199 protein-coding genes, 2 tRNA genes, 1 other RNA gene, 1 pseudogene and 5 riboswitches (2 of these 208 running past the window's edge) are annotated in these 230,686 nt (G+C 36.0%); of the genes and pseudogenes, 87 read left to right on the top strand and 116 right to left on the bottom strand.

The window, feature by feature from the left end:
- The 4 genes in view from A6A10_RS04180 to A6A10_RS09615 are tightly spaced (each overlapping or abutting the next) and all read left to right on the top strand, a layout consistent with a single transcriptional unit that may run on beyond the window.
- On the top strand, positions 1 to 1,037 hold the 3' portion of the coding sequence (locus A6A10_RS04180) for a baseplate J/gp47 family protein (RefSeq protein ID WP_121121672.1). It extends 31 nt beyond the left edge of the window; only the last 1,037 of its 1,068 coding nucleotides appear in the window; its start codon lies off the left edge, out of view; its stop codon occupies positions 1,035 to 1,037.
- Positions 1,037 to 1,612, top strand: coding sequence for a YmfQ family protein (locus A6A10_RS04175; RefSeq protein ID WP_229583621.1), 576 nt, complete (start codon positions 1,037 to 1,039; stop codon positions 1,610 to 1,612). Before A6A10_RS04180 ends, A6A10_RS04175 begins: the two co-directional genes overlap by 1 nt.
- Positions 1,612 to 4,182, top strand: coding sequence for a tail fiber domain-containing protein (locus A6A10_RS04170; RefSeq protein WP_121121674.1), 2,571 nt, complete (start codon positions 1,612 to 1,614; stop codon positions 4,180 to 4,182). The genes A6A10_RS04175 and A6A10_RS04170 overlap by 1 nt, the downstream gene beginning before the upstream one ends.
- A complete protein-coding gene (locus A6A10_RS09615) occupies positions 4,175 to 4,414 on the top strand; it encodes a hypothetical protein (protein WP_121121676.1) in 240 nt (79 codons plus the stop codon). Before A6A10_RS04170 ends, A6A10_RS09615 begins: the two co-directional genes overlap by 8 nt.
- 328 nt (positions 4,415 to 4,742) lie before the next feature.
- On the opposite strand, the pseudogene A6A10_RS04165 reads toward A6A10_RS09615, so the two are convergent.
- From A6A10_RS04165 to A6A10_RS04120, 10 genes and pseudogenes are all read right to left on the bottom strand, one after another.
- A pseudogene (locus A6A10_RS04165) lies at positions 4,743 to 5,333 on the bottom strand (MFS transporter); the annotation flags it as partial.
- Entirely contained in the window at positions 5,323 to 5,997 is a 675-nt protein-coding gene (gene thiE, locus A6A10_RS04160; protein ID WP_121121680.1) for a thiamine phosphate synthase, read from the bottom strand. The gene thiE and the pseudogene A6A10_RS04165, both read right to left, overlap by 11 nt.
- Before the next feature lie 37 nt (positions 5,998 to 6,034).
- Entirely contained in the window at positions 6,035 to 6,844 is an 810-nt protein-coding gene (thiD, locus tag A6A10_RS04155) for a bifunctional hydroxymethylpyrimidine kinase/phosphomethylpyrimidine kinase (protein WP_121121682.1), read from the bottom strand.
- Positions 6,837 to 7,637 carry a hydroxyethylthiazole kinase gene (gene thiM, locus A6A10_RS04150; protein WP_121121685.1) on the bottom strand — a complete coding sequence of 267 codons (801 nt, stop codon included), beginning with the start codon at positions 7,635 to 7,637 and terminating at the stop codon, positions 6,837 to 6,839. Before thiM ends, thiD begins: the two co-directional genes overlap by 8 nt.
- A 10-nt stretch (positions 7,638 to 7,647) precedes the next feature.
- Positions 7,648 to 8,592 (bottom strand): ABC transporter substrate-binding protein, encoded by a 945-nt coding sequence (locus tag A6A10_RS04145; protein WP_121121687.1) that lies wholly within the window; start codon positions 8,590 to 8,592, stop codon positions 7,648 to 7,650.
- A 13-nt stretch (positions 8,593 to 8,605) separates the two neighbouring features.
- The gene (tenA, locus tag A6A10_RS04140; RefSeq protein WP_121121689.1) at positions 8,606 to 9,256 is read right to left on the bottom strand and encodes a thiaminase II; all 651 of its coding nucleotides are present in this window, start codon (positions 9,254 to 9,256) and stop codon (positions 8,606 to 8,608) included.
- Positions 9,257 to 9,285: 29 nt separating this feature from the next.
- Complete coding sequence (locus A6A10_RS04135) at positions 9,286 to 10,038, bottom strand: ABC transporter permease (protein ID WP_121121691.1); 753 nt, start codon at positions 10,036 to 10,038, stop codon at positions 9,286 to 9,288.
- Entirely contained in the window at positions 10,035 to 10,760 is a 726-nt protein-coding gene (locus A6A10_RS04130) for an ABC transporter ATP-binding protein (RefSeq protein WP_121121693.1), read from the bottom strand. The genes A6A10_RS04135 and A6A10_RS04130 overlap by 4 nt, the downstream gene beginning before the upstream one ends.
- Before the next feature lie 91 nt (positions 10,761 to 10,851).
- A riboswitch (TPP riboswitch) is annotated at positions 10,852 to 10,944 on the bottom strand.
- 152 nt (positions 10,945 to 11,096) lie between these two features.
- On the bottom strand, positions 11,097 to 11,810 hold the full coding sequence (pyrH, locus tag A6A10_RS04125) for a UMP kinase (protein WP_121121695.1): 714 nt from the start codon (positions 11,808 to 11,810) through the stop codon (positions 11,097 to 11,099).
- A 397-nt stretch (positions 11,811 to 12,207) separates the two neighbouring features.
- Complete coding sequence (locus tag A6A10_RS04120) at positions 12,208 to 13,158, bottom strand: MBL fold metallo-hydrolase (protein ID WP_121121697.1); 951 nt, start codon at positions 13,156 to 13,158, stop codon at positions 12,208 to 12,210.
- A gap of 399 nt (positions 13,159 to 13,557) precedes the next feature.
- Between A6A10_RS04120 and A6A10_RS04115 the strand changes: the two genes are divergently transcribed.
- Both A6A10_RS04115 and A6A10_RS04110 read left to right on the top strand, forming a co-directional pair.
- Positions 13,558 to 14,883, top strand: coding sequence for an alpha-hydroxy-acid oxidizing protein (locus A6A10_RS04115; RefSeq protein ID WP_121121699.1), 1,326 nt, complete (start codon positions 13,558 to 13,560; stop codon positions 14,881 to 14,883).
- Positions 14,884 to 15,001: 118 nt separating this feature from the next.
- Positions 15,002 to 15,685 (top strand): DUF1007 family protein, encoded by a 684-nt coding sequence (locus tag A6A10_RS04110; protein WP_121121701.1) that lies wholly within the window; start codon positions 15,002 to 15,004, stop codon positions 15,683 to 15,685.
- 74 nt (positions 15,686 to 15,759) lie between these two features.
- On the opposite strand, the gene aroC is transcribed toward A6A10_RS04110, so the two are convergent.
- The 4 genes from aroC to seqA are packed head-to-tail and all read right to left on the bottom strand — an operon-like array spanning position 15,760 to position 22,125.
- Positions 15,760 to 16,842, bottom strand: a complete 1,083-nt coding sequence (gene aroC / locus A6A10_RS04105) for a chorismate synthase (RefSeq protein WP_121121703.1) — start codon at positions 16,840 to 16,842, stop codon at positions 15,760 to 15,762.
- A gap of 3 nt (positions 16,843 to 16,845) precedes the next feature.
- Positions 16,846 to 20,112, bottom strand: coding sequence for a mechanosensitive channel MscK (gene mscK, locus A6A10_RS04100; protein ID WP_229583620.1), 3,267 nt, complete (start codon positions 20,110 to 20,112; stop codon positions 16,846 to 16,848).
- Between the two features lie 43 nt (positions 20,113 to 20,155).
- The gene (menE, locus tag A6A10_RS04095) at positions 20,156 to 21,565 is read right to left on the bottom strand and encodes an o-succinylbenzoate--CoA ligase (RefSeq protein WP_121121708.1); all 1,410 of its coding nucleotides are present in this window, start codon (positions 21,563 to 21,565) and stop codon (positions 20,156 to 20,158) included.
- Positions 21,565 to 22,125, bottom strand: coding sequence for a replication initiation negative regulator SeqA (gene seqA / locus A6A10_RS04090; RefSeq protein WP_121121710.1), 561 nt, complete (start codon positions 22,123 to 22,125; stop codon positions 21,565 to 21,567). Before seqA ends, menE begins: the two co-directional genes overlap by 1 nt.
- 111 nt (positions 22,126 to 22,236) lie before the next feature.
- On the opposite strand from seqA, the gene A6A10_RS04085 reads away from it, so the two are divergent.
- Positions 22,237 to 23,034 carry an alpha/beta fold hydrolase gene (locus A6A10_RS04085; protein WP_121121712.1) on the top strand — a complete coding sequence of 266 codons (798 nt, stop codon included), beginning with the start codon at positions 22,237 to 22,239 and terminating at the stop codon, positions 23,032 to 23,034.
- A gap of 86 nt (positions 23,035 to 23,120) precedes the next feature.
- Here A6A10_RS04085 and A6A10_RS04080 read toward each other — a convergent pair whose 3' ends face one another.
- Positions 23,121 to 23,540: a ClpXP protease specificity-enhancing factor gene (locus tag A6A10_RS04080; protein WP_121121714.1), complete on the bottom strand. Its 420-nt coding sequence runs from the start codon at positions 23,538 to 23,540 to the stop codon at positions 23,121 to 23,123.
- Entirely contained in the window at positions 23,540 to 24,181 is a 642-nt protein-coding gene (locus tag A6A10_RS04075) for a glutathione S-transferase N-terminal domain-containing protein (protein ID WP_121121716.1), read from the bottom strand. Before A6A10_RS04075 ends, A6A10_RS04080 begins: the two co-directional genes overlap by 1 nt.
- Positions 24,182 to 24,362: 181 nt before the next feature.
- Between A6A10_RS04075 and ycaO the strand changes: the two genes are divergently transcribed.
- Positions 24,363 to 26,126 (top strand): 30S ribosomal protein S12 methylthiotransferase accessory factor YcaO, encoded by a 1,764-nt coding sequence (gene ycaO, locus A6A10_RS04070; RefSeq protein ID WP_121121719.1) that lies wholly within the window; start codon positions 24,363 to 24,365, stop codon positions 26,124 to 26,126.
- Positions 26,127 to 26,443: 317 nt separating this feature from the next.
- On the opposite strand, the gene thiI is transcribed toward ycaO, so the two are convergent.
- The 6 genes from thiI to hemC form a co-directional block, all read right to left on the bottom strand.
- Positions 26,444 to 27,892 (bottom strand): tRNA uracil 4-sulfurtransferase ThiI, encoded by a 1,449-nt coding sequence (gene thiI, locus A6A10_RS04065; RefSeq protein WP_121122283.1) that lies wholly within the window; start codon positions 27,890 to 27,892, stop codon positions 26,444 to 26,446.
- Positions 27,893 to 28,004: 112 nt separating this feature from the next.
- On the bottom strand, positions 28,005 to 29,405 hold the full coding sequence (gene tdeA / locus A6A10_RS04060; RefSeq protein ID WP_121121721.1) for a toxin/drug exporter TdeA: 1,401 nt from the start codon (positions 29,403 to 29,405) through the stop codon (positions 28,005 to 28,007).
- Positions 29,406 to 29,683: 278 nt separating this feature from the next.
- Positions 29,684 to 30,925 (bottom strand): heme biosynthesis protein HemY, encoded by a 1,242-nt coding sequence (locus A6A10_RS04055; protein ID WP_121121723.1) that lies wholly within the window; start codon positions 30,923 to 30,925, stop codon positions 29,684 to 29,686.
- Between the two features lie 3 nt (positions 30,926 to 30,928).
- Positions 30,929 to 32,320, bottom strand: coding sequence for a uroporphyrinogen-III C-methyltransferase (locus A6A10_RS04050; RefSeq protein ID WP_121121725.1), 1,392 nt, complete (start codon positions 32,318 to 32,320; stop codon positions 30,929 to 30,931).
- Between the two features lie 30 nt (positions 32,321 to 32,350).
- Positions 32,351 to 33,103 (bottom strand): uroporphyrinogen-III synthase, encoded by a 753-nt coding sequence (locus tag A6A10_RS04045; protein WP_121121727.1) that lies wholly within the window; start codon positions 33,101 to 33,103, stop codon positions 32,351 to 32,353.
- 3 nt (positions 33,104 to 33,106) lie between these two features.
- Positions 33,107 to 34,033: a hydroxymethylbilane synthase gene (hemC, locus tag A6A10_RS04040; protein WP_121122285.1), complete on the bottom strand. Its 927-nt coding sequence runs from the start codon at positions 34,031 to 34,033 to the stop codon at positions 33,107 to 33,109.
- Between the two features lie 171 nt (positions 34,034 to 34,204).
- A riboswitch (glycine riboswitch) is annotated at positions 34,205 to 34,290 on the top strand.
- A gap of 2 nt (positions 34,291 to 34,292) precedes the next feature.
- Positions 34,293 to 34,433: riboswitch (glycine riboswitch) on the top strand.
- A 123-nt stretch (positions 34,434 to 34,556) separates the two neighbouring features.
- On the opposite strand from hemC, the gene A6A10_RS04035 reads away from it, so the two are divergent.
- Positions 34,557 to 35,927 (top strand): alanine/glycine:cation symporter family protein, encoded by a 1,371-nt coding sequence (locus A6A10_RS04035; RefSeq protein ID WP_121121729.1) that lies wholly within the window; start codon positions 34,557 to 34,559, stop codon positions 35,925 to 35,927.
- A 92-nt stretch (positions 35,928 to 36,019) separates the two neighbouring features.
- Here A6A10_RS04035 and A6A10_RS04030 read toward each other — a convergent pair whose 3' ends face one another.
- Positions 36,020 to 36,775 carry a class I SAM-dependent methyltransferase gene (locus tag A6A10_RS04030; RefSeq protein ID WP_121121731.1) on the bottom strand — a complete coding sequence of 252 codons (756 nt, stop codon included), beginning with the start codon at positions 36,773 to 36,775 and terminating at the stop codon, positions 36,020 to 36,022.
- Between the two features lie 254 nt (positions 36,776 to 37,029).
- Here A6A10_RS04030 and queF point away from each other — a divergent pair, with 254 nt between their 5' ends.
- The 3 genes from queF (at position 37,030) to pta (ending at position 41,568) form a co-directional block, all read left to right on the top strand.
- Positions 37,030 to 37,869: an NADPH-dependent 7-cyano-7-deazaguanine reductase QueF gene (queF, locus tag A6A10_RS04025; RefSeq protein WP_121121733.1), complete on the top strand. Its 840-nt coding sequence runs from the start codon at positions 37,030 to 37,032 to the stop codon at positions 37,867 to 37,869.
- Positions 37,870 to 38,150: 281 nt separating this feature from the next.
- The gene (locus A6A10_RS04020; RefSeq protein ID WP_121121735.1) at positions 38,151 to 39,353 is read left to right on the top strand and encodes an acetate kinase; all 1,203 of its coding nucleotides are present in this window, start codon (positions 38,151 to 38,153) and stop codon (positions 39,351 to 39,353) included.
- 79 nt (positions 39,354 to 39,432) lie between these two features.
- Complete coding sequence (gene pta / locus A6A10_RS04015; protein ID WP_121121737.1) at positions 39,433 to 41,568, top strand: phosphate acetyltransferase; 2,136 nt, start codon at positions 39,433 to 39,435, stop codon at positions 41,566 to 41,568.
- A 106-nt stretch (positions 41,569 to 41,674) separates the two neighbouring features.
- On the opposite strand, the gene argF is transcribed toward pta, so the two are convergent.
- Positions 41,675 to 42,688 (bottom strand): ornithine carbamoyltransferase, encoded by a 1,014-nt coding sequence (gene argF / locus A6A10_RS04010; protein ID WP_121121739.1) that lies wholly within the window; start codon positions 42,686 to 42,688, stop codon positions 41,675 to 41,677.
- Positions 42,689 to 42,875: 187 nt separating this feature from the next.
- Here argF and rhlB point away from each other — a divergent pair, with 187 nt between their 5' ends.
- The 6 genes from rhlB (at position 42,876) to A6A10_RS03980 (ending at position 49,813) form a co-directional block, all read left to right on the top strand.
- Positions 42,876 to 44,114, top strand: coding sequence for an ATP-dependent RNA helicase RhlB (gene rhlB, locus A6A10_RS04005; protein WP_121121741.1), 1,239 nt, complete (start codon positions 42,876 to 42,878; stop codon positions 44,112 to 44,114).
- Between the two features lie 66 nt (positions 44,115 to 44,180).
- On the top strand, positions 44,181 to 44,504 hold the full coding sequence (locus A6A10_RS04000; RefSeq protein WP_121121743.1) for a hypothetical protein: 324 nt from the start codon (positions 44,181 to 44,183) through the stop codon (positions 44,502 to 44,504).
- A 46-nt stretch (positions 44,505 to 44,550) separates the two neighbouring features.
- Positions 44,551 to 46,038 (top strand): helicase HerA-like C-terminal domain-containing protein, encoded by a 1,488-nt coding sequence (locus A6A10_RS03995; protein WP_121121745.1) that lies wholly within the window; start codon positions 44,551 to 44,553, stop codon positions 46,036 to 46,038.
- Entirely contained in the window at positions 46,019 to 46,579 is a 561-nt protein-coding gene (locus A6A10_RS03990; RefSeq protein WP_211327973.1) for a DUF1697 domain-containing protein, read from the top strand. Before A6A10_RS03995 ends, A6A10_RS03990 begins: the two co-directional genes overlap by 20 nt.
- Before the next feature lie 565 nt (positions 46,580 to 47,144).
- On the top strand, positions 47,145 to 48,317 hold the full coding sequence (locus tag A6A10_RS03985) for a porin (RefSeq protein WP_121121747.1): 1,173 nt from the start codon (positions 47,145 to 47,147) through the stop codon (positions 48,315 to 48,317).
- A 326-nt stretch (positions 48,318 to 48,643) separates the two neighbouring features.
- Positions 48,644 to 49,813, top strand: a complete 1,170-nt coding sequence (locus A6A10_RS03980; protein WP_121121749.1) for a porin — start codon at positions 48,644 to 48,646, stop codon at positions 49,811 to 49,813.
- Between the two features lie 75 nt (positions 49,814 to 49,888).
- Here the strand turns inward: A6A10_RS03980 and A6A10_RS03975 are convergent, their stop codons facing one another.
- The 4 genes from A6A10_RS03975 to A6A10_RS03960 all read right to left on the bottom strand — a co-directional run bounded on the left by A6A10_RS03975 (position 49,889) and on the right by A6A10_RS03960 (position 52,432).
- Entirely contained in the window at positions 49,889 to 50,611 is a 723-nt protein-coding gene (locus A6A10_RS03975; protein WP_229583619.1) for an HvfC family RiPP maturation protein, read from the bottom strand.
- Positions 50,601 to 51,524 carry an HvfB family MNIO-type RiPP peptide maturase gene (locus A6A10_RS03970; protein WP_121121751.1) on the bottom strand — a complete coding sequence of 308 codons (924 nt, stop codon included), beginning with the start codon at positions 51,522 to 51,524 and terminating at the stop codon, positions 50,601 to 50,603. Before A6A10_RS03970 ends, A6A10_RS03975 begins: the two co-directional genes overlap by 11 nt.
- A gap of 74 nt (positions 51,525 to 51,598) precedes the next feature.
- A complete protein-coding gene (gene hvfA / locus A6A10_RS03965) occupies positions 51,599 to 51,958 on the bottom strand; it encodes an oxazolone/thioamide-modified RiPP metallophore HvfA (RefSeq protein ID WP_121121753.1) in 360 nt (119 codons plus the stop codon).
- 18 nt (positions 51,959 to 51,976) lie between these two features.
- Entirely contained in the window at positions 51,977 to 52,432 is a 456-nt protein-coding gene (locus A6A10_RS03960) for an HvfX family Cu-binding RiPP maturation protein (RefSeq protein WP_121121755.1), read from the bottom strand.
- 179 nt (positions 52,433 to 52,611) lie between these two features.
- Between A6A10_RS03960 and A6A10_RS03955 the strand changes: the two genes are divergently transcribed.
- The 3 genes from A6A10_RS03955 (at position 52,612) to fbpC (ending at position 56,876) form a co-directional block, all read left to right on the top strand.
- Positions 52,612 to 53,646: an ABC transporter substrate-binding protein gene (locus A6A10_RS03955; protein ID WP_121121757.1), complete on the top strand. Its 1,035-nt coding sequence runs from the start codon at positions 52,612 to 52,614 to the stop codon at positions 53,644 to 53,646.
- Positions 53,647 to 53,761: 115 nt separating this feature from the next.
- Positions 53,762 to 55,813: an ABC transporter permease gene (locus A6A10_RS03950; protein ID WP_121121759.1), complete on the top strand. Its 2,052-nt coding sequence runs from the start codon at positions 53,762 to 53,764 to the stop codon at positions 55,811 to 55,813.
- A 10-nt stretch (positions 55,814 to 55,823) separates the two neighbouring features.
- A complete protein-coding gene (gene fbpC / locus A6A10_RS03945) occupies positions 55,824 to 56,876 on the top strand; it encodes a ferric ABC transporter ATP-binding protein (RefSeq protein ID WP_121121761.1) in 1,053 nt (350 codons plus the stop codon).
- Between the two features lie 805 nt (positions 56,877 to 57,681).
- Here the strand turns inward: fbpC and A6A10_RS03940 are convergent.
- The 5 genes from A6A10_RS03940 to mnmC all read right to left on the bottom strand — a co-directional run bounded on the left by A6A10_RS03940 (position 57,682) and on the right by mnmC (position 62,555).
- Positions 57,682 to 57,933: a hypothetical protein gene (locus A6A10_RS03940; RefSeq protein WP_147404740.1), complete on the bottom strand. Its 252-nt coding sequence runs from the start codon at positions 57,931 to 57,933 to the stop codon at positions 57,682 to 57,684.
- Positions 57,934 to 58,086: 153 nt separating this feature from the next.
- A complete protein-coding gene (locus tag A6A10_RS03935) occupies positions 58,087 to 58,311 on the bottom strand; it encodes a hypothetical protein (protein WP_121121768.1) in 225 nt (74 codons plus the stop codon).
- 164 nt (positions 58,312 to 58,475) lie between these two features.
- Positions 58,476 to 58,715, bottom strand: a complete 240-nt coding sequence (locus A6A10_RS03930; RefSeq protein ID WP_154399693.1) for a hypothetical protein — start codon at positions 58,713 to 58,715, stop codon at positions 58,476 to 58,478.
- 631 nt (positions 58,716 to 59,346) lie between these two features.
- Positions 59,347 to 59,472: a hypothetical protein gene (locus tag A6A10_RS09655; RefSeq protein ID WP_257792060.1), complete on the bottom strand. Its 126-nt coding sequence runs from the start codon at positions 59,470 to 59,472 to the stop codon at positions 59,347 to 59,349.
- Between the two features lie 1,079 nt (positions 59,473 to 60,551).
- Complete coding sequence (gene mnmC / locus A6A10_RS03925; protein ID WP_121121772.1) at positions 60,552 to 62,555, bottom strand: bifunctional tRNA (5-methylaminomethyl-2-thiouridine)(34)-methyltransferase MnmC2/FAD-dependent 5-carboxymethylaminomethyl-2-thiouridine(34) oxidoreductase MnmC1; 2,004 nt, start codon at positions 62,553 to 62,555, stop codon at positions 60,552 to 60,554.
- Between the two features lie 319 nt (positions 62,556 to 62,874).
- Here mnmC and purR point away from each other — a divergent pair, with 319 nt between their 5' ends.
- Positions 62,875 to 63,891 (top strand): HTH-type transcriptional repressor PurR, encoded by a 1,017-nt coding sequence (purR, locus tag A6A10_RS03920; protein ID WP_121121775.1) that lies wholly within the window; start codon positions 62,875 to 62,877, stop codon positions 63,889 to 63,891.
- Between the two features lie 24 nt (positions 63,892 to 63,915).
- Positions 63,916 to 64,521 (top strand): DedA family protein, encoded by a 606-nt coding sequence (locus A6A10_RS03915; protein WP_121121777.1) that lies wholly within the window; start codon positions 63,916 to 63,918, stop codon positions 64,519 to 64,521.
- Positions 64,522 to 64,562: 41 nt separating this feature from the next.
- Here A6A10_RS03915 and lpcA read toward each other — a convergent pair whose 3' ends face one another.
- Complete coding sequence (lpcA, locus tag A6A10_RS03910) at positions 64,563 to 65,141, bottom strand: D-sedoheptulose 7-phosphate isomerase (protein WP_121121779.1); 579 nt, start codon at positions 65,139 to 65,141, stop codon at positions 64,563 to 64,565.
- Between the two features lie 156 nt (positions 65,142 to 65,297).
- Here lpcA and frr point away from each other — a divergent pair, with 156 nt between their 5' ends.
- On the top strand, positions 65,298 to 65,855 hold the full coding sequence (gene frr, locus A6A10_RS03905; RefSeq protein ID WP_121121781.1) for a ribosome recycling factor: 558 nt from the start codon (positions 65,298 to 65,300) through the stop codon (positions 65,853 to 65,855).
- 68 nt (positions 65,856 to 65,923) lie between these two features.
- Here frr and tadA read toward each other — a convergent pair whose 3' ends face one another.
- The 4 genes from tadA to pnp all read right to left on the bottom strand — a co-directional run bounded on the left by tadA (position 65,924) and on the right by pnp (position 71,624).
- Positions 65,924 to 66,439, bottom strand: a complete 516-nt coding sequence (gene tadA / locus A6A10_RS03900; protein ID WP_121121783.1) for a tRNA adenosine(34) deaminase TadA — start codon at positions 66,437 to 66,439, stop codon at positions 65,924 to 65,926.
- 73 nt (positions 66,440 to 66,512) lie between these two features.
- Positions 66,513 to 68,327: a DEAD/DEAH box helicase gene (locus tag A6A10_RS03895; protein ID WP_121121785.1), complete on the bottom strand. Its 1,815-nt coding sequence runs from the start codon at positions 68,325 to 68,327 to the stop codon at positions 66,513 to 66,515.
- A gap of 189 nt (positions 68,328 to 68,516) precedes the next feature.
- A complete protein-coding gene (gene nlpI / locus A6A10_RS03890) occupies positions 68,517 to 69,437 on the bottom strand; it encodes a lipoprotein NlpI (RefSeq protein WP_121121787.1) in 921 nt (306 codons plus the stop codon).
- Positions 69,438 to 69,488: 51 nt separating this feature from the next.
- Entirely contained in the window at positions 69,489 to 71,624 is a 2,136-nt protein-coding gene (pnp, locus tag A6A10_RS03885; protein WP_121121789.1) for a polyribonucleotide nucleotidyltransferase, read from the bottom strand.
- A gap of 350 nt (positions 71,625 to 71,974) precedes the next feature.
- Between pnp and A6A10_RS03880 the strand changes: the two genes are divergently transcribed.
- On the top strand, positions 71,975 to 73,639 hold the full coding sequence (locus A6A10_RS03880) for an ABC transporter substrate-binding protein (protein WP_121121791.1): 1,665 nt from the start codon (positions 71,975 to 71,977) through the stop codon (positions 73,637 to 73,639).
- 60 nt (positions 73,640 to 73,699) lie between these two features.
- Here A6A10_RS03880 and tsaB read toward each other — a convergent pair whose 3' ends face one another.
- The 15 genes from tsaB to fabI all read right to left on the bottom strand — a co-directional run bounded on the left by tsaB (position 73,700) and on the right by fabI (position 96,250).
- Positions 73,700 to 74,401, bottom strand: coding sequence for a tRNA (adenosine(37)-N6)-threonylcarbamoyltransferase complex dimerization subunit type 1 TsaB (tsaB, locus tag A6A10_RS03875; RefSeq protein ID WP_121121793.1), 702 nt, complete (start codon positions 74,399 to 74,401; stop codon positions 73,700 to 73,702).
- A 4-nt stretch (positions 74,402 to 74,405) separates the two neighbouring features.
- Positions 74,406 to 75,473 carry a 3-deoxy-7-phosphoheptulonate synthase AroG gene (gene aroG / locus A6A10_RS03870; protein ID WP_121121795.1) on the bottom strand — a complete coding sequence of 356 codons (1,068 nt, stop codon included), beginning with the start codon at positions 75,471 to 75,473 and terminating at the stop codon, positions 74,406 to 74,408.
- A 60-nt stretch (positions 75,474 to 75,533) separates the two neighbouring features.
- Positions 75,534 to 76,373, bottom strand: a complete 840-nt coding sequence (gene ypfJ, locus A6A10_RS03865) for a KPN_02809 family neutral zinc metallopeptidase (protein WP_121121797.1) — start codon at positions 76,371 to 76,373, stop codon at positions 75,534 to 75,536.
- Between the two features lie 73 nt (positions 76,374 to 76,446).
- The gene (locus tag A6A10_RS03860; RefSeq protein WP_121121799.1) at positions 76,447 to 79,140 is read right to left on the bottom strand and encodes a DNA translocase FtsK; all 2,694 of its coding nucleotides are present in this window, start codon (positions 79,138 to 79,140) and stop codon (positions 76,447 to 76,449) included.
- 9 nt (positions 79,141 to 79,149) lie between these two features.
- Positions 79,150 to 79,632 (bottom strand): leucine-responsive transcriptional regulator Lrp, encoded by a 483-nt coding sequence (gene lrp / locus A6A10_RS03855; protein WP_121121801.1) that lies wholly within the window; start codon positions 79,630 to 79,632, stop codon positions 79,150 to 79,152.
- A gap of 322 nt (positions 79,633 to 79,954) precedes the next feature.
- Positions 79,955 to 80,416, bottom strand: a complete 462-nt coding sequence (ribH, locus tag A6A10_RS03850; protein WP_121121803.1) for a 6,7-dimethyl-8-ribityllumazine synthase — start codon at positions 80,414 to 80,416, stop codon at positions 79,955 to 79,957.
- Between the two features lie 111 nt (positions 80,417 to 80,527).
- Positions 80,528 to 81,727, bottom strand: a complete 1,200-nt coding sequence (locus A6A10_RS03845; protein ID WP_121121805.1) for a bifunctional 3,4-dihydroxy-2-butanone-4-phosphate synthase/GTP cyclohydrolase II — start codon at positions 81,725 to 81,727, stop codon at positions 80,528 to 80,530.
- 63 nt (positions 81,728 to 81,790) lie between these two features.
- Positions 81,791 to 82,438 (bottom strand): riboflavin synthase, encoded by a 648-nt coding sequence (locus A6A10_RS03840; protein WP_121121808.1) that lies wholly within the window; start codon positions 82,436 to 82,438, stop codon positions 81,791 to 81,793.
- Positions 82,439 to 82,493: 55 nt separating this feature from the next.
- Complete coding sequence (gene ribD, locus A6A10_RS03835) at positions 82,494 to 83,579, bottom strand: bifunctional diaminohydroxyphosphoribosylaminopyrimidine deaminase/5-amino-6-(5-phosphoribosylamino)uracil reductase RibD (protein WP_121121810.1); 1,086 nt, start codon at positions 83,577 to 83,579, stop codon at positions 82,494 to 82,496.
- A gap of 184 nt (positions 83,580 to 83,763) precedes the next feature.
- A riboswitch (FMN riboswitch) is annotated at positions 83,764 to 83,910 on the bottom strand.
- Between the two features lie 89 nt (positions 83,911 to 83,999).
- On the bottom strand, positions 84,000 to 86,576 hold the full coding sequence (gene clpB, locus A6A10_RS03830; RefSeq protein WP_121121812.1) for an ATP-dependent chaperone ClpB: 2,577 nt from the start codon (positions 86,574 to 86,576) through the stop codon (positions 84,000 to 84,002).
- Between the two features lie 362 nt (positions 86,577 to 86,938).
- Positions 86,939 to 89,701, bottom strand: a complete 2,763-nt coding sequence (locus A6A10_RS03825) for a lactoferrin/transferrin family TonB-dependent receptor (RefSeq protein ID WP_121121814.1) — start codon at positions 89,699 to 89,701, stop codon at positions 86,939 to 86,941.
- Between the two features lie 13 nt (positions 89,702 to 89,714).
- Positions 89,715 to 92,153, bottom strand: coding sequence for a transferrin-binding protein-like solute binding protein (locus tag A6A10_RS03820; protein ID WP_121121816.1), 2,439 nt, complete (start codon positions 92,151 to 92,153; stop codon positions 89,715 to 89,717).
- A gap of 310 nt (positions 92,154 to 92,463) precedes the next feature.
- The gene (gene apaH / locus A6A10_RS03815; RefSeq protein ID WP_121121817.1) at positions 92,464 to 93,285 is read right to left on the bottom strand and encodes a bis(5'-nucleosyl)-tetraphosphatase (symmetrical) ApaH; all 822 of its coding nucleotides are present in this window, start codon (positions 93,283 to 93,285) and stop codon (positions 92,464 to 92,466) included.
- A 59-nt stretch (positions 93,286 to 93,344) separates the two neighbouring features.
- A complete protein-coding gene (locus A6A10_RS03810; protein ID WP_121121819.1) occupies positions 93,345 to 95,324 on the bottom strand; it encodes an exoribonuclease II in 1,980 nt (659 codons plus the stop codon).
- A gap of 137 nt (positions 95,325 to 95,461) precedes the next feature.
- The gene (gene fabI / locus A6A10_RS03805) at positions 95,462 to 96,250 is read right to left on the bottom strand and encodes an enoyl-ACP reductase FabI (RefSeq protein ID WP_121121821.1); all 789 of its coding nucleotides are present in this window, start codon (positions 96,248 to 96,250) and stop codon (positions 95,462 to 95,464) included.
- Between the two features lie 217 nt (positions 96,251 to 96,467).
- Between fabI and rlmE the strand changes: the two genes are divergently transcribed.
- The 3 genes from rlmE to A6A10_RS03790 all read left to right on the top strand — a co-directional run bounded on the left by rlmE (position 96,468) and on the right by A6A10_RS03790 (position 100,037).
- Complete coding sequence (gene rlmE, locus A6A10_RS03800; protein ID WP_121121823.1) at positions 96,468 to 97,094, top strand: 23S rRNA (uridine(2552)-2'-O)-methyltransferase RlmE; 627 nt, start codon at positions 96,468 to 96,470, stop codon at positions 97,092 to 97,094.
- 99 nt (positions 97,095 to 97,193) lie between these two features.
- Complete coding sequence (ftsH, locus tag A6A10_RS03795; protein ID WP_121121825.1) at positions 97,194 to 99,134, top strand: ATP-dependent zinc metalloprotease FtsH; 1,941 nt, start codon at positions 97,194 to 97,196, stop codon at positions 99,132 to 99,134.
- Positions 99,135 to 99,350: 216 nt separating this feature from the next.
- Complete coding sequence (locus tag A6A10_RS03790) at positions 99,351 to 100,037, top strand: alpha/beta hydrolase family protein (RefSeq protein WP_170143752.1); 687 nt, start codon at positions 99,351 to 99,353, stop codon at positions 100,035 to 100,037.
- Between the two features lie 81 nt (positions 100,038 to 100,118).
- Here A6A10_RS03790 and lpdA read toward each other — a convergent pair whose 3' ends face one another.
- The 3 genes from lpdA to aceE all read right to left on the bottom strand — a co-directional run bounded on the left by lpdA (position 100,119) and on the right by aceE (position 106,442).
- Positions 100,119 to 101,543 (bottom strand): dihydrolipoyl dehydrogenase, encoded by a 1,425-nt coding sequence (gene lpdA, locus A6A10_RS03785; RefSeq protein WP_121121829.1) that lies wholly within the window; start codon positions 101,541 to 101,543, stop codon positions 100,119 to 100,121.
- Positions 101,544 to 101,713: 170 nt separating this feature from the next.
- On the bottom strand, positions 101,714 to 103,624 hold the full coding sequence (gene aceF / locus A6A10_RS03780) for a pyruvate dehydrogenase complex dihydrolipoyllysine-residue acetyltransferase (protein WP_121121832.1): 1,911 nt from the start codon (positions 103,622 to 103,624) through the stop codon (positions 101,714 to 101,716).
- Between the two features lie 151 nt (positions 103,625 to 103,775).
- Positions 103,776 to 106,442: a pyruvate dehydrogenase (acetyl-transferring), homodimeric type gene (gene aceE, locus A6A10_RS03775; RefSeq protein ID WP_121121834.1), complete on the bottom strand. Its 2,667-nt coding sequence runs from the start codon at positions 106,440 to 106,442 to the stop codon at positions 103,776 to 103,778.
- Positions 106,443 to 106,811: 369 nt separating this feature from the next.
- On the opposite strand from aceE, the gene purE reads away from it, so the two are divergent.
- Entirely contained in the window at positions 106,812 to 107,306 is a 495-nt protein-coding gene (purE, locus tag A6A10_RS03770; protein WP_121121836.1) for a 5-(carboxyamino)imidazole ribonucleotide mutase, read from the top strand.
- Positions 107,307 to 107,418: 112 nt separating this feature from the next.
- Positions 107,419 to 108,516 (top strand): 5-(carboxyamino)imidazole ribonucleotide synthase, encoded by a 1,098-nt coding sequence (gene purK / locus A6A10_RS03765; protein WP_121121838.1) that lies wholly within the window; start codon positions 107,419 to 107,421, stop codon positions 108,514 to 108,516.
- A gap of 103 nt (positions 108,517 to 108,619) precedes the next feature.
- Here purK and A6A10_RS03760 read toward each other — a convergent pair whose 3' ends face one another.
- The 6 genes from A6A10_RS03760 to A6A10_RS03735 all read right to left on the bottom strand — a co-directional run bounded on the left by A6A10_RS03760 (position 108,620) and on the right by A6A10_RS03735 (position 114,761).
- A complete protein-coding gene (locus tag A6A10_RS03760; protein ID WP_121121840.1) occupies positions 108,620 to 109,738 on the bottom strand; it encodes an N-acetylneuraminate epimerase in 1,119 nt (372 codons plus the stop codon).
- 109 nt (positions 109,739 to 109,847) lie between these two features.
- Positions 109,848 to 111,695, bottom strand: coding sequence for a TRAP transporter large permease subunit (locus A6A10_RS03755; protein ID WP_121121842.1), 1,848 nt, complete (start codon positions 111,693 to 111,695; stop codon positions 109,848 to 109,850).
- Positions 111,696 to 111,763: 68 nt separating this feature from the next.
- Entirely contained in the window at positions 111,764 to 112,744 is a 981-nt protein-coding gene (locus tag A6A10_RS03750; protein WP_121121844.1) for a sialic acid TRAP transporter substrate-binding protein SiaP, read from the bottom strand.
- A 170-nt stretch (positions 112,745 to 112,914) separates the two neighbouring features.
- Positions 112,915 to 113,373 (bottom strand): ribonuclease HI, encoded by a 459-nt coding sequence (rnhA, locus tag A6A10_RS03745; protein ID WP_121121846.1) that lies wholly within the window; start codon positions 113,371 to 113,373, stop codon positions 112,915 to 112,917.
- A 53-nt stretch (positions 113,374 to 113,426) separates the two neighbouring features.
- Complete coding sequence (gene purU / locus A6A10_RS03740) at positions 113,427 to 114,263, bottom strand: formyltetrahydrofolate deformylase (protein ID WP_121121848.1); 837 nt, start codon at positions 114,261 to 114,263, stop codon at positions 113,427 to 113,429.
- 93 nt (positions 114,264 to 114,356) lie between these two features.
- Positions 114,357 to 114,761, bottom strand: coding sequence for an H-NS family histone-like protein (locus A6A10_RS03735; RefSeq protein ID WP_121121850.1), 405 nt, complete (start codon positions 114,759 to 114,761; stop codon positions 114,357 to 114,359).
- Between the two features lie 248 nt (positions 114,762 to 115,009).
- Positions 115,010 to 115,189: riboswitch (Lysine riboswitch) on the top strand.
- 106 nt (positions 115,190 to 115,295) lie between these two features.
- Between A6A10_RS03735 and A6A10_RS03730 the strand changes: the two genes are divergently transcribed.
- Positions 115,296 to 116,828 carry a Na+/H+ antiporter NhaC family protein gene (locus A6A10_RS03730; RefSeq protein WP_121121852.1) on the top strand — a complete coding sequence of 511 codons (1,533 nt, stop codon included), beginning with the start codon at positions 115,296 to 115,298 and terminating at the stop codon, positions 116,826 to 116,828.
- A 69-nt stretch (positions 116,829 to 116,897) separates the two neighbouring features.
- Here the strand turns inward: A6A10_RS03730 and A6A10_RS03725 are convergent, their stop codons facing one another.
- Together A6A10_RS03725 and A6A10_RS03720 are read right to left on the bottom strand one after the other, a co-directional pair.
- Entirely contained in the window at positions 116,898 to 117,593 is a 696-nt protein-coding gene (locus tag A6A10_RS03725; protein WP_121121854.1) for a SanA/YdcF family protein, read from the bottom strand.
- Positions 117,583 to 118,485 carry a DMT family transporter gene (locus tag A6A10_RS03720; RefSeq protein ID WP_121121856.1) on the bottom strand — a complete coding sequence of 301 codons (903 nt, stop codon included), beginning with the start codon at positions 118,483 to 118,485 and terminating at the stop codon, positions 117,583 to 117,585. The genes A6A10_RS03725 and A6A10_RS03720 overlap by 11 nt, the downstream gene beginning before the upstream one ends.
- Positions 118,486 to 118,657: 172 nt before the next feature.
- Between A6A10_RS03720 and metX the strand changes: the two genes are divergently transcribed.
- Positions 118,658 to 119,734, top strand: coding sequence for a homoserine O-acetyltransferase MetX (gene metX / locus A6A10_RS03715; protein WP_121121858.1), 1,077 nt, complete (start codon positions 118,658 to 118,660; stop codon positions 119,732 to 119,734).
- A gap of 7 nt (positions 119,735 to 119,741) precedes the next feature.
- Here the strand turns inward: metX and recO are convergent, their stop codons facing one another.
- The 5 genes from recO to lepA form a co-directional block, all read right to left on the bottom strand.
- Positions 119,742 to 120,464, bottom strand: coding sequence for a DNA repair protein RecO (recO, locus tag A6A10_RS03710; RefSeq protein ID WP_121121860.1), 723 nt, complete (start codon positions 120,462 to 120,464; stop codon positions 119,742 to 119,744).
- 23 nt (positions 120,465 to 120,487) lie between these two features.
- The gene (gene era / locus A6A10_RS03705; RefSeq protein WP_121121863.1) at positions 120,488 to 121,390 is read right to left on the bottom strand and encodes a GTPase Era; all 903 of its coding nucleotides are present in this window, start codon (positions 121,388 to 121,390) and stop codon (positions 120,488 to 120,490) included.
- Positions 121,391 to 121,499: 109 nt separating this feature from the next.
- The gene (rnc, locus tag A6A10_RS03700; protein WP_121121865.1) at positions 121,500 to 122,171 is read right to left on the bottom strand and encodes a ribonuclease III; all 672 of its coding nucleotides are present in this window, start codon (positions 122,169 to 122,171) and stop codon (positions 121,500 to 121,502) included.
- A 97-nt stretch (positions 122,172 to 122,268) separates the two neighbouring features.
- The gene (gene lepB, locus A6A10_RS03695) at positions 122,269 to 123,231 is read right to left on the bottom strand and encodes a signal peptidase I (protein WP_121121867.1); all 963 of its coding nucleotides are present in this window, start codon (positions 123,229 to 123,231) and stop codon (positions 122,269 to 122,271) included.
- A gap of 111 nt (positions 123,232 to 123,342) precedes the next feature.
- Positions 123,343 to 125,136: a translation elongation factor 4 gene (gene lepA, locus A6A10_RS03690; RefSeq protein WP_121121870.1), complete on the bottom strand. Its 1,794-nt coding sequence runs from the start codon at positions 125,134 to 125,136 to the stop codon at positions 123,343 to 123,345.
- A gap of 276 nt (positions 125,137 to 125,412) precedes the next feature.
- On the opposite strand from lepA, the gene A6A10_RS03685 reads away from it, so the two are divergent.
- From A6A10_RS03685 to A6A10_RS03640, 10 genes are all read left to right on the top strand, one after another.
- Positions 125,413 to 126,096 carry a 2,3-diphosphoglycerate-dependent phosphoglycerate mutase gene (locus A6A10_RS03685; RefSeq protein WP_121121872.1) on the top strand — a complete coding sequence of 228 codons (684 nt, stop codon included), beginning with the start codon at positions 125,413 to 125,415 and terminating at the stop codon, positions 126,094 to 126,096.
- Positions 126,097 to 126,225: 129 nt separating this feature from the next.
- An RNA gene (gene rnpB, locus A6A10_RS03680) (RNase P RNA component class A) lies at positions 126,226 to 126,604 on the top strand.
- Positions 126,605 to 126,732: 128 nt separating this feature from the next.
- Positions 126,733 to 127,374: a DUF1007 family protein gene (locus tag A6A10_RS03675; protein ID WP_121121874.1), complete on the top strand. Its 642-nt coding sequence runs from the start codon at positions 126,733 to 126,735 to the stop codon at positions 127,372 to 127,374.
- Positions 127,365 to 128,372: a nickel/cobalt transporter gene (locus tag A6A10_RS03670; protein WP_121121876.1), complete on the top strand. Its 1,008-nt coding sequence runs from the start codon at positions 127,365 to 127,367 to the stop codon at positions 128,370 to 128,372. The genes A6A10_RS03675 and A6A10_RS03670 overlap by 10 nt, the downstream gene beginning before the upstream one ends.
- A gap of 107 nt (positions 128,373 to 128,479) precedes the next feature.
- On the top strand, positions 128,480 to 129,925 hold the full coding sequence (locus A6A10_RS03665) for an alanine/glycine:cation symporter family protein (RefSeq protein ID WP_121121878.1): 1,446 nt from the start codon (positions 128,480 to 128,482) through the stop codon (positions 129,923 to 129,925).
- 317 nt (positions 129,926 to 130,242) lie between these two features.
- Positions 130,243 to 130,929, top strand: a complete 687-nt coding sequence (locus A6A10_RS03660) for a hydrolase (protein WP_121121880.1) — start codon at positions 130,243 to 130,245, stop codon at positions 130,927 to 130,929.
- A gap of 89 nt (positions 130,930 to 131,018) precedes the next feature.
- Complete coding sequence (locus A6A10_RS03655; RefSeq protein ID WP_121121882.1) at positions 131,019 to 131,300, top strand: DUF1427 family protein; 282 nt, start codon at positions 131,019 to 131,021, stop codon at positions 131,298 to 131,300.
- Positions 131,281 to 133,176 carry an amidohydrolase gene (locus tag A6A10_RS03650; protein ID WP_121121884.1) on the top strand — a complete coding sequence of 632 codons (1,896 nt, stop codon included), beginning with the start codon at positions 131,281 to 131,283 and terminating at the stop codon, positions 133,174 to 133,176. Before A6A10_RS03655 ends, A6A10_RS03650 begins: the two co-directional genes overlap by 20 nt.
- Before the next feature lie 101 nt (positions 133,177 to 133,277).
- Entirely contained in the window at positions 133,278 to 134,921 is a 1,644-nt protein-coding gene (locus tag A6A10_RS03645) for an MFS transporter (protein WP_121121886.1), read from the top strand.
- A 235-nt stretch (positions 134,922 to 135,156) separates the two neighbouring features.
- Entirely contained in the window at positions 135,157 to 135,720 is a 564-nt protein-coding gene (locus A6A10_RS03640; protein WP_121121888.1) for an NADPH-dependent FMN reductase, read from the top strand.
- 70 nt (positions 135,721 to 135,790) lie between these two features.
- Here A6A10_RS03640 and A6A10_RS03635 read toward each other — a convergent pair whose 3' ends face one another.
- Positions 135,791 to 137,176 carry a nicotinate phosphoribosyltransferase gene (locus A6A10_RS03635; RefSeq protein ID WP_121121890.1) on the bottom strand — a complete coding sequence of 462 codons (1,386 nt, stop codon included), beginning with the start codon at positions 137,174 to 137,176 and terminating at the stop codon, positions 135,791 to 135,793.
- Positions 137,177 to 137,403: 227 nt separating this feature from the next.
- Here A6A10_RS03635 and A6A10_RS03630 point away from each other — a divergent pair, with 227 nt between their 5' ends.
- Both A6A10_RS03630 and A6A10_RS03625 read left to right on the top strand, forming a co-directional pair.
- Positions 137,404 to 138,612 carry an aromatic amino acid transport family protein gene (locus tag A6A10_RS03630; RefSeq protein WP_121121892.1) on the top strand — a complete coding sequence of 403 codons (1,209 nt, stop codon included), beginning with the start codon at positions 137,404 to 137,406 and terminating at the stop codon, positions 138,610 to 138,612.
- Positions 138,613 to 138,911: 299 nt separating this feature from the next.
- Positions 138,912 to 140,126, top strand: a complete 1,215-nt coding sequence (locus tag A6A10_RS03625) for an aromatic amino acid transporter (RefSeq protein WP_121121894.1) — start codon at positions 138,912 to 138,914, stop codon at positions 140,124 to 140,126.
- 81 nt (positions 140,127 to 140,207) lie between these two features.
- Here A6A10_RS03625 and A6A10_RS03620 read toward each other — a convergent pair.
- From A6A10_RS03620 to mepA, 4 genes are all read right to left on the bottom strand, one after another.
- A tRNA-Leu gene (locus A6A10_RS03620) sits at positions 140,208 to 140,293 on the bottom strand.
- A gap of 9 nt (positions 140,294 to 140,302) precedes the next feature.
- Positions 140,303 to 140,638, bottom strand: coding sequence for a preprotein translocase subunit SecG (secG, locus tag A6A10_RS03615; RefSeq protein ID WP_121121896.1), 336 nt, complete (start codon positions 140,636 to 140,638; stop codon positions 140,303 to 140,305).
- Between the two features lie 125 nt (positions 140,639 to 140,763).
- Positions 140,764 to 142,683, bottom strand: a complete 1,920-nt coding sequence (locus A6A10_RS03610) for a DNA topoisomerase III (protein WP_121121898.1) — start codon at positions 142,681 to 142,683, stop codon at positions 140,764 to 140,766.
- 26 nt (positions 142,684 to 142,709) lie between these two features.
- Positions 142,710 to 143,537 carry a penicillin-insensitive murein endopeptidase gene (gene mepA, locus A6A10_RS03605; RefSeq protein ID WP_121121900.1) on the bottom strand — a complete coding sequence of 276 codons (828 nt, stop codon included), beginning with the start codon at positions 143,535 to 143,537 and terminating at the stop codon, positions 142,710 to 142,712.
- Positions 143,538 to 143,727: 190 nt separating this feature from the next.
- Between mepA and A6A10_RS03600 the strand changes: the two genes are divergently transcribed.
- Positions 143,728 to 144,054, top strand: a complete 327-nt coding sequence (locus tag A6A10_RS03600; protein ID WP_121121902.1) for a DUF496 family protein — start codon at positions 143,728 to 143,730, stop codon at positions 144,052 to 144,054.
- Positions 144,055 to 144,126: 72 nt separating this feature from the next.
- Here the strand turns inward: A6A10_RS03600 and radA are convergent, their stop codons facing one another.
- Positions 144,127 to 145,506 carry a DNA repair protein RadA gene (radA, locus tag A6A10_RS03595; protein ID WP_121121904.1) on the bottom strand — a complete coding sequence of 460 codons (1,380 nt, stop codon included), beginning with the start codon at positions 145,504 to 145,506 and terminating at the stop codon, positions 144,127 to 144,129.
- Positions 145,507 to 145,718: 212 nt separating this feature from the next.
- Between radA and A6A10_RS03590 the strand changes: the two genes are divergently transcribed.
- From A6A10_RS03590 to A6A10_RS03575, 4 genes are all read left to right on the top strand, one after another.
- Entirely contained in the window at positions 145,719 to 146,162 is a 444-nt protein-coding gene (locus A6A10_RS03590) for a pilin (RefSeq protein ID WP_121121906.1), read from the top strand.
- Positions 146,163 to 146,189: 27 nt separating this feature from the next.
- On the top strand, positions 146,190 to 147,581 hold the full coding sequence (locus A6A10_RS03585; RefSeq protein ID WP_229583618.1) for a GspE/PulE family protein: 1,392 nt from the start codon (positions 146,190 to 146,192) through the stop codon (positions 147,579 to 147,581).
- Positions 147,574 to 148,761: a type II secretion system F family protein gene (locus A6A10_RS03580; protein WP_121121908.1), complete on the top strand. Its 1,188-nt coding sequence runs from the start codon at positions 147,574 to 147,576 to the stop codon at positions 148,759 to 148,761. The genes A6A10_RS03585 and A6A10_RS03580 overlap by 8 nt, the downstream gene beginning before the upstream one ends.
- A 256-nt stretch (positions 148,762 to 149,017) precedes the next feature.
- Positions 149,018 to 149,419, top strand: a complete 402-nt coding sequence (locus tag A6A10_RS03575; protein ID WP_121121910.1) for a prepilin peptidase — start codon at positions 149,018 to 149,020, stop codon at positions 149,417 to 149,419.
- A gap of 50 nt (positions 149,420 to 149,469) precedes the next feature.
- On the opposite strand, the gene purF is transcribed toward A6A10_RS03575, so the two are convergent.
- The 4 genes from purF to xseB form a co-directional block, all read right to left on the bottom strand.
- On the bottom strand, positions 149,470 to 150,987 hold the full coding sequence (purF, locus tag A6A10_RS03570; RefSeq protein WP_121121912.1) for an amidophosphoribosyltransferase: 1,518 nt from the start codon (positions 150,985 to 150,987) through the stop codon (positions 149,470 to 149,472).
- Between the two features lie 8 nt (positions 150,988 to 150,995).
- A complete protein-coding gene (locus tag A6A10_RS03565) occupies positions 150,996 to 151,502 on the bottom strand; it encodes a CvpA family protein (RefSeq protein ID WP_121121914.1) in 507 nt (168 codons plus the stop codon).
- A gap of 204 nt (positions 151,503 to 151,706) precedes the next feature.
- Positions 151,707 to 152,600, bottom strand: a complete 894-nt coding sequence (ispA, locus tag A6A10_RS03560; RefSeq protein WP_121121916.1) for a (2E,6E)-farnesyl diphosphate synthase — start codon at positions 152,598 to 152,600, stop codon at positions 151,707 to 151,709.
- Complete coding sequence (gene xseB, locus A6A10_RS03555; RefSeq protein WP_121121918.1) at positions 152,600 to 152,824, bottom strand: exodeoxyribonuclease VII small subunit; 225 nt, start codon at positions 152,822 to 152,824, stop codon at positions 152,600 to 152,602. The genes ispA and xseB overlap by 1 nt, the downstream gene beginning before the upstream one ends.
- Positions 152,825 to 152,929: 105 nt before the next feature.
- Here xseB and A6A10_RS03550 point away from each other — a divergent pair, with 105 nt between their 5' ends.
- Positions 152,930 to 153,718, top strand: a complete 789-nt coding sequence (locus tag A6A10_RS03550; RefSeq protein WP_121121920.1) for an MOSC domain-containing protein — start codon at positions 152,930 to 152,932, stop codon at positions 153,716 to 153,718.
- A 72-nt stretch (positions 153,719 to 153,790) separates the two neighbouring features.
- On the top strand, positions 153,791 to 154,063 hold the full coding sequence (locus A6A10_RS03545; RefSeq protein ID WP_121121922.1) for a GNAT family N-acetyltransferase: 273 nt from the start codon (positions 153,791 to 153,793) through the stop codon (positions 154,061 to 154,063).
- Here the strand turns inward: A6A10_RS03545 and ispF are convergent, their stop codons facing one another.
- From ispF to ftsB, 3 genes are read right to left on the bottom strand one after another with little or no spacing between them, the layout of a single operon-like run.
- Positions 154,064 to 154,540, bottom strand: a complete 477-nt coding sequence (ispF, locus tag A6A10_RS03540) for a 2-C-methyl-D-erythritol 2,4-cyclodiphosphate synthase (RefSeq protein ID WP_121121924.1) — start codon at positions 154,538 to 154,540, stop codon at positions 154,064 to 154,066. It lies immediately after the preceding gene.
- The gene (gene ispD, locus A6A10_RS03535) at positions 154,533 to 155,219 is read right to left on the bottom strand and encodes a 2-C-methyl-D-erythritol 4-phosphate cytidylyltransferase (RefSeq protein WP_121121926.1); all 687 of its coding nucleotides are present in this window, start codon (positions 155,217 to 155,219) and stop codon (positions 154,533 to 154,535) included. The genes ispF and ispD overlap by 8 nt, the downstream gene beginning before the upstream one ends.
- An 11-nt stretch (positions 155,220 to 155,230) precedes the next feature.
- Positions 155,231 to 155,506 carry a cell division protein FtsB gene (gene ftsB / locus A6A10_RS03530; RefSeq protein WP_121121928.1) on the bottom strand — a complete coding sequence of 92 codons (276 nt, stop codon included), beginning with the start codon at positions 155,504 to 155,506 and terminating at the stop codon, positions 155,231 to 155,233.
- A gap of 232 nt (positions 155,507 to 155,738) precedes the next feature.
- Between ftsB and pckA the strand changes: the two genes are divergently transcribed.
- A complete protein-coding gene (gene pckA / locus A6A10_RS03525) occupies positions 155,739 to 157,349 on the top strand; it encodes a phosphoenolpyruvate carboxykinase (ATP) (protein WP_121121930.1) in 1,611 nt (536 codons plus the stop codon).
- A 183-nt stretch (positions 157,350 to 157,532) separates the two neighbouring features.
- Positions 157,533 to 160,403, top strand: coding sequence for a DNA polymerase I (polA, locus tag A6A10_RS03520; protein ID WP_121122293.1), 2,871 nt, complete (start codon positions 157,533 to 157,535; stop codon positions 160,401 to 160,403).
- A 59-nt stretch (positions 160,404 to 160,462) separates the two neighbouring features.
- Here the strand turns inward: polA and A6A10_RS03515 are convergent, their stop codons facing one another.
- From A6A10_RS03515 to rdgC, 4 genes are all read right to left on the bottom strand, one after another.
- Complete coding sequence (locus tag A6A10_RS03515) at positions 160,463 to 162,637, bottom strand: transglycosylase SLT domain-containing protein (RefSeq protein WP_121121932.1); 2,175 nt, start codon at positions 162,635 to 162,637, stop codon at positions 160,463 to 160,465.
- An 85-nt stretch (positions 162,638 to 162,722) separates the two neighbouring features.
- The gene (gene hpt, locus A6A10_RS03510; RefSeq protein ID WP_121121935.1) at positions 162,723 to 163,262 is read right to left on the bottom strand and encodes a hypoxanthine phosphoribosyltransferase; all 540 of its coding nucleotides are present in this window, start codon (positions 163,260 to 163,262) and stop codon (positions 162,723 to 162,725) included.
- A 124-nt stretch (positions 163,263 to 163,386) separates the two neighbouring features.
- A complete protein-coding gene (locus A6A10_RS03505; protein WP_121121936.1) occupies positions 163,387 to 164,637 on the bottom strand; it encodes a multifunctional CCA addition/repair protein in 1,251 nt (416 codons plus the stop codon).
- A complete protein-coding gene (rdgC, locus tag A6A10_RS03500) occupies positions 164,637 to 165,545 on the bottom strand; it encodes a recombination-associated protein RdgC (RefSeq protein ID WP_121121938.1) in 909 nt (302 codons plus the stop codon). The genes A6A10_RS03505 and rdgC overlap by 1 nt, the downstream gene beginning before the upstream one ends.
- A 78-nt stretch (positions 165,546 to 165,623) precedes the next feature.
- On the opposite strand from rdgC, the gene proC reads away from it, so the two are divergent.
- The 8 genes from proC (at position 165,624) to A6A10_RS03460 (ending at position 174,438) form a co-directional block, all read left to right on the top strand.
- Complete coding sequence (proC, locus tag A6A10_RS03495) at positions 165,624 to 166,442, top strand: pyrroline-5-carboxylate reductase (protein WP_121122295.1); 819 nt, start codon at positions 165,624 to 165,626, stop codon at positions 166,440 to 166,442.
- Complete coding sequence (locus A6A10_RS03490) at positions 166,439 to 167,593, top strand: 3-phenylpropionate MFS transporter (protein WP_121121940.1); 1,155 nt, start codon at positions 166,439 to 166,441, stop codon at positions 167,591 to 167,593. The genes proC and A6A10_RS03490 overlap by 4 nt, the downstream gene beginning before the upstream one ends.
- Before the next feature lie 130 nt (positions 167,594 to 167,723).
- The gene (locus A6A10_RS03485) at positions 167,724 to 168,380 is read left to right on the top strand and encodes a HupA family protein (protein ID WP_121121942.1); all 657 of its coding nucleotides are present in this window, start codon (positions 167,724 to 167,726) and stop codon (positions 168,378 to 168,380) included.
- Positions 168,381 to 168,439: 59 nt separating this feature from the next.
- Positions 168,440 to 169,897: a surface lipoprotein assembly modifier gene (locus tag A6A10_RS03480; protein ID WP_121121944.1), complete on the top strand. Its 1,458-nt coding sequence runs from the start codon at positions 168,440 to 168,442 to the stop codon at positions 169,895 to 169,897.
- A gap of 201 nt (positions 169,898 to 170,098) precedes the next feature.
- On the top strand, positions 170,099 to 170,641 hold the full coding sequence (gene apt, locus A6A10_RS03475; RefSeq protein WP_121121946.1) for an adenine phosphoribosyltransferase: 543 nt from the start codon (positions 170,099 to 170,101) through the stop codon (positions 170,639 to 170,641).
- A gap of 37 nt (positions 170,642 to 170,678) precedes the next feature.
- Entirely contained in the window at positions 170,679 to 172,778 is a 2,100-nt protein-coding gene (dnaX, locus tag A6A10_RS03470) for a DNA polymerase III subunit gamma/tau (protein ID WP_121121948.1), read from the top strand.
- Entirely contained in the window at positions 172,775 to 173,671 is an 897-nt protein-coding gene (locus tag A6A10_RS03465; RefSeq protein ID WP_121121950.1) for an ABC transporter ATP-binding protein, read from the top strand. Before dnaX ends, A6A10_RS03465 begins: the two co-directional genes overlap by 4 nt.
- An 11-nt stretch (positions 173,672 to 173,682) precedes the next feature.
- On the top strand, positions 173,683 to 174,438 hold the full coding sequence (locus A6A10_RS03460; RefSeq protein WP_121121952.1) for an ABC transporter permease: 756 nt from the start codon (positions 173,683 to 173,685) through the stop codon (positions 174,436 to 174,438).
- Between the two features lie 74 nt (positions 174,439 to 174,512).
- Here A6A10_RS03460 and A6A10_RS03455 read toward each other — a convergent pair whose 3' ends face one another.
- The gene (locus tag A6A10_RS03455) at positions 174,513 to 175,271 is read right to left on the bottom strand and encodes a TOBE domain-containing protein (protein ID WP_121121954.1); all 759 of its coding nucleotides are present in this window, start codon (positions 175,269 to 175,271) and stop codon (positions 174,513 to 174,515) included.
- Between the two features lie 118 nt (positions 175,272 to 175,389).
- Between A6A10_RS03455 and modA the strand changes: the two genes are divergently transcribed.
- The 12 genes from modA to A6A10_RS03395 all read left to right on the top strand — a co-directional run bounded on the left by modA (position 175,390) and on the right by A6A10_RS03395 (position 186,390).
- Positions 175,390 to 176,151 carry a molybdate ABC transporter substrate-binding protein gene (modA, locus tag A6A10_RS03450; RefSeq protein ID WP_121121956.1) on the top strand — a complete coding sequence of 254 codons (762 nt, stop codon included), beginning with the start codon at positions 175,390 to 175,392 and terminating at the stop codon, positions 176,149 to 176,151.
- A gap of 70 nt (positions 176,152 to 176,221) precedes the next feature.
- Positions 176,222 to 176,917: a molybdate ABC transporter permease subunit gene (gene modB, locus A6A10_RS03445; protein WP_121121958.1), complete on the top strand. Its 696-nt coding sequence runs from the start codon at positions 176,222 to 176,224 to the stop codon at positions 176,915 to 176,917.
- A gap of 5 nt (positions 176,918 to 176,922) precedes the next feature.
- A complete protein-coding gene (gene modC / locus A6A10_RS03440) occupies positions 176,923 to 177,978 on the top strand; it encodes a molybdenum ABC transporter ATP-binding protein ModC (RefSeq protein ID WP_121121960.1) in 1,056 nt (351 codons plus the stop codon).
- 104 nt (positions 177,979 to 178,082) lie between these two features.
- A tRNA-Ile gene (locus A6A10_RS03435) sits at positions 178,083 to 178,159 on the top strand.
- A 328-nt stretch (positions 178,160 to 178,487) separates the two neighbouring features.
- On the top strand, positions 178,488 to 180,392 hold the full coding sequence (locus A6A10_RS03430) for an FTR1 family iron permease (RefSeq protein ID WP_121121962.1): 1,905 nt from the start codon (positions 178,488 to 178,490) through the stop codon (positions 180,390 to 180,392).
- A gap of 38 nt (positions 180,393 to 180,430) precedes the next feature.
- The gene (locus A6A10_RS03425) at positions 180,431 to 180,952 is read left to right on the top strand and encodes an iron transporter (protein WP_121121963.1); all 522 of its coding nucleotides are present in this window, start codon (positions 180,431 to 180,433) and stop codon (positions 180,950 to 180,952) included.
- Positions 180,953 to 181,046: 94 nt separating this feature from the next.
- Complete coding sequence (locus A6A10_RS03420; protein WP_121121965.1) at positions 181,047 to 182,450, top strand: Fe-S-containing protein; 1,404 nt, start codon at positions 181,047 to 181,049, stop codon at positions 182,448 to 182,450.
- Complete coding sequence (locus A6A10_RS03415) at positions 182,451 to 183,770, top strand: ABC transporter permease (protein ID WP_121121968.1); 1,320 nt, start codon at positions 182,451 to 182,453, stop codon at positions 183,768 to 183,770.
- Positions 183,757 to 184,896 carry an ABC transporter permease gene (locus A6A10_RS03410; RefSeq protein WP_121121969.1) on the top strand — a complete coding sequence of 380 codons (1,140 nt, stop codon included), beginning with the start codon at positions 183,757 to 183,759 and terminating at the stop codon, positions 184,894 to 184,896. Before A6A10_RS03415 ends, A6A10_RS03410 begins: the two co-directional genes overlap by 14 nt.
- A 1-nt stretch (position 184,897) precedes the next feature.
- Positions 184,898 to 185,563: an ABC transporter ATP-binding protein gene (locus tag A6A10_RS03405; RefSeq protein ID WP_121121971.1), complete on the top strand. Its 666-nt coding sequence runs from the start codon at positions 184,898 to 184,900 to the stop codon at positions 185,561 to 185,563.
- Positions 185,564 to 185,573: 10 nt separating this feature from the next.
- Entirely contained in the window at positions 185,574 to 186,065 is a 492-nt protein-coding gene (locus tag A6A10_RS03400; protein WP_121121973.1) for a TlpA family protein disulfide reductase, read from the top strand.
- Between the two features lie 4 nt (positions 186,066 to 186,069).
- Complete coding sequence (locus A6A10_RS03395; RefSeq protein WP_121121975.1) at positions 186,070 to 186,390, top strand: c-type cytochrome; 321 nt, start codon at positions 186,070 to 186,072, stop codon at positions 186,388 to 186,390.
- Positions 186,391 to 186,438: 48 nt separating this feature from the next.
- On the opposite strand, the gene tgt is transcribed toward A6A10_RS03395, so the two are convergent.
- On the bottom strand, positions 186,439 to 187,578 hold the full coding sequence (tgt, locus tag A6A10_RS03390; protein WP_121121977.1) for a tRNA guanosine(34) transglycosylase Tgt: 1,140 nt from the start codon (positions 187,576 to 187,578) through the stop codon (positions 186,439 to 186,441).
- 301 nt (positions 187,579 to 187,879) lie between these two features.
- On the opposite strand from tgt, the gene A6A10_RS03385 reads away from it, so the two are divergent.
- The 3 genes from A6A10_RS03385 (at position 187,880) to A6A10_RS03375 (ending at position 193,319) form a co-directional block, all read left to right on the top strand.
- Positions 187,880 to 189,910 carry a BCCT family transporter gene (locus A6A10_RS03385; protein WP_121121979.1) on the top strand — a complete coding sequence of 677 codons (2,031 nt, stop codon included), beginning with the start codon at positions 187,880 to 187,882 and terminating at the stop codon, positions 189,908 to 189,910.
- A 68-nt stretch (positions 189,911 to 189,978) separates the two neighbouring features.
- On the top strand, positions 189,979 to 191,889 hold the full coding sequence (locus A6A10_RS03380; protein WP_121121981.1) for a BCCT family transporter: 1,911 nt from the start codon (positions 189,979 to 189,981) through the stop codon (positions 191,887 to 191,889).
- A 116-nt stretch (positions 191,890 to 192,005) separates the two neighbouring features.
- Entirely contained in the window at positions 192,006 to 193,319 is a 1,314-nt protein-coding gene (locus A6A10_RS03375; protein WP_121121983.1) for an NCS2 family permease, read from the top strand.
- A gap of 57 nt (positions 193,320 to 193,376) precedes the next feature.
- Here the strand turns inward: A6A10_RS03375 and A6A10_RS03370 are convergent, their stop codons facing one another.
- From A6A10_RS03370 to A6A10_RS03330, 9 genes are all read right to left on the bottom strand, one after another.
- On the bottom strand, positions 193,377 to 193,577 hold the full coding sequence (locus tag A6A10_RS03370; RefSeq protein ID WP_121121985.1) for a hypothetical protein: 201 nt from the start codon (positions 193,575 to 193,577) through the stop codon (positions 193,377 to 193,379).
- Positions 193,578 to 193,620: 43 nt separating this feature from the next.
- On the bottom strand, positions 193,621 to 194,694 hold the full coding sequence (locus A6A10_RS03365; RefSeq protein WP_229583617.1) for an immunity 49 family protein: 1,074 nt from the start codon (positions 194,692 to 194,694) through the stop codon (positions 193,621 to 193,623).
- Positions 194,695 to 194,729: 35 nt separating this feature from the next.
- The gene (locus A6A10_RS09650) at positions 194,730 to 195,983 is read right to left on the bottom strand and encodes a contact-dependent growth inhibition system immunity protein (protein WP_121121987.1); all 1,254 of its coding nucleotides are present in this window, start codon (positions 195,981 to 195,983) and stop codon (positions 194,730 to 194,732) included.
- Positions 195,983 to 196,237, bottom strand: coding sequence for a contact-dependent growth inhibition system immunity protein (locus tag A6A10_RS09645; RefSeq protein WP_121121989.1), 255 nt, complete (start codon positions 196,235 to 196,237; stop codon positions 195,983 to 195,985). The genes A6A10_RS09650 and A6A10_RS09645 overlap by 1 nt, the downstream gene beginning before the upstream one ends.
- A 193-nt stretch (positions 196,238 to 196,430) precedes the next feature.
- The gene (locus A6A10_RS03350; protein ID WP_121121991.1) at positions 196,431 to 197,186 is read right to left on the bottom strand and encodes an SDR family oxidoreductase; all 756 of its coding nucleotides are present in this window, start codon (positions 197,184 to 197,186) and stop codon (positions 196,431 to 196,433) included.
- A 67-nt stretch (positions 197,187 to 197,253) separates the two neighbouring features.
- The gene (locus A6A10_RS03345; RefSeq protein ID WP_121121993.1) at positions 197,254 to 197,706 is read right to left on the bottom strand and encodes a YcgN family cysteine cluster protein; all 453 of its coding nucleotides are present in this window, start codon (positions 197,704 to 197,706) and stop codon (positions 197,254 to 197,256) included.
- Positions 197,706 to 198,026 (bottom strand): YbjQ family protein, encoded by a 321-nt coding sequence (locus tag A6A10_RS03340; RefSeq protein WP_121121995.1) that lies wholly within the window; start codon positions 198,024 to 198,026, stop codon positions 197,706 to 197,708. The genes A6A10_RS03345 and A6A10_RS03340 overlap by 1 nt, the downstream gene beginning before the upstream one ends.
- Positions 198,020 to 198,628: an RdgB/HAM1 family non-canonical purine NTP pyrophosphatase gene (gene rdgB / locus A6A10_RS03335; protein WP_121121997.1), complete on the bottom strand. Its 609-nt coding sequence runs from the start codon at positions 198,626 to 198,628 to the stop codon at positions 198,020 to 198,022. The genes A6A10_RS03340 and rdgB overlap by 7 nt, the downstream gene beginning before the upstream one ends.
- Before the next feature lie 63 nt (positions 198,629 to 198,691).
- On the bottom strand, positions 198,692 to 199,627 hold the full coding sequence (locus tag A6A10_RS03330) for a Kdo(2)-lipid IV(A) acyltransferase (RefSeq protein ID WP_121121999.1): 936 nt from the start codon (positions 199,625 to 199,627) through the stop codon (positions 198,692 to 198,694).
- Between the two features lie 233 nt (positions 199,628 to 199,860).
- Here A6A10_RS03330 and hpf point away from each other — a divergent pair, with 233 nt between their 5' ends.
- Complete coding sequence (gene hpf / locus A6A10_RS03325) at positions 199,861 to 200,190, top strand: ribosome hibernation-promoting factor, HPF/YfiA family (protein WP_121122001.1); 330 nt, start codon at positions 199,861 to 199,863, stop codon at positions 200,188 to 200,190.
- A gap of 60 nt (positions 200,191 to 200,250) precedes the next feature.
- On the opposite strand, the gene truA is transcribed toward hpf, so the two are convergent.
- Both truA and folE read right to left on the bottom strand, forming a co-directional pair.
- Complete coding sequence (truA, locus tag A6A10_RS03320) at positions 200,251 to 201,036, bottom strand: tRNA pseudouridine(38-40) synthase TruA (RefSeq protein WP_121122003.1); 786 nt, start codon at positions 201,034 to 201,036, stop codon at positions 200,251 to 200,253.
- 39 nt (positions 201,037 to 201,075) lie between these two features.
- Positions 201,076 to 201,732 carry a GTP cyclohydrolase I FolE gene (gene folE, locus A6A10_RS03315; RefSeq protein ID WP_121122005.1) on the bottom strand — a complete coding sequence of 219 codons (657 nt, stop codon included), beginning with the start codon at positions 201,730 to 201,732 and terminating at the stop codon, positions 201,076 to 201,078.
- Positions 201,733 to 201,886: 154 nt separating this feature from the next.
- On the opposite strand from folE, the gene A6A10_RS03310 reads away from it, so the two are divergent.
- Positions 201,887 to 202,600, top strand: a complete 714-nt coding sequence (locus tag A6A10_RS03310; protein WP_121122007.1) for a 3-deoxy-D-manno-octulosonic acid kinase — start codon at positions 201,887 to 201,889, stop codon at positions 202,598 to 202,600.
- A 102-nt stretch (positions 202,601 to 202,702) separates the two neighbouring features.
- Here the strand turns inward: A6A10_RS03310 and A6A10_RS03305 are convergent, their stop codons facing one another.
- From A6A10_RS03305 to A6A10_RS03290, 4 genes are all read right to left on the bottom strand, one after another.
- The gene (locus A6A10_RS03305) at positions 202,703 to 203,707 is read right to left on the bottom strand and encodes an NAD(P)-dependent oxidoreductase (protein WP_170143753.1); all 1,005 of its coding nucleotides are present in this window, start codon (positions 203,705 to 203,707) and stop codon (positions 202,703 to 202,705) included.
- A 390-nt stretch (positions 203,708 to 204,097) separates the two neighbouring features.
- On the bottom strand, positions 204,098 to 205,105 hold the full coding sequence (locus tag A6A10_RS03300) for an NAD(P)-dependent oxidoreductase (RefSeq protein ID WP_121122010.1): 1,008 nt from the start codon (positions 205,103 to 205,105) through the stop codon (positions 204,098 to 204,100).
- 581 nt (positions 205,106 to 205,686) lie between these two features.
- Positions 205,687 to 205,986, bottom strand: coding sequence for an RnfH family protein (locus tag A6A10_RS03295; RefSeq protein ID WP_121122012.1), 300 nt, complete (start codon positions 205,984 to 205,986; stop codon positions 205,687 to 205,689).
- Positions 205,976 to 206,410, bottom strand: a complete 435-nt coding sequence (locus A6A10_RS03290; protein WP_121122014.1) for a type II toxin-antitoxin system RatA family toxin — start codon at positions 206,408 to 206,410, stop codon at positions 205,976 to 205,978. Before A6A10_RS03290 ends, A6A10_RS03295 begins: the two co-directional genes overlap by 11 nt.
- Positions 206,411 to 206,534: 124 nt before the next feature.
- Between A6A10_RS03290 and selD the strand changes: the two genes are divergently transcribed.
- Together selD and ubiH are read left to right on the top strand one after the other, a co-directional pair.
- Positions 206,535 to 207,578, top strand: a complete 1,044-nt coding sequence (gene selD / locus A6A10_RS03285) for a selenide, water dikinase SelD (RefSeq protein ID WP_121122016.1) — start codon at positions 206,535 to 206,537, stop codon at positions 207,576 to 207,578.
- A complete protein-coding gene (gene ubiH / locus A6A10_RS03280; protein ID WP_121122018.1) occupies positions 207,579 to 208,775 on the top strand; it encodes a 2-octaprenyl-6-methoxyphenyl hydroxylase in 1,197 nt (398 codons plus the stop codon).
- Between the two features lie 62 nt (positions 208,776 to 208,837).
- Here ubiH and A6A10_RS03275 read toward each other — a convergent pair whose 3' ends face one another.
- From A6A10_RS03275 to A6A10_RS03265, 3 genes are read right to left on the bottom strand one after another with little or no spacing between them, the layout of a single operon-like run.
- Entirely contained in the window at positions 208,838 to 210,241 is a 1,404-nt protein-coding gene (locus A6A10_RS03275; protein WP_121122020.1) for a YdgA family protein, read from the bottom strand.
- 31 nt (positions 210,242 to 210,272) lie between these two features.
- Entirely contained in the window at positions 210,273 to 212,393 is a 2,121-nt protein-coding gene (locus tag A6A10_RS03270; RefSeq protein ID WP_121122022.1) for a 3-hydroxyacyl-CoA dehydrogenase NAD-binding domain-containing protein, read from the bottom strand.
- A gap of 10 nt (positions 212,394 to 212,403) precedes the next feature.
- Positions 212,404 to 213,708, bottom strand: coding sequence for an acetyl-CoA C-acyltransferase (locus A6A10_RS03265; RefSeq protein WP_121122024.1), 1,305 nt, complete (start codon positions 213,706 to 213,708; stop codon positions 212,404 to 212,406).
- 161 nt (positions 213,709 to 213,869) lie between these two features.
- Here A6A10_RS03265 and coaE point away from each other — a divergent pair, with 161 nt between their 5' ends.
- Both coaE and yacG read left to right on the top strand, forming a co-directional pair.
- Positions 213,870 to 214,496 (top strand): dephospho-CoA kinase, encoded by a 627-nt coding sequence (coaE, locus tag A6A10_RS03260; RefSeq protein WP_121122026.1) that lies wholly within the window; start codon positions 213,870 to 213,872, stop codon positions 214,494 to 214,496.
- Positions 214,496 to 214,678 (top strand): DNA gyrase inhibitor YacG, encoded by a 183-nt coding sequence (yacG, locus tag A6A10_RS03255; protein WP_121122028.1) that lies wholly within the window; start codon positions 214,496 to 214,498, stop codon positions 214,676 to 214,678. The genes coaE and yacG overlap by 1 nt, the downstream gene beginning before the upstream one ends.
- Positions 214,679 to 214,711: 33 nt before the next feature.
- Here yacG and mutT read toward each other — a convergent pair whose 3' ends face one another.
- The 3 genes from mutT to secM form a co-directional block, all read right to left on the bottom strand.
- Positions 214,712 to 215,131, bottom strand: coding sequence for an 8-oxo-dGTP diphosphatase MutT (gene mutT, locus A6A10_RS03250; RefSeq protein WP_121122030.1), 420 nt, complete (start codon positions 215,129 to 215,131; stop codon positions 214,712 to 214,714).
- Positions 215,132 to 215,310: 179 nt separating this feature from the next.
- A complete protein-coding gene (gene secA, locus A6A10_RS03245) occupies positions 215,311 to 218,019 on the bottom strand; it encodes a preprotein translocase subunit SecA (protein WP_121122032.1) in 2,709 nt (902 codons plus the stop codon).
- Between the two features lie 104 nt (positions 218,020 to 218,123).
- Positions 218,124 to 218,453 carry a secA translation cis-regulator SecM gene (gene secM, locus A6A10_RS03240; RefSeq protein ID WP_121122034.1) on the bottom strand — a complete coding sequence of 110 codons (330 nt, stop codon included), beginning with the start codon at positions 218,451 to 218,453 and terminating at the stop codon, positions 218,124 to 218,126.
- Between the two features lie 114 nt (positions 218,454 to 218,567).
- Between secM and A6A10_RS03235 the strand changes: the two genes are divergently transcribed.
- Positions 218,568 to 218,876: a DciA family protein gene (locus A6A10_RS03235; RefSeq protein WP_121122036.1), complete on the top strand. Its 309-nt coding sequence runs from the start codon at positions 218,568 to 218,570 to the stop codon at positions 218,874 to 218,876.
- A gap of 30 nt (positions 218,877 to 218,906) precedes the next feature.
- Positions 218,907 to 219,296 (top strand): copper resistance protein NlpE, encoded by a 390-nt coding sequence (locus A6A10_RS03230; protein ID WP_229583616.1) that lies wholly within the window; start codon positions 218,907 to 218,909, stop codon positions 219,294 to 219,296.
- A gap of 83 nt (positions 219,297 to 219,379) precedes the next feature.
- Here A6A10_RS03230 and dacB read toward each other — a convergent pair whose 3' ends face one another.
- Positions 219,380 to 220,822 carry a serine-type D-Ala-D-Ala carboxypeptidase gene (gene dacB / locus A6A10_RS03225; protein ID WP_121122300.1) on the bottom strand — a complete coding sequence of 481 codons (1,443 nt, stop codon included), beginning with the start codon at positions 220,820 to 220,822 and terminating at the stop codon, positions 219,380 to 219,382.
- 153 nt (positions 220,823 to 220,975) lie between these two features.
- On the opposite strand from dacB, the gene greA reads away from it, so the two are divergent.
- From greA to A6A10_RS03210, 3 genes are all read left to right on the top strand, one after another.
- Positions 220,976 to 221,452, top strand: coding sequence for a transcription elongation factor GreA (gene greA / locus A6A10_RS03220; protein ID WP_121122038.1), 477 nt, complete (start codon positions 220,976 to 220,978; stop codon positions 221,450 to 221,452).
- Between the two features lie 263 nt (positions 221,453 to 221,715).
- Positions 221,716 to 223,464 (top strand): ABC transporter ATP-binding protein/permease, encoded by a 1,749-nt coding sequence (locus A6A10_RS03215; RefSeq protein WP_121122040.1) that lies wholly within the window; start codon positions 221,716 to 221,718, stop codon positions 223,462 to 223,464.
- Positions 223,457 to 225,115, top strand: coding sequence for an amino acid ABC transporter ATP-binding/permease protein (locus A6A10_RS03210; protein ID WP_121122041.1), 1,659 nt, complete (start codon positions 223,457 to 223,459; stop codon positions 225,113 to 225,115). Before A6A10_RS03215 ends, A6A10_RS03210 begins: the two co-directional genes overlap by 8 nt.
- 130 nt (positions 225,116 to 225,245) lie before the next feature.
- On the opposite strand, the gene nrdR is transcribed toward A6A10_RS03210, so the two are convergent.
- The 6 genes from nrdR to sbcB all read right to left on the bottom strand — a co-directional run.
- Positions 225,246 to 225,707 carry a transcriptional regulator NrdR gene (nrdR, locus tag A6A10_RS03205; protein ID WP_121122043.1) on the bottom strand — a complete coding sequence of 154 codons (462 nt, stop codon included), beginning with the start codon at positions 225,705 to 225,707 and terminating at the stop codon, positions 225,246 to 225,248.
- Positions 225,707 to 225,997, bottom strand: coding sequence for a YcgL domain-containing protein (locus A6A10_RS03200; RefSeq protein WP_121122045.1), 291 nt, complete (start codon positions 225,995 to 225,997; stop codon positions 225,707 to 225,709). The genes nrdR and A6A10_RS03200 overlap by 1 nt, the downstream gene beginning before the upstream one ends.
- A 2-nt stretch (positions 225,998 to 225,999) precedes the next feature.
- On the bottom strand, positions 226,000 to 227,457 hold the full coding sequence (gene dnaB / locus A6A10_RS03195) for a replicative DNA helicase (RefSeq protein ID WP_121122047.1): 1,458 nt from the start codon (positions 227,455 to 227,457) through the stop codon (positions 226,000 to 226,002).
- A gap of 62 nt (positions 227,458 to 227,519) precedes the next feature.
- On the bottom strand, positions 227,520 to 228,338 hold the full coding sequence (locus tag A6A10_RS03190) for a PHP domain-containing protein (protein ID WP_121122049.1): 819 nt from the start codon (positions 228,336 to 228,338) through the stop codon (positions 227,520 to 227,522).
- Between the two features lie 84 nt (positions 228,339 to 228,422).
- Positions 228,423 to 229,421: an SAM hydrolase/SAM-dependent halogenase family protein gene (locus tag A6A10_RS03185; protein ID WP_121122051.1), complete on the bottom strand. Its 999-nt coding sequence runs from the start codon at positions 229,419 to 229,421 to the stop codon at positions 228,423 to 228,425.
- 82 nt (positions 229,422 to 229,503) lie between these two features.
- Positions 229,504 to 230,686, bottom strand: the 3' portion of a protein-coding gene (gene sbcB / locus A6A10_RS03180) for an exodeoxyribonuclease I (protein ID WP_121122053.1). The gene runs 368 nt beyond the window's last position; only the last 1,183 of its 1,551 coding nucleotides appear in the window; its start codon lies off the right edge, out of view; the stop codon is at positions 229,504 to 229,506.

The following is a 230,686-nucleotide window of genomic DNA, read 5'->3' as shown; positions in this document are numbered from 1 at the left end:
TTAGAGATAGCATTTTGAGAGATATATCTTCATTAGAGCCTAGAGCTGATATTAGCTCAGACTCTGATTATTATGTTAGAGCTTCCGCTTTAGCTAGTTGCCTCTCAGGTATTTACGCTCATCAAAATTGGATTGCCCGCCAAGCTTTTCCCGACACCGCCGACTCTGATTATTTAGAAATGCACGCTGGATTAAGAAAGATTTATCGGAAAAATGCTACCTATGCAACGGGCATAGTAGAAGTTTCAGGAGTTGTTGGTAGTTTCGTTTCTGAAAATCTTATCATAAAAACAGAAGATGATCGCTATTACATTACATCATCTTCAGGGGTTATTCCTGAGGAAGGAGTAATTCAAATTTCAGTTATCGCTTCTTCTTCGGGAGTGGTGGGTAATTTGAAAAATAGTACACCAGCAACCTTTATGAGTGCACCTGTGGGTGTGAGTAGTGAATGTTTATTGTTAAGTGTTAATGGTGGAACAGATCAAGAAAGCGACGCTGAGTTACTAGTTCGCTTACTTGAAAGAATTAGAAGACCTCCGTCAGGTGGTAATAAAAATGATTATAAAAACTGGGCATTGTCAGTGGATGGAGTAAGTTCGGCTTATGTTTACCCTTTAAGGCGTGGTGAAGGTACAGTTGATATAGCTATTACCAGCGGTGATGGACTGCCTAGTGATGAGATTGTTTTAGCTTGTCAAAATTTTATTGATTCAGTCAGACCTGTAACTGCTAAATCTTCATTAGTGATAAAACCAGTCTTAAAACCAGTTAATTTTGAAATAGAGGTAAAACTGGATGAAGAGATGGAGCTTGAGGTTATAACAAAAGATATTGAGCAAGCTTTATCTGAGTATTTTTTAGGGTTAAAGCCAGCAGATCCTCTTGTGGTATCTCAAATAGAAGCGGTTGTAAGTGATTTGATTGGAGTTGTTGATAGGAAAATTGTTAAGCCAAATGCTAATCAGCAGATTGATGCGTATTCCGAAATGGGATGGTTCAAACTTGGCTCTCTTGTTGTTAGGGAGATGAGTTAATGTCATCAATTCATGCTCGTTCTTTGATTAAGCTCCTTCCTCCAGTTTCTTATAACATCAGTGGAGATAATATCCATCAATCATTAGAGGTGGATGGACGGGCTTTAGATGTTTCGTTTTTATCCGCTAAAAAAACTTTAGATGGATTAAATCCATTAACGGGGGTTTTTATTAGTGAATGGGAACGTGTTTTAGGCATAAAAAATAATACTCAATCTATTGAGGTGCGAATTGATAGAGTTATTGCGAAATTAAATGATTTGGGTGGTTTATCAATTGAATATATTACTAAAAAAGCGGCGGAGCTAGGTTACGACATTGAAATAAAAGAACCCACTCCGTTTATTAGCGGGGTCTCTCATGCTGGAGATATGCTTTGGCATAAAGATATTATTTGGACTTTTTTTGTTAATGTTAATACTCAAACAGATAGCTATAAAAGATTTAGAGCAGGCATATCCCAAGCAGGAGATGCGTTGATGGGGCGTTTTTTTGATCCTGTGCTTGAGTTGCTTTTGGAAGAATTAAAACCTGCATTTTCAAGATGCTGGATTCGTTATTTAGGAGAATTTTAATGCGTGAAGTGATGAAAACAATCAATACTGCTACAGGTAGGTTTGTTGACGGCAATCCATCTACTGGAGAGTATGGCACGATTGTTACAGCCGAGTTTTTAAATAATATTCAAGACGGTGTTATTAATCTTCAAAAAGAAGCCAAAACTCTTTTAAAAGAAGCAGGTATTGAGCCTGATGGTGAACAGTTAAATCAAATCACTCTTGCAATAAAGTCACTTATAGATAAAGGGTACCAACAACAAATTGAAAATTTAGGAGCCGCTGATGCTTATAAGTTAATAGGTCAAGCTGAATCAGTGGGGCAACTTCGCACCATTCGCCCCGAGTCTCATGGTCAGAGAATTATTGTAAAATCTTATTATGAAGGTGGCGTAACAGGTGGTGGCGAATTTATTGCCGACCTACAAGACTTAATCACTCCTGATGATGGTGGTGTGTGTTTTGTCGTTGAAAATAATGGTGGGCGTTGGAAAAGAGTTTTTAAAAAACTAACCATTAATGACTTTGGTTTTTTAAAAAATTCCAATCAAGATGATGTAGTGCAATTTATTGATAAGACTCGCCTACCAATTGATTGCCTTGGACAAGAGTTGGTTGTAAGTAACCTTCCACAATACATTGATTTATTTACTAATGCTTGTTTTAAGATTGGCAAACTGCTTTACCCAACTCCTGACTTTTTTAAAACAGATGTCGCAAAAGTGACTAATGCTGGAATTTACGTGTCGCATCCTCAGGATTCGGCGTATTTGCTTAATAATCAAATTAGATGCTGGGTATCAACAGCTGACTCTCATCTTGACGCAGAAGTTCAAGCAGCGTTGATCTTCTCTGAAGATGCAGGTACTTCGTACTCATCTCCAAATCTTCTGGATATCACAAGACAGAATAACACAATATGGTCTGCAGGCGTGTCTCAGGGATTTGAGTACCTTTTTGAGAGAAAAGGTGGCGTGCAACCTTTTAGTTATGCTCTTCATAAAAGAAAGATCCCTGAAGGCGAAACTGCTAATTATTCAGAAAAATTTACTATTACCGACATTGAATTCCCCTTGCCAAGCTGGACAAGCTCGCAGCCAGTTATGATTCATAGCTTCGCACCAACTCCCAATGGGTTTGTGGTTGGAGCTTCTTGGAGTGAAGGGTGCGGTTTATATAAATCAGAAGATGGTGGCGCCTCTTTCACATTTATTGAGTTAGCGAAGGGCAGTGAATTTGAAGAACCAACAGTTAAATGTGAGAATGGAATTTTCGCTGGATTTATCAGAAATGGGAACAATGGAGGTAGACCGTATTTTTGGTTTTCCGATGATAATTTGAATACCATTAATCGTAGCCAAGTGCCAGAAGGTGTTTTTTTAAATAATAAATTACAAGACTCATGTGTTCCATTGATTATTACTGATGGAGTGATTCACGCTTTTACGACCGCGAGAAACGGAAGTGAGGCAGGTTTTACTGATGATAGATTGGCACCGATTTATTATATTAAGTGTGATATAAACAAGAGAAATACCTTCTGGGATTCCGCCCAAGTGTTTATGGTGGGTTATGCTTATCACGCTGAGAAAAGAGGGGCTAGTGCTTGCGGACAAGGTTCGGTTGTGAAATATGAGAACAAAATTATTTACCTTTATGGTTCAGAGGAAAGAACTGGAAGTCATTTAACTCTTAATAGAATAGCAAACATTCACGCGTTAACCTTGTTTGATAAAAGCTCTAGCGGCATGGTTGATTTTAAAGCTAAAACTGAAATCTTGAGAGCAGGAGGTGATGTTTTAAAAACCTTAGCGGGAGAAAATGTATTCGCAACAGGAAATGCTATTTTTAGAAGTAGTCGCACAGTTTCGGGTAAAACTAAAAAAGCGACAAAAACTAGAGATAACATTGTCATAGATGGTGGGCGAAGCTCTGCTGGGGTGACAATAACAACAGATGGACCTTATGCACAGTTTTCGTCGGTCGACGATGAGAATACTATCTGTGGAATTAGGGTAGATAATACTAATTCCGCTATTCAAATTGTTTCAAAAAGTAAAACAATGATGAGATATGACCATGCAGCTAATTCTTGGAGACCAGAGGCTCATAACGATAATAAGACATCGCTCGGTGGTGTAAACACAAGGTTTAGTCAAATTTACGCTGGAACTGGCGCTATCTCGACATCAGACGGGCGACTTAAGAAGGATGTTGGTCAAATCCCTGATGACGTCATCGAAGCGTGGCGCGAGGTTAATTTTATTCAATACAAATGGAAAGATTCCGTTGAAGAGAAGGGATTAAATGCGAGATTTCATACAGGAGTAATTGCACAAAATATAAAAGAAACCTTTGAATCCAAAGGCTTGAACGCCCAAGACTATGGACTACTTTGCTTCGAAAGTTGGGAGGGACAGCCTGAAATAAGAGATGAAGATGGAACTATTATTCAAGAGGCTATTCCTTCAGGTGATAGATGGGCTATTCGAGCGGACGAATGTTTGTTTATGGAAGTAGAGTCGGCTAGAAGAAAATCTAGAGAGCTTGAAAAGAGATTGTTAGAGTTGGAGGGTAAACTTGACTAAAAAAAATTACTGTACAGGTTTAAAAAAAACCTCTCAAAAAACAAATAATTGCTGTCACCAGCACGATCGTGATTATGGGGTTAAAGGGACTGTATCCCGAAGCGAAGCAGATCGAAGATTAAGAGTTTGTATGATTCAAAACAACAAGCCAGTTCAAGCTTGGGTGTTTTGGGTTGTCGTAAGATTGTTTGGTTGGTTCTTTTTTAAGAAAAAAAAGGAGAAACATAAGTAAGGTAGATAATTGGAAAGCATTTGAGAGTGCTAGAAGAGTTATAATGAATGCGCCAGCAAGCCACAACGGGAAGTATGAAGATAATATGGTTTATAAATTTTAAAGGGTTTAGGTACGCAATTAAAAAAAAGCTTGGGAGTTGTAGCATCTCAAGCTTTTTGCCATTAAAGTCTAATAAATAGATATTCCGTAAAAACAATTTCATTCTATAGCCATTTCCTCTGAAAGTAAATTTTTATTAAATTAATTCATTTTATTTTGCATAGTTATCTTTGCTAGTATTATGCAAAATAAAATGGCTTTTTATGCAAAAAAATTCAACGCGTTACATAACCACTAACACAACGGAAGAAATAAATGGAATACGCCATCCCCATTCAACAAAAGCTTCTTCGCCAACAATTAAACTCACAATGAAAAAGACGGCATTCGCTAACAGTAAGCCAATTGGCGCGCCAAGTTGAGGGAAGATCCCAAACCACGCACGTCTATTTTTAGGAGCATTTTCTATCGCAACGAGCGCAGCACCGCCCCACTCTCCCCCAATACCAATACCTTGCCCAACACGACAAAGGCAGAGCAATACAGTCGCCCAAATACCAATACTTTGATAAGTTGGTAAAAAGCCAATCACAACAGTGGAAATGCCCATCATGATAAGCGAAAAAACGAGGGATTTTTTTCGACCAAATTTATCGCCAATATGCCCAAATAAAATAGAACCTATCGGACGAGCGAAAAAGGCTAAAGCCAATGTGGAGAGTGAGGCTAATTGGTTAGAAAGTGGATCAGCACTACTAAAAAATTGATGATTGAATACCAACACAGCAGCCATTGCATAGATATAATTATCAAAATATTCAATGGCTGTCCCCACCATTGTGGCAATCACAATCTTTTGTGGGGAATTATTCTTCATGATGTCCTCGTAGTAATGCTTTTACTGTTTGAGGAATATTCTCAGAATAGGTAATCGCCGTAATCACTGCAACACCATCTGCACCATTTTTACGAAGTTGTTCGACACTATCAGCTTTCACGCCCCCAATCGCAACTAGTGGTTTAGTAATTCCCGCTTCTCTTAAGGTTTTAATAAAATCTATACCGACTACAGGTTTTGGATCTTCTTTAGATTGCGTAGGGAAAATTGGTCCGATACCAAAATAATCAATCGCCTCAAGATCGTTGCTTGCTAAAGCTTCTGTCATTTTATTCACTGATAATCCAACAATAATCGGTTTATCTGTTTTTTTGCGAATTTCTAATGCTGACATATCACTTTGTCCAACGTGGACACCATCGGCATTAATTTCTAAGGCTAAATCGACGTTATCATCAATGATGAAAGGCACGTTGTATTTATTACAAAGATCACGGCACTTAATTGCTAATTCTTTTTGCTTTTCGGGTTGACCAACTAATGAAAATTTCCCTTTATCACGGAATTGAAAGCACGTTACACCACTTTGTAATGCCTGTTCCAAGATCGATAACAAATGTTGAGCAGGATCACCCGATAAATGACGGCAATCCTGAGTTCCCGCAATAAAATAAAGCGGTAAGATCTGACGAATATTTTGCATATTTTATTCCTTACAACTGTTTTTCTTACAACCGTTCTTATGACAACTGCGAATAAGCCCAATGATTAGTTGGTCCGTGTCCGTGTCCAATATTTAATGGATGGGTAATAGCCGCTGTAATAAAGTCTTTTGCAATTCTCATAGCCTCTTCCATTGGCTGACCTTTGGCTAATTCAGCGGTTAAACAAGCGGAAAATGTGCAACCTGTACCATGCGTATGGGGTGTATTAAAACGAGGGGACTCTAAAACAAATTGTGCTTTGTCCGTAAACACCCAATCTCGACAAATTTCACTTTGAGAATCTAATTCGTGCCCGCCTTTAATGATGACATTTTTAGTTCCTAGTGCTTTTAAGCGTTTAACCGCTTCCTTCACTGATGCTTCATCAGTAATTTTTACACCACTTAACGCTTCAGCTTCGGGAATATTCGGAGTAATTACATCAGCTAAAGGCAGTAAATTTTCGACCAGAGCATTCACCGCATTTTCTTGCAATAAAGGCGCACCACCTTTTGCGATCATCACAGGATCTAATACAAATTGCCCAAATTGATATTTTTTCAAATTTTCTGCCACACACTCAATGATCTCTGGTGTGCCTAACATCCCAACTTTTACTGCTTGAATATCAAAATCATCAGCAATTGCTTTGATCTGAGCTTCAATGGTTTTAATTGGCACTGGATGAATATCAAATACACCTAGAGTATTTTGAGCAGTAATCGCAGTAATCGCCGAAGTACCAAATACGCCTCGCATTTGGAAAGTCTTTAAATCTGCTTGAATACCTGCTCCACCGCCACTATCTGAACCTGCGATAGTCAGTGCTTGTTTTACATTAGACATTGTTTACTCTCCCATATTGTTCAATCTTCTCAACCGATAAACTGGCTAATTGATCAAGCAATCCAACATAGAATTGTCCGTTATCCGTTGGCGATAATTTTTCTGCTAAGATTTCCCCTGCAACTGCATAAGCAGTACAAGCTTCCACTACGGCATCAAAATAATGTTGTTTTTCAGCAACTGCCAAAAAAGCACCACAAACAGAACTTAATAAACAACCTGATGCCGTAATTTTAGGGAACATTGGTGTACCGTTATGGATATTGACGGTTTTTACTCCATCACTTACCACATCCACTTCTCCACTGATTGCCACAACAGATTGATATTGATTAGCCACTTTTTTCGCAATGCTATTCATATCCGCATTACCATCTCCCGCATCTACACCTTTCGCTTGCCAATCTTCGCCTGCAATGGTTGCTAATTCGCCCGCATTACCTCGAATCAGTGCGAACTGAACTTCCGCTAATAATTGACTGATAATTTGCTTACGGTAACTGGTTGCCCCAACACCAACAGGATCTAATACCACAGGAATACCAATTTTATTGGCGGTTTTACCTGCTAATAACATCGCCTCTGCTTCTTTACCAATCAGTGTGCCTATATTAATCACAAGAGCCTGACTTAAAGCTGGGACTTCTTCCATTTCTTCAACATTAGCAGACATAATTGGCGAAGCACCTATCGCCAATAATCCATTAGCACAATAATTGGCTGCGACAATATTGGTAATATTGTGGATCAATGGATTTTGCAGTCTGATTTTTTCTAAATAAATTGATTTCATATTCTTTCCTCTACTGTAATTCAACAGCGTAATTTTTTAATTCTGGCACTGTTTTAATTAACCCTTGAGCCTGCATAAATTCTGCCATTGCTTGATAACGATGAGCATCTAATGCTCTTGGTCTTAACGCTAAACGAGGTAAAGTATCTTTCCATGCCATTTGATTTAATTCATCACCTAATTCATTTGGCTTATAACTAACAAAGGCTTCCCACGCTTCATCTGGATGATTTAAGGTAAAGATAGTTGCTTCCTCTAACGCACTTAAAAAATCAGAGAATTTTTTATCTGAAATATTTTTGGTGTTAGCCGTAAGAATTAACTCATCATAAGCAGGTACACCATGTTCTTCTGGGTAAAATGCTAAACCTTCATTTTTTTCTAATTTCAACTGATTAAGTTCGAAATTGCGATAAGCCCCGATGACCGCATCAACTTGACCAGATAACAATGATGGAGAAAGAGAGAAATTCACATTAACTAACTCAACATCATCTTTTGTGACACCTGATGACTGCAACATCATATCCAAAATAGTGCTTTCAAAACCTGTTACTGAATACCCTACTTTCTTCCCTTTTAAATCAGATAATTGATTAATGTTTCCACTTTTAAGTACAACTAGGCTTGTTAGCGGACTGGAAATTAATGTACCGATTCTTACTACAGGTAAGCCCTCAGCCACTTGTAGTTGTAATTGAGGTTGATAATCTACCGCCATATCAACATCACCAGAAGCGACTAATTTAGGTGCTAATGAAGGATCAGCAGGCTCAATAATTTCAACCTCTAAATCATATTTATCAAAATAGCCCTTTTGTTGTGCAACAATCAGCGCTGCGTGATCGGGATTCACAAACCAATCCAACATCAGCGAGATTTTTTCTTTTGCGTAAGCTGAACCCGTGCTTGCTAAACTTGCCATAAGGCATAATGCGACTGTCAATTTTTTCATTGTGTTTTCCTCTTTAACTTAAATCTAAACCCATTTGCCAAAATGCCATTTCCATTCTGGTGGCTGTATTAAAAATGTGTTGAAGTTTCTCAAGTTGTGAAGCGGTCAGATCTGCACAAAGTTTTTCAATATTGTCTGCCAAATTTTGTGCTGATTTTTGGAATTCTGGATCCGCATAAGTATTGATCCAATCTTGATAAGGATTGTTTGCTCCACTGCCTTGTTCACTTAATCTTTTGCCAATTTCTGCATAGCCAATCGCACAAGGTGCAAGAGCAACATAAAGCTCAGCTAATCCTCCTTTGATACCGCAATCTAAGACATAACGAGTGTAAGCAATACAGGCGGATGATTCTGGTGTACTAAACAATTCTTGTTCCGAAATACCCCAGCTTTTACAAAAATCGATATGTAATTGAATTTCTTGTAATAAGTCTGCATTCATTTGTTGAGCCTGAAAAATTTGTTCAAAATTTTCTGCCTTAAAAATGCCTAATGAATTAGCTCGGCTGTATTGAAAAAGAAATAAATAATCTTGTTTTAAATAATGCTGAAAAGAGGCTTTGCTCAACGTACCTTGCCCTAACTGCTGAACAAAATCATGCTCAACATAGGCTCTCCAATAAGGCTGAGCATTGCTTATGAATTTATCAATAATCGACATAATGTCTCCTTTAAACTAATAGATCGGAATTAGCGAACTTGTGAAATCCAAGGGATAAAATAGCGTAGTAATTTATCTGTAAAAAAATACAAAAAGAGCGTGATTAAAACGAGAATAAATAGGGCTGAAAACATGAGATCAACTTGCATTCGAGCATTCGCATTTAACATTAAATAGCCCAGCCCTTCTGATGAACCAACCCATTCGCCAATCACCGCCCCAATGGGAGCAATCGAAACCGCAATTCTCAAACCCGATGCTAATGCAGGCAATGCCGCGGGGAATTTCACTTTAAGTAATAACGCAAGCGGTGAGATCTTGATAGTATTTGCCAATTCCAACCACGTTTTAGGTGTGTTTCTTAAACCGTCATAACAGGCTGCGGTGACAGGGAAATAAATAATAAGGATAGTCATCACAATCTTAGATGCCATGCCATACCCAAACCAAAGGACGAGTAATGGGGCAATGGCAAATATCGGTATCGCTTGAGAAGTGATCAGGATCGGCAATAAAAATGAAGAAATTGTCTTAGATAAACTCAAAAGTACTGCGGATAAAAGTCCAAATAGCACACCAAGTACTAAACCAACCACAATTTCAATTAATGTAGTCTGAGTATGTTGCCACAATAATGAGGTATTCTCAGAAAACTTATTCACAATATCGAGGGGTGTTGGCAATAAATAGTGAGGAATCTGCCAAAATGTCACAGCTAATTGCCAACACATAAGTAATATAACAGCTAATACAAGCGGGCGGATAATCGGTAAAATTTTCATACTAAATCCCCGCTTGCAAGTTCGTCGAGTAATTCTTTCTGCAATTTCCAGAGGGATTCTTGATTTAACTCTCGAGGTAAATCATCGGGTAAAGATATCTGATGAGTAATGGTTGCTGGGCTCCCCTTTAAGATCGCTATACGATGACTCAAACGAATAGCTTCTTGCGGATCGTGGGTGATCAATAAAATTGTTTTATCTTTGAGTAAAGTATAGGCAAGATTTTGTAGCTGATAACGCGTTACTGCATCTAATGCAGAAAAAGGTTCATCCATCAAAATAATATCAGCCTCTTGCATTAAAGTTCTTGCTAGAGCAACACGTTGTTTTTGGCCACCAGAGAGTTGATAAGGCGCTTTATGAATATGCTCTATCATCTTTACCTGTTCAAGTAACGCTTTAGCTTTTTCTACTGTTTGTTGATTTTTACGCCCTGATAAATGTGCTTCAAGTTGGACATTATCCAAAATAGAGAGCCAAGGATATAAGGCATCTTCTTGGGCTAACCAAGCAATTTTTGATTGAGGAGAGAAATCTATTTTTCCTTGTTGAATGGCTTCATTTTCTAAGCCCGCAATCGCCCTAAGTAAAGTTGATTTTCCCACGCCTGAACTACCAAGTAATGTAGTCCATTGCCCTTTGACTAGGCTAAAAGAAAAATCGTTAAATAGCACTTGTTGATCAAATGCTAAGGTTAGATTGTCAATCATTACGCTACGCATATCAGACACCTTGCAAATAGTAAGATGTTGCTAAATAGATGATGATTTAAAATAGAAAATAAAAGACAGGTAGAATTTGAATAGTATATATTTTGACATAATGTTAGTTTCCTACGGCAGTATTAACTGAATCAGGTTCACGGGTATTATCTCAGCAAGTAAAATCGCACCCCGACTAATATGTTTTTGGAGTCTATATGCATTTACAAAAAATTGCAAAAATATTTACATTTAGGTGTTCATTAACAAAAAAGCCACAAAGAATCCCTTGATACCTTATGGCTAAATAAAAATTATGAAGAAAATTTCTTATAATTATATTCTTAAAAAATTACATTAAGAAATTGTAGTCCCTTCTTCTGTACCTAATACAACTTGACGTAATGCTCCGGACTTGCCCATGTTAAACACACGGATTGGCATGCCATGGTCACGAGCTAAAGTAAATGCAGCTAAATCCATAACTTGTAATTCTTTATCGATCACTTCTTCATAACTTAATGTTTTATACAATACTGCATCTGGATTTTTAACTGGATCTTTATCATATACTCCATCAACTTTTGTTGCTTTTAATACCACATCAGCTTCGATTTCAATACCACGTAAACAGGCTGCTGAATCAGTGGTAAAAAATGGACTACCTGTTCCAGCAGAGAAAATCACGACACGTTTTTCACGTAACATTTTTATCGCTTCTGACCAGTTATAAGTATCGCAAATACCATTTAACTGAAATGCTGACATTAATTTGGCATTCACCTCTGCACGGTGTAAAGCATCGCGCATTGCAAGTCCATTCATGACTGTAGCAAGCATTCCCATATGATCACCCACTACACGATTCATCCCTGCTTTAGCGAGTTTTGCACCACGGAATAAGTTTCCCCCGCCAAGAACTACACCAACTTCAACTCCCATCTCCACTAATTCTTTAATTTCAATAGCCATTCTATCTAGAATGGAAGGATCGATACCAAACCCTTCACTACCTTGTAATGCTTCACCACTAAGTTTTAGTAAAATACGTTTATAAATTGGAGTACTCATTCTTAACCTCTTTGTCTTGTTTTAAGGAAAAATCGCGTCATTATAAAGCATCTCATGCTTCGAGAAAACTCTTATCATTTATAAGCTTATTAATTATACTCATGTATAATTTACGCACAGAAATTTATTGTTTTTTATAAATTACTATTCATATTTCTAATAGTAATATAATTTTATCTTAATAAAAATAATTAAAATATATTTGCTAATAAAAATAAAATATAATTTTTTAAATTATTAAATAACTTAAATAAAAATTTAATTCAATTAAAATATATCATTAAAAACAATACATTATATCTTTCTATAGGTATTAAATAAAAAGAAGCCATGCTTCTGAAAAATAAGCACGGCTTTCTCTTTATTTATTCAAATTTATTTGAAATTATTCGAATGATTACCATTCACCACGACGGTGGTTAGAAACCCAACGATACATACCAACAATATTTAATGTTTTCATATTATTGAAACCAATCCAATCTTGAATATCTGGACTAAATTTAACATTACGGTAAAGTTGATCCCAAGATTGACCTTCACGCACTAAATGAAGCACTTGATCATGTAAATCTACCATGTAATCACGCAAAGCTCTTTCATCTTCTTTTGTTGCTAAACCATAGTGACCAACATCAATAACATCAACATCTTGCTCTAATACCCAATTTAAAGTATCAATCCATCCTGGATAGTAGAAATCTAAGAAGTCATTATATGGCATACTCTTACTTTCACACACGTCTGTACATTGTAGGGCTTTCTGGCGAGGGAATAATACCATTATCATACTATCTGAATGGCTTGGTGCGACACGATGTAATTCAACAGTTTCACCGCCAATACTAATAGTCATATCTTTATCAAATACACGATTTGGTACAGCATAAGGAAGTTTTTCACCAACAATTGGTTCAACCGCTCTTTGATTTGCAACAATTGTTGCACCTGCTTTTTGGAATACTTGGCTACCAGCCATGTGGTCAGCATGTGCATGAGTTAAAACTACATATTTTACAGGAACATTAAAACGAGTTTTAATTTCATTATTAAGCCATTCTGCAGCACAGGTAGCTCCGCCATCCACAACCACAGCGCCTTCATCAGTAATCATAACCAGACCACTATGAACGGCTAAACCTGCACCATTTGTATGGCGATATAAGTTATCTTTAATATGGACCAATGTAGGTGCAACAGTATCACACATACCTACAGTCATATCCGGTAACATTGTACGATTTTCATATTGGGATATGTCAACATCAACACCAGTATCAGATGCAGCAACTGCACCCAAAGAGAAAGTCATGCTTGCTAGAGCTAGCAAAGTTTTTTTAAATGACATACTAAAATCCTCAAACTAAAACAAAAGTAAAAAGTACCAATAAATTATAAAAATAATATATCTATTAAAATATTAATACTTTAGATTAATGCCTCTTAATATATTTTTTAATATTTATAAATTATTTATTTACCATTAATTGATAATAAAAAAACATTAAATATTAAGGACATTGGTTGGCATTATACGCTCATTTATTTTTTATTCAATTATTTACATTTTAAAAAAAAAGAATTAACATTAGCAAAGTTTTTTAAACAAATAACCATTAAATATTTATGGTTATTATGTTAATAAAACAACTAGCAATGCAAAAATGATATAATATTATTACAAATAATGTGTCAATAAACTTGCCTTGCAATTTCTTTCATCTTCATCAAATATTGAGGAATAAATATGACTTCATCTCATCAATTAGATACTTCTGTAAAAGAAGTAGAAACTACAACAGTAGGAGTTTCGGAAAAAGAAACTCTATCTAGACGTAAATTTCTTAGTGCTGCAGGTCTAGGTTTAGGTGTAGCTAGCGTTGGATTAAGTACATTACCATTTATGAGTGCTCCAGCATTTGCAGCAGACAAATCAACAAGTGCAAAAAAAGCAACTAAAACAGCTTACGGTGCAAGTACTGCAGATAAACCAATTCAAGTTGTTAGTCTTGAACGTTTGGAAGAACCTGCAAGTAAAGTTATTCCAAAAGCTGGTTTTGAATTTGTATCTGGTGCAGCTGGTGCAGAGTGGACTATGCATGAAAACCGTCGTGCATTTGATGATTACCGCATAGCAGCAAAACGCTTAGTAGGTTTATCTTGGAGTGATATTGATACTTCAACTAAATTATTGGATTTAGATCTAGCATCTCCAGTCATTGTTGCTCCTATGGGTGCTCACGCAATGGTCCACGAAAGCGGAGAACAATTAACAGCTAAAGGTGCAGAGTTAGCAAATACTTTGTACTGCTCTTCAGGCGCATCAAATGCAACTCTTGAACAAATTGCCGAATCAACTAAAGGCCCTAAATGGTTCCAGTTATATTATAACAATGATGAAGAAGTGACTAAATCATTGTTAACTCGTGCAAAAAATGCAGGTTATTCAGCAATCATTTTAACAGCTGATGCACTTGGTCCTGGCCAACCAGAAAACTTCATCGCTATGGGTAGCCCTTTCCGTCCAGATAGATCATTCGGTAACCATGATCCAAAAATGGGTGGTACTGGTGACTTCTTCAATCAAAAAACAGCTTTAACAACTAAAGACATTGAATTCATTAAAAGCTTTACTGGTTTACCAGTTATTGTTAAAGGTATCTTACGTCCAGACGATGCCGAAAGATTTATTCAAGCTGGCGCTGATGCAATCCAAGTGTCAAACCATGGTGGTCGTCAAATTGATGGTGTTCCTGCAAGCATGACTGCCTTACCTGCTATTGCTAAAGTTGTAAATAAACGTGTACCAATCATTTTAGATGGTGGTGTTCGTCGTGGTATTGATATCGTACGTGCGGTAGCTATGGGTGCAACAGCAGTTGCTGTAGGCCGTCCAATTTTATACGGTTTAGGGTTAGGTGGCTCTCAAGGTGTTAAATCTGTGATTGATTTCTTAAATAAAGATTTAGTTTCAGCAATGATCTTAAGTGGAGCTGGAAAATTATCAGATTTAGATCCTAGCTACATTGATATTGTCGGTGAAAATGTAAAATTTAATACTTATAACGGATAATCATTGTATTTCTTAATTTGATAGAAAAAGCGAACAGGTTTTCTGTTCGCTTTTTATCTATTACTACCTATTGGCTCATTAATTTAGCTAAAATATAGCTAATATCAAGTTGGAAACCATGAAAAAATATGCCCTTATCATTTTACTCAGCTATTTATTCTTTACAGAAAATCTCTTAGCTCACCCACATACATTTATTGATATGAAAAATAAAGTTCTTGTAGAAGACAATAAGCTAAGAGGCTTTGACATGAGTTGGAGATTAGATGAAATAACCTCATCACAGTTAATTTATGAATTAAAAAATGCAGAAGATAAGCAAAGAGCGGAACAAGACATCATTGGAGAACTCTCATTATATATAATGGGAAACCAGTTTTTTAGCCGATTATACAATGAAAAAGATAAACGGATTCAATTTGATGAACTCCCTATAAGCCCCTCTATTAAAATTGAAGATAGTAGAATCACCTATGACTTTGAATTACCACTATTAAACCCTGTGGAAACAAAAGGACACACATTCAAACTATTCACGTTTGAACCAACTTATTACCTTTCTATGAGTTATCTCGATCATAGGGATATAACTATTGATCCAGAATCACAATGTACTGTCTCTATTACGGAATCAAAAGTTGATGAATCTTTACGTCTTTATGCATCTCAATTAGATCAAGCTGCAACACCCGATATGTCATCAATTAGCCAATTCAAAAAATCAGATTCAGATCTTCCATCAGATATAGAATACTCTTTAGGTTCTCGATTTGCTCAACGAGCTAATATTGATTGTAACTAACTTTTGTTAAAAGAATAATTAGAAAAGTATTGCTCTATATTATTTCAATGATAAAAAATATCATGTATTCAAAATTAACGGCATTGAGCTTTAAAACGTAATAAATGATCTAACAACACTATTGCGACCATTGCTTCTGCGATAGGTACAGCCCTAATACCTACACAAGGGTCATGACGACCTTTTGTCACTAATTCGACTGATTCATTAGTTAAATTAATACTTTTGCCTGGAATTGTAATACTTGATGTTGGTTTTAATGCAATATGGGCGATAATGGGTTGACCTGAGCTAATTCCTCCGAGGATTCCTCCTGCATGATTCGACAAAAAGCCTTCTGGCGTTATTTCATCACGATGCTCACTTCCCTTTTGCTCAACCACATTAAATCCATCACCAATTTCTACACCTTTTACCGCATTAATTGACATTAAGGCATGGGCTAAATCAGCATCTAATCGATCAAATACAGGTTCTCCCAAACCAACAGGTACATTTTCTGCAATAACTGTTAGCTTTGCTCCGACAGAATTTCCTTCTTTTTTCAGATCTCGAATTAAGTTATCAAAAGGTTCTATAGCGGTAGGATCGGGACTAAAAAAAGGATTACTATTAACCTGTTCCCAATCAATTTTCTTAATATCTGCGACACTATCTGAATTGATCTTCACCGAGCCAATTTGCGATAAATATCCCCTAACTAAAATGCTAAACTTTTCTTTCAAATATTTTTTGGCAATAGCTCCGGCCGCTACTCGCATAGCAGTTTCTCTAGCAGAGGAACGCCCCCCTCCTCTATAATCTCGAATACCATATTTTTTCTGATAGGTATAATCCGCATGTCCTGGACGGAATTTATCCATAATATCGCTATAATCTTTAGAACGTTGATCACTATTCTGTATAATCAATCCTATACTTGTACCTGTTGTTTTTCCTTCAAATACACCAGATAGAATTTGAACCTCATCATCTTCTCTTCTTGGCGTAGTATAACGTGATGTACCTGGTTTACGTCTATCTAAATCAGGCTGAATATCAGCTTCTGTAAGCGATAAATTAGGTGGAATACCATCCACAATGCAACCCAATGCAATACCATGCGATTCGCCAAAGGTAGTTACTTTAAATATTTTTCCAATACTATTCCCTGCCATATTTTATCCTTGCTGTATTATAGATTTCTGAACCATAGCGTCTTCATCATTATGAAGATGTACATCAACCTGTTGAAATGCAAATTTAATACCATGTTCTTTGAAGATTTGATGAATTCTTTTATATAGTAAATTACGGGTTGGTACTCTCTCCCATAATTCTCCGACACATGCAACAAATTCATGTTCAACCCAACCTTCACCAATATCTGATAAATTAACTTCTGGTTCTGGATCTTTAAGTACCTTAGGTGCTTCATCAGCAATCTGATATAACAATTTCTCCACTAAATCTAGATCAGCATCATGGCTTACTTTCAGCATAATTCGTAAACGCGTCATTGAATTATTCAATGTCCAGTTAATGAAACGTCCTGTAACAAAAGCTTGGTTTGGTAAAACCACTTCCTTCTTCTCATTATCAACTAATACTGTCGAGCGCAATCTAATATTTGATACAAACCCCGTATATCGTTCTACTGTAACTTTATCTCCAACCCTTATTGGACGTTCAAACAGCAAAATTATCCCTGAAATAATACTACCAAATATCTCTCTCAATCCAAATCCAAGACCAACCGAAAGAGCTGTAAATATCCATTGGAGCTTATTCCAAGATAACCCTAATGCTGAAAATGATGCAATACTTCCTAAGGTAACAATAAAATATGTTAAAACAGCAATAATTGTATGAGGTGCTCCTTTTGATAATCTAACTCTAGAAAAGAACGCAACTTCTAAAATTCCAGAGATATTTTTTACCAACACATACGTAACGACTACATACACAATTGAGCGTAGCATATTGAGTAATGTAATAGATTCAACCATTACACCTTGTGAGGTTGTTTCTACTTGCTCCCATAGAACAACTCCATTTAAGTAGTAAGCAATACTAATTAAATCTGACCAAATAGCATAAAGAAATCCAAATAAAACAACCCATCCAATCAGATCTGCCACATGGAAAAGTTGACGATTGACTACGGAAATCCTAATTTTTTCTTCTTTTGTATCCTCTTTTGCCCTTTCTTTTACTTTTTCTCCATCTTGCGAACGAAGCAATTCACGTTCATTCTGTAAACGACGATATGCCATACGCCGAGATGAAATAGTTAAAAAACGGTAGACAAAATATCTTCCAAATACCCAAACTAGTGCAGCTAAATAACTTTTAATAATGTGTTCAATAATATAAACAGCTGTATAGTAATAACCAAGGATGATCAATACGATTAAAAAAATTGGAACAATAAATAAAACTAAACGCAATAAATTAAATAATCCAATGCTTCTTTTTGAACCATCCTCTAAAACAGCATTACGATACTCACAAATCCCCTTATCTAACCAAGGTCTCACGATAAAAAAACATAGTAGCAAAGCAACAATTGTGACCACTTCACCAATAACATCATTATTAAACCCTATCGTATCTACATCTGAAAAAGTTGATGAGATAACTAATAAAACAACAATCCATACAGATTGACGAATAATGCGTCTAAAAATAAGATTGCTTGCTTGAGGTAAATCAAAATGCAAATAAGCCAATCCATGAGGTCTAAATAACTCTAGAGTTGTAGCAAAAAACCACCAATATATAGATATTTCTGTTAGCCATGTAAAACCTACTAAGGGATCTGAAAAAAAGAACAACATTAAAATGGTTGAAAAAATTAAAAATGCGAGTGCACCAGGTAATGTTAGAATCAATGTCCAAAATATTGCCTCTGGTGTTACCCAGTGATTATCATTTTTCAGTGTATTTACTTTTGCTGCAATTACTGATAATCGATGCTTAATTGCCTCCTTCTTCCAATGGATGACGGCATAAACCACTACAAAAAAGAATAAAAAAGAAAACTTCGAAAACAAATTTTGATTAGCATTTTCAAAACTAACATAGCTTGATAATTCTGTAATCTCTGCGATTAATTTTTGGGGAAAATTTTCTAGCCATGTAAGATCAATTGGATTATTACTCTTCACCCAAAAACTTTGTTGCTGTAATTGACGTTCTAATTCATCACTTAATTGAATAATTTGCTTTTGGATTAATTCAATATTATTAGATAAACTCAGCTGAGAATTAAAAGATTTAATTAAATCTGTAAAAATCTTTTCTCTTTCTTTAAAAATATTATTTAATATTCCTTTTTCCTCATTGGTAAATATTAAATTATTTTTTATTTGTAGCTCTTCAATCGTTTTGGGAATATCATATAATTCGTCTCTCTGTTGCGTTGTCTCAAACAACTCAACTCGTAAGTTATTAATATCTTTAGATAATCCCTTAATAACCCCATCTGTTGGTAAAGACTCTTTCTGCTGATTAATAATACGAGATAAAATTAATGTCCCTTGGAGAGCACTAATTTGCTCCTCAATATTTCGTTTGGTCTGTGTTAAAGCATCTAATACATTTCTTATTCTTAGATTTTCTTGTGATAATGAATTTGTTTTTTGCGTTTGTGTAACCAAATATTCACTTAGATCTGAATTTAAACCAAACTCATACTGAATAACTGGATTAGCAATATTACTATCTTCCTTATTTTGCTGAGTTTGCTTTGCTTGATCTTCAAATTCTTTTAAACGACTTGCATTTAATTCCTCTTGTAATGCAAATAATTTTTGTTGTAATAATTGTTGTCTAAAAGTTAGTTCTGTTTTTTTATTTTCATCAATAGAAATAAGTACATCAATATTTTGTCCTAAAATTAAGTTATACTTATTATTCACATCAATATAATCTAACTCTGCATTATATTTATCTATTAATGATTTACTCGCTTTGCTATTATATTTCCAACGAGCCAAAGTATCAGCTCTTAGATTATTATCTAAAATCTGAGTACGAGTTGATTCTAATGCGGAACGATAACTTACTAAACTTAAACCAACACTATCTAGTTGCTCACGGATACGTTCTAATTGCTGATTAATTTCAGATTGCTGGACTTCTAATTTAGAAATAGGTAAACCAATAAAAATACCCTGAACATTATTCATATCGGCTTTTATATTTTGTATATTCTCTTGATACTTTTTCAATGTAGATGGGGCATCTTTGATCTTTTGCTCTAATACAGTAATCTCTTCCCGATTAGTTTTGGCCTTTTCTAAAAAAGATAATGTATCTTCTAAATTCTTTGCAAGTAAAGCAGCTTCATCTTTAGGGGCTATCTCCTTTACAGAATTTAGTCTGTTTTGAATATTAGTAATAGATAAAAGAGAATCTGGATCAGCAGCCATTATTGGTGACATGCTTATCCCCAATAATATTAAAATGAAAATGTTAAATAACCTTTTAAACATTCTTTAAATACCTATTGTTAATGTCCAATTGCAATTGTTTTCGCGAAATTTTTATGCCTAAATTTTTCCATTTCTCTCGATCCAACGGAATATATTTAATCGGTAACTTGAATTTTTCTAACCGTTCAGATGCAAAAGATTGTAACGATCTAACCGCTTGTGGACTAAATTCAGAAATAAAATCAACCACTGCGACAGGCCTAAAGCCAAATTCAGTATCTTCTGTTGGTAATACTATCGCCTGATAAATAAGACATGATTGAAATAGAATTCGTTCAATTTCTTCAGGCTGAATATTTTCCCCACCCGATATAAACACATTATCGGTGCGTCCATCAACGACTAGCTTCCCTTGTTCATTCCAATGCCCACGATCTTTAGTCACCAACCACCCATTTTCATTCACTAGAGAAACAATATTTTCTTTAAGCCAATAACCTAATGCTAAACCTGCACCTCTAACCCAAATTTCATCATCAACAATTCTAACTTCTCTGCCCCATAAAGGTAAACCGACATTATCAATTTCAGATTTTACAGCACAAATGGTTGATGCCATTTCAGTCATCCCATAACCAACGTAAGTCTCTATTTGATTTTCTTGGGCTTGAGTAATTAGTTCTGGGGGAATCGCACTTCCACCTAATAAAATTTTCTGTATATGTTGAGGTAAAAATTCTTTTTGCAATAAATAACGCTGAAGTTGTGTTGTGACTAAAGAAGCGTGCGTAACTGTACTCAATACTGTCCAAAAATCTCGCTTATCTTCCACTATTGATAATGTCGCCCCCATTAACAACCAACGCCAAATAATCCCTTGTCCTGATACGTGAAATAAAGGGAGACTAAGTAACCAACTGTCAGATGCCGTAAAATCCATCAATTGACACACACCATAGGCATTTTCTAAGTGGTTTTGAATAGAATGCACAACCGCTTTAGGTTTCCCCGTTGACCCTGAAGTTAATGTCATTGTGGCAGGTAAATTAGGTGCATATTGCGAACTATCACAAGCGGTCAGATTAGCAGGAAATTGTGCAAAATGTTGATCGGTTATCAATACTACATTTGCAAAATCAGATAAGATATCTCCCCGCTGAATTTCTGACATACTTGGGTTGAGCATTAAAATTTTGCTTCCCATGGTTATCGTAGCTAAATAGCACAATAACCCAACCAATCGATGATGGCCGGAATAAGCAACGATTCCCTGTGGTGTTGCTCCATTTTGTTGAAGTAAAGTAACCGCTTGGGAAATCATCTGAGATAATTTTTTCCAAGTAATTTGCTGTGGTATATCAGAAAATAAAAGATCCGTCCCTTTTTTCCAGTTTACAGCGACTTCAGAGGACCTGAATTCTGCCCAATGCTTTATTGGAAAAGAAGAAAACTTAAAGTCCATTATCCTAATGCGCTCTTTACACGTTTGATAAGCTCTTCTGGTAACCCCATTTCATCCATAATACCTTCTAAAATAATTCCTTTACGCTCGGTATTATTATTAGTAATTACCCAAAATGGCGATTCTGGTATTTGTTTTGCTTTAACACTACTTCCTGTTGCTAATATAATTTCTTTATCTTTAGCAAAATAAATACGTTCACTGCCTTGAACTTTAACTGTTGCATGAGAAAACTCATCTGAATTAGCAAGATATAGTGCCGAAAGCATCTGTAAAAAACGATTAACCACTTTTTTTTCATCATTAAATTGTGATGATGTTAAAACAAATTCTACTCGATTAATAATTTTTTCCTGATTACTCAACGCTTTTTTATTCTTGGGTAATTTTGCGAGATCTTTTAATTCATCGATCATATTTTCTTGCACAAGTACGAATGGCTGAGGTGAAGCAGGTAAACGTAACAAACGACGCAAAATATCTGATGCACTTTCGCCAATTGCTTGAGTACGACTGGCAATGTAATGATATAATTCATCATCAACTTCAATTGTTTTCATCTGTTTCTCCTAAAATGTCTTGATTACCTAAAAATTCTAGGCATTATACGCATTTCGGATCCAATTTACAGGATCTTGATCGAATATTTTAGTTAAAAATAAGTGAATATTATGACAGAAAATACATTACTGCATTATCAATACAAAAAAGCAACTGTTCCAGCAAAAAATCTAGCACAAACAATGGTATTACTCCACGGATTATTTGGTGATCTAAATAACTTAGGCGTTATCGCAAGGGCTTTTTCCGATGACTATAATATTTTACAAATTGACCTCCGAAATCATGGACTTTCATTCCATTCTGATGAAATGAATTACGATCTGATAGCCAAAGATCTCGAAGCTGTTCTCACTTCTCTTGATATTAGTAATGCGATTGTTATTGGACATTCTATGGGTGGGAAAGCAGCAATGGCTCTTGCTAATGCCGCACCAAATCGAGTAGATAAACTCATCATTCTAGATATGGCTCCTGTTGCCTATAAAGAAAATCATCATGATGCGGTATTTAAAGGATTATTTGCCGTCAGAGATAAAAAACCAGCCAATCGCCAAGAGGCGAAAGAATCGATTTCAGTCGGCATTAAAATGGAAGGGGTTCAACAATTTATGCTGAAATCTTTTGACCCAAATGCCCCAGAATCATTCAAATTCAACTTAACTAGTTTAAAAAATAATTACGATAATTTAATGGGCTGGCAACCTGTGTTAGTCAATAAACCAACCCTTTTCATTAAAGGTGAACTCTCTGATTACCTGCAAGAAAAAGATACACAAACTATTCTTGACCAATTTCCCCAAGCTAGTTTTTTTGTTATTAGTAACACTGGGCATTGGCTCCATGCAGAAAAGCCTGATAACGTCATTCGAGCAATAAAAAAATTTCTAGACAAAAGTGTAGAGTAAATGGTGAAAATAAAAAATGTTGCTAATCACAATCTGTCATTAGCAACATTTTCGCTTATCACTTTATTAAAACGTAATCTAATACATTATTTCACTATTTTTAAATGGCTCGCTTTTCGCTTAGTGACTTTTTTAGGTTTATCTTCACTCACAACGTCTTGTTTCGCTCTAGCGAGATAATTTTCTTCACTATAAAACGGTTCAGCTTGGAACATTACCCCATCGCCCGTTTCTTGCGCATAAATTGCCTCAGCAGCACCAAACGGTACATAAATATCCCTTAGCATACCTTGGAAACGTGCATTAAAACTGATGAATTCATCAGTCACATTATATTGCCCAATAGAGCGTGGTGAAACGTTAAGAATAATCTTCCCTTCCCGTACAAATTCTGTCGGCACATCTACGTCTGGATAGTCTGCATTGACCAACAAATAAGGCGTATGATCATTATCAACCAGCCAATTATAGTAAGCGTGATAAAGGTAAGGACGTAATGGTTTCATTACTCTTTCTCATCCATTAAATGTTTCGGTGCACTTCCACCAATTGATTGTGTAAAGCTATCACGCTTAAATACGCGAGTCATATAAGTTTTAACCGCTTTACTTCCTGCTCCAGTAAATTCAACGCCTAGAGTGTGCATTTTCCATAATAATGGTGCAACATAGCAGTCCACTAAGCTGAAGTCATCACTTAAGAAATACTGCGTATCGGCAAATACTGGACCTAATGATAAGATTTCTTCACGTAATTGATTAAGCAGTTTTTTCGCATTATCCGTAGTTGGATCTTTATCAATAATATCAATCAAAGTGAACCAATCATTTTGGATACGATGCATATTTAAGCGGCATTGTGCACGTAAAACAGGGTATACAGGCATCAATGGCGGATGCGGAAATCTTTCATCCAAATATTCCATAATGATACGCGCATTTGATAAAACTAAATCACGATCAATTAATGTTGGGATTGTACCTCTAGGATTAACTTCCATTAAATCTTCAGAAATAAGATCTGGGGTAATATTCTCAATTTCATAAGCAACTCCTTTTTCTGCTAAAACGATACGAACCTGATGGCTGTATATATCACTTTTCTCTGAAAAAAGTGTTGGTACGGAACGTTTATTTGCGTTCGTCATTTTATTCTCCCAATAATTATAGATCTCAATAATCTTGTAATTTTACCACATCTTGATCCGCCAATAATAGCCCTATTTAATACAAATCGTGACTTATGCACTAGAAAGTTAATGAAATTATTGTACTTATTGAAGCAGTTATATGATAATTCCGCCCCAAATTTAACATTTCGAGAATTTTATAATGCAACAAACTTTTATTATCGGAAAAGATGCTGCTCTTGAAGACAGTATTTCAAACTTTCAAACAAAATTAAAAAATCTAGGTTTCAATATTGAAGAAGCATCTTGGCTCAATCCTGTACCAAATGTCTGGTCTGTGCATATTCGTGATGTTGATTGCCCACAATGTTTTAGTAATGGGAAAGGCGCAACACAAAAAGCAGCATTAGCCTCTGCATTAGGCGAATATTTTGAACGTTTATCCACCAATTATTTCTGGTCTGATTTTTATTTAGGTCAAGATATTGCCAATAGCGAATTTGTGCATTATCCGACTGAAAAATGGTTTGAAATTGAAGATGAAGAAACCTTACCACAAGGTATTTTAGATCCATTCCTACGCAATTACTTCGATCCAAATGGCGATTTAACCCCAGATTTATTAGTCGATCTACAATCGGGTAATTACGAACGTGGTATCGTTGCCTTACCTTATACTCGCCAATCAGATAACGAAACCGTATACATTCCTCAAAGTATCGTTTCTAATTTATTTGTATCGAATGGAATGTCTGCGGGTAACACCAAAAACGAAGCTCGAGTACAAGGGCTTTCGGAAGTCTTTGAGCGTTTTGTGAAAAATCGTATCATCAGTGAAGCAATTAGCTTACCTGAAATCCCACCAAGTGTGATTGATGGTTATCCAACAATCAAAGCTGCGATTGAAAAATTAGAAGCCGAAGGTTTTCCGATTCTTTGTTATGACGCATCACTCGGTGGCGAATTCCCAGTGATTTGTGTTATTTTACTCAACCCACAAAATGGCACTTGTTTTGCCTCTTTTGGTGCGCATCCGCATTTCCAAGTCGCATTTGAAAGAACCGTTACGGAATTATTGCAAGGTCGAAGCTTAAAAGATTTAGATGTTTTCGCGCCACCATCATTTAACAATGATGATGTTGCCGACCATGCAAATTTAGAAACCCATTTTATTGACTCAAGCGGTCTGATTTCGTGGGATCTCTTCAAATCTGATGCCGATTATCCATTTGTACATTGGGATTTCTCTGGTTCAACAGAGCAAGAATTTAGCAATCTAATGGCAATCTTCAATAAACATAAACAAGAAGTCTATATTATGGATTATGAACATCTTGGAGTTTACGCTTGCCGTATTCTTGCACCGGGTATGTCAAATATTTACCCTGCGGATGACCTCATCTATGCTAATAATAATATGGGTATGGACTGGCGAGAAATTCTCTTAGACTTACCGCATTTCCATCACGACAAAGCAACCTATCAAGAGTTGCTAGATGAATTAGATGAACAAAGTATTGATGATATGACACGTGTCCGTGAGTTTTTGGGTATCGTGGCAGAGAAAGGATCTGCAATGCAAACCTTACGTATTGGCGAATTAAAATCAATGCTACATTTAGCCCTTGGCAATCTTGAAGAAGCATTAGATTGGGCGAACTGGACAGCGAATATGAATGCCAGTGTGTTCAGTGCAGAACGCAATAATTACTATCGCTGTTTGATTCATTCTATTGAATTATTCTTAGATGATGCTCGCCAACCAAAACAATATCAATCGGTTTTTGAAAAAATGTATGGCAAACAAGCAGTAAATTCAGCGTGGTCTGCGGTAACAGGTGGCAATCCATTCTACGGATTACAAGCCAGTGATGAGAGTTTAGCCAACTTACAAGCACACAATAAATTACTAGCTGCCTACCAAAAATTACAAAAAGCGAAAGTGAACCCAATCTCTCGCTAATCAACCTATACAAGCGGTAAGTTGCCACCCATTTTTTACAAAAAATGGGTGGCAACTTACCGCTTGTATCAAAAACATTAAAATAGGAATAGAATACCAACTATCCTAATAACTTAACTCCACCCAATTTCATAACATGCCACATATAGAAAGGAGGATATATTTACCTTTCTTCGAAAGAATGTGGTTATATGACCCCTAAATGAGATACGGAAACTGTAATCTATAATAAAAAGAGTGAGCCACAATTATAAAAATAGTAGAAACATTCTCACAATACTCATAAATATTCTAAATATCTTTTAAGATAGTCTATGTTATGCCTTAAAAACTTTTACATTCGTGAAACCACTCTCTTTTAAGTACAGCGCTTGCAATTTACTCATCACTCCACGTTGGCAATAAAGTAAATAGTTTTTATCCTGATCTAAAAATTGGAAATGGCTTGATAATTTGTAGAATGGTAAAAGTTTGACCTCTACACCATCAAGTGAGAATGGGCTTTCTTCTACTTCTTCTGGGCTACGAATATCAATGATAATATCATTTTCAGCAAGTTCAGAGGTTGTCTCAACTGACACCACTTCTCTCTCTGTTTCTTGAGCAATCTCTCTAATATCTAAGAAATTCGCATTGGCTACGGCTTGCTCTAAAATATCAAAATCGAAATGGGCTTCTTCTTCTAAAATCTTACTTTCTACTGCTTTTACTGTCGGATTTTTAGAAATCACACCACAAAACTCTGGCATTGATTTGGCGATATCATCTGTACCAATCATTTTCGCCATTGCAATAATTTTCTCTTTATCGTGTGTAATTAATGGACGTAATACTAGTGTATCCGATGCGTTATCGATCATTCGTAAGTTGGTTAATGTTTGGCTAGAAACTTGCCCCAATGCCTCACCCGTTACAATACCTTGAATATCAAATCGCTGTGCAATTTTACTTGCGGCTCTAACCATCATACGTTTTAAAATTACGCCCATTTGCCCATTATCGACTTTCTCTAGGATTTCACCGACCACGTTTTCAAAATTGATCGCAATAAAACGGACTTTGTGGGAAGTGCTGTAACGACTCCAAATATGGTAAGCCATTTGCTTTACACCAATTTCGTGAGCTGCTCCACCAAGATTGAAGAAACAATAATGCACTCGAGATCCACGACGAATCAACATATAGCTAGACACACCCGAATCAAACCCACCAGAAATAAGCGATAACACATCTTCTTGTGTGCCAATAGGATAGCCACCAATTCCTTCATGACGGGCTTTAATCAGCAACATTTTATCCTGATCAATATCAATACGGACTGTGACGTCAGGATTCTTTAATTTTACTTTCGCTGATTCAATGCGTTGATTTAACCCACCGCCAACATAACGCTCTATATCTAGTGAGCTAAAATCGTGTTTACCTTTACGACGCGCACGTACAGAAAAAGTCTTATTTTCTAGCTGATCTTTAACGGCTAAATAAGTTTGTTCAAAAATATCGTGTAATGACGTAAAAGGGGTTTCTTCCACTTGTAAAATATGATGAATACCGGGTATTCGTTGTAATAAATCTAATGTATCTGGCATATCATCTTCTGACTTGACTCGTACCTCAATAAAATCCCAATGACGAACAACCGCAACATCTGGAATTTCTTTAGTAAGTACATTACGAATATTAGAGGTTAAGATTTTGATAAAGCGTTTACGCACTGAATCACTTTTAATCATGATTTCAGGAAAAAGTTTAATAATGAATTTCATAAATAGTTTTTTTGTTAAGTGAATATTAATCAACAAGAAAGCGGTAAGATCCTAGCATATTTTTGCAAAAATAGCCTGATATCCTACCGCTTTAGCGTCTGTTTAAAATGAATTATTGCTGATATTTTCCTGCCATAGCTTGGTATACCGCATTTTCATTTTTAATTAAGTTATATTTATTTTCTAATAATGCTAATTCTGATGCACGTTCTGTATTTAATGCATTTAACCACACTCTTAACTCAGTTACACCTTGCTCGTATCTTTGTTGATAGTAACTACTAATCTTTCTATCATAATTATACTTTTGTCGCATATTAGAATAACTTGCCTTTGCTTGATTATATGCGTAGTAATAACCATCAATCTCATTCAATGCCGAGGTAATTTTTTGCGTGTAATCTAGTCTAGCTAATTTATATTGTTCTTCTGACAAATTCACATTATTTTTAACTCGATTCCAATCTAAAAAAGGAAGAGAAAAAGACAATAATCCGCCCGCTACTGGATTATCACCAATATCACTGACTTTTGACGAGCTTGCAGATAGGCTTGCTCCAAGAGTAAGGGTTGGATACCAACTTTTTTCCATTGCACTTAAATTTTTAAATGATCTTTTTAGTCGATACAAACTAGCATTTAAATCTGGTCGATTTGCAATAGCAGAAACAGGTACATTGATATCAACCCCTTGTAGTTTGACACTTGATAAATTTGGATAATGAGCAACAAGCGGTTGGCTTGGTGCTAAATTTAACAAATTACGTAAAATTTGATCGGCCATTTTTTCTGCTGATTTTAAGCTAATCATCGTATTTCTTGCTGATAAAATAGATTGTTGAGATTGAGCCACACTCAGTTCATCAATCAACCCTGCTCTGAATTGGTTAGTTAAAATTCGATTAATTTGCTCATAGGCTTTAATGCTTTTTTCTGTTACCGCAATCGCATCATGATAATAAGCAAGATTATAATAGCTACTCACAACAGCATTTATTAATGATAAACGAGCCGCTTGTAAATCTTGTTCCGTAGCTTCTTTTTCCCATTCTGCTGCACTTGCACTATCTCTTAAACGACCCCAAAGATCTATGGTATAGCTTAAGTTGAACCCTAATTGATGATTAACTCTCGATGTACCGGTAGAAATCATACTTGTATCGCTTTCACCAATTCCTTTTGTTGCCGATGATCTTCCTACAGGTTCATTAGCATTGAATGAAGGAATTAAATTTGCTCCAACTAGATTAGCATTATACAATGCCATATTCACAGCGATAGCAGCTTTAGCTAGATTAACGTTATTTTCTAATGCTTGATTAACTAGACGGTCTAATTGAGGATCATTATATCCTTTCCACCATTCTTCATTGATTTGATATTGTTTTGTGATTTCCTGATAACTTTGATGCTCTTTGTTTGCTTCTTCTAATGATGCTTGTTGCCGACCACTTGTACAAGCGCTTATGGTAACCATTGCAACCAAAGACAAGGTAAATTTGGTTAATTTCATCTTATTTTGCTCCTCCTAACACTTTCAACCTATTCTAAAGAAAAATCACAACTTCGACTAGAATAAAATGAACAATCGTTCATCTTTTTATAAAATTTATAGTCTAAAAACCCTACTATTCAATCTTATCGTTAATAAACTAGCTAATAATACACGACCTAATCTGAATATAGTATTAAGAGATTACAATGGAATGACTTTATCTGGAAAATTTTTTTAAATATGTTAATTAGTACAAAAAAATAGGGTAGTTAATCACTACCCCTATTTTTTATCATTTAATTATCTTTCAATGGAAGAGCTGGAGCTACTGGCTTAGGCTCAATACACATTTCTTTCAAATTATCGGACTTAATGCTTGTAATTAATTCTACATCATTAAGTTGTTCAGCAACATACAATGCCATAACACGATCATTTACGGTACATTCTTTATGTGCTAGAGCTTGTTCTAAATATTCCCTAGCTTTATCAAATAAACCTTCACGTGCATAGATATAACCTAATGCTCTTGCATAATCATCGCTATAATGCTCACTCGCTTTTTTATGACGTTTAATTAATAACTTAACTAATTTAGAGTTTTCTTCAGCTTGAAGACGGGTTAATTGATCAAAGACGCCTTGTAACTGCTCATCTTCGAACTTCTTGACTGTTTCAAATGCAATATCAGCAGCAGATTGGTGGTCGTCTGTATCTAACAAACGTTTAATTAACGCAGTTCTGACATACACTGAACGACGACGGCGGCTCGGTTGATTTTCCCACCAAGTTAACAATCCTTCCTGACCATCTTCATTCATAATTTCATCTAAGAGACCATCATCGGCTTGTTTCTCTAATGCTTCATACTCTTCCGATGACAAGAAACTACGTTGTCCAATATTATCTAACAACTCATCTAATGCCTTATATGCCTTAGACTCTAAATAAATGCCAATTGCTAATCTCATTGCATCAACATTACTTGGTGCTAAAACTAGCAGGCTATCAATCGCACTACGTGCAGCTGGTAATTTTCCTTGTTTAAGTAATAAACGAGTACGAGCTAATTCGACAGCAACATTATTTTGACCACCTAATTTAGATGCTTCAATCAAGTATTTATTCGCAGAAAGATCATCACCTTTTTCCTGCGCAGCTTCAGCTGCCTTAATAAAATTTAAGATTGGTTCATCTGAGTGTTTTGCATTTCGTCCAATTAACTTCTCAGCTTTTGAATAATCTCCCTCGGTCATTTTCATTAAACCTTGAAGAGTTTGTTTTTGAGCTTTTTTACGTCTACGATTTCCCATCCATTGATAAGAATTTCTGCTCAAACGGAAAAATCTTGTAACAACCCATTCAATTAAATAGACAACAGCCATGAGTACAGCAAAAAAAACAACAAGCATCACAATACTCATCTCAAAAACTTTTGTTGCTGTTTCGATACGGACATAGCCTTGGTTACCTGAAATATAAGGTCCCAAAATCAAACCAGCTAACACTAATAGCATTAAAAAGAGAACTCTAAGCATAATTTATTTCTCCTCTTGTGCTGATTCTTCATTTACTGGTTGCTCAGTCGCTGAGGATGAATCGTTTTTTTGTTGCTCTTGAACCTCTGAACCCCCATCTAATTCTTTATCAACTTCAAGATTAACCTTTTCTATTGACGATGAATCTTTATCAAGGGTTTTATCTAACAAAGTTAAACTTCTTAAGGTACTTGGTGCATCAATATAAATTGATTGATCCATTAAAGATTCAAGTTCATTCAAGAAACTCTTGACCGTTGTATTATTTACATCAAAATAACTTCTTACCCAAGTACTCACCATACCTAATGAACGTTTATAAAGATCATTTTGCTGACGAGGTACTGCTAATAATGCTATTTGTAAACGTAAACGAATATTTTCACGTAAATAAATTTCTTGATTTGGCGCAATGAAAACCTTATCTGTCGCTTTATTTTTATCACTTACACGAATAAAACGATTTAAGAATGAATTCGCACTCTTTTCAAGATTCTTTTCCCAATCTTCAATAGAGTCACTTACATCACCATTATCAACTAAATTAGGATCTGTGGTATCCAACATTGGCATATCATCTAACATATTTGCCAATTGCCCTAAGCGTTGCATGATACTATTTTGATCAACGCTATTAATATTTGATAGCTGATTTAAATCAGTTTTAATCGCTTCTCTTATTGTAAATACTTTAGGATCTGTTGTTTGACTTAAAACATTATCAGCTTCAACTAACAAATTTTTTGTTGTTTCAATGTCATTATCTAAAACCATTTTACGTAATGCATTATTCAACAAGAAGTCTGCATCAGATAATAGTACGAGTGACTTACTCTTCTCTGGTAAGCTGACAACTTTCTCTAACTGTGATTGTAATCCAGTAATTTGTTGGCTATAAGTATCTTGAGTTCTTTCTAGTTGAGCGATTTTATCTAATGCTTTTTGATAATCACCTGATAACTTTGAAATTTTAGCTTGTTCACTTTCCAAAGATCGTAAGACGGTATCAGCTGAAGAACTACTATTAGTAGTTGCAGAAACAGATTCTTTAACTTGCCCTACACTTTGCTGTAAAGCTTGTATCTGTTGTTGGACTTCGGAATATTTTTGGCTTACGCAATAATAACCTACTCCACCAACACCTAATGCAACCAATAAAGCCAAGATCGCGATCGCCTTACCTCCTGATTTTTGTTTTTTTTCAGGTTCTATAGGTTGAGCTTCATTAAGATCGACTCTCTTTTTAGATGCGTCAACACTCTTATCTAATGCTTCTTTGATATCATCGGCGGAGTTGACATCAGGCTCCTCCACAATCATGTCTGAAGCCATTGATTCCACATCTTGAGTTTGCTCTGAATCAATCATTTTCTGTTTTTTAGTCTGTTTCGACATAGTTCCCACCTATTTTATGTAAGTTAAGACTTATTCTTTGTTTAAAATCGTATTCAATAAGCTCTGATTATCTGCATTATATGAAATGGCTATATGATCTACCATCCACCCTAGTTTTTCCGCTTCTTTTGCAATTCTAGGACTAACAACAATTAATTTGCAATTAAGTAACCAATCATGATCTATCTTTTGTGTAAATTCAACTAACATGTTCAAAATTTCCACACTAGTTACCACAATTGTATCAATTCCAGCCCTTTTTGATAAACTTAACCTCTGTTTAAGCTCATCATTTAATCCTATGCGTCGGTAACATTCAAGTGATTGAACCACTGCTCCTCGGCTAATGGCTTCATTTGCAAAATAATCTCTACCAGTATCTGCTCGTAATATAACTATATTTTTATCAGATAATATTTGCATTTCAGGCAAATCCAATAATCCTTCACTCGTTTCTGAAACTATTGGATAGCGAACAGCTCTGCCGATTTTACCAGCAAAATATGCTGCTGACATTTTTCCTACTGCAAAATAATGTAAATCACCTCGCCAAGAAAATCCCGTATCAGATAAAGTACGCGTAGCAAAATCAATCGCATTTTTAGACACGGCGAAGACATAATCACCTGACTTTAATCTAGATAAGATAGAAGGAAGCTGAGTTAACTCTTTTCCTACCTCTACAGTAAATAAAGGCTGTTGAATTGCAAAAATATTTTCTTTTTCCAATAATTCAACTAGCTGTTTACCTCTAATATCTGGACGAGTGACTAATACATTCATAAATTAATCTTGATAAACTTCCTTTAAAATTTTGTCAGCGCCTTGGGCTAATAATTTATCAGCAACATTCATACCTAATTGCTCTGCACTATTTAGTGACGCTATACCATCAGCCTGAATAATAGAAGATCCATCTAATGAGCCCACCAATGCCTTCAAATAAATTTTATTATCTTTTAATTCAGCAAATCCACCTATTGGCACTTGACATCCACCTTGCAAACGAGCATTCATAGCCCGTTCTGCAATAACTCGGCAAGCGGTTTCTGGATGATGAAGCACACGAAGATATTTCAAAACACGTTCATCATTTTCTCTTGTTTCAATCCCGACTGCACCTTGTCCGACTGCTGGTAAAGATTGTTCAATAGAAAGAAAACTGGCTACTCGCTCTTCTAATCCCAAACGAATTAGTCCCGCAGAGGCAAGAATGATAGCATCATACTCACCATTATCTAATTTACTCAATCGAGTCCCCACATTACCTCGTAATGATTTAACGATTAAATGAGGATATCTAGCCATAATTTGACATTGACGACGTAAACTAGAAGTGCCAACAATTGCTCCTTCAGGTAATTCATCTAATGATTTATAACTATTGGATACAAAAGCATCTCTTGGATCTTCTCGCTCACAAATGATAGCTAACCCTAATCCATCAGGAAAATTCATCGGAACATCTTTCATTGAATGTACAGCTAAATCTGCTCGATTCTCTAATAAAGCTAATTCCAATTCTTTAACAAATAATCCTTTACCACCAATTTTTGCTAATGGTGTATCAAGAATAATGTCACCTTTAGTCACCATTGTCACCAATTCAACAGAGAGTTCTGGAAAGTGTTTTTCTAAAGCATTTTTGACAAAATTTGCTTGCCATAACGCTAATGGGCTTTGACGAGTTGCAATGCGTAAGGTTTCTTTCATCTGGATTATTGGTGACATTGAATTAAAAAATTTTCTTTATCCTACCATTATTTTTAGGATTCTGCCAAAACATATCAAGCTAAATTGCTGATACAAAACACAGTTACTCTTGACGATTTTTATATAGTTGTTAAAATTCGCACCTCTTTTTTATAAAAGAGATCAGTTCGGATGAAGATAGCTGGAGAGTGGAGAAATGACTCTACACCGACGAGGAAAAATCTTTCAGGTGCAACAGCAAGGACAGCTATTGGACGAACCCTTGGAGAGATCCAATCTAAGCTAAGTAGCTAAGTAAGAGAATTAGTTGCAGTTAGCAATAGAAAGTGGACGCCGAAGGCGCAAGTTATTTTATGTTCAACCCATAAAATAGTGAAACGCTCAGGCAAAAGGACAGGGGAGAAAAGTGAAATTCAAAAAATAAAAGCGTGTACGATTTTGCAAAAAACAAGCAAGAACTTACCGCTTGTTGTCCATTCTACTTTTCTTTCCTTGTAAGCAGTTTTTACGAGGAACAAAATCAATGTCAATCGACTCAATTCTTAATTCAATAGACAATATTGTGTGGGGTGCCCCGCTTATTATCTTACTCTCTGGAGTAGGCGTTTATTTCACTATCCAATTAAAATTACTTCAATTTATCCATTTACCTAAAGCCTTTGTTTATATGTTTAAACCTGAAAAAGGCAAGAATCAATCTGGCGATATTTCGGCTTTTGCAGCACTTTCTACTGCAATCGCTGCCACCATTGGTACAGGAAATATAATTGGAGTAGCGACAGCAATCCAAGCGGGTGGACCTGGTGCTTTATTTTGGATGTGGCTAATAGCCTTATTTGGCATGGCAACCAAATATGCTGAATCCATGCTTGCGCTTAAATTTAGAACAAAGGATAAAGATGGATTTATCGCCGGTGGACCAATGTATTACATTGAACTTGGTATGGGTCAAAAATGGAAATGGTTAGCAAAACTGTTTGCCATCTTTGGTGTGCTAGTCGCGCTATTTGGAATTGGTACCTTTCCTCAAGTAAATGGAATCACAGCAGCATTAAATGACACATTCAATATTCCTATTTCAATCACAGCAATCGTCCTCACCGTCATCGTTGCTGCGATTATTCTTGGTGGTGTGAAACGTATTTCTAAAATCGCAAGCGTAATCGTACCATTTATGGCGATTGCCTATGTCTGTGCATCTCTACTTATTTTAGGATTAAATTTTGACAAATTACCAAGTACTCTTCTATTTATTGTTGAAGCCGCATTTAATCCTGAATCTGCTATCGGTGGAGCATTAGGATTCACTGTAATGCAAGCTATTCAATCTGGTGTAGCAAGAGGGATCTTCTCAAATGAAGCAGGGCTAGGTAGTGCACCAATCGCTGCTGCAGCAGCACATACCAATGAGCCAGTACGTCAAGGTTTAATCTCAATGACGGGAACATTCCTTGATACTATCATCGTTTGTACAATGACAGGTCTAGTGATTGTTTTAACAGGTACATGGCAAGGTGCGGAAGAAGGTGCAGCCCTAACTAACCTTGCTTATTCACAAGGACTTGCAAGCTCAGTCGGGGCATTAATTGTAACGATTGGTTTAGTTTTCTTTGCCTTTACGACTATTCTTGGTTGGTGCTATTACGGAGAACGTTGTTTCGTTTATTTATCAGGTGGCAGAACCAAAGGAATTAAACTCTATCGTATCGTATTTATCTGTTTAATTGCTGTTGCCCCGTTCATTCAACTCAGCACAATTTGGATACTTGCTGATATTTTTAATGGACTAATGGCATTCCCGAACTTAGTTGCACTAGTTGGTTTGCGTCATATTGTTGTTGCGGAAACAAGAAGTTATTTTGATAGATTAAAACAAGGATTAATTGAGGGATAAGTTAATAACTCCTGAAAATACGAGCGGTGAGTTCAGTATTAAATATTGCAAATTTTAAGACTGAACTCACCGCTATCTATTTATTATTAAAATTATTTTTTACTGCACACTGCAATAAAATTCAATTTTTTATTGGGATCATTAAAAATCTTAAACATCTTTTTAAAGATCGGGAAATTTTCTGATTTCAATGCATTTTTAATGATCTTCATCGTTCCCGCTAAACCTTCATCTCGAATCATTCCCGTCGGAGATAATAAGGTCATATCACCCGAAAAACTTTCTATATCTGAAAAGCCTTCATTTTTGAATAAAGATTGCCAATCTGTTTTTGTGAGCGGACTCACGGTTGTATTGATCGCAGCTCTCAATTCTTGAATGATATTTTCATCTGCATTTTCAGTTAGCATCACATCGTGAGTAAGCAAAACTCCATTGGGTTTTAATACTCGATAATATTCCTGAATCGCTTTACTTTTTGCTGGCACTGGCAGCATTGTGAGCATTGCTTCATTGATAACAACATCAAAAGTATTATCCTCAAAAGGCAATTTCATCGCATTGGCTCTTTGCACATGAATTTTATCGTCTAATCCATTTTGACTAATATTTTTACGTGCTTTTTCTAGCGCATTCTCGTCTAAATCCACCCCTTCAATATGACAGCCAAACTGTTTAGCAAGACCAATTGCCGTTGTCCCCATATTACAAGCGACTTCTAAAATTTTCTTATCAGCAGAAAATTGCCCCTGTTGGATCAACCAATCTGTTGCTTTCTTACCACCGGGGCGTAACCGAGTTTTACCTAATCTAGCAAGAAAATTATGTCCAACTTCATCTTTTTTCATACTCTACCCTTCTAAAAATAGTTGACTAAATTTATCAGGTATTATACTTCACAAAAAATATACGTATTTTTAACTAAATCAAAATTATTCGAAATATTAAGGAATACAAATAGCCTGAATAAGCGATCGTTTAATAGGAATGAAATTATTTAATCAAAAATTAATTTTAAAAGCATGCTATAATTAGCATTATATATTAATATGTGAGCTTTCGCTGTATTTCATAATTCAACTCTGACACAGAAAGACAACTTATGGATTATCAAGATAAAAGCCTAACGGCATTAAAATTAGGGCAATCAACAGAATACGCAACAAGCTATAATCCCCAACTATTACAAGGTGTGCCTCGACAATTAAATCGTGATCAGCTTGGCATAACAGCACAGCAACCATTCACAAAGGGTGTCGATTTATGGACTGCCTATGAAATCTCTTGGCTTAATAGCAAAGGTGTTCCTCAAGTGGCGATTGCCGATATTTTTATTGATTACACGAGCAAAAATTTAATTGAATCCAAAAGTTTTAAACTCTATTTGAACAGTTTTAATCAGACAAAATTTACTAGTTTTCAGGAAGTGCAAGCGACAATACAAACCGACTTATCGCTCTGTGCAGAAGGAAAAGTTGAAGTTATCTTAAAACGCTTAGATCAATATCAATCAGAACAGATTGCTCATTTCAGCGGTCAATGTATTGATTCACAAGATATTGAAATAGCAAATTACGAGTTTGATCGTCATATTCTTGCAAATGGTACTAGTGATCATATTATTGAAGAAACCTTAGTGAGCCATTTGTTGAAATCAAACTGTTTGATTACAAACCAACCCGATTGGGGAAGTATACAAATTCACTATGTTGGTAAGCAAATCGATCAAGAAAAATTATTACGCTATCTTGTTTCTTTTAGACAGCATAATGAATTTCACGAGCAATGTGTCGAAAGAATTTTTTGCGATTTAATGGAGTTTGCTCACCCCGAGAAGCTAACTGTCTATGCTCGCTATACTCGCAGAGGTGGATTAGATATCAACCCATTTCGCTCCAATTTTGAACAAGCACCAACGAATGTGAGACTTGCTAGACAATAAATTGACATAAAGCGGTAGGTTAATTAGTACTTTTTGTAAAAAATATTTTTTAACAGACCGCTTGCATTAAAGAAAATGATGCCAATATCAGTGTTCATATAGCAATCAAATTATTGTTCTTATCCTTTATATTTGTTGCTAATTTGTTAAAATTTGATGTATTTCAATCTTTTAATTTGTTAGTAATTTATTTTAAACAACAAAAAGTGTATTCTATACAAAGTCTTTACACATTCATCAATGTGTCTATTTAATTCAATTAACATCAGGTATTTTTTATTATGTCTAAAAATTTAGTACTTATCTTAAACTGTGGTAGTTCATCACTTAAATTTGCCATCCTAGATCCAGCAACAGGTGATGAAAAATTATCAGGTTTAGCTGAGAATTTTAATCTTGATGATGCTCGCATCAAATGGAAATTAAATGGAGAAAAAGGTGCGGCTGATCTTGGTGCTGGTGCAGCTCACAGCGAAGCGTTAAGTTATATTGTTTCAAATATTTTAACACCAGAATTAAAAGATGCTATTGGTGCCATCGGACATCGTATCGTTCATGGTGGAGAGAAATATACTGCATCAACAATTGTAACAAATGAAGTTATTAAAGGAATTGAAGAAGCTGCTGAATTTGCACCGCTTCATAATCCAGCTCATTTAATTGGTATTAAAGAAGCATTTAAAGCATTCCCCGAACTTAAAGAAAAAAATGTTGTAGTATTCGATACAGCCTTCCATCAAACTATGCCTGAAAAAGCATATCTATATGCATTACCTTACTCTCTCTATAAGGAACATGGAGTTCGCCGTTATGGTATGCACGGAACTAGCCACTATTTCATCAGCCATGAAATCACAAAAGCACTAAATATTGAAGCAGACAAAGCTAATATCATTACTTGTCACTTAGGAAATGGTGCTTCAGTTGCTGCAATCAGTAATGGTAAATGTATTGATACATCAATGGGCTTTACTCCCCTTGAAGGCTTAGTAATGGGGACTCGTTCGGGCGATTTAGATCCTGCAATTATCTTCTATATGCACAATACATTAGGTATGTCTGTTGAAGAAATTGAAAAAACATTAGTTAAAAAATCAGGATTACTTGGTTTAACTGAAGTGACCAGTGACTGTCGTTATGCTGAAGATAACTATGATGAAAAAGTCGAAGCAAAACGTGCTATGGATGTATTCTGCTATCGTTTAGCTAAATATATTGGTTCTTACATGGCTATCATTGGTGATCATCTAGATGCAATTGTATTCACAGGTGGAATCGGTGAAAACTCATCAAAAGTTAGAGAACTAGCCCTTAATCATTTAAAACTTTTCGGTATTAAAGTAGATGATGAGAAAAATTTAGCAGCACGTTTTGGCAAATCAGGCGAAATTACTGCTGATGATTCTACTTATCGTGCGTTTGTTATTCCAACAAATGAAGAGCTTGTTATTGCTCAAGATACAGCTGAATTAGTGCTTAAATAAGACTCCATACTCATAACCTGCCTTATGGCAGGTTTTTAATTTATTTACATACTATAACTTAATCTTTATTGGAAATATTATGTCAAGAACAATTATCTTAATTCCTACTACAACAGGTGTTGGTTTAACAAGTGTAAGCTTAGGGCTTGTTCATGCACTTGAACAAAAAGGTGCTAAAGTTGGTTTTTTAAAACCTATCGCTCAACCATTGAGTGGTGAAGATACTTTAGATCGTTCAACTTCAATTATCCGCTCTGCTCAATCAACAGAAACGGGCGAACCATTTATGTTAAGTGCAGCAGAATCACTTATTGGCCAAAACCAATCTGATGTTTTGTTAGAAAAAATTGTTGAACGTTATGAGCAACTTGCAAAAAACAATGAAATTGTGGTTATCGAAGGATTAATTCCGACTCGCAAAAATTCATACGCAAACAGCATTAACTATGAAATTGCACAAACATTAGATGCCGAAATTGTTTTAGTGACTGCACCTGGTGCTGATAAACCATCAGAATTAAAAGAACGTATTGAAGCAACTGCATCTGAGTTTGGCGGACGTAATAATCCAAATTTACTTGGTGTTATCATTAATAAATTTAACGCTCCAGTGGACGAATCTGGAAGAACACGCCCAGATCTCACTGAGATTTTTGATTCATTTCAACACACAACCAATACAGTAAATGATGTTGAGAACTTATTCATTAAGAGCCCAATTAAACTATTAGCATGTATCCCATGGAATTCAGATTTAATTGCTACGCGTGCTATTGACTTGGCTAAACATTTACAAGCTTCTATTATTAATGAAGGCGAACTCCAGTCTCGTCGTATTCGCGGTATTACATTCTGTGCAAGAAGCCTTCCTAATATGGTAGATCACTTCAAAGCTGGAAGCTTATTAGTAACTTCAGCAGATAGACCTGATGTAATTGTGGCTGCATCATTGGCTGCAATGAATGGCGTTGAATTAGGTGCAATTCTCCTTACTGGTGGCTACAAAATCGATTCTCAAATTGCAAAACTTTGCCAAAGAGCGTTTGAAACAGGTTTACCTGTTTTCCGTTCAGAAGGCAATACATGGCAAACTTCATTAAGTTTACAAAGCTTTAGCTTAGAAGTACCCGTTGATGATAAAGAACGTATTGCAGCAATTAAACAATATGTTTCAGAACAAATTGATGCTCAATTCATTGATTCACTCTCCCATGGTGCAATTAGAGCAAGACGCTTATCACCAGCAGCATTCCGTTATCAATTAACTGAATTTGCACGTGCGGCGAAAAAACGTATTGTATTACCAGAAGGTGATGAACCCCGCACAGTAAAAGCAGCGGTATTATGTGCTGAAAAAGGCATTGCTGAATGTATTCTTCTTGCGAATCCTGAAGAAGTTCAACGCGTAGCAGAAGCTCAAGGTGTTGAATTAGGTGCTGGTATTACTATTATTGATCCTGCAACTGTACGTGATAACTATGTTGATCGCCTTGTAGAATTACGTAAAAATAAAGGTATGACAGAAGTTGTTGCTCGTGAGCAATTACAAGACAACGTAGTACTTGGTACTATGATGCTTGAAGCGAATGAAGTCGATGGTTTAGTCTCTGGTGCAGTTCACACTACTGCAAATACTATTCGTCCACCAATGCAAATCATCAAAACTGCTCCAGGTAGCTCGATTGTTTCTTCAATCTTCTTTATGCTACTTCCAGATCAAGTTCTTGTATATGGTGACTGTGCAGTAAACCCAGATCCAACAGCAGAGCAATTAGCTGAAATTGCAATCCAATCTGCTGATTCAGCAAAATCTTTTGGTGTTGATCCTCGTGTTGCAATGATTTCTTACTCAACAGGCACTTCTGGCTCTGGTGCAGACGTAGAAAAAGTGGCTGAAGCAACTCGCTTGGCGAAAGAAAAACGCCCAGATCTTATCATTGATGGACCATTACAATATGATGCAGCGGTAATGGAAGATGTTGCCCGTTCTAAAGCACCAAACTCACCAGTTGCAGGTAAAGCAACCGTATTTATTTTCCCTGATTTAAATACAGGTAATACAACCTATAAAGCGGTACAACGTTCAGCTGACCTTGTTTCTATTGGTCCAATGCTTCAAGGTATGCGTAAACCAGTCAATGACTTGTCTCGTGGTGCTCTTGTAGATGATATTGTTTACACAATCGCATTAACTGCAATTCAGGCAACTCAATGATCATGTGACATTGAACAATATTAAGTTATAACTTTTATAGCGATATAAAATGCCAAAATACTGGCAGTACTTATTTTTATAATTACTGCCAGTGTTGTTCATATAACTAATTACCTAAAGTCGCAACCATCACCGCTTTAATGGTATGCATTCTATTCTCAGCCTCATCAAAAACAATTGAAGCGTCAGATTCAAAAACTTCATCTGTTACTTCTAATCCATTCATGCCATATTTCTCAGCAATTTCTTTACCAATCTTAGTTTGGTCATCATGAAAAGCAGGTAAACAGTGTAAGAATTTCACCTTTTTATTGCCTGTTAATTGCATAAGTTCTGCATTGACTTGATAAGGTTTCATTAGATTGATTCGCTCTTGCCACGCGGATTCCGGTTCCCCCATAGAAACCCATACATCCGTATAAACGAAATCCACATCTTTCACGCCTTCTGTAACATCTTCGGTACAAGTGATTTTTGCCCCAGTTTTCTTTGCCATCTCTGCAACTTCATCTAATAAAGCTTGTTCAGGGAAAAACTGTTTTGGTGCAACAAGACGCAGATCAATGCCCATTAATGCCGCTCCTTCAACAAATGAATTTCCCATATTGTTACGAGCATCGCCCAAGTAAGCGAGTTTCATTTGGTTTAACGGCTTATCACAATGCTCTTGCATTGTTAGAAAATCAGCTAAGATTTGAGTTGGGTGGAATTCATCCGTCAATCCATTCCAAACAGGCACACCTGAATAGTCCGCCAATGTTTGCACAAGTTCCTGCCCGTATCCACGATATTGAATACCGTCATACATTCTGCCTAATACACGAGCGGTATCTTTCATGGATTCTTTATGCCCAATTTGTGATCCACTTGGTCCAATATAGCTAACATTAGCTCCTTGATCGAAGGCCGCTACTTCAAAAGCACTGCGTGTTCTCGTGGAGCTTTTTTCAAAAATTAAGGCAATATTTTTACCTTTCATGGTTTGCATTTCTCGACCTGCTTTTTTATCTGCTTTTAATTTTGCAGATAGATCCAATAAATACTCAACTTCAGCTGGACTGAAATCCATTAAGCGTAAAAAATGGCGATTTTTTAAAGTGATATTACTCTCAAGTGTCATAAATACTCCCTAATTGAACAAATAGCAGGTTGAAATGTAGGAAGATTCTACTCAATTTATGCCATTTGTGGTATCTTTTCACAAATTTTCTATGCAAAAATGATTAGGTTTACAAGCGGTAACTTCTTCACTAAATTTTGCAAATTATTCACAACAACTCACCGCTTGCTAATCCAAGGAGAATATGATGTCTAAACATCTTACAGAACAACGATTTATTGATTTTCCTATTCAAGAAAGTGTCTTAGATGCTTTAGATAGTAAAAGTTTTGAATTTTGCACCCCTATTCAAGCAAAAACTCTACCTTATACATTGGCAGGTCAAGATATCGCAGGACAAGCACAGACAGGAACGGGAAAAACATTAGCGTTTCTAGTTGCTACATTTAATCACCTATTGAGTCATCCTATCGAGACAAAATCAAATCAACCTAAAGCATTGATATTAGCTCCTACACGAGAATTAGCGGTGCAAATTGCAGCAGATGCAGAAATGTTTACCCAACGTACTGGGCTAAATTTAGCTCTAGCCTATGGCGGAGATGGCTACGAAAAACAATTACATGCAATTGAAAAAGGTGTTGATATTCTAATCGGTACAACAGGGCGAGTGATTGATTATGTGAAGCAAAACATCATCAATTTAGATCAAATTCAAGTTGTTGTACTTGATGAAGCGGATAGAATGTTTGATTTAGGCTTTATCAAAGATATTCGCTATTTAATGCGTAAATGCCCAAAACCTGAATCTCGCTTAACTATGCTTTTCTCAGCAACGCTTTCCCATCGAGTAAGAGAATTAGCCTTTGAAGATATGCATAATGCGGAGTATGTTGAAATTGAGCCATTACAACGTACAGGTCATCGCATTAAAGAAGAGCTATTCTACCCATCTAATGAAGATAAAATGCCATTATTACTCACATTAATTGAGGAAGAATGGCCTGATCGCTGTATTATCTTCGCCAATACAAAACATAAGTGTGAAGATATTTGGCGTTACTTGAGTTCAGATGGACATCGTGTCGGATTATTGACGGGCGATGTTCCTCAGAAAAAACGTCTAACACTATTAGATGAATTTACACAGGGTAATCTTGATATTTTAGTGGCGACAGACGTTGCAGCGCGTGGTTTACATATCCCTGATGTCACCCATGTCTTTAATTACGATCTTCCTGATGATCGTGAAGATTATGTACATCGTATTGGGAGAACTGGTCGAGCGGGAGAAAGTGGTTCATCAATTAGTTTTGCTTGTGAACAATACGCAGTTAATTTACCTGCAATTGAAGAATATATTGGACATCCAATCCCTGTTAGCCAGTATAATAGCGAAGCGTTGTTAGCATTACCTAAACTACGTCGTTCAAAAACTCGCTCAACGCGTTTTAATACTAAAAGAACAAGGAACAGAAAAGCATAACCAATGTCTTATGCAAATAAATTAAAACAATAAACTATTTATGAGTTATATTTTTTAAGGATAAAAATGAAGTCAGCTCACGTTATTTTATTTATCACAACAACATTATTAATTGGTTGTAATAATTTTCTACCTGAAAACTACGTTAAAACTAATATTAACAATAGTCATGCCATAAATGCTATTGATCATAAGCGTATTAATACTACAGATTGTAAGGATGCTGATGATTGGTATCTTGATGGATATCGAGTAGGAAAATCATTTTCAACACAGAAAAAGGAAATGCTTGATCAACGCCTAGGATTTTGTCATTTAACCAGTAAAAAATTACCAAAGAAATTTAGAACAAACTGGGAGAAAGGTTTCTCTGTTGGGAGCAGAGGATAATAACGTACTACATAAAAAATAATCATGATTTAATCAAGGATTTCCGATGAACTACACAATAGCACAGACCAAAGACAATAAGAAACTTTCTTTAATTGCAAAAATGGCAAATCGCCATGGACTCATTGCAGGGGCAACAGGAACAGGTAAAACTGTTACATTACGTACTCTTGCTGAATCCTTTAGTTTAGATGGTGTACCTGTTTTTCTTGTAGATGTAAAGGGAGACTTATCTGGATTAATACAAGCGGGTAGTTTAACTGGAAAAGTTGCAGAAAGAATTGAACAATTTGAGTTAGGCGGTGAAGATTATTTATCTGGTTTTCCGGTTTCCTTTTGGGACGTTTTTGGTGAAACGGGGATTCCATTACGTACGACTATATCCGAAATGGGACCCATGCTACTCTCTCGCCTACTCAATTTGAATGATACTCAAGAAGGCTTATTGAATCTTGTCTTTCGTGTAGCTGATGATCAAGGATTATTACTTATTGATTTAAAAGATCTTCGTGCAATACTTCAATTTGTGGCAGAAAATGCAAAAACATTTCGCATAAAATATGGCAATGTTTCCGCAGCAAGCGTTGGAGCAATTCAAAGATCCTTACTGAGACTAGAAAATGAAGGGGCAACTAGTTTATTTGGTGAACCTGCTTTGGATTTAAATGATTGGATTCAAACTAATAATGGTCAAGGTGTCATTAACGTACTTAATGCCGAAAAACTTGTCAATTCACCTCAAATGTACGGAGCATTCCTTCTTTGGTTTATGGCGGAACTTTTTGAACAATTGCCTGAAGTTGGTGACCCTGATAAACCTAAATTTGTACTATTTTTTGATGAAGCTCATTTAATGTTTGATGAAGCACCAAAAGTATTAGTGGATAAAATTGAACAAGTGGTTCGCCTTATTCGTTCTAAAGGTGTAGGTGTTTATTTTGTGACTCAAAATCCTCTTGATTTACCAGACGGTGTATTGGGGCAATTAGGCAATCGCATTCAACATGCATTAAGAGCCTTTACACCTAGAGATCAAAAAGCAGTAAAATCAGCTGCGGAAACCTTTCGTTCTAATCCTAATATTAATGTGGTTGATGCAATTACCCAACTAGGAGTGGGAGAAGCCCTTGTCTCAACACTAGATGAAAAAGGGATGCCAACACCTGTTGAAATTGCTTATATCTATCCACCCAAAAGCCAATTACAACCGATTTCAGCACAAGAACGTCTCAATTTTGTTAAACAGGATGACCTTTATATCCATTATAGCCAATACATTGATAGTGAATCAGCCTTTGAAATTCTCACAAAACGACTTGATATGCAACAACAAGCAGAACAAAAAGAGAAAGAGAGTGAAAATAGCTTATTAGGTGGCATCCTAGGCAGTATTTTCGGTACCAAGAAAAAAAGCGAACAATCTGTAGCTGAAAAAATGGTAGGCAGTGTTGCTAAATCTGTCGGTCGTAATATACGAAATCAAGTCACTAGACAGATTATGCGAGGAATACTTGGTGCAATCAGTAGAAAATAATTATATACGGATCACCGCTCTACTAAGAGGTGTCACGCTTATAGGGAAAAATAAGATACCAAAAATGTCATATTTGATTGAAATACTAGAAGATGTAGGGTTTAAAAAGGTTAAAACCTATATTCAAAGTGGTAATATCATTTTAGACACAAACCTTCCACTAGCTGAAACGGCTCAACTTATTCATAAAACAATATATGAAAAGATAGATGCTGACCTAAGTGTTATTATTAAGGATAAATATCATTTCCTCAATGGTATTACTGATAACCCTTTTAGTGAAACTTATGATCGTTCGAGAATAAATTTAGTCTTTACTAACGATATCATTGATAGTAATGCATTAGCTCTATTAAAATCTAAACAATTTAAAGATGAACAATGTATTGTTACTCCTGAATGTATCTATCTTTACCTTCCACAAGATGGAAAGAAGAAAAGATTGAATACAAACTATCTTGAAAAGCACCTATCAATAACGGCTACTGCAAGAAGAATTAAGGTAATTGAAAAGTTAATAGATGTTTCTGAATCTATATAATTCATTATACAAAATAAATCACTGAATATTACATAATATTATAAGTAATTAAGATAATCTTATTCCTCTACAAACATCACCCTTATACTGAAATTTGGTATAATAAAACCATCTCGAAAGTATCACAATTACACAAAGTGTACAACAATCACACTATCAAAAAAATTATTTAATAACAATAAGTTATCATTAATACACCATCAATTTTCTACAAAAATAAACTTTTCTTTTGAGACTCAATAATCAAAAACATATTGTAAATTTATGAGGAGATTTAGCTACTTTTTATAGTCTTACAAATCTTTGAATATATTTCATATCGAAAAATAATTACATTTTGAATTAAAAAATCATTATTTTTAATATAATTAAACAAATTACCTTGTATTGACAATACATAAAGTATATTGACACTTTGCTATAATTTTGACACTATCTCAGGCGTTTATCATTTATACGTCTCAAGTAGCAGGTTAAATAATAAGTAAATGATAACCCTGTGATTAACCTAATACCTTAACTGGGTTAATTAAAATAAAACTAAAATAATTTTAAGGTACTGTCTATGAAAAAAACAATTTTATCCCTAGCAATAGCAACATTTGCAACCTCAGCATCAGCATTAACTATCTATGATGTTGATGGAACGAAAGTTGATTTCTCAGGTTCACTTCGTTTACGACTTGATAATGAAAAATCGACTGTAGGTATCGATAGAAATCTTGATGCTGTAGACCCACAAAAAGCTAATAAGTTCAGATCAAATGCAGGAGTTAGATCTGGTCATACCAATTTGCACAATGATGGTTCACGCCTTGAAGTTAGAGCAGAGCATAAAATTAATGATGATCTCTCTGCTTTCGGACGTTTAGAATTTCGTTTCAACGGAGCTAGAGATGATAAGGGAGTTGATGATTTCGGTTCTATTTATGCCAACCGAGCTTACATAGCACTCCAGTCTAAAACATTTGGTGACATATCTTTCGGGCGACAAATCCTTATCGGTGATGATATTCCACAAGCTGGTTTTGATAAAGCCTATAATACTTTTGATACTGCAATGGTAACATCTGCCTCATCAGCCATCCGCTATAATTATAGACTTATTAAAGGTTTACAACTAAGTGTTGATTATCGTTTTGCTGATAAACGAGACAGTAATGGTGAAGTATCAAAAAATGGTGTGAAATCAGGCTATGATGTTGGTGGACTATATACTTTTGATGTTGCTGAAAACCAATCTATCACTTTAGCTACAGGTTATTCTAGAACTAACTTTGTTCGTAACACGAATAATGATAAACATCATAAGGATGCATGGGCTGCTGGTGCAAAATATAAAATTAATAATCTAGAATTAGCCGTAGACTATACTGGTCATTTTGATACGTGGCAGTACAACGAAGAGTTAGATCAAAAACAAAAAGAAATTCTTAATGGTTTCCGTGTTGGTGCGAGATATTTCTTTACACCTAATTTAGCTGCATATGGTAACTATGGTTACCGCTTATTCGAACTTAAAGGTACAAACCAAAAATTATTAAGAAAAGCTAAATTACATAGATGGTTACTAGGGGTTTCTTATAAACCACATAAACAAATTGAAACTTACGTTGAAGCTGGTATCTTAACTGGTACTAGACACAACTATGAAGACCAACCAGGTAATATTCTCGCAGGTACAACTATGAAACCTCGTGAAAATAAATTTGGTGCAGGTTTACGTATATTCTGGTAACTCACTAATTCAATAAATTAAACAATCAAGGCGAACAAAATAGTGTTCGCCTTTTTATTGTTTAACTTCTATCTATAAGTATCATTTTAAATTATAACTACCCATTCTTATTAATATTCTGCCATATATTAAAAACTAATATCTTATTACTTTTATTTATGAACATAAATAATATAGTTCATTGACAATCCATACTCATTTTGACAGCATACAAAAAATTCAATTAATTACTCAAATTTACAATGAAGTAACTAGTTGATTTTAATTATTATTACACGCTTTAACTAATATGTTTTAATTAAAAAATAATATAAAAGGTAAACATCATGAAAAAAACACTTCTAGCCTTAGCAATCTTAACATTTGCAACGTCCGCCTCAGCTATCACTATCTATAATACTGATGGGACAACAGTAAATTTCTCAGGTTCCCTTCGTTTAAGACTTGACAATGAAAGATCTACATTAACGATGGCAAGAAATATCGATGCAGCAGTGGATCCTGCATTAGCTGAAAGATTTAGAACAGATGCAGGTGTTCGTTCTGGTCATACTAATTTACATAATGATGGTTCTCGTCTTGAAATTAGAGCACAGCATCAAATTAATGATGATTTCTTTGCATTTGGTCGTTTAGAATTTCGATTCAATGGAGCTAGAACCGAAAAAGGTGTTGATGATTTTGGTAGCATTTATGTAAACAGAGCTTATGTGGGATTTGGCGCTAAAAAATACGGGGAGTTATCTTTTGGTCGTCAATTAACCATTGGAGATGATATTCCTCAAGCAGGATTTGACGAAGCATACTCAACCTTTGATACAGCAATGACTACATCAGGTTTAGCTGTTGCTCGATACGATTACAAAGGTATTGAAGGTTTGCAACTTAGTGTCGACTATCGTTTTGCTCCGACAAGGGATTCTGTTGGCGAGGTAACTCAATACACTGGTCTCAAATCAGGATATGATGCAGGGGGAATATATACCTTTGGTATAGCAGAAGGTCAAGAAATTACCGTAAGTGCTGGTTATTCTCGCGATAATTATGTAAACAATGAAAATAATGACAAACACCATAAAGATGCTTGGATAGTAGGTGCTAAATATCGAATTGATGATTTGGAACTTGCAATGGACTATACGGGTCATCTAGATAAATGGAAATATACTGGAGAATTCCAAAAAGAAAAAGAAACCTTGAATGTTGTTCGTGTTGGTGCAAGATATCACTTCACACCTAAGTTCTCTGTATATGGTAACTATGGCTACCGCGTATTTGAACTTAAAGGTGACGACCATAAATTGTTAAGAAAAGCTAAATTACACAGATTTATGCTTGGTGCGATTTATCAAGTTCATGAACAAGTGATGACTTATGTTGAAGGCGGTATATTAAGAGGTACCAGAAATAATTACGAAGATGTAAGAGAAGGAAGTATCCTTACAATGAAACCAAAAGAAGACCAAATTGGTGTAGGTTTACGTATATATTGGTAAGAATAAATCATATTCTAGTAATATATAAAATAAAGGCAGATACAAAAGTATCCTGCCTTTATTTTTTAGCTCATTCTAAACAATCACCCCAACATCAACCCACTTTTTCCATATTTCTTTTAGTAACTCAATCGCTTGTATATTACTACCGACAATCTCGGCAAGGTTATCAATCACTTGATTAAGAGAATCTGGTTGTTCTTTTAAATAAGATAATAACCAATAATCTAACTCACTCAAACTATGGTAATAAACGTCAAATTGGCTATCTCGCCATATAACGACTTGATGAGAATTATCAATAAATTCAGCAAAATGGTGCGATAGAAAATCCACAGGATATTCCTTTAAATAAACTATCGGCGATAATTGCATTATCGTTTTTTCATTCCATTCCCCAGTTTTAGCCACATTATCCATCGAAACTTCTGCTAATAATTGGGTATATTCAAAATCCATTAAATGAAGTAAGTTATCATCAACACATTTCTCGTTTTGGCAAAATAGTAAAAACTCCCCCGCAATATCTTGAAAATAAGGCGATTGTGCTTTTCCTTCTTGCACAAAACGTTCTTTTATTTGTAACCAATCATCTTCAGAAAAATGCTTTTGAGTTTCTGTAAAACAGCGATCAACAAATCCAAAGGTATTATTTCTTACTAACCGCATATACACTTTTAGCCGTTGCACTTTATCTTCAAATTCTGGCACGACTGTTTTAGTTCTAACCGTATTTACCAGCGTTTGCTGGATCTCTGCTAAAGTAGGTTCCTCTTTTTTTATCATCTTAAGCGACATAAGGTAATTTCTCTTGCTTTACATGCTTTTTCTGCAAATGTGCAATATGTTCTACCTCTGCATATAATTCAGAAAAAGGTGGAAAATTAAAATCTCTCTCTAGTAGTGTTGGTGGTATATGATCCAAACGTTGATAAGTATATTCCAATAGATCCCACACCGTACCTTTTACCGATTCACCATGCGTATCGATCAATAATTGTGGTAACTGACGAAATTCTCCTTTTACTTTATTAAATGCATCTTCAGAATGCGTTAATTTAACTTCTGATGCAGCCTCATGTTCTTCATCATGCCCTGCAATATGAATATAATTCACACGAGCCAAATCCACATTATCAATGAAAACATAAGGATCTAATAATCCGTGATTTACACCATTTACATAAATATTGTTCACATCTAAATGAATTCCACAGTCAGCCTCTTTTGCGATAGCATTCAAGAACTCTACCTCATTCATCGTACTACTTGATGAATGTAAATAATACGAGGTATTTTCGAGTGATATTTTCATTTCTAGAAAATCTTGTACTTCTCGAATTCTCTGTGCCGTATGTTTTACTGCTTCTTCCGTAAATGGCATAGGCAATAAATCATATAAATGACCTTCACACTCACAATAACTTAAATGTTCAGAAAAAAAGGTTGAATCATATTGATTCATCAATTGCTTAATGCCTTTTAATAAGTCTTTATCTAATGGAGCTTGTCCGCCAAGAGAAAGGGATAAACCATGCACAGCTAAAGGCATTTTCTCTGCAACTTGATCAAATTGATAGCGAGCCAATCCACCCATTTTTAACCAATTTTCTGGTGCAACTTCAATAAATTGAATTTCACTTTTTTCTGGCAACGATAAAAAACCATCAGCAATATCTCTACGATAACCTAACCCTGCTCCAACTAACATATTTACTCCTTATAATAAGTGGCAAAATATACTTGAATGCCATACCCCACCACCTATAAATAATCACTTATGGATTAATGGCTACCACATTTACCTTCACCACATTTACCTTCAGCAGATTTCATTGGGGCTTTCATCATATCTGCTCCGCACTTACCTTCACCACACTTGCCTTCTGCAGATTTCATTGATGATTTCATCATATCTGCACCACATTTACCTTCACCACACTTGCCTTCTGCAGATTTCATTGATGATTTCATCATATCTGCACCACATTTACCTTCACCACACTTACCTTCTGCAGATTTAGTCATACATTTTTCATTATGCATATCTGCTGAACAGTTTTTACTCATGTTTTCAGCATGAACTTGTGTAGATGCAGCCATTGTTAAAGCACTTGCTAAAGCTAATAATGTTGTTTTTTTCATAAAATACTCCTGTAAAGTTTAAATAAATTTCAACCATTTTTTGGTTGGATGTTTTTTCTGCATTAGAAAATCAATTGAGAATATACCAGCGCCTTGGGCAAGTAATGGAAAGAGAACAACCAAGTATATCAATGCCATTTTGTAACCGCCCTGAGAAATGTTGTATCCATTGCCACTATGTACTGAATACCATGCAACGGCGGTTAAAATAATTAAGCTCAGTGCGCTGAATCGAGTGAATATTCCTATTACAAGAAGTATCGGAACAATAATTTCAGCGAACATTGCCACATTCCAATTTAATTCCGCAGAAAATAAATTAAATGGAAATGGAAATTGCGACTGAATCTCTGCAAACCAATTTTGCCCATTCCACTTTTCTAATCCAGCCTCAAGAAACTCATAAGCTAAAAATAGACGAAGTACAATAAAAGCAGCTCCACTAAATAATGAAGAAATAGAATTTTTTTGCATAAACACCTCAAGTAAAATAACTGATTCTTATATTTGACGGAGCAGTTTCATATTTCTTACAACTTTTTTTAATATATTTTAATTATTTTCATATCGAGCCTCTTTTGTGAACAAAATCACAGTATTAATTTTCAAAATGCGATAGATTAAACATCCTTTCTATTTAAGAGGATTATGTTATGAAATTAAAAACATTTTCAGTCGTACTCTCTACCCTATTTCTTGGTTCACTATTAAGCACTCAAGCGGAAGCAAAAGGACGTTTAACCGTATACTGTAGTGCCACTAATCAGATGTGTGAGCAAGAAACACAAGCATTTGGTGATAAATATGATGTCCGAGTTTCTTTTATCCGTAATGGCTCTGGCAGTACCCTAGCTAAAGTTGATGCTGAAAAAAACAATCCTCAAGCAGACGTTTGGTATGGTGGAACGCTTGATCCTCAATCACAAGCGGGAGAAATGGGCTTACTTCAACCGTATAAATCCCCTAATTTAGATCAGATAGTAGAAAAATTCCGTGACCTAGCAAAAATTAAAGGTAATTACAGTTCTGCTGTATATATGGGAATCCTTGGATTTGGTGTAAATATGGATAGACTAAAAGAATTAGGATTAGAAAATCCACCTTCATCTTGGGAAGACTTGCTCGATCCTCGTTTAGCAGGTGAAATCCAAATTGCTGATCCACAAAGCTCAGGTACCGCTTATACTGCTCTTGCTACTTTTGTGCAATTATGGGGAGAGGACAAAGCTTTCGAATATTTAAAAAATCTCCATAAAAATATCTCTCAGTATACCAAATCTGGTGTAACGCCTTCTCGCAATGCTGCAAGAGGTGAAACTGCGATTGGTGTCGGTTTCTTACATGACTATTCATTAGAAAAGAAAAATGGTGCAAATTTAGAATTGATCGTACCAAAAGAAGGTACAGGCTACGAATTAGGCGGAGTCAGTATTTTAAAAGGCGCTCGCAATCTTGATAATGCAAAATTATTTGTTGATTGGGTATTGTCAAAAGAAGCTCAAGAACTTTCTTGGCAAAAAGGAGAATCATTCCAAGTATTAACCAATACGACAGCGGAATCTTCACCTTATTCCCTCGATCCAAATAAATTAACCTTAATTGATTACGATTTTGAAAAATATGGTTCAAGTGATGAACGTAAACGCCTTATTGAAAAATGGGTTAATGAAGTCAAATTAGCACAATAATTAATCTTAATTGAATAATGCAGAAAATTAGTCATTATTTTCTGCATTATCGCCTTTACACTCAATTTTTATTAAGGTACTAATACTCTAATAATCTTATTTTTAGGGAGATCTCATGCCTGTATCTTTTTTCTCTCGTCCGCCATTTTGGATTTTTATCGCTTTTCTTGGTTTTATATTGTTACCTTCCCAAGCATTAGATTATGGATTGTTCGATTCACTGCCTGATGAAATTTTGGAAGCAATGGGATGGTCTTCAATCAATTTAACGTGGTTATGGTTTTTACCGCTTATCTTATTTCTTATCCCTCATCGCAATCAATCAAAACAGCACACCAAGAAACGTAGTATTGTTGAATTATATGGGGCAGGTTTATTATTTTTATTTATTTTTGGTTCAGCCATTATCGCTAAAATTAGTTTAGGCTATGCTACAGTGCCATTAATCATTGCTCTCGTTGCTATTACCACAAACTCTCTGGTTAATTTAAAAATAATGCAAGGCGATCGCTTTATTATTGCCTCATTGCTATGCATTATTTTATTAATTTTCTTTTTTATTGTTTATCCAATTATCGCCATATTTATTTCTATGTTCTTTGATGGCGATGAATTTGTACCAACCCAGATCTTAAATATTATTCAACAACCCTATGTATTAAGAGTCATTGGAAACTCATTAAGCGTAGCGGTATCCGTGGGTGTGATTTCCACATTATTCGGCTTAGCCTTTGCACTTTATACCACCCGTATTGCAAAACGTACGGCGTTTATTGGAAAAATATTCTCCATTCTACCAATCGTTACGCCACCATTTGTGGTTGGGCTAGGCGTGACATTAATGTTAGGTCGCTCAGGCTATGTCACCGCATTTTTAGTGGAATACTTAGGCTTTGATCGCAGTTGGCTTTATGGCTATACGGGTATTGTGATTGCACATACCCTTGCTCTCACGCCAATGTCATTTATGATTTTGGAAGGCGCATTAAAATCAATTCATCCATCCGTTGAAGAGGCAGCCTACACATTACGCTCAAATCGATACCAAGCCTTTGTAAATATCATTTTCCCTTTACTAAAACCCGCTTTAGCCAATTCATTTTTAGTCGTAATTATTCAATCCTTAGCGGATTTTAGTACGCCATTAGTGCTCGGCGGAAGCTATGATGTCATTGCAACCCAAATCTATTTCTACATTGCGGGTTCGCAACTAGATTACGCATCAGCCAGTACCTTAGGCACGATCTTATTGATCTTCTCTCTCGCTATTTTTGTGATTCAATATCTTTGGATCGGTAATCGCTCTTATGTGACCGTTTCTGGAAAATCATATCGAGGAGATGTACAAGATCTACCAAGCGGTCTGAAACTCATCATTATTTGCAGTTTAGCCTTATGGGTTGTATTTAATGTCGTATTATATGGCAGTATTTTCTATGGAAGTTTCACTGTAAATTGGGGAGTGGATTACACGCTTACCCTCGACAATTATATGACACTATTTGGGCAAGGATTTAATGATGGTGCTTGGCCGTCCTTGATCCAAACTGTTATTTTTGCCGCAACGGCTGCCCCTATCACCGCTATATTTGGCTTATTAATCGCCTATATCACTGTGCGTAGAGAATTTAAGGGCAAGAAAACCTTAGAATTCCTTACGCTACTCTGCTTTGCCGTGCCGGGTACAGTGGCAGGGGTTTCCTATATTCTCGCCTTTAATAATGCGCCTATTTACATTACAGGAACCGCCATCATCATCATTTTATCGATGGTAATGCGGAATATGCCCGTGGGAATGCGTGCAGCGGTAGCTGGCTTGGGGCAACTAGATAAATCACTAGATGAAGCCTCTCTTTCACTTAAAGCTGGATCACTGAAAACCCTATTTTATGTCGTGTTGCCATTATTAAAACCCGCACTACTCTCTGCTTTAGTGACAAGCTTTGTCCGTGCAATGACAACAGTCAGTGCCATTATTTTCTTAGTGACTGCCGACACACGTGTTGCAACTTCTTACATTCTAAATCGTGTAGAAGATGGAGAATACGGCATTGCCATTGCCTATGGCTCAATTCTTATTGTGGTAATGATGTCTATTATTTTCTTCTTTGACTGGCTAGTGGGTGAAACCCGTATTGCTCGTTCAAAAGCGAAAAAAACAAATTAAGGATAGATCAATGGAAACACAAAACGACTTTCTAGTACTCAAAAATATTACAAAATCTTTTGGCAAAGCGACTGTAATTGATAACCTCAGCCTTTCCATTAAAAAAGGCACAATGGTCACATTACTTGGTCCCTCTGGTTGTGGTAAAACAACAGTTTTACGTTTGGTGGCGGGTTTAGAAAATCCTACCTCTGGGCAAATTTTTATTGATGGCGAGGATGTGACACAAAACTCCATTCAACAGCGTGATATCTGTATCGTATTCCAATCCTATGCACTTTTCCCTCATATGTCGATTGGCGATAACGTAGGCTATGGATTGAAAATGCAAGGCGTGAGTAAAAATGAGCGTCAAGCTCGCATTCGTGAAGCATTAGAACTGGTTGATTTAGCAGGTTTTGAAGATCGCTATGTCGATCAAATTTCAGGTGGACAACAACAACGTGTCGCCCTTGCTAGAGCCTTGATCTTAAAACCTAAAGTGCTACTTTTTGATGAACCATTAAGTAACCTTGATGCCAATTTACGCCGTTCAATGCGTGAAAAAATCCGTGAATTACAACAACGCTTAAATATTACCTCCCTCTATGTTACCCACGACCAAACGGAAGCCTTTGCCGTATCAGATGAAGTAATCGTCATGGACAAAGGAATCATTAAACAAAAAGCTTCCGCAAGAATGCTTTATCTTCAACCTAACTCTCTGTTTTTAGCGAACTTTATGGGCGAATCCACCATCTTAGAGGGTTTCCGCAATCAAGATGAAATCCGAATTGGTAACTTTAATTTTACCTTAGAAAATGCCGATCGCTTTAAGGTCAATAATGGAGAATGCTTAGTCGGCATCCGCCCTGAAGCTGTTCAGTTACTGGCAACAGGCGAGGAAAATCAACGATGCGAAATTAAAAGTGCCATTTATATGGGGGCATATTGGGAAATTGTGATTATATGGCAAGGAAAAGAGATCTTGGTCAATCTCAATCCTGAATACTATGATGATAGTCTAGAACAATATTACCTACATTTAAACTCAAAAGGGATTTTCTTACTAAATCAGGAATAATAAAACGAACAATAAGCGGTAAGTTTCTTCTCAATTTTTGCAAAATTTGAATGAAATCTTACCGCTTGTGTTGTTGCAATAGGGAGAGGAGAAATCCTCAGCGTATTGTTTAAAACCAAAATACCACTTACTCGATTTCAAAAACACCTCTTTCCCATAAATAATAAAGAGTATAAAAAAAGACATTATAGCTAATCCTAAATAATATTTTGGTGGAATAAGAGTAAACCAATCCCCACCAAATAGAAAAAATGAGACTAAATGTACTAAATATTTTCAATTAATTGACCAAGCAATTCCGTACCGCCTCAAATAACATTGAATACGATCTATTTACTATTTTTTCTCCATTCCTGAAATAACCACCCAACAAATATCATTAATGTTAATTTAATAGGATACTTAAAATTCTCTTTTGATAATGAGAAAGAATCTTGAGTAATATAATCCATACCAATTCCAATAATAAAAATAAAGGAATATATAAGAATAGCAATTAACACATAATAGAAAAATTTTTTCATTTTTTATCTCCAGATAATTTATTACATAAAACACACACCAAAACTAATAAAAGCAGACATAACAATAATTAATTCTTACTATTTTGCTAAAAAAACAAGAACAATTATATGTGCGATACTAACTATTAATGATGGTATCACTGGTTTGTAAAATTCACTTACATTTATAGGGAAGTGCTATTTTTAAATAATAAAAAAAACAGATAATCACCATATTAGCTAAAAAGACCATAATATACATTAATAAAATGCTAGTAGACATTACTGAAATATTCTACTCATTATTTTTTACTTAATTTATTTTTATCCGCCGGTATTAATATTGCTGTCAATATATGGATTCCTATTATTGATAGCGAACCTTTTATAGCCCACCATAAATTACTTAGATAATTATGTTTTAAATATTCTATAATAGAAAAAGAATCGTCACCTAAGAAAGTAATAAAAACCAGAAAAATATCACCAATAAAAAATAAAATAACCCCATAAATAAATGCTACTAAAAAATACCAATTTGACCTTGATTTCATAGATTGTTTATCCTCACTTGAACGGATTTTATCTTTTATTTCCTCCAACATATGCCAGAATCTCTTTATCTGATTTATTTTGATTATTTTCTGATAAAATCAAAATTGAACCCACCTCTATTGCACTACATTCAATAAATTTACAGATAAACACTATTTTTTCTTTTTATTTTTATCTCCTGATATTAGTATTGCTGTTAAAATATAAACAGCTATTGCTAAAAAAGATGGAAATATAGGCTCATAAAAATCAGATAATGATATAGGGAAAACTCCATTTTCTAAATAAATAAAAAAATAAATTGCAATAAATTTAACAAATAAAAAGAAACAATATGCATAAATAAATGCTAGAATATAATAAATAAAATTTTTCATCTTTCCTCTCCTTTATTATTTATAACTTTTTAAAGTCTTATTCTTATATCCTTTCTTAATTTTGTTTATCTTTCTTTGCAAAATTCGAATGAAATCTTACCGCTTGTGGTTTTGCAATAGGGGACTAAAAATCCTCAGCGTATTGTATAAAACCAAAATACCACTTACTCGCTTTCAAAAACACCTCTTTCCCATAAATAATAAAGAGTAAGGAAAAAAGACATTATGGCTAACCCTAAATAATATTTTAGTGGAATAAGCGTAAACCAATCCCCACCAAATAGAAAAAATGAAACTAAATGCACTAAAAATGGCAATATAGTTGCAGCAACACTACATGTAATAAAGAAGGCTAAATAGCAATATAAGAAAATAGTAATTTTATTTCTTTTCTTTCTTCTCATTATATTCATTCCTCTAGTTTTTCAATTTTAATATTGTAAACCGCTTCAAACTTATCTGTAGCTTGTTAACTGACAATAGTTAATAACAAAAATCGTGATTGACTTTCTTAATTTTTGATTTTTCAAAAATACCACTGAACTTTTTTAAGTGCCTAGTGATTAAAACTATCTTTTCCTTTTATTAAACCAAGAAGATATTTCTAAAATTAATATTGGAACAAACAAAGCCAATGTTTTCTTCAATGAAGAAAAAAATATGTCATTACCAAAAGAAATACATCCATACAAATAATACATTAATATAGTGAAATTAATAAAAACCACCATATAAACTATTATAAATATTATAAACAACCTAAAAATCAACCTCTTGTTTAATTTTACCATTATTTATCCCTATTACGTATTTCACTATTAATTATTAATCAAAGTGAAAAATATTTCAGCCAACCATATAGCAATAATTGCCCCATATGATCTTTTCAGGGTATACCAAAAGATATAATTATTCCATACAACATTTTCACCACTAAAATAATAATATACAAACAATCCTAAATCGGCTAAAAGAAAAGTTACATAAATAATCAATGATATCATAAATAGTCTAAAAATAAGCTTTCCTTTGGGTTTACTTTTCATTGTTATTCTTCTCATAAATCTTTTTAATACCACTTGCTACTGAAGCATCATAAACTGAATTATCTGTTACATACGCACTTAATTCATATGATAACACGTTCACACCTACCACCATAGCAAATCCTTTATCACTAGTTATATAAGCTGTTCCTACCTCTAGGGATAACACTTTTAGATATATTTTTATATTTCTAGATCATGTGTTTTATAAAATAAATCTATTATTTTTTACTCCTATTTTTATCTCCCGGTATTAGTATTGCTGTTAATATATAAATACCAATAGCCATCAAAGATGGTTTAATAGGCCATAAAAAATCATCTAAAGTTATTGGAAAAACACCTTTTTCTAGATAGATAAATAAATAGGTATAGAACATATTTATCAAAAACAAACCAATATAACTAACAAAAAACCTAATACCCAATAAAATAACTCTCTCATCATTGCTATCATTTTTGATTAACCTTATTTTTTAACTTATTTTCAGTACTATTTGAAATAATTTCTATAAATATTTCTTTTACAGGAGTAGGTAATTTTGTATAACTTAAAACGTTACCCAACTTATATACTTAATGTATTTCCTCCAAAATCTCTTTATCTGATTTATTTTAATCATTTCCTGATAATATCAAAGTTAAACCTACCTATATTGCACTGCACTCATATCTAATAAAAATTAAGATATGTTTTTGTATCTAATCTAAATAAATGGTAAAAAACACCATAATTCCACCATGAATTTCATCTTCTATAAGATACTTAAAAGCGGTAAGTTTCTACTCATTTTTTACAAAATTTGAATGAAATCTTACCGCTTGTGGTGTTGCAATAGGAAGATAAAAATCCTCGGCGCATTGTATAAAGTCAAAAAACTACTTACTAGCTTTCAAAAATACCTCTTTCCCATAAATAATAAAGAGTAAGGAAAAAAGACATTATGGCTAACCCTAAATAATATTTTAGTGGAATAAGCGTAAACCAATCCCCACCAAATAGAAAAAATGAAACTAAATGCACTAAAAATGGCAATATAGTTGCAGCAACACTACATGTAATAAAGAAGGCTAAATAGCAATATAAGAAAATAGTAATTTTATTTCTTTTCGTTCTGCTCATTATGTTCATTACTCTGGTTTTCTTAATTAAATCATTTATAGAAGATTAGACTTACTCTGACCTCTTCCCACTCAATCAAGTTGTCTCCCCTTCAATAAACTTCTTATCCAACTACGGTTAGGCATTAAAGCAAATAAAATATCTTGGCTTAATGGAAGTGGTTCATTGGCGATTTGACTTGCCAATAATTCCCCCAATAATGGGGCGGTTGTTAGCCCTCTTGAGCCAAGTCCTGCCAATAAATAAAGGTTTGGATGAGTAGCGGGAATAGGAATAGGCTGTCTGCGACGTTTTAGGTTATATAAATTTTTATATTGAATTTTCTGCTCTGGATAATTAGGTACTGCACCAACCATGGGAATACGATCCCGAAATGCTGCTCTTACACCTACTTTTGCTTTATTGTCAGAACCATCTATACCTTGCGTCCAATCACAAGCGGTTAGATTCTGTTGTAATTTTGCAATATTTTGCTGGTGTTCGGTTAAGCTAAAAGTCGTATCAAGATTATCTCTTACGTGACTTGCTCCAAGGCAATGGGTTTGTTGTGCTGAAACTGGGGTTAAATAGCCATCGTAGCACAGTACCAATTTTAGTTGAGATAAGTTTTCATTGGTCGGCACTTGGCTCACTTGTCCTCGTACAGGATAGATTTGAATCCCTTCAATCTGCTGAAACTGCTTAAGAGTATGTCCATTGGCTAAAACCACAGCCTGATGGGAAAAATATTGTCCATTATGTTGCCAATGCCATTGATTATTTTCAAATGTAAGATTTTCCACTTTATGATTTAAAACAATGGTTAAGCCTTGCTGTTCAAGATACTTAAAGCCATTTTGGACTAACTGCACGGGCGATAGCCAGCCACCTTGTGAAATAAATGCTCCACCATTGACTAATGGTAGCCCTACTCTTTCTGATAATTCATCGGCTGAACATAATTTATAAAGTTTCTCATCCCATCCGTCTTCAGCAATTTTTTTCAGTTTTTGATCGGTTTTATCGTTATAAGCGTAGAGTGAAACACCTGTTAGCCCTTGCTCAAAAGAAACGAGAGGAGTTAATTGGTGTAAGCGTTGCAAGGCATAATCAAAACTATGCACATAAAAACGTACATTTCTTTCATCATCATCACTCAATTGCGGATAAATTGCCCCTTGTGCATTGCCTGACGCATTTTTTGCTAACTCTCCTTCTTGGCAATAAAGCGTGACTCGTTTGCCTTTTTCAATTAAAGATAAGGATAAAAATAAACTGGCAACACCACCACCTACGATCGCTATGTCATCTACATTGGTTTGTTTCGATTGAAAATAATAAGGATATTCAATGGATTGAGACTCACTCTCTATGGGTTTCTCTCCCCATAACATTTCACGTTTTTTACCAAAGCCTTTACGCTTATACACTTCAAATCCTACCGATTGTAAACCTCTGCGAACTTGACTTGATGCTGTAAAAGTGGCAAAACTCCCCTGAGGTTTTGTGAGTCTAAACATTTGCTGATAGAGATGTTCATTCCACATTTGCGGATTTTTATCGGGCGAAAACCCATCTAAAAACCAACAATCAATAGTGGCATTATAACTATCGCCTAACTGTGGTAAATTCTCTGCAATATCACCAAACCAAAGATCTAAATAAACTTGACCGAAGTGATAACGCTGGCAACCAACTTGTCGAGGCTCCCAACAAGCGGTCAGTTTATCTATTTTTTTTGCAAATTGAGGATGTTGTTGATGAACTGAATGAAATTGTTCTGCTTGTATTGGGTATTGCTCAAAGGAGATAAAATATAACCGTTTTAAAATATGTTCAGGATTTGCTTTGCAAAACTCTTCAAAATATTCAGCAACAGCAAAAAAATTTAGCCCTGTTCCAAAACCTGTTTCAGCAATAACAAAAGCACTTCGATCATGAGATAGCCATTTTTCCCACAATTGATTGCCTTCTTGGAAAACATAACGGCTTTCGGCTAAGCCATCTTGCGTAGAAAAATAAATATCATCAAATTGTTCAGAAACTGGTGTTTGATTGGAATTAAAAGAAAGAGAAGCGAAATCAAGTTTAGACATCGTAAATTGTTAGATAAGTGACAACAAATGAAAAGAGCATCTAATTTTGAATTGGAATGTTTCCAAATCTTTAGATGCTCTACCTACAATAAAAAATTCTAGAAAATATTTGCAGCAAAAATTACTATCATTCCCAATGCAGCAACTACCGTTAACATCGCATAACCAAAAGCACCCATCACAATTCCCCTATAAATAATCAAATAGATAGGCTCATTCTAAAACTATTTAGTAAAAATGCAATCCAAGCTTTAATTTTGTTTAAGAATTTCCGCATTATTCGCTATAATATGCGTATTTTACGATTACGAGGAATAATATGGCAACAATTAAGGATGTCGCTAAACTAGCTGGCGTTTCGACAACTACAGTTTCTCATGTTATCAATAAAACGAGATTCGTATCAGAAGATACGGCTCAGTCGGTATGGGATGCTGTTGCTGCATTGAATTATTCACCAAGTGCCGTCGCTCGTAGTCTTAAAATTAACACAACAAAGTCTATTGGGATGATCATCACCACCAATGAAGCCCCTTATTTTGCGGAGATCGTACTTGCCGTTGAAGAATATTGTTATCAAAAGGGCTACTCTTTATTTTTGTGTAACACTCAAAACCAAGTAGAAAAAATTCAAAACCATCTAGATATGCTTGTTGCTAAGCGTGTAGATGGTATCTTGGTCATGTGTTCCGAATATTCTGAAAGCTCTTTATCTCTCTTTAACGGAACCAATACTCCTATGGTTGTGATGGACTGGGGACCTAATGATGGTAAAAGTGATCGGATTGTTGATCATAGTTTTGATGGTGGCTATATGGCCACACGGCACTTAATTGATAATGGTCATAGAGATATCGCTGTTATTGCTGGAAACCTGTTTAAAACTATATCTAAAAATCGCTTTGAAGGATTTGTAAAAGCCATGACAGAATCTGGATTACTCATTAGAGATGAATGGATCCATGAAACTGATTTCGAACCTGAAGCAGGTTATGAAGTTATGAATCGTATTTTAAAGCAAGAAAAGCTCCCAACAGCTGTTGTTTGTGCTTGTGATACTATTGCTTTGGGTGCAATTTCAGCGATTACAGAAAAAGGATTATCAGTTCCGGAAGATATTTCTCTTGTTGGATATGATAATATCCACAACTCTCGCTTTTATGCTCCTCCACTTACGACGATACATCAATCAAAAACACGTTTGGGACATATGGCTTTAGATTTATTACTAGAAAGAATCAATAATAATAAGCAAGCACACGAACCCAAAACATTGGAGTTTTATCCTGAACTAGTCGTCAGACACTCTGTTCGTAATTTAAATCATGCTGATTAACATCAGTTATTCTTAAGGATTGAAATGGACCACCTTATTTATTTTTTTAATTGCTATGGCTACTTTGCTGTATTTTTCATTTTACTGATATGTGGATTTGGAGTACCTATTCCTGAAGATATTACTCTTGTTTCTGGTGGAGTAATTTCTGGACTTGGCTCAGCCAATGTACATTGGATGCTTGTAGTAAGTATGGTCGGTGTATTAATTGGTGACAGTACAATGTATTGGTTAGGGCGAATTTACGGTGAAAAAATTCTGAAATTCCCGCTGATTCGTAGAATTGCCACACCTGAACGGTTTTTAACCGTACAAAACCGATTTGAAAGACAAGGCTGGAAACTGCTCTTTATTGCACGTTTCTTACCGGGACTTCGTGCAGTTGTCTACCTAACTTCTGGTATTACCAATAAAGTTTCTTTCATTCGCTTCATTTTTGTTGATTTCTGTGCGGCTATTATTTCTGTTCCTATTTGGGTCTATTTAGGCTATTTCGGAGCTAAAAATCTAGATAAATTACACTCACAAATTCATAAAGGACAAATGATTATGTGGGGAATATTAATCGTTGGTGGGTTATTTGCCTTGTGGAAATGGAAAAAAAGTCGTCAGAAGAAAAATAGCTTATAATCAATATGGGAGCGAAATGCTCCCTTTTTTATTACTACTATCTATTTAGCCATTTCAAATTCAATCAGCATCATTAAAATATGAATGACTTTGATATGAATTTCTTGAATGCGATCAGCATAACGGAAATGTGGAACACGAATTTCAACATCTGCAATACCCGCCATTTGTCCACCATCTTTTCCTGTCATCGCAATCACTTTCATGCCTTTTTTCTTTGCTGCTTCAATTGCATTCAAGATATTTTTTGAATTGCCTGAAGTAGATAGTCCAAATAAAACATCACCTTTCTGACCTACCGCTTCAACATAACGAGAAAACACATATTCATAACCAAAATCGTTACTCACACAACTTAAATGACTAGGATCTGAAATCGCAATCGCAGGATAACCAGGGCGGTTTTCTCGATAACGTCCGGTTAATTCCTCCGCAAAATGCATCGCATCGCAGTGTGAACCGCCATTACCACAGGATAATACCTTACCACCTTGTTTAAAGCTCTCTGAAATTAACAAAGCAGCATCCTGAATTAGCTGTAAATTATTTTCATCTTTGATGAATTTATCTAACACTTCAGCTGCTTCATTTAACTCAGCAAGGATTTGTTGTTGATACATAAGAACTCCTCTTGTAAAACAATCAGAAAATCTGACCGCTTGCATCATATTTCGTAAGTAAAAGTCTATCATAATGACTTTTACTTAACACTAGGAAAAACGATAGAAATTAGGTAAAATCAAACTGTTTTATCGTTTAAATCAAAGGAAAATAGAATGATCAACGAAATTAAAAAAGATACGCAAGAGCGTATGGAAAAAAGTGTTGAAGCACTAAAAGACCACATTGCAAAAATTCGTACAGGTCGTGCTCAACCAAGTTTACTCGATAGTATTCAAGTTGAATACTATGGAGCAGCAACACCACTTCGCCAACTTGCAAACGTGGTTGCTGAAGATGCTCGTACTTTAGCAGTAACTGTATTCGACCGTTCATTAATTGGTGCAGTTGAAAAAGCAATTTTAACTTCTGATTTAGGATTAAATCCTGCATCTGCTGGCACAACAATTCGTGTACCACTTCCTCCATTAACAGAAGAACGTCGTCGTGATCTAATTAAAATTGTAAAAGCGGAAGGCGAACAAGGTAAAATTTCTATTCGTAATGTGCGTCGTGATGCGAATGATAAAATCAAAGCATTAGAGAAAGACAAACAAATCAGTGAAAATGATGAACGTAAAGCACAAGATGATATTCAAAAAATTACTGATACTTTCATTAAGAAAGTGGATGAAGTGCTTGCTGATAAAGAAAAAGAATTAATGGATTTCTAAGATTTCTTTTTTCCCCTTCATAATAAAAGTCGCCTAATTGAAAGGCGACTTTTTACATTGGCTATGATTTATTTAAGTAATTTCTTTTGCATACGCCTATTTTTAAAAAACTGACTAATTTTCTGACTGCATTCTTGAGCCATAACCCCACCTCGAATTTTTAATAAATGATTCATTTTATAATCTTCAAAAAAATGAAAGCGAGATCCTATTGCACCTGTTTTATAATCACTGGCACCAAAAACTAGACGCCCTATTCGACTATGTAAAATAGCACCAGCACACATGGTGCAAGGTTCTAACGTAACATAGAGAGTGGAATTGAGTAGTCGATAATTACCTAATTTATTCCCTGCTTGACGAATTGCTAATATTTCAGCGTGAGCGGTTGGATCAGACAAGCTAATTGATTGATTCCATCCTTCTCCAATAACCTCCCCATTTTCTGAAACTAAAATAGCGCCTACAGGAATCTCTCCCTGAAGTTCCGCTTTATTTGCAAGTAAAAGGGCCTGTTGCATAAAATAAATATCTTGTTCAGAAATAGATAGATCGCAAGAGACATCAGCTTTTCTAATAAACATTTGCAAAATTTCCTTCTAATCTAACCGCTTAGTTATTATATAAAAAATGCCCCTAAAGGGGCATTCAATCTAATTAATCGCGTTTAGTTCGCTTATCATTGAAACGTTTTTCCTTAAACCCACCAGATGATTTACGATCTTTACCACCTCTATCATCTCGGCGATCACTTCGTCCTCTTCCTCGACCTTTATCTTGGAATGAGCCTTTATTTCCACCACCGGTTGCTTCACCGAGTAAAGACATTTGCATCGGTTTGCTCAATACTCGAGCTTTACTTGCAAAATGCTGAATTAAGTGGCTTGGCATACCTTGTGGAAGTTCGATCGTTGAATAACTATCGTGTAATTTGATATGTCCAATATAACGGCTACTAATATCACCTTCGTTAGCAATTGCCCCAACAATGTGACGAACTTCAACACCATCTTCACGACCCAATTCAATACGATATAGATTCATTGCAACACCATTGCTTTCACGGTGTTCACGTCCACCACGGCGTTCAGCAGAACGTGGATTTTCACGTCCATTGCGAGAATTACGCTCAGCACGTACTGGACGAGGTTTAGGATCGGGAGGAAGAATCAATTTTTGTTTTTCTTGCAATAACATCATCATTGCAGCCGCTAATTCTTCATGATCTTGATCACCGGTGAATAAATCTTCTAATAATTCACGATAAATAGGTAAATCATGATGTTCAAGTTGCACAGAAATTTTTGCTTTGAATTTCTCACGGCGTTTTTCCATCAACATTTCATGGTTAGGAACAGAAACTTCATCTATTGGTTTTTTCATTAAATGTTCAATGTTCTTAAGCAATCTACGTTCGCGAGGTTCAACAAAGAGTAATGCACGACCAGAACGACCCGCACGACCTGTACGACCAATACGGTGAACATAGCTTTCTGAATCAAGAGGGATATCGTAGTTTACAACAAGACTAATACGTTCAACATCAAGTCCACGTGCAGCAACATCCGTTGCAACAAGAATATCTAAGCGACCTGATCTTAAACGATCTAACGTTTGTTCACGTGCTTGTTGAGTCATATCTCCATTTAATGCTGCCGCATTGTAGCCATTACGTTCTAATAACTCGGTAATATCTGTTGTACCTGTTTTTGTGCGAGTAAAGATGATCGCTGCATCAAATTCTTCAACTTCTAAGAAACGTAATAATGCGTCATTTTTACGGAATCCATTCACAAGCCAGTAGCTTTGTGTAATATCTGGTGCAGAACGTGGCGAAGCCTTAATTTTAACTTCTTGTGGATCCTTCATAAAACGACGAGTAATGCGACGAATTGGCTCTGGCATCGTTGCAGAGAACAATGCAGTTTGATGATTTTCTGGTAATTCTGCCATGACTGTTTCAACATCATCAATAAAGCCCATACGGAGCATTTCATCGGCTTCATCAAGCACGATAGTATGTAATGCAGAGAGGTCTAATGTTCCACGGCGAATGTGATCTAAAATACGTCCTGGTGTACCCACAACAACTTGAGATCCTTGTTTTAATGCACGAATTTGAATATCGTAGCGTTGTCCACCATAAATAGTGACAACACGGATACCTTTCATATTTTTTGTAAATTGTTCGCAAGCATCAGCAACTTGAATTGCTAATTCACGCGTTGGTGCCATGACTAGCATTTGCGGATAACGCTTTTCTGAGTCAATTTGTGCTAGAACAGGTAAAGAGAATGCCGCAGTTTTACCACTCCCCGTTTGTGCCATTCCTAATACATCTCGGCCAGCAAGAAGATGAGGAATACAGGCTTCTTGAATAGGAGATGGGTTTACAAATCCCATTTCATTTACAGCATCAAGAATAGATTGTGGTAAGCCTAAATCGGCAAAAGTAATTGTGTTAGTTGTCATAAAATTCCAAAATTGTGGATAGTAGGCACATCTTAAGCTCCGCAAAAGAAAACTAGCCTACGGATAAAAATACATTGTTGAGTATTTAGGTAAAGCAAAATATTTGATACAAAATCAAAGGATATAACTTATTTAAAAAGTACAAGCGGTAAGTTGAGTAAAAAGTTTTACCATTACCACTATATCGTCCTAATTCCCAACAATAACAGGGTTGGTTAGAGATTCTCTCAATTGAGATAACTCAAATAAAGCAAAACGATACTCAACAAAGTTATAAACTTGATTTGCAATAGCGAGGCGGAAGAGGGTTTTTGCCCCTTCAACTTGATGTATTTTGAGTGTTTGTTTTGCAAGATAAAAATAGGTTTCTGTTAAAATTTCAGCATATTGAGCTGTATTAGGTTTTGCCTGTGCATTCATCTTTAATCGAAGCTGTTCTAACGTAAGATCGCCAAGGAAATATGAAACTATCGTAGTTCCCCAAAAATCCTCAGATAAATTTTTAGCACGTTCAATTAAATTAGATTTCGCCTCTAATGGCATAAATTCTAACTCATTAAAATAGAGCCACAATGTTCGATACGGATCACTTTTATCAGCTTGATAAAAATAAAGTAAATCTCTCTGTGCTTCTGAATAACGACCACTGTAATAAAACGCTAATCCACGATTTAAACGGGTGTAATCATACTCTGGATCGAGTTCCAACACTGCATTAAATGCATCAATAGAGCTATCATAATCACCTTCGAGTAATAAATACAAACCAAGATAATTATAAGCAGCAGCCATAGTTGGATTTAATTCTATCGCACGAGAAAAGTCATAACGAGCCAAAGACCAAAGTCCTAAGCTATCGTAAATAACCCCTCTCTCAAACATTAACTCAGCACGTTCCAGTGTAGTTAATTGAGCTTCATCTAAAACCTCATTAAGTCGAACAATCATTGCTTCTTGTTCAAACCTTAATTGAGGATCTAATTCTGATAACAATAATTTATTCGGATTAATAATCGTTGAGAGACTATTTGTACAAGCACTCAATGTAAAAATCGCAATTATATGAAACAGAAAAAAATGAAACTTAAACAACTTCAAACGTTGTGGCATCAATAAAACCTTAAACAGAAATTCCTCTTCTATAATGAAGAGGAATAAATATTATTCGCTGACTTCTTCAACTGCTGGTTCTTCTGAAGCTTGTTCAGTTGTACCAACATCTTTCATGGTTAAACGAATACGACCTTGGCGATCAATTTCAACAACCTTAACCTGAACTTCCTGACCAACAGAAAGATAATCAGATACACGCTCTACACGAGCATCGGTAATTTGTGAAATATGAACAAGACCTTCTTTACCACCAAGAATAGAAACAAATGCACCAAAGTCAACTACACGAGTTACTTTCCCTTTATAAATTGCATTCACTTCTACTTCTGCAACGATTTCTTCAATACGTTCCATAACACGTTTTGCTGCTGCATTATCTGTTGCAGCAATTTTAACTGTACCATCATCATCAATATCAATTGAAGTGCCTGTTTCTTCAGTTAAAGAACGAATTGTTGCACCGCCTTTGCCGATAACATCTTTAATCTTCTTAGAATCAATCTTCATCGTATGGATACGAGGTGCAAAATCAGAAATATCATCACGCGGTGCAGGAATAGCTTGTTCCATTACACCTAAAATATGGATACGAGCGCCTTTTGCTTGTCTTAGTGCGATACGCATAATTTCTGGAGTAATCCCTTCAATTTTAATATCCATTTGTAAAGCAGTGATACCTTCACGAGTACCAGCTACTTTAAAGTCCATATCGCCAAGGTGGTCTTCATCACCAAGGATATCAGAAAGCACAACAAATTTATCGTCTTCTTTCACTAAGCCCATCGCAATACCTGCAACAGCAGCTTTAATTGGAACACCTGCATCCATTAATGCTAATGATGCACCACAAACAGAAGCCATTGAAGAAGAACCATTTGATTCAGTGATCTCAGATACAACACGTACAACATATGGGAATTCTTCCGCGGTAGGCATTACTGCAAGCACACCACGTTTTGCTAAACGACCATGACCGATTTCACGACGTTTTGGTGAACCAATCATACCCGTTTCACCAACAGAATATGGAGGGAAGTTGTAGTGGAATAAGAAACGATCTGCTTTTTCGCCTGTGATTTCATCAATAATTTGTGCATCACGTTCTGTACCAAGCGTTGCAACCGCTAATGCTTGAGTTTCACCACGAGTGAAAATTGCTGAACCATGAGTACGTGGTAATACGCCTGTACAAATATCTAATGCACGAACAGTATCAACTGTACGACCATCAATTCTTGGTTCACCCGCAATGATACGGCTACGTACGATTTGGCTTTCTAATTCAGTAATAATATCAATAATTTTACCTTCAGTAACGCTTTCATCTTCGCTTGATTCTGCGAGGATTTGTGCAATAACATCTGCTTTGATCGCATCGATTTGTTCATAACGAGTTTGTTTTTCAACAATACGGTATGCTTCGCCAACACGTGTTTCAGCTAAAGCTTTTACTTTTTCAATTAATGCTGTATTTGGCTCAGGTGCTTTCCAATCCCAACGTGGTTTTCCAGCTTCTTTTACAAATTCTTTGATATTTTCAATTACAACTTGTTGTTGTTCGTGACCAAATACTACCGCAGACAACATTTGCTCTTCTGATAAGATATCTGCTTCAGATTCAACCATTAATACTGCTTTGTCTGTTCCCGCAACAACTAAGTCTAAACGACTCATTTTTTGCTCTGAAATTGTAGGGTTTAATACGAACTGATCATTGATAAAACCAACACGAGCTGCACCGATAGGGCCATTGAATGGTACACCAGAAAGTGAAAGTGCTGCAGAAGCACCAATCATGGCAACAAGATCAGGACTGATTTGTGGGTTTACAGACACCACTGTCGCTACAACTTGAATTTCATTAAAGAAACCTTCTGGGAATAATGGACGTACTGGACGGTCAATCAAACGAGCGATTAATGTTTCACCTTCAGACGGACGACCTTCACGTTTGAAGAAACCACCAGGGATACGACCTGCTGCATAAGTACGTTCTTGATAATTTACTGTTAATGGGAAAAAATCTTGCCCTTCTTTTACATCTTTTTTAGCAACGACAGTAACAAATACTGTTGTATCATCCATGCTTGCCATCACGGCAGCTGTTGCTTGGCGAGCCATTGCACCCGTCTCTAAGGTGACGGTATGTTGTCCGTATTTAAATTGTTTGACAATCGGAGTCATTTCTAAATTTCCTTCTAAATTTTTAGTCTATTATTATTTTATTTCCTAAAAATTGCGACTAGCAAAAATCATCTCATACTTTCAAGATAACTTTTGATAGCCGCCTCTTAAACACTGGGAAATAAAACCCGTCTATTATACAGATTTTTTAAATAAAAATCGCCTACTATTTATGTATTTACTCTAAATTTATACCACCAGTGGTGTCAATATGTTAACTTTCTCACAAAATGAGTAAAATATATCCATAAGTCGCATAAATTCATCTAAAATCAAATTATATTAATTAAAGTTTATTTATACTAACTCAACAACTACCTATTTCATTACCTATTTACAAGGAGATTTTAATGCAAATACCTAATAATACCTTATGGTCAAAAAGCAAAAAATTTGTAAATTTATCCGCGCTAAGTAGTGCAATTTTATTAAGTTTGGTTCCTAATGCATTTTCAGCAAAGGTGCCTGATGGTGTCGTTTTAGCAGATCAACAAGTTGTTAATATTCAAACAACCGCTGAATTAGCAACATTAGATCCCCAAAAGATGGAGGGAACAAATGAAAGCTTATTAGCTCGACAACTGTTTGAAGGGCTTGTTAACACGGATGAAAATGACAAAATTATTCCAGGTGTTGCTGAACGTTGGGAATATTCTGATGATAATAAAACACTGACTTTTTATTTAAGAAAAGATGCGAAATGGTCAAATGGTGATCCCGTCACTGCCAATGATTTTGTGTTTGCTTGGCAACGTCTTGTGGATCCAAATACCGCTGCTCCATATGCTACTTATCTTGAATTTATGAAAATGGAAAATGTAGCAGATATCGTAGCTGGTAGAAAATCACCTGACACATTAGGTGTAAAAGCTTTAGATGACTATACACTTCAACTGACACTAACTGCTCCAGTATCTTATGCTGCAGAGCTTGTTCAACACTCTTCTTTATATCCAGTAAATAAAAAAGTCGTAGAACAATATGGCGATAATTGGACTCGTCCAGAAAATTTTGTAGGTAATGGAGCCTATAAAATTGCTGAACGTGTACTCAATGAAAAAGTTGTCTTAGAAAGAAATCCAAACTATTGGAATGACAAAGAAACTGTTATCAACAATGCAACATTTTATATTTTAACTGAAAGTGCTGGCATTTCTCGTTACCGCTCTGGTGAACTTGATTTAGCTTATATTCCATCTACTCTGTATAAAGACAAAAACTTCCGTCAGGAATATGGCGATCAAATTTTTACTTCACGTAAATTAGGCACTTTTACTTATGAAATGAACCTAGCAAAACCACCATTTGATGATATTCGTGTACGTAAAGCACTTGATTTAGCACTCGATCGTGAGATTATCACTGATAAAGTACTCGGTTTTGGACAAATGCCAACATATCGCTTTACACCACCTTATATCGGCGCAGGTGAAAAAATCCAACAGCCAGAATATGCGAATTGGACTCAAAAACAACGTAATGCAGAGGCGATAAAGTTACTAGAGGAAGCTGGATATAGTAAATCTAATCCACTTAAAACAGATTTACTCTATAACACAAATGAAGGTTTAAAAGATATTGCTGTAGCAGCAACATCAATTTGGAAAAAGAATTTAGCCAATATGGTGAATATTTCTTTAAGAAACATGGAATGGAAAACTTTCTTAGATACCAAAAATCAAAAAAATTACACATTAGCATTCAATGCTTGGATTGCTGACTATAATGATGCGAGTACCTTCTTAACTTATTACCTATCCAATAGTGAACAAAATAAAATTGGCTTTAAGAGTGAGAAATTCGATAAGTTGATGCAAGACTCTTACTATGTAAAAACAGAAGATGAGCGTGCTGATCTTTATGCTCAAGCAGAGGAAGAATTAGGTAACAACCATCCATTTGTAGCTATCTACCACTATGCTGGATTGTTGATTAAAAATCCAAAACTTAAAGGCTATGAAGGTAAAAGTCCTCAAGGTGTTTACTTTATTCGTGACCTCTATATGGAGAAATAATTAAAACGCAAAACTATACAAAAGGGCAAGTCTCACACTTGCCCTTTTTACACGTCAACATTACTGCTTATGAGGTAATTTTTTCCAAGTGACTTCATTTCTTAAATAAATGGGTTCAATTTCTAATGCAGATTTGACCAGTCCTTTTTCTAATGCCTTCTCCGCTAAACTAAGCATAAATTGTGCCGAAGGTAAGGTAATATCACTGATGACAAGCGGTAAGTTTGCTGCCGAAAATTGCGAATAAGCAGCCCAACCAGTACCAACCACCACCGCATTGCGATCTAATTGTATTTGACTCATTGCCTTCTCTGGCGAACAAACTTGCTCTGCGATCACTTCTCTCCACTCACCTTCAGAATTTCGGCTAAATTGAGCAAAATAAACTTCGTTCATTCTTGCATCAATTAATGCTATTACCTCTGTCTTATTCAATCGTTGATAAGCCTCTTCCGCCATTGCTAATAAATTAGAAACTGGAATAACAAGTAATTCCGCTCCCAAAGCAAGTCCTTGAACAACTCCCACGCCAACACGAACGCCAGTAAAACTTCCTGGTCCTCGTCCGAAAGCTAATGCATCGACGTCTTTCAATGAAATACCCGCTTGTTGCAATAATTCATCGACCATTGGCAGAATACGTTGCGTGTGTGTTCTTGGGCTTAATTCATTCAATACTGTTTGATGATCATTATGACAGAGTGCGACTGAACAAGCCTCTGTTGCAGTATCTATAGCTAAAATTGTTTTCATTTTTATCATCTAATCATTTGAATTTACGACGTTGCTCTACTGCATCAGCCAATTTAAATAGGACTTCTTCACTATCTTCCCAACTAATACAAGCATCTGTGATACTTTGCCCATACGTTAAAGCTTTATCTTCAACGAGATCTTGCCGCCCCTCTACTAAGTGGCTTTCAATCATCACACCAGAAATAGAAAAAGAACCTGATGCAATCTGTTCACAAACTGAATCATTCACAACTAACTGGCGTTTATACTGCTTTTGGCTATTGGCATGGCTATAATCCACCATCACATGGGGACGTCTGCCTGATTTTTCTATTGCCAAACATGCATTCTTAACAGAATCTGCATCATAATTAGGTCCACTCTCTCCACCGCGTAAAATTACGTGGCAATCTAAATTACCCTTAGTGGATACAATCGCTGAATGCCCAAATTTTGTAACTGATAAAAAATGATGAGGAGATTCTGCTGCACCAATCGCATCGATTGCGGTTTTTACACTACCATTCGTTGCATTTTTAAATCCAACTGGGCAAGATAAACCGGACGCAAGTTCCCTATGTACCTGTGATTCTGTCGTTCTTGCACCAATTGCCCCCCAACTCATGAAGTCAGCAACATATTGTGGTGTAATCATATCTAAAAATTCACCGGCAGCAGGAACTGCGAGATCATTAATATCAGACAACACTTTACGAGCAATCCTTAATCCATCATTTAGCGAAAACGTTTCATTCAAATATGGGTCGTTAATCAAACCTTTCCAGCCGACTGTAGTTCTTGGCTTTTCAAAATAGACTCGCATAACCACTTCTAAATTTTGGCTAATTTTAGGATTATTACGCATCATCTTAATTCTTTTGGCATATTCAATTGCAGCTTTAGGATCATGGATTGAACATGGACCTATAATAACTAATAATCTGTCATCTTCACCATGTAAAATTTTTTGTATAGCTTTACGAGTTTTAGAAACTGTTTCTGCAGCAATCCCACTTGCAGGAAAAAGCTCTAATAATGCAACTGGAGGTAATAACTCCTCAATATTATTGATTCTTATATCATCATTTTTATATATCATGTACATTCCTTAAAAATTTTTTTCTTTCCTTAAATACTGTTAAATAGACAAATTATTTATTTAAATTTGGCAAACATTAGGATCACCGGCTTGTAAACCTTTTCGAAACCATTGTAATCGTTGTTTTGATGTGCCATGAGTAAAACTATCGGGAATAACTCTGCCCTTACTTTGTTGTTGCAAGCGATCATCACCTACGGCTTCTGCAGCTAAAAATGCTTCTTCAACATCTCCTGCATCAAGTTTTCCTTCTTTTTGAATTTCATGTCCCCAAACACCTGCGAAGCAATCGGCTTGTAACTCAACACTAACAGAAATTTTATTTGCATCAACCTTATTTCTTGCAGAACGTTGTGCAGATTGCGTTTTTTGTGTAATACCTAATTGTTGCTGTACATGATGTCCCACTTCATGAGCAATAACATAGGCAAAAGCAAAATCCCCAGATGCCTTCAATTGATATTTCATATCCTCATAAAAAGAAAGATCTAAATATATCTTTTGATCCACTGGACAATAAAAAGGCCCCATTACTGATTGTCCAACTCCACATGCAGTTTGAGTCAAACCTTGATAAAGCACTAGTGTAGGTTCATGGTAAATCATACCATTTCCTTGAAAAAAGCGTCCCCAAATTCGTTCGGTTGTATAAAGTACTTTACGAGCTAATGTATCTAGAGATTGTTCTTCTTCTGAATACCTCTGATTTATTGATTGACTTTGGTAATTTGATTGACTACCAACCCCAACGATACCAGATAAGTCCACCCCATAATAAGCACCAATCAATAAAACAATAAAGCCTACAACACTGATTTTTCCCTTACCAGCTCTCCCACTATATCGCTGCCCTCGTCTGTCTTCAACATTTTGGCTTTTTTTATCATTATCTAATCGCATATTTATCTCTATTTTCTAAAATACTCTATTAGTCTTGTTTTACACATTATGCAATCAAACAGACCGCTTGTTATTATCTTGCTAAGATCTCTCGTTTTCCCTTGCTATCTGGCTCAGATAAAATACCTTGAGCTGTTAATTGATCTACAATTCTTGCTGCACGATTGAACCCTACCGAAAAACGTCTTTGAATATTACTGATTGATGTAATTTCTGTATCAATCACATACTGAACCACTTCATCAAATAACGGATCTAAATCACTTGTTACTCCTTCGCTGGCAGTACTATTTTCATCATTTGACTCAACAATACTTTCAATATACTGCGGTTTGCCTCTAGCACGCCAATCATCAGCAACTCGTTGTACATCAGCATCTGTCATAAATGCGCCATGCACTCGTAAAATTTCTGGGCTTCCTGCTGCTGAATAGAGCATATCACCTCTGCCCAATAAAGACTCTGCACCGCCTTTATCTAAAATCGTACGTGAATCAATTTGGCTTGCTACAGTAAAGGCAATTCGGCTAGGAATATTCGCTTTAATTACCCCTGTAATGACATCTGTTGATGGGCGTTGTGTGGCTAAAATAAGATGAATACCTACCGCTCTCGCCTTTTGAGCAATCCGCATAATATGATCTTCAACTTGTTTGCCTGCGGCCATCATGAGATCTGCAAACTCATCCACAACCAACACAATATAGCTGAGTTTTTCTAGTGGAGGAGGTAATTCATCCATAGTATCACCCGGTTTCCACAATGGATTAGGAATAGGTAGGTTCATTTCATCTGCTTGACGAATTTTATCGTTATAACCTTCAATATTTCTCACACTGAGACGACTCACAAGCACATAACGTCGCTCCATTTCTTCTACAGCCCAACGTAATGCATTTTCTGCCTTTTTCATATCCGTTACAACTGGTGTCAGTAAATGCGGAATATCTTCATAGACTGAGAGTTCTACCACTTTGGGATCAATCATAATAAAGCGAACTTGATCTGGCGAGAGTTTAAATAATAAACTTAAAATCATGGTATTAATCCCCACTGATTTTCCACCACCAGTTTGACCTGCAACCAGCAAATGAGGCATTTTTGCCATATCAACAACAACTGATTTTCCACTAATATCCTTACCTAATGCCATCGGTAAAATCGCTTTACTACGAGAAAATTCTTCACTAGCTAACACATCTTTTAACCATACGGTATTTCTATGACGATTCGGTGTTTCAATCCCCATATATGGCTTGCCTGGCACAACTTCAGTAATTCGGATGGCATCAAAAATCAATGCTCTAGCAAGATCATTACCTAAGTTCATAATTTTTGATGCTTTTACTCCTGGAGCAGGCTGAATTTCATAACGTGTTACAACAGGTCCAATAAGCACATCTTCTACCGTAGCCTTCACACCAAAGTTCGCCAATTCTTGTGTAAGTCTACTAGAGGTATCCAATATTTCTCTCTCCGTTATAGTCGGAATATCACTCGGTTGAGTAGTTAATAAATCAATAGTTGGCAATGGTGTAGTTGGTTTCGCTAGATGTTTCTTTTTTTCCAATAATGGATGAATTAAGCTCTTACCATATCCCTTAGGATATGTCGTTTTTTTTACTACATTTTGAGTCTCACCTACCTCCATCTCTCCTTCTTCCAGAATAGGTTCAACAAGTTCAGAAGGAGCATGTGGAGGCATCATTTTCTGCATAAATGAAGGTGACTTATTTGAAAAAGTTTTAGACTCTACATTGTCAATATCCGTAGTCTTTTGCTTTACATCAGTATCACTATTATTATCAATCTCCGAATCGGGTTCCAATCTTACTCTAGGAATAGAAGCCTTCTGAGGGACATATGGCTCTCCCACATCGTAATGATTATACTCTTTTACTTCAACTGATGAAGACTGCTGTCGTATATTATTTGATTCGGTGATGCTGACTCTCGGCAATGAAACCTCGGATTTAGGCTTATCAAATACGATTTGATTCTCATCTTGCTCATACTCAACAGTTTTTTCTCTCTCAACCACTAGACCAGTAATCTTAGGACGAGCAAAAGTGGATACGTCTGTAAATTTCGATTCATCCTGAATAGGTTCTTGAGCTTGTTCCTCTTGAGCATATACAGTCTCGGAAGTATTTGTATTGACGTGTTCTTCTTCATTTTTATAAAAAGAAGATTTCTCTCTTTCTTGACTACCTTGCATAATCCAGTCATAAAGCTGAATAGCAAGATCAATTAATACTTTACCTGAACAAAAATAAAAGCCAATGGCAGTAAAAATAGCTGAAAAGAGCAATACTCCAAACAAGCCTAACACATTGTCAAATAAATGCGTAAGCATTCCTCCGACAAACCCACCAGAAAGGTAGTAAGCAGTATCAGAAAAAAGTACGCTAGACAGTCCAGATAAGCCTAGAAGTAAAAGGAAAAAACTAACACTCCATAAAAAAACGTCTCTACATGATACCGATTCGCTTTCACGAGTCACTAATAAATAAATAGGTACAAATGTCAATCCTAAAGGTACTAAAAAAGCAATCTTTCCAAACATAGAAAAAAGAATATCAATCTCCCATGCACCTAATGTCCCCGCTTTATTTAATGTTTGATCAGTAAGGCTACTTGCAACTGACCAACTATTATCCAAAGGACTATAACTCGCCCATGCCACGATCAAATAGATACCAAAAGCGATAACTAATAGTAAGAAAAATTTAATTAAATTTTCTCTACCCTTTAAACGTTTAATCACACTCTTCCCTTATTTTAACTGCAAATAGTTAGTCTGTTTAACTTCTTCCATTACAACATAAGTCCTTGTGTCATTTACACCAGGTAAACGCAATAGCGTTGTACCAAGTAATTGACGATAAGCAGCCATATCTGCTACTCGTGTTTTTAACAGATAATCAAAATCACCTGATACTAAATGACACTCTTGAATTTCATCTAATTGCTGAACAGCCTCATTAAATTTTTCAAAGACATCAGGTTTACCTCTAACAAGGGTAATTTCAACAATCACTAATAAAGGTGCAGATAACAATTCAGGATTGAGTAATGCTCTATATCCCATTATTACATTTTGTTTTTCTAAACGTTTAACACGTTCTAAACACGGAGTCGGTGATAACCCCACTCGTTTTGATAATTCAATATTAGAAATCTTTCCATTTCGCTGTAACTCATTAAGAATTTTAAAATCAATAGCATCAAGTGCTTTAGATAGTTTTTTATGTTCCATTTGCATACCTTTTTAGCGGATTGTTCTAATTCCTTATTCTACAACCTAATATTTATTAGGTCTAAAATTATTTGCAAAAAAAAAGTAAAATCCCACCGCTTGTAATACCAAAAATCTGTTAAATTGCAATAACGTTGCAAAATATAGGGGAATTTAGTCCATCACTTGCAATAATATATCGTTCTACTAAGAAAGGAATAATAAAAATAACACAATGAACAATCATTCAATAAAAAAGGCTGACTCCATATGATATGGGATTCAGCCTCTGAAGAAAAACTAAGAACTGTCGCTTATTTGATAAGCGCCAAAAGAAATCTAATTAAAGTGCTTTCAATACATTAACCATTTCAATTGCACCTAACGCACATTCCGCACCTTTATTACCTGCTTTTGTGCCAGCACGTTCAATCGCTTGCTCAATACTTTCGGTTGTTAATACACCAAACATTACTGGAACACCCGTTTGGAGAGAAACTGCCCCAATACCTTTTGCAGCTTCGTTACATACATAATCATAATGCGTTGTTGAGCCTCGAATCACTGTACCTAAACAAATCACCGCATCATATTTTTTGCTTTCAGCCATTTTCTTAGCCACAAGAGGAATCTCAAATGCACCAGGAACCCAAGCTGTATCAATATCATCTTCTGATGCACCGTGACGCACTAATGCATCAATTGCACCACTTAATAATTTATCGTTAATAAAATCGTTAAAACGTGCTGTAACGATACCAAATTTTAATCCTGTTGCGACTAAGTTACCTGAGATTTTTGCCATTTTTTACTCCATTGAATAATTGATTAATACTTTTGTTAAACTACGACTAAAAATTGATTAATAGATGAAATTCTCTATTGTTCAATACCTAAATTTACTGCTTAACCAAAACTACAGGTTAAGCATATGCCCCATTTTGATCTGTTTTACTTTCAAATAATTAATGTCGTTTTTATTCGGCTCGACAATAATAGGCTCACGAGCGACGATATTCATCCCTTGTTGTTTTAAGCTATCGATTTTTGCTGGGTTATTTGTGAGTAAGCGAATGGATTTTACCCCGAGTGTTTGGAACATCTGTGCCCCAATGTAATATTCTCTTTCGTCTTCTTTAAAACCTAAAGCGACATTGGCTTCCACAGTATCTAAGCCTTTATCTTGTAATTCATAAGCACGTAACTTATTAATTAATCCAATGCCACGACCTTCTTGACGTAAGTAAAGCACCATTCCTCTGCCTTCTTGTTCAATTTGTGTCATTGCTGCCGCAAATTGTTGGCCACAGTCACAACGTTGTGAACCGAAAGCGTCGCCCGTTAAACATTCAGAATGGATACGAGCTAACACGTTTTCGCCATCACCAATATCGCCTTTAACTAATGCAACGTGTTCTTTACCCGAAATCACTTCAACGAAACTATGTGCCATAAATTCGCCATATTTCGTTGGCATTCTTACCACTGACACTGGTTTCACTAAGCTATCGTACTTACGACGATATTCTTGTAACTGTGCAATGGTGATAAAAGGCATATTATGCTTCATTGCAAACTCTTGTAATTTCGGCATAGTCATCATCGTGCCGTCCTCAGCCATAATTTCACAGCATAGGCCTGCTGGTTTTAAACCCGCTAAACGAGCTAAATCGACGGTTGCTTCCGTATGTCCATTACGCACCAATACGCCACCGTCTTTTGCCACAAGTGGGAACATATGTCCAGGGCGACGAAAATCGCTCGGCTTTGCATTGTCATCAACCATCTTTAATGCAGTATGTGAACGCTCAAATGCAGAAATACCTGTTCCTGTATCAATGTGATCAATCGCAACAGTGAATGCTGTTTCGTGATTATCTGTATTTTTTGATACCATGGGATGAAGTTCTAATTTATCCGCCAAATCCTGTGAAATTGGAATACAAATTAAGCCTTTCCCATAAGTTGCCATAAAGTTAATATTTTCTGGTGTAGCAAATTCCGCTGCACAAATAAAATCACCTTCATTCTCACGATCTTCATCATCAGACACTAAAATAATTTTGCCTTCTGCAATCGCTTTTAACGCTTCTTCTACTGTTGAAAATTGAAACATATCTCTTTCCTTTTAATCAAATACGCAACTAATTCCGTTTGCGTTATAAACATTTTATAAATATTAAAACCCAACTTTTTCTAAGAATGCTTGAGTAATTTCCGTTTTAGGCTCTTCTGGTGCCTTTTTCATTAAGAACTGCTCAATGTATTTGCCGACAATATCATTTTCTAAATTCACGACACTGCCCACTTTTTTAGATCCTAAATTTGTTTCTTGAATTGTGTGGGGAATAATAGAAACTCGGAAACTTTCCTCATCAGTATCCACCACCGTTAAACTAATACCATCAATGGTAATCGACCCTTTTTCAATGATATAACGCATTAATTTTGCTGTCGTTTTAATACGATACCAGACAGAATGATTAGCAGGTGTAATCTCAACCACTTGCCCTGTTCCATCGATATGCCCCGAAACAATGTGTCCGCCAAAACGGCCATTGGCTGCCATTGCTCGCTCTAAATTTACAGGGCTATCAATTTGTAAATCGCCTAATGAAGTACGCTTAAGCGTTTCTGACATCACGTCTGCGGTAAATTGATTCGCATTGAAAGAAGTTACCGTTAAACAAACACCATTTACTGCAATGCTATCGCCCAAATGTGCATCTTCTAACACTTTTGAGGCTTTAATAGTAATCACAGCAAATTCGCCTGATTTTTTAATCTGAGCAATTTTACCCACTTCCTCAATAATACCTGTGAACATAAATCTTTCCCTCACATTCCTTTCTAATAAAGAAACAATTTATAAAATCAATAAGTTATAAAACTTCATAATCTAATAAAATATCTTCACCAATTAATTCGGTAGATTTCAATGTTAATCTTACCGCTTGTGAAATATCGCCAATCCCTTCACCGCCAATCGGTGTTTTCGCTGTTTTACCGCCAAATAGTTTCGGGGCGATATAACAATGCACACGATTAACAATACCACTCTCTAATGCACTAAAATTCAGTTGAGAGCCACCTTCAATCAATAAACTATCAATTTGCATTGCACCCAATCTTTGCAAAAGATCGTGTAAATCTACCCGCTTGTGTTGCTCATTACATTGCAACACCTGCACACCAAAGGCTTGAAATTGCTCAATTTTTTGCATATTGTTAGACACTGTCGCAATCACCGTTGGAAATTGTTGTGCGGTTTGCACTAACTGACTATCAAGCGGTGTTCTTAGCTGAGAATCACACACAATACGCACGGGCTGTTTTGCATTCGGCATTCGGCTATTCAGGAATGGATTGTCCGCTAATACCGTTTCAACCCCAACCATAATGGCACTGTATTGATGACGTGTTCTCTGTACATTTTGACGTGCTTGCTCACCCGTAATCCATTTAGATTCACCTGTAACCGTTGCAATTTTTCCATCTGCTGTCATTGCATATTTGAGTAACACGTAAGGGCGTCTGGTTTGGATATAATGAAAAAAGATCGGATTAAGCTGATCGCACTCTTCTCGCATAAAATCTTCTATTACCTCAATACCCGCTTGGCGTAATTGGTGCGCTCCTTTACCTGAAACTAAAGGATTAGGATCACGTGAGCCAATAAAGACTTTTTTTATGCCTCGTTCAATCAATAAATCAGAGCAAGGTGGTGTACGCCCATGGTGACAACAAGGCTCAAGGGTGACATAAGCCGTTGCCCCCGTAAGATCTTCCTCACAACGTAAAATCGCATTGCGTTCCGCGTGCCATTCACCTACTCGTTCGTGATAGCCTTCCGCAATAATCTTGCCATTTTTTACGATCACACAACCCACTAGAGGATTTGGATTAGTCCAACCTCTAGCTTGTTCTGCTAGTTCAATGGCGCGTGCCATATAATCAAAATCTGTCATAGGTCTCAAAAAATTAAGCGGGCAGGCAAAAAAATGCCATAAATGGAATGGTCATAAACAGCCGAATCTACACCCAATGAGAGTGTAAATTGATTTATGAAAAAAGCCTTGAAATCGTAAGATCTCAAGGCTTTTGCAAAAAGATGAACGGAAACCACCGCTTGTACGCGGTGATCTCACTTTCTATTCTCTTCTTCCATCCAGACTATACTGTCGGTACTGGAATCTCACCAGTTCCTGCTCAATCGTACTCTTACTGCTCTTACAAAGTACCATTTCGCTCGCGGACTTTACCGCCGATCGGGAATTTCACCCTGCCCTGAAGATTAAATTAATATTAAAAAATTGTTAATAATTCTGCTCGTATTCCAATGGAAAGTCAAGCAACAAAAACACTCCAAATGATTAAACTTCAATCATTTAGTTATTTTCAGCGATAAACTGTCCATCACGATAATCCACCACAACTGGCTTATTCGGTAATAATTTACCTGATAAAATTTGTTGTGCTAACGGATTTTCAAGGGATTGCTGAATTGCACGTTTAAGCGGTCTTGCTCCAAATAACGGATCAAAGCCAGCTTCACCAATATGGTCAAGGGCTGCATCTGTTACGGTGACACTATAACCGTGTTCAGCCATACGTTTAATCAAGCGTTCCAATTGAATACTTGCAATTGCACGAATATTCGCTTTATCAAGTGGGTGGAATACCACTGTTTCATCAATACGGTTGATAAATTCTGGGCGGAAATGTTGTCCTACCACAGACATTACCACTTCTTTCATTTCATCATAGTTCATATCTTGTGCAGTTTCCTGAATCAATTGTGAACCTAAATTTGACGTCATAATGACTACTGTATTTCTGAAATCAACGGTTCTTCCTTGTCCATCAGTCAAACGACCATCATCCAATACTTGTAATAAGATATTGAACACATCAGGATGCGCTTTTTCAACTTCATCCAACAATATGACAGAATATGGACGACGACGTACCGCTTCAGTTAAATAACCACCTTCTTCATAACCAACATAACCCGGAGGCGCACCAAGAAGGCGAGATACACTGTGTTTTTCCATAAACTCAGACATATCAATACGCACCATTGCATCGTCACTATCAAACAAGAAATTCGCTAGTGTTTTGCTCAATTCGGTTTTACCTACCCCAGTTGGTCCTAGGAATAAGAACGAACCAATCGGACGATTTGGATCTGACAATCCAGCACGGCTACGACGAATAGCATTTGCTACAGCATCAACCGCTTCACCTTGTCCAATCACACGTTTATGTAAAACGTCTTCCATTTTGAGTAGTTTTTCTTTCTCGCCTTCCATCATTTTTGCGACAGGAATACCCGTTGCACGAGAAAGCACTTCGGCAATTTCTTCATCTGTTACACGAGTACGCAATAACTGCATACCAGTATCTTCGCTTTCGTGTTTTTCAGCTTCCGACAATTGTTTTTCTAAACTTGGAATCACGCCATATTGTAATTCTGACATTTTTTCAAAATTACTTTCACGGCGAGCTTGTTCCATTTTCAAACGAGCATCTTCAAGGGCTTCCTTGATATGTTGTGTACCAAGTAAGGTTGATTTTTCCGCTTTCCACACTTCTTCAAGTTCAGCATATTCACGCTCACGAGCGGTCAGATCTTCATTTAATTTTGCAAGTCTTTGACGGCTTGCTTCATCATCTTCTTTTTGTAACGCTTGTTGTTCCAATTTTAATTGGATAATACGACGTTCCAAACGATCTAAAGGCTCTGGTTTAGAATCAATTTCCATTCTGACACTTGATGCCGCTTCATCAATCAAATCAATCGCTTTATCTGGTAATTGACGATCACTGATATAGCGGTGAGAAAGTGTTGCTGCCGCTACGATTGCAGGGTCAGTAATTTGTACGTGATGATGGATTTCATAACGTTCTTTCAAACCACGTAAAATCGCAATGGTGTCTTCGACTGTTGGTTCATCGACAAATACTTTTTGGAAACGACGTTCTAGTGCCGCATCTTTTTCAATATATTGACGATATTCATCAAGGGTGGTTGCACCCACACAGTGTAATTCACCACGAGCTAAAGATGGTTTTAATAAGTTACCCGCATCCATTGCACCATCTGTTTTACCCGCACCAACCATTGTATGAATTTCATCAATAAAGAGGATCACTTGGCCTTCTTCTTTGGCTAATTCATTCAACACGGCTTTTAAACGTTCTTCAAATTCACCACGATATTTTGCTCCCGCAATTAATGCTCCCATATCAAGAGAAAGAACACGTTTATTTTTTAAGCCTTCTGGCACTTCATTATTCACGATACGTTGGGCTAATCCTTCCACAATCGCTGTTTTACCCACACCCGGTTCACCAATTAACACAGGGTTATTTTTGGTACGACGTTGTAATACTTGTACAGCACGGCGAATTTCTTCATCTCGCCCAATGACTGGATCCAACTTACCGCTTCTTGCTCTTTCGGTTAAATCAATTGTATATTTTTGAAGTGCTTGGCGAGTTTCTTCTGCATTTTGACTATTCACGCTCTCCCCTCCTCTAATTTGTTGGATCGCATTGCTCACTTTGTCTTTTGTGAGTCCTAAATTCTTTAATAATTTGCCTAAATCACCGCTATCATCTAATGCGGCTAACACAAATAATTCTGATGAAATAAAACTATCGCCGAATTGTTGTGCTAACTTATCACATTGATTTAATAGGCGAATAAGTTGTTGTGACGGTTGAACGTCTGTTCCTTGCACTTGTGGCAAGCGATTAATGATATTTTCTAATTCACGCACTAATCGTTCAGGTTGTACATTCAACGTAGTAAATAGCGGTGAGATCGACCCATCATTTTGCTTTAATAATGAAAATAATAAATGCACAGGTTCAATGTAAGCGTGATCTTTTCCGATCGCTAATGATTGTGCTTCTGCAATCGCTGTTTGAAATTTACTGGTAAATTTATCAATATTCATAATTACCTCGATATTTAATTCTGGTTATCTCCCAATAATCGTCTTATTAGGATTCGTTCACGCTGATATAAATTGGGGAATTCAAAGGGATTTCAAGGGATAAAATGAAATAATTTAGTAAAATTATCAATTATTGTTTTCATTTACTAAATAATAGACAAGACAAAACTGGCGCAAAATAAAAAGCACCACACTTTGTTTTAAGTATGATGCTTATATAAGTTCAATTAAGCCAATATCAAGAGAATTTATGCAAACTTTGCTCCATATAAGAAAGGCATTATATGGCTAAGCATAAAACAAGCGGTAAAATTGCAAACTTATTTGCATATCTTACCGCTTATAACCTCAAGCCAAATTGACTAGAATTTCATTTCTAATGTTAGCGCATAGTTTCTACCTGGTGCGGCATAGCGAGCATAATTGTTATTTTCTGAAATAGTTACGCTATTTCTTGTTGATTGTCTCAACGCTTCCCAAGTTACATAACGATAATTCATTATGTTGTAAACCCCTGCTCTAAGCGTGAAATTTTTATGGAGATTTAAGTAACCAACTAAGTCATAAATGTACCAGTGTTTAGCTGTACGATCAGAAATATTATCGCTTCTTTCTGCACCTGTACCACTTCCTTCTCGATAAGTTACTCTAAGCTCATTCGGATCTTTTGACTTAGAATAGGTCATCGTCAAATTAACGCCCCATTTATTTTGATCTGGTTCATCATAACCTAAACTTGCGATATAACGGCTCGGTTGTAAAGTATCAAACCCATAAGAATCAACATTCAAATGATCGTAAACACTAACACTTTTTGGTTTTATCTTATTATAGGCTAAATTACTATACAGCCCCTCAGGCAATCTGTCCCAAATACCATTCCAGTCAATCTTACCAACTAAGTTAAATCCTTCAACCGTTGCATCTAAAGCATTATGGTATTGGTTAGAATTAAGAACAGGTCTTAATTTACCTTGTGAATCAAGAGCTAATCTTTCACCTATCGCAATCAATTTTTTATATTTATTATTGAAATAACTCAATTCTAAGCTACCAAAATTACCTCTAAACCCAATACCAATTTCATTATTTAATGCTTTTTCTGGCTCTAAATTACTTGGTTGATATGCTCCGTTTGCAACATCTTCTGCAGTCAATCCCGGATTACGATATCCAAATAATTCTTGGAAACTTGGTACCCTAAATCCACTAGAAACACGATAAGATAAAGAGATATTTCTAATCGGTTTAAACACTAATCCAAGATTCCAAGATGGATTATGGTAACTTCTATTTTTAGCTGTTGCTGTATCATCCGATTTAAATTTATAGTAATCGAAACGCATACCAACACCTAAATCTAGGTATTGATTTATTCTGATATTATCTCTTAGACCAACAAATTTATTATCGCCTTTAATAACCCTAGAAGCACAATTTCGATATATTGAGAGAAGATTACAATTGTCTGGTTCATTAACTAGATTTACCTTCCAATCACTGATAATTCTTGGATTTGATAGTAATCCTCTTCCTGATGGTGTATAAGTCACATCAGTATAGATTCTATACAAATCTTTTCTTTCTAATTTTGATTCAAAATAATCAATTCCACCATCAAAATTAAATGTATTTTGTGTAGAAAATATATCAACTTTCTTTTCTATTCCTAATTTTAATAAATTATGCTTTTCAGAATATACATTTCTTTCTGAGCGATAAAACGAACGGATTTTATCCTCAGATGGTCGACAACTTTTATCTATATTCGGATAGGCAGAACAATTTAAATTGTGTTCTTGCTGATCTAAAGTAATCTCTTGATTATTGAAATCTAATGTAAGGTTATCCACCCATTTAGGATCAATAAAGCGATACGTGAGACCTCTTCTTACTTTTCTATGATTTTCATCATAAAATCTTGCTCTTGCCCATTTGGCTCCAATAACCCCAGAATGAATACCATCTAATGGTTCTCCCCCTAATGGATAGTAGCCAGTAGATCCTGCAAAATCAATTTTTAGTAAAGTACTAGGATCATTCTGCCCTCTATCATTGATAGAATAGTAACTTTTCAATGACATATCACGTATATCATAACGTTGCTTTGTTTCTTCAAAAACAACGCCTAGATAATGAAATGGATTAAATTGATAGCCTAATTTAGCAAGCCAAGATCCTGTTTTATATTTCATTGGATCAGGCAAAGCACGATCACTCCCGGTATAATCCTTAGCCGATAAAGTTTCTACAATTTCATTATTTCCAGCAGCATCTAGTGGGGTATAAGCTACTCTTGGTTGCTCTGTACATAAAACATTTACATTACAATCATTTTCAAAAAGGAACCATTCCCCCCCATTAGGATCATCCAAAGGCCTTGTATCCATACGTTTTATAGTATAATTCATCGTATTAGCTACATCGGAATGAGCTTGGGTTTCTCTACCATTTTTATGGGTATATTGTACCAATCCTTCAAATCCACCTGTTCTACCAGCAAATCCAACAGATTGTGTAAATTGTTTATTTTTACTACTATATGCTGACTTATTGGTTAATCCCCAATTTTTACCTTCTGGAATGATATCTGCTGGTTCTTTCGTCCGAAAGCCTAATGCACCACCGAGTGAACCACTACCATATTCAGAAGAACTCGCTCCCTTACTTATTTCAATAGCAGCTATATTCTCGTTCTCTACTTCATTAATGGAACCGCCACCTCGACGATTAGAACCACTTTCTCTTTGCATTACATAAGATTGCACTTGAGGTAATCCATCAACAACAATCGCAACCCTATTCTTATCTACTCCACGAATAGAATAACCAACCGAGGCTCCTCGCCCTTGTTCAACTACAGCAATACCTGGATCATATCTAACTAAATCTCTTATACCTAAAACTTGCTCTCTGCTAATAACATCACTCGTTTTAACGATTTTTCCTAATCCAGTGACTTCATTATCTTTACGGTTTACTTTCCTTTTTCCCGTAACTTGAACATCACTCAATTGCTTTACATCATCAGCCGCATGAACAGAATCTATAATAAAAGGCACAATAAAAATTGCCACATACAGAGTAGAATACATAAATGGATTTTTTTTGAATTGATTACGCATATTATTTCCTTATTTACTTAACTTTTTCTGCGCCAAATACTATTTCTGCTTTTTCTTTTGTTGATGAATTCTCATAATGGATTTTTCCACCTAATGCTTGAGCCTCATTACCAAAAAATGCACCTTTAACATCAGCACCATCCGAGTTAAATACCATTCTCGGCGTCGCTGTATTGCCGTTAGTCCCTTTTTCTAAAACGATACCAGAGCCATTGGTATAAGCCTTACCATTGAATGTATTTCGATCAATTGATGCTTCAATGATGATGTTTCTATCTTCACTTTTTAAATTATCAAAAGTTCTATCATCTGGTAGTGCATTATCGCTGAGATAGCCATTTAAAGATTTATCTGCAAAATTAGCTAAGAAGAATGCTTTTCTTTCCGTAGGTGCCGTGCTAAGAGCATCACTTCTAACTCTTCTCTCTGTTGTGGCACCATTAGCTTGGTTTCCTTCGGAAACCTGAGTTCTTCCATCGAAATAACCATACCAATTTCCTCTATATTCAAATGATTGAGCCGTTGGCATTTTATCGACAGGTGTTTTAAGTCCTTGTAAGAACAAATAGTTACCTAAAGAACTATTAGTCGGTTTTTGTACTAATGCTATTTTTTCAGCTATATTTTCTTCAAGTTTGGAAAAAAGAGACATATCTCGTTCTCTAGCATTTAACTCACTAGCAACTCTTTCTTTTATACTTGCAAGATCAGATTTAAATTCACTATATGGATAATATTCATTCGTTTTTTCGGAATATAATTCTCCATACAGTAATTTAACTCCGTCTTCATCATTACTATAATAATGCCCTTCTTCAAATATTCTATTTCGTTCTTCTTCAGAAGATGCTGTATCTAAAGTTGGATTGCTAGTAGCGCGATCATTGTCATCATTAAGCTCTTTGACGATCTTTTTCTTTAATTCATCAGTCATATACTCGAAAATTTCGTTTCTCACATATTCCAATTTTGATTTTTGTGTATCATCTAATTTAGTGCTGTCATTTTTCAGTACAACATCTATTGCAAATCTTAGGCGATTAAAGTCATCATCATCTGCTCCTGCATTATATAACTCATAAAATAAATTACTCTCTGTCCCCGTATAAGTATCAATAACTTGTCGAACAACAGCGATGTGACTTTTAGATCTTTCTGATAATGATGCTTCATCAATTGCACTTGTATTATTTTGATCTTCAGAACTAGTATGGCTAAATGAACCAAAACTAACATTATCTAAGAATGTATAATGTACATCGACTTTATTATCTGTTTCAGGATTTAAAGTAGCACTAGTGAATGATTTAGATTTAACGAGAGGTACAGCTTTACCATCTACAACTAATTTTGATATTCCAATAAAATTAGCCATGGCAGAAGCATTGATAGTATTGTCATCAATTTTAATTTTAAATGCCTCTGATATATCCTCTGGAGATAAATTCGCTATAGAAGCATTTGTTTTAGCACCAAATACAGCAAATAAAGAGCCATCATTTGCAAAGAAACTTCCCGCTAATTCTTCTGCATTGTCACCATAGAATCCCCCCTCAACAGAATCAGAGTCGGCATAAAAATATTGCTCTTTTTGACGATCATTTACAGTAGGTACTGCCTTTCCAGTAAAGCGATTACCCACAATTTCTCCATCAATAATGTTATAACGAACAACATAATTTCCATCTAAGGTTCTACCCAATTCACCGACTAAAGTTTTATCATTAAAATTGACAGTAAATCGGCTACTGTGCGTGGCATTTTCCTCATTATTTGAATTAGCACTAAAATAATCGCCAGCTTTAAATGTATTTACATAATATTTAGAACTGACGACATCTAATGAATTTCTAAAGGATTTTGCATCAGTAATGAATGCCCATTCTCCTTCATACATTACTTCTGGTGCGGTAGGAAGTGACTGAGAAGAGAGATCGCCTTGGTAATATGCTTTAAAAGGGCTATCAACACTTTCATATATGAGATTACCATCATCATTTTCCACTGATGAAAGAGAATTTTTCATATTCTCGATCCCAAAATCAATATGTGAATATCCATCTTTAGGTTTAAATAAATTATTACTTCTCTCTACAATATCATTTTGTTTTAGGGGAGCATCAGCCATTCTAGATGCTTTATAAGATTGTTCACCATTTACGATATCATTGATGATGATCACATCTTCAATAGTTTTTCCATTACGAAGCACAAAATCTTGTTGATTTCTACGAACTAATCCCAATTCTTTACCCAACATTGATTCTTTAGCATTATCAGCGGAAACTGATTCTGTTGAACCATTATCAAGATTTTCATTCGTATTTATGTTTGGCTGAATATCAATATTTTTTTCTACAACATTAGAATCAAAACTTCCTTTACCTGTACAAGCTGCTAATAAGATAGGAAATACTAATGCTAATTGATTTTTTTTAAATTTTATGGTCATAAAATCCCCTTGGTAGTAATGAACGCTGTTAATTATAATGAAAATTATTATCAATTACTATATTATTTTTAGAAGGGATTAAAACTAATTTAAATCAATTAGTTAAATAGTTATTTTAAACAGAAATAGAATGAAAAATGGAATGATTTATCTATAGATTTATTGCTATGTAGAAAATAAAAGGTAGGTTTAACTCAATATCAAAATAAGAACATTGATTTAGAATCTTACAAAAGAAAATGCACAGCTATCGTAACCATAAAAAACTTGATAAAAGCTTTCCAAGTAAAAGTTAGCTGTACATGAAATTCTAGAATTTATGCAAACTTTCTTGAGTGAATATTTGCTGATCTTCCCAGCGTAGCATGGTTAAATAATTACCCCAAACACAACCCGTATCTAATGCGTAAATATTTTTAGGCGTTTGATAACCAATTAAACTTGCCCAATGCCCAAATATAATTTTTTCAGTTTGATACAAGGGATTATCCAATTCAAACCAGGGTTTTAATTCGCTTGACGCTTGTTCGACTGGTAATTTACACTCAAAATCTAACCGCTTGTCTGTATAGCAGAAACGCATTCTCGTGAGAGAATTAATCGTATAACGCCAACGCTCAATCCCCGTTAAATCGGGCGACCAGCGATCAGGTTGAGCATCATACATTTGTTCAAGCAAACTTTTAAACTCATCCCCTTGTAAAATCGATTCCACTTCTTGAGCACATTCAAAAATAGTCGGAATATCTTGCCATTCGGGGCTAATGCCGGCGTGAGCGAGCAAAAATTTATGCTTAGGATGCTGTGCCACAAGCGGTCGGTTACGTAACCAATTTTGCAATTCTTCACGATCATCTGCATTAAAAATCGCATCCAAATTGTCTTTAGGCTTAACTCGTTTTATACCTTGCAACGTGGATAGCAAATGCAAATCATGGTTACCTAATACCATTGTAGCTCGTGAACCCAGCTCTTTGACAAAACGTAGGCACGATAATGAATCCTTTCCTCGTGCGATAATATCGCCCGTTAGCCATAATTCATCAGTTTTAGGATCAAAATTTACTTTGTCGAGTAATCGTTGAAACTCCTCAAAACAGCCATGTAAATCACCAATAATATAGGTCGCCATGATTTTCTCTCATTATTTGCAAAATATTCAGCGGAACTCACCGCTTAATCACACCCAAATTACACTAATAATTCGCCAATAATTGAACGAGTTTCGACTCTAACCTCTTTCAATTTAACTCGAATTGCTTGTCCAATTTGATAGGTTTTCTCGCCTTTGATATATAGCGCCATATCTTCAATATTAAATTGCATTTCATCTTTATTGTTATGTAAAGAAGAGAATGGGATAAATATTGAGGCACCATTTTCTATCGCTTTCACTCGTAGCCCACCACGTGAAACGTCTTGAATTTCGCAATCAAATTCAATATTTTTTTCCACCATTGGAGCAAGATAAAGAGCATACAGCCAATCAGCAATATCACGCTCAACCATACGATTTTGCTTACGCGCTTCTTGTAAACGAGCCAAAATACTCTCTTCAACTGCACTTGTCGCTTTATGAGCTAACACTTGTTTGATTAAACGATGGTTCACCATATCGCCATATTTACGAATTGGAGAAGTCCAAGTCGCATAATGTTCAATCCCCAAGCCTAAATGCGGTGCCGACTGTGCCTTAAACTCAGCAAAAGTGAGATAGCGACGTAAACGCATATCGAGGAAGTTTTCTGGGAAGTCAGCGATATCACGACGCATTTCACAATAACCTTCCAAGGTTGCTAAACGTTCCACTGAATAACGTTCGGCTAATTCATCGCGATTTTCATCAGTCGATAAGGTATCCAATAAGAAATTTTTAACTGCCTCTAAATTTTTAGGATCAAAGCCTGAATGGGTATTAAAAATACCCGTATGTGCATATTTATCTAAATATTGTGCAGCACAAATGTTCGCAAGGATCATAGACTCTTCAATCATTTGATTTGCAATACGACGAAATTCAACATGGATATCACGCACCGAACCATCTTCATTTAATTCAAAAGAATAGTCGCCTTGCTCTTTGAAAATAACAGCATTTTTAGCACGCCAGTCCATGCGAGCTTGAGTGAATTGGTGTAACCATTCAATTTGTTGCTTGGTTTCCTCATTTTCAGGTACCCAATGATTTTCGTTACCTTCAATGAAATCAGAAACATCGTTATAAGCCAATTTAGCCTTAGACTCTACCCACGCCGACGTAAATTGCGGTTCAGAAATCACTTCGCCCGACATATCGACTTCAATATACGCCACTAATGCAGGACGTTTTTCGTTCGGCACTAACGAGCAAAGCTCATCTGATAATTCTCTCGGTAACATTGGAATATTGAAACCGGGTAAATAGTTAGTGAAACAACGTTGACGAGCGGCTTTTTCAATATTTGAATTTTCTGGGATATAAGCAGTTGGATCAGCAATCGCCACCACTAAACACCAGCCTGATTGTTCTTCGCCTTGTTTAATTGGTTCAATATAGAGTGCATCATCCATATCTTGTGTGCTTGGTGAGTCAATCGTCGTAAAATATAAATTGGTTAAATCTTCACGCTCTAACTCGTCGTGTAAATGATATTCCGCCTCGCCTTTTACGGCTTCTCTCGGTTGCTCATGTTTAGCAAGGGTTACCCACCAAGGTGCAAAATTATCATTAGCTTGACAAATAAATTGCGTAACTTGAGCAAAGAAAAAGCGATCATCCCTTAATGGATGATTTTTTAATTGTGCAACAACCCAATCATTCTCCGCTAATTTTTCAGTCACTTTTTTATTGGTATTAGCAGGAATTGATAATTTAATATTGGGATGATCAACTGAAAGCTGTAATTTCCCCTCTTTATTGAATCTCACCTGAGCAATAAAGCGATTTAGCATAGGTTCAATTAACGAATCAACTTCGACCTGAGCTTTATCTCCATCACGTTTTACGGAAGCACGAATTTTGTCTCCGTGCATAATTTTTTTCATTTCTGGTGGTGGAATAAAGAAGGTCTCTTTATCACATTCAAGAAAGCCATAGCTCTTATCAGATGCTTTTACTATGCCTTCTACATATTCTTTACTGGCTTCGATTTGTTGCTTAAGTTGTGCTAATAGGGGGTTATTTTGAAACATTATTTTTACTCAAAAGTGACCACGGAAAACTAACAATTTTTTAAACGCGATAAAATAAAAACTACATTTTAACAAAATGATCTTACCGCTTAGTTATTTAAAAAATCATCAATTTTCCGTGGTTAAAGGAAAGGAAATTATTCGTCACCTAATTCAGACATTGCAACGATATTAAAACCACCGTCAACATGAACAACTTCACCAGAAATACCTGATGCAAGGTTAGAACATAAGAATGCAGCTGCATTACCTACATCATCAATCGTCACTGTACGTCTAATTGGTGTAACTGCTTCGCAAGCAGCTAACATTTTCTTAAAGTTTTTAATACCTGATGCCGCTAATGTACGAATTGGACCTGCTGAAATCGCATTAACACGCACACCATCTTTACCTAAAGATTGTGCCATAAAGCGAGTATTAGCTTCTAAAGACGCTTTTGCTACGCCCATAGTGTTGTAGTTAGGAATTGCACGCTCAGCACCTAAATAGGTCAATGTCACTAAAGCTGATCCTTCATTTAACATTGGACGCGCTTCTTTAGCCATTGCAACAAAGCTGTATGAGCTAATGTCGTGAGCGATACGGAAACCTTCACGATTTACCGCATCCACATAATCACCATCTAATTGATCGGCTGGTGCGTAAGCGATTGAGTGTACGAAACCATCAAATTTATCCCAATGAGTTGCTAATTGTTTAAAACAATCAACAATACTTTCATCGCTACCGACATCGCATGGAATAACGATGCTTGAACCAAACTCTGCCGCAAATTCTTCAACACGCGCTTTTAATTTGTCATTTTGATAAGTAAATGCAAGTTCTGCACCTTCACGATGCATTGCTTTTGCGATACCGTAGGCAATAGAACGGCTACTCGCAACACCTGCAATTAAAATACGTTTATTAGCTAAAAAGCCCATAAATTACTCCTTATAAGAAATTCTGAAATATGCTTTCACAAGCAAAACGGATTGATTATAACGAATATTTAGGCATTCGGGAAATATAAGCGGTCAGATTAGTGCAGTTTTTTGCAAAAAATATAATTACATTAATAGGATAAATTTTTCAGTTTCCCCTTGAAATAAAGTATTTCAGTCTTATTATAGTCCACTAAGCAAATATCAAGGAAATCACATGGGTAAAAAACGGAGTGCAAGTTCATCTCGATGGCTTGCGGAACATTTTAAAGATCAATTCGTCCAAAAAGCACATAAACAAAAATTACGTTCTCGTGCTTACTTTAAGTTGGATGAAATTCAAAAAAGTGACCGTTTATTCAAACATGGCATGACCGTCGTCGATTTAGGTGCCGCACCTGGTGGTTGGTCACAATACGTTGTGACACAAATTGGAGGTAAGGGACGGGTTATCGCTTGTGATATTTTGGATATGGATCCCATTGCTGGCGTTGATTTTCTGCAAGGCGATTTTCGTGAAGAAAGTGTTTTAAGTGCACTTTTGGAACGAGTCGGAGAAGAAAAGGTCGATGTTATTATGTCTGATATGGCGCCCAATTTTAGTGGGATGCCATCCGTTGATATTCCTAGAGCCATGTATCTAGTGGAATTAGCATTAGATATGTGCAAACAAGTTCTTGCAACTAAAGGAAGTTTTGTTGTCAAAGTTTTCCAAGGTGAAGGATTTGATGAATATCTAAGAGAAATTCGCTCACTCTTTAGTGTGGTAAAAGTTCGTAAACCTGAAGCTTCTCGAGATCGTTCCCGAGAAGTTTATATTGTCGCAACGGGTTACAAAGGCTAATAGGTTAAAAAGGATAGTTGGCATATCTTTTGAATTTATAGTAACCTTGATGAGATTCATGAGATTTTTTTAGTAAAAAGAGGGATAACCTTGAACGATATGTTAAAAAATATTTTGCTTTGGTCTGTAATTGCGATCACGCTGATGACAGCATTCCAAGGCTTTAACTCTAATTTTGGAACTAGTAATACAGTTGAATATTCAACTTTTATTGATGACTTAAAAGAAAACCGCTTAAAATCGGTCAATTTTAAAGCTAATGATGAAACCATTACTGTGACGAAATCAAATGGCTCAGAGTACCAAACGGTAATGCCTCTATATGACCGTGACTTACTTAACGACCTACTAAACAAAAATGTGACAGTAGTTGGCGAACCTGCTGAACGTCGTGGCTTGCTTTCTCAAATTTTGATTTCATGGTTCCCAATGCTTCTTCTTATCGGTTTTTGGCTATTCTACATGCGTCAAATGCAAGGTGGCGGCAAAGGCGGTGCAATGAGTTTTGGTAAAAGCAAAGCTAAAATGCTCGCACCCGATCAAATTAAAACATCATTTTCTGATGTAGCAGGTTGTGATGAAGCTAAAGAAGAAGTTGCGGAAGTTGTCGATTTCTTACGTGACCCATCTAAATTCCAAAAATTAGGCGGTAAAATTCCTAAAGGGATTTTAATGGTAGGTCCACCAGGAACAGGTAAAACACTCTTAGCCAAAGCTATTGCGGGAGAAGCCAAGGTACCTTTCTTTACTATGGCTGGTTCTGACTTTGTAGAAATGTTTGTGGGCGTTGGTGCTTCACGTGTACGTGATTTATTTGACCAAGCGAAGAAAAATGCGCCTTGTATCATCTTTATTGATGAGATTGATGCAGTAGGTCGTAAGCGTGGTGGTGCTGGATTTAGTGGCGGTCACGATGAGCGTGAACAAACACTTAACCAAATGCTTGTAGAAATGGATGGTTTTGAAGGTTCTGAAGGTGTTATTGTTATAGCTGCGACCAACCGTTCGGATGTATTAGATAATGCCTTAACTCGTCCAGGTCGTTTTGACCGTCAAGTGATGGTTGGTTTACCTGATGTAAAAGGCCGTGAGCAAATCCTAAAAGTACATATGCGCAAAGTGCCTATCGCACCTGATGTTGATCCAATGATCATTGCGCGAGGTACTCCAGGCTATTCTGGTGCCGACTTAGCAAACTTGGTTAATGAAGCGGCGTTATTCTCTGCTCGTGCGAATCAACGTGTTGTAACCATGAATGATTTTGAAAAAGCAAAAGATAAAATCAACATGGGTCCAGAACGTCGTTCAATGATCATGACTGATGAACAAAAAATCTCAACGGCATACCATGAAGCAGGACATGCAATTGTAGGTTACTTAATGCCAGAACATGATCCAGTACATAAAGTGACTATCGTGCCCCGTGGTCGAGCATTAGGTGTAACATTCTTCTTACCAGAAGGTGATCAAATTAGTATCAGCCATAAACAACTGGAAGGTAAACTTGCAAGTACTTATGGTGGTCGCTTAGCTGAAGAGCTTATCTATGGTAAAGAAAATATCTCTACGGGCGCATCAAGTGATATCCAAGTAGCTTCAAGTATTGCTCGTCGTATGGTAACTGAATGGGGCTTCTCTGAACATTTAGGTCCAATTCTTTATAAAGAAGAAGAGGGGTTCGGTGCACCGAAAGTTGTCTCAGAAGCAACAGCTAAACTTATTGATGAAGAAGTCCGTAAGATTATTGATCGTAACTATGAGCGTGCGAGACAAGTTTTAGTGGATAATATGGATATTTTACATGCAATGAAGGATGCATTGATAAAATATGAAACTATTGATAAACCACAAATTCAAAACTTGATGGAACGTAAACCTGTTGGTGATCCAGCAGGATGGAATAGTAACAATGATAATACGACTACTCCACCATCTTCTACATCTTCCGAAGAAGATAAGAAGCCAGAAGAAACTCCTGATCAAAAAACAAATTCAGGTTTAGGGGAATCTGTCGCTGATACAGAAGCAGATGTGAAGTAATATATCTTCTTTATTACTGATGAAAAAAGGGATTGCTTTTAGCAATCCTTTTTTATTTTCTTAACTAAATATTGAATTTGATCTATTTTTTCCCCAATATAAACGTATAGCAGATTTAACTTTTATGCATATAAATCCATTGTTATTTGCCTGAAAAAGCATCTCATTAAAAATAAGTATATAGTCGTTATTCAATTAAATATGACAGGAGAAAAAATGGAATATAACAAAATCACTTATGGACCAAATAAAGACCAATTCTATAAACTCTATTTGCAAACAGAAATTCCAAACAAATTAATAATCCTCGTACATGGTGGATATTGGCGTAATACCGTAAATCTTGATTCATTACAAGAATTGGAAACTTATTTTGTTGAAAAGGGCTATAACCTAGCAACTATTGAATATAGAAGAGGATCTGAACATCAATGGCCTATTCCTTGTGAAGATGTAACAGCCGCTATTAAAGATATCAAGCAGCGCTACAGCGGTGCTGAACTCATCACAATAGGTCACTCAGTTGGAGGACAATTGGTCCTTTTTACCTCAAATCTCGTAGATAAAACCATAGCTCTAGCCCCTGTTACGGATGTTAATTTCACATATCAGCATAAATTAGGTGATAATGCAGTAGAAGAATATTATGCAAAATCTCTTACTGAAAAATTATTAGCAGAAGCTTCGCCAATAAATTATGAATTAACTGGTGTGAAAAAAGTTTTAGTCGTTCAAGGAAAGGATGATAATAGAGTGTTAGTTGAAACTTCAGATAACTATATTAAAAAACAAAATACTGGCACAGTTCCAGTCGATTATTTAAGACTATCCTCAATGCCTCATACTGAAATTATTCACCCAAATAAACCATTTTGGAATTACGTACTGAATTGGATTGAATAAATTTAATAAGCTTATAAAAAACGGATAATCAAATACGATTATCCGTTTTTTATTGTGAGGTTTAATTTATATTAATTAAACTTATTTTTTCTTCGCTTTTGCATTTGGAAGGTCTGTAATTGACCCTTCAAATACTTCTGCAGCTAATCCAACAGATTCATGTAATGTTGGGTGAGCGTGAATTGTTAATGCGATATCTTCAGCATCACAACCCATTTCGATTGCAAGACCAATTTCACCAAGTAATTCACCACCATTGCTACCAACAATAGCTCCACCAAGTAAGCGATGAGTATCTTTATCAAAGATTAATTTAGTCATACCTTCTGAGCATTCAGAAGCAATCGCACGACCTGAAGCAGCCCAAGGGAATTTCGCTACTTCATAGTTTAATCCTTCTTGTTTACATTCTTTCTCAGTTTTACCTACCCAAGCAACTTCTGGCTCAGTATAAGCAATAGATGGAATCACTTTTGGATCGAAATAATGTTTTTTCCCTGCAATAACTTCTGCTGCAACATGACCTTCATGAACACCTTTATGCGCTAACATTGGTTGTCCAACGATATCACCGATTGCAAAAATGTGAGGAACGTTAGTACGCATTTGTTTATCAACACGGATAAAACCACGATCATCAACTTCTACACCCGCTTTTCCTGCATCAAGCAATTTACCATTTGGTGTACGACCGATAGCAACTAGCACAGCATCATAACGTTTAGTATCATTGCATGCTTTACCTTCCATAGAAACATAGATACCATCATCTTTCGCTTCTACTGCAGTCACTTTAGTTTCAAGCATTAATTTGAATTTTTTCTCGATCTGTTTTGTATAAATTGCTACAACATCTTTATCTGCTGCAGGAATCACTTGATCGAACATTTCAACAACTTCAACTTCAGAACCTAAAGAATTATATACAGTTCCCATTTCTAAACCGATGATACCACCACCCATGATAAGTAGTTTTTTAGGTACTTCTTTTAATTTTAATGCATCAGTTGAATCCCAAACACGAGGGTCATCATGTGGAATAAATGGTAATTGAATTGGACGAGAACCTGCTGCGATAATTGCATTATCAAATTTGATTGTAGTTGGGTTACCATCACGATCACGTGCAACTAAAGTATTAGGATCGGTAAACGTTGCTAATCCTTCAACAACAGTTACTTTACGTGCTTTAGCCATACCCGCTAACCCGCCAGTTAATTTACTTACTACAGCTTCTTTACCTTCACGAACGCGATCAAGATCAATAGTAGGTTCGCCGAAAGTGATACCATTTTTTTCTGCATGTTTTGCTTCTTCAATCACTTTTGCAACGTGTAATAATGCTTTAGATGGAATACATCCTACATTTAAGCACACACCACCTAAAGTTGAATAACGCTCAACAATCACAGTTTCTAAGCCTAAATCTGCACAACGGAAAGCTGCTGAATATCCTGCTGGACCTGCACCAAGTACAACGACTTGGGTTTTAATTTCTTTGCTCATTTTTACCTCTGATATGATTTGCGAGTCACGAAACTGATAAATAATCTCACTATAAGTGTAACCAATTTTAACAATTTTGTAACGAGAGCAAGATCACAGAATCAAAAATAAGCGGTCAGTTCATCATAAATTTTTACAAATTTTATTTATAATCTAACCGCTTACATTCACTACATAACTAAACGACGGATATCTGATAATACGCCATTTAAGTAAGTGATAAATCTTGCACCATCTGCACCATCAATCACACGGTGATCGTATGATAATGATAATGGTAACATTAGACGTGGTGTAAATTCTTTACCATTCCACACTGGTGTCATTTCTGATTTAGACACACCAAGAATAGCTACTTCAGGGGCATTTACGATAGGTGTAAATTGAGTACCACCAATACCACCTAAACTTGAAATAGTGAAACATCCACCTTGCATATCAGATGAAGTTAATTTACCCGCACGTGCTTTTTTCGAGATTTCTGATAATTCACGAGAAAGCTCAATAATACCTTTCTTATTCACATTTCTGAATACTGGTACAACTAAACCATTTGGTGTATCTACCGCAACACCAATATTGATGTATTTCTTAAGTGTTAAACGTTGTCCATCTTCTGAAAGTGAACTATTGAAGCGAGGGAATTGTTCCAACGCTTTAGCAACAGCTTTCATGATGAATACTAACGGAGTTACTTTAACATCTTGTTTAGTTTTCTCTAAGAACGCATTTTGTTCTTTACGGAACTGTTCTAATGTAGTGATATCTGCTTTATCCCATTGTGTTACATGAGGAATCATCACCCAGTTACGGTGTAAGTTCGCACCAGAAATCTTCTGAATACGACCTAATTCTACTTCTTCAGTTTCACCAAACTTGCTGAAATCAACTTTCGGCCATGGTAATAAACCTAAACCAGCACCATTCGCCACACCATTACCTGATGTTTGAGCTGTTGTGCCAGATTCAAAGGCTTTAACTGCAGTTTTCACATAAGCTTGAATATCTTCTTTGACGATACGACCTTTACGACCTGTACCTTTGACTTTGTCAAGGTTTACACCAAATTCACGTGCTAAACGACGAATTACTGGTGTAGCGTGTGCATAGCCATTGCTTGCAACTACTTGTTCTTGGCTTAGGCCTGCTACATTACCACCTGCTTGTGCTGGAGCCGCAGCTTGAGGTGCTGCAGGAGCTGCTTGCTGAGCTTGTGCCGGAACAGGAGCTGGTGCTGCACTAGCAACTTCAAATTTCATAATTAATGAGCCAGTAGAAACTTTGTCGCCGACTTTAATTAAGATTTCTTTTACAGTACCTGCGATTGGAGCAGGAACTTCCATTGATGCTTTATCACCTTCTACATTGATGATTGATTGATCCACTTCAACAACATCACCAACTTTAACCATGATTTCAGTTACATTAACTTCATCACCACCAATGTCTGGTACATTCACATCTTGAACTGCTGAAGCTGTTGCTTGAGCCTGAGGTGCTGGAGCAGATTCTTGTGCTGGTGCACTCGCTGCTGGTGCTGCACCTGCAACTTCAAATTTCATGATCAATGAACCTGTAGAAACTTTATCACCAACATTGATTAAAATTTCTTTAACTGTGCCTGCTACTGGAGCGGGTACTTCCATTGATGCTTTATCACCTTCTACATTGATGATTGATTGATCAAGTTCAACAACATCACCAACCTTAACCATGATTTCAGTCACATTAACTTCATCACCGCCAATATCTGGTACATTAACATCTACAACTGCACTTGCTGTCGCTGCTGGTGCTGGTGCAGCTTCTGCAACAGGTGCCGGTTGCGCTGCTGGAGCAGCCGCTGCTTCGGCAGAATCTAAAACTAGCATAGGAGAGCCAGTAGAAACTTTGTCACCCACTTTCACTAAAACTTCTTTTACTACACCTGCTTCTGGTGCTGGTACTTCCATTGATGCTTTATCGCCTTCAACGTTAATTACGCTTTGATCAACTGCAATAGTATCACCAACATTTACCATCACTTCAGTTACAGTAACTTCATCACCACCAATATCTGGCACTTGAATTTGTTTCGACATTTTTATTTTTCCTCGTAATTTCTTTTTCTATCATCTATCAGAAAAAGTTATGGAAGATTTCAGACACACTGAATTTGTAAAAAAATAAAGAAAACTCACCGCTTGTAAAATCTTCCTATACTTCCCCTATTTTTCAAGGGGAAGCATGATTTTATGCGTGAAGTGGATTAACTTTATCCGCATCAATTCCAAATTTTTCGATTGCTTCAGCAACAACACTTGGTTTAATTGAGCCTTCTTCTGCTAATTCAGATAATGCAGCAATAACAACATGATGAGCATCAACTTCGAAATGTGAACGTAAGTTTTCACGGCTGTCTGAACGACCGAAACCATCAGTACCTAACACAGCATAACTCTTAGCTGGCACGTACGCAGCAACTTGTTCTGCGAATAATTTCACATAGTCTGTTGCAGCAACTGCTGGTCTATCATTCATCACTGTAGCGATGTATGGAACACGTTTTTCTGCTGTTGGGTGTAACAAGTTATAACGTTCTACATCAGCACCTTCACGAGCAACTTCAGTGAATGAAGGAACGCTGTAAACGTCTGAAGATACACCGTAGTCATTCGCTAGAATTTGTGCTGCTTCACGTACGTGACGGAAAATAGAACCACAACCCATTAACTGTACAGATGCTTTTTCTTTCTTAGCTTGAACAGTTTCGAATTTATAGATACCTTTACGGATACCTTCTTCAACACCTTCTGGCATTGCAGGTTGGTCATAAGTCTCATTTAATGTTGTGATGTAGTAATACACATCTTCTTGAGGCTCACCATACATACGACGCATACCATCTTGGATGATCACTGCAACTTCATAAGCGTATGCAGGATCATAAGCGATACAGCTTGGGATAATCGCAGCTTGAATATGGCTATGACCATCTTCATGTTGTAAACCTTCACCATTTAACGTTGTACGACCTGATGTACCACCGATCATGAATCCACGAGCACGTTGGTCACCCGCTAACCACATTAAATCGCCAATACGTTGGAAACCAAACATTGAGTAGTAAACAAAGAATGGGATCATTGGGAGATCATTTGTTGAGTATGAAGTTGCTGCTGCAATCCAAGATGCTGCGGCACCTTGCTCATTGATACCTTCTTGTAATACTTGACCATCGATTGATTCACGGTAGTAAGCTACTTGTTCACGGTCTTGTGGTGTATAGTTTTGGCCATGAGGGTTGTAAATACCGATTTGACGGAATAAACCTTCCATACCAAAAGTACGCGCTTCATCAGCAAGAATAGGCACAATATGTTTACCTAATTCTTTATTTTTCAATAACACATTTAATGAACGAATAAACGCCATTGTTGTTGAAATTGGACGAGCTTGAGCTTCAAATAATTGAGAAAACTCTTCTAATGCTGGAATTTCTAGTTTCTCAGTAAATTTAGGTAGACGAGTTGGTAGGTAACCATTCAATGCCTTACGTTGTTGGTGTAAGTAATTATACTCTTCTGAACCTTCTTCAAATTTAATGTAAGGTAAATGCTCAAGATCTTCATCTGCAACAGGTACATGAAAACGATCACGGAAATGTTTAATTCCACTCATATCCATTTTTTTCACTTGGTGAGCAATATTTTTACCTTCTGCTGCATCACCCATACCATAACCTTTAACAGTTTTAATTAATAGTGCGACTGGTTTATTCTTAACCTGTTTTGCTTTGCTATATGCAGTGAATACTTTAATTGGATCGTGACCACCACGTGTTAATTGCCAAATTTCATCATCTGTCATATCAGCGACTAATGCTGCAGTTTCTGGATAACGTCCAAAGAAGTTATCACGTACATATTTACCATCTTTTGATTTAAATGTTTGATAGTCACCATCAACCACTTCCATCATAAGTTGAATTAATTTACCCGAAGTATCTTTTTGGAATAAACGATCCCAGTTTGAACCCCAGAGTACTTTAATGACTTCCCAACCAGAACCAATGAATTGACTTTCGAGTTCTTGAACAATTTTGCTATTACCTGTTACAGGTCCATCAAGACGTTGTAAATTACAGTTAATAACAAATACTAGGTTATCTAAGTGTTCACGAGCTGCAAATGCGATTGCACCACGAGATTCGACTTCATCCATTTCGCCATCACCTAAGAAGGCATACACAGTTTGATCTGTTGTATCTTTTAAGCCACGATTATGAAGATATTTTAAGAAACGTGCTTGATAAATTGCATTCAGTGGACCCAATCCCATTGATACTGTTGGGAATTGCCAAAATTCTGGCATTAATCTTGGATGTGGGTAAGATGAAAGTCCTTTACCATGCACTTCTTGACGGAAATTATCTAATTGTTCTTCTGTTAAACGACCTTCTAGAAATGCTCTTGCATAAATACCAGGAGAAATATGACCTTGGAAGAAAACTAAATCCCCTCCATTTTTCTCAGTGCGAGCCTTAAAGAAATGATTGAAACCTACTTCATACATTGTCGCAGCAGATTGGTAAGAAGACATATGTCCCCCTAATTCCAAATCTTTCTTAGATGCTCTTAACACCATCATAATAGAGTTCCAACGTACTGCAGTGCGAATACGGCGCTCTAAATCTAAATTTCCTGGATAAGGGAGATCTTCTGACGCAGGAATTGTATTAACATAATCGGTACTGATACCACTTTGTAGAGGAACACCTTGACCTCGAGCTTGTTGAAGTACTTGTTCAACAATAAATTGTGCTCTTTCTACACCTTCTTCACGAATTAATGAGTTAATTGCAAGTAACCAATCATTAGTTTCGATTGGATCTACGTCATTACCTAAAATTTCTGACATAGTTTTTCTTTCCTTTTTTATAAGTGAATAATACAAGTAAACAGGACTGCTTACCCTCTGTGAAATATGACTAAAATGGCATCATTATTATTGCCAAATCAGATTGAATGCAAAAATACTAAGACTAATTGAATTATCTTTACAAACACAATAATACTAACCACTTGATTTTTAACAACATCTATTTTTTGTTAAAAAAACGTAAGCGAATATTTATATAAGAATAACAAAATTGGGCTAATTTGTCCATTTTTCCCCAAAATTTAAAGTGGTAAAAACACTTGATTTCCGCCTATTTTTTAAGAAAAAATCCGCTAATTATGCTATTCTACAAAAACTTTTTATCAATCTTTTAATCAGGTTATGTAAATAATGAAAAATCCAGAAATTGCGATCGTTATGGGTTCGAAAAGTGATTGGTCTACAATGTCAGAAGCTGTGCAAATTCTTGACCAATTTGACATTCCTTATCATGTTGAAATAGTTTCTGCCCATAGGACACCAGATAAACTATTTAGTTTTGCTGAAGAGGCCGAAAAAAATGGATATAAGGTAATTATCGCTGGTGCAGGAGGTGCTGCTCATCTTCCTGGAATGATTGCTGCAAAAACAATAGTTCCCGTACTTGGAGTACCTGTAAAAAGTTCAATGTTAAGTGGCGTAGATAGCTTGTACTCCATCGTTCAAATGCCAAAAGGCATTCCAGTAGGTACATTGGCAATTGGTCCAGCTGGAGCAGCTAATGCAGGGTTACTTGCAGCTCAAATATTAGCAAGTTTTAATAATGAATTGGCAAAAAAATTGCACGAATTCCGCCATTCTCAAACACAATCAGTCCTTGATAATCCTGATCCTCGAGATTAGTCAAGTTTGTAATTTAACTTTATTTCAATATAAGCGGTAAGTTTCGAAAGAAATTTTACCAATTTCAATAACGATCTTACCGCTTACCACTATTTTTATTTGAGAATATTCCATGCAACAAAGTACGATTTATCCTCCTATTTATGTATTAGGTAATGGTCAACTTGGCAGAATGCTACGCTATGCGGGAGCACCTCTGGATATTACAGTGAAAACTATTGCTTTTGATACTCCCGTATTCAATCTAGAACCGGATAGTCTGATTACGGCTGAAATTGAACGATGGGAACCAACTCCATTTACACAAATTCTTGGTAACCATCCTAATTTTGTCAATTTATCTGTGTTTGGACAATTAGCTGATCGTTTCACTCAAAAGTCACTACTCGATCATCTCAAGCTACCCACATCTCCTTGGCAAACCGTCGAGTCAGCAAGTCAATGGCAAGATATTTTCACACAAGTAGGTGAAAAAGTTGTCGTCAAACGAAGAACTGGAGGCTATGACGGTCGAGGACAATGGATTGTCACTAAAGATTCAGTAGATCAAATTACACCCGAATTATTTGGAGAAGTAATTGCTGAGAAATTTATCCCATTTGATGGCGAAATTTCCCTTGTAGGTGCAAGATTTCGTAATGGCGAACATCGTTTCTACCCTATTACCCATAATCTCCAACAAAATGGCATTTTACGCTATAGCGTAACTAATCTTAACCTTCCTCATCAACAATCATTTCAAACTCAAGCAGAAAAAATGCTTTCCACAATTATGGATGAATTGAATTATGTTGGCGTAATGGCAATGGAATGTTTTGTTGCTGGAGAAAAATTATTAATTAATGAATTGGCACCCAGAGTACATAATAGTGGACATTGGACTCAGTTAGGCTGCACTGTAAGTCAATTTGAATTACATTTACGTGCATTGCTTGATTTACCAACACCACAATTAACTACTAATGGGACAAATGTTATGGTGAATTTGATTGGTATTGAGCACCATAATGAGTGGCTTGGTATTCCTTATTCTCAACTGCATTGGTATGGTAAAGAAGTTAGAGCAGGAAGAAAGCTAGGGCATATAAATTTATTTCATCTTAATAGTGATGAAGTCATCACTAGCTTAGAACAACTAAGACCTTATCTATCTGAAGACTTTTACTCAGGGCTAGATTGGGTAAAAGGACTTTTATCTAAAGTCGCTTAGTTTTAACTCATACTAAATATTAATTCAGCTTTATATAAAAAGAGTTGGTTCTAATTTAGAACCAACTCTTTTTTAAGTTTAAAGATATATTTTAGATAATATCTTATTCCACAACAACTTTATCACCATCAAAACTCATAGTTTTGACTTCTGTAAGCGCTTTACCACCATCAGTTTCACCGCCAATCATGAGAACTTTGTCACCATAATTAACAGCAACACCATAAGCGATGTTCATTGGATATTCCCCTACAACACTCCATTTCCCATCACCAAACGCATAAATATCATTATGATAAGTTTTTGTTAAACCTTTATGAGCCCAATTCATACCATCATTGAATTGTTTAACTGAACCAGGGAAGTTTGCACCACCTGTTACAATATAGCGGCCATTAGAATAACCGCCCATTGCACCAGCTAAACCATCTTGAGCTTGACCTTTCACACCAGGTAAATCTGGAAGTTGTTTCCATTCAACACCATTTTTACCAAAAGTACCTTGATAAGTTGCAGCAGTACGAAGACCTGGTTTGATTTCACCATTAACAACCATTAAATTATCACCATCAATGCTAAACATTGCACCAGCTCTAGGATAACCTTGTCCTTCATTTGTCCATTTATTTTTCGCTGGTTGGTAGCTTAAAAGTTCTGTTGTAAAGAAATAATCTTCTGGTGCTTGATTAAAATAAGCATCTGAGATTGCATCTTTCTTAGCGCTATCATCTCCAGCAGCAGTTAAATCATTAAAGATTCCATCAAAAATTTCAAAATTTGAACCACCTAAAACATAAATTTTATCTCCACGAGTCGCTGCTGAAGCACCCACTAAACCTCTAGGAGAACGTGTTTCTAATTTAGTCCATTCATTTTTTACAGGATCATAACTATAAGCATCATTAACTAAATTTAATGCACCTTGTGCATTTTTTTGATACCCACCAAACACATATAACTTACCATCAACAACGCCAGAAATTGGCTGATTACGATCACCTCCAGGAAATGTTGCAATCTCTTTCCATGCTTTTGGATCTTTTAAATCGAGTGAATAGAATTTTGTTGTACCTGTACCACCTAATCCAACATAAACAGTATCACCAATTACTGCACCTGTACCACTTTTGATACCTTCTGGCAGATCTGGATACTGAGCAGCCTGTGCTGCAAATGCTGTCATTGCTAATACTGAAAATAGTGCTGTTTTTGTAAATTTCATTTTATTACCTCATTTAACTAGTAAGAATGAATGTCTATTCAGATACAACATTGAATAGTGATTTTTTAAGCTAGCCGAAACCGGCTAGCTTACTTCTAATCTTTATACACTACGGCATAAGAAGATTTGGAATAAATGTAATGATTTCTGGGAAAATAGTAATAAGTGCCAATGTTGCAAAAATTGGAACAAGGAATGGTAAGACCCCCTTGGCTACTGTACTTACTGGCATATTACCTACACGAGCTACCACAAATAACGCCATTCCCATTGGTGGAGTAAGAATACCAATCATCATATTCAATGTAGTCATTACACCAAAGAAAATTAAATCTATACCAAAATGCTGTGCAATTGGAATTAACATAGGTAAGACCAAGAACTGTAATGCTAAGGCATCAATAAACATACCTAAGAATAACAATAATAAGTTAATCATAAGTAACACTGTAATTGGAGAATTAGCGACAGCCATAAATACGTCTGCAATTCGCATTGCGACTTGTTCACGTGCAATCATATCCCCAAAGAAAGTTACTGTCATAACCATTAATGCTGTTACACCAGTAATAGCTACTGCTTCTACACAGCTATTAAAGAGCATTTTTAAAGTAAGCTCTTTATACACAAACATTCCGATAATTGTAGAGTAAAGAGCTGCAATCACAGCTGCTTCTGTTGGAGTAAATGAACCAGAGAAAATACCGCCAATAATTAGAACTGGAGTAAGTACAGCCCAAATCGCTTTTTTGAATGCTTGACAACGTTGCTGTAAACTCGCTTTTGGTGTTCTTGGATAACCTCGTTTTTTCGCAATATAATAATTCATTGCCATTAATGCAGCTGTTACTAATACACCAGGTATAAATCCTGCAACAAATAGTTTAGCAATAGATTGATTTGCAATAACTCCGTAAATTATCATTGCGATACTAGGAGGTACAAGAGGTCCAATAATACATGATGCTGCAGTAATTCCTCCACACATGTCATCATCATAACCAGCATCACGCATTGCCTTAATCTCAAGCTGTCCCAATCCACCAGCATCTGCTAAAGCAGAACCTGACATACCAGAGAAAATTAAACTCGCTCCAATATTTACATGCCCCATACCACCACGATAGTGGCCTAATAAAGCACTTGCAAAATTAAAGATACGTTCTGTAATTCCCCCAGTATTCATTAAAATACCAGTTAAAATAAAGAAAGGAACGCTAAGGAGAGAGAAACTATTTAGGCTATCTACAAGTTTATTTGATGCTGAATTGACAATATTCCATCTAGTCATCAAGAAATAAAGTATTGTAGCAATAAATAATGACCAACCCACTGGGGTCCCTAAGAACATGATTACAAGCCAAACAACTAATACAATATAAACAGCTGAATCACCTAATTTCACATAATTAGAAATACGAAGAGCTCTATACCAATTAGGTTCAATAAACACAATAGCAAAAATGATAATAGTAAAAATTACATATGCAATGGCTGGAATATAAGTTAATCCATTATTTACATTACTTTGCTGAGCTTGTAAGAAACGGAAAAGCATCAAAATAGAGATGAAAGGTAGAGCTGCGTATAACCATTTTTCAGATATACCTAAAGAAACGATCTCAAAACTAGAATCAAGCCAAACCTTGAAACCCAAATAGATAAAGAGAATAATGGAAATAAAAATCAGAATTTGAACAAATGAATTAGCAACTTTTTTTACTTTTTCAGGCAAATGGTTAGTAATGAAGTCAATATACACATGTTGTTGACTTCTAATTGCCATGCTTATACCGAGTAGTGCAACATAAATAAAGAGTAATCTAGCTAACTCTTCACTCCAAATAAATGGGGAATCAAATACTTGGCGCGCTAAAATCTGAGCAATAAGGATTATAAAGATGGCGATAAACATCACACCACCAATCCACTCCTCTAATTTGTTTATTATTTTCATAAGAACCTCAAATAATCCAATAAAAACAAGCCTTATCTCTTAAAACAAAGAGATAAGGCAATACGACATTACTTCGCTAAATTAGAGATTTCTTCAACAGCTTGTTTACCTACTTCACCATTTTTATTTAGATATTCATCGTAATATGGTTGTAGAGCTGCTTTAAATGGTTTTAAATCAGGTGTTGTAACTGTTACACCATTATCTTTAAAGAAAGCGATCAAACTTTCTTCACCATCAGTAAATAACTTAGTATGGTACTCTGCTGCTTTTTCTGCGGCATCTTTCACTACTTTTTGTAGATCTTCTGGTAAATCAGCCATTGTTTCATTACTTACTAGATAAAGTTGATCGTTCAAAATATGATTTGTTAGTGCTAAATATTTTTGAACTTCATAGAATTTTTGAGCTTCAATCGTTGGTAATGGGTTTTCTTGTCCATCTACAGAATTAGTTTGAAGAGCTAAATAAACTTCTGAGAATGCCATTGGAGTCGGCGCTGCACCAACATATTGAGCAAATGCTAAGTTAGTTGCTGCATTTGGTACACGGATTTTTAACCCTTTCATGTCATCAATGCTATTGATCGCTCTATTTGATGTTGTTTGGCGAGTACCATTATAAGCATCTGCTAAAACAGTCATACCTAAATCATCATCAATTTTTTTAAGTAAGCCTTTACCAAAATTAGTTTCAAATAACGCTTTCTTTGCAGTATCAAAATCAGGAATCATATATGGTAAAGCAAAGACTTCTGCTTCTGGATAAAAGATTTGGAAACGAGCAGATTCACCCAATGTAAAATCTAAAGCACCATCTTTTAATTGTTTCATCATTACACGGTCATCACCTAACTGTGCACTTGGATAAATTGAAACATCGATTTTGCCGGCTGATTTATCTTTAACCTCGTTAGCAAAGAACTCAACTGCTTTATATTCATTTGAACTAGGTCCTGCAACCATACCAAATTTTAAATCATAATCAGCAGCAAAAGCTGATGTCGCTAAACCGAGTAAAGATGCAAGTAGTAGTTTTTTAAATTTCATAATGATTTCTCCTGTGTTGGTTATCTTATGAGATTGAGAATAGATTATTTAAACACCAAGTTTAAACTTGCGGATATTTTAAAGTGAAAATTCCATTTTTGATATAGAAAATGAAGTTTTATTTCAAAAATGATAAGTAAGTCACAAAATTAAAACTATCGTATCCAAACTTAAGATTGATATCCTTTATCAACAAAAGAAGGAGAATTAGCCCCTTCTTTGGCAAGTCTATCACATATTTCATTTTCCGTGTGTCCTGAATGTCCTTTTACCCAAAACCAATCAATGATATGAGGTTGAATTGCCATATCCAAACTTTCCCATAAATCTTGATTTTTTACCGGTTTTTTGCCACTTGTTTTCCAATTATTTGCTTTCCAATTACTCATCCACTTTTGAATGCCATTTTTCATGTATTGGCTATCGCTGGATAAAGAAATATGACAAGGTTCTTTTAATAAGGATAATGCTTCAATTACTGCCAGCAACTCCATCCGATTATTTGTAGTCAGATAGAATCCTTTACTAATTGTTTTTTCATGATGTTTATAACGCAATAAACATCCAATACCACCAGGTCCAGGATTACCCAAGCAAGATCCATCCGTAAAAATTTCAATCTTTTTCATTTATAGTCTTTTCCCATGATATTAAAATGCTTTAAATAATCCTTAACTATCAATCACATAACGATTGTTTTATTTTTATGAACAAAAACTCGATCTGATAATACTAGCTCTAATGCTCTACTTAATACTGTTTTTTCTACATCTCTTCCTGCTCTCATCATTGCATCTGCAGTATAAGTATGATCAATATTTATCACATTTTGCATAATGATAGGACCTTGATCCAATTCATTATTAATAAAATGAGCTGTTGCACCGATAATTTTCACCCCTCTGTCGTAAGCTTGTTGATATGGTTTTGCACCAATAAAAGCTGGTAGAAAGGAATGGTGAATATTAATCACTCTATTTGGATAGCGTTCAACGAATTCTGGATTTAATACCCTCATATATTTAGCCAATACAATATAATCTGGAGCATATTCATCTATCTGTTCACTAAGTAGCTTATCATGTTCAACTCGACTCAAGCCTTCGTGACTGACTAAGTGAAAAGGTACATTAAATTTTTCAGTTAATTCTCTTAACTTATCATGATTTCCAATTACCGCAGCAATATCAACATCTAAACCACCATAATAATTTTTCATTAAAATATCGCCTAAGCAATGAGCTTCCTTTGTCACAAGAATCACTATTTTTTTGCGCTGTTTAGGAACTAATTTATAAGTAGCGCCTTCTGGCAACATGAATTTCAAATCAGCAATAAACGTATCATCATTAAAAATCCCTTGGAGTTCTGTTCTCATAAAAAAGCGATGAGTATCACCATCTACAAATTCTGTATTATTAATAATATTTAGTTGATGCTTATAGCAAATATTAGTAATTTTAGCGACTAGTCCTTTATAATCGGGCGATTCTGTCAATAAAATCTTATCTTCAATCATCTCTATTTCTTCCTTAATTTTTACAAATAAAAAAAGAATCCACATAACAATGGATTCTTTCTTAGAATAATTCTTCTACAGTTAGCAAAACCTCTAGATTTCAAAATCTTTTAGAGATTTACCTGAGTTAAGCGCCTGTTGTAATGCTTTTGGGGTTCTACCTTGCCCAGTCCAAGTCTTTTCGATACCATTATCCAAAAACTTATACTTTGCTGGACGAGGGGAACGAGACTCGCGTCTTTTACCTACTGAAGAGCCACCAAGTAATAATACAAGTTCCTCCGCAGAAATTCCATCTTGCGCCAATAATTCTTTATATTTATTCAGACTTTCTAAGCGTTTCGCTTCCTCAGCTTCTATCGCTCTTACCTCTTCACGTTTTTCCTCTACAACAGTATTTACTTTTTCAAGTAATAGTTCTAATTGTTCTAATGAAGATTCTCTTGCTACTGCTCTCAAGCTACGAATATTTGACAATGTTTTGATTAAATCTGACATTAATACACTCCCAGAAATTTAATATTTTTAAATATACTTTTTATAGATTTACTCTTTATATACTAACTCAATATTTTTTTTTGGTAAATATAATATTTTAAAATATTGGTATTTTTCTTATTAAAGTTAAATAGATTCTCTTTTACTATTTAAAAATAAAATAGATCATTCTGTTATTTTATTTTAAATAAATGATCTCATTTTTCACTTGGCAAATATCACTTATTCATGTAACCTGACAGTGTCCTACAAATTGTAGAGGTGCAGACATCATAAGTATATTTTCTGAGTGGAGAACGTTGAAGAAAATTGAAAGGGGTATTTGCCGAAGTCAGTTAAGCGTCATCTTAATTGGCTGGGGTCGTTATCGAAAGGTGCGACACTGTCATAAGGTAACCATTTTTACCTTATGGAGCGCTACTGTTTAGGCTAGGGTTTTCGCATTTATCCCTTCCTTGTCTTTAATAAGATTTTCAGTAGATCTCTTTCTTTGTTTGGCTATTATTTTATTATCAAAACAATCCTAGAGGTTTTATGAATTTAATTGATTATTCAACATCAGCTTGGTCAGTGGTTCCACCACTACTTGCACTGCTACTTGCAATATTCACGCGAAGAGTAATTATATCTTTAAGTATTGGTATTATAGCTGGGGCATTAATGCTTAACAATGGTAACCCCATTGATGCCATAATCCACTTAAAAAATAATATATTGTCTTTAGTCTATGGTGAAGATGGACTAAATTCAAATAACATTAATATTATTCTATTCTTAATTTTGCTGGGTATACTTACCGCTTTACTTAGTATCTCTGGTAGCAACCAGGCGTTTGCTTCTTGGGCCCAAAATCATATTAAAGGTAGAAGAGGTGCAAAACTAATGGCAGCCTCCCTTGTCTTCTTTACTTTTATTGATGACTATTTTCATAGTCTTGCAGTAGGTGCTATTGCCCGCCCAGTTACCGACAAATTTCAAATATCTAGAGCTAAACTCGCTTATATTTTAGATTCTACTGCAGCACCAATGTGTGTATTAATGCCAATCTCTAGCTGGGGAGCTTATATTATTACATTAGTAGCTGGATTACTTGCGACCTATAGCATAACAGAATACTCTCCTTTAGGCGCTTTTATGACAATGAGTGCAATGAATTTTTATGCCATTTTTTCTATCATTATGGTATTTATAGTTTCTTACTACACTTTAGATATTGGTTCTATGGTGCGTTTTGAAAAAGAAGCATTAGCAGACGATAAATTCAAACATTCAAATATGGACTCAAATACAGAAGGAAAAGTCCGTAACCTTATTCTGCCTATCGTTGTACTTATTGTTGGAACTGTTACTATGATGATGATAACAGGTAACCAAGCATTAGCCGAAAGTGGAAAACCTTTTGATATTTTAGGGGCATTTGAAAATACAACCGTAGGTATTTCTCTCGTTGTTGGTGGGATAAGCTCTCTTATTATCGCATCATTACTTATTATGTTTGATAAAAAAATAAATATTAAAGAATACACCTCATCTTATCTTATCGGTGCAAAATCAATGAGTGGTGCAATTCTTATTTTATTTTTTGCTTGGACTATTAACGGTATTGTAGGCGATATGCAAACAGGTAAATACCTTTCTACACTCGTTGCAGATACGATTAATCCAGCATTTTTGCCTGCTATCTTATTTGTGTTAGGAAGTTTTATGGCATTTTCTACAGGAACGAGTTGGGGAACATTTGGTATTATGTTACCAATTGCTGCGGCAATGGCAGCTAATGCTGATCCTAGTTTATTACTTCCATCATTATCAGCTGTAATGGCTGGGGCTGTTTGTGGAGATCATTGTTCACCAATTTCAGATACAACTATTCTTTCTTCTACCGGCGCACAATGTAATCATATTGATCATGTAACATCTCAATTACCTTATGCTTTGGTTGTTGCTGTTGCAACCATGATTGGATATTTGATATTAGGATTTACTAAGTCTGCTTTATTAAGTTTTATTGGAACAGCAATATTGCTTGCTATATTTATCATAATATTTAAATCTAAACAAAAATAACTGAACTAAAAAACTAAAAGAGGCGGTAAACTTATTTTCAATACTTACATTTAAACTTACCGCTTATTTTTATAGTTCAGTAATTTTAGATTCTTCTAATGTAGTCGGCTGAACACCTATAATAAGATTAATTAGCATAGCCGTTCTTGCAAAAAACTCTCGAATTCTGACTTTATAATGCTCTTCAGGATACTGTGCCACAAAACAGATCGCGTCAATATCATAAAATTTCGCAATAAATAATGCCCTCTCGCAATGAAAACGTTGTGAAATAATCGTAAAGGGCGACAAATCAAATACTTTATCTGCTCTAACTATAGAATCTAACGTATTATAGCCCGCATAGTCTTGCTTTATAAGCGTATTTGGTACTCCCAATTTCTGCAAGTCTGAAGTCATTACCTTAGGTTCATTATAGTAGGCGGTTGAATTATCTCCACTCATTAAAAAATAGCTTACTTTATCATTATCATATACTTGTTGGGTTGCATCTAATCGATATTTATAATACAAATTAGGTGATCCTGAAGGATAATATTTTGCTGTACCAAGTACCAGTGCATATTCTCGATAAGGTAAATCTTCTATATTGGTATAAATTCGATCTTTGACTAAATAACCTATTGACATATCAATCAATAACATTAGACAAAAAAATGATATACCTCCACTAATTATCAACTTAATGAGTTTAGGCATAAAGTAAGTCACTTTACTCAACAAAGTGACTTTTTCTTTATCTACATTTTTTTGCTTATTGACCATCAGAATTTTTAGCTAATTTTGTTTCTGCGTGAGTAATATACATCGTTGCACCAATAATGATAGCAGCACCAAGCCATAATTTACCTGGTGGAACCCAATTAAAAACAAGCCATCCTGCTAATACATTCAAAGGCAATTTGATGAAGTCAAAGGGTTGAATATAAGAAGCATCTGCTAAATTATACGCTTTTGCTACCGCTAGCTGAGCGAGAGCAGTTAAGAACCCTAGTAAAATAAGAAAACCAAAATCACTAAAAGATGGCATGCTAAAGCCTGTTGGGCTTAAATTAGTCATTGCAATCAAAAGATTAAATGGCGTGATCAAAATAAATAAATAAGCAACCATTGTGGTTGGTGAATCGTCTGATGATAATTTTTTCACCATTAATGAATAGCCTGCCCAGAAGAATGCTGCAGCAACAGGTAGTAAGACAATCCAATCAAACTCTTCTGACCACGGTTCTAAAATAATCATAGCACCAACAAAACCGAGAAAAGTCGCAATCCAACGCTTTTTATCTACTTTTTCTTTAAGAATCAAACCTGAACCAATAGTAACGAATAGGGGGGAGGTCATTAATAATGCGATACCTTGCCAAATAGGGATCGGGTGCGCTAACGCCATTGTCCAACATTGTATACCAATAGCCGATAAGAACACTCTTATACAATGTAGCCCAAAATGCTGTGTTTTTAATGATTGGAAAAAACCCGCATTTACCATACTTGGCATTAAAAATAAAAATGCCGCTAAGTACTGAACGAGAGCAACAACACTCGCATCAATAGAAGAAACAGAGGTTAATTTTGGGATAAGTGTATTAACCCCTGCAAACAAAACGCCTGCACTAATAATCGCTATAGCGCCTTTAATTGGTTGATGATTTTGCATAACTATAAGGGAGTAAATAAGATTGGCATAGAATATATTAGCTATCTAAAATTGCAAGTTTAAATAAAAGAAGTCTAGAAGTTTAGACATTTAGCCATCTATTTATTGACAAAGAATTTAATCTTCTATAAGTTAATTACCAATAAAATTGTTTATTAATATTGAGGATCGGATGGCAAATTTTATTACTCTTTTTGCTGATAAGCCCTTAAATCTAGTACTTGGTGGATCACTATCATCAATTACTGTGGCTTATCAAACTTACGGCTCACTAAATGAAGATAAATCTAATGCAATACTGCTTTGCCATGCATTAACGGGAGATTCAGAGCCTTATCTCGATATAGAATCAGATAATAAAGGATGGTGGCAAAACTTTATTGGATCTGGATTAGCCTTTGATACCGATAAATATTTTTTTATTTGCTCTAATGTATTAGGAGGCTGTAAGGGAACAACAGGCCCCGCATCAATCAATCCCGATACCAATAAACAATATGGCAGCCTATTTCCTATTATTACCATCCAAGATATTGTAAAAGTACAAAAAGCATTACTTGATCAATTAGCAATCCCTCATTTAAAAGCCGTAGTCGGTGGCTCTTTTGGTGGAATGCAAGCTACGCAATGGGGAATATATTATCCCGATTTTATGGATAATATTGTCAATCTCTGCTCTACTCTCTCACTCAGTGCTGAAGCGATTGGCTTTAATCATATAATGAGACAAGCCATTATTCATGATCCTAACTTTAATGGGGGCGATTACTATCATAAAGCGCCTCCTGAAAAAGGATTGAAAATAGCGAGAATGCTCGGCATGCTAACCTATCGTACCGATATACAATTGACCAAAGCGTTTGGACGAGAAACAAAGCGTAGCAGTGAATTTTATGGCGACCATTTCCAAGTTGAATCATACTTGAGCTATCAAGGTGAAAAATTTCTTTCTCGATTTGATGCCAACAGTTATTTACGCTTACTGCGCGCACTCGATCTATATGATCCAGCATTGGGCTTTGAAAACCGCCAAGACGCTCTTTCAAGAATTAAGGCACGCTATACCTTAGTCGGAGTAAATAGCGACCAACTCTTTAAAGTAAATGATATAAGACAAAGTAAACAAGAACTTGAAATGGCAGGCATACCGGTTGAATTCTATGAAATTTATTCAGTATTTGGGCATGATGCTTTTCTGATTGATTATGAATTCTTTGCCCCTATGATTAAGCAAGGAATCTCAAAATAAAGTGGAACTAGGCACTCTTTATACGACTTGGCAAAATGGCTTGGAATAATTCCCGACTTTTTAATGGAGCAGACCCTAAATAAGGTTTTAATGCCATGCGAGTAAAGCGTTTTGCGGCTTGTTGGGTACTTTTTTCTGAAAAGTCTAAGCAAGAAAATGCCAGTAAATCTTTGCCTAAAAAAGTTTGGTTATTCTGGAGTAATGAGGCAATAAAGCCTTCATTTTGATAAAACTGATAAGTCATTGTAGGGGAAACATTTTCACCTGTTGCAGCACAATGTGTAAAATTTACTGCGTAACCGAGCGCTTGTAAGATTTTAAATTCAAAAGTACGCAAAATAGGTTCGATATTTTCTGCCTTTACCGCTAAATGAGTAATGCATTGTAGATAATCTTGAAATAAATCAGGATAGGCAGTGTTATGTTCTAGTACTCGAGATAGCACTTCATTAACATAAAACCCACTATATAAGGAAATGGTATTAAGGGGTAAAGCTAACGAAACTGGCTCAGCTTTGGTTAAGGTTTTCAACTCCCCTTTTCCCGTCCATCTTAATAGAAGGGGGGTGAAAGGTTGTAATACAGCTTTAAGTGGCGAACGAGGTCTTCTTGCACCCTTAGCAAGTAATGTAATACGACCATCATTTTCAGTAAAAAAATCTACAAGTAAGCTCGTTTCACTATAATTTTTACGGTGTAAAACAAAACCACGTTGCCACTGTTCACTCATATTGTGATTAAGATTAGTTAAAATTACTCATCAATGTAGCCTAAACTTCTTAAGGCTCGTTCATCATCAGCCCAACCTGCTTTAACTTTAACCCAAAGCTCTAAATGGACTTTATTATCAAACAAGCGTTCCATATCTAAGCGAGCTTCTGTACCGATTACCTTAATTTTTTGTCCGCCTTGTCCGATTACCATTTTTTTCTGACCTTCACGTTCAACTAAAATTAATCCGTTAATTTCATAAGTGCCACGCTCATTCGTTTTAAATTGCTCAATTTCAACGGTAACCGAATAAGGTAATTCTTCACCCATAAAACGCATTAATTTTTCACGAATAATCTCGGATGCCATAAAGCGTTGCGAACGGTCTGTGACATAATCTTCAGGATAATGATGAATCCCTTCTTTAAGCGATTCTCTAACAAATTTTTCCAAAATATGTACGTTTTTACCACGTTGCCCTGAAATTGGAATGATTTCTTTGAATGGGAATTTTTCACTTAATTTAATAATGTGAGGGAGTAATTCCTCTTTCTCTTTCACATTATCAATTTTGTTAATTGCTAATACCACGGGTACTTTAGTACCACGTAATTTATTTAATACCATTTCATCGTCGTCAGTCCATTTTGTGCCTTCAACGACAAAAATGACTAAATCAACATCACTAATCGCACTACTTGCTGCACGATTCATTAAACGATTAATCGCACGTTTTTCTTCAATATGCAGTCCTGGAGTATCTACATAAATTTCTTGATAAGCGCCTTCCGTTTTAATCCCTAAAATACGGTGACGAGTTGTTTGCGCTTTACGTGAAGTGATCGAAATCTTTTGCCCTAAAATTTTATTTAATAATGTTGATTTGCCTACGTTAGGACGACCTACAATGGCAATAAAGCCACAATATGTTTTTTGTTCTGTCATTTAATTTCTCTATGCGCTTTATTAGCACGAATAATAATAAAATAAGCGGTGAGTTTAACTCTATTTTTTGCAAAAAATTATTAGGATCTAACCGCTTGCTAATTTTGTGTTACTTAATATTTAGCTTTGCAATAACTTGTTCAGCTGCGTGTTGTTCTGCTTTACGACGGCTTGTACCTATCCCAATCACAATTTCAGGTAACTTCTCAACTTTACAGCTCACTTTAAACATTTGATTATGCGCTTCACCTTTAATATCAATTACTTCATATTCAGGTAAGCTGAGTCTTCTACCTTGTAAAAATTCTTGTAAACGTGTTTTCGGATCCTTTTGAGCCTCACCTGGTTTCATATTTGCAAGTAAGTCCTTATACCAATCGTAAATACGCTCAATCGCTTTATTCATACCATTATCGAGATAAATCGCAGCAATAATCGCTTCTACACAATCGGAAAGAATAGATTCACGACGACATCCTCCGCTTTTCAACTCACCCGCACCTAATTTTAAGTAATCACCTAATTCAAACTGACGAGCTACAACCGCTAAAGTATGCTCCTTGACTAAAGCAGCACGCATTCGGCTTAATTCACCTTCATCTGATTTGGGGAATTTTTCGTATAGGGCTTTGCCAATCGCAAAATTAAGAATGGAATCGCCCAAAAATTCAAGGCGTTCATTGTTATGAGATGCAGCACTGCGGTGCGTTAATGCTTGTTGGAGGTAATCAAGGTTAGAAAATTGGTAACCTAATTTTTTCTGTAATCGTTCTAATTGCATGATATGTATGATGAATTATCCTATTTTTGTTAAGTTGTTAATATAGAAATTGTTATATTGGAAACAAGGTGGTTACTCACCACCTTGTTTATCGTCACTATTTAATTGAGGTAAAAATACGATCAAAGCGTAATCCTGTTGGGTATTCATTAGCTTTTTTATCTAAACTCAACCAAATAAATGTTGCCTTACCCACAAAATTTCTATTTGGCACAAAGCCCCAGAAACGACTATCTTCACTGTTATCACGGTTATCACCCATCACGAAATATTCGTCTTCAGGTACAACCCAAACACCTGGTTCTTGACCTTCTTGTTTAAAGAAGTAAGGTTCATAATTAAACGGATACGGATTATTCAAGATTTGATGAGTTACATCACCTGTTTCTGTACGTTCAACTTGCATTTCACCGTGATAGAAAAACTCTGGATTTGGCTTACCTTGACTATATTGAAGATGCTCAACTTCACCTGTATCGCCATGAATCACTGTCAGCTCTTGGGTTAAGAAATCATATTTTACTGTATCACCGCCAACACCAATCACACGTTTGATATAGTCCACACTCGGTTGCTCTGGTGCTTTAAATACTACCACATCTCCACGTTGAGGTTTACCTGTTTCGATCAAAGTTGTTTGCCAAATTGGATCTTTAATGCCATAGGCATACTTTTCTACTACGAGGAAATCCCCTACTCGTAAGGTAGGTTCCATTGAACCACTTGGGATTTGAAATGGCTCTAAAATGAATGAACGTAATACTGTTACAAAGAATAACACCCCAAAAAGTGAAGCAAAAAATTCACCAATCGCTGAACGTGGCTGAATTTCTTTCAATTCTTCGTCTGTTAATTCTCTACCTAAACGCTTTTCTTCACGCGCTATTTTTGCCTGACGACGTGGATTTGCACTAAATTTATAAAACCCAGCAAAAGCACCACAAATAATCACAAGCGTAACTAAAATGATCGAGATCGTATTAGGTAATTGCATTGAATCTAATACTCGCCAAGCGCCGTATAATATAGCAATAAAAATAATTGGCACTAAATTTGCCATTGTTGACTCCTTAACACTGGAAGTTAAAGTAAATTAAGCGGTGAGATCCTGTATTATTTTTGAAAAAAATAATAACATCCTACCGCTTCTCTACTCACTTTATCCTATTTATTAATCTTTACCTACATGTAAAATTGCTAAGAATGCTTCTTGTGGCACTTCAACGTTACCCAAAGACTTCATGCGCTTTTTACCTTCTTTTTGTTTTTGTAATAGTTTCTTCTTACGGCTCACGTCCCCACCATAACATTTTGCTAATACGTTCTTACGCAATTGTTTTACGGTTGAACGTGCAATGATATGGTTACCAATCGCAGCTTGAATAGCAATATCGAATTGCTGACGTGGAATCAATTCTTTCATTTTTTCCACTAATTCACGACCACGATAAGGCGCATTCGCTTTATGCACAATCAAGGCTAACGCATCAACACGATCACCATTGATCATAATATCGACGCGTACCATATCTGCCGCTTGGAAACGCTTGAATGCATAATCCAATGAAGCATAACCACGAGAGGTGGATTTTAAGCGATCGAAGAAATCAAGCACCACCTCGCCCATTGGGATTTCATAGGTTAATGCAATTTGGTTACCGTGATAAACCATGTTGGTCTGAACACCACGTTTTTCTACACAAAGTGTAATCACATTACCTAAATATTCTTGAGGAACAAGCATATTACATTCTGCGATTGGTTCACGAATTTCTGCCACGTTGCTCAATGGTGGAAGTTTCGATGGGCTGTCAATATAGACTACTTCCCCATTGGTTTGTTCCACTTCATACACTACGGTCGGTGCAGTGGTAATTAAATCGAGATCATATTCGCGCTCTAATCGTTCTTGAATGATCTCCATGTGCAATAAGCCCAAGAATCCGCAACGGAAACCAAAGCCTAACGCCGTTGAATTTTCCGGTTCATAGAAAAGTGATGCATCATTTAAACTGAGCTTGCCTAACGCATCTCGGAAGGCTTCATAATCATCTGAACTGATCGGGAATAAACCTGCATAAACTTGTGGTTTAACTTTTTTAAAGCCCGGTAATGCTGTCGTTGCAGAGTGATGGTGAGAGGTTAATGTATCCCCTACTGGCGCTCCTAAAATATCTTTAATCGCACATACAACCCAACCTACTTCACCTGTTTTTAATTCGGTTGTATCAATTTGTTTTGGTGTAAAGATACCTAAACGATCCACATTGTAGGATTGTCCAGTACTCATCACTTTAATCTTATCGCCTTTTTTGATCACACCATTTTTCACACGAACCAGTGAAACGACACCTAAATAGTTATCAAACCAAGAGTCGATAATCAATGCTTGTAATGGAGCTTCAGGATCACCTTCAGGCGCTGGAATTTTAGCGACAATTTCTTCTAAAACTTCTTCAATACCCTGCCCTGTTTTTGCAGAACAACGTACCGCATCGGCAGCATCAATACCCACGATATCTTCGATTTCTTCTGCTACTCGATCTGGCTCTGCCGCAGGTAAATCAATTTTATTAAGAATTGGCACAACCTCAAGATCCATTTCGATTGCGGTATAACAGTTAGCAAGGGTTTGTGCTTCAACGCCTTGCCCCGCATCAACCACTAATAACGCCCCCTCACAAGCCGCTAAAGAGCGAGATACTTCATAAGAAAAGTCCACGTGTCCTGGAGTATCAATGAAGTTAAGCTGATAAGTTTCCCCATCTTTTGCTTTATAATTTAGGGTTACACTTTGTGCTTTAATAGTAATACCACGTTCACGTTCTAAATCCATTGAATCAAGAACTTGAGCCGCCATTTCACGATCTGATAATCCACCACAGGTTTGAATTAATCGATCTGAAAGTGTCGATTTACCGTGGTCGATATGTGCAATAATTGAAAAGTTACGAATATTCTGCATGTTCATAAGGGCAGTAAATGTCCTATTTGTTAGGTTTATCATAAAAGAAAAATAATCGATGGATTGTACCTGAAATTCGCTAAAAATGAAGAAGAAAGCGGTCGGTTACCCGTAATTTTTTGCAATTCCAGACAATACCCTCTATTTATTTATCAATAATTTGCTAAAAATCAGCTTTCTTGCAAAGAATCTACTTTGTATATTTCAAAAAAAGCCATTTTTTGCTATAAAGAGCGAGTTTTCGAAATCAATTAACTTTATTAAATAGGAGAACTTATGGAATTGGTATTTATTCGTCACGGTTTTAGTGAATGGAATGCAAAAAACTTATTCACTGGTTGGCGTGATGTCAATCTAACAGAACGTGGTGTTGAAGAAGCAAAAGCAGCAGGTAAAAAATTACTTGATGCAGGTTATGAATTCGATATCGCTTTCACTTCTGTTTTAACACGTGCAATCAAAACTTGTAATATCGTTTTGGAAGAATCTCACCAATTATGGATTCCACAAGTTAAAAACTGGCGTTTAAATGAACGTCACTACGGTGCATTACAAGGCTTAGATAAAAAAGCGGCTGCTGAAGAACACGGTGATGAACAAGTGCATATTTGGCGTCGTTCTTATGATGTATTGCCACCATTATTAGACCCTAAAGATCCTAACTCTGCACATAACGATCGTCGTTATGCACATTTACCTGCTGATGTTGTACCAGATGGTGAAAACTTAAAAGTAACATTAGAACGTGTATTACCATTCTGGGAAGATCAAATTGCTCCAGCACTGCTTTCTGGTAAACGTGTACTTGTTACTGCACACGGTAACTCACTTCGTGCATTAGCAAAACACATCATGAATATTTCTGATGCAGACATCATGGATTTTGAAATTCCTACTGGTCAACCATTAGTTTTAAAACTTGATGATAAATTAAACTTTGTTGAGAAGTTCTATTTATAATATTCAAACCAACCAAAACTAATGAAACAAGGCGGGAATTTCCCCGCCTTTATTTTTCTTAAAACTACTTTTCTTCGATATTTCCGCTAACCTTTCCAATTCATGATAAATCATATATACTCGCTAGCCTGAGTTGGTTAGACAATCGCTGGTTTATTGAAGCCCTCAAATTCGCATTGCGTAAACTAGGGGACAAGTAGACGAGAGGAAAGTCCGAGCTACACAGGGCAGAGTGCCAGATAACGTCTGGGAGGCGTGAGCCTACGACAAGTGCAACAGAGAGCAGACCGCCAGTTTAGGCTGGTAAGGGTGAAAGGGTGTGGTAAGAGCGCACCGCATGGCTGGCAACAGTTCATGGCAAGGTAAACTCCACTCGTAGCAAGACCAAATAGGAATCCAACGAGTTGCCCGCTTGGGATTCGGGTAGGTTGCTTGAGCGTATGTGCGAACATGCGCCTAGAGGAATGATTGTCCGCGACAGAACTCGGCTTATCAACCAACTCAACTTAATTTTTTTAGGACGAACAGAACTTTCTGTTCGTTTTTTTGTATATAACATTATACAATTTTTTCACAAGCGGTCAGTTGGTGTTAACAATTTGTAGACAACCTTCAACTTCGATCATGGACAATTAGATGAAAAAATACTTTTTAGGTTTACTCGGACTTTTCTGTGTAAATCAAGCCGCCCTTGCTCATCCCCACTCTTTTGTTGATATGAAAAATCAAGTGCTGATTACAGATGATACATTAAAAGGGTTTGCAATGAGTTGGATGTTGGATGAAATTACTTCCGCAGAACTTTTGTATGAAATCAATCATGCAGAAGATAAATCAGAAGCCATCCAAAAAATTACCGATGAACTTTCCACCTCTGCGGTAGAAGCTCATTATTTTAGTGAGTTCTATAATGAAAAGAATGAGCCGATAAAGTTTAAAGCCCAGCCTATTAATCCTTCGGTTGAAATTCAAAAGAATCGCATTATATATCACTTTGAATTAACACTAGCGAAGCCACAACCATTGAAAGGTCATACGTTTAGATTATATACTTTCGAACCAAGTTATTATCTTTCAATGAGTTATGAGAAAGCAAGTGATGTGACTGTTACTCCTCAATCGGTTTGTAAAGTATCAATGGAAGAACCTCAGGTTAATGATTCTTTACGCCTTTACGCTTCTTCGCTAGATCAAACAGAAACACCCGATATGCCAACAACCAGTAGCTTATCTCTCGGGGCATTATTTTCTCAAAAGGTAAATATAGTATGTCAGTAAAATATAAAAAATTACTCTGGGTAGTTGCACTATTACTACTCATTATTGCTATGTATGAGGCCTATCCTTACCTTCTTTTTAAAGTCATGGAATGGCAACGTGAATTCAATTTACAAATATCATCCTCTTTACGTGCACTTAATGAAAATAGCCAGCAAGCTGGTTTATGGTTAATGGTGGTTAGCTTCATTTATGGCATATTTCATGCCGTAGGGCCTGGTCATGGTAAATTCATTCTAGGAACCTATCTTTCTCTTGAAACAACCAAAATACCAAAGACAATTAAAATCACACTGCTTGCAGCGATGTTTCAGGGATTAGTTGCAGTTGGCCTAGTGACATTATTAGTCGTTGTTCTTACGCTATCTCGTCAACATTTTAATCTTACGTTAACATGGGTTGAACGCGGTAGTTTTATCGTGATGATTCTATTTGGATGCTATTGGATCTACCAAAGCATTAAATCTGTATGGAAAAATCTTGCGAAGAAAAAAGAAATAATCAAACCGATAAAAATAAAGAAAATTCAATCTATCCAGCAACCCGTGGCTTATACCGCTAAGCTTGCCGCAGATCACGTTCACTCTGAGCATTGTGGCTGTGGTCATAAACATCTTCCTTCATCGGAAGAAATGGAGAATATCCAAGATTGGAAATCTATGATGATGGTTATCATTAGTATTGGTCTTCGCCCATGTACTGGTGCCGTATTAGTATTATTCCTTGCTTATACCATTGATCTATATCTTTGGGGAGTAGCTTCTGCATTAGTGATGGCTTTAGGTACGGGATTAACTCTAACATTATTTGCACTGTTTGTATTGTTTAGCCGTAACAAAGCTATTGAAACAAGCCGTTGGTATTTTTCTATGCATACCAATAAACAGCTTGTCGTTGGAATGAAAGTCATGATGGGTATCTTTCTTATCGGATTTGGCACAATGCTATTCCACGGAAGTTTAATTGATACAACGACTCTCCTATTTGGTGGAAGATAACTTGCCATTATTTTTTTTTATAAATATCATTAAAAAAACTTTTAAAATGTAAAAAAATCGTTACAATGTTGGCATTATTTTTTCCAACATAGAGAGGTTATTCATTTATGGAAAGCATTGTAACGATGTTTGAATCAGTTCTAAGGTGGATTGTTGAGCATGTAGATGGCCCATTATGGGATATTACTACTATCACATTACTTGGAACGGGATTATTTTTCACTATCACAACAGGTTTAATCCAGTTACGCTTACTTCCGCAAAGTATTCGTGAAATGTGGTTTGGGCGTGCATCTACTGGTGATGCTCTAACACCATTCCAAGCATTCACTACAGGTCTTGCGAGCCGAGTTGGTGTAGGTAATATTGGTGGTGTAGCAACTGCTATTGCACTTGGTGGTCCTGGAGCAGTTTTTTGGATGTGGATCACCGCATTAATTGGTATGAGTAGTGCTTTTGCGGAATCATCACTCGCTCAAGTTTATAAAAAAAGAGATGCTGATGGTATGTTTCGTGGTGGTCCTGCCTACTATATTTCTCGAGGATTAAAAGCACCTTGGTTAGCCGTTGCTTTTGCCGTTACTCTTATCTTTACCTTCGGTTTTGCTTTCAATGCTGTTCAAGCTAACTCTATTGTAGAAGCAACAAAAAATGCGTGGTCTTGGGATCCCCAATATGTCGGGATTGTATTAGTTATTATGACTGCTGCCATTATTTTTGGTGGTGTAAGACGAATTGGTAAACTCTCTGCAAGAATCGTGCCTATGATGGCTTTATTCTATCTAATTATTGCCGTAATTATTCTTGGAATGAATTTTGGAAAAGTCCCTGCTGTACTATCAAATATTATTGCTAATGCATTTGATTTTTCTTCAATGGCTGGTGGATTATTTGGCTCATTATTTTCTCAAGCAATGCTATTAGGTGTAAAACGCGGTTTATTCTCAAATGAAGCAGGTATGGGTTCTGCACCAAATTCAGCAGCAACATCTGATGCAAAACATCCAGCAACACAAGGGTTAATTCAAATGTTAGGCGTATTTGTTGATACTATTATCGTTTGTACAAGTACTGCAATTATTATTTTAATGTCCGACAATTATGGGAGTGAAGCCCTCAATGGTGTATCACTTACTCAGACTGCATTAGAATTCCATGTGGGGGAATTTGGCTTACATTTCCTTGCTTTCATTATCTTACTATTCTGTTATACCTCTATTGTTGGTAACTATGCATACGCAGAAAGTAATATTCGCTTTATACGTAATAGACCTGGATTTATTCTTGGATTCCGTTTAGTTGTACTTTTCTTTGTATATTTTGGAGCGGTACGTAGTGGTGGTATTGTTTGGGCGTTCGCTGATACCGTTATGGCATCTATGGGTATGATTAACTTAGTATCAATTATCTTACTTTCACCAATTGTTTGGATTATTCTTAAAGACTATAAAAAACAGCTCAAAGCCAATAAAGAGCCTGTTTTCAACGTAGAAGAATATCCACAATTAATTAAGCGAGGAGTCGATCCGACAGTATGGAATGGTAAACAATAAAATATAAATTCCAACATCATTTTAATATCAACCCCAATTATGAAAATAATTGGGGATTTTTATTACTAAAGTTTCTATATTGATTCAATATTAATCGTTTAAAAGTTATTAATAAACAATAATTTATTTAATTTTTTAGAAAAATAAATCAAAAAACAATTCTATTATATAAAATTAGTAAACAATATTTTTCCAAAAACTGGCTTTATCTATCGAATAGTAGGCATATAATGCAAACCGTGAATTGGATTGAAGTTCAATTTATCTACTCCAAGTTTGAAGTAGTATCGTTAAATTAATTATATGGAGACGAAATTATGTCTAACAAAAAACTTCTTGAATTATTGACTCCAGAAAACAGCCAATTAATCATTATCGACCACCAACCACAAATGGCATTTGGTGTACAATCAATCGATCGTCAAACATTAAAAAATAATGTTGTTGGATTAGCAAAAGCAGCAAAAGTATTTAATATTCCAACAACAATTACAACAGTAGAAACAGAAAGCTTCTCAGGACATACTTATCCAGAATTATTATCAGTGTTCCCTGATCATAAAATCTTAGAACGTACATCAATGAACTCTTGGGATGACCAAAACGTACGTGATGCATTAGCAAAAAATGGACGTAAAAAAGTTGTTGTTGCAGGATTATGGACTGAAGTTTGTAACTTAAGCTTCGCATTATGCGCAATGCTTGAAGGTGACTATGAAATCTATATGGTTGCAGATGCTTCTGGCGGTACTTCTGCTGATGCACACAAATATGCAATGGATCGTATGGTTCAAGCAGGTGTTGTTCCTGTTACATGGCAACAAGTTTTACTTGAATGGCAACGTGACTGGGCACGTAGAGATACTTATGATGCAGTAATGGATATCGTAAAAGAACATTCTGGTGCATATGGTATGGGTGTTGATTATGCTTATACAATGGTACATAAAGCTCCAGAACGAGTTGAACATGGTGAACGCATCGGACCAAACCCAGCAAAATAAAAATCAATTTTTGATTAATAAATAAATGATGAGCGGTGCGATTTTACCAAAACAGTAACAATCGAACCGCTTTTTTACAGGTAAAAAAAATGAAAATGTATCTTCTTAGCTTTGGTGTCGGAATTTTAGTCGGTGTAATTTATTATGCTTTAGATGTTCGATCTCCTGCACCTCCTATTGTCGCGCTATTAGGTTTACTTGGTATGCTCATTGGTGAACAAGTCATCCCTGTAGCTAAAAGTATGTTTACAGGACAAAGCTTTGTTAATGCTTGCCAAGAAACTAACGCTACAAAATCTGTTTTAGGAGAGCTACCAAGTAAACATTCGATAACAGTGGAGGATAAAAATCATGACAAATCAAATTCCTGATATCATTTTTTACAATGGTAATATTACAACCTTAAATAAAGCTCAACCTGTTGCTCAAGCTGTAGCAATTAAAGATGGAAAATTTTTAGCTGTCGGCTCAGATTCAGATGTTGTCCCTTTAGCCGGTGAAAGTACTCGTAAAATTGACCTAAAAGGTCGAGGCGTATTACCAGGACTTTTCGATAATCATACTCACGTTATTCGTGGTGGATTAAATTATAACCTCGAACTTCGTTGGGATGGAGTGCGTAGCCTTGCTGATGCACTTGCTATGCTAAAAGCACAAGTTGATATTACCCCTGCACCACAATGGGTACGTGTCGTTGGTGGATTTACCGAACATCAATTTGCGGAAAAACGTTTACCAACGATTGATGAAATCAACGCAATTGCACCAGATACACCCGTATTTATTTTACACCTATACGATCGTGCATTACTCAATGCCGCAGCATTACGTGTTGTCGGTTATACAAAAGATACACCTAATCCAGTGGGTGGGGAAATTGTACGAGATAGCCAAGGTAATCCAACCGGTTTATTATTAGCTGCACCAAATGCAAGCCTTCTATACGCAACCCTAGCTAAAGGTCCAAAACTTCCATTTGAATATCAATTAAATTCAACTCGTCATTTTATGCGTGAATTAAACCGTTTAGGTATTACAGGTATTATTGATGCAGGTGGTGGTTCTCAAAACTATCCAGATGACTATGAAGTTATTCAAAAATTATCTGATGAAAATCAGTTAACTGTACGTATTGCTTATAACTTGTTTACACAAAAACCGAAAGAAGAAAAAGAAGACTTCTTAAATTGGACATCTTCAGTTAAATATAAACAAGGTAATGACTATTTCAGACATAATGGTGCTGGCGAAATGTTAGTATACTCTGCGGCTGACTTTGAAGATTTCCGCCAACCTCGCCCTGATATGCCACCTCAAATGGAAGGTGACTTAGAAGAAGTGGTGCGTATTTTAGCTGAAAATAAATGGCCTTGGCGTTTACATGCAACCTATGATGAAACTATTTCTCGTGCATTAGACGTATTTGAAAAAGTCAATAAAGACATACCATTAGAGGGTATCAATTGGTTCTTTGACCATGCTGAAACAATTTCAGATAAATCTATCGACCGTATCGCTGCTTTAGGCGGTGGTGTCGCCGTACAACACCGTATGGCATACCAAGGTGAATACTTTGTTGAACGCTATGGTGCTGCTGCGGCAGAAGCCACTCCACCAGTGAAGAAAATTTTAGATCGTGGAGTAAAAGTCTCTGCGGGTACAGATGCAACCCGTGTTGCCTCTTATAACCCTTGGGTCGCACTCTCTTGGTTAGTTACTGGTAAAACAGTAGGTGGAACAAGTTTATATCCTCGTGCAAATCTTTTAGATCGTGAAACTGCGCTACGTATGTGGACAGAAAATGTTTCATGGTTCTCTAATGAAGAAGGTAAACGTGGACGTATCGAAGTGGGACAATTTGCTGACTTTATCGTACCAAGTAAAGATTATTTCACCGTACCAGAAGATGAAATTTCTTTCTTAACTTCACATCTTACTGTGGTTGGTGGACGTGTAGTATTTGGTGATGGTGATTTCACTTCCTTAGACGATAATCCAGTCCCACCAGCAATGCCAGATTGGTCACCAGTTCGTAAATATAAAGGATTTGCGGCTTGGGGCAATCCTGAAGGCGCTGGTAAAAACTCATTATCCCCAATTCGCCAACAAGCTGTTGCAAGCTGTGGCTGTGGCAGTGCTTGTGGTGTACACGGACACGATCATGCGAGAGCATGGGGATCTAATATACCTAGCTCAGACCTCAAAGGTTTCTTTGGGGCATTAGGTTGTTCTTGCTGGATGGCTTAATTTTAACTTATTGTTAGTATAAAAATCGGTCGGATTTTGCACATTAATCGCGGAATCCGACCGCTTGTATGTATAGAAAAGCATAAATTAAGGAGAGTAACATGCCAATTTCTAAAAAGAAAAGGTCGGAAAATCACGATCATCAACCTAGCCACCTAGAGCCAAAAAATAATAAACAAGGTGGTAGCTTTGCCCCACTTAGGCAAAAACTGTTCCTCATTTTATGGATTGCAACTATCGTAGGTAATGTCGGTAGTTTTATTCGTGATGTAGCAAGCAGTTGGTTAATTACCGAATTATCAGCCTCACCTGCTGCAGTTTCACTTATTCAAGCAGCAACAACACTCCCCTTTTTCTTACTCGCAATTCCTGCTGGAGTCATGTCGGACATATTAGACCGTCGTAAATTTCTTATTTCAATTCAGTTCATTTTGGCCTTAAGTAGTACCTGTCTAATGCTACTTTCTGCAACAGGTTTACAATCTGTCATAACACTTGTTCTCTTTACCTTTACTGGAGGAATCGGTGCGGCACTAATGGGACCAACATGGCAAGCTATCGTGCCTGAATTAGTTAATCGTGAAAACCTTAAAAATGCCGTTGCTCTTAATTCATTAGGTATCAACATTTCTCGTGCAGTCGGTCCCGCTATTGGAGGGGTTGTCCTTGCACAACTTGGGGCATCTTTTGCTTATGGAATGGATGTCATCAGCTATGCATTTGTCATTAGTGCATTATGGTGGTGGAAACGGGAAGTTAAAGAACATGATGAACTCTTTGAGCATTTTGGGGGCGCATTCCGTGCAGGATTACGCTATGCAAAATCAAGTAAACCTTTACATCGTGTGCTTTTCCGTACTGTCCTCTACTTTTTATTTGTCAGTCCAGTATGGGCATTATTACCATTAATTGCCCGCCAATTATTAGGCGGAACAGCAGGATTCTACGGATTACTCCTTGCAGCAGTGGGAATAGGTGCCATTATTGGTGCAATTATTCTTCCAATATTAAGAAACCGCTTATCCTCAGATCAGCTATTATTAACGTCCGCAATTATTAGTGCTGTCGTCATGTGTTTCTTAGCACTTTCTCCGCCGCAATGGTCTGCTGTTATCGCAACCTTATTCCTTGGATTTGCTTGGATTACTGCATTAACAACGTTAAATGGCGTTGCCCAAACGATTTTACCAAATTGGGTACGAGGTCGCTCTTTGGCAATTTATCTCACAACATTTAATGGTGCAATGACTGTTGGAAGTTTAACTTGGGGATTTGTTGCACAATATATTGGTTTGTCGATGACGCTTGCCCTGGGTGCAGTGATACTTATCATTATTAGTGTATTAGCTAATAAAGCCAAATTGCCATTAGGTGAAGATGATTTATCCCCTGCAAACCACTGGGAAGCCCCACATACTCACGATAATATTCCACTTCATCGTTCACCAGTGATGATTCAAGTTGAATATCGAATCAATAAAGATGATCAAAAAGCATTCTTAAGAAAGCTGAAAAAATTTGCAGAACATCGTCGTAAAGATGGTGCATATTCTTGGGGAGTCGTTGAAGATACGGAAGATCCTGAAATTATTTTAGAATGGTTTTTAGTGGAAAGCTGGGCTGAGCATCTACGTCAACATGGAAGAATTTCAAAAGTGGATGCCCAACTACAAGCTGAAATTAATGCCTATCATCAAGGTGATAAACCAAAAATTAAACATTTTGTTGGCTTTAAAAATCATTAACTGTCGTTAATTTATTATCATCTAATTAATTAGCTCTCAAGGCTAAGAAAGGATTTTACCTTTTCTTAGCCTTTCTTCTATCCATTCCTTTTCACCTATACTTTACTATTTATTTTATTGATAATGCTTATCATTTAAAATAAAATAGCCAATGCTAATCCGTAATATCTCCTTTTCTACTGGGATATTCTGATTATCAACATAATTTAAGTTTGTTTTAAAAATGGATACTCACATGAAAAAAATAAGTATATTAGTTGGCAGCCTACGCCAAGGCTCTTTTGCTAGAAAAATTGCAAAAAATATCATCCCTATGTTTCCTCAAAATTATCAAGTCAGCATCGTCGAAATTGGTCACTTACCTTTATACAACTTTGACTATGACGATCCTGCCATGACCGATTTCCCTCTTCCAGAAGCATACACCGAATTTAGAGAAACCATAAAAACTTCAGATGGTATATTCTTTGTTACGCCAGAAAATAACCGCACCATTCCTGCTTGTTTAAAAAATGCCGTTGATATTGGATCAAAACCAAATAATGATGTCGCTTGGAAAAATAAACCGAATGGCATCATCAGCCACTCGGTTGGAAAAATGGGCGGATACAGTAGCCAAAAAAATCTAAGACTGGCTTTATCTTACTTTGATATGAAAACCGTAGGACAACCTGAAATCTTTTTAGGCAACTCACCAACTTATTTCGATGAAGATGGCAATTTAAACACAGAAAAAACGCGCGAATTTTTGCAAGATTATGTGAACCGCTTTGTTCAATTAGTTGAAGAAAATGCATAAAACATAAAACCCACTTTACAGTGGGTTTTATGCAAAATTTTGCAAAATAATACGATGAACTGACCGCTTGTTATCTCGTTCTATCTCTAATACTATCTAAATGCTCATCCACCAATAACTTACCATTTAAGAAAACTGTTTTTAATTGATTTTCTCTGTTAGCTAATTCATCTTGTCGGACAGTTTGCCATTGGTTGTCTTCGTAGATTAAGGCTTGAATACCTTTTTTAGAACGTTTCATTTGGCTAGTGATTGGGGCTTTGAAAATATCTTTCCATTCACCATTAATACAAATTGCACTGGCTTTCATAGCCCAACTCATCGTATCTCGATTCACTTGTTGCAATAAGCCACCACCCATACCGAAATTCACATTTTCAACACTAAAACCTTTTTGCATAATGGCATCTAAAATAGGGTCAAGGGAGTTCATATTAATGCCATCTCCTTGAATAATACGGATGTAATCAGGGAGGACCTTATAGCCTTTACTATTGACGGTAGTACCAAATTTTTCTGCTAGGATCTCAAGGGTCTTGCACACAATCTCAATAGGATCACCGCTATCTGGACGAATAACTAATCTGCCACCTTTTTCTTTAATTTTTTGATGAAGTTGCTCTCCCCAAATATTTTCCAATGCATTCCATAAATTATAGCTATCTGAAACAACCGCATAAATTTTCTTGTCGCCAGCAAATTGCGTGATCATATTGTCATAAGCCATCGCTTCATTATCTTTTCCCCAAGCTGTGATGGTACTATGCTCGGCTGCTGGAATAGAAAAAGCGGGCATTTTAGTCACGTTGTACCAACGCTTTGCCGCTAATAATGCTGAAACACTATCAGTTCCTCTAAAATTGACTAAATGAGCTAATCCACCTAATGCAACTGTTTCTAAGCTTGAAGCGCCCCTTGCACCAAAATCATGCAGTTGGAAGTCTAACCCATCAAGGCTATCTGACGATTTTAATAAGGCTTGTTTAATTTTCTGTTTACAGAAATAAGAAATACTAGCGACTGTCGAGGGATACCATACGGCACGTAGCAACGCTGTTTCTAGGTAGCCCGATAACCAATAAAATTCAGGATCGGTATTTACAATTTGACACACTACATTGCCAACAGGTAAGACTGTTCCTTCAGGCACTGCATCTATTTTAATTGGCAATAACCCTTTATGCTTTTCAAGCAATCTTTGCCAACCTTTTCGATGAAAGGGTAATCCGTGGGCAGTAAGTGTAATTTCTGCCTGATCTATATCAGTTTGAGTGATTGGAACAAGTAAATATTCTTTAATAAACGCTTGTAAGCCGAACATCACAACATCAAAATTACTCTTTCGAGCTTCGATATAGTAAGAAATATGTTCAGTATTAGGGGGGTATTGTAACCAGTGGGATGCTTTATAACTGTCGACATTTAAAAGTAGATTGTTAAAATTTGATGAGTACATTTCATTTTCTCACTATAATCAGTTTAACTATATATTTTTGATATATACACTTTACCAAATTTTCACTAAAAAGCCTATTTAATATCTTTTAGCTACCAAAATTTTTATATAAAAAATAGTGCAATTAAACATAATTGTAAAACATAAAATACTATGTAATAAAATATTTACAAATTAATTTATTGTTTGCTAGAATGCTCTCATCTTATTACTTATTAGGTATTTATATGAAAAATAAAACTTTAGGAAGTGCCTTAATCGTTGCAGGAACGACAATTGGCGCAGGAATGTTAGCAATGCCACTTACTTCTGCTGAGATGGGTTTTGGCTATACAATGGTCTTACTATTTACATTATGGCTACTTCTTTCATACAGTGCTCTACTATTTGTTGAAGTCTACCAAAAAGCTGAACGCCAAGATGCGGGAATTGCAACACTGGCAGAGCAACATTTTGGGATGATTGGTAGAGTTCTAGCAACCTTATCACTCGTTATCTTTATGTATGCAATTTTAACTGTATATGCCTTAGGGGGTGGTAATTTACTTGCACCATTCTTAGAATTTATAGGTGGTAATGCGGAAGCGGTTTCTATCACAGCATTTATTGTCTTTTTTGCAATAGCGGTGACCATTGGTACTCAAGCGGTAGATGCCTTTACCCGAGTTCTCTTCATAATAAAATTAGTTGCATTCTTCTTTGTTCTCTACATGATGCTACCTCTAGCGACTGCAGAAAACTTAGGTGCAATGCCATTAAAATATCTCGTAATAATTTCGGCAAGCCCAGTATTCTTTACATCATTTGGTTTCCACGTTGTTATTCCAAGTATTAATAACTACTTAGATGGAGATATTCGTCGCTTACGCATTGCGATTATTGGAGGTACAGCAATTCCTCTTGTTGCTTATATTTTATGGCAAATGGCGACACATGGAGTATTTTCACAACTTAAGTTTGTGGAAATTATCAGTGAAGATCCGACATTAAATGGATTAATTGCAGCGACATTACAAGCAACAGGAAGTAGTTTTATCAGTGAATCTGTGCGTATCTTCTCATCTTTAGCACTTATTACATCATACCTAGGTGTTGCTTTAGCGCTTGTTGACTGTTTAGATGATTTACTAAAACGTATTAATATCAAAGCAAATCGTATTTCATTAAGCTTACTTACCTTTGTACCCGTTTTAATATTTGCACTATTCTATCGTGACTTCCTTGGTGTACTCAGCTATGCCGGTCAAATGTTTACCTTCTACGGACTTGTATTACCTGTAGGGATGGCGTGGGTATTACGTAAAAAATACCCAGATTTAGAATATCGTGTTATGGGTGGAAATGTAGCTTTAGTATTAGCTCTTATTTTAGGTGTGGTCATTATGTGTGTACCATTTTTAATTCAAGGTGAATTACTACCACCGGTAATTAGTTAGTTCATATCTATAAAATAAAAATAATACATTTTAATCTGCTTCCCAAAAGTTACCATTCAATCAACTTATTAAGAAGCAGATTTTTTATCATTAAATACAACCAACATAAAAAAATAAGTTATCAGTTTTTACCTTGATAATTACCTCCTTTTTTAACCTGCCATTACCTTAATCATATCAATTAAAATTGTTAACAGAACATGATGTAAAAAAATAAAAACACTTCTGCAATAAAATATTTACAGTATAATTTGTTGTTTGTTAAAATACTGATATTTTTTAATTGGTTTGGTTGTTATATGAAAAGCAAAACTTTAGGAAGTGCACTAATTGTTGCAGGTACCACAATTGGTGGTGGTATGTTAGCTATGCCTCTAACTTCTGCAGGTATTGGATTTGGATTTACTGTTGGGCTTCTTGTTACTTTATGGCTGTTACTTTGTTTTAGTGCATTATTATTTGTTGAACTGTATCAAACAGTTGACAGTGATGCGGGAATAGGGACATTAGCAGAAAAATATTATGGGACTTTTGGTAGAATAGTTTCAACTGCAGTTTTAATTATTTTCCTCTATGCAATTTTGTCTGCTTATGTTTCAGGTGGCAGCTCAATTCTTAGTGCTTTTTTACCCACTATTATTGATGAAGAAACCACGTCTCGTATTGCAGGGATTTTATTTACCCTTATTTTTGGTGCTTTCATTATTGTGGGTACAAAAAGTGTAGATGCAATCAATCGAATATTATTTACTACGAAAATTTTCGCTTTTGCTTTTGTACTTTTTTTATTGTTACCAGAAATTTCAATAGATAACCTATTAGAAATGCCGATTAATAATGCGTTATTAATTTCAGCAAGCCCAATATTTTTTACATCATTTGGATTCCATGGTTCAATTCCTAGTTTAAATAAATATTTAGAAGGCAATGTCAAAGCATTACGTATTTCTATTTTAGTTGGTACAGCCATCCCTCTCATTGCTTATATTTTATGGCAATTAGCAACTCACGGTGTTTTATCTCAAACCGAATTTTTACAAATTCTAGAGCAAGATCCAACCTTAAATGGGTTGGCAAAAGCCGCTACGCAAATTACAAGTAGTTCAATAATTGGTGCATCTGTTAGAATCTTCTCTGGATTGGCTCTGATTACCTCATTTTTAGGTGTAGCACTAGGATTATTTGAAGCATTAGAAGACTTGCTTAAGCGTGTAAATATTGAAGCAGGAAGATTGACTTTAGGTGCAATGACTTTTATTCCACCTATGCTATTTGCCTTCTTTTACCCACAAGGATTTATCACGGCATTAGGCTATGCTGGACAAATGTTTGCATTTTATGCCATCGTATTGCCAATTGCTATGGTATGGAAACTACGTAAACAATATCCTGATTTAGCTTATAAAGTGAAAGGTGGAAATACAGCATTAATTACAGCACTAATTGTTGGGGTATTTATTGTCATTGTCCCGTTCTTAATCAATCAAGGATTATTACCGCAAGTTGTGGGCTAAGGTATTCGGCATAGTAGACAAAATAGACATCATATAAACAAGAATAAAAAAAGCCTAGTAAAATTACTAGGCTTTCATAAATGGTGCTCTGGGCGAGACTCGAACTCGCACATCCGCCGGACACTACCCCCTCAAGATAGCGTGTCTACCAATTCCACCACCAGAGCTAAATTTATTTATTGAGGAATATCGTTATTTTGTTGTTTCTGTGTTTCAACTGGAAGTTGCTGAAGCTGTTCAACTTGACTTAAGTCTTCAAATTGACTTTGAGGCGCTTGTACTTCCGTATTTAAATTTCCTATTACCAAGCTGATTGCAAAAAATATAATTGCTAATATTGCTGTTGTTCTAGATAGAAAATTTGCTGAACCCGCAGAACCAAAAACAGTTCCTGCCGCACCTGCACCAAATGATGCACCCATATCAGCACCTTTACCTTGTTGAATCAAAATGAAACCAACAAGTAATACAGCAACACAAAGATACACGATAGTTAACACATTAATTAACATTTTATTCTCTTTAATCTGATTCAAAATAAAATTCCGCACAAGAGCGGAATATTTTTAACGTGAAGAATGATATAAGGTTCTAGTTTTTCTTGCAAGAAAATTTTTACAAATTGAGCATATCCGATTTATTTTTCATCAGTCCTTTTATACTTCCGCTTACTACTATTTTTACTATAAGATACAAGCGGTGAGATCTTTGCCAAATTTTGCAAAATTTCAGGGTGAGGAGACTGTAATAATTGCGGTAAGCTAAAACCCAACTCATGCATAAATTGCTGGTAACTGACTTGTTTTTTGCTCATATTCGTCAATTGCATCTCCCAATGTGCTGTCATATCTGGTAACGTTGCACTCTCTGGTAACGCTTGAATCAATGTGCGACCAAGTTCAGTACTATGAATATTACGCCCTTTCTTAACTAAAAATCCTCGTTTAAACAATAATTCAATAATTCCTGCACGAGTGGCTTCTGTTCCTAAACCATCCGTTTCTCTTAATATCTTTTTAAGTTGTTTGTCTTGAACAAAACGAGCAATCCCTGTCATTGCGGATAGCAAGGTTGCGTCGCTAAAATAGCGAGGTGGTTGAGTTTTTTTAGTTAAGATTTCCCCATTATCACAATGTAAAATCTGATCTTTTTTAACCACTGGTAAAAGAGGCTCTACAGCATCATCACTATCTTCCTTACCTAGTAAGGATTTCCAACCAACAATAATCAAATTCCTAGCTTGAGCAATAAATAATCCGCCTGAAATATTGAGTTCAATTTTACCTTTTCTAAATTGAGCATCTGGACAAAACTGTAATAAATATTGACGAGCAATCAGTGAATAAATTCGTTTTTCGTTTTCTGTTAATCGCACATTTCCCGATCTCGAAGTTGGAATGATTGCGTGATGGGCTTCTACTTTCTTATCATTCCAACATCTATTCCTAATGTTTAGATCAACCACTTCAGGCAATGCGGAATATTCTTCCAAATGTCCGCTAATCGCATTAGCCACTTGAAAGCGATCATTAAAATGTTCTTGAGGTAAATAACGGTTATCTGAACGAGGATAAGTAATTAATTTGTGTGTTTCATACAATTTTTGACATATATCCAATACGTTTTGAGCAGATAATCCAAATTTACGGGCAGCATCAATTTGTAATGCGGATAATGAATAAGGCAATGGCGCAGTTTCTGTTTCCACTTTATCTTGATATTGAGAAACAACGGCAGGTTTATCGGTAATTCTTTTCACCACGTTTTCAGCTAGAGCGCGTGATAAAACTCGTCCATCTTCATCTTGATAATCTTCACATGCTTTACTTGGTTGCCATTGAGCCTTAAATTGCTCTTTTGTTTCTGGCACAGTAATATTAGCAATGACCTCAAAATAATCTTTTGGGACAAAATTTTCGATTTCTAAATCACGACGAACAATAAGCCCAAGCACTGGTGTTTGTACTCGACCGACCGATAGCACTCCCTTGTAGCCTTGTCTTTGACCTTGTAACGTATATGAGCGTGTCATATTTATACCATATAACCAATCAGCCCTCGCTCTCGCTAAAGCTGAAGTCGCTAAAGGGATAAAATCTCGGTTAGATTGCAATTTTTCAATCGCTTTTTTGACTGCATTCGGGTTAAGGTCGCTGATTAAACAGCGTTGAATTTGAGCTATTTTTTCAGAGCCTAACTTTAGATAACCAAACACCTCATCAACTAATAATTGCCCTTCTCTATCTGGATCGCCTGCATTCACTAAAATATCGGCTTTACGAATAAGTTTCTCGACAACCTTTAATTGTTTTAAGGTTTCTTTCTTAGGGAGAAGTTTCCACTGTTGAGGAATAATAGGTAGGTGTTCAATACGCCAAGTTTTGAAACGTTCATCATAGGCATCAGGCTCAGCTTGTTCAAGCAAATGCCCAATACACCAAGTGACAACATTTCCTTCACCACATTCAATAAATCCATCTTTAGTAAAATGAGGTTTAGGTAAGACTTGAGCGATAGCTCGCCCAAGACTAGGCTTTTCTGCAATAAACAAACGCATACGATCAAGATTTAGCAAAAAACTAACTAATTTACGCCTTGAGAAGACAAAATCATTTGGCACAACTGTGGTGGTTGCGGTAATACTTTAGATTTAGGTTTAGATGTAGATGGTTTTGCAGGCTCAAACCAAGAATAAAGTTCTGATCCACATCCGTCTCCAGCCGGTGGAGGAGCTTGATTCTTACATTGTTTTGCATCAGCAGGACATCCTAATCTGACATGGAAGTGTGAATCATGCCCAAACCATGGACGAATCTTACGCAACCAATCTCGATCATTTCCTGCCGTATTGCATAATTTAACTTTAATTGCAGGATTAACAAAAATGCGATCAACACGATCATCTGATGCTGCTAATTTTATTAATTGTGTATGATTAGGTGTCCATAAACGCTCATTTACCACATTGGCAGAACGATCGACCATAATAGTCGCTAGCCCCGCGGGATTTCTTGCGGTTTTATCATCCATAGGACCAAATCTTAGCCAAATATCTGCATCTAGCCCTGTTTGATGGCTGGCATGCCCCGATGAAAAACGCCCACCCGCAGGCATTCCCATATCACCAATTAATATCGGTGGAAGCCCTGATGATTTTGCTCTTTGACCTAAATTAGTCAAATAGCTTAATAATTTCGGATGGCCATAATAGCGATTCTTGATAGAACGGATGACTTGATACCCTTCCCCTTTTAACGCTAATGGTTCGGCACCAATAATACAGCCATTACTATATCCCCCAATGGATTGTGCTGCACCAGCAACTGGTGCTTTGATTTTTTCCCATGGAGTTGCCATAGATATCCCTGAAACGAGTGGAATACATGCCACAGCTATTTTTAATAAATTCATATTATTGTCCTAAACTTCATAAGCAGAATCGCTTTTATCTTCAACCATTCTAGTTTAATACCCTATGAAAAGCAAAAGTTGTATTTTTATTCTCTACTCAATAAGTTATAGCATAAAAACTTTTGACGAATGAAGATAAAAAGTCTAGCATTTGCTTACTTTCATTTATAAAAGACCCGAGGAATATCACATGGCAAATAATAACGCACAATGCTTTCATGATATGTTGGAATATGTCCATCTTTATCGTTTAAAAAACAAACTTCTTAGAGACACTGCAGATAACGATAGAAAAATTCGCGATAACCAAAAACGAATTTTATTGTTAGATAACTTAAACCAATATATTACAGAAGGCATGACTATCGAAGATATCAGAGCTATCATTGCGAATATGCGCGAAGATTATGAAGCTCGTGTTGATGACTATACAATCCGTAATGCTGATTTATCTAAACAACGTAAAGAAATTCGTAAACAAATGGCAAATCACAGCCATAAAAAATCAGACAAATAATTGTCATCTCATTACTGATATACACTAAAACTACAGATACTACCTCAGAGTATCTGTAGTTTTTTATTAAAATTACATACCACTTAGAATTTCTAACGCATCCGAAAGTTTTTTCACAGGAAAGACTTCCATACCTGTAATGACTTTTTTAGGTGCATTCCCTGCGGGTACGATTGCTCGGCGAAACCCATGTTTAGCGGCCTCACTCATTCTTTCTTGTCCACTCGGCACAGGGCGGATCTCTCCAGCTAATCCCACTTCTCCAAATACCACTAGATCATCGGGTAATGGTCTATTTTTAAAACTAGACACTAAGGCAAGTAACAAAGCCAGATCGGCGCTTGTTTCTGTGACTTTTACCCCACCCACTACATTAACAAAGACATCCTGAGCAGACATTTGCAAACCACCATGTCGGTGCAATACAGCAAGAAGAAGTGATAATCTATTTTGCTCCAACCCTACCGCTACTCGACGAGGATTAGCTAACATAGAGTGATCAACCAATGCTTGAATTTCAACAAGTAAAGGACGTGTTCCCTCCCAAATTACCATAACGGAACTGCCCGATGTTTGTTCTGAACTGCGACTAAGAAAAATTGCTGATGGATTTTTGACTTCCCTAAGTCCTTGTTCAGTCATCGCAAAAACCCCAAGCTCATTTACTGCACCAAAGCGGTTCTTTTGACTTCGTAATGTGCGATAGCGGGAATCAGCCTCGCCCTCAAGTAAAATAGAACAATCGATACAATGTTCTAATACTTTAGGCCCTGCTAATGTGCCATCTTTTGTAACATGCCCTACCATAATAATCGCAACTTGGTGGGTTTTCGCATAACGTGTTAGAAAAGAGGCGCATTCTCTCACTTGTGAAACACTGCCCGGCGAAGATTGAATATCAGCTAAATGCATCACTTGAATTGAATCAATCACAATCAATTGAGGTTTTTCTTGATCGGCAATATTACAAATATGCTCGACCGAGGTTTCTGAGAGTAATTTTAGCTTTTCCGTTGGTAAACCCAATCGATGAGCTCGCATTGCAACTTGCTGTAAAGATTCTTCACCCGTCACATATAATGTCGAAATGCTATTGGATAAGCCACACATAACTTGTAACAATAATGTACTCTTCCCTGCACCAGGATGTCCGCCAATCAAAATTGCACTACCTGGAACAACTCCGCCACCAAGCACACGATCTAACTCTAAAAAACCGCTCGTAAAGCGTGGAACGTCCTGTAAATCAATTTCTGATAGAACCTTAACTTTTCCTGAGGTCTCTCCAGCATAGCCACTTAATCTATGACTGTGAGATTCTTGCTTTGCTGAAACAAGGCGAACTTCACTAATCGTATTCCATTCTAAACAAGCCTTACATTGTCCCATCCAACGAGCATATTCAGCTCCACATTGATTACAAACATAAGCTGTTTTGGGTGCTTTAGCCATTTAATTTCAACCTCATTTCTAGTTATTTGCACTGATTTATTTTGCAATGATAGTACCAAAAAATACTGTTTAAAAAAACAGTTATTTCACTTCTGTTTTACTTATTTTTCGAGCGTGATCGCAAAAGAATAAGCCACACATAGACTTATTTTTAAAATCGCTCACACTTCACAACATTCATCACATAACGCTCTCAACGCTAAGGTAATCCTATGAAAAATTTCCATATTAATAAGACACTTAAGGCTTTTACTCTCATTGAACTCATGATTGTTATTGCTATCATTGCAATTCTTGCAACCATTGCGATTCCATCCTATAACGGCTATACAAAAAAAGCAGCGCTATCAGAATTATTACGAGCCTCTTCAACCTATAAAGCCGATGTTGAAATATGCATTTATAACACTGGGGCATTATCAAGCTGTTCAGCTGGAAAAAATGGTATTCAAGCTGCACTATCAGACAGTGATGACAATAAATACCTCAAATCTGTTTCTGTATCTGACGGAGTTATCGCCGTTGAAGGAAAAGCTAGCTTAGCAGATTATGGCTATACCCTAACACCTAAGATAAGTGATAACAATATTAGCTGGTCAACAACCTGTAAAGGCGAAGATACCAGCCTATTTCCAGCTAACTTCTGTGACTCATAATATTCTAGTGTAAATAAAGGCTTAATTATGACCTCTATGTATTCAGTTTGCGAAATTAGCTCACAACAAATTTTTACAATCGCAAATGAACTGTGGCAGAAAAATTGTAAAAACAAGCATATTTTACAACGCTATTTAGCCATCCCTGTTAAAGAAACGGATAATACGTTGTGGCTTGCTATTGATGATCAAAATAATTTGAATGCCAGTGATAGTTTCGCCTTTATACACAATAAAAAAATTGAGCAGATTATTATTTCATCTGAAGAATTAAAATATTTGCTCAATGAACTCTCACCCAATCATGAAATCACCAATGAATTGGCCGACATAAATTATGTATCTGAGAATACCTCGAATAAGCCAGACTACAATGATCCAATTATTCAGATCCTTGATAATCTTTTTAAATTTTGTTTGCAACAAAATGCCTCAGATATACACATAGAACCTGCAAAAGATAAATTGAACATACGCCTAAGAATAGATGGGCTACTGCAAGTTTATAAAACACTACCTCAGCATTTAGCGAATCGATTAGTGTTAAAGATTAAACTCCTCGCAAATCTTGATATTAGTGAATCTCGCCAACCGCAAGATGGTCAATTTAGTTTTACCACCGTACTGTCAGAATCTTTGGATTTTCGTGTTTCAACATTGCCAACCTATCACGGAGAAAAATTAGTCTTACGTTTACAAAAAGATAAGCCCGTTCAACTTGATTTCCTTACTTTAGGTTTTACTCCACAACAAAAGGAAATCTTATTACACGCATTAAGCCAACCTCAAGGTCTGATACTCGTTACAGGTCCAACAGGAAGTGGTAAAAGTATTACCCTATATACTTCATTAAATCACTTAAACCAAACAGACAAACATATTCTCACGGCTGAAGATCCCATAGAAATTGAAATTGAGGGGTTAATTCAAACCCAAGTCAATTCCTCTTTAGATCTTACATTTAGTAAGTTGTTAAAGACTTTTTTAAGGCAAGATCCCGATATTATTATGCTAGGCGAAATCCGAGATCCTGAAAGTGCCAAAATAGCATTAAGTGCGGCCCAAACGGGACATCTAGTCCTATCAACACTGCATACCAATGATGCTCCCTCTGCGATTGATCGACTGGTACAGCTAGGTATTGATGAATATGAAATTAGAAATTCTCTATTATTAGTTATCGCTCAAAGACTTGTTAGAAAACTATGCGAAAAATGCCTCGGTAAATCTTGCCAGTACTGCTATCAAGGCTATAAAGGTCGAATTGGTGTTTATCAATGCTTATCCCGTTCTGCAAAAGAATTTAACAAACTGACCGCTTGTTTAGACTACTCATCTTTATATCTTAGTGCGAAACAAAAGGTTGAATCGAACCAAACTAATCTAGCTGAAATTCAAAGAGTACTAGGGTATGACTAAATTATACGAATATCGCTGGAAAGGACTAAATCAATTAAAAGTCAAACAACAAGGGAAATCCCTTGCCCAAAGCCATGAAAATTTAGAACAAAAACTTACTGAAAAAGGCTACACCCATCTTCATATCAGTCGCAATTTTGTGATTCCACAAAAGCCCAAATACGAAGAAATTACGCAAATCATCAATCAATTATCGCTATTATTAAATGCGGGTATTACACTTAAATCTGCATTAAATATCATTACCAATACTTGCTTAAATATTAAACTGACACAATGGTTATTCAATATAATTGAACGATTAGAGCAAGGTTTTAACCTTTCTAGTTCGTTAGAAAATAAAGATGCCTATTTATCAAGCCAAGAAATATTATTAGTGAGTATTGGAGAAAAAAGTGGAAAGCTATCGACTATATTAGAGCAAATTGTACTCTCACGTTTAAAATCAGAAGGATTAAGAAAAAAAGTAAACAAAATTCTATTTTATCCTGTGATTATATTAAGTATATCGATTATTTTATCTCTATTATTGATGATTTTTATTGTTCCACAGTTTGCTGAATTATATACGTCAAAAGATAAAGCACTCCCCTTACTGACTGAAATAGTCTTTAATCTATCTTCATTTATCACTGAGAATTATACGTATCTCATCATGACTTTTTTATTATCATTTGTTATTTATAAATTTCTATTAAAAAGAAAAACAGAAAAAATCAAGAACAAGTTAATTAATCACATTCCTATTTTTGGAAACATAATACATACACAAAAAACCATCTTCTTCTTTAACTATTTCTCATTAATGCTTGATGCTAACTTAAAGCTAGAAAATATTTTACAGACTTTTCTCAACGCAAATCATAAAGATTCCTCTTTCAAACAAGAGATTAAAATTATGTTAGAGTCAATACAAAAGGGATATTACCTTCATCAAGGTATCAATGGACATATCTTTGGCGAAGATATCGTACAAATGATTTATATTGGCGAAAAAAGTGGAAACTTATCCAGTATGATGCATAAAATAAGCCAAATATATCAAGAACGTCTTGAATACAAAATTGATATACTTTCTCAACTGCTTGAGCCTATTATTATGCTCGTGATTGGTTCAATTGTGAGTATTATCATTATCGCTTTATACCTACCAATTTTTGAATTAGGTAGCATCATATGATAATAATTAATCTTACCCTATCGGTACTGCTCTTCTTTTGGTTTAAAAGAGAACTTAGCCTATTTCATTATCGAATACATAAAAACATTTATGACGAAATGTGCGGCGTTATGAATTTAAACTTTTCACTTAACTATTTTATAAAAAATCGAATATTCTAAAAATAGAGGAAACTAAAGAAATATTGATATTACCACTATTGATATTAACACCATTCTATTTTCAACATAGTTCAGAAGAAATCATAGTAATTAGTATGATATTAATTTATCTCTCACTTTTAGATTACACCTATTATCTTACTGAAATTAAATATATCGCAATCATTTTCACATTATCAATTACTCATATACTGACTAATAACACAGTAAATTTATATGAAAATATAGTTTGTTTACTATTTACAATCCTATTTTTTATTTCTTTTAATTATATTGCTGAATGGATTATGCAAAGAGAGGCTATGGGATTTGGTGATATTTTATTGCTGATAGCATTATCACCTTTATTTACTATAGAAAAAATAGCATTACTACTATTTATAGCAAGTCTAGCTGGAATCCTTTTTTATAGTGGTTACTATTTATTTAAAAAAGAAAAGTTGGTTAAATTACCATTTATTCCCTTTATTACGATTGGATTTATTTTGACGATTTAACCCTCCCCTAAAAAGAGGAGGAGGAGGGCTTTGTAATGAATGATAAGATACTAACTTTCGTTATAGATTTCTAAGTTTTCTTCTTGCTTAGAAAGCTGTGACTTCGCTTTATCGTTGCGGGCTTGAGCAATACTATCTAAGTAAGCTTGATCGATATCTCCAGTAATATACTCACCAGTAAATACAGATGCATCAAATGCTTTAATTTCTGGATTTTCAAGTTGAACCGCTTTGAAGAGCGCCTCTAAATCTTGGAAGACTAATCGATCTACGCCAATCATTTGAGCAATTTCTTCAACTGAACGATTATAAGCAACAAGCTCTTCACTTGTTGGCATATCAATACCATACACATTTGGGTAACGTACTTCTGGCGCAGCAGACGCAAAATACACCTTATTTGCTCCCGCTAAACGAGCCATTTCGACAATCTGTTCAGACGTTGTACCTCGTACAATAGAGTCATCCACCAATAGTACATTTTTGCCTTTGAATTCACTTGCTATCGCATTTAATTTACGGCGAACGGAAGATTTTCGCTGTGCTTGACCTGGCATAATAAAGGTTCTTGCTACATAACGATTTTTTACATAACCTTGGCGATATGGCTTATTCAATACATTAGCAATTTGTAAGGCAATATCTGTTGAAGTTTCAGGAATTGGAATCACAACATCAATTTCATCTAAAATATCTTTCCATTCATTTGCAATTTTTTCACCAAGGAAACGTCCCATGTGGACTCTTGCACCATACACAGACACACCATTAATCACTGAATCTGGACGAGCGAAATAAACATATTCAAAGATACAAGGATTTAATTTTGGATTATCTGCACAAATAGCTGAGTGGAACTCGCCATCAAAGGTAATATAAATAGCCTCACCCGGCTCAACATCTCTCACATATTCAAAACCAACAATATCTAATGCAGTTGTTTCTGAAGCGAACATATATTCCGTTTTACCACTTTCTTCACGTTTTCCTAGTACTAAAGGACGAATTCCTAAAGGATCACGGAAAGCCACAATACCATGTCCAATAATCATGGTTAAACAAGCGTAAGCACCTTTAATTACCTTATTTGTGTTACGCACAGTTTCAAAAATATTTTCTGGTGTTAATGGTTCTGTTTGATGCTGATCTAAGTAATAAGCGAAAATATTGAGAAGAGCCTCTGAATCAGAATTTGTATTTACGTGACGTTTTGCCAACGTAAATAATAGCTTTTTCAATTCTGCATTATTGGTTAAATTCCCATTATGAACCAAAGTCAATCCATAAGGCGAATTAACATAGAAAGGCTGAGCTTCTGATACACTTGAACTCCCAGCAGTCGGGTAACGAACATGTCCAAGTCCTACATGACCTTGTAAACGTAACATATGTTCTTGGCGAAACACATCGCTCACTAAGCCATTCGCTTTACGTAAACGGAAACGATTTTCTGCATCAATCGTGACGATCCCTGCGGCATCTTGTCCTCGATGCTGTAAAAGCGTAAGCCCATCATAAATAGCCTGATTAACCGGAGAATGTCCTACAATCCCGACAATACCACACATAATAACCCCTAATTAGTAGTTGATTCTAAAAAACTTGAATTCGCTTGTAATTGCTCAAAAAACCATTTAACAATAAAATCAAAATGTGGAATTAATTGAGATTCTTTCCAAAGTTCGCTTTGACTAAATTGCGTGAATGTATCCAAAAAGAATAAAATTGCAGCAACAATAAAAATACCACGTAATACGCCAAAGCCTGCACCTAATACTCTATCTGTTCCCGATAGTCCTGTTTTATCGACTAACTTACTGATTAATGCATTAATGAGACTACTCACAATTAATACCGCAAGGAACAAAATTGCGACAGCAATACCATTGCGTAAATATTCTGATTGCTGTAAATAAACAGAATCGACCTGTAACAATAATTGTGCCAATGGGGAATAAAACTGACTAGCAATAAAGAAAGCTAATACCCATCCAACTAATGACAAAACTTCCTGTACAAATCCTCTCCATAAACTGACTAGCAATGAAAAAACAATAATACCGATAATAATAAAATCAACCATAAAACCTCTATATCAGTTGGAGTACTGATGCCTATTTTACAAAAAAAGAAAACGTTTGCGTAGCCCTTAATAGAACTAATTCACAAACGATTCCACAACACGCTTTACTCTATCAAAATTGTATGTATTTTATCACATTATTTTGAAGACTAAAGAATTTAAAACCATATTAATTATTCACTTTGAGTAATTAATCAAGTCTATTTATCGATCTCTCTTTACAATAAAATCCGCCAATTCTTTTAGTGAAGTAGTATCAAAAGGCAATTTTGCCAAAGCAACTAATGCACTTTGGTGCAATTCACTCGCCTTCAATTTTGCCCCTCCTAAACCAAGCAATTTAGGGTAAGTGCTTTTATTTAATGCTTCATCCGCACCAACAACTTTACCAATTTTATCACTCTGCCCAACCACGTCTAAAATATCATCTTGTACTTGAAAAGCTAATCCAATCGCTTGAGCATATTGCTGTAAGGAAGATTTAATCATCTGATCTTCAACATATTCAGATAAATTAAAGCCCATTAAAACAGAGGCTTCAATCAAAGCCCCAGTCTTATTACGATGAATCGTTTCCAATTCATCTAATGCAATTAATTTATTTTCTGATTGCAAATCTAAACTTTGCCCTAAACACATTCCCCTTGCACCTGCCGCAGTAGATAATGCTTTAAATTGCGCAACTTTTTGTTCCGCTGTCAAATAAGGATCGCTTGCCAATAATTCAAAGGCAAAGCTTTGCAACGCATCGCCCGCTAAAATGGCTGTGGCCTCATCAAAAGCAATATGACAAGTCGGTTTACCTCTTCTCAATGCATCATTATCCATTGCGGGTAAATCATCATGCACTAATGAATAAGCGTGAATGGATTCCATTGCTGCCGCTGAATGATCCAATTTTTCCAATTCAACATTCAGCGTCTTACCTGTGGCATAAATAAGAAATGGACGAACTCTTTTACCACCAAGCAATACCGCATATTCCATGGCATCCACTAATGGTGCATTCGCTTTGCTATATAAAGTGAATTGATTTTTTAAGAATTGATTGATACGTTGTTGATAATAGGTCAAGTCAGTAGAAAATTGATCAGTCATTATTGATAATCCGAAAGTTCACTTGTTTCATTTTTTTGCAAAAGAATTTGAATACGTTGTTCTGCTTTTTGTAAACGCTCTTGCCCTTGTTGTACCAATTTAATTGCCGTTTCAAATTCATTTAACGCTTCTTCTAAAGGCAGATCGCCTGCTTCTAAATGCCCGACAATTTCTTCCAATTCTTTTAATGTAGTTTCAAAATCAGGTGTAGGTTTCTTTGCCATACCAATATCCTTATATCTTATACTCACTTTACAAGCGGTCATTTTACTTGAGAATTTTGCAAATGTGGATTATTTTTACTATTCCTATTACAAAGATTCGATTCTATGCAAATATCACAACTCCATTTATACCCGATAAAATCAACTAAACCCTATACCGTTCATCAAGCTTTTATACAACCTCAAGGGCTTAATTTTGATCGTGAATTTATGATCACTGAACTTGATGGAAAATTCATTACCGCCAGAAAAGATGCGGTAATTTATCAATTTTCTGCTTTTCCTCTACCAATGGGAATAGCGATTTTAGCCCCAGATGGCGAACAATTTTTAGTCCATTATCACGATTTTTCACAAACACAATCCAGCGAAGTATGGGGAAATCACTTTCCCTCTTTTGTCGCTAATGAAAAAATCAATCAATGGCTAAGTCGCTATTTTGAGCGTCCTGTTCAGCTACGTTGGTTAGGGCAACAAAGCCAGCGGCATTTATCTAATAGTAATGCTATGCCACTGAGTTTTGCCGACAGTAATCCAATCTTACTCACTTCTGAAAAATCACTAGCACAATTAAATGAATGGTCACCAATCCATTCTGTGATGCAACAATTTAGAAGTAATATTGTAATTGATGGATTAAAAGCCTTTGAAGAAGATCACTGGCAACGGATTCAAATTGGCGAAGTAATATTTAGCGTTGCACAACAATGTACTCGTTGTATCCTTATCACTCGCAATATTGAAACGAATCAACTTGATCCTAATGCAGAACCTTTTAGAACCCTCAAAAAATATCACACCAATGAACAGGGTAAACCGACTTTTGGTATTCATTTAATTCCAGAAAATAGCGGAGTGGTGAAAATTAAGGATGAAATTATTGTATTAGAGTAAGCAAATTCAAACTTGAAAAATAATTTACCTACCTAATATTAGACGTGTAAAAAATAACTTGAGGAGTCTAAAATGTACGTATTACATGATAAAGAAAATCATCGTTTTATTTTTCAAACAGAGCAAAAGAAACTGATTGGCGAGCTTGCCTATCAGTATGTATCAGATAAGGTTATCAATGCCTATCACACAGAAGTTGATGTAAATCATCAAGGCGAAGGCATTGCAGGAAAACTTTACAATGCCTTAATTGAATTTGCTGAACAAAATCAGTTAAAGATTCATCCAAGCTGTAGTTATGTTGAAAAAAGAATGATACGAAGCCATTCTCAATTAATTGCTTGATTATCGTTTCATAAGAAGGGCAACTGCCTCAGCGGCAATCCCTTCTTGTCGCCCTGTAAATCCAAGTTTTTCCGTTGTTGTTGCCTTCACATTCACTTGATCGACATCACACTTTAGATCTTCTGCGATCACTTTTCTCATTTCATCAATATAAGGTCGCATTTTAGGGGCTTGTGCGATAATGGTTAAATCCACATTACTTACAACGTAGCCTTTTTCTTGCACTTGACGATAAGCCTCTATCAATAAATGACGACTATTCGCCCCTTTATATGCCATATCTGTATCAGGAAATAACTTGCCAATATCGCCTAAAGCAACCGCACCGAGTAACGCATCAGTTAAAGCGTGTAGTGCGACATCACCATCTGAATGAGCAATAAATCCTTTCTCGTAGGGAATTGTTACTCCGCCAATAATCAATGGACCTTGTTCACTAAATGCGTGTACATCAAAACCGTGACCAACTCTAAACATTTTCTTGATTCCTTAATAAATAAAATTCGGCTAACGCAAGATCTTCTGGACGAGTCACTTTGATATTATCACTTCGCCCTTCAACTAATTGAGGATGAACACCTTCTAATTCCATTGCAGATGACTCATCAGTAATCGCTAAATTTTTCGTAAATGCACTCGCTATTGCATTCTTTAGTTTCTCAGCGGGGAAAAACTGTGGAGTAAGCGCATGCCATAAAAAAGCACGATCTTCGGTATAATCAATCGTTTTGCCGTTTTCCGTTCTTTTGATTGTATCAATTGTTGGCGTAGCTAAAATAGCCCCACTTTCATCCGTAATTTGCAAAAGTTTATCCAAATCTGACCGCTTTAAACAAGGTCTAGCCGCATCATGCACCAATGCCCAATCGCCCTCATTTAATTTTTGCAAAGCATTAAAAACAGAATGAGCGCGGGTTTCCCCACCAAAGACTAATTCAATTTTCGGATGGCTTAAAATCACTAAATCAGCATAAAAAGGATCAGTTTCTGACACCGCAACTATGATTTTTTGGATTTGTGAATGTTGCAAAAAAGGTTGTAAGGTATGTTCTAAAATTGTTTTACCTTGAATTTCAAGGTACTGCTTTGGCTTATTCGCTGCCATTCGACTGCCAACACCTGAAGCTGGGATGATCGCAATAATATTTCGTAACACAATCACCTCAATTACTCGTCTGAAACGATACGATAAAAAACTTCATCGGACTTAACCATTTCTCTCTCAAGTCTTGCTCGTTCTTCAAGCGCATTTACGCCTGTCTTAAGATCTTGAATCTCAGCACTAATCAGATTATTACGTGCTGTTAATTGTTCATTTTCTTCACGCAATTCTTCAACTTGTACTTGTGCCTCTTGATATTCAATCCAACCATTTTTACCAAACCAAAAACTAAATTGTAAGTAACATAAAAGTACAGATAAAAAGACAATTAAAACTCTCATTTATTTTTCTCATTTAATTAGTTGTGAATTTGTTAAAAAATTGAAGTTATATTGTTATGTATTTTGCAATATTTCTTTTCTATTTTAGCCCTATTTTATCAGATCAATATTTTTATTTGTAAATTTTTCAAGAAATGTTCAAAAATTTGATTTAGATTGTCTTTTTTTAAAAAATTATTACTTATAATATGTCCAGTTATTATTTTAAATTTAACCAATATGAGGTGTTACTATGTCAAATCGTGTTGTACAAGAACTTGAACTTTTAGGTATTACAAACGTAAAAGAAATCGTTTATAACCCAAGTTATGAGCAACTCTTTGAAGAAGAAATGAAACCTGGTTTAGAAGGCTTTGAAAAAGGTCGCTTGACAACATCTGGTGCCGTAGCTGTGGATACTGGTATCTTCACAGGTCGTTCACCAAAAGATAAATATATCGTATTAGATGAAAAAACAAAAGATACTGTTTGGTGGACATCTGATGCAGCAAAAAATGATAACAAACCAATGAACCAAGCTACATGGCAAAGTTTAAAAGAGTTAGTGACTAACCAACTTTCAAACAAACGCTTATTCGTAGTTGATGCGTTCTGTGGTGCTAACCCAGACACTCGTTTAGCTGTGCGTATTGTAACAGAAGTTGCATGGCAAGCTCACTTCGTAAAAAATATGTTTGTTCGCCCTTCTGAAGAAGAATTGAAAAACTTCAAACCAAACTTCGTTGTAATGAATGGAGCAAAAGTTACTAACCCTAACTGGAAAGAACAAGGTTTAAATTCAGAAAACTTCGTTGCGTTCAATATTACTGAAGGTGTTCAATTAATCGGTGGTACTTGGTACGGCGGTGAAATGAAGAAAGGTATGTTCTCAATGATGAACTACTTCCTTCCATTAAAAGGCATCGCATCAATGCACTGTTCTGCTAACGTAGGTAAAGAAGGCGACGTTGCAATCTTCTTCGGTTTATCTGGTACAGGTAAAACAACGCTTTCAACAGATCCAAAACGTCAATTAATCGGTGATGATGAACACGGTTGGGATGACGATGGTGTATTCAACTTTGAAGGTGGTTGCTATGCGAAAACAATCAATCTTTCAGAAGAAAACGAACCAGATATCTATCATGCAATCAAACGTGATGCATTATTAGAAAACGTGGTAGTAAAAGAAGATGGTTCTGTTGCATTTGAAGATGGTTCAAAAACAGAAAATACTCGTGTTTCTTACCCAATTTATCACATTGATAATATCGTTACACCAGTATCAAAAGCTGGTCATGCTAAGAAAGTTATTTTCTTAACAGCTGATGCATTCGGTGTATTACCACCAGTATCTAAACTTACTCCAGAACAAACTAAATACTATTTCTTATCTGGATTTACTGCAAAATTAGCAGGTACAGAACGTGGTATTACTGAACCAACTCCAACATTCTCAGCATGTTTCGGTGCAGCATTCTTATCACTTCACCCAACACAATATGCTGAAGTATTAGTTAAACGTATGCAAGCATCTGGTGCGGAAGCATACTTAGTAAATACAGGTTGGAACGGTACTGGTAAACGTATCTCAATCAAAGATACTCGTGGTATTATCGACGCAATCTTAGATGGTTCTATCGAAAAAGCAGAGATGGGTTCATTACCAATCTTCAATTTAGCAATTCCAAAAGCATTACCAGGTGTTGATCCTGCAATCTTAGATCCTCGTGATACTTATGCAGACAAAGCACAATGGCAAGCTAAAGCAGAAGATCTTGCAGGTCGTTTCGTGAAAAACTTCGAAAAATACACAACTAATGATGAAGGTAAAGCATTAGTTGCAGCAGGTCCTAAAAAATAATTCTGCTAAATAATTCATAATGTGAGAGGGCTAGTGAAAACTAGCCCTTTTTTGTAGTTGAATTTGTAGTGAAATTTATAGCTAAACTCACCGCTTACCAACTGTAATAATTGCTAATAACTGACAAAACCCACCTCGATTTAGGTATAATGTTCCCATTATTTGTACTTAATGAGAGAAATTATGGCAGTTATTGCACAAAATCCACTAGTCTTAGTTGACGGTTCATCTTATCTATATCGAGCTTTTCACGCATTCCCGCCTCTTACCAATAAACAAGGTGAGCCGACAGGAGCAATGTATGGCGTATTAAATATGCTGAAAAGCTTAATTTCCCAAGTTGAACCAAGCCATATTGCGGTGGTATTTGATGCAAAAGGCAAAACATTCCGTGACGATTTATTTGAACAATATAAATCTCACCGCCCACCAATGCCTGACGATTTACGTTCTCAAATTGAACCACTTCATACCATGATCAAAGCACTCGGTATTCCGCTACTTTCCATTGAAGGCGTAGAGGCTGATGACGTGATTGGTACTCTTGCGATTCAAGCTTCACGAGATGGTAAAGATGTATTGATTAGTACAGGCGATAAAGATATGGCACAGCTAGTCAATGAGCATATTATGCTAATCAATACCATGAATAATACCTTGCTTGACCGCGAAGGTGTAATTGAAAAATATGGTATTCCGCCTGAATTAATTATTGATTATTTAGCCTTACTGGGTGACTCATCGGATAACATTCCGGGTGTAAAAGGTGTGGGTGAAAAAACTGCACTAGCCTTATTACAAGGGTTAGGCTCAATGGAAACAATTTATGCCAATTTAGATAAAGTAGCTGAATTGGGATTCCGAGGTTCAAAAAACTTTGCACCGAAATTGGAAGCTGAAAAAGAAGTTGCTGATTTATCTTACTTGTTAGCGACAATTAAAACTGACGTTGAGTTAGACGTTACTCACGATCAGCTTACCTTACAACCTCAACAACGTGATCAATTAGTTGAATTATTCGGGCGTTATGAATTTAAACGCTGGTTAAATGAAGTATTAGGTGATGCAAATCCTGTTACGCAGATCAATGCAGAAAAGATCCCAAATAACTATCAAGCGACTTCATCGGTTAGCTCACAAGCGGTCACTTCTGAAATAAAAATTGCAAAAGTAACGATTGATCGCACCGCTTATCAATGTGTAAACACCCCTGAATTATTTACTCCTTGGCTCAAAAAATTAAACGATGCGAAACTTATTGCCGTAGATACAGAAACAAACAGTTTAGATGCCATGAGTGCAGAATTGGTTGGAATTTCATTTGCCCTAGAAAATGGCGAGGCGTGCTATATTCCATTAACTCATAAAGGATTAGTAAGCGAACCACAACAAACTGATATGTTTGATGACGTTGAAGAAACGACTAACACAACGGAAATATTACTGCCAAATCAATTAAATAAGGTAGATTGTTTAGCTCAACTTAAACCCATTTTAGAAAATCCAAACATCAAAAAAATTGGGCAAAATATTAAATATGATCTGACTATCTTCGCACAAAATGGCATTGAGGTTAAAGGTGTTGCCTTTGATACGATGCTAGAGTCTTACACATTAAATAGTACAGGCAGACACAATATGGATGATTTGTCTGATCGCTACTTAAATCATAAGACAATCCCTTTTGAGGAATTAGCTGGCAAAGGAAAAAATCAGAAAACTTTTGATCAAATTGAAATTGAAAAAGCCACAGAATATGCCGCCAAAGATGCGGATATTACAATGAAACTGCACCAAGTTTTATATGCTGAATTGGTTAAATCACCAGAACTGCAAGCGCTTTTTGAAAAAATGGAAATGCCATTAGTCGAAACTCTTTCTCATATTGAGCAAAATGGCGTACTCATCGATCCTAAATTATTATTGGATCATTCCAAAGAAATTGAAACCCGTTTAGCTGAATTAGAAAAATTGGTTCACGAGGCGGCAGGAGAAACCTTTAACTTAGCCTCAACCAAGCAACTGCAAGAGATTTTATTCACAAAATTAGGCTTGCCCGTTTTAAAGAAAACCCCAAAAGGCGCACCTTCAACTAATGAAGAAGTATTAGATGAATTAGCCAAACAAGGTCATGAAGTGCCTAAATTGCTGATTGAGCATCGTGGGCTGAGTAAATTAAAATCGACTTATACGGATAAACTCCCATTGATGATTAACCCAAAAACGGGGCGTGTTCATACTTCCTATCATCAAGCGGTAACCGCAACAGGTCGTCTATCATCAAGTGATCCAAATTTACAAAATATCCCGATCCGTAACGAAGAAGGCAGACGTATTCGCCAAGCCTTTATTGCTCGTGAGGGTTATGTGGTAATGGCTGCCGACTATTCCCAAATTGAATTAAGAATTATGGCACATTTATCGAATGATAAAACCATGATTCAAGCCTTCGCAGAAGGTCGAGATATTCACAGAGCCACTGCCGCTGAGATCTTTGGTGTCGCTTTAGATGAAGTAACAAGCGAGCAACGTCGTAGTGCTAAAGCGATTAACTTCGGCTTAATTTATGGTATGAGTGAATTTGGTTTATCGAACCAATTAGGCATTAGCCGTAGCGATGCGAAAAAATATATGGAACGTTATTTCCAACGCTACCCTGCAGTGCAACAATTTATGGTCGATATTCGTGAAAAAGCGGCAGAAAAAGGCTACGTTGAAACACTATTCGGACGCCGTTTATATTTACCCGATATTCAAGCCAGTAACCAAATGCGTCGTAAAGCTGCAGAACGTGTCGCCATCAACGCCCCAATGCAAGGGACCGCAGCGGATATCATCAAAGTCGCAATGATTAATATCGACAAAGCCATTGCACAACGTGATGATATTCTTATGATTATGCAAGTACACGATGAGCTAGTCTTTGAAGTAAAAGAAGATAAAATTGATTACTACAAGGCCCTTATCAAAGCCGAAATGGAACGAGCTATCGACCTCCATGTTCCACTTATTGCAGAAGTCGGAATTGGTAAGAATTGGGATGAGGCGCATTAGTCTTAATATTTTTCCCAACAAATAAAAAAACAGGCAGAAAACCCTGCCTGTTTTTTATTCTAATACTTCCTCTGCTCTTCCTTATAAAATAACGTTTTATCCCCTTTCCCATACAATGTCTGATAATAGTAATCATAGGCGAGGACATTTTCGACATAGCCTCTTGTTTCGTAAAATGGGATGGTGGCGATAAACTCGTCCATATCTAATTTACCATTGGCTCGTTCTAACCACTGATCTGCTCGTCTTGCGCCTGCATTATAAGCAGATGCAATTAAAATACGGTTATTCGGGTATTTTTGATTGAGTTCGGTTAAATGGGTTGTGCCGAGCATAATATTGTTAAATGGTAAAACAAGATCTCGCTCTCCGCTATAAACCAACTCATTATTTTTCGCAGTTTCACTGGCGGTCGTTGGTAGCATTTGCATTAAACCAATCGCATTAGCGTGTGAGCGTATTTGGAAATTCCATGCACTTTCTTGTCGGGCAATCGCCATCGCAAAACTTTTCTGAATTGGTTTATTGGCTAAATTCAAATCAAACCAATCAGAATAAGCATTCGGTAAGCGTAGCTGAATATGATCCCACGCTTTTGATTTTATCGTGCCATCTACAACTAAATCATACCAATCTTGCTGTAAGGCATATTCAGATAATGCTAATTGTTCTTCGAAACTGACCGCTTGTAATAAATCGCCCCACGCTAATTTCGCAGTACCTAAACGATTCAATATTCTTAATTCTTGAATACGATCTAATTGACGACCAAACTGGGCTTTTTGCTCTTGCGTAAGGGATTTAATCGGTGGAATATCCAATATATAAGGCTGTTTCAAAAGTTGAGCCGCTAACATTGGATAAAAACCACGCTCTGTGATTAACTCTTTTAAGATTGCCTCTCTTTGTGCTTGATCTGAACTGGCTTTCGCTTGCCAATATTGCCACTCTTGCTTATTTTTAGATTCATCAGATAGCAATGCTAACCAAGGATTCAAGTCAGCTTTTTCTCGAATCGCAATTCTTAAACGTCTTTCGGTCAAGCTATCGACTTTAAGCTGTTTTATCTGATCATCTCGCCACTGTTGAAAAGTTGGATCGTTATTATCAAATAAACGATTGAGCATAGCGACTTTCCAATCGTTAATTTCATCTTGTGTCAGTTGCCATTTTTCCGCCCATTGCTGATAATCCGCAAAACTGGATTTTTCAGTCTGTTCTGGGAATGTGCGAATAAATGAAGAAAAACTCTCCACCACTAACCTTTTATTCCACTCATCAAGCGGTGCGTTCTGCACAAAAGTTTGCAAATTTTTTGGCGAGGATTTTAGATTATCCACCATTTCTAGCCATTCTGCTAATTCTTTGTCTTGAGTGTTGGAAATCAATCCTTTTAATCCAACGGATGAATTTAATGCAAATAATTCTAGCGCTTTAGTTTTAACTTTTTCAGCTGTTTTTAAACCACTATCTTTCCAATAACTTTCAAGCCCACCGCAAGAATCGGGTAATGATGCGTGATTTCGCCAATAATTTTTCTCACTACTATTGGCATTTTTCCAGAAATCACTTTGCATATCTAACAACCAAAAGGCCTCAAAATCCTGCAATAGCTTAGTCATACTGTCTGTTGAAATTGACTCACGATTTCCCGCTTGTTCAGCCTCTGGGTTGGGTTGGATTTTTTCCGCTAATAATTGATATTGTGCGCCAAAAACTCGACACTGGTTTTCTACGGTTCTTGCAGGGTAAGTTTCTGCATAGGCAACAAGATCCTCAAATTGCTGACGATCAAAATAGAGAGAAAATGGAATCTGATCTAACTGATTTCGTTCAGCGATTGCCGGATATTTGCTGGTAAAATTTTTGATGATCGAGACACTTTTTTCCGTATCCGCCATTGCTAGTTCAGCTTTAAGGAATAGCCAATCCATATCTTCTTGTAACGGATAACCTTTTGGTACCAACCCTCTTGCAAGGGATAAAGTATAAGAGGAAAGCTTATCTTGCGATTGAGCTGCTTGCAATAGCGATTCTAACTGTAAGAAATTTGCTCTTTGTTTCAGACGATCTTGACTAGCAACCTGTTGCTCGGCTAACCATTCTGTCTTTAATTGCAACACTTCATTTTCTGAAAAAACTTTAGGGGGCGTTGTTTGTTGCGTTACTTCTTCAGCGATCGCATTTTGTATCACTGTTGTGATAAAGAGTAACCCCAAGGACTTTTTGATCATACATTCTCTCCTGATTGATGATCATTAGAATACAAAAACCGCTTGAAGTTGCCAACAAGCGGTTAGTTTTATTTAATATTTTGCATTATTCTTCAATGATCACTTTCGCAATATAATCTAAATTACGATAGTGCTGGGCATAATCAATACCATAACCCACCACAAATTCATCTGGAATAGTGAAACCCACCCACTCAACATCAACCTCAACTTCTCGGCGCGAAGGTTTATCAAGCAAGGTACAAATTTTTACTGAACGAGGTTCTCTTAATTTTAAGATTTCACTTACTTTACTCAAAGTAAAACCTGTATCAATAATATCCTCAACAATAAGCACATCCTTGCCACAAATATCGCCATCTAAATCTTTTAGAATCTTCACATCACGACTTGATTCTGTACCTGTACCATAACTTGATGCCGTTAAAAAATCGACTTCAACAGGTAAATCTAATTGACGAACCAGATCCGCCATAAACATAAACGAACCACGTAACAGCCCCACCACCACTAAATCTTTACTGTGGTTATAGTGATAATCATGATTGATTTCTTTTGCTAACTCAGCAATCCGATTTTGCACGTCCTCTGCTGAAATAAGTGTATTAAGATGGTGTTTTTTCATTATCGATCCTATGAATGCGTAAGGTGTAATAAACTTATGTGTATTACCATATAACTTGGAGAAGAATGGTAGCCCTTTTTGCCTTATTTTGCAAAAATCCCTGTTTTAATTCTCTACATTTAGTTTAATTATTACGATTCATTTGCGATTGCTTAAATTGTTTGATCGCTAATGCTCTGCGTTTATCTAATTCAACTCGAATAGCGGATTTTTCAAAGCCGTCTTCGATCACTTTTTTCACTTCGACTTGATTGGCAATGTGGAATAGCTGTTTAGCGTACTCGACTTGAGGATATTCTCGATCTTCAAAACCTAATCGTCCTCGTGAATCGGCTTTACACGCCAGTAAAAAATCAAAAAATCGTTGTGGTTTCCGCCACGCATCAAATTTATTAAATAGCTTAACCACAGTTTCTGGACGCAACTCCATAATCTTATGGCAATGGGTATGAAACTCTGTGACTAACTTGGCAAAATCTTTAGTGTGAGTGGGGACTTTTAAACGATTAGCGAGCTGACGAGTGGGTTCAACACCTTTCTGCTCGTGTCCGTAATGATGAGGTAAAATCTCTTTGGGCGATAATGCCTTTCCTAAATCGTGGCACAGTGCGGCAAATAATACACTTTCAGGATCATTAGCTTGGTTTGCTAATTTTTTTGCTTGTTCAACCACCATTAAGGTATGGATACCGCAATCAATTTCAGGATGGTGCTTTTCTGGTTGAGGCACACCAAATAACGCATCAACTTCTGGGAATAAGACTTTTAATGCCCCTATTTTTCTCAATACTTGGAAATAAACTTGAGGGGACGGTGTGGCAAAGGCTTTTTGGGTTTCTAGCCATACACGCTCAGCAGTTAAATGATTTAACTCGCCACAAGCGGTCATTTCTCGCATTAATTTTACTGTTTCGTCCGCAATCGAAAACCCTAGCGAATGATAACGAGCAGCAAAGCGTGCCACCCTCAAAACGCGTAATGGATCTTCACTAAATGCAGGGGAAACGTGACGTAAAATTTTGTTGTTAAGATCGGATAAGCCCCCGTAAAAATCGTGCAACTCTCCATTCAGCTCTTGGGCGATTGCATTGATGGTTAAATCTCGGCGGATCAGATCTTGCTCTAGCGTGACTTCTGGCGAAAAATCACAGATAAAGCCCGTGTAACCTTTACCACTCTTACGTTCTGTACGAGCTAACGCATATTCTTCTCGAGTTTTAGGGTGTAAAAAAACAGGGAAGTCGTTGCCCACTTGCTGATAGCCTTCCGCCAATAATTGCTCGGGTGTCGCCCCAACCACTAGCCAATCTTTATCTTTAACGGGTAAGCCTAATAGCTGATCTCGGACTGCCCCACCGACAAGGTAAATCTCCATTATAAACGTTCCTTAATGCCACCTAATTCTTCGGTCAATTTCTCGGTAAATAAACGCAGTTCTTCCGTCATTAACAAGAAATCGGCATCGAAACGTTGAGCAATATCCTCTTTCAAAATATCTTCATTTTTTTCACGAATTTCATCAGCAAATTTTACACGAGTAAGTGTGGCATCCTCGTTCAACACAAACGAGAAATGGCTATCCCAATCCAATGCTAATTTTGTCACCAACTTTCCTGCGGAAAGATGCAAGGCAATTTCTTCGCTCTCTAAATCTTGACGTTTACAACGGATGATACTTTCTGTATCGAAAGATTTTAATTCTGCCTCTTCAAGTAAATTCAACCAATGAGGTGTATGCCCTTTAGCAAGCCAAGCCGTCATTGCTTCACTCGGTTGTTGAGCAAATGAAATTGGCACGACGGGTAATGAACCTAACGTTTTACGCAATAATGAAAGGGCATCTTCCGCACGTTTGCTTGATGCTGAATCCACATAAACCAATTGATTGTCTAAATCTAACCAAATGGCTGTGCTTTGGTGTTTGCTAAAGGCTCTCGGTAATAACATAGCGATTACGTCATCTTTGATAGATTGCTTTTCTATTTTTCTGGCTTTGCGTTGCTCTTTTTGCTCGAAAATCTCAATGCGAGAATCCGTTTCTTTTTTGATAACTGGCGCGGGCAATAATTTATCTTCTTTATGCGCCACAACTAAGAATTGTTTACCTTGTGAAAAATGTAATAATTCACTGGTAACGAGTGGCGAAGACCAACCAAATTTGCTCATATCACTTTGTTGGCAAGGGGTGTATTTTGTTTGTTCAAGCTGTTGCTCAAATTCTGCCGACTCAAGCGTAAGTGGGGTCGTTAGGCGATAAATCATCACATTTTTAAACCAAAACATTTAGTAATCCTTCATTGATAGCGTAAAATACCTATATTCTACGCTAACTGAATCAATTTACAAAAAGAGAGAATTATGATGCAACGGAAAAAGGTCGCCTTTATTGGTGCGGGGAATATGGCTTTTGCGATTATTTCAGGGCTAATTAAAAGTGGGTATCCAAGTGAATTAGTGATCGCTTGCAATAAAAGTAACCAAGCTCGCCGAGATGAACTAAAAAATATGGGCGTTACAGTGAATTTGTCGAACAGACAAGCTGTTGAACAAGCCGATGTGATTATTTTAGCGGTGAAACCTCAAGTGATGGCGGAAGTCTGTGCTGAATTTGCGAATGTGGATTTTTCACATAAATGGGTTCTCTCTGTGGCTGCGGGTATTTCAGTCACTCGCTTAGAAAACTTACTCCCGACGGCAAAAAATATTATTCGCTCAATGCCTAATACGCCTTCACTTATTGGCGAAGGTTTGTCGGGATTATTTGCAAAAAAATCCGTAGATCCGACCGCTTGTGAATTTACGGAATCATTGCTTTCTTCCGTCGGCAAATGTTATTGGGTGGAATCCGAAGACAAGTTGAATCAGATCATTGCGATCACGGGGAGTAGCCCTGCTTATTTCTTTCGATTTATGGAGGCAATGCAACAGTCAGCGGTACAGATGGGATTCAGTGAACAAGATGCTCGTTTTCTGGTGCAGTCCGTTGCTTTAGGGGCAAGTAAAATGGTGGTAGAAAATCCCGATATTCCACTATCAACTTTACGAGAAAATGTGACCTCAAAAGGCGGGACAACTGCCCAAGCATTATCTGTTTTTGAACAGCATAATCTCTCTGAAATAGTCAATCAAGCAATGCACGCTGCGATCAAACGTGCGGAAGAAATGGAAAAACAACTATGATTAAACTTAGCCCTTTTCAATGGTCTTCTTTTAACTTTTTTGGTTTTTATTGTGCCTACGGTGTTTTACTCCCTTTCTTACCTGTTTGGTTAAAACACCACGAATATGATACTGAAATGATCGGTTTGATTATTTCCTTAGGCTATATTTTCCGTTTTCTTGGGGCGATGTTTTTTTCGCAAAAAGCTGCCAATCCTAATCGCTTAATTCCATTAAATCGCATTCTTACTTGGGCAACGGTCGCCATTTTATTTATTGTAGCTTGGAGCGTTGGATCAGTTTGGATATTGTTACCTGTTATTGCTGTTTTCCATATGTTTAATGGAGGATCAATGCCAATTGGCGATACCATTGCATCAACATGGCAACAACAAGTGAATTTAGACTATGGAAGAAGTCGCTTATTTGGATCTATGGCTTTCGTAGTCGGGTCTGTTTCAACAGGATTTTTACTCAATTATCTTGAAGAATCTGCGATTATTTGGATCTTAACGGCTTGGTTGATTTTCCTTGGCATTGGGTTAATGCTAAATCCTACCGTTGGATTTACTCAAAATAATCACGATCAACCAAAGATATCAAATATTACTTACTGGCAATTATTCAAAGCACCAGAAACCATGAAAATTATGATTGCCATTTCGTTAATCCAAGCCTCTCATGCTGCCTATTACGCTTATAGTACAATTTACTGGTCGAGCAATGGAATTAGTACACAGGATGCAAGCTTTTTATGGGCAGCTGCGGTGATTGCCGAGATCATTTTTTTCTTCTTCTCAAATAAAGCGTTCAAAGGATGGAAAACTCAGCATCTCGTTATCTTATCAGCATTGGGGGCGATTTTACGTTGGGGTATCATTGCCTCTACACATGATTTTATGATTTTAGTTTTTGTGCAGTTACTCCACTCCATTTCTTATGCGGCAGGACATTATGCAATGATTCGCTATATTTCATCTCAACCCGTAGAACATATAGCAAAACTACAAGCACTCTATTTTAGTATTTCAAACTGTATTCTTATGGCGATATTTACATTTATTGCTGGCCTTACTTATCAATATTCACCATCGATAAGTTTTGGACTTATGGCAATTTTTGCTCTACCTGCCATATTTATTGTGCCGAGAAAATTTGAAACAAAATTTTAACAACTGGTTGTTTTATAAAAGAAAAATCAAACTTCTATTCACTTTTAAAGTTTTTAAATTATAATTCTCTTATTGGTAAATAAATAACTTATACGTCAATTTTTTACCTAGTAAAAATAAAGGAAAACATATGAAATCTTTAAAATTAAATATTGTATTGGCAACCATTGCTTCTTTTACTATCGTTGGATGTGGTTCTTCTGGTGGATCCTCTAATAAACTTCAAATTCTTCCTGATGATTTTGAAATCACAGATTCTGACAAATTTGAAGCTATGAAAATCAGCATTGAGAATAAAACTGACCCAAATGTTAAGGAAGGTGTTGTTAAAGCATACAGTTTGTATTACCTCGATTCGACAAATTCTCCTGAATACAAAACACTGGTTAAAGAAAAACCAACTAAAGACATTAATAAAAATAATATTCAGGGAACATTTGAGGGAGAGCTTTCTTTTCAACTAAGTAAAAATGATTCTTCTGATATTACTTCAGCAAATACCAAAGTAACTTTTAATGTTAATAACGGCAAAATTAGCGGAGAAAACCAGAAAAATGAAATAATCTATGTTAAATTTGGAGATGCAGACATTCAGGAAAATTTAACCTTTAGTGGAGGAAAATTTACTTATACTGAACACGGAGCATCCACTCCGATTACATCAACTTATAACGGTTCTTTCGCTGGTCCTAAAGCAGAAAACGTTGTCGGCAAGATTGAGAAAAGTTCAGAAACAAATGGCTCTCAAATCTTAGGTGGTGCTTTTGTAGCAGAAAAACAACAATAATACTATTCTTTCAATGCAGTGCCTTATTAATTTAAGGCACTATTTTTTTCCTTTTATTTATGAAACATTTTTTCTTTTTATTTTTTTCATTCTTACCTTTATCTGTCTTTTCAATTGAGCTAACAGATCACAATGCTATTGAACCATTTGATGCCAATTTCATGCAAAAAATGCCTAATACTGCCGAACAACTCAAATTTAGTGAACAAAATTCACCCGATATTCCTGATGATTTTTCATATGATGATTTGAAAAATAATATTTATCTTACTGAAAAAATATTAAATAATTTACTCTTACAAAATAATATTAAATTTATCCCATTTTTACTCAAAATCTATGAATCGTTCCCAAATAAAGACCCTATTTTGCTTGATTTTGCTTATGCCAGAATTGAAAAGGAAAATGGTAATTTTGAACAAGCCATCAAATTATATAGAAAAATTTTAGTAAGTAATCCTAAACTTAATCCTATTCGATTTACACTAGCAACCACACTATTTGAAAATAAGCAAAATAACCTTGCTAGAGAACAATTTGAAAAACTAAGACAAGAGAGTGATTTACCTGATACAATTAAAGCGCAAGTAGAATCTTACCTTTACTCAATTCAACAACAAAACAATTGGAAATTTAACATAACAGCTTCTTACGTAAATGAAAGAAATGTCAATAATGCTTCAAGTTCGACTTATATTCCAGAAATAACGCTAGCAGGACTTCCGTTTAAAAAAGGAAAATCAATGTTGCCACAAAAAGCCAAGGGAATAAGTTACAGTCTAAATTTAAGTAAAGAGTTTAATTTATATAAAAATCATTATCTCATTTTTGAGCAACAACTCTATGGTAAAAGTTATTGGACAAATCATTCATTTGATGATGCGAACTCTCGTACTTCACTAGGCTATGCCTATAAAAATACTCTGAGTGTCACTAAAATTACGCCATTCTATGCTCTGCGTTGGTATGGTAATCATCGCTATTCCAAATCTGGAGGGTTACATTTAAGTTATCGAAAATGGCTTACACCTCATTGGCAATATTCAGCTTCTGGAGAATATGCAATTCAACGCTATCCAGAAAATACCGTACTTAATGGGATAAATTATCAATTATCTTCGACCCTTCTTTGGCAAAATGACTCGACACAATTTAGTTATGTCGGCGCAGATTATTACCACGAAAATACGAGAGCAAAACAATATAGCAATGATAAAACTACACTTCGCATAGGCTGGGAAAAACATTGGGAATGGGAAGGGCTATCAAACCATATTTTTCTTTCTGCGAGTCATAGGAAATATAAAGATCAAGCTAAAATCGGAGTATTTCCACTAGGTAAAAGACGTATAGATAAAATTTATGTAGCAACCATCATGCTTTGGAAAAGAGATTGGCAATTGTGGCACATTACACCTAAATTAGTCTTAAAATGGCATAAGCAGTCCAGTAATATTCCTAGTTTATATCAATATACAGATAAAAACATAAATCTAGTATTTGAAGTAGGTTTATAATTTTGATTAAATAAAAGGTATAGGCTAAACAGATGACTATTACTTAATGCATTTGGTTAGGCTTTGGTAATGAAATATTTTACTTATTACAAAACTTTTGTTACAACGAACCGCTTATTTGCACATTTTCCTTGTAATTCTCGTAATTTTTGTTAAATTCCTCAGGTTATTTTTCCCAATTAAAAAAGAAAAGGTCAAACAATGAACCCACAATTAGATTTAATAAAATCTTCTATCAAATCTATTCCTAACTATCCAAAAGAAGGAATTATCTTTCGTGATATCACCTCACTTCTAGAAGTACCAGAAGCATTCCAAGCAACCATTGATGCAATCGTTGCAGAATTTAAAGACAAAGGCATTACGAAAGTTGTAGGAACAGAATCTCGTGGCTTTATTTTTGGTGCGCCCGTTGCGTTAGCATTAGGTGTGCCATTTGTGTTGGTTCGTAAACCAAACAAACTTCCTCGTGAAACTATCTCTCAATCTTACACATTAGAATATGGCGAAGATACATTAGAGATTCATACTGATTCAATTCAAGCAGGCGATAACGTATTGATCCTTGATGATCTACTTGCAACAGGCGGTACTGTTGAAGCGACAGTAAAATTAATTCGTCGTTTAAATGGTAACGTTGAGCACGCTGCATTCGTAATTTGGTTGCCTGTGTTAGGCGGTGCAGAGCGTTTAGAAAAAATGGGCGTTAAATCTTTCTCATTAGTCAGTTTTGACGGTCACTAATCTCTCCTTTAATAAAGAATAAATAGGATCAGTCAATTTGTCTTCTTATCAAGTTCTTGCTCGAAAATGGCGACCACAACGTTTTAGCGACGTTGTGGGGCAACAGCACGTATTAGCTGCTCTCGAAAACGGATTAAGAGAGGGACGCTTGCATCACGCTTATCTCTTTTCTGGGACTCGTGGTGTAGGTAAAACTTCCATTGCCCGCCTTTTTGCAAAAGGCTTAAATTGTGAAAAAGGCATTACAGCAGATCCTTGTGGTCAATGTGAGAACTGTAAAGCAATTGAGGAAGGTCGATTCATCGATCTGATTGAGATCGATGCGGCGTCGCGTACCAAAGTAGAAGACACTCGTGAACTCCTTGATAACGTGCAATATAAACCTACTGTCGGTCGATTCAAGGTTTACCTCATCGATGAAGTGCATATGCTCTCTCGCCATAGTTTTAATGCGTTATTAAAAACGTTGGAAGAACCGCCACAGTACGTCAAATTTCTATTGGCAACCACTGATCCACAAAAACTGCCGATTACAATCCTCTCTCGTTGTATTCAATTCCACTTGCGTGCATTGGAGCAACAGCAGATTCAAGATCACTTAAGTTTTATTCTGAAACAGGAAAATATTCCTTTTGAAGTATTAGCATTAGAAAAACTGGCTAAGGCAGCTCAAGGCAGCATTCGTGATTCGTTGAGTTTAACCGATCAAGCGATTGCAATGAGCAATGCGAATGTCACCGCTGACGTGGTGAGCCAAATGCTTGGTTTGATTGATGATCATCAACCGCTTGAATTAGTGCAAGCCCTTGCGCTAGCGGATGGCGAAAAAGCAATGAACGTGATTCAATCCGTTGCGACCAAAGGTGTAGATTGGCAGCAATTCCTATCAGATCTGGCAGAAACCTTGCATAAGATTGCAATGCTTCAGCTATTACCAAAATCAGCTCAAGAAGAAACCACTTTACATTTTCTTGCCCGCCAAATTTCGCCAGAAGATATTCAATTCTTCTATCAGCTTATTTTGACGGGTAAAAAAGAGCTACCTTTCGCCCCTGATCAGCGTATTGGGGTAGAAATGACGATCTTAAGAGCCTTAGCGTTTCATCCTAAATATGTTGAATCATCATCGGCAACTACTGAGATCAAGCCAACTCAGCCTCAACCTGCAAGACAAGTTCAGCCACAAGCACAGCCATCACAGCAGTTTGAACAATTACGAGAAAAACTGCGTCATAATCAGCAACCACAAGCTGAAAGACAAGTACAGGCACAGCAAAAGCCTGAACAAGCGGTCAGTTCTGCTCAACAATCTGCAAATGTCTCCGTAACTGAATCAAAACCAGTGACGACACCGACAACGGTAGTAACGACTGAATACAATAGCGAAAATGATATTGTGGCTAATGCCGCTTTAGCCCTCAATGCCTTAAAGAAATTACAAGGGCAAACTGAGTCACAAGACGAAAAAAAAAAGCCTGAAGTAATTCCTAAAAAGCCGAAACAATCTTCTGATTTAAGTATCCAAGAACGTTTTGCTAATTTAGCGAAAAAAGCTGAACCTATACATAAAACTCAAAAGTCTCAACCACAACAATCGCAAGCGACAAAATCTACCGATGAAGATTATCGCTGGACGTGGCTTAATCCCGAATTAGAAATCGAAGAGTCATCACCTAAACCATCGGATATTAAGCAAGCGATTCTACAAGAGAAAACGCCAGAGTTACTGAGAAAAACAATTGCGCTTTCTTGTGAACAAGATGAATGGTGCAAAATTGTTGAATCGTTAGACTTACCTGGACTCGTGCGACAAGTTGCTTTAAACAGTTATCTCACGAGCAGAGAAGGCAATCATCTCCATCTAATCTTAAAATCATCGGTTGCACATTTGAATCATCCTGATAATCTAAAAAAATTAGCAGATGCACTGGCAGCCCAAGGATTAACCTATGATTTAAGCCTTGGAGAGAGCAATGGTAACCAGACACCATTAGAATTACGCAGAATTATTTATGAACAAATGACTGCCGAGGCCAAACAAGCATTATTAAAGGATCCTAAACTAAAACTATTAATGGATACATTTAATGCTCAACTAGACGAATCAACCATCAGAGCGGTAGTAATAGAAGAATGAATGCATTAGAAATTAAAAACTTAGTCAAACAATACCCTACGGGTGTTCAAGCAATTAAGGGGATCGATCTTACCGTTGCCCAGGGCGATTTTTACGCCTTACTTGGACATAACGGGGCTGGTAAATCCACTACGATTGGTATTATCAGCTGTTTAGTGAATAAAACTAGCGGTACGGTGAAAGTCTTTGGCTACGATTTAGATAAAGAAAAAACCAAGCTAAAACAGCAAATCGGGCTAGTTCCACAAGAATTCAATTTTAACCAATTTGAACCCGTGATTGATGTGATTATGAACCAAGCAGGATTCTATGGCGTGCCACATAAAGAGGCGTTAAAACGTGCTGAATATTGGTTAAAAAAATTAGAATTATGGGATAAACGCAACCATCATACACGTGAATTATCGGGTGGTATGAAACGTCGAGTGATGATTGCCCGTGCATTGATGCATAACCCTAAATTACTTATTTTAGATGAGCCTACAGCAGGGGTTGATATTGAGTTACGTCGCAGTATGTGGGAATTTTTAACTGAGCTGAATGAGCAAGGAACAACCATTATTTTAACTACTCACTATTTAGAAGAAGCGGAAAGTTTATGCCGTCATATTGGGATTATTCAGCAAGGACAACTGATTGAAAATACCTCAATGAAATCATTACTGGCTAAATTAGAAACTGAAACATTTTTGCTAGATTTAGCCGAAAACAAACCGCTTGCAATCAATGACTACCCTGTGAGATGGGTGGATGATACAACCATTGAAGTTGATGTAAAACGTGAACAAGGGCTAAACAAACTCTTCCAACAATTAAGTGAACAACACATTGAAGTGTTAAGTATGCGAAATAAATCGAATCGATTAGAAGCCTTGTTTATGAGCTTAAAATAAAAGGACAATATATGATTGGTTTTTATACCTTAGTAATGAAAGAAATAAAACGAGTGTTGCGAATTTGGCGACAAACACTCGTGCCACCAATTATTACCACGACACTTTACTTTCTTATATTTGGTACCTTAATCGGACGTCGTATTGGCGATATGAATGGGGTTGGTTATATGCAATTTATCGCACCGGGACTCATTATGATGTCAGCGATCACGGCCTCTTACACCAATACTGCCTCATCATTTTTCTTGAGTAAATTTGTCCGCAATATTGAAGAATTATTAGTTTCGCCACTTTCTACCCATACAATTATTTGGGGCTATGTGTTAGGTAGCGTGATTCGAGGTGTCTTAGTCGGTATTCTAGTGATGCTCGTCGCCCTATGTTTTATCTCTTTTGATATTCATTCATGGGCTGTGATTATTCTGACTATATTACTGACTACGGTTGCCTTTGCATTAGGCGGTATTGCTAATGCCATTTATGCAAGGACATTCGATGATGTAGGTATTATTCCCACCTTTGTGCTAACACCTTTAACTTATTTAGGTGGAGTGTTCTACTCAATCAATCTTCTACCTGAATTTTGGCAAGGCGTTTCTCGATTTAATCCTATCGTGTATATGATTAGTGGATTCCGCTACGGATTTTTAGGCATCAGCGATGTGTCACTCTATTACACTTTTGGTGTGCTGATCCTATTTGTCGTCGTACTTTATGCTTGGGTATATTCATTAATTAGCCGAGGTGTTGGGTTAAGAAGTTAATCAGCAAAGAAGGAAAACAAAAGAGATAGGATAAAACCTATCTCTTTTTTACATTTACAAACTTGAGCGATAGATTAAAGTGTCATCAAAACAATCTGCTCAGGATCAATCGTTACCCAAACGGATTGCCCCTCGCTTAGCCTTATATCAGAGCTTATTGCCGCGTAACATAATTTCTCCCCTGCAAGTAATGTAACTTCGCTCTCTTCTGAAATTTGTTTGACGATAGCAGGGAAACAATTTTCCAATGGAACAAGCTTTAAATGCACATTTAACCAAGGGGCTTTTACCATCAAAATAACCTCTTTACCCACCTCAAGTCGTAATCGCTCAACGCTTTTATGGGTAATACAAGCGGTCAGTTCAATCGGAAAATCTTCAATTTTTAGATGAATATAATAGCGATTATCTTGTTCAACAATTTTTGTTACTCGCCCTAAAAATTGGTTTCTAGCACTACTCTGTGGAGAAAATTTAGCGGTGGCAGAAAGCACACTATCTAATGGAATCGATTCATCCTGTAAAATAGTAAATGCCTTTTCCTGTGTTATCGCCAACAAATCATATAATTGTAATAATCGCTTTGCATAATTGGTTAATATCGTTCCCCCACCATTTTTGCCCCCCGTATTTTTTTCCAATAATGGCTTAGGGCTAATAAGCTCCATCGCATGAAGATGATCCCACGCACTTTTATAACTAACACGCGCATTTTTAGCCGCTTGATTCATTGAACCAGTCTTTTCGATCTCTTGTAATAACACGATTCTTTTAGGATCAACAAATAGCTGTTGATTGAGCTTAATCGTTAATAAAACCTCAGTCTGTTGCATATTTCCTCCAATTCAACTCATTGTAAAAGTGAAAAACGAATGAGGAAAGGATTTTCTACTAGATTTCATTATATAAAAAAATATATAATGAAAATATCTTATCAACTAGGAGTTTCTCATGGGTAAAAAACTAACTAATCTATTACTGTTTACTGGCTTGTTCTCCCTTGCGAGTCAAAGCTTTGCTGAAAATATCACAGTATTTGCAGCAGCATCAATGACGGATGTGCTACAACAAATTGGCGATGAATATAAGAAACAGCATCCATCTGATGATCTTACTTTCTCATTTGCAGGATCATCTACTTTAGCAAAACAAATTGAGCAAGATGCCCCTGCTGATATTTTTATCTCCGCTGATGAAAAATGGATGGATTATCTTGCTGAAAAATTACCTGAAAAGGTCCAAAATAGAACCGTTTTAGTGCAAAATGAATTAGTGTTAATTGCTCCTAAATCAAGCCAACTAGCACTAATGGATATTAAACAAGTGCCATTCAAAGAATTGACAGAAAATAGTTATCTTGCAGTGGGCGATGATAACGTGCCTGTCGGTCGCTATGCGAAAACCGCACTGACTAATCTTAACTTATGGCAAACTGTTGAGCCACGTCTATCTAAAGCAAAAGATGTAAGAGCTGTACTCACTTATATTGCTCGAGGCGAATTGCCATTAGGTATCGTTTATTCAACGGATGCGAAAATCAGTGATGATGTGAAAGTCGTTTCAGTCTTTCCACAAGAAAGCTATGGTAAAGTAGTGTATCCAGCGGCAACACTTACAGATAAAGCAGAAGCAAAATCTTTCCTCGATTTTCTATCAGGTAAAGAAGCAAAAGCCCTCTTTGAATCGGCTGGATTTAAACCCGTTAAAAAGTAAAAGTATGATGTAATAGCGGTCACTTTAGTCTGATATTTTGCAAATTTTAAAATAGGAATGTAATACACCAATGGATCTCTTTTCTGCATTTTCTCAACAAGAACTGACCGCTATTTTCTTAAGCCTAAAAATAGCGTCCGTTGCTGTTATCCTTGCTTTACCTTTTTCTATTGGGATCGCTTGGTTACTCGCCCGCAAAAATTTCTGGGGCAAGAATCTGCTCAATGGCATTATCCATTTACCCCTCGTTTTGCCCCCAGTGGTGATCGGATTTTTACTGCTAATCTCAATGGCAAAAAAAGGGTTAATTGGGCAATATTTATGGGATTGGTTTGGCATCTCACTCAGTTTTTCGTGGAAAGGAGCGGTATTAGCCTCGATTGTAATGGCTTTTCCCCTTATGGTTCGCTCCATTCGCCTTGCTTTTGAAGCAATCGATCCTAAATTAGAACAGGCTGCTCGTACGCTTGGCGCTAATCCAGTCAAAGTCTTTTTTACTCTTACCCTCCCCCTTTCTTTTTCGGGTATCATTGCTGGGGCTGTACTTGGCTTTGCTCGCTCATTAGGCGAGTTTGGGGCAACCATTACCTTTGTGTCTAATATTCCAAATGAAACACAAACCATCCCTGCCGCGCTCTATACATTTATTGAAACGCCCGATGGCGAAATGGCTGCGGCTCGTTTATGTTTAGTCGCGATCGCTATTTCTCTAGTCGCTCTTTTTGCATCAGAGTGGCTTGCTCAACGCCAACAAAAATATAGGTAATCGGTATGTTACACGTTTCAATTCAACAACAATTAGGCGATTTATTGCTAGATGTGAATGTCGATATTGCCAATCACGGCGTAACCGCTATTTTCGGACGTTCAGGAGCGGGGAAATCAAGTTTAATCAATTTGATTGCAGGCTTAAGCCGAGCAAATCAAGGACAAATTATTCTTAACGATCGCGTGCTGTTCGATTCATCACGTCGAATAAACTTACCACCAGAAAAACGCAAAGTAGGCTATGTATTTCAAGAACCACGATTGTTCCCACATTATCGAGTAGAGGCGAATTTAAAATATGGTTGCAAGCGGTTAGATCCCAATAAATTTTTGCAACTTATTGAATTATTAGGCATTAAGCATTTACTTGATCGCTACCCTAACAGTTTATCGGGTGGGGAAAAGCAACGTGTCGCAATCGGGCGAGCATTGCTTTCTGAACCCGATATTCTGCTAATGGATGAACCTTTATCCGCTTTAGATTTACCGCGTAAAAATGAATTATTGGACTATTTAAGCCAATTAGCCAAGCAGATCTCAATCCCGATCCTTTATGTGAGCCATAGCCTCGATGAAGTTATTCGTTTAGCGGATAAAGTATTATTACTCGAACAAGGCAAGGTCATTGCCTACGATAGCACTATCAACGTTTGGCATAGCTCTGAATTTTCCGAATGGCAACCTGATACGCAAAAAGTCAGCCTGCTTGAGTTGCCAATTTCAGATGAAAATCATCACTATCAAATGCAAAGCGTTTCATTAGGTTCACAACAAATTTGGGTGAACAAACACAGTCGCTACCAACTGGGCGAAACATTACGCATTACCATTGCCAGCAAAGATGTGTCGATTACCTTAAATAAACCAGAACAAACCTCTATTCGTAATATTCTCCAAGGTAAAATTTGCAAAATTCAGCCACAATCTGACCGCTTTGATATTGAAATTGATGTCGAAAAGCACTTTATTTGGGCAAGTATCAGTAAATGGTCTGCGGAAGAACTAGCTTTAAAACTGGGGCAAAATGTTTATCTACAAATTAAATCGGTCTCCATTTAACACAGAAATAATTAAAATAGACGTTTTTTTCAGCTTATAGATAGAACTGACTAGATTTTCATTATATTTCTCTTTATAATGCACGCCGTTTTACACACTCTAATCCCCCCGTAGCTCAGTTGGTTAGAGCAGTCGACTCATAATCGATTGGTCACTGGTTCAAGTCCGGTCGGGGGGACCATAGACCCTTTCGCAACCTCTCTTATCTTCACTCAAAACCCTTGAAAACACTAGCTTTAAGCCACTTTTTTACATTTTTACTATCCGTAATATCTCGCAATTTATCGCCTCTAACCGCAGATTTTTGTAACACAAGTAATTACACAATCTAAAATAATAATTGGGAAACAATTAATAAGACTCTCTATTTATTCCCTTTTATATATTTTAGTATGTATCAAATGTGATAATTCGATACGTCCTGACTTTTAAATTTTAATTGGACATCATTTAGTAAAAGTTCTACAATCAAATATAAGAATCATTCTTAATTAAGTAGCAGAGGTTTTATGTTCCGTTTACTACGCGATTGGCAACGCTACGCAATTTTACTCCTTACACTCTTCTATAGTAGCCTTGCTTTTTCAGATACTGAATACCATCAATGGGTTCAAGATATCGAGAACCGACTAGATAAAACACTATCCTTATATCAAGAAAATAATGCAGATGATGCAAGAACCGAAGTACAAATGGCTTACTTTGAGGTTTTTGAAAATTTAGAAGGCCCCATCCGTATCAACTTTTCAGCACAAAAAAGCTATCAAATGGAAGCGACTTTTGGTGAAATCCGTAAAATGATCGGTGAATCAAAATCAATAGCTGAAGTAGAAAGCAAGATCAATGGACTAAAAGCTGAATTAGAAGAAGTATTGCCAGCTCTCGTTGATGGTCATCAAATTAATGCATCTGGATCACATGAGGTTTATGGTAATCCTGAAATTGAGCCTTATTGGCAAGATAGTTTTAGAACTATTGATGATTTGTTAGCACAAGCCATTACAGCCTACCAAAATCAAGATTATCAAACTGCTAAAAAATTAATGCAACAGGCACAATATGATGGCTATAAAAATTCAGAAATGGAAATGTCTGTCCGCCAAAATCGTTCTGCAAGTATTTCGGCTAATATTAATCAACAATTCTACGATCTCATCCGTTTAAGCGAAGAACCTGACCAGATTGTAGCTATTGGATATCAAGTCACTACGCTATTACAAGATATCGAGGAATTACTTCCAAATCTCCCAACAACAAGAGAATCACAACAAGTTTTACAAACAACAGTTCAAGAATCAGAATCACAAGATTGGAATCAAGTATCAAAAGATATTAATACCCGTATCCAACAAGCTATTGAAATGTATAACCAAGGCGATGGTAAGAAAGCAATGTTATTTGTCCAAGATACTTACTTTGATGTATTTGAAAATACGGGAATGGAAAATAAAATTGGTTCAAGAGACAGTCAATTTAAAGCTGAGCTTGAGGGATACTTTACTCGTTTAGTCAGTTTGATTAAAGCCGAACAACCTAGTGACCAACTACAACAACAAGCTAAAGGTCTTGAAGATGGCCTAGTTAAAGCCGTTGATATGTTAGATGAAGGTAACCAAAGTGATTGGTCAATGTTCATCTACAGCTTGATTATTATTCTACGTGAAGGCTTAGAAGCATTACTTATCGTTGCGGCTATTATTGCCTATTTAGTTAAAAATAATCATAACGATAAATTACCTGTTATCCGTCAATCCGTTTATGTCGCATTAGTAGCAAGTGTTGTTACAGCGGTTATATTCCAATTTATATTCTCCAATTCAGGTGCAAATCGAGAACTCTTGGAAGGATTTACCATGATCATCGCAGTATTTATGCTGTTTATGATGAGCTATTGGTTATTGTCTAAAGTTGAAGCACAAAATTGGAAACGCTATCTAGAAGGAAAATTAACCTTAGCGCTTAGTACTGGTTCATTAATGGGATTATGGTTTACAAGTTTCTTGGCAATTTACAGAGAAGGCGCAGAAACTGTACTCTTCTACTATGCTTTAGTAAGTGATGTGACTAGCCCTGTAAGCTATGTGTATCTTTTAGCTGGTTTTGCTGTAGGATGTGTTCTACTAGCGATTTGCTACTTTATTATGCGTTATAGTATTGTGAAATTACCACTCAAACCTTTCTTCTTATTTACTGGATCTTTCATGTATCTAATGGCATTTGTTTTTGCAGGAAAGAGTATTCTAGAACTTATTGAGGGTAAATTATTTGAACCAACACTATTATCTGGCATCCCTGAGCTCCCATTACTTGGTATTTATCCGTATGTAGAAACGTTAATACCACAAATAATTTTAGTTATAGCTGCTATTTTTGCACTAATCTATATGAAATATAAAAGTAATCGAGCTATGTAATTATTACCATTTTTTATACAACCTAAAAGGAAAATATTATGAAAAAAACTGTAATGGCAACAGCCTTATTAGCAAGTATTTTAACAGCACCTAGTGCTTTTGCTTTCGAAGAGTTCCCAATTGGAGAAGCTGTAACAATAAATAATATGGAAATTGCTGCAGTATATTTACAACCAATTGATATGGAACCAAGAGGTATCGGTCTATCAGCGGCTCAATCAGATATTCACTTAGAAGCTGATATTCATGCAACGACTGGTAATGTTAACGGATTTGGTGAAGGTGAATGGATGCCATTCTTAACAGTTAACTATGTTTTAACTAACACTGATACTAATGAAAAACAAGAAGGTACATTCATGCCAATGGTGGCTAGCGATGGTCCTCACTATGGTGCAAATATTAAAATGATGGGTGTTGGTAACTATAAATTAACTTACCACATTGACCCACCAGCAAAAGCAGGTATGTATCGTCATACTGATGCTGATACAGGTGTTGAGCGTTGGTGGAAACCATTTGATGTTGATTTTGAATTCCAATTCACTGGATTAAAATAATTCATCATTACTCTTTCGTTGAGAGAAACACCTTAAAATTTTTTAAGGTGTTTTTCCCATTCTCATATATTTCTCATTTACAGTCAGAGCCATTATGAATTACTTTTTTGTTTTTTTATTACAAAGTGTCATGCCGTTTTCAATATTACTTGGTTGTATGTGGTCAAATTACTCAAAAGTAAAAATTCAGTCACTCATCTGGAGTAGTATTCTTGCAATATTAGTTGGCGTGGTAATCTATTTAAATTTACCTCAAAATCAAACAACAATACTTATTCTCACTAGCTCTATTGCTATCTTGTTGTGCGTTTTTTACTTATTGCAATTCTTTGACTCTAAACGATTCTCTTATATTTTTAATTTTATTCTATGCATGATTGCAGGGATTATTTGGGCAAAAGATCCCAACATTACCTCCGTGACTAACACTGATGTTATTAATACCGATTTTATTTTAAATATCTGTGCTATCGTACTTGGTTTTTTATTCTGTTTATTTACCGCATGTTGGATTAACATTCTATTAAAACAAAAAGAACTCCAACAAAAATTTAGATTTACTCGTCCTCTTGTTATTACAGCCGTCACTCTTATACTCCTTATTCCTATGATGAGTGATATATTGCTAAGTTTAATGAAGCTACAAATTTTAGATCTGACTAAACTTCGCCTAACCATTGTTGCAAAATCAGGAAGCCTAATTAACTACTTTAACTATATAAATATGGTTGTCCTACTCTTAATATTGCTACTCTTTATTCCTATCGTATATATTCCACGTAAAAAGTCCGCTATATCTGAAACTAGTTTAATTGAAAAAAGACAAAAAATAGCAATATTCTTAGTTGCCAAAAGACTCTTCATTTCAGGCTTCGCAATCATTTGTATTATTTTCTCCACTCAACTTTATTGGGATCAAGTCGCCTCCCAAGCCCCAAGATTATCAGAAGCGACACCCGTAACACTTGATGAAAATAATGAAGTGAGAATTCCGATTGAAACAGTTAAAGACGGAAAACTCCACCGATTTGTTTGGGTTGCCGATGATGGTAAAGCGGTGAGATTCTTTATAATAAATAGAATACAGGGTAAGGTAAGTTTAGGGGTAGTATTTGATGCTTGCCTATTATGTGGAGATCAAGGCTACATAATGGAAGGAGACCAAGTTATCTGTGTGGGTTGTGGTGTTCGTGTCTTTATTCCATCTATTGGTAAACCAGGTGGTTGTAACCCTGTACCAATTGACGATTGGGAACAAACCGAAGACAGTGTCGTCATCAGTAAAGCAAGTTTGGAAGCTGGAAAAACGTACTTCTCCACAATTGTGGAACTCGAAGTCATTGATCCTGTAAATCATAGCAAAGTGATTAATACAAAAACTGAATACAGATACACTTACAACGATAAAACCTATTTCTTCGCAACCGAAGAAAATATGAGTTTATTCCGTGATAATCCTGAACAATACGTACAGGACGATGCAACCAAGGAGGAATAAATGTTATTTAGAATGCTATTTCAATCTTGGCGTTATGGATTGAAGAGAAAACTTCTTGCTATTACAACTATATTCTTAGCTGCAGGATTAGTGTCTGCATTACTTGCTGTTTCTATTGATATTGGTGACAAAATGTCAAGAGAGCTGAAATCCTATGGTGCAAATATCCTCGTTGCACCTGCAAGTAGTGCAGCTTTACCTGATGAGATGAATATTAATAGTTCTCTATCTACCCAAGATTTCTTAGATGAATCAGAATTACCCAATATCAAAGATATCTTTTGGCGTAACAATATTGTCGGATTTGCTCCTTTATTAAAAGCACAAGTTACTGCAATATCTGCCGACTCATCAAATGAAATTGAAATATTAGGTACTTTCTTCGATCACCAAATAGCAGTTCCCGATGAAGATGACTACCATACAGGTCAAAAGATCATTAGCCCATTTTGGAAAGTTGAAGGGGAATGGGTCGATGACTCGACTAACCAATTTAGTGGTCCAATTCCTGCGTTACTTGGTAAAACGCTAGCACAACAATATAATTGGCAAACTAATGATGTAATTGAGTTGGAGTATCTTGATGATAATCAAGCAAGACATTCTGTTGAAGTTAAGATTACAGGAATATTATCTACTGGTGGTAGCGAAGAAAATCAAATTGTCATGCCTTTAAGTGAAGTACAAAATTTACTTGGCTTAGAAGGGAAAGTACAAGAGATTAAAGTATCCGCTCTCACTGTACCCGAAAATGCGTTATCTCGCAAAGCGAGAGCGAATCCAGATGCATTAACTGCTGAAGAGTACGATCTTTGGTATTGCACTGCTTATGTATCCTCTATTTCATTACAATTAGAAGAAGCGATTTCTGGCGCAGTGGTTCGTCCAATCTGGCAAGTGGCAGCATCAGAAGGGGCGGTAATTGAAAAAATACAACTATTGCTTGGCGTTGTGACTTTTGCTGCTTTAGTTGCGGCTGCAATGGGGATTGCTTCATTAATGACATCAACAATCATAGAGCGTAGTAAAGAAATTGGATTAATGAAAGCATTAGGTGCATATCAATGGCAAATTATTCTACTCTTTTATTGTGAAGCAACAGTGAGTGGACTGTTTGGCGGACTACTAGGGTGTATTGCTGGTTGGGGACTTGCACAATTTATCGGTACAGCACTCTTTGGCTCATTATTAAGCTTTGCATGGATTGTCATCCCTTGTGTAATGGTGTTATCGGTATTGATTGCAATAGTGGGAACTTGGATTCCTGCTCATCGAATCTCTCAACTTTATCCAGTAGAGGTTTTATATGGCCGCCAATAGCTCCATTAATATGTTCTGGAGACTCGTCTTTAGAGCATTACGGTTACGTTTGCAGAGAGTGCTAATTATTTTTGCCGCATTAACCGTAGGAGCAAGTATTGTTACTGCAATGTCCGCAGTCTATTTTGATATCAATACCAAAATGAGCCAAGAACTGAGAACATTTGGGGCTAATTTCTATGTTGGCTCACTGCAAAATGGATTTATCCCTGAATCTGAAGTGCAACAAATCATTAAAGAAGCTCCAGATAATTTAATCAGTGCAGCCAGTCCTTATTTATATGGCATAGCACGAAGTGAATTAGAAAAAGTCGTCATTATGGGGGTTTGGTTTAGTGATATGCGAACACTTGCACCCTATTGGCAAATTACGGGTAGCTCTATTGGAGTGAATTTTGATGATCGCAATGCGATGATCGGAAAATCCCTTGCTGAACGATTAAATTTAAGTGTTGGTGACCAAATAACACTCATCAAAAATACATCAGATAAACATAATTTTACCATCAAAGGAATTATTGAATCTGGTGATGCAACAGATAATATGCTTATCGTAAGTCTAGAATTCGCTCAAGACTGGCTAGATAAACAAGGACTCGCCACCAATGCTTTTTTGAATGTTAAGAATGATCAAGGTCAAGTAGAACAATTTGCTCAAAAACTAGAGCAAGAATATCCAAACTTAGATATTCGACCAATTCGAAAAGTGTCTGCTTCTGAAGGTCAAATTCTCGATAAGATTAAGGGGCTAATGGGACTAATATCTTTAGTGATATTACTTCTCGCTACACTTTGCGTGAATACAACCCTCATTGCCATAGTGGGAGAACGAGCTAAAGAATTTGCATTACAAAAAGCTTTGGGAGCAAAACGGACTGATATTATCAAGCAAATCATCACTGAAACACTGATTATTGCGGTTTTTGCCATTGTTGTGGGACTCATTTTAGGCTATGTACTAGCACAAGTACTGGGAATAACGGTATTTAAAGCCTATATTGATATGCGTTTACCCGTTATTCCAATTACAATAATTCTCTCATTATGTGTGGCTTTAATTGCAGTCATTGTTCCAACACGTAGAGCATTAGAAATTCAAACTGCAAATGTATTAAAAGGTGAATAACATGGCGACTAATATTATAGAAACGATAGGGTTATACAAAAGATTCGATCAAGTTACCGCATTGGCAGATATTAATATTACAATCAAAGAAGGTGAATTTATTGCAATAATGGGGGCTTCTGGTTCTGGTAAAACAACACTCATGAATATTCTGACTGGATTAGATACCGCCACAGAGGGAAAGGTCATTATTGATGGTATTGATACCGCTCAATTAGATGAAGTGGGTCGCCAACGATTCAGAGCAGAACGCATTGGCTTGGTTTTCCAACAATTCCATTTAATCCCCTATTTAACTGCATTGGAAAATATTATGCTTGCTCAGCATTACCATAGTGTTGTTGATGAAGATTCTGCAAAGTTGGTACTGGAACAAGTTGGACTAGGGCATCGTATCAATCATAGACCAAGCCAACTTTCAGGTGGGGAACAACAACGTGTATGTATTGCTCGTGCGTTAGTTAATCAACCTCCTGTAATATTTGCGGATGAACCGACAGGAAATCTGGATGAAAAAAATGAAGAGTTAGTCTTAAATCTATTAACCGAACTCAATAAACAAGGACGAACCATTGTTATGGTGACCCATAATCCTGAACTAACAAAACTCACAAATAGAACTATATTCTTACAACATGGAAAATTTTTACGTGAACAAATAAACTAAGGAAATCACTATGTCATCTCGTATTTTTAAAATTATTAATACCGCCTTACTCTCCGTTGCTTGTATTACCCTTGTAGCTTGTAAAGATGAAGTTGCTACAGTTGGAGGCTCTGCTCCAGATTTAGCTACATTTGACTTACAAGGCAATCCAGTGAGTTTACAAGAAAAACAAGGTAAACCTTTGTTATTAACATTCTGGTCTGGTGCTTGCGGTATTTGTGTAGAAGAATTATCTGAATTTCAAAAGTTACAAAGCCAATATCCAGATAACCTACAAATTCTTGCTATTAACATTGATGGAGAATCTGCAAATACCGAAGAATTAGTAACTAAGAGAAACTTGGTTTTACCCGTAGTTAAAGATCAATTAAATATCACAGCTGAACGTTATCAATTAAAAGGAACACCAACTTCTTTTATTATTGATTCAAATGGTAAAATTCTTAACAAATATGAAGGATTAATTCCAGAGGAAGAATTAGAGGTCTTATTCAAAGGGTAACCAAATGAAACTGCTTTACTCAGTCATACTGTTGATTACAAGTGCAAACCTATTTGCAAACCCTGAACCTACGGTAGCTGATGCCGAGAAGGGAGCAAAGCTATTTAAGCAATCCTGTGCGACATGCCATGGCAAAACCGGGGAAAAATCAGCAATGAATCAATCAAAAATAATTAATCAGCTCAGTGCAGATGATATTGTTTTATCGTTACAAAATAGAAAAGCGGGAACTATTTCAATTTCTAAAGCAGGAAATAGAATTAAATCTAAATTATCTGAACAAGATATGAAAGATATTGCTGAATTTCTGCAAAAAATAGAATAGAGGTGAGAATAGCCCAAGCTTAAATGATATGCGTGGGCTAATCTAAATCTAGCTAAGTTGTAGAGGAGGAACTTTTTTCCCCATTTTTTCATAGAATTCTACAACAAAATCATCAAATCTATCATCTTCAATCGCCTGACGAATTTGAGCCATTAAACGTTGATAATAACGTAAGTTATGGATTGTATTTAATCTAGCCCCCAAAATCTCACCACACTTATCTAAATGATATAAGTAAGCTTTTGTATAATTTTTACAAGTGTAGCAATCACATTCAGGATCAAGTGGCGTTGTGTCATTTCGATACTTAGCATTACGAATTTTAACGATGCCATCAGTCACGAATAAATGCCCGTTACGTGCATTACGTGTAGGCATAACGCAATCAAACATATCAATGCCTCGACGTACACCTTCAACAAGATCTTCAGGTTTCCCTACTCCCATTAAATAACGAGGTTTATCTTGTGGAATCTGAGGGCAAACATACTCTAAAATACGATGCATATCTTCTTTAGGCTCACCTACAGCCAATCCACCGACAGCATAGCCATCAAAGCCTATTTTAACTAATTCTTCCGTCGAAATTTTGCGTAACTCTTCATAAACACCACCTTGAATAATCCCAAAAAGTGCATTCTTATTACCAAGCTCATCAAAACGATCACGACTACGTTTAGCCCAACGTAACGACATTTCCATTGATTGTTTTGCATAGTCAAATGTTGATGGGTAAGGAGGACATTCATCAAAAATCATCACAATGTCAGATCCTAAGTCATATTGAATTTCCATTGACTTTTCTGGCGATAAGAATATTTTTTCACCATTAATAGGATTTTGGAAATGCACTCCCTCTTCCTTAATTTTTCTTAACTTTCCTAAACTAAAGACTTGGAAACCACCCGAATCCGTTAAAATAGGTCCATGCCATTGCATAAAATCATGCAAATCACCATGCTGACGCATAACTTCTTGTCCTGGGCGCAACCAAAGATGAAACGTATTTCCTAGCAAAATTTGAGCCCCTGTTGCAGCCACCTCTTCAGGCGTCATACCCTTTACCGTGCCATAAGTTCCCACTGGCATAAATGCAGGGGTTTCTACATGATACTCACCTTTAGGGCGAGAAAAAGTCAGTCGCCCTCTTCGAGCTTGACCACTTGTTTTCTTTAATTCATATTTCATTTAATTCTCCTACGAATAAACAGTTCGTAAATAATAGTAATAAACTAGATAATGTTATGAACATTATACATTAAACAGAGATGTAGAAATCTTAAAATACCTACATGACTTACCTCACATGATAAATTTCTAAACAGCATTTTGATAACTCATTACTTTATGCTAAAATAGTCAAAAGATAAGGAAATTTTATCTATTTTTTTTAATTTTTCCTTATTTTACACTTCACATTTTATATTTATTGTCAAAATAACATAATTATTTTTACCAAATACGTTTTGTAACAAAATAGGAGTATATTTTGTTTTTGTCCAAATTGATTAATGATCGATCTTCATTTAATCCTTTCGTTATATCCATAACATTATTTTTAGTAATTGTCATTGTTGCTTTAACACTCATTTTACCTGAGCAAAGCCAATCTGTTCTAGATTGGGCTAAAGCTGGTGTTTTTGCCAATTTTAGTTGGTTTTATATTCTTTCTTTCTCTATATTCTTATGTTTTCTTTTCATACTATCAGTCAGTAGCTTAGGAAATATAAAATTAGGATCTAATGAAGAAGAACCTGAATTCTCATTTCTTTCATGGTTAGCAATGTTATTTGCTGCTGGTATGGGAGTTGGTTTAATGTTCTTCGGTGTAGCTGAACCCTTAACTCACTTCTCATCATCTATTACTACTGGTTCATTAGAACACAAACAACAAGAAGCATTGCTACATACATTCTTCCACTGGGGCATTCATGCTTGGGCTTGTTACGCTGTAATCGCACTTGCGTTAGCTTACTTTGGGTTCCGTTATAAATTACCACTTGCATTGCGCTCTTGTTTCTATCCTCTCTTAAAAGATCGCATTAACGGTAAATTAGGTGATATTATTGATGTCGTTGCATTAATTGCCACTCTCTTTGGTATTATTACCACATTGGGATATGGCGCATCTCAACTTGGTGCAGGCTTAGAGCAAATTGGAATACTAAGTGAAAGTAATTTTTCAACTCAGGTTATCGTTATTCTTGTCGTTATGACTCTTGCTGTAATCTCTGCAATTTCAGGTGTAGGTAAAGGTGTTAAAATGCTAAGTGAAATCAATCTTGGATTGGCTTTTGCACTTATGTTATTTGTATTAATTGCAGGACCTACACTATACTTATTATCTTCATTCAGTGATAACTTAGGAAGCTACCTCAGTGGTGTAATTCAGTTAAGTTTTAAAACTTATATCTACGAAACTGAAAATACTGGATGGTTTACTGGTTGGACTGTCTTATACTGGGCATGGTGGTGTTCTTGGGCTCCATTTGTAGGACTATTTATTGCTCGTATTTCTCGCGGACGTACTATCCGTGAATTTATTTTTGGTGTGCTCGCCATCCCATCTCTTTTCTGTATTTTATGGTTTACTGTTTTTGGTAATAGTGCTATTTGGTTAGATACTAATGTTGCAGATGGTGCTTTAAGTGCATTAACTTCATCACCAGAAACATTGTTATTCCAATTCCTAGATTACTTACCATTATCAACAATTACTGGTATTCTTGCTCTTGTAATTCTTTCATTATTCTTTATTACATCAGCTGACTCTGGTATCTACGTATTAAATAATATCTCTTCTCGAGATAAAAGTTTATCATCACCACGTTGGCAAGCAATTATGTGGGGTGCAATCATGTCTATTGTTGCTATTGTACTTATGAGTCAAGGTGGTTTAGGTACTCTACAAACTATGACACTAGTTGTTGCTCTACCATTTGCCATCCTTATGCTTATTATGTGTGTTAGTTTATGGAAAGGTGTTACTGCCGATAAGAAATACTTTGAAGCAAAAGTTACTCCAACTAGTGTATTCTGGAATGGTGATAAATGGAAAGAACGCCTTGGTCAAATGCTTGTACAAACTCAAGAAGGTGATATTATCAAATTCTTAAAACAAACTGCATTACCAGCAATGCGTGAATTACGCCAAGAATTAATTGGAGTACATAATTTAAATGTTGAGGTTATTCAAGATCTTGAAGATCCAGAAGAGCCAAGTGTAGAAATCATTATTCATAAAGAAGCTATGCGTGACTTCAAATATGGCATCAAATGTATAAGCCATGAAGTTGCTGAACAATTAATCAGTGATGATGGTTTACCACACATTCAACATACAAAAACTTATCAACCTATCACTTATTTCTTTGATGGACGAACAGGTTATGATGTACAATACATGACACGTAATGAACTTATCGTTGATATCTTAAAACAATATGAACGTTACATGACATTACTTGATAATGTTGGTCAAGAGTTAATGGCTCACGAACAAACTGAATTAGCAGAATAGTTCTAATCCATTATTCAATAAAAAATAATCAGGGGGCGTTTATCGCCCCCTAAACAGATCTAGGATTTATGTTTCCATTTAAAATTGATTCTACATTTAACAAAAAAGTTGTTTACAGTAGCTTGATTCTTTGTAGCATAATCATCGGGTTTGTTATCTTTAAGCCAGAATGGACACTCACACACCTTTATTCCATCAAACAAACTATATTTAAAGAATTCAGCTGGTTTTACGTTCTTACCAGTGCTTTCTTTATCTTCTTTCTTGGTTTTTTATCATTAAGCCGATATGGCGATATAAAACTAGGCGCAGATGAAGAAGAACCTGAATTTAGCCAAGGAGCTTGGTTTTCCTTACTTTTTACAGCAGGAATGGGAATTGGAATTATCTTTCTTGGCATAGCTGAACCACTTTCTCATGTTGCTTCCCCCCTCTCAGAACAATACGTTGAGCGAGAAGCGTTATTTCAAAGTATTTTTCACTGGAGTATTAATGCTTGGGCGATATATGGTGTTATTGCGCTTGCTATCGCTTATTTCGGTTTCAGATATAAATTACCCTTATCACTACGCTCTTGCTTTTACCCAATATTCAAACAAAAAATTGATGGTGTACTTGGTGATATTATTGATATTTTAGGCTTGTGTACTACTCTATTTGGCCTAGTCACGACTCTTGCTTATAGTGCTGTCCGATTAACTAATGCCTTTGCAGATTATAGGATTTCTATTCAAGTAATTCTAGGTGGAATCTTTATCGTCGCCATATTACTATCTATGAAAACATTGGCCAATGGGCTAAGAATCATTAGCCAAATAAACCTAACCTTATCTATCATTTTACTTATTTTTGTATTAATTGCCGGCCCAACCGCCTATTTAATGTCAGCCTTTACTGAAAATATTGGATACTATCTAAGTGGTTTCATTAATACAGGCTTTCGCACTTATATTTATGAGCCTGAAAAAACAAAGTGGTTTACAGATTGGACAATTTTGTATTGGGCATGGTGGTTCTCTTGGGCTCCTTCTTTTGGGATTTTTATTGCCCGTATTTCTAGAGGACGAAGCATTCGAGAATTTATTTTTGGTATTCTCATTGTACCCAGTATATTCTTTATTATTTGGTTTTCTGTATTTGGCAATAGTGCTATTTGGATCAATGACTATTTAGCTGATGGTAAACTAAATGAACTAATTAGTCAGTCAGGAAGATTACTTTTTGCCTTTTTAGATTATTTACCTTTTTCATCTATTTCTTACTATATAACTGTAGCAATTATCCTACTGTTTTTTATTACAACCATTGATTTTGGTATCTATATTTTAAATAACATCTCATCGCGAGATAAAAGTATTGTTTCACCTAATTGGCAAGCAGTCATGTGGGGAGGATTATTAGCAGGTATTACTTTTATTCTTTTTCGTTCAGGTGGATTAGATGCACTCCATTCAACCATGCTTATTTTCTCTTTGCCTTTTGTCTTTCTCATGTTAGGAATGGCATATAGTTTGGTTAAGGGACTACAATTTGACTATTACTACTATAATATGGAGTTGAATAATCAAGGTTGGGATAAGAAAGAGTGGCGTGATCAACTGACCGAATTGCTTACAACCCACGATAAGAAAGAAATGCTTTTCTATTTAAAACATACTGTTTTAACCGCCATGCGTGAATTACGTCAGGAGTTAATTGGTATTTATGATCTCAATGTTCATTTAGAAACTGAATTTGAACAATCGCTACCTAAAGTTTTATTTAGCATAGAAACGCCAAATAAACATCCTTTCAGCTATACACTAGAAGCACAATTAGAAATTATCGAAAATGCAGAATTGGATAATGAACTAGAAAAAACATATCCTCTACAAGTTACCATTAACGACAATGAACTAAGCTACGAAATTCAGCATATTGGGAAGAAAGAACTGATTGTCGATATTCTGCAACAATATGAGCAACATTTACAAAACTAGCAACAATCCTCTCTTTAACTTAAATAGGGATTACATCAAGCAATCGTTTGCTTAAATAAAATGTCTTGTGTAGAATGCTCGCCTAATTTTTTATCATCTGTCTTTTGAGGTCTATCATGTCTTTTCAATCTCTGTTTCAATTAAAAGAACGAGGCTCTAACGTTAGACAAGAAATCATTGCAGGTTTAACTACCTTTCTTGCTATGGTTTACTCCGTCATCGTTGTTCCAAATATGTTAAGTGCAGCTGGTTTCCCTGCTGATTCTGTTTTTATTGCCACCTGTTTAGTTGCAGGTCTAGGATCAATCTTAATTGGTTTATGGGCAAATGCACCAATGGCAATCGGTTGTGCCATTTCACTTACTGCATTTACTGCCTTCAGCTTAGTGCTTGGGCAAGGAATTAGTGTACCCGTTGCATTGGGTGCAATTTTCTTAATGGGCGTGGTATTCACTCTAGTTTCTGTAACAGGAATCCGTGGTTGGATTTTACGTAATCTACCATCAAGTATTGCTCATGGAGCAGGTATTGGTATCGGATTATTCTTACTTTTAATTGCAGCAAATGGCGTGGGTTTAGTGGTAGGTAATGATGCAGGCTTACCAGTAAAAATGGGCGAGTTTACCTCATTCCCTGTTATTATGGCGTTAATTGGACTCGCTGCTATTATTGGTTTAGAACGCTTACAAGTGAAAGGCTCAATTCTATGGGTCATTATTGCTATCACAATCATTGGATTAGCCATTGATCCCAATGTTAAATTTGAAGGTAGTGTCTTCAAGCTACCTAGCTTTGGCGAAAACTCTCAACTATTTAATTTAGATATTATGGGCGCATTAAATACTGCTATTCTTCCAGTCGTATTTGCCCTCGTGATGACTGCAATTTTTGATGCCACAGGGACAATCAGAGCCGTAGCAGGTCAAGCAAATCTACTTGATGAACAAGGTCAAATTATCAATGGTGGTAAAGCACTTACCTCTGACTCAATGAGTAGTATTCTTGCAGGTTTATTTGGTACTGCACCAGCTGCTGTTTATATTGAATCTGCGGCAGGTACAGCAGTGGGTGGAAAGACAGGTCTAACAGCGGTCGTTGTGGGTATTCTTTTCCTACTTATGCTTTTCTTCCAACCTCTTGCATTTTTAGTGCCGGGATATGCCACTGCACCAGCACTCATGTACGTTGGGCTGTTAATGTTGAGCAATGTCTCTAAATTAGACTTTGATGACTTTGTTGGCGCAATGTCTGGTTTAATTTGTGCGGTATTTATTGTACTTACTGCTAATATCGTTACAGGTATCATGCTTGGCTTTGCAAGTTTAGTACTTGGCCGTATTATTTCAGGCGAAGTGAAAAAACTTAACATCGGTACAGTAATTATTGCTGTTGTTCTTGTTGCATTCTATGCACTAGGCTATGCAATTTAATCGATAGAATTAAGGGCTAAGTATATACAACTTAGCCCTTAATGCTTCAATACTACTCTACTTATTTTCTAGTACTTTATGATTCTCAAATTTAATTGTTTGGGTCTCCATCTTTTGTAATTTACCCTCTTTTACCAAACGCTCAAATTCTGCATCGCCATAAATGAAACGAGCAGAACGTTCATCATTATAATAATCTGTTGATTCACAACCTAATAACCCAATTAAACACAACGACATTAATACAGCTTTTTTCATATTTTTCTCCATATTTTAATTAACTACAAGCGGTGAGTTCTTCCTAATTTTTTGTAAAATAAATTACTCTTATTGCTTCAACAATGTTTTTTACCTTACTAAACCAAGGGCAAAATGCCTTTTTCTTTTTTAGTTCCTCTTTTGGTTTTGACTCTGCCATTTTTTCCTTCCAAGCATTTATCCAATCCTCTAAAGGTTTATCATAATCAAATTCTTTCATAAAATCGTAGGGGTCTTCGTAATGCTCTAATGGCTTATATTCAATTAATTCTTTAGGTGCTATCGGGCTATCTATATCCAAATCAAAACCATGAATGGCTGCAATTTTGGCATACATTAAAACTTGCATTTGTAGGTAAAAATCAAACCAAAGGTTATTATCATAAACTGCCCATTTAGCTGCTCTTGGTTCTAATAATTTTTTCAAGGCAGCTTCCATACCTTCAATATTTTTATCACACAAGGCAACGTAAAACTCGTGGTCGGGTATCCGCTTGTTATCTTCTTTTACCTTTTTAGGTTCATTTAAAAAAACTTCAGCTCGCTCTTTTAATTCTTGCCAATCTCCAGCTAAAGCCAAAAGAGTATTTTTTAGAAAAAAAGAATGAGTATCTGTTCTTTTATATTTATCTTCAAAATCATTACGATGATTAATTAAAAATTGAATTAATTGTGGATTATCCGACATAATGGGAACAAAAAAGCTAGAAGTATTTATACCATGAATCCATCCTAGAGAATCTTCACTGCCTAATATATCTAATTTTGCCCCAACATAAGCATCTTGTTTAAAAGCGGGTACATTTCCCTCTAAAAGTAATCGTAATGATGCTCGAGCTTCATAATATGTTCCAATCCACTTCATACAAAATAACGGATTGCCAAAACCTGTTTTAATGAATCTCAAGTCTTTCTGTAAAGTACTTTCAGATGACTTTTTAGGGATAAATATATTTTTTTTAGGATCTAATTCATAAAAATCTGAGAACCCCTTTTCGTCAAGATAGGCAGAACTTTCTTTTACATGCTCTACACTTTCTTGGTAGGTTCTCTGGCAAGCACTACCAATATAATACATATAGTTTTTTGCCATACTAAGTTCTTTAATTTTTGACATATTCGTTATTTCCAAAGCTAATTGTTAGTCGCCCTTTATTTTTTAAACCACGAAAAAATCCTATTTTTTAATCTATTATTTTCTTTATCGGACTTCACTTTTTCCATACGAGAATTACATAAATCAATCCATTCTTGATGCGGATGCTCAAAATTATATTCTTTCATAAAATCATAAGGATCTATATATTCTCTTAAAGGATTATATTCAATTAATTCTTTTGGTGCAGTTGGATGATCAATATTTACATTAAATCCATGAAGTGCTGCTATTTTGGCTAGTATTAGCACTTCTATATTAAGATAAAAATCAAAAAAAACATTGACACCATAATTCTTTCTCTTAGCTATTTTTAAATCTAATAATTTAGTCAATGCAGAATACATTTTATCAACATCTTTTTCATAAAGACCTAACAAAAATTCATTACAAGGTAGATAATACTTAATTACCTTTGATGCTTTATTTTCATTAAAGAAGAAATCAATACGATATTTTAGCTCATTCCATCTTCCATTTACTGCTAATAAATAACTTTTAAAGAAAAACTCAGCAGGATCTGTTTTCTTATATTTACCACTATTAACATTATTCATATATTCAACGTAACAATGATAAGATTTTATATAATTTAATAAAACTGGACTATCTGACATCAGACCTAAAAATAATCCTAATGACATACGTGTTTCTTTATCTGCTAATATTTTTAATTTAGCAGCCACATAAAGATCTTGTTTAAATGCTTGAATATCACTATTTTTCAATAATTCATAAGAAGCTTTAGCTTCATAACGAGAAGAAAGAACACAAACACAACCGAATATATTCCCTGTTGCCGTTGTAATAGCATTTACAAAACATCGTATACTGACATCATCATTACCATTTTTATGGTCTTTATCTAAAATATATTTTGCCCCACTCAGCACATGAGCTACGCTTTCAGAATAGCTCCGACCTGCTTCACTACCAATATAATACATATAGTTTTTAGCTAGACTCAGTTCTTTCTTTTTTGACATCTTGGTAACTCCATGTCCTACAATATAGATGCTTGTACAATATTCAAAAGCCTCCATTGTTGCTTTACCTAATGCTTCATCTGAAATGGTTAATGGGTATTCAAATTTTATTGCTTTCTTATTTTCATCTTTTACAGAAGTAAATGATCCCAAACTATAATTATGGCAGGGTTCTATGTATAACATATCATTATTAACTTTTATTATCAGAAAAATGGTATCCTTATAAAGGCTCGTTTTATTTTTATAGCCATAAGTTGCCATCACTTTTTTTCTTCAAGTTGAGTGAATTTATCCATTTCATCTTGATTATTCCAATGATACATAAATACATCATCAGTAACCTCTTTACTTTCCGATAATTTTGCTCGAATTTCTTTCCCAAAATCTTCAAATGGAATATCTAGATCTAAATAACTTACTTTTTGATTAATATCAGCAAATCTTAAACGTGCTATTAAATTTGCTGTTATAGATATATATTTACTTGTTTTTTCAAGAGTAATATCTTTTTTCATTATTTAACCTTTTTTAAATAATAATCACGCTATACATTTATATCTATTAACTACAAGCGGTCTGTTTTTCCTAATTTTTTGTAAAATTATATATTATTCCCTGATTTCTGAAACAAAAATGCGGTCACATCTGAGTAAGCTTTTCACTAAACTCAAACTGACCGCATTTCTATACGTAAAAATTCAGGTTTATTTAATTTGCCTCTCTATGTACATTCAATGGGGCAAAAGTTTGTGCAGTTGGCATGACTTCAACACGATTGATATTCACATGTGGGGGTTGCTGATTGAGCCATAACACGATATTCGCAATATCTTCGGGTGTGACTGATTGTACATTCTCATAAACCTTAGCGGCTTTTTCATCATCGCCTTTAAAGCGAACATTTGAAAACTCGGTTCCACCACTCAACCCCGGTTCTACATTGCTTACTCGGATTGCTGTCCCCGCTAAATCTGCTCGTAAATTTAAACTGAATTGCTTAACAAACGCTTTTGTTGCCCCATAGACATTACCACCCGGATATGGATAAGTCCCCGCAATTGAGCCAAGATTAATAATATGCCCTGAATTTTTTTCAACCATTTCAGGCAAAATTAGGCGTGTCACAGTAACTAGCCCCTTGATATTCGTATCGATCATTTGATACCAATCTTGTAAATCCACTTTATTGGCAGGTTCTAAGCCAAGGGCTAATCCTGCGTTATTCACGAGTAAATCAATGGATTTCCAACCTTCAGGACGATTAGCTAATGCCTCTTCTGTTTGTTTAGCATCACTTACATCAAAAGCTAAAGGTAAAAAGTTTTCCCCCAACTCTGCTTTGATTTCAGCTAAACGTTCTGCACGACGTCCTGTACCAATGACTTTATAACCTGCAGAAACTAAACTTTTGCAAATTGCTAAGCCAAATCCTGCCGTTGCACCTGTAACTAATGCTGTTTTCATTGTTTTACTCCCTATATTATTTATTATGATTAAAATTACAAAATTATTGAACAATCTTACTGCTTATTTATACCTCATCAATAACAAATTCAAACCAATCTATCACATCTTTTTCATGAATACCGTGTTTAATGAGAATATCGGCATGTTTTACCGACTCTGGATCTTGTGAAATAAGAGGGTGCCAATCAAATAACGCTTTTCCCTCATACAAAAGGCGATAAGCACAAGTTTTAGGTAACCAGTGAAAATCAGGTAAATTGCGTTTGGTTAATTTTGTACAGTCATGCTCAATTTCAAAGCGATTGAGATAATTACTGCATTTACCAGAATCTACATCTAATAAATTACACGCAACAGATGTGTAGAAAAGACGCTCTCTTTTTCCTCTACCTTGAAGATATTTACGATAGCAACATTTTCCACAACCATCGCATAACGCTTCCCATTCCGCTTCATTCATCTCCATCAACGATTTTGTTTGCCAAAAGAAAGGCGTTATTTCAAGTTTTCTGCCCATTAACGTATAACAACCGCAGTGCCTGTTGCAACGACAATAAACATCCCTTTATCGCCGCCCATTGATTGATATTCAAAGGAAACGCCAACAACAGCATTAGCACCTAACTTTTTTGCTTCTTGTTCTAATTCCGCTAATGCATTTTGGCGGGATTGGTTTAATTTACTTTCATACACACCAGAACGTCCACCAATAAAGTCAGTCACACTGGCAAATAAATCACGCAGAAAATTAGCCCCAGCTACCACTTCGCCAAAAACGAGTCCTTTATATTCAATAATTTCCTTCCCTTCAAATGAAGGCGTAGTCGTAATTAACATTTATGTTCCTCTTCTAATTGTTGTTTAAGCGATTGCAGTGCAATAGCTCTATGTGAAATTTTCTTTTTCTCTACGGTTTCTAATTCCGCAAAGGTGCATTGTTTCGGCGGATAGAAAAAGAGTGAGTCGTAACCGAAACCATTATTCCCTCTTTCTTCACGTAAAATCGTGCCAAAACATTCACCTAATGCAATTTTAGGTGTGGGATCTTTTTCATGTTTTAGAAACACAATACAGCTGACAAATTTCGCGGTACGATGTTCCTCTGCTACAGAATCTAATTCTTTCAATAATTTTTCACGATTTGCAACATCATCCCCATCTACACCCGCATAGCGTGCTGAGTATAATCCCGGCTCGCCACCTAATGCCTCAACGGATAATCCTGAATCATCCGCAATGGCTGGTAGTCCTGTCATTTGAGATGCATAGCGTGCTTTTAGCAATGCGTTCTCAACAAAAGTTAAGCCTGTTTCTTCTGGACTAGTTAAACCGAATTCGCTTTGTGCAACAACATCCAAGCCAAATTCACTTAGTACGTCTGCCATTTCCTTGACTTTACCTGCATTACCTGTCGCAAGCACCACTTTAATTTTTTCCAACGTTAATTCCTCATTCTCAATTTTGCAAATTTTTGCTCTAAACTGACCGCTTGGTCCTATAAATTAATCATACAAACTTGGATCATCTTTGTTCGGACGCGTTTTGAAACGACGATGTAACCACATATATTGAGATTGCGCTTTCATAATTTCTGTTTCAACCAATTTATTCATTTTCGTCGCAATAACGATTTCATCTTCATTTGCCTGAATATCAGCAGGTGGGCTAATTTTCACGGTATATCCTGAAAAATCATCATGTCGAATTGGAGAAAAAGGTACAACTAAGCTATCTGGTGCAGATTTTAGTAAGATTGCCGTACCTGTTGTGGTGCAAGCATCTTTGACCGCAAAAAATGGCACAAATACACTTTTTCTTCGCCCATAATCATGGTCTGGCGCATACCAAATTGCCTCTCCTGCTTTTAAAGCAGCGATCATACCGCGTAAATCTTTTCTATCTAACATTGCTTTATTCGATCTCACGCGTCCTCTAAACTGAAACCAGTCAAATAGCGGATTATCATTCGGACGATAAACGCCCACGCCTTGATAATGTAATCCAACAATTCTGGCTCCTAATTCTAAAGTGAGGAAATGTACACCAATAAACAATACGCCCCTTTCGCCACTATTTTGAAGATGTTCAATACCTTCAATCTTAGACCATTTTAAAACACGCTTATCCGACCAAAACCACGCCATGCCTGTTTCAATGATCGCCATTCCCACAGACTCTTGGTTCTTCGCTAAAATCTCATTGATCTGTTGTTCGGTATAATCAGGGAAACATAATTCAAGGTTGCGACGTGCAATCTGCATTCTTCGTTTACCAAATCCTAATGATACAAATAATTTGCCTAGCCCTTTCCCAATACGTACTAAAACAGGATAAGGTAAACATAAAACAAGACGAAATATCCCAAAACCAATCCACAATCCCCAATATTTTGGATGCAGAAATTGCCATTGAAATGGTGGTAACTGTTTTTGATTCATATTTTTCTCTTTTCCCATAAAAACTGATTATTTTATTTCAGTAATGTTCAATTCATTTGAATATTAAGTTGGAATTATAGTCGAAAACACACGAAAAGTGTTAAGTAGATCAAATTTTGCAATTTTGCTCAAGAGTAAGTATTGAAATTTCTGCAAGAAACACATAACTTTAAGATAACTGATAAATAATGATGTTTATTGGTTTTAGATGTTTTAATTAAGAGGAAAATGCTATGACAATCAATATTTCAAGCAAACAAATGGATGTTACCCCAGCAATTCGCTCTCACATTGAAGACCGTTTATCAAAATTGAATAAATGGAAAACACAACTTATCAGCCCACATTTCATGATCCACAAATTACCTAATGGTTACGAAGTTGAAGCCTCAATTGGTACTCCCGCAGGAGAACTTTTTGCAAAAGCTCAAGATGAGGATTTATACAAAGCGATTAACGACGTCGAAACTAAACTCGAAACCCAACTCAATAAACAAAAACAAAAAGGGGAAGCCCGTCGTACTGATGATAGTTTAAAAAACTTGAATGAGGTTGTGGAATAACTATTTGATTAGCAAACTAATTAGATAAAAATAATGAGCCGAACACCATGTTCGGCTTTTTTAATCATTTAAAAACAAGGGTCCTAAACGTCCTTTAGGCAGATTGAAATGTTCGGGATAATGAACATCAACCAAATATAAACCTTCCGCTTTTGCCGTTGGCGCGGCGAGTTTTCGGTCTTTTTGTTCTAACAACCATTTAATCCATTCTATCGGTTGTTTACCCTGTCCAACTTCAATTAAGCTACCGACAATATTACGTACCATATGATGCACAAAGGCATTCGCTTGAATATCGACGATAACATAATCTTGCTGACGGGTTACTTTTAAATGATGCACATTTCGCCAAGGGGATTTTGATTGACATTGAGCTGCACGAAATGAACTGAAATCATTCTCGCCTAGCAGAAATTGCCCTGCTTCGTGCATTTTTTCGTGATCAAGCGGAGGATGATAGAGAGAAACGCCAAATGGCAAAATCGCAGGGCGTAATTTTTGATTATAAATAATATAACGATAACGACGAGCTGTTGCACTAAAACGAGCGTGGAAGTCATTACTCACTTCAACTGCCCATTTCACTGCAATATCAGAAGGTAAATGGACATTTGTCCCAAAACACCAACTTTTTAATGGGCGATCTGCTTCCGTATCAAAATGAACAACTTGCCCTGTTCCATGAACGCCAGAATCGGTTCTGCCTGCACAAAAAACTTCACAAGGGGAATTTGCAACAATCGACAATGCTTCTTCTAATTTTTGTTGGACGGAATCTAAATGTTGTTGCCGTTGCCAACCATAATAACGACTGCCATCATATTCAATCCCTAATGCAACTCTCATTTGCAAATTTTTCCTTTTATCTGACCGCTTGCTGTTTTATTATCGGTTAATCAATGATAAAAACTCTTTACGGGTTTCTCTATCTTGTAAGAACACTCCGCCAAATGCTGACGTCATTGTTTGGCTATTGGTGTCTTTTACTCCACGACATTTCACACAAAAGTGGGTCGCTTTTACATACACCGCCACGTCTTCCGTTTCTAAAATGGTTTGAAAAGCCGTTAAAATTTGTTCGGTAAAACGTTCTTGCACTTGTGGGCGTTGAGCAAAAAATTGTACAACACGGTTGATTTTCGACAACCCGATTACCCAATCTTTTGGATAATAAGCAACGGCTACGGATCCATCAATCGTCACAAAATGGTGTTCGCAAGTACTCGTTAGCGTAATATCATCAACAATGACCATTTCACTCACTTTCATCTGATTACGAATTTTTGTGATTTTAGGAAAAGTCTGGTAATCCAGTCCGCTAAAGATTTCATCCACATACATTTTAGCTAAACGGTGTGGCGTTTCTTCTAAGCTATCATCTCGTAAATCTAGCCCGAGTAACTCCAGTACAGCTCGCATATGCTGTTGAATTTCCGCTCGACGATGATCTTTATCTTTTTGGTGGGGAATGGTCGGCGTTTCAATACCCTTAGCCAATAACGCCTCTTTAACACTCTGGGCTTCTGGAGAAATGGTGTTCATTGAATATCCTCTAAAATTTTAAGGCGAAGATTCTATCAAATTGCCTTAAAAAAACAATGCAGCACAACGAAAAGACAGCAAAAAGACGATGAAAAGATATTAAAATCATGCTAGATTATTGAAAATTATTCTTGATTAATTAAACCAGTAAATTATGGCGTATTATCATTTTAATTCCGATTTCGTATCCAACTCACAACAACCCTTTGTTAAATCCCTATTAAATTGCAAAGATTTCTCACAATCTGACCGCTTACTTGGCTCATCAACAGGAAGAGGGATTACTTGGTTTTTGGATACTAAAGCTGAATTAGCGATAAATAGCGTGTTACGTCATTACTATCGAGGGGGCTTATTTGGCAAAGTCATCAAAGATAGTTACCTATTTAATGGCATTGAAACGACCCGAGCCTATCAAGAATTTAAACTGCTTAAACAATTATGCCAATGGAATATTCCAGTTCCACACCCACTCGCTTTAAAAATTCAACGGTTTCTATGTTTTTATCAAGCTGACATACTACTGGGGAGAATAGACAACACTCAAGACCTTAGTCAGTTTTTACAAATTTCAAAATTAACTACCCAACAATACCGTGCTATCGGACAGCTAATCCGCCAATTACATGATCATCAAGTCCATCATTCCGATCTCAATATTCATAATATTTTAATTGGTAAAAATGATGGGAAATTTTGGTTAATTGACTTCGATAAATGCCAAATTCAGTCTGGCGAAGAATGGAAAAAAGACAATTTATCACGCTTAAAACGATCATTCGATAAAGAAAAAGAACGCCTTAATATTCATTTTTCTGAAAAGAATTGGGATGCGTTGTTGAAGGGGTATAATTCGTTAACTAATTAATACATATTATTAATGACTAAATGAGAAAATATAAAACTATAAAAAAAACCATGACAAGTCTTAAATAAAACAAGACCGTCATGGTTTTATGATCTATTTACTCTATAATTTGACTTCTTCCTCGATTTCTTCACCTTGTAAAATACGTTTAGCACTATCTATTGCTATGTGAACAAGGTTTTCTATCGCTGTGTATGTGTGGAATGCAACGTGAGGAGAATAAAGCACTCTATCATGTTTCAACAATCTCAAGAATACATCATCAGTAACATCATCAAGATTGACTTTTCTATTAAAGTAAGGTCCTTCGAATTCATAAGTATCAATAGCCGCAGCTCTTATTTGATTATTATCAATCGCATCTAATAAGGCTTCTGTATCAACCAAACTTCCTCTTGCTGCATTGATGAAAATAGGCTTCTTTTTAGCAAGGCTAAAGAGTTTTTTATCAAACATGTGATAACTTTCTTCTGATGCTGGAATATGCAACGTAATAATGTCAGATTGTTCGACTAACTCTTCAGCACTTGAAACATAGGTTAAAATATCTTCTAATGCCTTATTTGGAGCGATATCATAAGCAATAACTTTAGCGCCTGTTTTACTAAATAGTTTAGCTATTTGGCTTCCTATGTTACCTGTCCCTATAATACCAACCGTTTTATGTCTAATTTCTGTACTTGTATTTTCGTCAGTAAAACGAAAATCACCGAGTTTATTATTCTTTTGGATGATATCAATATCTCTAGAAAAATACATTGCATTTGTAAATGCAAATTCTGCGATAGCAAATGGAGAATAAACTGGTACTCTCGCCAAGCGAATGCCTAATTCTTTGAGTAATTTTAAATTATACATATCAAAACCAGCTGATCGAGTTGCAAAGACTTTCACCCCAGCTTCTTTCATTAAATAATAAGCAGTCTCAGGAATCGCGGGGACTTGACTCGCAATCACGCCATCGTAACCTTTCTTGATATGAGACATTGTTTCTTCTGTAATGTGATCGGTATAAACATCTAATTCAATTTCTGGATGATTTTTTTTATAGGAAGCAATCGCTTCTTTTTCATCTTCTCTTGCACTAAATAAAATAAATTTCATCATTATTCTCCCTATTTTAATTTGTGAACTCAACAATATGATAAACATATCATTTAGCCACCTTTAGCTAAAATAACATCAACCACTCATATGCCAATTACTGTAATAGTATATGTTAACTCCCTAATAAATTATTAATGCCATAGACAAACTGTGGAATGTGGATTGGTGTGTATTTTTCCCCTCAACAATTTAAACCTAGCAAACTGATTAAAGAGTAACATTTTTATAACATAAATTGAAAAACTAGGGCAAGTAGAAAAATTAATCTACTTTTATGTTTGTTACTATGCCCTGAAAAATAAATTCATTGAAATAAAAAGGACTGAGTTCAATCTAAGATCAAACACAGTCCTTAAAGTAATTGTCTAACTTTTCAAGTTGTAAATCAATTTAATCCAATTTCAACTCTTCTTTTACTTCTTCGCCTTGTAAGATACGTCTAGCGCCCTCTAGTGCTATATGAACCAGATTTTCTAACGCTGTATGTGTATGGAAAGCGAGGTGTGGAGAATAAAGGACCCTATCATGTTTTAACAATCTCAAGAAAACCTTGTCTGTCACATCCTCAAGGTTGACCTTTCTATTGACATAAGGTCCCTCAAATTCATAAGTATCAACAGCCGCTGCTCTTATTTGATTATTATCTAGAGCATCTAATAAAGCTTCTGTATCAACTAAACTTCCTCTCGCTGTATTTACCAAAATAAGATTATTCTTAGCTCGCGCAAAGAGTTTTTTATCAAATAAATGATAATCTTCTGGTGTTGCTGGAGCGTGGAGTGAAATAACATCTGACTGTTCAACTAACTCTTCAATACTCGAAACATAAGTCAAAATATCTTCCGCTTCCTTACATGGATAAACATCATACCCAATAACTTTAGCTCCTGTACTCTTGAATAACTGAGCGGTTTGACGTCCTATGTGACCAGTTCCGATAATACCCACTGTTTTATGTCTAATTTCTGTACTTGTATTATCATCAGTGAAAAGGAAATCACCGACTTTATTATTCTTTTGGATGACATCAATATCTCTCGAAAAATACATTGCACTCGTAAATGCAAATTCCGAAATGGCAAATGGGGAGTAAACTGGCACTCTCGTAAAACGAATACCTAATTCCTTAAGTAATTTTAAATTATACATATCGAAACCAGCTGATCGTGTTGCAAAAACCTTAATACCAGCTTCTTTCATCAAGTGATAAGCTGCCTCAGGAATCGCTGGCACTTGACTAGCAATAATGCCGTCATAACCTTTCTTTATGTAAGGCATTGTCTCTTCCGTGATATGATCAGTATAGATATCTAATTCAATTTCTGGATGATTTTTTTGATAAGATGCAATTGCTGCTTTTTCATCTTCTCGAGCGCTAAATAAAATAAATTTCATCATTATGCCCCTTCTTAATGTTTAAACTAAAAATATGATGATCATATATAATTTAGCCATTTTTATTAAAACAATAACTTTCTATCAATAGATTAACTACTTTAATAACAAAAATGCAACTAAAAGGAATGATTCTATAAAATAATAAGTACTAAAAAACTTATAGTTCAATAATTATTAATTATAGAATTTTTAAAAATTAAATGAGATAAAAAGTAATTTCACTTTAAACCCAATCTAATTGTAATACTTTTAATTATATTTGTGTAGACATTATATTTAATTAGATAAACTTTAAAACTTATAGTGCAATAATTATTAATTATAGAATTTTTGAAAAATTAAATAGGATAAAAATTAATTCTTTAAATATTTTCTAATTGTAATGCTTTTAATTATATTTGTGTAGATATTCTATTTAATTAGATAAACTTTAAAAATTATAGCGAAATAATCATTAATTATAGAATTTTAAAATATCAAATTAGATAAAAAGTAATTTATTGAATATTTTCTAATTTTAATACTCTTAATTATATTTGAATAGATATTCAATTTAATTATAAAATTTATTATATAAAATTTTATTTCTTCTGTTGCTCTGCTCTTTTTCTACGAATTTCTTTTGGATCAGCAATCAATGGACGGTAGATTTCAATACGATCGCCATTTTCGACTAAGTCTGTGAGTTTTGCTGGGCGGCTAAAAATGCCGATTTTATTTTCTCGTAAATCAATTTCTGTATATTTTTCTAGCACGCCTGATTGCAAAATCACATTTTGAATCGAAAGTGGTTTATCTAGGTATAACTTCTTCAAAAAATATTTGTCTGGATAGGCATAAACTACTTCTACAACAATTTTTTCGGCTTGTTCAGACACCATAAACCTCCTTCGCTCTTACTTTAAAGGCATTGACCATTTTAATGGTAAGCTCATTAAAAATTTTCCCGAAAGCCATTGCAATTAAAGTATTGGAAAATTCAAAATCTAACTGAAACGAAATTTTACAACTCTGTTCATCAAAGGGTTCAAACGTCCAAGCCCCCGTCAAATAACGAAAAGGTCCATTTAATAATTCCATCGAAATTTTTCGATTAGGAATCATTATATTATGGGTGCTAAAACGCTGGCTGATACCTAGCTTCTGAATCACTAACTCGGCGTTAAGTTCGTTCTCTCCGATACTTAACGTGGTCGCTCCCACACAACCAGATAAAAACTGGGGATATTTTTCATAATCATTCACAAGCTGATACATTTGTTCAGCACTATAAGCGACCAATGAAGATTGATTTATTGTTGGCATAATTTTTACAGCTAAAATTTATCATATCCACATTTTATCACATTCGTTACAAGCGGTCAGTTACTGTCAATTTTTTAAAAAAGGAGTACAATTCAATAAATTTATTGATTATTGAGGGATAGCAATGCAATTAGACTCCATTCGTTTAACCCAATACAGCCACGGAGCAGGATGTGGCTGTAAAATCTCACCAAAAACACTAGAACAAATCCTCCATACAGAACAAGCCAAATTTATCGATCCGCATTTGTTAGTCGGTAATGAAACCAAAGATGATGCTGCTGTTTACGATATTGGTAATGGCGTAGGTATTATCAGTACCACTGATTTCTTTATGCCAATTGTGGATGATCCATTTGATTTCGGACGAATTGCAGCAACAAATGCAATTAGTGATATTTTTGCGATGGGTGGTAAGCCGATTATGGCAATTGCGATTTTAGGCTTTCCGATTAATGTACTTCCACCCGAAGTGGCACAAAAGATTGTGGATGGTGGACGTTTTGCTTGTCAGCAAGCCGGTATTGCCCTAGCTGGCGGACATTCTATTGATTCGCCTGAACCAATTTTTGGTCTAGCGGTAACGGGGATTATTTCCACTGATCAAGTGAAGAAAAATGCCTCTGCCCAAGCAGATTGTGAACTTTTCCTCACTAAACCATTGGGAATTGGTGTACTCACTACCGCAGAAAAACAGGGTAAATTAAAACCTGAACATAAGAACCTTGCCCGTGATGTAATGTGTCAAATGAATTTGATTGGTGCAGAATTTGCCAAATTACCCGAAATAACCGCAATGACGGACGTAACAGGCTTTGGCTTATTAGGGCATTTAAGTGAAATTTGCCAAGGTTCAAATCTTCGAGCAGAAGTTTATGTTGAGCAAGTTAAAACATTGGATGGTGTTAAAGATTATATTGCACAAGGGGCAGTTCCAGGTGGCACACAACGTAATTTTGATAGCTATGGGCATTTAATTTCGCCAATGAGTGATGAACAAAAGGCTATTCTTTGTGATCCTCAAACTTCAGGCGGTTTACTCATTGCAGTGAAACCACAAGCGGTCAGTTCCGTGCAACAAATTGCAAAAACAATGAATGTTGATCTCTATCCTGTAGGCAAATTACTCGCTCAAGACAATAGCAGGGCGTTAATTGAGGTAAAATAAATGGCTGAACAATTTGATATTGCGATTGTAGGTGGAGCGATTACTGGCTCTGTATTGTCCCTTGCATTAAGCTCGGCTACATCACACAAAATACGAATTGCGATTATTGAAAAATCTATTCCTAATTTTGCAGAGCAAGGTGGTTTTGATGCTCGCTCTATTGCACTCGCTTATGGTAGCTTGCAAAAGTTAGCGAAGATCCAATCGCTTGTTGGGCAGAATTTAGTAGACCTGATTGCACAAATTTCAACGCCTATCCATAAAATTCATGTCTCAGACCAAGGGCATTTTGGTAAAACGCATATTAAGGCCGAAGAATTACATTTACCACAATTAGGAACAGTTGTTGAATTAGCGAAGCTCGGTGAAAAGTTGAATAACATCATCGCTCAACATCAAAATATTACTTTATTTTGCCCTAATACTGTCGAAAAAGTAGAACGTTCAAATACACACTGTACGCTGACTTTAGCTAATCAAGAAGTCATTGAGTGTAAACTGGTAGTTGCGGCTGATGGTATTCAATCTCAAATTGCTCAAAAGTGTGGTGTCGAAACAGTATTAGTCAAAGAGTACAATCAATCTGCCATTATTGCTAATGTTGAACTTAGCGAATCACATCAAAATCAAGCTTTCGAGCGATTTACTACACAAGGCCCTTTTGCGTTATTGCCACTCACTGAAAAAACAATGTCGCTAGTCTGGTGTATGAATGATACCACTGAAGTAATGGATTATTCAGATGATGAATTTTTACAAGCAATACAACAGCAATTTGGTTGGAAACTAGGTAAATTTTCACGTGTAAGCAAGCGGTTCGTTTACCCACTTTCTTTACGAAAAAGCCAATCACATATTCATCACCGTTTAGCGATTGTAGGTAATGCTTCACAATTCCTTCACCCTGTTGCTGGACAAGGTTTTAATTTAGGTATGCGAGATCTATTTGAATTAGCTACGTTGGTAGGTACAGCTTTCAATCAACAGCAAGATATTGGTGATCAGGCACTATTAAGTACCTTCAATGAAAATCGTCAAGCTGATCAAGAAAGAATTATGCGATCTACAAGCGGTCTGATTTCGATCTTTTGTTGCGAGTTTTTACCTGTACAAGTTATTAGGAACTTAGGTTTATTAGCATTAAATCCCTTAACATTCGCTCGCCATAAAGTCGCACATAGAGCACTGGGATGGTAAACAAAAAGCTAGCCTATAAAATAGGCTAGCTTTTTTTATTATTTTCGTTATCTTTTTAAAAATTAGAGCATTCCTAATCCAAAAATTAAAGCTAAAATGATCCCCTGAACTTCTTCATCAGAAACTGGAGTACCGTTCAATATCATTCTGCCCTGATCTATTTCAGCATTCATTTTAACGCTATTTCCATCCATCATGAAATAATGACTGTTATTAACTTGATATAGCAAATTATCAATGGCACTTTGTGCTTGATCTTCTACCTCACTTTCAGGTACACCATCTAATATCATTAATTGTGATATTAATTCTTTAGTAGAATTAATATCAATATTTATATTCAATTTAGACTCAACTAATAAATTAAACAAATCTGATAAATCTATATTCTGTAACTCATCAATGTCCCAATCTTTTAAATTCATAATCAAGGCAATATTATTTTTACCAGAATTATTTTCAAGAGAAAACTCATCAATATGTAGCTGTGGATTTTTTGTAAATAATTTAATAGCCGCATTGGTCGCTTCTTCTGAAACTATCTTATCAGGTTGAGCAAAATAAGACATATACTCTTCTATTGAAAGAGCATCAAGTTGCAAACTACCATCAATTTTTAAATGCCCAAGTTTTTGATCCTTTCCATCTTGCGCAATAATAAGATCAGTTTCAATCTGATTTTTATCATCATATCTATCACCATTCAATTCTGTAATAGTGCTTACTTGTAATTTATTTAATTTAATAATATTGTCATCTTGTGGCTCATTTTGCATGGTGAAAGAATCTATTTTTAGCAAACTATCTCCAGTTGTTAAAAAATTATATCCTTCGTTATACTTAAAATTGATAGCGTAACTTAAATTCTGCATCTCAAGAAACCCTTTATCCTCATCATCTACCTTTAATGAAGGAAGCTGAAAAGATAAATCTGTTTTACCTGATTTATCAGCAGTAAAATCAATATTCATTTCTGATACTTCTCCTTCTGCATCAGACAATGAGAAAGGTTGAGAAGAAACAGAACCAGAAATGGTACCATCATAACTGATGGTACTTGTGCCGGATAATAATTCATCCTTAGAAAAATATTGACTTAATTGTACTGGTACAGAAATATGACTTTCTGTACTAGCCATTGCAGGTATTAAATTACCACTTAATAGCCTATTTATTGGAAATGGACCATGATTTAATTTATCCTGACCTTTAAAGATATAAGTTTCATCAGCTAATTTAGCCTCAATGGTATATGTTGCATCAGAGCTAAAAAAGTGACGGGTTAAATTAACCCCTTTAATTTCAGCTTGAATACCATAAAACTCTAATTTTTTTAATGTTACATTACCGTGATTAACCCATTCTTGATAATGTTCTTCAACTTGCTTACCTGAATACCAACTACCACCGGTCGCAGCAACACCTAATACAACTATTGTAGAAATTGCAATAGTAGATATTTTCATTTTGTCATCCTCTTTGTTGTGTGTAATATATTTAATTTAGCTCAGCTTGTTGAAGAAGCCAATCACATGGGGTAAAACGATCACCATATAAAGCAGCATGTCTTCTAAGTTGTTTTACGATTTCTTTTGCACCAATCTCTTCGATATAAGCATAGATCCCTCCTCTAAAATCAGGGAAATCGACACCTAGTACAGATGCTACATTCCCTTCTTCTTTTGAGGTAATTACATTATCTTGTAAGCACCAACACGCCTCATTAATCATTCTGAGAATACAACGACGCGCAATATCTTGCGATTCCATGTTATTTCGCATGATCGTTTCCATTACATAATAGATACTTTTATCCTCTTGAGTACGATTCCCTTTGGTATCATACAAGTAAAAACCTCGTTTGTTTTTACGTCCTTTTCGATCATTCGTAATTAATAACTGGATACCTTCAGGTAAAATAAAACGATTACCTAATTTATTGACCATTGCTGCATTTGATTTAACAATAACGTCCAATCCCATATCATCAATCATTGCAAGGGGGCCTGTTCTAAAACCAAACTCTTCGAGTGACTGATCTATAAACTCAATGCCTTCACCATCAACTAAACATTCTATTGCTTCAAGTAAAAAAGGAGTCAAAATTCGGTTAATAAAAAAACCTTCTTGATCAGCAACCACTAGCGGTAATTTACCTTGTTTTAAGGCAAAATAAATCGCTTTAGAAATCGTTTTCTCACTCGTTTTCGCATGAGGAATAATTTCGATCATCTTGCGTTTAGTCACTGGACTAAAATAGTGGAAACCCACTATATTTTCTGGGCGTTTTGCCACAGAAGCGATTTCATGAATTGAGAATGTGGAAGTATTACTAGCAAATATAGTATCTTCATTATAATAACTTTCACTTTCCTCAACCATTTCCTGCTTTAACGATAAATTTTCATAAACGGCTTCTACAATAAAATCAGTATCTTTTACCGCCATCAGTCTATCTCCACCTGTGATTAAATTCATTCTCTGAATCATTTCTCCGTGTGAAAGCATTTTGCGGTCAACTTCTTTTTTCATTAATTCATAACTATTCTGTAAGGCTTTTTGAATTTCAGTTGGATGGATATCCTTAATTCTCACAGGTAACTTTGCATTATTTGCCGTTAAATAAGCAATACCAGCCCCCATATATCCGCTTCCAAGAATACTTACTTGTTTGACGCTAGATCCCTTAGCTCTAGCTTGATAACGATAACGCATTAATTGTTCTGATTTTTTCAAATTAATTAATACTTGAGATTGCTCCGTAGAAAATAACTCAACAAATGCTTGCTGTTCTAAAGCTAACCCTGCTTTAAAATGAGGCTCTTTAAGTACAGACAAAATCTTTGGCATTGCAGGATAATTATCAAACGCTCTATTCCATAAACGATTTTCAACAAAATTAAGGTAATATTCTCTAAACAATGAGTTTCCTAACAAATTCTTTTTCCATTTTCTTATGCGAGTAAGCGGATTTTTGAAATCCACTTTGGTAATCTCATTATTTAAGAGTAATTGATAGGCGATTTCGAAAGCATTACTTGATGGAATAAGACGATCCACTAATCCTAATTGTAACGCTTTTTCTGCGTTAATTTTACTACCAGAGAGTAATAATGTAGCAGAATTAGCCAAGCCAATTAAACGAGGTAAACGTTGTGTTCCTCCGGCAAAAGGCAAAATACCCGATCTCACTTGAGGCATTGCAAATTGCGTGTATTGTTCTTCACTCGCAATGCGATAATCACAAGCTAAAGCAAGCTCTAATCCTAGTCCAAAACAGGCTCCATCAATCACTGCGACAACTGGCATTTTTAATGTATTAATTTCACGCATTACAGCTTGTGCATCTTGTGTTAATGCCAACAATTGTGCTTCTGTTGTATCTTGTAATTTACTTAAACTATACCCCTGAATAAAGCATTTCGGTTTGGTTGATCTAAATATAACCCCTTTAGCTTGTTGATAAATGATAGCACCTATTACATCGCGCAAATCTGATACAAAATTTTCTGAGAACCAATTATCTCGTTCATTTGGTACATGAATACTTACTACGGCAATTTGGTTATGATCGATCTCGACATTGAAAGGGGAAACTTTTTGTACTTCTTCTTGCATATTTTCTTCCTTATTCACTTTCAAGCACCATCGCCGCACCTAACCCACCTAATCCACTTGAGGCAATAAGAGACATACCGCCCCCTTTTCGTTTTAACGCATTTAATGATTGAATCAAAATACGTAAACTTGTTGCCGCACGAGGATTACCAAATGCAATTGAACCGCCTAAATGATTTAATTTATCTTGATCGATTTCACCAAGACAAGCGGTTCGATTAAGTTGATTTTTTGCAAATTCATTGGATTCAAATAAACGAAGATTAACGAGCATTTGACTGGCTGAAGTTTCGTGAATATCAATATAATCCATATCTTTTAAACTAACTCTTGCTCTATCAAGTGCTTGACTACTTGCTACTGTCGCCCCCATAAACATATTGTGCCAAATATCATTACCAATAATTGAATAACTACGAATATAACCAAGGGGCTTTAAGCCTAATTCTTTTACTTGATTCTCTCTCATCAACATCACAGCAGCAGCCCCATCAACAGGTCTAGGCATATTCGCTTCAGTCACCGTTGCATAAGATTTTCCTAAAATAGTCGAAAATTTATCATAATATTTCATTTTATTAGCTGAAGGAATTATCGTATCAGATATAACTGCATCAGTGTACGGCAGGGGAAATGAAGGCATAACCTCCCCTTTTAAAACCCCTATTTTCCAAGCATTTACTGCTTTTTCATGTGAATATCGTGCAAACTCATCTTGTTCAGCCCTACTTAAATGATATTCCTGAGCCATTTGTTCTGAAATTTCAGCAACAGACATTTGGGTCATATAATCTTTTAAATTCACACCATGAGGTTTTAAATCTCTCCACGAAAATTCTCGAAAAAGCGCAAATTTTTTTTCAATTGTTGACGCTTTAAAAATGGCTTTTAATTTATGAACAACTCTTGGGCTAATACTAAAAGGCGCATTTGAAATTGAATCTGTTCCGCCAGCAATACCCGCAGAAATTGTTCCACTGATAATACTGCCTGCAATATTTGCCACTGCCTGTAAACCCGATAAACATGAACTACTTAACGTATAAGACTGCAAATACGGCATATTTAATGCTAAAGCTATCTCCCTAGCAGGATTTGGAATATCAGGTTGCTGAATTACCTGACCAAATACAAGTTGTTCAATATGGTGACGTTCAATTTCAACATGACTTAATAATTCGTTTGTTACCATTGTGCCGAGATCGGTTGCATAAGATGATTTAAATGCACCATCCCTTTGCACAAAAGGAGTTCTTAGCCCTGAAACAATCGCAATTCGTTCTCCTTGGGCATTAAAAAGATTTTGTGTCGCCATACTGGCTCCTTTTACATCTGTTCATCTTTATTCAAATTTTCCTCATTCTAACATGTTGATTTAAAATTCGAGGAGATAAACCAATAAAAGCGGTCAGATTTTTTTATTTTTTTGTAAAAAGTTTTAGAATGTAACGACTTTTAAATACAAACGGAGAAAATATGACGTATGTTGTCGGATTAACAGGAGGAATTGGCAGTGGGAAAAGCACTATTGCTGATCTATTTATGGAATTAGGTGTACCTGTTATTGATGCGGATGTGGTTGCCCGCCAAGTTGTCGAAAAAGGCTCTCCATTACTGGCTGAAATCGTAAATCATTTTGGCGATCAAATCTTAACAGATTCTCAAGAATTAGATCGTAGGGCACTTCGTCAAATTGTCTTTGCTAATGAAAATGAAAGACAATGGCTGAATAATTTATTACATCCCGCTATTCGTACCGAAATGGATAAGCAACTAGAAAATGCTGACTACCCTTATGTCATGTGGGTCGTACCATTGTTAATCGAAAACAAATTAACTTCTTCCTGTGATCGCGTATTAGTGATCGATGTGCTACCTGAAATTCAACTAGAACGAGCAAGTAAAAGAGATCAAAGTAAAGTAGAAACAATCAAGCAGATTATGGCTTCACAAGTGGACAGAACAACTCGATTAAATTATGCTGATGACATTATTGAAAACAATCAAGATTTAGTAAAAGGTATTGAAGGAATTAAGCAAAAAGTACTTCAATTACATCAACATTACTTACAATTCGCCAAACAGAAAGGAAATAATGCATAATGACAATCGTAAATTGCCCGACCTGTAATAAAGAAGTGGTTTGGTCTCCAGAAAGTAAATTTAGACCCTTTTGCAGTAAACGCTGCCGCCTAATTGATCTCGGCGAGTGGGCTGATGAGAAAAAATATATCGCAGGAACAAGTGAAGGATTTCATCTCGCTGAAGATGAAATAGATTGCTAACCTTCACTTATTATTAGGTAAAAAGATTTGAATTTATCTACAACAGATGTCTGATTTAAGTTTACGAATTAAATCTGTATTTGCGGGAGGGAACTGACCTTCTTCTAGTGAAGATTGCTCAATCCAAAATCCCTCTTGCCCTTCTCTACCGAAAGGCTCACCCGCCCATTCTTCAACTAAATAAAAGAAAAACTCGATAATTTTATTTGGGTAATCAAAAGAGAAATGTTCATAAGGAAAAGCACTTAAAGTCACAATCCCAACTTCCTCTTCTAATTCTCTTTTCAGTGCTTCCTCTGGAGTTTCATCTGCTTCAACTTTACCACCAGGAAACTCCAAAGATTGAGCAAAATCTTGCCCTTCTAGCCTTTGTGTTAAATAAATTTGTCCAAACTCATTGCGAATGATACCTGCTGCAACACGCACGATAGGTTTTGAATTATGCTCTTCCATTATTTTTTGTTTTTTTACCCTTTTAGTTAAAGTTATACAAAAATAGACAGTGTATACACTATCAAATTATTATAAAAAAACCAAATCTCTATAAAAAAATTCACACTATAAAAAACGGTAAGATTTGCCTTTTATTCAGCTCATCTTACCGCTTATTACTTATCTAAACACTCTACTTACTAAGCGTATTTTGCTTTATTTCCATGGCAATGTTTATATTTTTTACCCGATCCGCAAGGACAAAGCTCATTTCGACCAATTTTGAGGTTAGCTAACTCTTCATCAGTTAAAGCCTTTTCTGACTCCTCCGCGCCCTCTTCTTCATAATGGGTCGCTTCTTCCTCTGCATTCTCTATACGTTCTTTCTCAGCCTGTTCAACTTCTTCTGGGTTTCGTACTTGAATGCGACTTAGAATACTGATGACATTTGCTTTTAACAGATCCAACATATTGGTGAACATTTCGAAAGATTCTTTCTTATATTCTTGTTTCGGATCTTTTTGTGCATAGCCACGTAAATGAATCCCTTTACGTAGATAATCCATTGCAGATAAATGCTCTTTCCATAGTTCATCTAAATTCTGTAGCATCACACCTTTTTCAAAGTTACGCATGATTTCAGAACCGACTAACGCTTCTTTTTCTTCATACTGTTGTTTTGCGATCTCAACAATACGCTCACGAATAATCTCTTCATGAATATCTGGCTCATCATCTAACCATTGTGCAATAGGAAGATCCATTGAGAACTCTTTTTTCAAGCGATTTTCAAGCCCTTCAATATCCCACATTTCCTCGATAGATTGAGGTGGGATATATTGATCGATCACCGCATTGAAGACATCCACTCGAATCGTATCAATCATTGGTGAGATATCATCAGTTTCTAATAAATGATTACGTTGTTCGTAAATGGCTTTACGTTGTTCGTTCGCCACATCATCATATTGTAAAAGTTGTTTACGTCCATCAAAGTTATGTGCTTCCACTTTTGCTTGAGCTGAGGCAATCACTTTTGTCAGTAATTTAGACTCCATCGCTTCGCCTTCTTCGGTAAAGGCTTTACGCATCATATTCAACTTACCTTCGTTAAGGTAAATTCGCATCAATGCATCATCCAAAGAGAGATAGAAACGTGATGAACCAGGGTCACCTTGACGACCTGAACGGCCACGTAACTGGTTATCAATACGGCGAGATTCATGTCGTTCTGTACCAATAATATGCAAACCACCCGCTTTCATCACGATATCGTGACGTTCTTCCCACGCTTTTTTGATTGCTTCAATTTGTTCTTCCGTTGGATTCTCTAATTTCGCTACTTCAGCTTTCCAGTTACCACCTAATACAATGTCGGTACCACGACCCGCCATGTTAGTCGCAATGGTTACAGCCCCTGGATAACCTGCATCTGCCACAATTTCTGCCTCATGAGCATGGAATTTAGCATTCAATACTTTATGCGGAATGCCTGCCTTCGTTAAAGCATCTGAAAGCGCTTCCGATTTTTCAATTGAAATCGTACCGACTAACACAGGTTGTTGGCGAGCGATACAATCTTGAATATCTTTGATAACCGCTTGGAATTTTTCTGGTTCGCTTTTGAACATTAAATCTGTTCTATCGTCACGAATCATTGGACGATTGGTTGGAATCACAACAGTATCTAAACCATAAATTTGTTGGAACTCAAAAGCTTCTGTATCCGCTGTCCCTGTCATCCCCGCTAATTTTTCATACAAACGGAAATAATTTTGATAGGTAATTGAAGCAACAGTTTGGTTCTCACCTTGAATATGTACTTTTTCTTTTGCTTCGATTGCTTGGTGTAAACCATCTGACCAACGACGACCTGCCATTGTACGACCTGTGTGTTCGTCGATAATCACAATTTCTCCATCTTTAACAATATAATCGACATTTACTTCAAATAATTTATGCGCTCTTAATGCAGCATAAACGTGGTGTAATAAGCCGATTCTAGCAGGGGAATAAAGACTCTCATTTTCAGACATTAATCCCATTTTTGTTAAAAGATCTTCAACTTTAACCATACCACGCTCGGTTAAATGAGCCTGTTTGTTTTTAAGATCTAAAGTAAAGTCGCCATCCCCTGTGTATTCTTCAGAATCTTCCTTATCTTGCATAATAAGGTGTGGGATTACTTGGTCAATGGCTTGATAAACTTGAGTTGCATCTTCTGCAGGACCCGAAATAATCAATGGTGTACGTGCTTCATCAATTAAGATTGAATCCACTTCATCGACTAATGCATAGTGTAATGGACGTTGAAAACGATCTTCTTTAGTATGTGCCAAATTATCACGCAAATAATCAAAGCCTAACTCACTGTTGGTTGCGTAAGTAATATCTGCTGCATAAGCTGCACGCTTTTCATCGGGCTGTAACCCAGGCACATTAACCGCAACAGTTAAACCTAAGAATTCAAATAATGGGCGATTAGTCTCCGCATCACGACGTGCTAAGTAATCATTCACAGTCACAACATGAACACCTTTCCCTGTTAAGGCATTAAGATAACAAGGTAAAGTTGCAGTTAAGGTTTTCCCTTCCCCTGTACGCATTTCTGCAATATTACGATTAGTTAAAACCATCCCACCAATCATCTGCACATCAAAGTGGCGCATATGCATGACACGTTTACTTGCTTCTCTCACGACTGCAAAAGCTTCGTGTAATAAACTATCTAATGAAGCGCCATCCGCCAAACGTTGTTTAAATTCAGCTGTTTTGGCTTTTAATTCATCATCGGTTAATTTTTCAAATTCAGGTTCTAGTTTGTTGATTTGTACCACACGTTTGTTCAAACGGCGTAATGTACGGTCGTTACTACTTCCGAAAATAGAAGTCATTAATTTTGTTATCATAAAATCCTTTCCAATTTAGTTTTATTCATCAAAAAAATTCAAAGACATAGATTTGAACACCTATATCTAGATCTAACTGTACTTAAATACAATTAATCATTAAATTAACTAAAAAAAGGACCTGCTCGAATTGGGGGGATTTCACTGATAATAGAGCGGTAAGATCCTACAAAAAATTTGCGAAAACTAACCGGTTGTCGTACATTGTCAGTGATAGGAATAGTGTTATTTAATAAATGAATATGTTGATGATCAACATTTTTTGTAGAAGCGTGTTCACTTAATGCCTCTGCAATAATTTGTTGATTGATTTCAGCATTGGTTGCATTTTCTCGTAAAATCGCTTGGGTTTCAGGCAAGACCAGAATCGCCACAATACCTAAAAGTAATTGCGACCAAAATGGTGAGCGATGTAATTGACGAAAAAATCCCATGAAAATACAACTATTCTATTTAAAAATATTGGGTTGATTATACGATACTTTTTGTAGAATATCTCAATAATTAAGACATTCTATCTAAAAATTAGCCGAGGATACGATAAAAAGATGAAAACTCAACCAGTTAAAAATATCATAGAAGTCTTAGAAAATTCGAGCTTATCAAAAATTGTACAAAAAACTAATAAAATTAATACGCTGAATGAACAACTTAAATATCAGCTGCCCGAACAATTTAAACCTCTGTTTAGGGTAACCAATATCCATCATGATGCGGTGACTATCGATGTAAAAAATGCTTCTGTTCGTCAGGGTTTCTTGCTACAACGTGCTTTTTTGCTTAAACTGGTGCAAGCAGAATTTCCTCACATCACGCAATTAGAGTTGAGAGTTAATCCTGATTTTAAACCTATCTAGAATTTTATTCCTATCAAGAGGACATTATCTATGAACATGAAAACAATAGCGGTACTCAGCATTACAGCATTATTAAGTGCCTGTTCGTTGCTACCGAAAAAAGATGTTTCAGGAACTTATCAAGGAACATTGCCTTGTGCTGACTGTGAAAAAATTGCAGCGAATATCGTATTAAATAATGACAAAACTTATGAATACAATGCTGTATTCTTCAAAAATACAGAAAAATATCCATTCATTGAAACAGGGACTTATGAGTGGGATTCTCAAAAAAATGATATCATTAAGTTAAGTAACTCTCAAAATTTGACATTACATGTTACAGATAATTATATTGAGTTATATGATGCGGAAGGTAATCCACCAGGAAGTGGCATAAATTATAGACTTGAAAAAATCAAGTCATCAAAAATTAATTAGTATTAAACTAAATGCCCTCATAAAAGGCTATATCTGCCAATATAGCCTTTTTTCTAAAAAATAACTTAGCTCTATTAAGGGTTCTAATCGTTATACAACGCCATATACAGCTTATTTTCAAATTGCGTTAGCGGATTTCTATTCGCACTTTTTTCGGGGTCTGGCGAGGTTACATATCCATTGACTAATTGAGCAAAGACAATGCGTTCGCCTCGTTTATTTTTCATTACCCCCGCTAAATTATAGACTCCTTTTAATGATCCTGTTTTAGCGATCATATTTTTATCTAAAGGGGATTTCGCTACGGATTCACGATTTGACATTGTGCCGTCGACACCTGCGATCGGTAAGGTATCAAGCAGATGCAATTTTTGATCATTTTTTGCAATATATTCCAATGCACTTAATAAAGATTCTGCACTGATTTGGTTATGGCGAGATAATCCAGAACCATCGGCCAAGGTACTATTTTTTAATGCTACTTTAGCTTGGTTCGTCAGTACATTATGTACCTCTTGGCTTGCCAATGGGAAAGAGGCTGGTCTATGGGATTGCTGATTAGCGATAGTTCGAAATAAGGTGTCTGCAATTTGATTATCCGATGTTTTCATCATCGTTTTTAACAATTCAGATAAAGGTGCTGAATAATGTACGGCTAACTGTTTGCCTTGTTGTGGTCTGTTGGCCACCTGTGCTTGTCCAGAAAACTGAATACCTGCTTTAGCTAAATCAGCTCTCAACATATTGACGCCATAACCCGTCGGATCTTGGATCGCAAAATGTAAGCTAAATGGCTTACTTTGTCTTGCTAAACAGCCTTTCACATAGTAGCGATTATTCTCGCCCATCTCTGCATCTAACTGGCAATAACTTGCATCATTCTTATCTGCAACATAAGCATAGCTGATCACTTGCACTGGCAATGAATTTGGTACACTTACTTTGATTGGCTTACCAACCGATTGATTTGCATCTAAGTTTGCATAAAAACAATTGTTATCAATATTTACTGCCGCCGCAGGCGCACTAAAACAAATGCTTAAATCATTCCAAACCCAGCCCGGTGCTTTATCATGACTAGCGAAAACGGACGTATCTAAAATTAAGTTACCTTGAATCTTGTTTATCCCTTGTTGTTTTAACTGTGTAACAAGTTGATTTAATTGCTGACTTTTTAACGTTGGATCTCCTGTGAAACGAGCAATAAGATCGCCATTTAATACGCCATTTTTTACTGTACCACGACTGAGTAAAGCAGTTTCAAAACGAAAACTGTCGGGTAAAGTGAGGCGACTAGCCAATGCAGTAAAGATTTTTTGTGTACTCGCAGGGAGCATAAAGGTCTGACTTTGATACTCTGCCACAATTTGTTGTGTATCTATATTTTTTGCAATAAATCCTATTGAGGTACCTTCAGGTAAGATAGGTAATAAGCTATCGACATTAACCTTTGCATAACTCAGCGTTGAGAGACTAAGAGCAAACCCTATATATAATGGACGTAATTTGTATAAAGATGAAATCATAATGGTAGTTGATATTTTCTGAAAGAAAATGAATAATACGGCTTTAATAATCGTTCGTAAATACACAACTATTGATTTTTTGCTAAAACTTTGCTCTTCTTTTGCATAGTTTTGCAACCATTTACTAACACACATTGCAAGGAAATAAAAATAATGCAACAAATTCCAATGACTGTTCGTGGTGCAGAATTACTTCGAGAAGAACTCGATTTTCTAAAAAATGTTCGTCGTCCAGAAATTATTAAGGCTATTGCAGAAGCACGTGAGCATGGTGATTTAAAAGAAAATGCGGAATACCATGCCGCACGTGAACAACAAGGTTTCTGTGAGGGCCGAATTCAAGAAATTGAAGGTAAACTAGGAAATGCTCAGATAATTGACGTCACAAAAATCCCAAACACCGGTAAAGTGATCTTTGGTACAACGGTCACTCTAATTAATACAGATACAGATGAGGAAGTTACTTACCGTATTGTTGGCGATGATGAGGCGGATATCAAAGAAGGTCGTATTTCTGTGAATTCACCTATTGCACGTGGATTAATCGGAAAAGAAATTGATGATACCGTTAATATCAAGACCCCTGGTGGTAACGTAGAATTTGATATTATTGAAGTTCAATATATCTAGTCGCTCTTTGCAATTCGTTTCTATCTGTACCTGAAAAATTAGACTCCCACTAACTGATTAAGGTACAGATTTTTTAAATTCAAAATAAGTTATACTCCCCAAGTTCAATTGGGAAATTTGTCGTCTTAGTTTCCATTCTGGAAATTAAATAGGTTGTCACATTAATTATTTATGCTTCTATTCACTCAACTTGAGGAACACTAAAACAGCACCTCAAGGATATTTAGGTTTCTATATAGAATAGAATTAAGGAGTAAAATTCTATGATGATAGATAAGCGTCTTATAAATACTGTACCCGATAGCAAAAAATGGATTGCTATCAATGTACTATGGAATTGGGTATCGCTGGTCGGCAGTATTATTAGTGCAGTCGTCTTTGCTTTCTGCTTACAATTAGCCTTTAACCATGAGCTTTCCATCTTCAACGCCATACTATTTTTAATCATTTTATTACTGAGTCTTGGCTTACGCGCTTTTGCTGGGAAAAGAGTGATTCAATCCTCTTACAAAGCCAGTACACAAGTCAAACACCAACTTCGTACCTTGATTTATCAAAAAATTTCTTCAATGCCATTAAATCAAGTCAATCAACAATCAACTTCCTCTATCATTCAAGTTGCATCGGAAGGGGTTGAACAGCTTGAAATTTACTTTGGGCGTTATTTACCTCAGCTTTTTTATAGCCTACTAGCACCGCTAACCTTGTTTGCGTTTCTATTCTTTTTCAATGCTTCAACTGCGTTGATCTTGTTAGTCTGTGTGCCATTAATTCCAATGTCGATCATAGCTGTCAATAAAATTGCCAAACGCTTATTAAAAAAATATTGGGCGATCTATGTCGGTTTAGGCAGTAGTTTTTTAGATAATTTACAAGGATTAATTACTTTAAAAATCTATCAAGATGATGCTTACAAAGCAAAACAAATGGATATTGAGGCAGAAAACTTCCGTACCATTACAATGAAGGTACTGACCATGCAATTAAACTCTGTATCCATTATGGATTTACTTGCTTATGGTGGTGCAGCAGTCGGGATCATTACCGCATTGATACAATTCCAAGCGGATAATTTAACTATCTTCGGCGTAATTTTATTTATTTTACTCTCCTCTGAATTCTTTATTCCGTTACGCTTACTGGGTTCATTTTTCCATGTGGCAATGAATGGGAAAGCAGCATCAGATAAAATATTTGCTCTGCTTGATACTCCGATTGAAGAAAATCCAAATACAAGTGATTTTGTAGATGCGGATGAAGTGACTATCAATATCGAAAAACTTCATTTTGCTTACTCGCCAGAAAAAACGGCAATCAATGGATTAGATATTAGTATCAAACCTCGTCAATTAACGGTATTTGTGGGTAAAAGTGGTTCAGGAAAATCAACCTTGGTGTCACTATTAATGGGATTCTACCATGCACAGCAAGGTCGAATTTTATTTAACCAACAAAACCAAGATGATATTAACCGCCATTCTTTCTATCAAAAAGTTTCTCTCGTTAGCCACAGTAGCTATGTGTTTAAAGGCACGCTCAGAGAAAATATGCTGATGGCAAATCTTAATGCCTCTGATGAGGAAATCTACCAAGTATTAGCACAGGTCAATTTAGATAATTTCGTGCGTGAGAATGGTGGATTAGACATGATGCTATTAAGCAGAGGTAGTAATTTATCAGGCGGTCAAATTCAACGTTTAGCCTTAGCGAGAGCCTTATTACACAACGCTCAAGTTTATATTTTTGATGAGGCGACCAGTAACATTGATGTGGAAAGTGAAGAGATCATTCTGAATTTTATCCAGCAGTTAAAAGCAGAAAAAACGATCATTATGATTTCACACCGCCTTGCCAATGCAACACAAGCCGATCAAATTTATGTGCTTGATAAAGGGCAATTAGCTGAACAAGGCAAACATACTCAATTAATGGATAAAAATGGACTTTATGCAGAAATGTTTAATCAACAAAGAAATCTGGAAAATATCAGACTAGGGGGAAGCCATGCGTAAAAATGGTTTTATCATTATGTGGCAACTGATGAAGTTAGTCACTCCGCTTGCGCATATTATGACATTTACCATCATTATGGGCGTGTTAGGTTTCCTTGCGGCGATATTTATTATTGTCTTTGGTGCAATGGGTTTGATTAATCTACTAGATATCCAAACGCATCTCAGTTTTTCAACTATTTTAACCTTACTTGTTGTGCTTGCGTTTGCGAGGGGAATTTTACGCTACCTTGAACAAATGTCAGGGCATTATATTGCCTTTAAATTGCTTGCATTATTACGTGATAAAGTCTTTTCTGCATTGCGTAAATTAGCCTTCGTCAAATTACAAGGCAAACAATCGGGACAATTATTATCTTTAGTCACAAACGATATTGAATTACTTGAAGTCTTTTATGCACATACCATCGCCCCTGTGATGATTGCTATTTTAACTTCAATCGTTCTCTTGCTGGTGTTCTCGCATATCTCGCTATGGTTTACCTTAGTCGCTTTATTGGCTTATGTCACCATTGGTTTTATCTTGCCAATCATCACCACAAGAATGGGACGTGAAAGTGGACGTCAATATCGTGAATTAGTCGGCGAAATGAATGACTATTTCCTTGATAGTATTAGAGGAATGAAAGAGATCCAATTATTTGGTAATGAAGATGAACGCTTAACAGAAATTAACCAACGTAGCCAAAATATTGATAAAGCATTCTTAGCAATTAAAAATCAAGAAGGTAAAGTACGCTCTTACACTGAATTTGCCGTTTCTATTTTTAATATTCTTATTCTATTTGTGGGTTTAATTTTATTTGCTTATCAACAAATTAGTTTCTCTGGATTATTAATTGCAGTCATTTTATTAATGTCGAGCTATGGACCCGTTATTGCCTTGAGCAACCTCTCAAATAATTTACTGCAAACCCTAGCCAGTGGCGAACGAGTGCTTGCTCTACTTTCGGAAGAACCAAATTTAGAAGATGTCGAAAAGGGTAAAGATCTAGAAAATATTGAACGTATTCAGGTTGAAAATGTTGATTTCGCTTATGAAAACGAACAGATCTTATCTAACCTTTCATTTTCATTAAATAAGGGACAAATCTTAGGGATTCACGGACGTAGTGGTAGTGGGAAAAGTACTTTGCTTAAGCTATTAATGCGATTCTACGATCCACAAGCGGGAAAAATCCAAATCAATGGCACAGATTTAACCCAAATTAACACGCACAACTTGCGTGATAATATGGCTTATATCACCCAACAGACCTATATTTTCAATGAAAGTATTTACGAAAATATTGTGATGGCACACCGCCAAGCAACTAAAGAACAAGTAATCGAAGCCGCTAAAAAAGCATCGATTCACGATTTTATTATGAGTTTGCCTGAAGGTTATGACACGAAAGTCACCGAGCTAGGAAATAGCTTATCTGATGGGGAAAAACAACGAATTGGTATTGCTCGTGCATTTTTACATAATGCTCCTATCATTTTACTGGATGAACCAACCAGTAATTTAGATAGCTTGAACGAAGCCATTATTCTTCAATCATTACTCAAAGAAAAATCTGACAAACTGATTATCTTAGTAAGCCACAGGGAATCAACCATGTCTATTTGCGATCAAGTGATCCATATCGCCAATGGAAGAATGTCTTAAGCGGTGAGTTACCTTAACTAATCTGCAAAAAGAAAAGGACTGAAAACGATATAAATCGGATTCAGTCCTTTTTAACATTCTACGGGAATCCCTTATTAGAATGAGTAGTAAGTAGTCCTTACTAATTCAATCAACACCCTTTATCCAAGCGTAATTTTTCAATCTCTTTGGTAAATTCTTCAATGTCATCAAAGCTCATATAAACAGAAGCGAAGCGAATATAAGCCACTTTATCTAAATTTTTTAAGGCTTCGAGTACGAGTTTACCGAGAAGGCTACTTGGCACTTCTCTTTCGCCTAATCCTTGTAAGCGGATGATGATTTGAGTGATGGCTTTTTCTAAATCATCAGCACTGACAGGGCGTTTTTCTAACGCACGAACCATCCCTTGACGTAATTTTTGCTCATCAAATGCTTCTCGATTACCGTTACTTTTTATAATGTGCGGAATCTGTAACTCAACAGTTTCAAAGGTGGTAAAACGTTCCTTACACTGATTACATTCACGGCGACGACGAATGGAATACCCATCTGACGCAACACGTGAATCGATCACCTTTGTATCTTCGGCATGACAAAATGGGCAACGCATTATAATTGTCCCTTTTGTTGTTCGATATTTTGTTCAACAAATTGCTTATGCAAATTTTCTACTGGCGGCGGCATTTGTAGATAGAAACCCTTCGTTTCAATTTGTTGCAAAACTTCTTGATTATCTGCCCGCTTGAGAGACTTGTTTCCTTTTAAATTAAATAACATTACAAATTGTGGTTTACCAAATTGTTGTAATAATTCTTCTGGAACAGAATCAAATTGATCCCGTTTTTCAATATATAAATACATTTCTGCTTTTTTACTGCTTTTATAAATCGCACATAACATAATTAATACCCATCATCATAACTTACTTGGCTTTCATAATTATCAAATCGAGAATATTGTCCTTTGAAAGCCAAACGCACTTTACCAATCGGACCATTACGTTGTTTTCCGATAATAATTTCTGCCATGCCCTTTGATTCAGAATTATCGTTATACACTTCATCTCGATAAATAAACATAATCAAATCGGCATCTTGTTCAATAGATCCTGATTCACGTAAATCGGAATTGACTGGACGTTTATCAGCTCGTTGCTCTAGTCCTCGATTTAACTGTGATAAGGCAACCACTGGCACTTCTAATTCTTTTGCTAAGGCTTTTAACGAGCGTGAAATTTCAGCAATTTCTAAGGTTCGATTATCGCTGTACCCAGGGGCTCTCATTAACTGCAAATAATCGACCATAATTAAGCTCAAGCCGCCATTTTCACGGTAGATTCGTCTAGCACGAGAGCGTAATTCAGTCGGTGTTAAACCTGAGCTATCATCAATATAAATATTATGGCGTTCTTGTAAGAGAGCCATACTGGTTGAGATCTTACTCCAATCTTCATCATCTTGCGCGAGTTGCCCTGTTCTGATCTTAGTTTGATCCACACGAGATAATGAGGCTAACATACGCATCATAATTTGATCGGCAGGCATCTCTAAGCTAAAAATAAGCACAGGTTTGTTCGGCACTTTTGTTTGGTTACCATTTTCATCAACAACGATTTTGTCACCTAATGCTGCATTTTCACAAATATTCATGGCAAAGGTTGTCTTTCCCATTGAAGGACGAGCGGCAACAATGATTAAATCTGAAGGTTGTAAGCCTGCGGTTTTCCGATCTAAATCAGTAAAGCCTGTAGAAAGTCCTGTAACACCATTACCTTTTAATTTGGTTAACGCTTCGATACGATCCAATGTTTTAAGCAAAATGGTATCGATCTTTTTAGGTCCTTCTTCATTTGAGGTACGTTTTTCTGCAATGTGGAAAACGGAACGCTCCGACTCATCTAAAACATCTTTAATCGACAGCCCTTTTGATTGATAACCCATTTCTGCAATCTTATGCCCTGCGGCAATCAATTCTCGGCGAATGGCTCGCTCGCTAATAATTTCAGCATAGGTTAAAACGTTGGCAGCACTTGGTGTGTTCTTGGAAAGCTCCGCCAAATAAGCAAAACCACCCACATCTTGAATCACACCTCGATTTGTTAGTTCTTGATCTAAGGTGATAATATCAATCGGCTGATTATTCGATGCAAGATGAAGCATCTCTTCATAAATCAATCGGTGTGCAAAATGATAGAAATCAGAGGGTTGAACCCTTTCAGAAACATTATCCCATTGTTCATTATTGATTAGAACAGCTCCCAGTACTGCCTGCTCTGCTTCCGTAGAATGTGGTGCAGTATTAATTTCTTCTATTTCTTTATCAACGGTTCTCTCGGCTTTTTTAGGTTTGATCTTCGCCATTTCATTTCTCCATTCAACACACAAGCGGTAAGTTTAATCCAAATATTTGTAAATTTGAATTATTAAAATTTATCCCAAATGGGCTTACAATCTTGTGGTAAATTGAGGTTTTTACCTAACTCAATCCATCCCGCTGGATAATGAAAATCAGACCCTGCGGAGGCATATAATTCAAATTCATTTGCCCAACGAGCTAATAATTGACGTTGATCTGGCGATTGTCCACATCCAGCTACTTCTAGTCCATCTCCACCCGCTTCTTTAAAAGCAGTAATGATGCGACGGATCCAACGTGCTGTAAGCTTATAACGCAATGGATGAGCGATACAAATGACTCCTCCAGCATGATGCGTTGCCGTAATTGCCTCTTCTAAGGAGCACCACTCAGGTTTAACATAGGCAGATTTCCCCATGCCCAAATAACGTTTAAACGCTTGTTCATCATTACGCACATAGCCTTGTGAAACTAAAAAACGTGCATAATGTGCTCGAGTGACCTCCCCACTTGCAAGGGCTTTTGCCCCCTCATAAGCATTGGCTACACCCGCCTTTTCTAATTTTTCACCAATCAACTCTGCTCTAGTTTGACGAAGTTCGGCTTGGCTTTGCATTAATTTCAACAAGTCTTCATTATTTTCGTCGACGTTTAATGCGGCAAGGTGAAGACTTTTTCCTTCCCATAAAATAGAGATTTCTACGCCAGAAATAAATTCTATTGGTTGTGTTTGAGCAAAATGTTTTGCTTCTGCAATACCCGCCAAAGTATCGTGATCGGTTAAAGCAAGCATGCCTACATTAAATTCAACAGCCCGTTCGATCAATTGGGTTGGGGTTAACATACCGTCCGAAGCGGTACTATGGCTATGGAGATCTCTAATCATTAAATAATCTTATGGGAAAATAAAAAATAAAGCCACGGTATATAAAACTACACACCGTGGCAACGGATAAAAAACAAAAAGGAATTAACTCGCTTTTTCACAAGATTTTACAGAAGCAGACCAATCCGCACCTGATTTAATCTTATATTTATTCGCGAAATTATCCATATTTAAAGCAAATGAAACATTCAATAAGCTATTGAGGTACATTAAAGGACGACCTTCTTCCACTTCGCCAAAACTACTTTTATAAAGCATTGCACCACTATAAAGCACTTTAGCCTTATTTTGATCACCTACTTTTTGGCTAATTTCCACACATACACGTGTATTAGGCTTAATACCAGATTCTTCAAGCAATGAGTCACTAATATTTGTCCAAATATTGCCATATTGAATATCTAATACAGGAATATTACCTCTTAATGTGCCTTCTTCTAATACAGGTTTTTGATAGTCAATTGTCATTACTTGTGGCGGTAATTCATTCCCGACTTCGTCAAAACTGATTGTGCCAGAGGCGAGTCTTGCTCCCGTATAAGCATAAACATCACGTCCGTGGAAGGTATATGATTTTTCAGAACCGGGTAAGCGGTTCTTTGTTTCATCAATTTCACGAATGGAATCTATCCCTAAATTTTCAGCTACTAAGGTTAAAGTGCCGTTATCAGGTGTCACAAAATAGTGTCCTGTTTTGGTTTTCAATACCACCGATTTGCGATCTGTACCTACACCCGGATCAACTACACTCACAAATACCGTGCCTTTTGGCCAATAAGTTGCTGTTTGAAATAAACGATAAGAGGCTTCCCAAATGTTATAAGGCGGGATTTCGTGGGTTAAATTGAACATTTTAAGGTCACGATCGACCCCAAACGCAACCCCTTGCATCGCAGAAACCGCACCATCTTGTAAACTAAAATCAGTTTGTAATACCAATGCATTTTTTTCCGCATTTTGCTCAACTTGTTGCGTATTTTTTACATTATCGACATTGTCCGTAACAGGTTGCGTGGGTTCCGTTGCCGCAAATGTCATTGTCGAAAAACTCGCAATAACAATTGCTAAAAATTTTTTATTCATTAATTATCCTTATGTTGTGTAAGCATTAAATTTGTTTAATTAGTATATATACAGTATAAAAATTGTCTAGGCACTGTCACGATTATTTTTTGCCGAGTAATGCGTTTAATTCTTTAAATTTTTCTGCTTTATCGACCGCTTGTTCAGCCACTTTATTTAATTCTGCTAATAAATAATCTGAATTAGGATCCGAAGAATAATTCAGTGTTTGCCCTTCTGATAGCGTTTCAGCGTAAATCGTTAATTCTTCTAATAATGCACGTTTTTCTTCATTATCGTGAAACTCTTGGAAAAGCTTATCCATAGATTGAGTAAAGCTTTCGGCTTTGTCATCAATTTGTTGATAACAATATTTTTGCCAACGAACTTGTTCTGAACGAGAAAGGGTTTCTGGATAGTGTCTTGCCCGATAATTAAATAATAGTTTTTCGACACGTGGATCGGCAAATTTTAGACCGTGATTTGCTAATTCTTGTGGCTCTAAGGTACGTAAAATTGCCATATTATTTTTATCTGCTGGCGAGAAGAATCCCGAATATAATGTAGTTTCAACGTTAGGTGATTCAGTGAATGTACGTGTGTCACTAAAGATTTCAGTGACTTTTTCTCGAATCACACTTTTCTGTGTTTTGAGTTTTTTCAAATTCGCTAAACAAAGTTCTCTATCAATCCCCAATCGTTCAGCGGTTTGAGGCAACAAGGTTTTCGCTGGCGCTAAAATTGGGCATTTATTAATATGTACTAATTTCAACGGCACACTACTCAAGCCATTTTGTTCCAATTCTTCTTTTTTAGTATAAAGGCGTTCTTTTAGCACTTCTGCTGATTCAGTCAGTAAATCATCCATATTACCCGCTAAATCACACACGATAACCGCATTTTTATTTTCTGGATGCCACGCAAGCGGTGCGATCCAAGTGGTATTTCCCCGATAATTGCCTAACATTCCCGAAACGTGAACAAGAGGTGTCATTTCACCCGTATCAATCATTGCTTCAAGTTCTTTTTTACCGCGATTTTCAAAGAAAAAGTTGAATAGTTTTGGTTGTTTTTCTTTGATTAATTTTGCCATCGCAATGGTTGCATACACATCTGCCATCGCATCGTGCGCATTTTCATGTGCAATCCCATTTGCCTTAGTTAAATTTTCCAATTTAAAACTTGGCATGCCTTCATCATCAAACGCCCATTCAATGCCCTCTGGACGCAATGCATAGCACGCACGAACTACATTGAGTAGATCCCAACGGGAATTGCCATTTTTA

This window comes from Otariodibacter oris (assembly GCF_009684715.1).
Lineage (GTDB): Bacteria > Pseudomonadota > Gammaproteobacteria > Enterobacterales > Pasteurellaceae > Otariodibacter > Otariodibacter oris.
Note: the sequence above shows the minus strand (reverse complement) of the source record. Positions and strands in the feature narration are given on the sequence as shown.

Coding starts and splice junctions, on each gene's coding strand:
- A6A10_RS04175 (WP_229583621.1), top strand. CDS start 1,037: ATGTCATCAATTCATGCTCGTTCTTTGATTAAGCTCCTTCCTCCAGTT.
- A6A10_RS04170 (WP_121121674.1), top strand. CDS start 1,612: ATGCGTGAAGTGATGAAAACAATCAATACTGCTACAGGTAGGTTTGTT.
- thiE (WP_121121680.1), bottom strand. CDS start 5,997: ATGCAAAATATTCGTCAGATCTTACCGCTTTATTTTATTGCGGGAACT.
- thiD (WP_121121682.1), bottom strand. CDS start 6,844: ATGTCTAATGTAAAACAAGCACTGACTATCGCAGGTTCAGATAGTGGC.
- thiM (WP_121121685.1), bottom strand. CDS start 7,637: ATGAAATCAATTTATTTAGAAAAAATCAGACTGCAAAATCCATTGATC.
- A6A10_RS04145 (WP_121121687.1), bottom strand. CDS start 8,592: ATGAAAAAATTGACAGTCGCATTATGCCTTATGGCAAGTTTAGCAAGC.
- tenA (WP_121121689.1), bottom strand. CDS start 9,256: ATGTCGATTATTGATAAATTCATAAGCAATGCTCAGCCTTATTGGAGA.
- A6A10_RS04135 (WP_121121691.1), bottom strand. CDS start 10,038: ATGAAAATTTTACCGATTATCCGCCCGCTTGTATTAGCTGTTATATTA.
- A6A10_RS04130 (WP_121121693.1), bottom strand. CDS start 10,760: ATGCGTAGCGTAATGATTGACAATCTAACCTTAGCATTTGATCAACAA.
- pyrH (WP_121121695.1), bottom strand. CDS start 11,810: ATGAGTACTCCAATTTATAAACGTATTTTACTAAAACTTAGTGGTGAA.
- A6A10_RS04120 (WP_121121697.1), bottom strand. CDS start 13,158: ATGTCATTTAAAAAAACTTTGCTAGCTCTAGCAAGCATGACTTTCTCT.
- A6A10_RS04115 (WP_121121699.1), top strand. CDS start 13,558: ATGACTTCATCTCATCAATTAGATACTTCTGTAAAAGAAGTAGAAACT.
- A6A10_RS04110 (WP_121121701.1), top strand. CDS start 15,002: ATGAAAAAATATGCCCTTATCATTTTACTCAGCTATTTATTCTTTACA.
- aroC (WP_121121703.1), bottom strand. CDS start 16,842: ATGGCAGGGAATAGTATTGGAAAAATATTTAAAGTAACTACCTTTGGC.
- mscK (WP_229583620.1), bottom strand. CDS start 20,112: ATGTCACCAATAATGGCTGCTGATCCAGATTCTCTTTTATCTATTACT.
- menE (WP_121121708.1), bottom strand. CDS start 21,565: ATGGACTTTAAGTTTTCTTCTTTTCCAATAAAGCATTGGGCAGAATTC.
- seqA (WP_121121710.1), bottom strand. CDS start 22,125: ATGAAAACAATTGAAGTTGATGATGAATTATATCATTACATTGCCAGT.
- A6A10_RS04085 (WP_121121712.1), top strand. CDS start 22,237: ATGACAGAAAATACATTACTGCATTATCAATACAAAAAAGCAACTGTT.
- A6A10_RS04080 (WP_121121714.1), bottom strand. CDS start 23,540: ATGAAACCATTACGTCCTTACCTTTATCACGCTTACTATAATTGGCTG.
- A6A10_RS04075 (WP_121121716.1), bottom strand. CDS start 24,181: ATGACGAACGCAAATAAACGTTCCGTACCAACACTTTTTTCAGAGAAA.
- thiI (WP_121122283.1), bottom strand. CDS start 27,892: ATGAAATTCATTATTAAACTTTTTCCTGAAATCATGATTAAAAGTGAT.
- tdeA (WP_121121721.1), bottom strand. CDS start 29,405: ATGAAATTAACCAAATTTACCTTGTCTTTGGTTGCAATGGTTACCATA.
- A6A10_RS04055 (WP_121121723.1), bottom strand. CDS start 30,925: ATGCTTAGAGTTCTCTTTTTAATGCTATTAGTGTTAGCTGGTTTGATT.
- A6A10_RS04050 (WP_121121725.1), bottom strand. CDS start 32,320: ATGTCGAAACAGACTAAAAAACAGAAAATGATTGATTCAGAGCAAACT.
- A6A10_RS04045 (WP_121121727.1), bottom strand. CDS start 33,103: ATGAATGTATTAGTCACTCGTCCAGATATTAGAGGTAAACAGCTAGTT.
- hemC (WP_121122285.1), bottom strand. CDS start 34,033: ATGAAAGAAACCTTACGCATTGCAACTCGTCAAAGCCCATTAGCGTTA.
- A6A10_RS04035 (WP_121121729.1), top strand. CDS start 34,557: ATGTCAATCGACTCAATTCTTAATTCAATAGACAATATTGTGTGGGGT.
- A6A10_RS04030 (WP_121121731.1), bottom strand. CDS start 36,775: ATGAAAAAAGATGAAGTTGGACATAATTTTCTTGCTAGATTAGGTAAA.
- queF (WP_121121733.1), top strand. CDS start 37,030: ATGGATTATCAAGATAAAAGCCTAACGGCATTAAAATTAGGGCAATCA.
- A6A10_RS04020 (WP_121121735.1), top strand. CDS start 38,151: ATGTCTAAAAATTTAGTACTTATCTTAAACTGTGGTAGTTCATCACTT.
- pta (WP_121121737.1), top strand. CDS start 39,433: ATGTCAAGAACAATTATCTTAATTCCTACTACAACAGGTGTTGGTTTA.
- argF (WP_121121739.1), bottom strand. CDS start 42,688: ATGACACTTGAGAGTAATATCACTTTAAAAAATCGCCATTTTTTACGC.
- rhlB (WP_121121741.1), top strand. CDS start 42,876: ATGTCTAAACATCTTACAGAACAACGATTTATTGATTTTCCTATTCAA.
- A6A10_RS04000 (WP_121121743.1), top strand. CDS start 44,181: ATGAAGTCAGCTCACGTTATTTTATTTATCACAACAACATTATTAATT.
- A6A10_RS03995 (WP_121121745.1), top strand. CDS start 44,551: ATGAACTACACAATAGCACAGACCAAAGACAATAAGAAACTTTCTTTA.
- A6A10_RS03985 (WP_121121747.1), top strand. CDS start 47,145: ATGAAAAAAACAATTTTATCCCTAGCAATAGCAACATTTGCAACCTCA.
- A6A10_RS03980 (WP_121121749.1), top strand. CDS start 48,644: ATGAAAAAAACACTTCTAGCCTTAGCAATCTTAACATTTGCAACGTCC.
- A6A10_RS03975 (WP_229583619.1), bottom strand. CDS start 50,611: ATGTCGCTTAAGATGATAAAAAAAGAGGAACCTACTTTAGCAGAGATC.
- A6A10_RS03970 (WP_121121751.1), bottom strand. CDS start 51,524: ATGTTAGTTGGAGCAGGGTTAGGTTATCGTAGAGATATTGCTGATGGT.
- hvfA (WP_121121753.1), bottom strand. CDS start 51,958: ATGAAAAAAACAACATTATTAGCTTTAGCAAGTGCTTTAACAATGGCT.
- A6A10_RS03960 (WP_121121755.1), bottom strand. CDS start 52,432: ATGCAAAAAAATTCTATTTCTTCATTATTTAGTGGAGCTGCTTTTATT.
- A6A10_RS03955 (WP_121121757.1), top strand. CDS start 52,612: ATGAAATTAAAAACATTTTCAGTCGTACTCTCTACCCTATTTCTTGGT.
- A6A10_RS03950 (WP_121121759.1), top strand. CDS start 53,762: ATGCCTGTATCTTTTTTCTCTCGTCCGCCATTTTGGATTTTTATCGCT.
- fbpC (WP_121121761.1), top strand. CDS start 55,824: ATGGAAACACAAAACGACTTTCTAGTACTCAAAAATATTACAAAATCT.
- A6A10_RS03940 (WP_147404740.1), bottom strand. CDS start 57,933: ATGAAATCAAGGTCAAATTGGTATTTTTTAGTAGCATTTATTTATGGG.
- A6A10_RS03935 (WP_121121768.1), bottom strand. CDS start 58,311: ATGAAAAATTTTATTTATTATATTCTAGCATTTATTTATGCATATTGT.
- A6A10_RS03930 (WP_154399693.1), bottom strand. CDS start 58,715: ATGAGAAGAAAGAAAAGAAATAAAATTACTATTTTCTTATATTGCTAT.
- A6A10_RS09655 (WP_257792060.1), bottom strand. CDS start 59,472: ATGGTGGTAGGTGTGAACGTGTTATCATATGAATTAAGTGCGTATGTA.
- mnmC (WP_121121772.1), bottom strand. CDS start 62,555: ATGTCTAAACTTGATTTCGCTTCTCTTTCTTTTAATTCCAATCAAACA.
- purR (WP_121121775.1), top strand. CDS start 62,875: ATGGCAACAATTAAGGATGTCGCTAAACTAGCTGGCGTTTCGACAACT.
- A6A10_RS03915 (WP_121121777.1), top strand. CDS start 63,916: ATGGACCACCTTATTTATTTTTTTAATTGCTATGGCTACTTTGCTGTA.
- lpcA (WP_121121779.1), bottom strand. CDS start 65,141: ATGTATCAACAACAAATCCTTGCTGAGTTAAATGAAGCAGCTGAAGTG.
- frr (WP_121121781.1), top strand. CDS start 65,298: ATGATCAACGAAATTAAAAAAGATACGCAAGAGCGTATGGAAAAAAGT.
- tadA (WP_121121783.1), bottom strand. CDS start 66,439: ATGTTTATTAGAAAAGCTGATGTCTCTTGCGATCTATCTATTTCTGAA.
- A6A10_RS03895 (WP_121121785.1), bottom strand. CDS start 68,327: ATGACAACTAACACAATTACTTTTGCCGATTTAGGCTTACCACAATCT.
- nlpI (WP_121121787.1), bottom strand. CDS start 69,437: ATGCCACAACGTTTGAAGTTGTTTAAGTTTCATTTTTTTCTGTTTCAT.
- pnp (WP_121121789.1), bottom strand. CDS start 71,624: ATGACTCCGATTGTCAAACAATTTAAATACGGACAACATACCGTCACC.
- A6A10_RS03880 (WP_121121791.1), top strand. CDS start 71,975: ATGCAAATACCTAATAATACCTTATGGTCAAAAAGCAAAAAATTTGTA.
- tsaB (WP_121121793.1), bottom strand. CDS start 74,401: ATGATAAAAATGAAAACAATTTTAGCTATAGATACTGCAACAGAGGCT.
- aroG (WP_121121795.1), bottom strand. CDS start 75,473: ATGATATATAAAAATGATGATATAAGAATCAATAATATTGAGGAGTTA.
- ypfJ (WP_121121797.1), bottom strand. CDS start 76,373: ATGCGATTAGATAATGATAAAAAAAGCCAAAATGTTGAAGACAGACGA.
- lrp (WP_121121801.1), bottom strand. CDS start 79,632: ATGGAACATAAAAAACTATCTAAAGCACTTGATGCTATTGATTTTAAA.
- ribH (WP_121121803.1), bottom strand. CDS start 80,416: ATGGCAAAAATCTCAGGTAACTTAGTCGCAACAGGATTAAAATTTGGT.
- A6A10_RS03845 (WP_121121805.1), bottom strand. CDS start 81,727: ATGTTTCAATTTTCAACAGTAGAAGAAGCGTTAAAAGCGATTGCAGAA.
- A6A10_RS03840 (WP_121121808.1), bottom strand. CDS start 82,438: ATGTTCACAGGTATTATTGAGGAAGTGGGTAAAATTGCTCAGATTAAA.
- ribD (WP_121121810.1), bottom strand. CDS start 83,579: ATGACAGATTTTGATTATATGGCACGCGCCATTGAACTAGCAGAACAA.
- clpB (WP_121121812.1), bottom strand. CDS start 86,576: ATGAATATTGATAAATTTACCAGTAAATTTCAAACAGCGATTGCAGAA.
- A6A10_RS03825 (WP_121121814.1), bottom strand. CDS start 89,701: ATGCGTAATCAATTCAAAAAAAATCCATTTATGTATTCTACTCTGTAT.
- A6A10_RS03820 (WP_121121816.1), bottom strand. CDS start 92,153: ATGACCATAAAATTTAAAAAAAATCAATTAGCATTAGTATTTCCTATC.
- apaH (WP_121121817.1), bottom strand. CDS start 93,285: ATGGCGACCTATATTATTGGTGATTTACATGGCTGTTTTGAGGAGTTT.
- A6A10_RS03810 (WP_121121819.1), bottom strand. CDS start 95,324: ATGTTTCAAAATAACCCCCTATTAGCACAACTTAAGCAACAAATCGAA.
- fabI (WP_121121821.1), bottom strand. CDS start 96,250: ATGGGCTTTTTAGCTAATAAACGTATTTTAATTGCAGGTGTTGCGAGT.
- rlmE (WP_121121823.1), top strand. CDS start 96,468: ATGGGTAAAAAACGGAGTGCAAGTTCATCTCGATGGCTTGCGGAACAT.
- ftsH (WP_121121825.1), top strand. CDS start 97,194: ATGTTAAAAAATATTTTGCTTTGGTCTGTAATTGCGATCACGCTGATG.
- A6A10_RS03790 (WP_170143752.1), top strand. CDS start 99,351: ATGGAATATAACAAAATCACTTATGGACCAAATAAAGACCAATTCTAT.
- lpdA (WP_121121829.1), bottom strand. CDS start 101,543: ATGAGCAAAGAAATTAAAACCCAAGTCGTTGTACTTGGTGCAGGTCCA.
- aceF (WP_121121832.1), bottom strand. CDS start 103,624: ATGTCGAAACAAATTCAAGTGCCAGATATTGGTGGTGATGAAGTTACT.
- aceE (WP_121121834.1), bottom strand. CDS start 106,442: ATGTCAGAAATTTTAGGTAATGACGTAGATCCAATCGAAACTAATGAT.
- purK (WP_121121838.1), top strand. CDS start 107,419: ATGCAACAAAGTACGATTTATCCTCCTATTTATGTATTAGGTAATGGT.
- A6A10_RS03760 (WP_121121840.1), bottom strand. CDS start 109,738: ATGAAATTTACAAAAACAGCACTATTTTCAGTATTAGCAATGACAGCA.
- A6A10_RS03755 (WP_121121842.1), bottom strand. CDS start 111,695: ATGAAAATAATAAACAAATTAGAGGAGTGGATTGGTGGTGTGATGTTT.
- A6A10_RS03750 (WP_121121844.1), bottom strand. CDS start 112,744: ATGAAATTTAAAAAACTACTACTTGCATCTTTACTCGGTTTAGCGACA.
- rnhA (WP_121121846.1), bottom strand. CDS start 113,373: ATGAAAAAGATTGAAATTTTTACGGATGGATCTTGCTTGGGTAATCCT.
- purU (WP_121121848.1), bottom strand. CDS start 114,263: ATGATTGAAGATAAGATTTTATTGACAGAATCGCCCGATTATAAAGGA.
- A6A10_RS03735 (WP_121121850.1), bottom strand. CDS start 114,761: ATGTCAGATTTAATCAAAACATTGTCAAATATTCGTAGCTTGAGAGCA.
- A6A10_RS03730 (WP_121121852.1), top strand. CDS start 115,296: ATGAATTTAATTGATTATTCAACATCAGCTTGGTCAGTGGTTCCACCA.
- A6A10_RS03725 (WP_121121854.1), bottom strand. CDS start 117,593: ATGGTCAATAAGCAAAAAAATGTAGATAAAGAAAAAGTCACTTTGTTG.
- A6A10_RS03720 (WP_121121856.1), bottom strand. CDS start 118,485: ATGCAAAATCATCAACCAATTAAAGGCGCTATAGCGATTATTAGTGCA.
- metX (WP_121121858.1), top strand. CDS start 118,658: ATGGCAAATTTTATTACTCTTTTTGCTGATAAGCCCTTAAATCTAGTA.
- recO (WP_121121860.1), bottom strand. CDS start 120,464: ATGAGTGAACAGTGGCAACGTGGTTTTGTTTTACACCGTAAAAATTAT.
- era (WP_121121863.1), bottom strand. CDS start 121,390: ATGACAGAACAAAAAACATATTGTGGCTTTATTGCCATTGTAGGTCGT.
- rnc (WP_121121865.1), bottom strand. CDS start 122,171: ATGCAATTAGAACGATTACAGAAAAAATTAGGTTACCAATTTTCTAAC.
- lepB (WP_121121867.1), bottom strand. CDS start 123,231: ATGGCAAATTTAGTGCCAATTATTTTTATTGCTATATTATACGGCGCT.
- lepA (WP_121121870.1), bottom strand. CDS start 125,136: ATGCAGAATATTCGTAACTTTTCAATTATTGCACATATCGACCACGGT.
- A6A10_RS03685 (WP_121121872.1), top strand. CDS start 125,413: ATGGAATTGGTATTTATTCGTCACGGTTTTAGTGAATGGAATGCAAAA.
- A6A10_RS03675 (WP_121121874.1), top strand. CDS start 126,733: ATGAAAAAATACTTTTTAGGTTTACTCGGACTTTTCTGTGTAAATCAA.
- A6A10_RS03670 (WP_121121876.1), top strand. CDS start 127,365: ATGTCAGTAAAATATAAAAAATTACTCTGGGTAGTTGCACTATTACTA.
- A6A10_RS03665 (WP_121121878.1), top strand. CDS start 128,480: ATGGAAAGCATTGTAACGATGTTTGAATCAGTTCTAAGGTGGATTGTT.
- A6A10_RS03660 (WP_121121880.1), top strand. CDS start 130,243: ATGTCTAACAAAAAACTTCTTGAATTATTGACTCCAGAAAACAGCCAA.
- A6A10_RS03655 (WP_121121882.1), top strand. CDS start 131,019: ATGAAAATGTATCTTCTTAGCTTTGGTGTCGGAATTTTAGTCGGTGTA.
- A6A10_RS03650 (WP_121121884.1), top strand. CDS start 131,281: ATGACAAATCAAATTCCTGATATCATTTTTTACAATGGTAATATTACA.
- A6A10_RS03645 (WP_121121886.1), top strand. CDS start 133,278: ATGCCAATTTCTAAAAAGAAAAGGTCGGAAAATCACGATCATCAACCT.
- A6A10_RS03640 (WP_121121888.1), top strand. CDS start 135,157: ATGAAAAAAATAAGTATATTAGTTGGCAGCCTACGCCAAGGCTCTTTT.
- A6A10_RS03635 (WP_121121890.1), bottom strand. CDS start 137,176: ATGTACTCATCAAATTTTAACAATCTACTTTTAAATGTCGACAGTTAT.
- A6A10_RS03630 (WP_121121892.1), top strand. CDS start 137,404: ATGAAAAATAAAACTTTAGGAAGTGCCTTAATCGTTGCAGGAACGACA.
- A6A10_RS03625 (WP_121121894.1), top strand. CDS start 138,912: ATGAAAAGCAAAACTTTAGGAAGTGCACTAATTGTTGCAGGTACCACA.
- secG (WP_121121896.1), bottom strand. CDS start 140,638: ATGTTAATTAATGTGTTAACTATCGTGTATCTTTGTGTTGCTGTATTA.
- A6A10_RS03610 (WP_121121898.1), bottom strand. CDS start 142,683: ATGCGTTTGTTTATTGCAGAAAAGCCTAGTCTTGGGCGAGCTATCGCT.
- mepA (WP_121121900.1), bottom strand. CDS start 143,537: ATGAATTTATTAAAAATAGCTGTGGCATGTATTCCACTCGTTTCAGGG.
- A6A10_RS03600 (WP_121121902.1), top strand. CDS start 143,728: ATGGCAAATAATAACGCACAATGCTTTCATGATATGTTGGAATATGTC.
- radA (WP_121121904.1), bottom strand. CDS start 145,506: ATGGCTAAAGCACCCAAAACAGCTTATGTTTGTAATCAATGTGGAGCT.
- A6A10_RS03590 (WP_121121906.1), top strand. CDS start 145,719: ATGAAAAATTTCCATATTAATAAGACACTTAAGGCTTTTACTCTCATT.
- A6A10_RS03585 (WP_229583618.1), top strand. CDS start 146,190: ATGACCTCTATGTATTCAGTTTGCGAAATTAGCTCACAACAAATTTTT.
- A6A10_RS03580 (WP_121121908.1), top strand. CDS start 147,574: ATGACTAAATTATACGAATATCGCTGGAAAGGACTAAATCAATTAAAA.
- A6A10_RS03575 (WP_121121910.1), top strand. CDS start 149,018: ATGATATTAATTTATCTCTCACTTTTAGATTACACCTATTATCTTACT.
- purF (WP_121121912.1), bottom strand. CDS start 150,987: ATGTGTGGTATTGTCGGGATTGTAGGACATTCTCCGGTTAATCAGGCT.
- A6A10_RS03565 (WP_121121914.1), bottom strand. CDS start 151,502: ATGGTTGATTTTATTATTATCGGTATTATTGTTTTTTCATTGCTAGTC.
- ispA (WP_121121916.1), bottom strand. CDS start 152,600: ATGACTGATCAATTTTCTACTGACTTGACCTATTATCAACAACGTATC.
- xseB (WP_121121918.1), bottom strand. CDS start 152,824: ATGGCAAAGAAACCTACACCTGATTTTGAAACTACATTAAAAGAATTG.
- A6A10_RS03550 (WP_121121920.1), top strand. CDS start 152,930: ATGCAAATATCACAACTCCATTTATACCCGATAAAATCAACTAAACCC.
- A6A10_RS03545 (WP_121121922.1), top strand. CDS start 153,791: ATGTACGTATTACATGATAAAGAAAATCATCGTTTTATTTTTCAAACA.
- ispF (WP_121121924.1), bottom strand. CDS start 154,540: ATGTTTAGAGTTGGTCACGGTTTTGATGTACACGCATTTAGTGAACAA.
- ftsB (WP_121121928.1), bottom strand. CDS start 155,506: ATGAGAGTTTTAATTGTCTTTTTATCTGTACTTTTATGTTACTTACAA.
- pckA (WP_121121930.1), top strand. CDS start 155,739: ATGTCAAATCGTGTTGTACAAGAACTTGAACTTTTAGGTATTACAAAC.
- polA (WP_121122293.1), top strand. CDS start 157,533: ATGGCAGTTATTGCACAAAATCCACTAGTCTTAGTTGACGGTTCATCT.
- A6A10_RS03515 (WP_121121932.1), bottom strand. CDS start 162,637: ATGATCAAAAAGTCCTTGGGGTTACTCTTTATCACAACAGTGATACAA.
- hpt (WP_121121935.1), bottom strand. CDS start 163,262: ATGAAAAAACACCATCTTAATACACTTATTTCAGCAGAGGACGTGCAA.
- A6A10_RS03505 (WP_121121936.1), bottom strand. CDS start 164,637: ATGGAGATTTACCTTGTCGGTGGGGCAGTCCGAGATCAGCTATTAGGC.
- rdgC (WP_121121938.1), bottom strand. CDS start 165,545: ATGTTTTGGTTTAAAAATGTGATGATTTATCGCCTAACGACCCCACTT.
- proC (WP_121122295.1), top strand. CDS start 165,624: ATGCAACGGAAAAAGGTCGCCTTTATTGGTGCGGGGAATATGGCTTTT.
- A6A10_RS03490 (WP_121121940.1), top strand. CDS start 166,439: ATGATTAAACTTAGCCCTTTTCAATGGTCTTCTTTTAACTTTTTTGGT.
- A6A10_RS03485 (WP_121121942.1), top strand. CDS start 167,724: ATGAAATCTTTAAAATTAAATATTGTATTGGCAACCATTGCTTCTTTT.
- A6A10_RS03480 (WP_121121944.1), top strand. CDS start 168,440: ATGAAACATTTTTTCTTTTTATTTTTTTCATTCTTACCTTTATCTGTC.
- apt (WP_121121946.1), top strand. CDS start 170,099: ATGAACCCACAATTAGATTTAATAAAATCTTCTATCAAATCTATTCCT.
- A6A10_RS03465 (WP_121121950.1), top strand. CDS start 172,775: ATGAATGCATTAGAAATTAAAAACTTAGTCAAACAATACCCTACGGGT.
- A6A10_RS03460 (WP_121121952.1), top strand. CDS start 173,683: ATGATTGGTTTTTATACCTTAGTAATGAAAGAAATAAAACGAGTGTTG.
- A6A10_RS03455 (WP_121121954.1), bottom strand. CDS start 175,271: ATGCAACAGACTGAGGTTTTATTAACGATTAAGCTCAATCAACAGCTA.
- modA (WP_121121956.1), top strand. CDS start 175,390: ATGGGTAAAAAACTAACTAATCTATTACTGTTTACTGGCTTGTTCTCC.
- modB (WP_121121958.1), top strand. CDS start 176,222: ATGGATCTCTTTTCTGCATTTTCTCAACAAGAACTGACCGCTATTTTC.
- modC (WP_121121960.1), top strand. CDS start 176,923: ATGTTACACGTTTCAATTCAACAACAATTAGGCGATTTATTGCTAGAT.
- A6A10_RS03430 (WP_121121962.1), top strand. CDS start 178,488: ATGTTCCGTTTACTACGCGATTGGCAACGCTACGCAATTTTACTCCTT.
- A6A10_RS03425 (WP_121121963.1), top strand. CDS start 180,431: ATGAAAAAAACTGTAATGGCAACAGCCTTATTAGCAAGTATTTTAACA.
- A6A10_RS03420 (WP_121121965.1), top strand. CDS start 181,047: ATGAATTACTTTTTTGTTTTTTTATTACAAAGTGTCATGCCGTTTTCA.
- A6A10_RS03415 (WP_121121968.1), top strand. CDS start 182,451: ATGTTATTTAGAATGCTATTTCAATCTTGGCGTTATGGATTGAAGAGA.
- A6A10_RS03410 (WP_121121969.1), top strand. CDS start 183,757: ATGGCCGCCAATAGCTCCATTAATATGTTCTGGAGACTCGTCTTTAGA.
- A6A10_RS03405 (WP_121121971.1), top strand. CDS start 184,898: ATGGCGACTAATATTATAGAAACGATAGGGTTATACAAAAGATTCGAT.
- A6A10_RS03400 (WP_121121973.1), top strand. CDS start 185,574: ATGTCATCTCGTATTTTTAAAATTATTAATACCGCCTTACTCTCCGTT.
- A6A10_RS03395 (WP_121121975.1), top strand. CDS start 186,070: ATGAAACTGCTTTACTCAGTCATACTGTTGATTACAAGTGCAAACCTA.
- tgt (WP_121121977.1), bottom strand. CDS start 187,578: ATGAAATATGAATTAAAGAAAACAAGTGGTCAAGCTCGAAGAGGGCGA.
- A6A10_RS03380 (WP_121121981.1), top strand. CDS start 189,979: ATGTTTCCATTTAAAATTGATTCTACATTTAACAAAAAAGTTGTTTAC.
- A6A10_RS03375 (WP_121121983.1), top strand. CDS start 192,006: ATGTCTTTTCAATCTCTGTTTCAATTAAAAGAACGAGGCTCTAACGTT.
- A6A10_RS03370 (WP_121121985.1), bottom strand. CDS start 193,577: ATGAAAAAAGCTGTATTAATGTCGTTGTGTTTAATTGGGTTATTAGGT.
- A6A10_RS03365 (WP_229583617.1), bottom strand. CDS start 194,694: ATGTCAAAAATTAAAGAACTTAGTATGGCAAAAAACTATATGTATTAT.
- A6A10_RS09650 (WP_121121987.1), bottom strand. CDS start 195,983: ATGGCAACTTATGGCTATAAAAATAAAACGAGCCTTTATAAGGATACC.
- A6A10_RS09645 (WP_121121989.1), bottom strand. CDS start 196,237: ATGAAAAAAGATATTACTCTTGAAAAAACAAGTAAATATATATCTATA.
- A6A10_RS03350 (WP_121121991.1), bottom strand. CDS start 197,186: ATGAAAACAGCATTAGTTACAGGTGCAACGGCAGGATTTGGCTTAGCA.
- A6A10_RS03345 (WP_121121993.1), bottom strand. CDS start 197,706: ATGGGCAGAAAACTTGAAATAACGCCTTTCTTTTGGCAAACAAAATCG.
- A6A10_RS03340 (WP_121121995.1), bottom strand. CDS start 198,026: ATGTTAATTACGACTACGCCTTCATTTGAAGGGAAGGAAATTATTGAA.
- A6A10_RS03330 (WP_121121999.1), bottom strand. CDS start 199,627: ATGAATCAAAAACAGTTACCACCATTTCAATGGCAATTTCTGCATCCA.
- hpf (WP_121122001.1), top strand. CDS start 199,861: ATGACAATCAATATTTCAAGCAAACAAATGGATGTTACCCCAGCAATT.
- truA (WP_121122003.1), bottom strand. CDS start 201,036: ATGAGAGTTGCATTAGGGATTGAATATGATGGCAGTCGTTATTATGGT.
- folE (WP_121122005.1), bottom strand. CDS start 201,732: ATGAACACCATTTCTCCAGAAGCCCAGAGTGTTAAAGAGGCGTTATTG.
- A6A10_RS03310 (WP_121122007.1), top strand. CDS start 201,887: ATGGCGTATTATCATTTTAATTCCGATTTCGTATCCAACTCACAACAA.
- A6A10_RS03305 (WP_170143753.1), bottom strand. CDS start 203,707: ATGATGAAATTTATTTTATTTAGTGCAAGAGAAGATGAAAAAGAAGCG.
- A6A10_RS03300 (WP_121122010.1), bottom strand. CDS start 205,105: ATGATGAAATTTATTTTATTTAGCGCTCGAGAAGATGAAAAAGCAGCA.
- A6A10_RS03295 (WP_121122012.1), bottom strand. CDS start 205,986: ATGGTGTCTGAACAAGCCGAAAAAATTGTTGTAGAAGTAGTTTATGCC.
- A6A10_RS03290 (WP_121122014.1), bottom strand. CDS start 206,410: ATGCCAACAATAAATCAATCTTCATTGGTCGCTTATAGTGCTGAACAA.
- selD (WP_121122016.1), top strand. CDS start 206,535: ATGCAATTAGACTCCATTCGTTTAACCCAATACAGCCACGGAGCAGGA.
- ubiH (WP_121122018.1), top strand. CDS start 207,579: ATGGCTGAACAATTTGATATTGCGATTGTAGGTGGAGCGATTACTGGC.
- A6A10_RS03275 (WP_121122020.1), bottom strand. CDS start 210,241: ATGAAAATATCTACTATTGCAATTTCTACAATAGTTGTATTAGGTGTT.
- A6A10_RS03270 (WP_121122022.1), bottom strand. CDS start 212,393: ATGCAAGAAGAAGTACAAAAAGTTTCCCCTTTCAATGTCGAGATCGAT.
- A6A10_RS03265 (WP_121122024.1), bottom strand. CDS start 213,708: ATGGCGACACAAAATCTTTTTAATGCCCAAGGAGAACGAATTGCGATT.
- coaE (WP_121122026.1), top strand. CDS start 213,870: ATGACGTATGTTGTCGGATTAACAGGAGGAATTGGCAGTGGGAAAAGC.
- yacG (WP_121122028.1), top strand. CDS start 214,496: ATGACAATCGTAAATTGCCCGACCTGTAATAAAGAAGTGGTTTGGTCT.
- mutT (WP_121122030.1), bottom strand. CDS start 215,131: ATGGAAGAGCATAATTCAAAACCTATCGTGCGTGTTGCAGCAGGTATC.
- secA (WP_121122032.1), bottom strand. CDS start 218,019: ATGATAACAAAATTAATGACTTCTATTTTCGGAAGTAGTAACGACCGT.
- secM (WP_121122034.1), bottom strand. CDS start 218,453: ATGGGATTTTTTCGTCAATTACATCGCTCACCATTTTGGTCGCAATTA.
- A6A10_RS03235 (WP_121122036.1), top strand. CDS start 218,568: ATGAAAACTCAACCAGTTAAAAATATCATAGAAGTCTTAGAAAATTCG.
- A6A10_RS03230 (WP_229583616.1), top strand. CDS start 218,907: ATGAACATGAAAACAATAGCGGTACTCAGCATTACAGCATTATTAAGT.
- dacB (WP_121122300.1), bottom strand. CDS start 220,822: ATGATTTCATCTTTATACAAATTACGTCCATTATATATAGGGTTTGCT.
- greA (WP_121122038.1), top strand. CDS start 220,976: ATGCAACAAATTCCAATGACTGTTCGTGGTGCAGAATTACTTCGAGAA.
- A6A10_RS03215 (WP_121122040.1), top strand. CDS start 221,716: ATGATGATAGATAAGCGTCTTATAAATACTGTACCCGATAGCAAAAAA.
- A6A10_RS03210 (WP_121122041.1), top strand. CDS start 223,457: ATGCGTAAAAATGGTTTTATCATTATGTGGCAACTGATGAAGTTAGTC.
- nrdR (WP_121122043.1), bottom strand. CDS start 225,707: ATGCGTTGCCCATTTTGTCATGCCGAAGATACAAAGGTGATCGATTCA.
- A6A10_RS03200 (WP_121122045.1), bottom strand. CDS start 225,997: ATGTTATGTGCGATTTATAAAAGCAGTAAAAAAGCAGAAATGTATTTA.
- dnaB (WP_121122047.1), bottom strand. CDS start 227,457: ATGGCGAAGATCAAACCTAAAAAAGCCGAGAGAACCGTTGATAAAGAA.
- A6A10_RS03190 (WP_121122049.1), bottom strand. CDS start 228,338: ATGATTAGAGATCTCCATAGCCATAGTACCGCTTCGGACGGTATGTTA.
- A6A10_RS03185 (WP_121122051.1), bottom strand. CDS start 229,421: ATGAATAAAAAATTTTTAGCAATTGTTATTGCGAGTTTTTCGACAATG.